This window comes from Microbacterium sp. I2 (assembly GCF_051364985.1).
In the GTDB taxonomy this organism is placed as follows: Bacteria; Actinomycetota; Actinomycetes; order Actinomycetales; family Microbacteriaceae; genus Microbacterium.
Genome location: NZ_JBLWIH010000022.1, coordinates 114,805 through 311,985, shown reverse-complemented (window position 1 = coordinate 311,985; position 197,181 = coordinate 114,805). Strand labels below are relative to the sequence as shown.

Sequence of the window (197,181 nt, the reverse complement as noted above, 5' to 3'; positions counted from 1 at the left end):
GCCCCCTCGCCCCACCGGCACACCCCACCACCCCCACCGCCCCGCCGCGCACACAAGAGAGCCCGGGCCTGTCGGGGGCCCGGGCTCTCGCTGCACTCCTCAGACGCTTCGTCGGCGACGAGCGCTGAGGACCCCCAGTGCCCCCAGGACAAGGAGGAGCATCGCGACCAGCAGCCACGCGCCGGCCGACAGCGCCGCGCCGGTGGCGGCGAGCGGGCCCGGGGCCCATGCGTGGAACGGGTCGGAGTCGGTCAGCCGTACCGGTGCGCCGTCGGCGTCGGTGACGACGACGGGGGTGCCGTCCTCACCCAGCATCGGCTCGCCCGTCGGCACGCCGCCCTCGTCGACCGCCGGCACGACCGGGGTGACCTCGACCGTGACGGTGTCGGCGTGACGCTGGTCTTCGCCCAGCACCAGCGTTCCTTCGGCGAAGAACGACGCTCCGGGCGGGATGAGCCCGTGCCAGGTGCCGTTCGCGACGAAGTCGTACGCTGCGGGCCCACCGAACGCGCTGAGGTCGGCGGTCCACCGGCCGATGGCGGGGCCCTCCCCCGTGACGTCGGCGAGGTCGATCGCGGTGAGCCACGTCGAACCGGTGTTCGTCACGACCCAGCGCACGGTGTTGCCCGCGCCGGCCTCGTACTTCACCGCATGGCCTCGGTCGTTCGCGTCCTGCGCGGCGTCCACGAGCGGCTTCACCGGGGTGATCCAGTCGCCCTCGGCATCCTTCACGGCGGGGTCGGCTTTCTCACCGTCGTACTTGATGACCTGCACGCCCGACGTGAACGCGTTGTAGTCGTCGGTGTCGGAGGCGGGGATTCCGGATGCCGCGCCCCGCGCGTCGACGGCCGCCCGGTCCACGTGCGGCTCACCGCCGGTGAGCGTCAGGGTCGCCGTGCCGGTGATGACCTCGCCCGGCTGCCACACGGCGTCACCGGTGAAGGTGTCGTCCCACGCGGCCGACCAGATCGCTCCTTCGCGGACGGCGACGAGCTCGTCGCCGTTCGGAAGGGTCCAGACGAGCGACTCGATCTGCGCCCCCGAGACGTTCTCGTCGAGGAGGACGACATCGGCGAGGTCTTCGTCGCCGGTGTTGGTCACCCGCAGCACGATGGTGCGCGCCTCGCCGTTCTCGTACAGCTCACCGTCGGCCATGGTGTCGGCGTCGTGCGCGATCGCGGTGCCCTGACCGTCGCCCTTCTCGATGTCGACGTACGGCCCGACGCCGGTCCACGCGTGGAACGGGTCGTCGTCGTCCACGGTGAACGGCACCCGCTCCTCGGGGTTCTCGGGGTCGGGCACGGTGGCGCGCACCGGCTCGTCGCCGTCGAGCAGCGGCTCGCCGTTCGGCGTCGTGCCGTCGTCGCCGACCGCGGGCACCACGACGGTTCCCATGACGTCGACGGTGTCGGCGTGGCGCGTCTCGGCCTCGAGCGTCAGCTGACCCTCGGCGAAGAACGAGGCGTCGGGCGGCAGCAGACCCTGCCACGGACCCGACTCGGCGAACGAGTAGTCCGCGGGTCCGCCGAATGCCGACAGGTCGGCCGTCCAGTCGCCCCCGATCGCGGGGCCCTCCCCGGTGACGTCGGTCAGCGTGATGTCGGTCAGCCACGTGTCGCCGGTGTTGGTGACGACCCAGCGCACCGGGTTGGTCACGCCGACCGGGTACTTGACGGCGTGGTCGATGTCGTTCGCGTCCTGCGCAGCATCCTTCAACGGCTTCTCGGGAACGACCCAGCCGTTGTCGTCGGTCACGACCGGGTCCGGCCCCAGGCCGTCGTACTTGATGACCTGGATGTCGCCGGTGAACGCGTTGTAGTCGTTCTGGTCGCCGACGGGGATGCCGGATGCCTGGCCCCGAGCCGTCACGGCGGCGCGATCGACGTGCGGGGCCGAGCTGGCGCCCAGCGTCAGCGTCGCGAGACCGGTGATGGTCTCCTCCGGCTGCCACACCCCGGGCCACGACGCGGTCCACACGCCGGTGGCCCCGTCGAGCGCGGCATCGAGAGCCGTGCCGTCGGGCAGCGTCCACTCCATGCCCTGCACGGTGCCGCCCGAGATCGTGGCGTCGGTGAGCACGACGTCGACGAGAGGCTCGTCGCCGGTGTTGGTCACCTCGATCACGACCGTGCGGGTCTCGCCCGGCTGGTAGGCCTCGCCGTCGGCGAGGGTGTCGGCCTCGTGCACGATCTCCGCGCCGTCGCCGTCGGCCGTGCCGTCACCCTTCTGGATGTCGACGATCGGACCGACGCCGGTCTCGGCGTGGAAGGGGTCGTCGTCGTCCACGGTGAACGGCGAGCCGTCCTCGTTCGTGGCGGGGACGGGAGTCTCGCCGTCGAGCGCAGGCTCATCGGTCGGGATGCCGTCTCCGTCGGCCGCGGGCACCACGACGGTGCCGACGACGTCGACCCGGTCGGCGTGCTGCGTCTCGGCCGGCAGCGCGAGCGTGCCCTCGGCGAAGAACGACGCGCCGGGAGCGAAGAGTCCCTGCCACGGGCCGTCCTCGGCGAACGAGTAGTCCGCCGGACCGCCGAGTGCGCTGAGGTCCGCCGTCCAGTCGTCGCCGATCGCGGGACCGGCGAGCGTCGTGTCGTCCAGGGCCAGGTTCGTCAGCCACGTGTCGCCGGTGTTGGTGACGACCCAGCGCACGGTGCGCTCGGTGTTCACCGGGTACGAAACGGCGGTCTCGAGCGTGTTGGCGTCCTGCGCGGCATCGGCCAGCGGCTTCTGCGGAACGACCCAGCCGTCGCCCTCGGTCACCTGCGGGTCGGCCTTCTCGCCGTCGTACTTGATGACCTGGATGCCGCCGGTGAAGGCGTTGTAGTCGTTCTCGTCGCCCACCGGGGTGCCCGACAGGGCGCCGACGGCGTCGACGGTCGCGCGGTTCTGGTGAGGACCGCTCTGATCACCGGCCCCGGCCTCGATCGTGAGCGTCGCGACACCCACGATCACGTCACCGGGCGCCCACGTCGCCGTGCCCGGTTCGAAGGTCGCCGCCCAGCTGGCGGTCCACTCGCCGGTCGCCGCGTCGAGCGCAGCTGCGGCGGAGGAGCCGTCGGGGTAGGTGAACACGAGGTTCTCGACGACACCGCCCGCGAGGGTGGTATCGCTCAGCTCGACCTCGCGCAGCGGCTCGGGTCCGGTGTTCTGCACGCGGATCACGATGTCGCGCGTCTCGCCGGGCGCGTACGTCTCACCGTCGGCGACCGTGTCGGCCTCGTGTGCGATGGTGCCCGCATCCGCGTCGCCGTCGCCCTTGCTGATCGCGACGCTCGGCGTCACGGTCGTCGGGTTGACGATCTCGACCTCGACGACGGTCGCGTCGCCGATCGTGAGCGTGGCCCCGTTGGATGCCGCGACCCCGTCGATGCGAAGCACCGGGGCGGCCCATGCGGCGCCGGCGGGCAGCCAGCCGGCCGCGGGCGTGACCTCGGTGATGGTCACGACCGTGCCGGTGGGCAGCGCCGGCGAGGTCGTCGTCTGGCCGTCGCGGACGCGCAGCTGGCCGTTGCCGGCGACAGAGGTGTAGTCCACGACGAACTCGGGGTCGCCGATGACCAGCGACTGGCCGGGGCCCGTGACGTCCTTGGCGATGGAGAACTGGCCGTTCAGCGGTGTGGTGGGGTTCTCGAGCAGCACCGCTGCGACGACGTCGTCGACGATCGTCAACGTCGCAGTGCCGTCGCCGTTGTCCACGATGCCCGTGCCCGAGAAGACCGCCGGCGACCACTCGACGTCGGGCAGTGCGGCAGGAGCCTGCTCGCGCAGCAGCACCTCGGTGCCGGCGGGAATGTCGGCGGGTCCGGTCGCGACCTCTCCATCGTTCACGCCGGGAAGCGGCGTCCAGCTGGCGCCGCCGTCGATCGAGTACTCGATGACGAACTCGGTCGCAGCGGGAACCCGGCTTGCGCCGTCGCCGGTCACATCCTTCGTCACGGCGAAGCCGCCGGCGAGCTCGGTGGTCGGGTTGGTCAGAGTGACCTCGGCGGTCGTGCCGTCACCGATCGTGATGACGGCGGTGCCGTCGGCACGGTCACCCGTGCTCCAGCTCGGCGTGCCGAAGCCGACGCTGGGGCCCGCCCCGGTGATCGTGAGCTCGCTCAGGGTGACGGGGGTGCCGTACGGGATAGCGGGCGAAGTCGCGGTCCAGTCGTTGCCGGCGTCGAGGGTCAGCTGACCGCCGCCGCCCGCATACGTGTACGCGACGGTGAAGGTCGCATCCGCCAGCTCTGCCGAGTCGAGGTCGAACGCCCCGGTGACGGCCTTGGTCACCTCGAACGCGCCCGGCGAGAACAGCGTGTTGGTCACGCGGAATGCGAAGTTCGACCCGGTGCCCTGCAGGCGGTAGTAGCCGTCGTGCGCTGCGCCGGCGGGGTCGGTGATCGTGACGTTCTTGAGCCCCTCGTCGTCTTCGGTCACGCTCACGCTCGACCCGACGGGCAGGGTGATCGGCGGTGAGGTCTCGTCAGGGCTCAGCGTGACCGAGCTCGGGTTGAGCGGCAGCGGGTCGCCGCGGAAGTCGCGCGCGTCAAGATCGATCGTGAACTCCTCTGCGGGCGCGGGGTCGCCGCCGTCACCGATGAGCTTCTGCACCGTGAACGCGACGTCGGCACGGAAGCCGGCGTCGATGGTGTGGTCGTTGTAGCCGGGACCGGTGACGGTGACGGATGCCTCACCCCCGGCATCCGCGTTGGAATCCGTCGTCGTGGTGCCACCGCCCTGCTGGGTGAAGACTGTGTCGGCCCAGTCGACGTCGCCGAACAGGTCGGCGTTCGGGCCGCGGAGGGCGAGCGTGCCGTCCTCGGGCTTGACGAAGACGACCGTGTAGTCGCCCGCGGGCTCGAAGCCGTCCTCGTCGGAGCGGAAGTAGTACTCGCCGGCCGCGTCGGTCGTGGTCGTGGCGACCACGTTGCCGTCGGCGTCGCGCAGCTCGACGCTGACGCCCTCGATCGACGGCTCGTCGGCATCCTGCGCGCCGTCCTGATCGGCGTCGAACCAGACGCGGTTGCCGATCTCGACCGGCGCCTGCCGGGCGAGGAGCGAGACCGAGCCGAGTCCGCCACCCTTCTGGAACGTGCCGTCGGCGCTCGCAGTGCCGCCACCGTCGCCGGTCAGCTCGTAGCCCGCGACCGCGCTGCCGTCGGTCACGTCGTACCAGGCGAGCCCGGCGAGGCGAATGCCGGCGAGCGGGTCGTAGGTCGTGCTCACCACGGTTCCGGTGCCTCGCTGGCCGCCGACGCTGCCGAGGGCGATCTCGCGGTGGGTGGTGCCGTTGCCGACGTTGAGGCGGTCGTTGTAGAACTCGCGCCCGCCCGGGCCCTCGTTCACGCCGCCGGTGGTGCCGGTGCGGTCGCCCGCCACCGCGTTGCTCTCGAACGTGAAGGTGCCGTCGCCGTCCGGGGCGGCGATGAGGATGTCGCCGCTCGAGCCGGTCTCGTACATGCCGCCGATCGACGCCTCCGACGACCAGTTGCGGTTGCCGCCCTGCAGGGCGGTGCGGTCGGTGAACGCGGCGGTGAGGTAGCCGTCCTCGTCGATGTAGAAGTCGCTCAGCACCGGCTGCGGGTAGATCTGCCATCCGCCGTTGCTCTGCGAGACGCGGCCGCCGGCCCACGCCCAAGTGTCGGTCCACGTGTTCCACCGCTGCGACTGCGGCGCGAGAGTGTTCTGGTAGACGTCGCCCTTGGCGTAGCCGAGACCGACGTTCGCCACCTCGGTGAAGGTGTCGAGCTCATCGATCGGCGCCGCGAGCACGTGTGCGCTCAGGCCCGCCGCCGCGGCCGACTGGCCGGGCTGCGCACCCGCGTCGGTCTCGCCGCTGTCGACGTAGCCGACGAAGAGGCGGTCCTGGTAGATGTCGACCGCCCACGGGCGCTCGCCGACCCCGAGGCCGAGGTCGTACGACTCGAAGCTCGTCGGCGGCGCGTCGATGTCCGAGACGTCCAGCGCGTAGAGCTTCTTGTCGTGCAGGTTGATGAAGTAGAGGGTGTTGCCGTCGGGGCTGATCGTCACGCCGCCGAAGCCGACCTTGCCGGTGTTCGCGAACCCGTGCGCGTCGCGCACGGGCGTGGTCGGCGAGCTCAGGCTGCGCTGCACGTTGGTCTGCGCGGTGCCGAGGTCGATGCCCAGGTCGGTGACGTCGAGCCACGGCGTGACGGATCCGGCATCCGACAGCTCTCCGTTCTCGTCGAGCACGTCACTCACCCGATAGATGCCGCCGAGGCCGAGCGAGCCGAGGCCGCTCTGGCGCTTGTAGGTGGCGAAGGCGAGGATGCTGTCGCTCGCCGGCTGGTAGGCGAGCGCGCTGACGGCACCGACCTCGCCGAAGGTCGCGAGCGTCACGCGATCGGGGAAGCCGCCCGGCTGCGATCCGGTGTAGTTGCGCTCGAACGGCGTGCCGGCGATCGCCGGTCCGTTGATCGAGGCAGCGGTGCCGCCCTCGGAGGCGAGCGGCGAGCCGGCGCGCTGGATGGCGGTGACGAGCGGCGCGGCATCCTGTGCGTAGTCCTGGGGCACGTTCAGCGCGAAGTCGACGTTTTCGGCACCGGCCTCGACGAACTGGACGCTGGTGCCGTTGGTCGCGTCGGCGGCGGCGGTGCCCGAGGGCTCGAAGCCGTCGGGCCATGCCGAGAACTCCACGCGCAGCGCGGTGCCGTCGTCGAGCCCTGTGGTGTCGAGCTCGTACGAGCCGTCGGCCGACGTCAGCGCGGTGCCCGTGAAGTCGCCGCTGCCGTCGGTCGCCGTCACGGTGACCCCGGCGATCCCCTCGTCGCTGGCGACGCCGCTGCGGCTGCTCGATCCGCTGTCGAAGACGCCGTTGCCGTTGAAGTCGCGGAACACCGTGCCGGTCACCTGCCCGGGAGCCGCGTGGGCGGGCGCAGTCGTGACGACGACACCGCCCATCGCGAGCGCGGCGGCGGTGAGGGCGGCCAGTGGCGCGCGCCACCGCCCCCTGCCGCCGTTCGGCTGCGACGTGATGCTGCGTCTGAACGCGGTGCTCATGCGGTGTATCCCCCTGGTTGATGCTGCGAATTCGTCCCGGGTCGCCCGCGCGCGCGGTGCGCGGGAGCGCATCGGACGCGTGCGGATGTGGTGTGAAAGCCGTCGGGCACGACGTGCACACCTGTGTGCGGACGGTCTGGCCGTCGTCGGGCACGACGTACGGACCTGTCTCCGGGTGTTGCCATGCTGGCGGCGGGGGACCACGACTTTGTGCAGGGTGGGGCGGATTTCACCCTCGGTTTCACCCTGAGCGGGGGCAGCGCTCCACCAACGGTCCCGAACCCGAGGCCCCACCACCGGTCATGGTTACAATCCCGTCATGCCCTCCTCCCCCGCCTTGCTTCGGCGCGCCCTGGTGACGGCGACCCTCGCGGTCGCCGTCGTCGCCGGGGCGGCGGCGTGCGCCCCCGAGGCGACGGCGCCGATGGAGGTTCCCGACACCGTGCGGGTTCCGGGCGATGCCGAGACCATCTCGGCCGCCGTCGACCTCGTCGCCGAAGGCGGACTGATCCTCGTCGAGCCGGGCACGTACACCGAGCAGGTGCTGGTCGACAAAGCCGATGTGACTCTGCGCGGCCTCGACCGCAACGCGACCGTCATCGATGCCGAGAACATCCGTCCCTACGGCGTGGTCGCGGTGGCAGACGGCGTGAGCATCGAGAACCTCACCGTGACCGGCGCCACCTTCTACGGCGTGCTGGTGACGGGCATGCACGACGAGTCCGGACCGACGGCCCACGGTGTCGACGGCTACTCACGGCTGGATCCCGAGAAGTTCCCGCCGGTCCAGCGCTTCGCGATCGACCACGTCACCGCGTACAACAACGGGCTCTACGGTCTGTACGCCTTCGACGCCCAGCACGGCGTGATCCTCGATTCGTACGCGTCGGGTTCGGCCGACAGCGGCATCTACGTCGGCCAGTGCCGTGACTGCGACATCCTCGTCTCCGGCAACGTCGCCGAGAACAACGCCGTCGGGTTCGAGAACGCCAACGCGTCCGACAGCGTCGTCGTCGTCGGCAACCGCTTCAGCGGCAACCGCGTCGGCATGACGTTCCTCTCGAACTACCAGGAGGCCTTCGCGCCGCAGCGCGGCAACGCGGTGGCCGGCAACCTCGTGTCGGGCAATGCGGCGACGGATGCCCCGGCCCACGCCGAGGGTGGCTTCGGGGTGGGCATCGGCATCTCGGGCGGCACCGCGAACATGTTCGACCGCAACCGCATCGAGGGCAATCCCCGCGCGGGAGTGGTGCTCTCGAACACCGAGGATCTCGCGACGCTCGACAACTTCTTCCGGGGCAACGCGATCGCCGGCAACGGCGTGGGCATCGCCAACGCGTCGTCGACACGGGCGCCGGCGCGCGGCAACTGCCTCGACGGCGATGCGCCATCGACCCTGCCTCTCGAGTTGTTCGCCTCGTGCGCGCCGGGCGTCGATCAGCCGAGCGCCGACGCCGCTTCGCTGCCGGCACCCGAGGTGCCGCCCGGCGTGAGCTTCATGAAGGTGACGCCCCCGCCACCGCAGCCGTCGATGGACGATCCCGAAGCGCCGGCACGCGTGCTTCCCGACGCGCTTCCCGCCCTCGATCTCGGGACGATCGAACTGCCCCCGGCGGACTTCCTCGGCGAGCGCTCGCGATGGTGACGCGGGCGCATTCCGTTTTCGGCATACGGATCCTGGGGGTTGTCGCGGCGGCGGCGATGGCGTTGTCTCTCGCCGCCTGCGCGCCCGCTGACGGCGACGACTTCCCCGCCGGCGACGCGCGGCCATTGACGACGGAAGAGGCGCAGACGCTCGCGGCCATGCGCCTGCGCAATCTCGATGCCGGCACGCGCGCGGTGGCCTTCGAGCTCGCCCAGCCGGACTCCGAGACGACGTTCGACGGCTGGTTCGACTACGAATCCGGTGTCGGGTACGGGCTGGCCACGGGCGAGGCGAACGAGCTGCTGCTGTGGAACACCCGAGCCGTCGGAACGCATACGGCGACGACGGATGCCGCTCCCCTGCCCATTCCCGACACCGACCAGCTGGCCACGGCGTGGCAGGGCAGCGCCCTCGATCCCCAGGCCTCTCGACTCGACACGGTGCTCGCCACGATCGGCTCGCTCGGCGCGGACCGGCCCGAGAACCCGCTCCTGCTGCAGCAGAACGGCACGCTGTGGCTGGGCCAGCGAACCGTGGACGGCACCGAGCTGACGGTCTACGCCGGCCCCCCGTCCGACGAGGCGCTGCAAGCCGGCGAGACCGCCGATCCGGATGCCGCCACCGTGCGGTACTGGATCGACGAGCGGGCGACCCTCCATCGGCTGGACGTGCGGCTGGGCGGCGAGAAGGCCTGGACCACGGTCCGCTTCGGCGCTGCCGACGACGTGAGTCTCGGCGACCCGTTCGCCGAAGCCGAGGGCGCGGACGGAGCGGCCGGATGAACGACGAGCAGCCGTCCACGCCGGCGCCACCCACAGCGCCCGCGTCCACAGTGCCCGTGTCCGCACCGCCGCGCGGCATCAGCCGCCGCGCGCTGCTCCTCGGCGGGGGCGGTCTCGGCCTGGGCGTCGTGGCCACCGCCGTCGCGGTGTCGACCGCTCATGCGCCCTCGGCCGAGCCCGCGCCGTCCACGCCCGCCGCGTCCGAGGGCGCTGCCGTTCCCGCGCACGGCGCGCAGCAGGCGGGTATCGCGCGTCCCGCCACTCCGCAGCGCAATGGTCTCGTCGTCGTCGCAGATCTCGGCACGGACCAGAACGCCGATCCGGATGCCGCGACCGTCCTCGCCGCGGTAGCCGCGGCGGGTGACGCCATCGACGCCTGCACCGACCCCGAGCGCTTCGATCCGGTCGTGCTGCCCGACGGACCCGGCGATGTCACCGTCACGATCGGCCTCGGTCCGCGCCTGGTGCGGGCCATCGATCCCACGCTCCCTGGCGCCGACGACCTCCCGGCGTTCCGCAGCGACGAGGGCCTCGCCGCCGAGGCGGCCGGCGGCGATCTGCTGATCGCGGTGTATGCGAGCGACGCCGCGGCGCTGCATCCCGTCGCCGATCGCGTGCTGGCCGCGATCCCGGGCGCTCGTCGTCGCTGGGCGCAGCAGGGGGTCCGGGGCTCGGGCACCGGCACGGTCGTCCGCAATCCGCTCGGCTACCACGACGGCATCATCGTGCCCCACACCGAGGACGAACTGGCCGAAAGCGTCTGGATCCCGTCCGGGCCCGCCGCCGGCGGCACCGTGGCGGTGATCCGGCGGCTGCGGCTCGACATCTCCGGGTTCGGAGCCCTCGCACCGGCCGCGCAGGACCGCGTGATCGGCCGGGAGCGCGCGAGTGGCGCACCGCTCTCGGGCGGCGCACGCGATGACCAGGTCGATCTCGGCGCCAAGACGCCCGAGGGTGAGTACCTCATCCCCGCCCGCGCCCACGCGCGGGCCGCGCACCCGTCGTTCACCGGAAGCCCCCTGATGCTGCGCCGCGGCTACGCCTTCAGCAACGCAGGGCCCGAGCGCGACGATGGGCTGCTCTTCGTGTGCTTCCAGAACGACCTCCAGACGTTCGTGCGCACGCAGCATCGCCTGGACGAGACGGACGACCTCATGGCCTTCACGCGCGCGACCGCCAGCGCGTCGTTCCTCATCCCGCCCGGCCGCGTCGGCGGCGCGCCGCTCGGCGCCTCGCTCAGCGCGGGTCCTGCGCCGAGGGGCTGAGCTCCCACGCGGCCAGGACCGACAACGCCTCCTCGCGGCTGCCCACTTCGAGCTTGCGGTAGAGCGCGCGCAGCTGCGATTTGACCGTGTTGCGCGACACCGACATCGCCGCGGCGATGTCGTCGAGCGAGCTGTGGTGGGCAAGTGTCGCGGCGACCGCCAGCTCGCGCTCGGTGAGGCGCGGGCGTGCGCTGCGGCTTCCGATGACGCCGGCGTCGCGGGCGCGTGTGAGGACGGCGACGAAATCGTCGTCGTAAGACCCGGCGGTCACGGCGCCCAGCATGGCCTCGAGTGCCGCGACGGGGGTGAGCATGACCGGCATCGACAGTCCGCGATCCCGCAGGAACGCCGCCAGGCGCCGCAGAGCCACGTGCACGTGATCTGCGCGCTCGGGACGCGGCGCGGATGCCTGGGCGAGAGCGATCGCGCCGGCGAGCAGCGCCAGCTGCTCCCCTCTCACACGGGAGGAGACCGCGTCATCCTCAGCGTCGTCTCCCCAGCCCGTGAGCAGCTGCATCGCGCGCTCGACATCCCCTCGCGCGAGGGCGATTCGGGCGCGGCTCACTCTCCGGCGGGGGCCCTCGGGGGCTTTGGCAAGCAGGTCCTCGGCGGCCGCGACGTTGCCGCCGGCGAGCCGGATGAGCGCACCGGTGTGTCGCAGTTCCGAGGCCATGTCGGCGTGGATGGCGTGTCGGGCCTTCTGTTCTCTCAGCGTGGTGTCGAGCCGCACCTGCGCGGCTTCGGGCGCTCCCTTCAGAAGGGCGATCTGCGCGTCGAGGTCGGCCAGCACCGACCAATGCTCGATGGTGCTGCGGTGCGGGTCGAGGGTCGAGAGGTGCCCGGCTGCGGCATCCGGATTTCCTTCTTCGAGCGCGAGGTACGCGCGCGCGACGACGGCGAAGCTGCCGGGGTAGCCATCGACCCAGCTGTCGGGCCAGATCCGCCAGTCCGCATCGGCGAGCACGGTGATCGCTTCGGGCAGGTCACCCCGGATCGCGAGCGTGCCGGCCTGAAGGGCGAGGCCCTGCAGCCCGGCGAACAGACCCTTGGCATCGCTGACGGCCGTGGAGGCGCGGAAGCACTCGAGGGCGTCGGCCGCGCGGCCTCCGTAGAGGAGGGTCGTGCCGAGCTGGTTGTAGAGGGTGGGCTCGTTGCGGCCGAGCAGGTCCCGCTCGGCCGGCCCTAACGTCCGCATGAGATCCAGACCGCCGACGGCCGCCGTGAGCGCGGGCGCGGATCGCCCCGACACCCGGTTTGCCGCGCTCTCGATGGTGAGCAGCAGCACGCGATCGGCCGGCCGGCTCCGCGCGCGTTGCTTGCGTGCACCATAGACGGCGAGGGCGAAGTACTCGAGGGCACGCAGCCGCTGGGTGCCGTTCGCGTTGGCGCTGATGGCGAGCACGATGCTGATCAGCGGCAGGTTGCGCAGGGTCATCAGCGGGATGTCGGCGAAGAGCGACGTCAGGCCCGATCGTCCTCCGATGATCTCGTTCCAGCTCTCGCGCACGATGTCGGTCGCGAGGTCCCACTCTTTCCAAGAGACCGCGATCCGCATCGCCGGGAACGGACGCCGCCCCGACATGTGCCAGCGCGCGATGCGCAAGTCGAGCTCGCGCAGGGTCGCTGGCGGCAGTTCCCGGCGGGTGTAACCCTCGATGATGCGCCGGAAGACCGGCGAGAGCTCGAAGCTGCGGACGCCCGAGGCCTGGGGCGAGGCAGCGTTCCAGATGCCCAGCCCCTCGCGCTCGGCGCGGTCGAGCATCTCGGCCGCGTGTGCTTCGCCGGTCAGTTCGACGGCGAAGTCGGCGTCGATCGCGTCGGTCAGGGCGATTCGCTGGATGAACGCGCCGAAGCGTTCATCCGCCGCCGAGTCGTGCAGCCGCAGCAGGGATTCGATGCGCGTCTCGATGGTGACGGAGCTGCTCTCGTTGCGCGGATCGGCATCCAGCGCCACCACGCGGGCGACGGCGGGAGTGGCGCCGTATTCGAGCACCTGACGCACGCGCTCCGACCGCTCCGTGACACCGAGCAGCAGTGCGGTCTCGGCGACCGTGAGTTCGAGGTCGGTCGGTCCGATCCGCGTCACTTCGATGCTCAACGCCAGCCCCGATTCGGTGAAGGCGTTCGAGGTGCGCGTGCTGGTCTTCACCGAGAGCTGCGGCAGGTCAGCCAGCAGACGCAGGATGCCGCGGATCGTCCTCTCTTCGAGGTATTCGCTCTGATCGATCACGATGGTGAGCGGCCCGCCGATGCGGCGCAGGCCCCGTTCGAGCAACGCCCAGGGGTCGGCGACCAGCAGGCTCGCATCCGCCTGCGCGAGCGGGTTGCGTTCGTCGATCAGGCCGAAGTCGTCGAGCGCATGGGCCACCTGCGAGACGAACCGGGTCGGCGCGGCGCTGTCTTCGCGCATGCGCAGCCACACCCCGTCCTCGTCCGTCGCCGTCGCCCACTGCGCGAGCGCGACGGTCTTGCCGTAGCCGGCCGGTGCGTGCAGTACGGTGAGTGGCGTTGCCGAGCCGAGCGTGGTCAGCAGGCGCGGCCGGGCGATGCTGCCCGGTGGCAACCGCGGTACTCCGAAGAGGGACATGTCGAAGCACCCCCCAAGGTCACGGCAGTCCGCCGCCACTCTATAGGGCGTGTCCGCACGGACGTCGCAACCGGCGGGAACACGTCACCACACCAGCAGTGCAACCCCGATCGCGTTGAACACCACGTGCGCGACCACGGCAGCCGCGAGCCGGCGGGTGAGGGCGAACAGGATGCCGCAGCCCACGCCCACGAGAAGCGGGGCGAGCACCGTGCCCCAGGCGACGTTGCCGCCGAGCGGCGAGACGTGCAGCGCGACGAAAGCTGCAGACGACAGAGCGATGCCGACGACCGCCGCCATGACCCTGCCGAGCGACGCACACAGGTCGAGCAGGGCGGCGAGCACGACTCCGCGGAAGAACAGCTCCTCGACCACGGGCGTGATGAGCACCGCGCCGATCGCGAACACCACGATGGCAGCCACCGACACGATGCCGAAGCCTCCGACGAGCGTGCCGCTCGTCGGTGCGACGAGCTCGACGAGCGCGCGCATGATCAGGCCGGCCGCGACGCCGAGCACCGCGTCGGTCCAGCGCCAACCGAGAACCACGCGCCGGAAGAATCCTCGCGACGCGGCGAGCGGGATCGCGAGGACCGCGGCGGCGACGAGCGGTGACAAGAGCACGACGATGTCGAGCGCCCGCGCGACCCACGGTTCCGCAGCCACACCACGCCAGCCGGCCACGACGAGCGCGGCGACGAAGATTCCCGCGATAGCGAGTAGAAGTGCGACCCATGGCCGCCGATAGAACGACGATGACCCCGGGCTCGCGCCCGGGGTCATCGTGGAGTCGTTCGTCAGTTGCCGGCTGCCGCGCGGCGACGGGCAGCGACGGCGGCGACGGCGATGCCGCCGAGACCGAGAGCGCCGACACCGGCCCAGATCATCGCGGCCGGAACCGAGCCACCCGTTGCGGGCAGGCCACCTCCGCCGCCGGCGGCTGCTGCCACCGTGAGGGTGACCGAGCCGAGCACCTCGCCACCAGGTGCGGTGACGGTGACGACGAATGTGCCGGGCGTGGACGGTGCGGTGAAGGTCGCCGAAGCGCTGCCGTTGACAACCGGCTTCTCGACCGAGGTGCCGGTGCCTGCTGCGGCGACGATGGAGGCGAGCGTGCCTCCGTTGGCGCTGAACGTGACGGTGGCGTAATCGCCGAGCTCGGTCGCGGTGATGGTCACCGACTGGCCAGGCGTGAGGGTGGTGTCAGAGGCGGTGACCGGAGCGTCGGCGGGATACGCTGTTGCTGCTGCGGCCGATCCGAAGACGAGGGCGGCGGTGATGCCGACCACGCTGAGTACTTTCTTGAACATTTGGTTGACTCCCGACAGTCAGTGAACGATGCGCGGCGAGGTGCCTTGCGTGCGTTTCGTGACGGCGAAGTCCGGAGGGTGGGCCTGCCGTACCCTGGTCACTCTAACGAGACGCTCAGCCGATTTCCAGGTGGGGTAATAGACGGCTGGGTAAACATACCTGGCTCGGCATGTCCCCCAGATGGGGGACATATCCTCCATACTGCCAAACATCGATCGATCGCAGCGTGCTTATCGAGCGCTATTTGGACCCTGATCGCGCAATCTGCCGATCCGGCTCACGGCCGAATCTCTGAGACAAGATCGCGTACATGACGGAATTTGGTCCTACCACGAGCCGTGACCACGGCTCGTGACCCGCGCATTCACATCAACACAGCACCCGCGGCGACGAGGGCTACCCAGGTCGCGTTGAAGATGACGTGCACCAGCACGGCACCCCATATGCGTCCTGTCAGCAGCACGAGCGCGCCGCAGGTCAACCCCAACAGCAGGAGGGACACCACCTGGTCGAGGGCCATCGCGCTGCCGATCAGCGCGTGCACGGCGATGAAGAGGGCGGTGCTCGTGAGACCCGCCACCACGCCGGCCGCCACCTTTCCGAACGGCCGGCGCATCACTGAGTACAGCGCGATGAGGACGACAGCGCGAAAGAAGAACTCCTCCAGCGGGGCCGCGATCACGATCGATCCCAGTCCTTCGCTCAGCCACCATGAGGTCGGCAGACGGCCGTCAACGAGTGTCACGCTCGGCAGCGAGCCGTCCCCTCTCAGTGCCACGGCGAGCCATCCCTGTGTCAGCCGCAACAGCAGGGCGAGCACGACACCATAAAGCAGGTCCAGCCAGCGCGCACGAAGCAGTCCGACGGGCCGCGACCGGGTGAACCCCCACACGACGGGCACCAGCATCCCGATCCAGATCATCACCAGACCGGCGATCGCAGCCATGGATGATTCCCACAGCGTATTGAGCAGAGTGCCGGCGAGCAGCGTGACACCGAGTGAGATGAGAGCGATGGCGAGCAGGCCCTCGCGCCAGGCTCGCACCGTCCGCCCGCCGAGCCGCCAGTCGGTGCGCGGTGCGCGTCGACGCTGGCCGCGCGTCACCGGGGCGAGCTCGGCGAGTGCGGCGTCGCTAGGCTGGTCGGGCACTCGCCCACGTTATCCGACGCGGAGGACCATCCCATTGTTTGAGATCCTCACGGTCTGCACGGGCAATATCTGCCGGTCCCCTCTCGCCGAGCACCTTCTTCGTGCGCGCCTGGCGTCGTACTCGCCTGTCATAGCGAGCGCCGGCACACGCGGTCTCGCGTCGGCGCCGATGACGGACGAGGCCCTGCAACTCGCGGCCGATCTCGGTGTGCCCGCAGAGGTTGCGGCGACTCACCGATCCCGCTTCCTGCTCGACGCGATGCTCGCGCAGCCCGATCTGATCCTCACGATGACGCGCGATCACCGTCGCGAGGTCGCGGAACTGGCTCCCTCACGGTTGCGCTCGACGTTCACCATCCGCGAGTTCGCTCGCATCGCGTCGACGATGAGCGAGGACGACCTGCGCAACGCCGCCGATGAGGGCGGGACGGATGCCGCAGCCCGCGTCCGCGCAATGGGCATAGGTGTCGCGGCTCAGCGTGGGCTGGCGATGCCCGCGACGACTCCCGATGAAGACGACGTGATCGATCCCTATCGGCGGTCATGGCAGACGTACCAGCTGTCGGCGTCGCAGTTGACACCCGCCCTCGACCAGGTGGTCCGCGCGGTGTCGCTGGCGGTGGAGCCGGCCCGCTGAGTCACCGCACCGGGTGCCTCGTGTGACCCGTGTGACAAAATGAGCCGCAACCAACGCCCGTGGGGGCCACCGGAAGGCGGACATGGAGCTCACCGATTACATCCGGATTCTGCGCAAGAACTGGGTGATCATCGTCGTCGCAACCCTTGTCGGGGTCGGCGTGGCCGCCGTCTGGTCGCTGACGCGCACGCCCGAGTACGAGGCATCGAGCACCGTGTTCGTATCGACCCAGTCCAGCGGGTCGATCCAGGAGTTGCAGCAGGGGTCGACATTCACACAGGCGAGGGTGCAGACCTACTCGCAGCTGGTGACCACCCCGATCGTGATGAATCCGGTGATCGCCGAGCTCGAACTCGAGACCACCGCTGGCAGCCTCGCCACGCAGGTGACGGCCTCCGCCGCTCTGAACACGACCCTCATCACCATCACCGTGACCGACACCGACCCGGTGCGCGCCGCCGATACCGCCAACGCGCTCGCCGCGTCGCTGACGGCTGCGGTCGCAGAGATCGAGGCGGTGCAGGGCCCCGACGGAACGTCGACGAGTCCCGTGCGTCTGTCGCCGGTCGAGAACGCCCTGCCGCCGCTCGAGCCGTCGAGCCCGAACGTCCCGCTCAACCTGGTTCTCGGCGCACTCGTCGGCCTGGCTCTCGGAATCGGTATCGCAGTCCTTCGCGCCGTCCTCGACACACGCATCCGCACGCCGCGCGACGTCGAAGTGCTGACGGATCGCCCCATCATCGGAACCATCGCCTTCGACCCGAAGGCGAGCGAACGCCCTTTGATCGTGCACGCCGATCCGCTCAGCCCCCGAGCCGAGTCGTTCCGCGCTATGCGGACCAACCTGCAGTTCCTCGATCTCGGCGAGAAGTCCTCGTTCGTCATCACATCGAGCGTGCCGACCGAGGGCAAGTCGACCACCACGATCAACCTAGCGATCGCGCTGGCAGACGCCGGAAAGCGTGTTGCACTGCTCGACACCGATCTGCGCAAGCCGAAGGTGGCCGAGTACCTCGGCATCGAGGGCGGGGTGGGCCTAACCGACGTGCTCATCGGTCGCACTCGCATCGGCGACGTGATGCTGCCGTGGGGAGGCCGTCAGCTGTATGTGCTCCCGGCCGGCAAGATTCCGCCGAACCCCAGTGAACTGCTCGGCTCGGAGCGCATGCGGGCCCTGCTCGAGGTGCTCGAACGGGACTTCGACGTCGTGCTGTGCGACGCTCCCCCGCTTCTCCCGGTGACCGATGGTGCGATCCTCGCGAAGGCCACCGGCGGTGCGATCGTGATCGTGGCCGCCGGCAGGACCAACCGCCAGCAGCTGGCGGGCGCGCTTGACGCCCTCGACACCGTCGGCGCGCACATCGCGGGTGTCGCGATGACGATGGTGCCTACGCGTGGACCCGACTCCTACGCGTACGGGTACGGGTACGGCGCGTACGGGTACGTTGACGATTCCAAGAACGTCAAGCCTGGCAAGACCCCGAAGAAGGCGAAGCCCGCAAAGCCGGCGCCCGTCCCGAAGCAACCGAAGGCTCAGACTCAGGCTGCCGCCGGGTCGCCCCGCTCCACTGCCGCCGCTCCCGCTTCGCCGGCGCCCGCCTCGCCGGCTCCCCCACCTGACCGGGCAGCGCGGACGGAATCCTTCGCCCCGCACGCAGCCGCCCCGAATCCAGCGCCTCGCACGCCCGCGCCGGAGGCCGCCGCCGCTGCCGAAAGCAAGCCACTGACGATCGACGACATCATCCGCGAGTCCGGCGGGTCCACGAAGCCGTCCGGCTGAGCGGAGCAGCCGCATGAGATCCTGGGGCGCGTCGCGCTGGATCGCCGTCGCGGCCGTCGCGGCGCTGGCAATTGTGGTCGGTGTGCTGGCGTTCGCGGCCTACCAGCGCGCGAATCCCGAACCGACGCCCGCCGATCCCCGTCCTGTGCCGTCGTTCGACCTCGGTGTGCAGACGCAGACTCCCACGCCGACGAGCCCGATCGCCGCGCCGCTCGCGCTCGAGGCACAGCGGTTCCTGTCGGTCGGCGGGGTCCAGTGGTGGCGTGCGACCGCCGGCGCGTGCGGCGGTCCTGCTCCGGTCGTCGAGCGCTCTCCCGACAGCGGTGAGACTTGGTTCGATGTCACTCCGACGTATCGCGGCATCGCGCAGGTGCAGTCGCTTGACGCGTTCTCGTCTGAGGACGCCGAGATGGTCGCGGCCCTCGCCGACTGCGAGACCCAGGCGCTGCGGACGTACACGAATGGCGAGTTCTGGGAGTCGTATCCCGATGTGCTCGCGATCTCGCGTTTCGTGAACCCGACGGATGCCGCAACCGTCGTCCTGCCATCAGGTCCAGTCGCCGCCCCGTGCGCACAGGCGTGGGGTCTGCGTGCTTCGGGTGACACCATCGCCCTCTTGTGCGACGGTCGCGTTTGGAGCCGGTCCGGCACCGAGTGGCAGCAGCTCGCCCCCGAAGGCGCCGTCGCGCTGACTCCAGACGGTTCAGACGTGATCGTGGCGCACACAGCCCCTGATTGCGCCGGGCTCGCCCTGTCTCGCGCCACTCCCGAATCGTCGTCTCCCATCGCGTGTGCCGGGGGCTTGGACGCCGCCGCTCCCACCGCGATCGACCTCAGCGGCCCCGACCTCTATCTCTGGTCCGGCGACTCCTTCACGTCGGTCCCACTCCCCTAGCTGCGCCGCCTCCGTTGTGGGCTCGCCCGCCGACCCACCTGCCAGGTCGGAACCGACTCTCAGGCAGTCCGCGTTAGCCTCGACGGGTGGCATCCCGCAATCCATCCGTCTCGCGCGCAGGCCGAGTGTTCGCGTGGTGCCTCGGGGCGCTCCTCATCATTGCCCTGGTCGGCATCGCCTGGATCGGTGTGCGAGGCCTCATGGCCTACTCCCACCTCCAGGCCGCCCGCACGGGGCTCGTCGCGGTTGCCCAGTCCGCAGACCAGTCTGTCGATCCCGCGGCCCTGTCCTCCGTCGGCGAGGATTTGCGGGCGGCGCACGAGCTCACCAGCGATCCTCTGTGGCGAGCGGCTGAGCGTCTGCCCTGGATCGGACCGCAACTGGCCGCGGTGAGCGCGGTGTCTTCGGCGGGCGCTGATCTCTCCGAATCCACGCTCGCTCCCGTCGCGGATCTCGCCGCCAGCTTCTCACTGGATGCCTTCCGGCCGGTGAACGGCCAGATCGACATGGCTGTGCTCACCGGCCTTCGCGATACGGCGCTCGCGGCATCGGCGGGGCTCGACAGTGCGGTCGCCGAGCTGTCGGCCGTCGACCGGTCATCGCTGCTTCGTCCGATCCGTGAGCAGGTGGATGAGCTCGAGGATCAGCTCGACGCCGCCTCCACGCTGGGCGAGGCAGCGGTAGCACTTCCGTCGATGCTCGGGGCAGACGGTCCGCGCACGTGGCTCCTCCTCTTCCAGAACAATGCGGAACTGCGGTCCCTCGGCGGGATGCCTGGGGCCACCGCCGTCATCACCGCAGACGCGGGGCGCATCTCGCTCGATGACCGGGGCACCGCGAGCATCCCCCGATTCGACGAACCGGTCGTCGATCTGGGCGCGGAGCGGATCGGGATCTACGGCGAGAGGCCTGCCGTGTGGTTCTCGGGCACGACGATCCTGCCCGAGTTCGCCGAAGCTGCTGTCTCGGCTCGTGAGATGTGGAAGCGCGCTCACGGCGTCGAAGCCGACGGTGTGGTGTCGCTCGATCCGTTCGCGCTGTCGTATCTACTCCGGGCGACGGGGCCGATCACACTTCCCACTGGCGAGGTCCTGACGAGCGAGAATGTCGTCGACGTGCTCCTGCGTCAGGTGTACGTGGACTATCCCGACCCGCGAGTGCAGAACGATGTGTTCGCGAGCGCCACAGCGGCGGTCTTCGGTGCCGTTGTGGGTGGCGCGGCCAACCCGACCGCGATGATCGGCGCGCTCGCACAGGCCGCGGAGGAAAGACGCCTGCTGCTCTGGAGCAGCGTCGAAGACGAGCAGTCGCTGTTTGCGGGCGCTGATCTCGCAGGATCGCTCCCGGCGACAGATGGCGGTGTCGCACGCTTCGGGGTGTACCTGAACGACGGCACCGGGTCGAAGCTCGGCCCCTTCCTGGATGTCGACGTTCAGGTCGAGTGGGACGAGTGCGCCGCAGCGTCAGCCGGCTCGTCTCGTAGCGCGACGCTCGTGGTGAACCTTGCGAACACTGCCCCGGCGGATGCCGCCGCGAGTCTTCCCAGCGCGATCGCGGGAGGAAACTACGGCGTACCTGCCGGGGTTCTCAGAGTTGTGAGCTACATCTACCTCCCCGAAGGCGCGGAGCTGATGTCGACCGAGGGCATCCCCGTCGGCGCCTTCGGCGGCGGCTTGGACGGCGGCCATCGCGTGCTGTCTCACCAGGTCGACCTGCCGCCGGGTGGAACATCCACCGTGCGGGTAAATGCGGATCTCGATGCCCTCGCCGCTTCCGCCTTGGCCGCGGAAGTCACACCGGGTTTCGGGGTGTCGACGGTTGCATCGAGCTGCAGCCGCTGACGGGCCGAGGCCGTCTGTTACCTCGACCCGGAGAACGTCTTCCTCATGAGGTACGGTGTCGTGGGTGACAGGTCGAAGGGTTCTGATCGGGCAGAACACCAAGCCTAAGCGAGTCGCTTTCGTGCGATTCGGGTCCCGGTTTCTGCTCGACGCCGCAGCGTGGACGATAGCGATCGTCCTCGCATTCTGGCTGCGTTACGAGTTCGCGATACCAGCTGCGTCGATCGGACCGATGCTGTGGCTCGTGGTGGTCACAGTGCTCGAGCAACTCCTCATGGGCTTCGTCTTCGAGCTGTACCGCGGGCGTTTCAGCTTCGGAAGCATCGAAGAGGTACGCGCCCTCGCCTTCTCGGTGATCTCCACCTCTGTCCTTGTTGGCCTGCCGGTCATGGTGTTCGCCACCGGCATCGGGATTCCGCGCAGCATCTTCCTGATCGCGACTCCGATCGCGCTCGTGCTGATGTTCGTTACGCGATTCTTCAAGCGGCTCGCTCTCGAGCAGAAGCGCAAGCCCAAGGCAGACATGACGCTCACCTTGATCTATGGGGCGGGCGCCCTTGGGAGTGCGCTCGTGCGGCAGATGGCGGCCGACCCCGAATCCGAGTACCGCCCGATCGGTCTGATTGACGACGACCCACTGAAGCGGCCGGTGCAGGTTCGAGACGTACGCGTTCTCGGTACCTTCGATGATCTGCCGCGCATTGTCGAACGTACGCAGGCCAAGCTTCTCGTCGTTGCCATCCCACGCGCTGACTCAGCGACGCTCCGACGTGTGCAGGACGCCGCGATGGACCTCGATCTGCGAGTGAAGGTTGTGCCGTCGTTCAGTGCGCTCATCAGTGGCCAGTCGGGCCCCGGCGACCTCCGCGACATCTCGATCGAAGACCTCATCGGTCGCAACCCGGTCGACACGGATGTGAAGTCGATCGCCGGCTATCTGACGGGTAAACGCGTTCTCGTCACCGGGGCCGGCGGTTCTATCGGATCAGAGTTGTGCAAGCAGATCGCCGGGTTCGGGCCGTCCGAGCTGATCATGCTCGACCGTGACGAGACAGGGCTGCAGCAGGCGCAGCTGGGCACCTTCGGACATGGGCTGCTCGACACGAAGGACGTGGTGCTCTGCGACATCCGCGATCCCTCCGCGCTTCAGCTCGTCTTCGATGAGCGCCGTCCTGAGGTCGTCTTCCATGCGGCGGCACTCAAGCACCTGCCGATGCTTGAGCAGTATCCGGACGAGGCCTGGAAGACGAACGTTCACGGATCGCTCAACGTGATCAACGCGGCCCGATCAGTACAGGTAGGGACGTTCATCAACATCTCGACCGACAAAGCAGCGAATCCCACGAGCGTGCTCGGGCATTCGAAACGTGTGGCTGAGAAGCTCACGGCGTGGGCGGCTGAACTGACCGGCATGAGATACCTATCCGTGCGGTTCGGCAACGTCATCGGCAGTCGGGGCTCGATGCTCCCAACCTTCCGCTCCCTCATCGAGGCGGGCGGCCCCGTGACGGTTACGCACCCGGATGTCACGCGCTACTTCATGACCATTCCCGAAGCGTGTCAGCTGGTCATCCAGGCGGGCGGCATCGGCCGGCCGGGCGAGATCCTCATTCTCGATATGGGAGAGCCTGTCCGTATTCTCGAGGTCGCCAAGCGCATGATCGCGATGTCTGGCAAGCGCATCGAGATTGTCTTCACGGGCCTGCGCGACGGAGAAAAGCTGCATGAGGAGCTCGTAGGCAGCAGTGAGAGCCTCGAGCGCCCCTTCCATCCCAAGATCTCTCACACTCGCGCCGATGCCATCACGCCCGAACAGCTCGACCAATCGGATTGGATGACCCGCATGTTCGCGCAGCCACGCAACAACGACACAGCCATCATCCAGCCCGTACGCGTAACGCCGGAGTCTGCACGGTGAACGAACGCATCTATATGTCATCCCCGGACGTCGGTCAGCTCGAGGAAGAAGCACTCGTTCGAGCGCTTCGCTCGGGCTGGGTGGCGCCTCTCGGCCCTGAAGTCGATGCGTTCGAGCGCGAAGTCGCCGAGCGAGTCGGCGTGGCGCACGGGGTCGCCCTCAGCTCCGGCACTGCCGCCCTTCACCTGGGCTTGATCGCTCTGGGCGTCGGACCCGGCGACGTCGTACTCACCTCCTCCCTGACATTCGCGGCGACGGCCAACGCGATCGTCTACACGGGTGCGGAGCCGTACTTCATCGACGCGCTGCCCGACACTGGCAACATGAACCCGGCGTTGCTGCGCGAGGCGCTGGTTTCCCTACGGGCAGCGGGCGAACGCGTCGGAGCGATCGTGCCCGTCGATCTGCTGGGAAAGGCCGTGGATTACACGACGATTCTCGCGATCGCCGACGAGTTCGACGTGCCCGTGCTCGCTGACGCCGCGGAATCGCTCGGCGCCACTCATCGCGGCAAAGCGGCCGGCAGCTTCGGAAGAGCGTCGATCGTCTCGTTCAACGGCAACAAAATCATGACGACATCGGGCGGGGGGATGCTCCTCACCGACGACGAAGAGTTCGCCGCCCACGTGCGATACCTCGCGACGCAGGCCCGGCAACCCGTGGTTCATTACGAGCACATCGACATCGGCTATAACTACCGCATGAGCAACCTGCTGGCGGCACTCGGTCGCGCGCAGCTCGCTCGGCTCGACGAGATGATCGCTCGCCGACGTGAGATGCGGGAGGCGTACAAGGACCTGTTCAGCGAGGTCGACGGCGTGGAGGTGTTCGGCGCAGACGGCGATGAGAACGACAATGTCTGGCTCACGTCGATCCTGGTCGACAAGAGCATCGCCGAATGGGCGCCGAGTGACCTAGCCACGGCCCTTGCCCAGAGCAACATCGAGAGTCGTCCCCTTTGGAAGCCCATGCACATGCAGCCCGTCTTCGCAGATCGTCGTGGCACGATCGACGGAAGTTCGGAGCGGCTTTTCGCAATGGGGCTGACATTGCCCAGCGGCTCCGTACTCGACAACCGCCAGCGCGAGCGCATACTGGCGGCTACCCGGGGCGTTCTCACGCGCCGCGCTGGGAGCCAATCGCGCAATACAGCGTTCACTCTGCCGCTTGGCACGCCCACGGGAGAATGACGTGACATTGGACGGACCCGACGTGGTCACCACTCCGATCGGATCTGATTTCTCCAGTGTCGCCGATTCTTCGCTTAACGTCGCAGCGGTCGATCCCCCCTGGGAGCGGAGCGGCACCGTTACCGAGTACGTGCAAACCGGGCGGCAGGCGCTGGCATCTGTGGAGCGCGTACTAAGGAAGAGGGGATACAGACGTCTCGCTGTACCCTCACACCTCTGCGACAGCATGCTCCAGCCCTTCCTAGCGGCGGGTTGGGATCTTGCGCCAATCAAGATGGGCAGATCCGTTCAAATCGACGTAGACCACCTCAGAGAGGTTGTATTCGAGAGTCACCTGGATACAGCTGTGCTTACAGCTGAGTACTTTGGTCGACTGCCGACTATCGAATACCAGGCCGCACTCGAGCACCTCGCTGCGCACGGAATACCGGTCATCGAGGACGAAACTCATCGACCGTTCCGTCCAGGGCGCGTCCTTGCAGAGTTCTTTATTGGGAGCCTTCGAAAGCTGCTGCCGGTCGCGGATGGCGCGTATATCCGTCACTCAGGACAGAGGTCGCTCCTTCCGACAAGCCCACTGCCCGCTGATGAAACAAGATGGCAAGCGATGGATGCAAAGCGTGACGCAACCAACGCAAACGAACGTGCCGCGTCCAGAAACTTGTTGGTGGCGGCAAACCGGCGGCTGGAGGGGACGTGCAAGCCAACCCATGCGACGCACCGAAGCCTCGATGCGATCCGACGCTTGCCTTATTCGACGCTCGCTGGACGGCGAGTAGACAACGCGCGCGCGCTCACGGAGCTGCTGACATCGTCAGCGATCAGCGTCATAAACCCGCCATCGGATGAAGCTGTCCCAAGCCATCTCGTCGTGGTGGTCCCAAATGCGGCAACTATTCAACGACAACTGTCGGAGCAGGGGATATTCGCTCCCATTCACTGGTCCCGATCACGGATCCTTCCCCCGACGATTCCGTGGCGTACTGACTTGCTGTCCCTGCCAGTCGATCATCGATATGGAACGCGAGATATGGAACGGGTTGCTCGTGCGCTGGCATCCGTGATTACGACATGATTCTCCATGCCCGCGACACCGAGCCTCGAGCCATCCCGAGCCTGTACTTCAGCGCGGCCTACGGTATCGCCAACGCGGAACACTTAGGGGGCCGGTGGGTTACTGTCGCCGACGACGCTGGCACTTGGCAGATGCCGCTCATCATTCGGAAAGACGAAACCGGCGTCATCGATGCCGCCACTCCCTACGGCTACGGCGGGATATTCATCTCTAGGTCGATGTCTGATCGCGTCCTTCGCGCAGCGTGGGGCTCCGCACGTTCACTGCTCGAGGATATGGGAATCGTCTCGGTGTTTCTCCGATTCGCGCCGTTCCTCACTAACAGCTCGGAGCGGGCAAGGGAGCTCGACGGCCTCGACGTCCGGCAGACCTCGCATACAATCGCCGTCCCGGTTCTCGATGCCGACGCAATGTGGACTGCGATGAAAGGCCGCGCGCGTACCGCAATCCGCAAGGCAACCGCACAGGGTCTCACCGCGAACATCGAGAGCATCTCGGAGTCCATCCTGTCCGCCGACGACCCATTCCGTGTGTTGTATGCATCGACGATGGATCGTCTCGGCGCCGGCAACAGCTACTACTTCGGAGAGAGCTACTACCGATATCTCAGCGCAGCCGCCGCCAATCAAGTGCAAGTTGCTTCAGTTCGTGACGCGACCGGCCGAGTCGTGGCGGCTGCGCTAGTGCTGTGCGACGACACCGTCGCTCATTACCATCTTTCTGGTTCTGACCCCGTGGCGGCGCGCGACGGTGCCAACAACCTTCTCATCTGGTCGATCATGAAATGGAGCGCGGAGCAGGGGTATCACTCGGTCCATCTTGGCGGCGGTGTCCGCCCTGAAGACACGCTCTTCCGATTCAAGGATTCGTTCGGTGGCACACATCTTCCGTTTCGCGTCGGCCGCTTGGTAGTGGACGAAAAGCGCTACCACGAATTGGTTGCGGCGCGGGCGTCCCAGTTGCGGTGCGATCCAGCCGATCTAGTTCGAGCGGACTACTTTCCCGCGTACCGGTCGGAGCCCAAAGATGCGAGCTAGATCTTACCTTCGGTGGCGACAGTGTGTTGACAGGGCGCTCGCACTCGTACTGCTCATCATCACGGCTCCAATTCTTTGCGGTGTCGCAATCGCGATTCGGGTGTCACTCGGTCAACCGGTCTTCTTTCGGCAGGAGCGTGTCGGGCAGTATGGCCGGCGCTTTTCGATTGTCAAATTTCGCACAATGGTCAGCAACGCTGAGCAACTAGGCCGCGGTTATATGCCAGCGGAACTTCAACTTGTGCCACCTCTGGGCGCGTTTCTTCGTAAGACGAGCCTCGACGAGTTACCGCAATTACTCAACATTCTCCGCGGAGAGATGAGCTTCGTCGGGCCAAGGCCGGTGTTGCCGGATCAGTTCCGCCGATATACCCCAGAACAAGAGCGTCGAGTCGTGGTCCCTCAGGGGCTGACAGGGCTTGCACAGGTGCGCTATCGCAACGAGGCTCCCTGGTCCGTTCGAATAGAATCAGACCTCGAATACGTCGACCGCGTCAGTCTGAGGCTCGACGCCGCCATCTGGGCAGCCACGGTGCGACGGGTGCTTCGAGCAGATGGCGTTCGCTTAGACCAGGTAGCAGCGGACGTCGACGATCTCGGCGAAGCCGAAAGGAGCGGGCGCGATGACCCACCACCCCAGAGTCCGTCTACGACCAATCGAAAGGTCTGATCTCACCTTCCTCCGAGACCTCGCGAACGAGCCAGCAGTTCGCGCAAGCGTAGTGGGCTGGGATTGGCCATTATCGCTCGCTGGCCAAGAGCGATGGTTCGACAACGGATTCGATTCAGCATCGACGCGACGATTCATCGTCGAGGATGAGAATGGTCTTGCGATCGGGCTAACCGGTCTCTGGGATATCGACTGGCACAATCGCTCCGCATTGACGGCGCTGAAACTAGGTGGTCGGCCCAACGTCCGCGGACGCGGCTACGGCAGATCTGCTGTAGGAGCGGTCATGGACTTCGCCTTCTTAGATGTCGGCCTACACCGCTTACATAGCACGATTATTCATTCTAATGCCGCCTCACGCGCGCTCTACGTCCGCAAGTGCGGGTGGACTGAAGAAGGCACTTTGCGCCAGCACGTATGGCGTGACGGGAGATTTGAAGACCTTGTGCAGGTCGGAATCCTCGTGGACGAGTACATCGAATGGTCAAAGGGAAGCCTTTGATCGTCTGGCGCGGCAGTCGATTGACAAACCGAACCGCCTGGCCGAGCTCGGCGCGTCGCCTCGCCACGATTCATGCCCATCGGAGTCTTGGCAAGGTGAGTCCGACGATCATTACGGAACCCCAAGTGTTTCGTCCGCACGCCACTTTCCACTTGTGAAGGAGAAGGTTGAATGGTCACTGCCGCATGACGCGCCTTTTGTATCTACACCAGCACTATCGCTCTCCCGAAGAGAGCGGTGGCACGAGGTCACATGAGTTCGCCAAACGGTTAGCCCGCGCGGGATATGACGTCCACATCGTGGCGTCAGATCAGTCGGCTGGCGAAGCGCGGGGCTGGACGCGTACTTCTCGCGACGGATACACCGTCCACAGGGTCCATGTTCCGTACACGAACCAGATGACGTATCGACAGAGAGCGTTTGCTTTTATCAGGTTTGCGGGGCTGGCGAGCGTCCGCGCGCGTGCTCTTCGATCGGACCTGATCTTGGCGACGAGTACACCGCTCACGATCATCTTGCCTGCGCTGTTTGCCAAAGCATTTCGTCCCGTGCCGCTTGTCTTCGAAGTACGGGACCTATGGCCCGAGATGCCCATCGCGGTGGGCGCCTTACGCAACCCAGTGCTGAAACGGGCAGCGACTTGGTTGGAGCGGCTCGCCTATTGGAGCGCCGCGCACATCATCGCGTTGTCGCCAGGAATGAGGGATGGAGTGGTCCGAACGGGCGTCGACCCGGGAAAAGTCACTGTCATCCCGAACGCCGCCGACCTCGATCTATTCGCTCCGCCGGCGGACGGTGCCCAGTGGGTGAGCCAGCATCCCGAGCTGTATGGTCGCAAGCTCGTCGTGTATTGCGGAACGCTCGGTCTGCTCAACGGCACACGTTACCTCGCGGAGGTGGCGGCACGCACTCGCGTGAGTAACCCGGAACTCGCCTTTGTTGTCATCGGTGACGGTGCCGAACGCGACGTGCTACTAGCGCACGCGCGCCACCTGGGCGTCCTCGGAGAGAATTTTTTCGTACTGCCGCCGGTGCCGAAGGCCGAAGTCGTACAAGTTCTCGCGGCCGCCACCGTTTCTACATCACTCTTTCTTCCCATTCCAGAGATGGAGGCGAACAGCGCCAACAAGTTCTTCGACGGCCTCGCCGCGGGGAGGCCAGTTGTCATCAACTACGGTGGATGGCAGAAGGACTTGCTCGAGGAGCATTCAGCAGGCATCGCGTTGAACTCGTCCGACTTCGACGATGCGGCTGACGCGTTGAAGACGCTGCTCGGTGACGAAGATCAGCTAAGGGCCGCGGGACGTAGCGCAAGACGACTCGCGGAGAGTGAATTCGGGCGCGATTCGGCCGCAGAAGCCCTCCAGGAAGTACTTCGCGGCGTGGCTGGGCATCCCGTCTGATGGCTTTCATCAGGCAGATGGCCGGATACGGCGTCGCAAAAGTCTTACCGGGGCTAATCGGTCTAATCACCGTCCCGCTTTGGATACGGCTGTTCGGTGACGCTTCGTACGCGATGTATACATCGATCTGGGTGGTGACGAACTTCAGCGCCTCCGTCGCAGTGGGCTGGCTTCGGCAAGGGCTTCTGAGATACGCAGGCAATTCGAAGTTCAGTCTGGGTACCGTTCCGCTCCTCACCCTATTCGCGTGCGTGGTGATCGGCGCATTTCCCCCTGTTGTCTTGACCATCATAATGGTCAGCCAACAAGATAGCGCGCCAGGGATATTTCTCGCAACTATTGCATATGCCGTGCTCAATTCTTTATACCTTGTTGTTCAGGCACAGACGCAGCGAGACGGCGAAGCGAATCGATACGCCGTGGCTGAATTCATTCGCGCCGTTGTGGCTTTGGCAGCGAGCGTGCTCCTCGGGGAGACGATGGGAGTGGCCCCCGCATCGGCCATGGTCGGCGGGTACGCGATCTCGACCTTATTGGCGCTCGTGACTCTTCGAGTTCGTCGGTCGTCAGGATCGCGAGGCACTCGAACCTCCGCGGTCGGTCGCGTGCTCTGGACGTACGGCTGGCCGATGTCGATCTGGTTAGCGCTCGCGCAGGTGTTGGCTTACTTCGACCGTCTTATCCTCATTCCATATGTAAGCGCCGCCGAGATCGGACAGTACGCCGCAGTAAGCGACCTCATCGTGAGAGGTGTTGGAATGGTCGCCTTTCCGATCACGATGGTGGCGCATCCGGTCATCATGACGCGATGGAACGCCGGTCATCACATCGAGGCTCTGCGCGCCAATCGCCATTTCCTCGGTCTTACGGCCCTCGCCGGACTCGCATGCGTCGTCGTCCTGACGTTTGCAGGCAGACCTCTGATCGAGTGGCTTCTCGGCACGCCCGCCCCTGACCTACTCCTCATCGTGGCACTGGCCGTGGGGGGCGGGATGTGGCAAGTTGCACTACAAGCGCACAAGCCATTGGAACTCGCCGGGCGAACAAAGCTGATGACGGTCATGCTAGCGCTCGTCTGCGTCCTCACACTTGCTGCTCTGATCATGCTGGTGCCCGCGTTCGGTACGAATGCCGCGGCAGTGATCTTCGCCATGGGCGCCACCGCCTACGTTATCGGCTCAGTAATCGCGAGCCGCAGTGTTAAATGAGGAAGGTTGAATGTCCGCCAGCCAACGGATAGAAATTGTCGTAGTTTCATATTTCGGCGCCAAGGATCTCGCGAATCTTTACGAGAGTCTCAGAGCACAGAGTCATAAAGAATGGCGCCTAACTGTGGTCGACAACTCGCAATCGATGGATCAGGCCGCGATGATCGCACAACTGGTTGAAGGTGAGGAGCGCGCACGTTTAATACGTTCGGACGAGAACGTTGGCTACTTCGGCGCAGCCCGCCTAGGCCTCGCGGACGCCCCGATCGGCGCGAACCCACTGGTCGTGTCTAACGCGGATATTGTCTTCCCTTCACCTGATGTCCTCGCGGCAATTGCACGCGCGGCGGTCGAAGCGCCCGACGACCTCGGCATGTTGGCACCCAGCATCGTCTCGCAACGGGATGGATGGGACCAGAATCCCCTACTGGTGCGGCGGCCTACGGTCGCGGAACAAAAGGTTCGCATGAATCGAATGTCGTCCGTCTACCGCGCGCAATTCACTGCATTAGCGTCGACGGCGAAACGTCGCTTCAACACGAGGCCACCGCTGAACGCGAACGATTCGAGCGACATCTACGCGCCGCACGGCTCGTTCTTAGTCTTCCTACCTACATACTTCCAACACGGTGGCGACCTCGCGCATCCACTCTTCCTCTTTGCAGAGGAACTCACAGTTGCAGAGAAGACCCGCGCGCTTGGACTACGGGTTGGCTACCGGCCAGATATCCGGCTTGAACATGTGGCTCACGCGCAGATTGGGGTACTGCGATCCCGTAGAGTCTTGCAAGCGATGGTCGCCGCGGCCCGCTACGGACACGACCTCATCGCACGGAACGACGGAGCGTAGTCGATGAAGACGGTACCGACGAGCGCACGCAGAAGCGCACGGAATTCGCGGCCCGGGAGCATGAATCGAATTCTCGGACCGCGTTGGGTATTCCCGGTCTACTGGGCGTTATTTCTCACAACGGTTCTAGTTCTGCATCCAGGTACGACTCTCAACTGGCGCACGGCAGGACTCATAGCTTTGCTCTGCGGGTTCTTCTTTCTCGGCGCTACGCTAGCGACGGCCCGTCTCCTGACTCCGCTCCGTAGAGGTCGCCTCGCTCGCGATCTTGGACTCCCGCGCGAGGTTCCGCCGCTCAGTGCGACGGCTATTCTGTGGGTCATCTGCGTGGGATCGGGGGCGAACGTCCTTGCATCGTTGCTTGCCCTTCAGACCGGGCCCTCAAGCCTGACGGACATCTTGACGCTTGAGGATCTCGCTCAGTCAACGAACTCCCTAGCGATCGCTCGCTACTCCCAAGGAGAAGGTGCGTCGACGCTTGTTGTGATCCTACTTGGATTGGGCTACACCGCAGCCCTTGTAGCACCCTTCCTCGGAAATACTCTGTCAATTCGCCGCTCTCTATTGATCCTGCTTCCCGCACTTACAGCACTTGCGTATTCTGTCGTGACATCGGCGCGACTTGGATTCATTGTTGCGCTCGCGTTGACTTTAGGTGGATATCTCGCGCGAATCATCCTCACGACTGGGGAAACCCCGCGTGTGCGGTTACGCACAGTGGTCATTTCCGTTGTTCTTGCATCCGTGTTGGCGCTCACGTTCGTGGGAATCGGTGTGCTGCGTACCGGGAGCGTGAACACTCAGGCATTTAGCGTCGTAGTCGATAAGCAGGCGGCCTACACTGTGGGGACGGTGGGCGCATTTTCCAGCTGGTTCGATCAATATGGGACTGGCCAGGGGCGGGAGTTGGGCTTCGGGACGGCGACGGTTGCCGGTGTTGAATTCTTGACAGGTCAGGATCGAGACGCAACTCGAGCGTATGGAGAGTTCGCGGTTATCGACAACAGGGGCAGAACTTCGAACGTGTACACGGCCTTTCGCGGACTCCTTATTGATTTTGGGATCGTGGGCACGGTGGCCCTTATGGGCATACTGGGCTTTGTCTTCGGCCGTCTTCACATGCGTACTGCCGGGGGATCGCCGGTGGCGGCGGGGCTGTTGGGGTATGCGTATGCCAGCGTCCTGCTGTCAGGATGGATGGCTCCGACGACCTTCACTAATATCTTGGCCGTAGCGTTCCTAGCGCCATCTGCTTTGCGAATTGCCCAAAGGCGTGCATCGACCGGAAAGTTGTCGATGCGCTGATATTCACATGCTTGCATAGCTCCTTGAGGCGGGACCCGCTCCTAGGCACACGTGGAGGATGTCAGCACGGCGAGGGAGCGTGAAGTTCATGGTTCCTGCCCACCATGTCGCACCGCACTCCCCGCCAGGCTGAGCGAGATATGTCGAGCGATGGTCCGCCCGCAGGAAGGCACCCGAGTCGCCGCACACGTCCATGTACGTGTGCGGCGTGACCGTATGCGCGGGCGCATTCGGCGTTACACGGCTCTGATAAGAAGGAGCGGCGAGCAAACGCTCGCAAGAATGGAGAACCATGCGCCTGTCTGTCATCGGATGCGGCTATCTCGGAGCTGTGCATGCGGCGGCGATGGCCTCCATCGGGCATGACGTCGTCGGGGTCGACGTCGATCCGCGCAAGATCGACGCCCTCTCACGCGGTCAGGCCCCTTTCTTCGAGCCCGACCTGCAGGACCTGCTGACGGCGGGCATCGAGTCCGGGCGGTTGCGGTTCACGGCAGATATCGCCGAGGCATCCGGAGCAGCCGTGCACTTCATCGCGGTCGGCACTCCCCAGCAGAGCGGCGGCGATGCCGCCGACCTCACGTACGTCCACGGGTCGATCGACGCGCTGCTTCCCCATCTGCGACCGGGAGACATCGTCGCGGGAAAGTCGACCGTGCCCGTCGGCACCGCGGCAGAGCTCGCGCCGCGCATCGAGGCGACCGGCGCGACGCTGGTGTGGAACCCGGAGTTCCTCCGTGAGGGATGGGCTGTCCAAGACACGATCGAGCCCGACCGGCTCGTCGTGGGCGTATCGATGAACTCGACCGCCGGCCTACCCGACGCCGACGGTGAACGCGCGTCCGAGGTACTGCGCCAGGTGTACCACCCGGCCGTCGCGGCGGGGACCCCGTTCATCGTGACCGACTTGGCGACCGCGGAGCTCGTGAAAGTCGCAGCCAACGCCTTCCTTGCAACCAAGATCTCGTTCATCAACGCCATGGCCGAGATCGCCGAGGTCACCGGCGCCGACGTCACCCAGCTCGCCGACGCGATCGGTCACGATGCGCGCATCGGCCGCAGGTTTCTCGGCGCCGGCATCGGCTTCGGCGGCGGATGCCTCCCCAAAGACATCCGCGCATTCTCGGCGCGGGCCGAAGAACTGGGGAGAGGCGAGTCGGTCGCCTTCCTTCGCGAGGTCGATGCCATCAACATGCGCCGGCGAGATCGCGCCGTCGACCTGGTCGTGGACGCATTCGGCGGCTCGGTCTTCAAGAAGAACATCACCGTGCTCGGCGCGGCGTTCAAACCGCATAGCGACGACATCCGCGACTCCCCCGCGCTCGACGTGGCCGTGCGACTGCACGGCCTTGGCGCGTGGGTCACGATCACCGACCCCGCAGCGCTCGAGAATGCACAGCGCTTGCACCCGCAGCTGAACTACGTCGCAGACCGGGACGAAGCGATCCGCGGCGCGGACGCGCTCATCCTCGTCACCGAATGGGATGAGTACCGGCGCGAGCTCTCCCCCGAGCATGCGTCAACACTCGCCACCGGACGTGTTGTCGTGGACGGACGCAACGGCTTGGATGCCTCCGCGTGGCGAGCGGCCGGCTGGACGTACTACGGGATGGGACGGCCGTAGGGTCGCGACCGACCGCGTCGCACGGACCACGCCACTCGCAGTTGGGTCGCTGTCTTGGGGGCGCAACTCGTGTCGGGATGGGCGAAACGCTCGCCTGCGGGACTGGTGAGCGCTACCGTGAGTGCCACACACACCTCGCATCGGAGATTTCCATGGCACAACGTCCCCTTGGCGTCACCATCGTCGCGATCATCGCGTGGGTGAGCGGCCTCCTCCAGATCATCGCCTCGATCTTCGTCATTTTCGCCGGCATGGTCATCACACCTGTCGCGCTCGTCGCGTGGCTGAGTCTGGCCATTGGCATCGTGACACTGATCGTCGGCATCGGACTATGGCGCGGCAACCAAACCGCACGTATCGTCGCGACGATCGTGTTCATCGCGAACATCGTGCTCGAGGTGCTCGGCATGTTCAACGGCGAGAGTCTTTGGTCGGCGATCGCGGGCTCCATTCTCTCGATCATCGGACTGATCCTGCTCTACACCCGCTCGGCGCGGGAGTACTTCGGGTCATAGGCGACCGGCGGGTCGTCAGCCTCTCGGTCGACCTAGCCCCCGGGCAGTCCGCGACCGCGACGACCGCGCCAGCCGTAGTTGCCTCGACCTGTGGCACTCCGTAGGATCAACCTGATGATCGCCACCAGTCTGCGCACGCCGCGCCGCGCCGCCCCTGCTGCCTCACTGGCAGCTGTTGTCGCGCTGGCGACGTTCGCCGTCCTCGGCGCTCCGGCCGCCGCGCAGGCTTCCACGATCTACCCGCCGTCCGGCGCCTGCACCGCCAGCCCCGCGACGACGCAGCCCGGCTCGACCATCGGCTTCGAATGCGCCGCCGGCACCTTCTCGGGCGACGAGAGCGTTACGGTCACCGTCACCGGCGAGAACGGCGCAGGCGCAACGATCGGCATGGTGCGCTTCGCGATCAGCACCGCGAGCGAGGTCGTCACCTCCGAGGCGAACGGCTCGCTCGCCCCGCTCAGCATCACGCTGCCGTCCAACGCCACCGGCACGTACAACATCGCCGCGATCTCGTCGACCTCGGCCGGCGGCACCGCCGCGGTCTCGATCACCGGAGCCGACGGCCTGCCCGTGACCGGACTCGACAGCGGCTCGATGCTCGGCCTGTGGATCGGCGGCGGCGCGCTCGTGCTCGCTGGCGCTGCACTCGGCATCGCCGCGGTCGTCCGCCGCAGGCGCGACGCCGACTAACAGCGGCGTCCGGCGTCCCAGGTATGGTCGGGGCCATGACGGTCCCCGTGTCGACGTCGCTCGAGCGCACCTACCGGTACCTTCGAATCGGCCTCGCCGGCACGATCGTGGTCATTTTCGTCGGGGTCGGCCAGGCTGCGGGGACCGTCGGTTGGCTCACCTCGGTGAGCGATTACTTCTACACTCCCGCGCGCAATGCCATCGTCGGCGCACTCATCGCCGCAACTCTCGCGCTCGTCGCCCTCTCGGGTCGCGGGGCGGAACGCGCGCTTCTCGACGCCGCAGCGCTGTTCGCGCCGTTGATCGCCGTGGTGCCCACGCCGGTGGCGGCTGGTGAGATCCCCGGGGTGGTCACTTCGTGCATCGATCGCTGCTTTCCTGCGGAGTACATACCGGATGCCGCCAACGGCGTCGGCACCTACCTCGTGGTCGGCACACTCACGGTGCTGATCGCCGTGCTGCTCGCGGCGCTGCGGCAGGTCTCGCTCATGGCCATCCGGTTCTCGCTCGCGATCGCGGTGGTCGTGCTGATCGTCGTCGGGGTGGCGTGGGCGTTCGCGCGCAGCGCGTTCCTCGAGTACGGGCACTTCGTCGCGACGGTGGCGTTCTTCGCACTGTTCGCCGTCGTGGCGGTGCGCAGCGCCTTCCCACGGCGCGGTGTTGTGCCGGCACCGGTCTATCGGGTGCTGTACACCGCGATCGCGGTGGGACTGGCGCTCGTACTCGTGGCGTACATCCTGTTGCTGGCCTTCGCCGATCCCCACGGCATCCCGATCGTGCTCATCGTCGAGACGGCCGCACTGGTGCTGTTCTTCGCGTTCTGGGTGGTACAGGGCATCGAGAAATGGGACGAGCCCGACCCGTCGCTACGCTAAGCGCGGCGAGGTGCGAACGGTGAGCGTGACGCCACGATACCTCGTACGGCGGATCAGGCCACGCCGGTCTGCGCCTCCGCGACGCGACGAACGCCCGCGAGCGGCCGCGCCGTCACCAGGATCGGCAGATGGTCGCTCAGCCCCTGCGGCAGCGTGCGCACCCGATCGATCTCGAAGCCGATCGACGTCGCGAAGTCGTAGTGGCCACGGAAGAACCGATACCGCGTGTACGTGCGCGAATCGCTGAGGTTCAGCTCGTACCCGTGCTCGCGCACGTGCTGGCTGAGATGCTCCTTGAACACCGGATAGTTGTAGTCGCCGACCATCAGCGCCGGCAGCCCCTCACCCAGCTGCTGCAGCTCGGTGAGCGCTGTGCGGATCTGGTGGCGCCGCAGCGAGTTCAACGCGGTCAACGGCGCCGCATGGAAGGACGCCACGATGAGGTCGAGATTCTCATCGATGTCGTGGAGCCGGACGCCCAGCATCCGCTCCTCCGCCGGCTTCAGCACGCGATCGTGCAGCGACTTCTTCAACGCCAGCGCGCGCACGTCGACGGCGCGATACGTGTTCTCGCGGTAGTACACCGCGAGACCCAGCCGGTTGCGCTGCGTGGACTCGGCCAGCCGCAGACCCGAGATCTCTTCGGGCAGATCGGAGGTGTCGGCCTCTTGCAGGCAGAGCACGTCGGCTCCGTGATGCTCCACCAGATGGACGAGCTCGCCCACGGCGCGGTGCTTGCGCAGGTTGTACGAGATGACCTTCATGTCGGCCCCCAGCCTAGGCCGGGCCGGTGTCGAACGGGTGACCGGCCCATGGATACGACGGGGTCTCACAGTAACCTCATACGCCACGCCCCACTCGCCGTCCGTCACACCATCTCGGTCCTCGGCGTGACGGTGCGCGCGCCGCTCAAAGCTGACACACGCACGATCGCCGGCGGAACGCCCGGTGGCTACCCGCGGATGGGTGTGTAGCATCGGGGTACTTGCCGCATGCGTCGGGGGGCCGCTGCTGGGGGGCGGGGGCCCGAGGCAGTAGATCGCTCGAGAGGACCCCGCGCGCATGAGTTCCCCCACCGGTGGCCCCCAGACGGCCGTCATCATCGAAGATGACCCCGAAATCCGCCACATCCTGGCCGAGGTGCTCGAATCGGCGGGGTTCTCCACCGTCTCGGTCGGCAACGGCATCGACGGAGTGCACGCCGTGCTCACCTACAAGCCGCTGCTGACGACGCTCGACGTCAATATGCCGGGCATCGACGGCTTCGAGGCGGCCAAGCGCATCCGTGCCCAGTCCGACACGTACATCATCATGCTGACCGGCCTGACGGATGAAGCCGACGTCGTAGCGGGCCTCGGCGCCGGCGCCGACGACTACCTGCTGAAGCCCTTCCGCCCGCGCGAGCTGCGCGCCCGCATCGACGCGGCGATGCGCCGTTCCCACGCGGGCCCCGGCGGACCGGCCACGACAGTCCCCTCGCAGGACACTGTCGGCCCGTCGGTCCCCGGCGCGCGACCGGTGACGTCGGACCTTCCCACCGTCTCGCCCAGCGCACCCACGCCCCGCGTGCCCGTCGCGTCGGAGGCATCCGGCACAGAGGCTGCGGCATCCGTCGACCACCATCCCGGCGCCACCGTCGGTGACGCGGGCGAATGGCTCGAGCACCGCGGCCTGCGGCTGCACGCCGAGAACCGCCTCGTGACGATGAACGGCGCCGAACTCGACCTCACCCGCACGGAGTTCGACCTGCTCGCTACACTGCTCGAATCCAAGCGACGCGTGCGCAGCAAGGCCGACCTGACCCTGGTGCTGCGCGGCGAGTCGTACGTCACCAGCTACTTCGTGGGGGATGCCGACAAGCGAGCCGTCGAGGCGCACATGACGAACCTGCGTCGCAAGCTCGGTGACAGCGCCGCGAACCCCACGTACATCGAGACGGTTCGCGGGGTGGGCTACCGCCTCACCGCCGAGTCCGCCTGACGGCCCGGCGATCCCCCGCACCCGTCACCACTGCGTCCCCCCGCCCAGACCGCAGGATCGGGAAAGAGGAGGCATCCGTCTCCCCAGAAAACGGATGCCTCCCCTATCTCCCCCACGCCGCGCTCCCCAGCTAGCGGCGCACCCCGGTTTCCGATGCGATTCGGGTTCGCATCAGACCTTGTATCCGCGCCTTCGGCGGATGAGCTTGATGAACATCGAGAAGGTGTGCGCCACCCTCGCGATCGGCTGGCCGCCCCGCCTCGTGGCCATGCCTACGATGTCGGCACGGGCGAACGGGCTGATCCTGGTCAGGTAGCCGGCGCTCCTGATCTGCAGCGACAGCAGCGAGTTCTCGACCTCGCTGTCTTTGACCCACGGCGACGACTGGTGGTTCTGCGCCATGACGTCGCGCAGCGCCTGCGTCGAGAAGATCGAGAAGTGGCCGCCGAGAACGGCCACGTCGGGGCCGCGCAGCAGGTTGCTCATGCTGAACGCAGCGAACTGCGAGTGCTGACCGGTGATGAGGAACCTCGGGACGAGCCCCTTGATCGGCCTGCCGTCCATCAAGCAGATCGCCGAGATGCCGCCGATGCGGGTGTCGGAGGTGGCCTCCGCCTCGAGATACTCCACCGCTCGAGCGTCGGCGACCGCGTCGCCGGCCACGCTGAGCAGGTAGTCGTTGCCTTCGACGAGCGAATAGCCGTAGTTGAGAGCCCCCACCTTCCTGTCGGGGTTCTTGCCGATGTCGTGGACGAACACCTCGGTGAAGTGTTCGCCGAGGTCGGTGGTGATCTCGTGCGGACCGGCGTACTGCGATGCGATCTTCATCGTGGCATCCGATGCGTTGCTGACCACAACGTGAACGACATCGGGAACCCGCGTCTGCCCGAGCAGCGACTCGATCACCTGCGCGATCGACTCCTCCTGGTAGTCCGCCGGGATCACGCAGCCGATCGTGGAAGGGTGCGCCGAGGTGCCGTCGAGCACCGCCCCGACCTCGTCGGGCGCGGCGAGCACGGCGTCGTTCTCCGCGTCAGCGGGGAGCACCATGTCCGTCACGTTCGTCCCTTCCGATGTCGAAGCCGCTTTCGGCCACGAACCCAGTGTCATCGACCGACCGCAACGCGCAGCCGTGGCATCCATCAGCCGAGCGCAAGGTTCGCGCAAGAGAACCGCAACGCTCAAGTGGCAAGCGCTCGCCCACACCGCCCTAGAATCGCCACATGGCTAGCGGGGGGTTGGCGAAGGAGGCGTTCGCCGTGCGCGCGCCCGATCCGCGCACCCGCTCCGTATGGCTGACGCAGCTGGTGCTGGCCGCCAGCGTCGTGATCATCAACCTCCTGGTGCTCGCGCTGCAGCCGGCGGTGTTCATCCGCTGGAACTACGGGGTCGGCGCCGCACTGGTCGTCGCGATCACCCTCGCCGCCCTCGCCATCCCGTGGGGCAGGCTTCCCCCCATCTGGGTGCTGGCGGTGCCGTTCGCAGACGCGATCGCGATCGCGCTGATCGCCGCGACCACCGACCTGCGGTTCGGATATCTCTGGGTCTTCCCCGTCATGTGGGTCGGCATGCATTTCGGCCTGATCGCCCTCACCGCGATGCTCGGCATCATCGGCATCGCACTTCTGATCGAGACCGCGATGGACCCCGGCGCCGAAACCGCCTTGCGGGTGATCATCGTGCTGCTCTCGCTCACGTTCATCGGCATCACGTCCCACCTCGCACTGCGCCGCACTCGTTCGCTGCGACGGCTCCTCGGCCGCCAGGCCAAGCGGCTGACCGTCACGGCGCGGCGCCGGTCGGCCGCGGAGCGTCGCACGGCTGAGATCCTCAACGGCATCGACACCGGCATCGCCCGCATCGCCGACGACGGCCGCGTCCTGGCCGTGAATGACGCCTACTCGCGCCTGTACGGACTCGACCCGCGCGATCCGCTCCTGCCTGCGCGATCGGTCGAGTACACAGGAATGCGGGGGATGCCGGTGCCGCTGGCCGATCGGCCCTTCACCCGCGCGCTGCACGGCGAGACCTTCACCGACGCCTCCGTATGGCTGTTCACGCCCGAAGGCGAGTGGCGCACGCTCTCGGTGACCGCGAAGCGCCTCGGCGCCCACGGCGAGGAGGGCGCGGGGATCCTCCTCGTCGTGCACGATGTGACGGCCATCACCTACGCGCAGCGGGAGCGGGAACGCCTGACGGCGATGGCGTCGCACGAGCTGAAGCACCCGCTCACCGTGATGATCGGCAACGCCGAACTCGCCCTCGAGGTCGACGAGCTCACGCCCCGCACGCGGGGGCGCTTCGAGGCGATCCTGCACGCGAGCGAGCGGATGCTCGAGATGACCAACAGCATGCTCTCGGCGTCGCGCAAGGACTACAGCGGGCGCGACGACTTCGACCACATCGACCTGCGTTCGATCGTGCTCGACTCCGTCGCGTCCTTCCACCCCACGGCGAGCGCGAACGACGTCGAACTCGACGTGCAGGCGGCCGAACCGCTACCCGTGACCGCTGACGGCTTCCGCCTGCGCCAGGTGATCGACAACCTCGTCAGCAACGCGATCAAGTACACGCCGGCCGACGGTCACGTGCGCATCATCGGCGAGGCGGGGAGTGAGACGATGACGATCACGATCATCGACACCGGGATCGGCATCCGGTCCTCCGACCTCCCCCACGTGATGACGCCCTACTTCCGCAGCGCCCACGCCCGAGAGACCGCCACGGGCACCGGCCTCGGCCTCGGGATCACCCGCGAGATCGTCACGGCGCACGGCGGAACCCTGACAATCGACAGCGAGGAAGGCGTCGGCACCACGGTGACCGTGTGCCTCCCCCGCGGTGCCGGCGACACCGACACGCACGCAGAGAGACGCGTATGAGCGACATCCTCGCCGGATCCGGCTTCGAGCTGGGCATCGCCCAGGCAGCGATCACGACCCTGGCCACGATCCTCACCATCGGGATCGCCTTCCTCGTCAGGCCGAGCGCGGCCACCCTCTACTGGGCTTTCGCTTTCGTGCTGGCCATGGCGGCGACGTACGGCGTCGTGATGGGAGACCTCAGCGACAACGAGACACTGCGCCGCGCCTCGCTCGGAGCGCTGCTGGGTGCACCGGCCCTGTTGTGGTCGGGCTTCCGCGCCCACTGGGGGCTGCGCCCGCACGTGTGGGCCGGGCCGGCGCTCGCCATCGCATCCGCCGTCGCGCTCGCGCTCGCTCCGAGCCAGGCGTGGTTCGTCTGGGGCTACCGGACCGCGTTCCTCGCGGCATCCGTCTTCGCAGGCCTGTTCCTCGTCGACTGGATGCGGGTTCCCGCGCGCCGCCACGATCGGCTCCTGCTGCCGCTCGCGATCGTCTCGGCCGCGTTCGTCGTGGTCGGCCTCGCATCGTTCGTCGCCGGGTTCCTCTTCCCGCCGTCGGACGGCGACGACTTCGTGCTGCAGCGCATGATCTCGTCGATCGGGATGCTCGCGTACGTCGGCTGTGCACTCGTCGCCGTGGTGGGGCTTCCGGCGCGCGACGCCGCGTTCTCACCGAACACCGGCGGCGCGACGCCCGAGTGGCAGCGGTTCGAGCAGACGGCGTCGGAGCGCCTGCTGCGCGCGCAGATGACCGCAGAGACCTGGTCAGTCGTGTACCTGCGCCTCGACGACGCCATCGACATCCGCCAGACCGCGGGCGCAAGCGCCTTCGCCAGGCTCTCGACACGGTTCGAGGAGGAGGTGCGGGCGACGTTCCCCGCGGAGTCCGATGTCGTCGCGCCGGCACCCGGGTCGGTCGTCGCGCTGGTGCCGAGACCGGATGCCACGGTGCGCGAGAGTCTGCGTGCCACGCTGGAGCGCGTGCCGCAGCTGGATGCCGCGGGCAGCCTGCCGATCCGACCCACCGCGAGCGCCGGCTGGGCTCCGGCAACCATCCTCGGCTACGACCTCGACGCCCTCGTCTACACCGCGCGCGAGGCGGCCGTGCTCGCCAGCGAGAAGGGCGGCGACCGCTGGGAGCGCGTCAGCGCGACGGTGGTCGACCGGCTGATCAGCCGGTCAGAGCGACGGTGAGGGAGTCGGGCGCGCTGCGTCCGTGCCCGCGGACACCCCGCTTCTCGGGCGCGGCCGGGCGAGGCGTTCGCGGCCTGGGCTGAGGGTGCGGCCGTGACCGGGGACGGGATGGGTCAGTCTCGCGGCATCACTCGCGGTCGCGCCGGGCCCGAGTCTGCTCGGCGCGCTGGGCGAGCAGCTCGTCGGCCGGGTAGCCGACCTCGGTGAGGGTGAGCCCCCGCGCGGCGAGCACCTTCACGTCGGGCACGCGGTCACGGGCGTCGCGGATGTCCACGACGTCCTCGGCGTCGAGCCGCCCTTCGCCGACCGCGACGCACGCACCCACGAGTGCCCGGACCATGCTGTGACAGAACGCGTCCGCCTTGACGTTCGCGACCAGCACGCCGGCGTCGTCACGGTGCCAGTCGAACTCGAGCAGCGTGCGGATCGTGGTCGCCTCTTCACGCGGCTTGCAATAGGCCGCGAAGTCGTGAAGTCCGATGAGGGCACGGGCCGCGGCATCCATCGCCTCATGATCGAGGGATGCCCTCACGGAGGTCGTGCGATGCCGCTCGAGCGGGTCGTAGCCGGTGACCGTGTCGGCGATGCGGTACTCGTACCGCCGCCACACGGCTGAGAAGCGCGCGTCGAACCCTGGAGCGGCTTCGACGGAACGCGTGACCGCGACGTCGGAGTACGCGCCGACGACGCCGGTCATTCGCGCCGCCAGAGCCGTGACGCGATCCTCCGGGGGCGACGTCTCGCCCGCGCGCGGGCGGCGTGCGAGCAGCCGGGCGTCCTGCGCCTCGTCGAGGTCGACGTGTGCGACCTGGCCGCTGGCGTGGACTCCGGCATCCGTCCGCCCTGCGACCACCAGGCGCGGATCCCCGCCCAGGACGCGGCCGAGCGCGGACTCGAGGGTCTCTTGGACGGTGCGCAGTCCTGGCTGGCGGGCCCAACCGCGGAAGTGCGTGCCGTCATACGCGATGTCGAGCCGGATCCGCACGCACCCAGCCTACTTGCGGGCGCCGCACAGACCCTCCGTCGTAGACTTGCGGTTCCCCCCACGAGAGAACCCATGACGTCGACTGCGCCCGCTGAACGCCCCGCACGGTACCGGGGTCTCGATGGACTGCGCGCCATCGCGGTGACGCTGGTCGTGGTCTACCACCTGTTCCCTCCGGCACTGCTGCCGGGCGGGTTCGTGGGCGTCGACGTGTTCTTCGTGATCAGCGGGTTCCTCATCACGAGCCTGCTGCTGCGTGAGCATGACACCACCGGTCGCGTCGGACTGCGCGCGTTCTGGCAGCGCCGCGCCCGGCGCCTGCTGCCCGCCCTCGTGCTCGTCGTGGCGGTGTGCTCGACGCTCGCGTGGCTGATCGGCGGCGACGTGCTCGTACACCTCGGCGCGCAGGTCTTCGGCGCGGCGACCTTCAGCTACAACTGGGTCTCGATCGCCGGCGGCAGCGGATACTTCGCCGCCGCCACGCCCGAACTGTTCCGCAACTTCTGGTCGCTCGCGGTCGAGGAGCAGTTCTACGTCCTGTGGCCGCTGCTGTTCCCCCTCTTCCTCCTCCTGCCCCGTGCGTGGGCGCGGGTCGGCGTCGCGCTCGCGTTGGCTGCGGCATCCGCGCTCTGGATGGGCGCCGCCGTCACCCGAGGCGACGACCTGACGCGCGCCTACTTCGGCACCGACACGCACGCGTTCGGCATCCTCCTCGGCGTGGGGCTCGCGTTCCTCATCGCGCCCATGCTCGCGCGACCGCCCGCGACGGCGGGGATGGGCGCTGCTCCAGCGGAGCCGGTGCTGGATGACGCGAGCCTCTCGGTGGGCTGGAAGGTGGTGCTCCCGCGGTTCGGGACCAACCGGGGCACTCCCGCGGGTAGCGCGACCCGACCGGCGTGGGTCGACTCACGGCGTGCCCGCGCGATCACAGGTGTGGCCGGCGTCCTCGCCATCCTCGGCGTGGTCGGCGTCGCGATGCTGCCGGCGGCGGATTCCGCGGCCACATTCCCGGGCGCGCTGCTCGCCGCGAGCGTGCTGACCGCGGTCGCGATCGTCGCTGGAGTGTGGCCTGGCTCGTGGTTCGGCCGCGCGATCGACGTCGCGCCACTGCGGTGGGTCGGCGACCGTTCGTACGGCATCTACCTGTGGCACTGGCCGCTGCTCGTCCTGGCCGTCGCCGCTTTCGAGGGCGCCGGAACCTCCGCCGGCGTGCCCGTGTGGATCGGGCTCGGCGTGCTCGCAGCGACGGCCGTGGCATCCGCTCTGTCGTACCGCCTCGTCGAGATGCCGGTGCGTCGCCGGGGCCTGCGTGGATCGGCGCGCGTGCTCGCCGGGCGCCTGCGCAGTGGCCCGCGCGCCCGCGTCCGTGCGATCGGCGTCGCCGCGGCGGGGGTGCTCTTCATCGCCGGCACCGGTGCCGCGATCGCCGCCGCCCCTCCTGTTTCAACCAGCGAGGCCGTCGTGGACGCGGGGCGTGAGGCACTCGAGCTGGCCCAGCGCGAGGCCGAGAGCAGCGCCTCTCCGAGCGCGACCGAAACCCCTGCTGCCACTCCGGAGCCGCAGGCGACGGATGCCGCGGACCCGGCCGCCGTCCACGTCCCCGGTGACCGGATCACCGCGGTCGGCGACTCGGTCATGCTGGCGTCGGCGAAGGGGCTGCTCGAACGGCTGCCCGGCATCGAGGTCGACGCCGAGGTGTCACGGTCGATCTGGGCGGGCCCCGGCATCCTGGAGTCCCTCGCCGCGAGCGGCCGGCTGCGCCCCTACGTGGTCGTCGCGCTCGGGACGAACGGCCCCGTCAACCTCGAGTCGCTCGAGAAGATCGCCGCCGCGGTCGGCCCGGAGCGGCACCTCGTGCTCGTGAACGCGTACGCCCCGCGCGACTGGATCCCGGGGGTCAACGCCGATCTGCAGGCCTTCGCCGACGCGCGGCACAACGTGAGCATCGCCGACTGGTCGGGGGCGATCTCGCCGCGGCTCGACCTGCTCGCCGGCGACCACGTGCATCCCGGCGGCGAGGGCGGACTGCTCTTCGCCGACACGGTCGCCGACGCCGTCGACGCCGCCGAGCGCGAACGCCTCGAACGTCGCGCGAACGTCATCCGCAGCGTCGAGGCCAACCTCGGGGTCGACCTCACCCCGTAGCTCGCCCCCCTCTCCCCCTTGCGCGCATCCCTCCGTCGCACATCCCTCCATCGCGCGACTTGCGTCGCGCGGCTTGCGTCGCGCACTGCCGAGATTGAGATTGAGAAACCACACATAGGTTGAGACACCACCTCTGCCGCGGTTTCTGAACCTACGCACGGTTTCTCAACCTCAACCCCCGACGGAGTGCCGCCACGAGCCGGGCCGGGACGCCGCCGCGAACGGGACCCGAAGCGCCGCCGCAGCCTCCGCCCCCGCGATCGTCGAGGTCGCTCTTGAGACACCACACGTAGGTTGCGAAACCACACGTAGGTTGAGAAACCACCTCTGCCGCGGTTTCTGAACCTACGCATGGTTTCTCAACCTCAACCCCCGACGGAGTGCCGCCACGAGCCGGGCCGGGACGCCGCCGCGAACGGGACCCGAAGCGCCGCCGCAGCCTGCGCCCCCGCGATCGTCGAGGTCGCTCTTGAGACACCACACGTAGGTTGCGAAACCACACGTAGGTTGAGAAACCACATGTAGGTTGGGACGCCACCTCTGCCGCGGTTTCTGAACCTACGCACGGTTTCTCAACCTCAACCCCTGGTCCGGAGGCACCCAGCTCCCGTCCGCGCCCTGACATGCGCCACCGGGTCGGCACGGCCACACGCCCGACGTTGAGGTTGAGAAACCTCATCTAGGGTGAAACACCCCGCGCCGCCCGGTTTCTCAACCCGCGCGTGGTTTCTCAACCCGCGCTTGGTTTCTCAACCTCAGCGCACGTGAACAAACTCGACACACCCCGGCAAACGCAGCGAGACCCGCGGCCCCGAAGGGCCGCGGGTCTCGCGGGTGCAAGGGACGCCGGAACAGGATGCTCCGGCATGGCCGGGCGGCGACGCCCGGCGGTCCGATTACTCGGACTTCTCCTCGGCGGGCGCCTCGACGGCGTCCTCGGCAGCAGCCTCAGCGGCAGCGCCCTCCTCCTGCGACTCGGCGCCGGCCTCGGCGGCGGTGTCGTCAGCAGCAGCCTCGTCAGCCGAAGCCTCTTCGACCGGAGCCTCGTCGGCGGCCGGGGCCTCCGACGCGGCGGGGGCGGCAGCATCCGCCTTCGCAGCCTTCTTGGCGGACGGCTTCTTGGTGACGGGCTCGAGAACGAGCTCGATCACGGCCATGGGCGCGTTGTCGCCCTTGCGGTTGCCGACCTTCGTGATGCGGGTGTAGCCGCCTTCACGGTCGGCGACCAACGGCGCGATCTCGGTGAAGAGCTCGTGCACGACGGACTTGTCGCCGATGACCGACAGCACGCGACGGCGGGCGTGCAGGTCGCCGCGCTTGGCGAACGTGATCAGACGCTCGGCGAGCGGACGCAGGCGCTTGGCCTTGGTCTCGGTCGTCTTGATCGACTTGTGCGTGAAGAGGGCCGCGGCGAGGTTCGCAAGCAGCAGGCGCTCGTGTGCGGGACCGCCTCCGAGGCGGGGACCCTTCGTGGGCTTGGGCATTCTCAGTTACTCCAGTGGGAAAAGTCGGTCGATATGACGGACGCCTCGGGCCGAGGCATCCGGTCAGACGGTCTCGTCGTCGTAGCCGCCGTAGAAATGCGCACCGTCGAACCCGGGGACCGAGTCCTTCAGCGACAGGCCGAGCGAGACGAGCTTGTCGCGCACCTCGTCGACCGACTTCTGACCGAAGTTGCGGATGTTCATGAGCTGCGTCTCCGACAGGGCGACGAGCTCCGACACGGTGTTGATGCCCTCACGCTTGAGGCAGTTGTACGAACGGACCGACAGGTCGAGGTCCTCGATCGGCATCGACAGCTCGTTCGACAGGACGGTCTCGACCGGCGCGGGGCCGATCTCGATGCCCTCGGCCTCGACGTTCAGCTCGCGCGCCAGACCGAACAGCTCGGTCAGGGTGCGACCGGCCGACGCGACGGCGTCACGCGGAGCCATCGACGACTTGGTCTCGACGTCCAGGATGAGCTTGTCGAAGTCGGTGCGCTCACCGGCACGCGTCGCCTCGACGCGGTACGAGACCTTCAGGACCGGCGAGTAGATCGAGTCGATCGGGACCTGACCGGCCTCGGCGTACTCGTTGCGGTTCTGCGTCGCCGAGACATAGCCACGGCCACGCTCGATCGTGAGCTCGAGCTCGAACTTCGCGGTGTCGTTGAGGGTCGCGATGACCAGCTCGGGGTTGTGCACCTCGACGCCCGCGGGAGCGGAGATGTCGGCGGCGGTGACCTCACCGGCGCCGGTCTTGCGCAGGTACGCGGTGATGGGCTCGTCGCGCTCGCTGGAGACGACCAGCTGCTTGATGTTGAGGATGATCTCGGTGACATCCTCCTTCACACCCGGGATGGTGCTGAACTCGTGGAGGACGCCGTCGATGCGGATCGACGTCACGGCCGCGCCGGGGATGGACGACAGGAGGCTGCGACGCAGCGCGTTGCCGATCGTGTAGCCGAAGCCGGGCTCCAGCGGCTCGATGACGAAACGGCTGCGGAACTCCCCGACCTTCTCCTCGGTCAGAGTGGGACGCTGTGCGATGAGCACTATGTGTTCCTTTCGATCACGTGCCCGCTATATGACACGTGCGGTGGGTGAGGTGTTGAGTTTTACTCGTGGGATGCCCCGGTGGAGGCATCCCGAAACGAACGGTTGCCGGGGCACCAGTGACGGTGCCCCGGCTCCGAGAGATCAGACGCGGCGGCGCTTCGGGGGACGGCAGCCGTTGTGAGCCTGGGGCGTGACGTCCTGGATCGAGCCGACCTCGAGGCCGGCGGCCTGCAGCGAGCGGATCGCGGTCTCGCGACCCGAGCCCGGGCCCTTCACGAAGACGTCGACCTTCTTGACACCGTGCTCCTGCGCCTGGCGGGCAGCGGACTCCGCGGCCATGCCGGCGGCGTACGGCGTCGACTTGCGCGAGCCCTTGAAGCCCACGCCACCCGACGACGCCCAGCTGATGACGGCGCCCGACGGGTCGGTGATCGAGACGATCGTGTTGTTGAACGTCGACTTGATGTGGGCCTGGCCCAGCGCGATGTTCTTCTTCTCCTTGCGGCGCGGCTTGCGCGCGGCGGTCTTGGCCTGTGCCATTGCTTTGCTCTCCTAAACCCTGGGGCCGCGCCTTAGCGCGCCTTCTTCTTGCCGGCGACGGTGCGCTTCGGGCCCTTGCGGGTACGCGCGTTGGTCTTCGTGCGCTGACCGCGCACCGGGAGGCCGCGGCGGTGGCGGATACCCTCGTAGGAGCCGATCTCGACCTTGCGGCGGATGTCGGCGGTCACCTCGCGGCGGAGGTCACCCTCGACCTTGTAGTTGGCCTCGATGTAGTCGCGGAGCGCGACGAGCTGGTCGTCGCTGAGGTCCTTGACGCGGATGTTCTCGTCGATCTCCGTCGCCTTGAGGATCTCGTTCGAGCGGGTACGGCCGACGCCGTAGATGTAGGTGAGTGCGATCACCACGCGCTTGTCGCGCGGGATGTCCACGCCAGCAAGACGTGCCATGCGGTTCTCCTAAGGAGTGAGTGGAGGTGTGGAGCAGCACCGGTGCCCGGGCCTCCGCCCGAGGTGTCCCCCGCGCCCCTGTCGGGACGCGGGTTCTGATGCTGCCGTGTGTGTGTTGAGTTATGAGATTCGGGATGCCGCGCGTGGCGGCATCCGTCAGCCCTGGCGCTGCTTGTGACGCGGGTTGCTCTTGCAGATCACCATGACGCGGCCGTGGCGGCGGATGACCTTGCAGTGGTCGCAGATGGGCTTGACGGAGGGATTGACCTTCATGATTTCCTGTTTCGCTGTCTTCGCCGGGCAGGCTTCACCCTGTCGGGCACGCCTGGGGCGTTACTTCTCGACCGGTCTAGCGGTAGCGGTAGACGATGCGGCCGCGGGTGAGGTCGTAGGGGCTGAGCTCCACGACCACGCGGTCCTCCGGGATGATGCGGATGTAGTTCTGCCGCATCTTGCCCGAGATCGTGGCGAGCACCTTGTGTCCGTTGGTGAGCTCGACGCGGAACATCGCGTTGGGCAACGCCTCGGAGATCACGCCTTCGATCTCGATGACACCGTCTTTCTTCGCCATATACTCGCTTACGCTTCTGCAGACCGGCCGGTCTGCGGTGGATGGGGATTCGGTGCGGCGACACGCCAATATAGGCGCAACGCACCAAAGATCAATCATACGTGATAACGGATGCCTCGGCAAACCGGCCCGGCCGCGGCATCCGTTCGTGCTCCCCGCGTGCTGCGGGGGCGTGCGGCGTGCGGCGTTGAGAAACCACAGAGGGGTTGGGAAACCGTACGTAGGTTGAGAAATCCCGCGCGGCGCGATGTCTCAACATACGCGTGGTTTCTCAAACTCGAGGACGGGCGTGAGGCTGCGCACCCGCTCCTCCCCAGGAAGGCGGCGTACCGCGGGATCCACAGATCGGGCGTCGGCCCGAGATGAACGGATGCCGGGGGCCGAGCATGAGGGAATGATCGCCGTCAGCACCACCGCCGTCGTCCCCGTGACGGTGCAGCCATCGCCGGTCGAACTGCACGCCGTGCGCGAGACCGCGTTCGGCGCCCCGAGCTTGCGGAATCGGCAGCGGTACGTGCGCGTCCGCGCCGGCATCTATGCGCCGCGGGCCGCGTGGGAGGCGCTCGCGCCCTGGGAGCGATACCTCGCTCGGGTCCACGCCTACGCGCTCGTATGCCCCGGCGCCGTCTTCGCATACGAATCGGCGGCCGCGCTCCGCGGCATGCCCTTGTTCGGTGAGCCTCGCGATATCCACGTGTTCGCCTCGGAACGCACGTCATCGCGCCGGTTCGGCGATGTGTGTGTTCATACGGGTGTCGACGGGCGCGTGGTCGAACGGCTGCAGGGCTTCGCCCTCACATCAGCCGCCGACACGGCGATCGACCTGATGCGGGTGCTTCCGCCCGCGTTCGGGCTCGCGGTCGGAGACGCCGCCATCTCCCCCGCGCAGGGTGGCAGTGTCACGACCGAGATGCTCCTGAGCCTCGCGGAGAGTCAGGCGCACCGACGCGGCCGCGGGCGCCTCACCCTGCTCCTTCCGCTGCTCGACCCGCGCGCGGAGTCTCCCGGGGAGTCCGTGAGCAGGGCAGTGATCGTGTGGTCCGGCTTCGAACCGCCCGAGTTGCAGGTCGTCTTCCGCATCGACGGCTTCAGCGATCGCGTGGACTTCGCATGGGCAAGCGTGCGTGCGATCGGCGAGTCCGACGGCTTCGGGAAGTACGTCGGCGAGACCGCCGAGGAGACGATACGCAGGGTGCGGGAGGAGAAACGGCGCGAGAGCCGTCTGCGTCGCCAGTGCAGCGCATTCGACCGTTGGGAGATGAACGACGCCAAGCGGGTGACGCCGCTCGTCGAGAGGCTCGACGCCATGAAGATCCCGCGGATCGCACATCCTCGCGCCGGCCTCCTGGTGATGACGAACGGCCGGTCCTTCCCCGCCGCCGCAAGCCGTGCTGTCCCCCGTTGAGGTTGAGAAACCACATCGACGTCGAGACCCCTTACGCCGCGCGGTTTCTCAACTTACGCGTGGTTTCTCAACCTCCGGGCGGTTTCTGAAGCCAGGACCCGGGCGGATGCCAGGGCCACCGGCATCCGCATCCCCACCACGCCGGCCGGGGTCGAGAAACCACATCGACGTCGAGACACCCCACCCCGCACGGTTCCTCAACCTACGTACGGTTTCTCAACCTCCGTGTGGTTTCTGAAGCCAGGACCCGGACGGATGCCAGGGCCACCGGCATCCGCATCCCCGGCACCCCGGCCGGGGTCGCGAAACCACATCGACGTCGAGACACCCCACCCCGCACGGTTCCTCAACCTACGTACGGTTTCTCAACCTCCGTGTGGTTTCTGAAGCCAGGACCCGGACGGATGCCAGGGCCACCGGCATCCGCATCCCCGGCACCCCGGCCGGGGTCGCGAAACCACATCGACGTCGAGACACCCCACCCCGCACGGTTCCTCAACCTACGTACGGTTTCTCAGGGCCCGACCAGAAACGGCGGGAAGCGACGCCGGGGTCATTCGAAGAGCGTCGCGAGCTGCCCGGGCTCGGGGAGCTGGCTGTTCGAGATGACCTCGCCGTTCACCGCGACCGTGGGGGTGCCGATGCCCTGCGAGCCGGGCTGGATCGGCGTCTGCGGCGTCATCTCGGTGACGTAGCCGGCGAACTTCCCGTCGTTCACGCACGAGTCGATGCCGGTCACGCCGACGCCCGACGCGATCTCGAGGATCTCGTTGTTCGTCAGGCCGCTCGAGCCCTCGGCGGGCTGATTCGCGAACATCGCCTGCAGGAACGGCAGCGACGCCTCGGGGTCGGCCTCGGCGACGCAGTACGCGGCGTTCGCGGCGCGGGTGGAGAACTGCGTGCCGCGCGACTGGTCGTCGAGGATCGAGATCGGATGGATGCCGAGCGTGATGCTGCCGTCATCGACCATGCTCTCGATCTCGGCGCCGTACACCTGCTCGAACTGGTTGCAGATGGGGCACATGAAGTCGACGAAGGTGTCGAGACGGTTCTCGCCGTCGCCAACGAGGATCGCACCGGTCTCGACCTCGATGCCCGCCGAGGTCGGCGGGTTCACGTCGGTCGGCACGGGCTTGGGCGCGGACGCGTTGTTGAGGGTCACCACGAGCACCGCGACGAGCACGAGCGCCACGACGACCGCCACGCTCACCCAGATCGCGAACCAATTGACCTTGCGTGCACCCTGTGCCATCTCGACTCCTTGAAACCCTGCGCCCGTGATTACGCGAACTCGCGGGGCGTCACGCCGAACGGCGCCAGACCCGCGGCTCCCCCGTCGGGTGCCGTCAGCACCCAGATGCCGTCATCGTGCACGGCGACGCTGTGCTCCCAATGGGAGCCCGCCGTGCCGTCGATCGTCGACACCGTCCAGCCGTCGTCCTCGACGTATGTCGCCTGATCGCCGATGACGACCATCGGCTCGATCGCGAGCGCCAGACCCGGCCGCACCTCAGGACCGTGGTCGGCGACGCGGTAGTTGAAGACCGACGGCGACTCGTGCATCTTGCGGCCGATGCCGTGACCCACGTACTCCCGCAGGATCCCGTACGTGCCTGCCTCGGGCGAGTTCGTCTCGATGTACTCCTGGATGGCGGCGCCCACCTCGGCGAGGTGCTTCGCGGTGGCGAGCGCGGCGATGCCGGCCCACAGCGAGCCCTCGGTGACATCCGACAGGCGCTGCCTCTCGGCGACGAGCTCCGGGCGCGCAGCATCCGGTACCACGAACGTGAACGCCGAATCGCCGTTCCAGCCCTTGTACTCGGCACCCGCGTCGATCGACACGATGTCACCCGGCTCGAGCACGCGGTCGCCCGGGATGCCGTGCACGACCTCGTCGTTCACCGACGCGCAGATCGTGTGGCGGTACCCGCGCACCATCTGGAAGTTCGACTTCGCCCCGCGGGCGAGGATGACATCGGATGCCGCAGCATCCAGCTCCGCGGTGGTGACGCCCGGTGCGATCAGACCGCGCACCACATCGAGGGCGGCAGCGGTGATGAGCCCGGGTTCCACCATCGCCCGCAACTGGGCGGGCGTCTTGTAGATCGAGCGGCGCAGCGACACGACTACGCGGCCGCGGAGCGGGCGAGCCCGCGCGCCTCGAGCGCCGCGATGATGCGGCCGGTGATCTCGTCGAGCGAGCCCACGCCGTCGATCCGGTCGACGATGCCGCGCGTGCGGTACACCTCGAGGATCGGCGCCGTCTCGCGCTCGTAGATCGACAGGCGGTTCGCGATGCCCTCTTCGGTGTCATCGCTGCGGCCCTGCTCGGCAGCGCGCTGCGACAGACGGGCGATGCTCTCCTCGCGGGGCACCTGGAGTTCGATCACAGCGTCCAGCGCCTCGTCGCGGCCCTCGAGGAAGTCGTCGAGGCTCGCGACCTGTGCGACGTTGCGCGGGTACCCGTCGAGCAGGAATCCGCCCGCGGCATCCGCCTGCGCCAGACGATCGCGCACGACCGCACTGGTCAGCTCGTCAGGCACCAGGTCACCCGAATCGATGATCGCCTTGACCTGCTGGCCGAGCGGGGAGCCGGCCGCGACAGCGGCGCGGAAGACGTCGCCGGTCGAGACGGCCGGGATGCCGAAGGCCTCGGCGATACGGACGCCCTGCGTGCCCTTGCCCGAGCCCTGCGGGCCGACGATGAGAAGTCGCGTCATCGGAGAAGTCCTTCGTAGTGGCGCTGCTGCAGCTGGGCGTCGATCTGCTTCACCGTCTCGAGTCCGACACCCACGATGATCAGGATCGAGGCGCCGCCGAACGGGAAGTTCTGGTTGGCGCCGACCGTCGCGAGGGCGATGAGCGGGATGAGGGCGATGAGGCCCAGGTACAGCGAGCCGGGCAGCGTGATGCGCGTGAGCACGTAGTCGAGGTACTCGGCGGTGGGACGACCGGCACGGATGCCGGGGATGAACCCGCCGTACTTCTTCATGTTGTCGGCGACCTCGACCGGGTTGAACGTGATCGCGACGTAGAAGTAGGTGAACCCGACGATGAGGAGGAAGTACACGGCCATGTAGATCGGGTGGTCGCCGTTGGTGAAGTACGTCTGGATCCACTGCACCCAGCCGGGGATCGAGTTATCGGCGCCGGGCTGCATGTTGAACTGCGCGATGAGCGCGGGGATGTACAGCAGCGACGAGGCGAAGATGACGGGCACGACGCCGGCCATGTTGACCTTGATCGGGATGTACGTGTTCGTGCCGCCGTAGGTGCGACGGCCGACCATGCGCTTCGCATACTGCACCGGGATGCGCCGCTGCGACTGTTCGACGAACACGACGAGGGCGACGACCACGATGCCGACGGCGAGCACGAGGAGGAAGACCTCGAAGCCGCGCGAGGCCCAGATGGCGCCCATGGCGGTCGGGAACGTGGCCGCGATCGAGGTGAAGATGAGGAGCGACATGCCGTTGCCGATGCCGCGCTCGGTGACGAGCTCGGCGAACCACATGATGAGGCCGGTGCCGGCGGTCATCGTGATGATCATGAGCAGCTGCGCCCACCACACGTCGTTGGTGAGCAGCTGCTCGCACTCGGGAACACCGGTGGTGCCGAAGAGCTGACCGCTGCGGGCGACCGTGACGAGGGTCGTCGACTGGAGGAGCGCGAGGGCGATCGTGAGGTAGCGCGTGTACTGCGTCAGTCGCGCCTGGCCCGCCTGTCCCTCCTTGTAGAGGCTCTCGAAGTGCGGGATGACCACGCGCAGCAGCTGCACGATGATCGTCGCGGTGATGTACGGCATGACGCCGAGCGCGAAGATCGACAGCTGCAGCAGCGCACCGCCGGAGAAGAGGTTGACCAGCGACAGCAGGCCCTCGGTGCCCGCCGACTGGTCGAGACAGGACTGCACATTCGGGAAGTCGACGAACGGCGCGGGAATGTGGGCGCCGAGGCGGTACAGGGCGATGATCGCCAGAGTGAATGCGATCTTCCGCCGAAGGTCGGGAGTGCGGAAGACCCGCGCGATGGCGCTGAACAAGAGGACTCCTCCAGAGGGGATGCCGGCACGCACGGCGACGTGCCGACGTCCAGGGTAACCCAGTGGGGGCCGGAGCAAGCTCCGACCCCCACTGTTGACCGCTTACTTGACGGTACCGCCTGCGGCGACGATCTTCTGCTCGGCAGAACCCGAGACCTTGTCGACCGCCACGTTGAGCTTCACCGAGATGTCTCCGGTGCCGAGCACCTTGACCTTCTCGTTCTTGCGCACCGCACCCTTGGCGACCAGGTCGCCGACGGTGACGTCGCCACCGGCCGGGTACAGCTCCGCGAGCTTGTCCAGGTTCACGACCTGGTACTCGACGCGGAACGGGTTCTTGAATCCGCGCAGCTTCGGGGTGCGCATGTGCAGAGGCATCTGCCCACCCTCGAAGCCGACCTTGACCTGGTAGCGGGCCTTCGTGCCCTTGGTGCCACGGCCGGCGGTCTTGCCCTTCGAGCCCTCACCGCGACCCACGCGGGTCTTGGGGGTGTTCGAGCCGGGGACCGGACGGAGGTGGTGAACCTTCAGCACGCCGGGGCGCGACGCCGGAGCGTCGGCCTTCGGAGCCGCCTTCTTGGCCGGAGCCTTCTTGGCGGCGGGCGCCTTCTCAGCCTTGTCGGCAGCCGGCTTGGCGGCAGCCTTGTCGGCGGCCGGCTTTGCAGCAGCCTTCTCGGCGGCCGGCTTTGCAGCAGCCTTCTTCGCGGGAGCCTTCTTGGCAGGAGCCTTCGCCTCTGCCTCGACGGCCTCGTTCTTCTCGGCCTTCTCAGCCATCAGTCGATCTCCTCAACCTTCACGAGGTGAGCAACGGTCCGCACGTAACCGCGCGTCTGCGCGTCGTCGGGACGGACGACCGAGTCGCCGATCCGCTTCAGACCGAGCGAACGCAGCGTGTCGCGCTGGTTCTGCTTCTCACTCACCTTGGACTTGACCTGCGTGACCTTCAGACGCGCAGCCATCAGACACCTGCCTTCGCAGCGGCCGCGGCCTCAGCCTCGGCACGGACGAGACGGGCGGGGGCGACCTGGTCGAACTCGAGTCCGCGACGCGCGGCGACCGCACGGGGCTCCTCGAGCTGCTTCAGGGCCTCCACCGTCGCGTGGACGATGTTGATCGTGTTCGACGAGCCGAGCGACTTCGACAGCACGTCGTGGATACCGGCGCACTCGAGGACGGCACGCACCGGGCCACCGGCGATGACACCGGTACCGGCAGCGGCGGGGCGCAGCAGCACCACGCCGGCAGCGGCCTCACCCTGCACCGGGTGCGGGATGGTGGAGCCGACGCGGGGCACGCGGAAGAAGTTGCGCTTGGCCTCTTCGACACCCTTCGAGATCGCCAGGGGGACCTCGCGGGCCTTGCCGTAGCCGACGCCGACCACACCGTTGCCGTCGCCGACGACGACGAGCGCCGTGAAGCTGAACCGACGACCGCCCTTGACGACCTTCGACACGCGGTTGATGGTGACCACGCGCTCCAGGAACTGGCTCTCGTTGCGGTCGCGACCACCACGGTCACGGTTGGGGTTGCGCTCGCGACCGCCGCGACGCGGCTCACGCTCGCGCTCGGCGGGCGCCGTAGCGGCGGCGGCCTCAGCGGTGGCGGCGTCGGCCGGAGCCTCGGCAGCAGCCTGCTCGGTCACGATGTTCTCCTTGTTGTCACTCACAGGTTCAGACCTCCCTCGCGGGCGCCCTCGGCGATCGCGGCGACACGACCCGCGTAGCGGTTGCCACCACGGTCGAACACGACAGCCGACACACCGGCGGCCTTCGCGCGCTCGGCGAGCAGCTCGCCGACCTTGCGGGCCTTGGCGGTCTTGTCGTCTTCGGACACGCGCAGGTCGGTCTCGAGCGTCGAAGCCGAGGCCAGCGTGTGGCCCTTGCTGTCGTCGACGATCTGGACGAACACGTGGCGTGCCGAACGGGTGACGACCAGGCGCGGACGCTCGGTCGTGCCCACGACCTTCTTGCGGAGGCGGGCGTGACGACGCGCGCGGGCGTCGGTCTTCGTCTTAACAGCCATGGTTACTTACCACTCTTTCCGGCCTTGCGCCGGACGACTTCGCCGGCGTAGCGCACACCCTTGCCCTTGTACGGCTCGGGCTTGCGGATCTTGCGGATGTTCGCAGCCGCCTCGCCGACGGCCTGCTTGTCGATGCCGCTCACGGTGAGCTTGTTGTTGCCCTCGACCGTGAAGGTGATCCCGGCGGGCGGCTCGACCAGGACGGGGTGCGAGAAGCCGAGGGCGAACTCGACCGAGCTGCCCTTCTGCGCCACGCGGTAACCCGTGCCGACGACCTCGAGGCCCTTGGTGTAGCCCTGGGTGACACCGATGATGTTGTTGTTGATGAGCGTGCGGGTCAGGCCGTGGAGCGAACGCGACTCGCGCTCGTCGTCGGGACGGGTCACGATGACCTGGCCCTCTTCGACCTTGACTTCGAGGGGACGGGCCACGGTGAGCGCGAGCTCGCCCTTGGGACCCTTGACGGCGACATCCTGGCCTTCGACCGTGACGGTCACGCCGGCGGGGATGTCGATCGGAAGACGACCGATTCGCGACATGTCAGATCACCACACGTAGGCGAGGACTTCCCCACCCACGCCCTTCTGCTCGGCCTGACGGTCCGTGAGGAGACCGGAGGAGGTGGACAGGATGGCGACGCCGAGGCCACCGAGCACGCGGGGGATCTCGGTCGACTTCGCGTAGACGCGGAGGCCGGGCTTCGAGACGCGCTTGATGCCGGCGATCGACCGCTCGCGGTTCGGGCCGTACTTGAGCGTCAGGGTGAGGGTCTGGCCGACGCGGGCGTCACTGACGTCCCAGGCGGCGATGTAGCCCTCCTGCTTGAGGATGTCGGCGATGTGGGTCTTGAGCTTGGAGCTCGGCAGCGACACGGAGTCGTGGTGCGCCGAGTTCGCGTTGCGCAGACGGGTCAGCATGTCTGCGACCGGGTCTGTCATTGTCATGAGTTGATTCCTTTGTTCAGGAGGTTTCGGCTGCCGTTACACGACAGACGACCTTCCATGATGACGATGTTCAGTTGTGGAGATCGGATGCCCCGGCCTGCGCGGCGCGCAGGCCGAGGCATCCGCGAATCACGCCTGGTCTTCGTTGCGGAAGGGGAAGCCGAGGTGGCGCAGCAGCGCACGGCCTTCGGCATCCGTCTTCGCCGACGTCACGACCGTGATGTCGAAGCCGCGGACGCGGTCGATCTTGTCCTGGTTGATCTCGTGGAACACGGACTGCTCCTGGAGACCGAAGGTGTAGTTGCCGTTGCCGTCGAACTGCGTGCCCGACAGGCCGCGGAAGTCGCGGATGCGGGGAAGCGCGAGGTTGACCAGACGGTCCACGAACTCCCACGCGCGGTCGCCACGGAGGGTGACGTGCGCGCCGATGGCCTGTCCCTCACGCAGCTTGAACTGCGCGATCGACTTGCGGGCCTTCGTGACGACGGGCTTCTGACCGGTGATCTTGGTCAGGTCGTCGACCGCACCATCGATCACCTTGCTGTCGCGAGCGGCCTCACCGACACCGGTGTTGACGACGACCTTGACCAGTCCGGGGATCTGCATGACGTTCGGGTAGCCGAACTCCTCCTGCAGGGCCTTCTTGATCTCGGTGTTGTACTTCTGCTTCAGGCGCGGCTGGATTTTGCCAGCGGGCGCGGCAGTGGCGGTGCTCATATTCAGAGGTCCTTGCCTGACTTCTTCGCGTAGCGCACGCGGACCGTGCGCTTCACGCCGTCCTTCGTCTGCTCCTCGACGCGGTGGCCGACGCGGGTCGGCTTCTTGGTCGAGGGGTCGACGACGGCGACGTTGGAGATGTGGATCGGGGCTTCCATCGTCTCGATGCCGCCCGTCTTGGTGCCGCGCTGGGACTGGCCCACACGGCTGTGCTTGGTGACGTAGTTCACGCCCTCGACGATGACGCGGTTCTGCTCGGCGAGGACCTCGAGGACCTTGCCCTGCTTGCCGCGGTCGCCGCCGCGCTCGGGCTTGGCGCCCGAGATGACCTGAACCAGGTCGCCCTTCTTGATCTTCGCCATGATCAGATGACCTCCGGGGCCAGCGAGACGATCTTCATGAACTTCTTGTCGCGAAGCTCACGGCCGACCGGTCCGAAGATGCGGGTGCCGCGGGGCTCCCCGTCGTTCTTCAGGATGACGGCGGCGTTCTCGTCGAACTTGATGTAGGACCCGTCGGGACGACGGGTCGACTTGACGGTGCGGACGACGACGGCCTTGACCACGTCGCCCTTCTTCACGTTGCCGCCGGGGATCGCGTCCTTGACCGTCGCGACGATGATGTCGCCGACGCCGGCGTAACGCCGGTTCGATCCACCGAGCACACGGATGGTGAGCAGCTCCTTGGCGCCGGTGTTGTCGGCGACCTTGAGGCGGGATTCGTTCTGAATCATTGCTTACTTCGCCTTCTCGAGGATCTCCACCAGGCGCCAGCGCTTGGTGGCGCTCAGCGGGCGGGTCTCGTTGATGACGACGAGGTCGCCGATGCCGGCGGTGTTGCCCTCGTCGTGCGCCTTGACCTTCGAGGTGCGACGGATGACCTTGCCGTAGAGGGGGTGCTTCACGCGGTCCTCGACCTCGACGACGATCGTCTTGTCCATCTTGTCGCTGACGACGTAGCCGCGGCGGGCCTTGCGGTAGCCACGGGCGTCGGCGTCGCGCACGTCGTGTGCGGACGACTCGTGGCCGGCCGCCTGCTCGACGACCGCAGCCTCGGCAGCCTTCTTCTTGGTCTCAGCCATCACTCGGCCTCTTCCTTCGTAGCCTCGTCAGCGGCGTCCGCCTTCTTGGCCTTCGTCTTCTTCGCCTTGGTCGCCGTCTCCACGGGGGCGGGAGTGGCACGGATGCCGAGCTCGCGCTCACGGATGACGGTGTAGAGCCGCGCGATGTCGCGCTTGACCGCACGGATGCGGCCGTGGCTCTCGAGCTGGCCGGTGGCCGACTGGAAGCGCAGGTTGAACAGCTCTTCCTTGGCCTTGCGCAGCTCCTCGACCAGGCGCTGGTCTTCGAACGTGTCGAGCTCGCTCGGGGCGAGCGTCTTGGTGCCGATCGCCATTACGCGTCGCCCTCCTCGCGCTTGATGATGCGTGCCTTGAGAGGCAGCTTGTGGATGGCACGGGTCAGGGCCTCACGAGCGAGTTCCTCGTTGACGCCGGCGACCTCGAAGAGGACGCGACCCGGCTTGACGTTTGCAACCCACCACTCCGGCGAGCCCTTACCGGAACCCATGCGGGTTTCGGCCGGCTTCTTGGTGAGCGGACGGTCGGGGTAGATGTTGATCCACACCTTGCCGCCACGCTTGATGTGACGGGTCATCGCGATACGAGCGGACTCGATCTGACGGTTCGTCACATACGCGGGCGTGAGCGCCTGGATGCCGAACTCGCCGAAGGAGACCTTCGTGCCGCCGGTGGCCTGGCCGCTGCGACCCGGGTGGTGCTGCTTGCGGTACTTGACCTTGCGGGGGATGAGCATTACGCCGACGCTCCTTCTGCCACGGGGGCCTCGTTGCGGCGGTCGCCGCGCGGACCGCGACGGTCACCGCGCTCACGCGCCGGCTTCTGGTTCGCCTGCTCGCGCGCGAGCTCCTTGTTGGTGAGGTCGCCCTTGTAGATCCAGACCTTCACGCCGATGCGGCCGAAGGTGGTCTTCGCCTCGTAGAAGCCGTAGTCGATGTTCGCGCGCAGCGTGTGCAGGGGCACACGACCTTCGCGGTAGAACTCCGAGCGGCTCATCTCGGCGCCGCCGAGGCGGCCGGAGACCTGGATGCGGACGCCCTTGGCGCCGGCGCGCTGCGCGCCCTGCAGACCCTTGCGCATCGCGCGGCGGAACGCCACACGTGCGGTGAGCTGCTCGGCGATGCCCTGCGCGACGAGCTGAGCGTCGGCCTCGGGGTTCTTGACCTCGAGGATGTTCAGCTGGATCTGCTTGCCGGTGAGCTTCTCGAGGTCGGAGCGGATGCGCTCGGCCTCGGCGCCGCGGCGACCGATCACGATGCCCGGACGGGCGGTGTGGATGTCGACGCGGACGCGGTCACGCGTGCGCTCGATCTCGATGTTGCTGACGCCCGCGCGGTCGAGCGAGGTCGTCAGCAGGCGACGGATCTTGATGTCCTCGGCCACGTAGTCGGCGTAGCGCTGTCCCGGCTTCGTCGAGTCGGAGAACCAGCGGGACACGTGGTCCGTGGTGATGCCGAGGCGGAAGCCGTACGGGTTTACCTTCTGTCCCATTACTTGCTCGCCTTCTTGGTCTTGGCAGCCGGGGCCGACTCAGCGACCTCGGGCGTCGAGAGCACGACCGTGATGTGGCTCGTGCGCTTCTTGATTTGGAATGCGCGACCCTGGGCGCGGGGGCGGAAACGCTTGAGCGTCGTACCCTCGTCCACGTACGCGTTCTTCACGTACAGGTCCTGCTCGTCCAGGAACTCGCTGTCCTTGTCGGCCTTCACGCGAGCGTTCGCGATCGCCGAGGCGACGAGCTTGTAGATCGGCTCGCTCGCACCCTGCGGCGCGAACTTGAGGATGGCCAGGGCCTCCTCGGCCTGCTTGCCCTTGATGAGCGCGACGACACGACGAGCCTTCTGAGGGGTCACGCGGATGTGTCGCACGCGTGCGATGGACTCCACCATTTCTCTCTCCTCTTGCGTCGCCTTAGCGGCGACGGCCCTTCTTGTCGTCCTTCACGTGGCCGCGGAAGGTGCGGGTGGGCGCGAATTCGCCCAGCTTGTGTCCGACCATGGTCTCGGTGACGAACACGGGGATGTGCTTGCGACCGTCGTGCACGGCGATCGTGTGACCGAGCATGGCCGGCACGATCATCGAGCGGCGCGACCAGGTCTTGATGACGTTCTTGGTACCGGCTTCGTTCTGGACGACGACCTTGCGAAGCAGGTGCTCGTCGACGAAGGGGCCCTTCTTAAGGCTACGAGGCATCTTCCTCTACTCCTACTTGCGCTTCTTGCCGGCGTTGCGACGACGGACGATGTACTTGTCACTTTCCTTGTTCGCGTGACGGGTGCGGCCTTCGGCCTGGCCCCACGGCGAAACAGGGTGACGACCACCGGAGGTCTTGCCCTCGCCACCACCGTGGGGGTGGTCGACGGGGTTCATCGCGACACCGCGGACGGTCGGGCGGATGCCCTTCCAGCGGTTGCGGCCGGCCTTGCCCCAGTTGATGTTCGACTGCTCGGCGTTGCCGACCTCGCCGACGGTCGCGCGGCAGCGCGCGTCGACGTTGCGGATCTCGCCCGAGGGCAGACGCAGCTGGGCGTAGGGACCGTCCTTGGCGACGAGACGCACCGAGACACCGGCCGAACGTGCCAGCTTGGCACCGCCGCCGGGGCGGAGCTCGATCGCGTGGATCACGGTACCGGTGGGGATGTTCTTCAGCGGCAGGTTGTTGCCCGGCTTGATGTCGGCCGAGGCACCCGACTCGACGATGTCGCCCTGCTGCAGCTTGTTCGGCGCGAGGATGTAGCGCTTCTCGCCGTCGAAGTAGTGCAGCAGCGCGATGCGCGCGGTGCGGTTGGGGTCGTACTCGATGTGAGCGACCTTCGCGTTGACGCCGTCCTTGTCGTTGCGACGGAAGTCGATCACGCGGTACTGGCGCTTGTGGCCACCACCGATGTGACGCGTGGTGATGCGGCCCTGGTTGTTGCGGCCACCGGTCTTGCTCAGCGGGCGGAGGAGCGACTTCTCAGGCGTCGATCGGGTGATCTCGGCGAAGTCGGCCACCGACGAGCCGCGGCGACCCGGGGTCGTGGGCTTGTACTTGCGAATAGCCATATCTCTAGTCCTCTATCCCGACCGTCAGCCGACTGCCGTGAAGATGTCGATGGTGCCCGACTTCAGGGTCACGATGGCGCGCTTGGTGTCCTTGCGCTTGCCGGTGCCGAAGCGGGTGCGACGGGCCTTGCCGACGCGGTTGATCGTGTTGACCGCGGCCACCTTGACGCCGAAGATCTTCTCGATCGCGAACTTGATCTCGGTCTTCGAGGCGCGCGGGTCCACGAGGAACGTGTACTTGCCCTCGTCGATGAGCCCGTAGCTCTTCTCCGACACGACCGGCTTCAGGATGATGTCGCGCGGGTCCTTGTTGACGGCGATGTTGCTCATGCCGAGACCTCCTCGGTGGCGCCGGTCTTCGACGCGACGAACGCGTCGTAGGCGGCCTTGGTGAAGACGATGTCGTCCGAGACGATCACGTCGTAGGCGTTCAGCTGGTCGGAGTACAGCACATGCACGTACGCCAGGTTGCGCACGCTCAGCGTGGTGAGCTCGTCGTCGCGGTCGATGACGACCAGGACGTTCTTGGTCGCGCCGAGCGCGGTCAGCACCGTCGAAGCGACCTTGGTCGAGGGAGCACCCTCGATGCCGAAGGACTCGACGACGTGCAGACGCTCGCCACGAGCACGGTCGCTGAGCGCGCCCAGCAGGGCGGCGGCGATCATCTTCTTGGGCGTGCGCTGCGAGTAGTCGCGCGGCTTCGGGCCGTGCACGATGCCACCGCCGGTCATCTGAGGCGCGCGGATCGAGCCCTGGCGGGCGTTACCCGTGCCCTTCTGCTTGAAGGGCTTGCGGCCGGCGCCCGAGACCTCACCGCGACGCTTGGTCGAGTGGGTGCCCTGGCGAGCCGCCGCGAGCTGCGCGACGACGACCTGGTGGATGAGCGGGATGTTCGTCTTGACGTCGAACAGGGCGGCGGGCAGCTCCACGGAGCCGGCCTTCTTGCCGTCTGCCTTCACGACGTCGAGCGCGAGAGTCGAGTCAGCCATGAGTTCAGGCACCCTTCACTGCGTTGCGGACGTAGACGATGCGGCCACGAGCACCGGGGACAGCGCCCTTGACGAGCAGCAGACCCTTCTCGGCGTCGACGGCGTGCACCGTGAGGTTGAGAACGGTCACGCGCTCGCCGCCCATACGGCCGGCCATGCGCATGCCCTTGAAGACGCGGCTCGGGGTCGACGACGCGCCGATCGAACCGGGCTTGCGGTGGTTGCGGTGCGCACCGTGCGAAGCGGAGACGCCCTTGAAGTTGTGGCGCTTCATGACACCCGCGGTGCCCTTGCCCTTGCTGGTGCCGACGACGTCGACCAGCTGGCCGGCCTCGAACGTGCCGTCCACCGTGAGCTCCTGACCGAGTGAGTAGTCAGCAGCGTCCGAGGTGCGGACCTCGGTGAGGTGACGACGCGGGGTGACGCCGGCCGCTTCGAAGTGAGCGGTCGCGGGCTTGTTCACCTTGCGGGGGTCGATCTGCCCGTACGCGATCTGCACGGCCTTGTAGCCGTCCTTCTCGGGCGTGCGAACCTGGGTGACCACGTTCGGGGCGATCTCGATGACGGTGACGGGAACGAGCTTGCCGTTCTCGTCCCAGACCTGGGTCATGCCGAGCTTGGTGCCGAGCAGGCCCTTGGAAACCTTGTTGTTGATGTCAGCCATGTCGAACCTCAGAGCTTGATCTCGATGTTCACATCGGCCGGGAGGTCGAGACGCATGAGCGAGTCGACTGCCTTGGGCGTCGGGTCGACGATGTCGATCAGACGCTTGTGGGTGCGCATCTCGAAGTGCTCGCGGCTGTCCTTGTACTTGTGGGGGGAACGGATCACGGCGATCACGTTCTTCTCCGTCGGAAGGGGCACCGGGCCCACGACCGTCGCGCCCGCACGGGTCACGGTGTCGACGATCTTGCGTGCCGACGAGTCGATGACCTCGTGGTCGTACGACTTCAGGCGAATGCGGATCTTCTGTCCCGCCATTGTCTGCTCACTCTCTTTCCGCGTCATACCTCTCGGGCATTGGACGCACGGGGCGCTTGCGCGCCGGGCACTTTCTCCTCGCGGGTGCGCGAGGAATGCTGCACCGCTGTTCTGCTGTCAATCCGGATGCCGCGCCGAAGCGCCGCTCCCGGCATCCGTTCTCCGGACCGCACGCGGAACAGTGCTCCGCGATTTGGGGAAGGATTCGAGATGTGGTGGTTCTGCTGCCCGCGGCCTAGGACCCTGCGAACTCGAGGAGTCCGCCGCCTATGCACTGCCCTGGCAGTGATCCGGTGCACGCCGAAAGGGGCGCCGGAATGTGGAACCTCATTAGTCTACGTGCAGCCCGGGCGTGTCGCAAACTCGGGCGTGTCGCGCGGCGAGTATGCTCGGCGGCTTCCCAGCCTGGCACGCACGCCTGGGAACGCAAGAAGCGGCCCGGGATCCCGGGCCGCTTCGCGACGGAGCGCGTCTACTCGTTGCCGACGGCCTTGTCGATGTGGTCGCGCACGCCGTCGACGTGCTGGTCGATGCTGTCGGGGGCGACCTTCTTGACGAAGTCCGCGGCGGCGTCGAGCGCGTTGTCGCTCACGCCCTCCGCCTGCTCGGACTTGATCGCGTCGTCGATCTTGTCCTTGTTCTGCTCCAGGAAGTCCTTGCCCTGATTGACGAGGTCGTCGATACCCATGTCTGCTCCTTCTCCGCCCCCGGCGGGGCATCACCCGCCATTCTGTCGCCGGCGAGGCGACGACAACACCCCTCCACCTTCTCGGCTTCGCCCGCCCGAGGCGGGCAGAACCGGAGGATTGGCGCGGGAACGGAGGCCGTCGCGGGCGATATCCCGCTCCACTTCGCCACATCTCCTCCGAACGTGCGCAGCCGACCGGGAGGAGCCGGCTCCTCCCCAGGCAGCCTGAAGTGTGGCCCGTCCACAGTCACCCGCCGTCGACGACCGCGGCCTCCGCCGGTGAGCGACAGTGGCTGTCGTGAGTCCGAGTCCTGCCGTCGAACGAGGTATCCGGTCCGCTCAGGATGCGCTGCTGTCGACGATCGCCTCGCACGACGGCGTCGCGCCCGTGTCAGCAGTGCGCGACGCCGGACACTCGCGTCGGACGCTCGAGCGGGCACTCGCCCACGGCGTGCTGCGGCGCGTGAGGAACGGATGGGTCGCACTCCCTTCGGCGGACCCCCTGCTCGTCGCTGCAGCCCATCGCGGAGTAGTGCTCACCTGCGTCACACAGGCCAGGCGTCTGGGCATCTTCGTCCTGCGGGTGCCCGAGGGGGCGCACGTGGCGGCGCGACCGCACTCCGGGAGGGCGAGCATGGCGGCGGCACGCGTGCACTGGGCACGGCCGATCGTGCCGCGGCATCCGCATCTCCTCGTCGACTCGATCGAGAACACCCTCGTGCTCGTCGCCATCTGCCTCCCCTACGAAGAGGCACTCGTCGTCTGGGAGTCCGCCTTCCGCAGTGGGCGGGCCGACCCGCACGCGATGGCACGATACTCGTTGCCGCCGGCCGCACGCCGGTTGCTGGAGGATGCCGGGATCTTCTCCGACTCGGGACTGGAGACGCTGGTCGTACCGCGTCTGCGATGGCTCGGCCTGCCACTGCGCCGTCAGATCTGGATCGGCGGGCACCGCGTCGACGTGCTCATCGCCGATCGCCTCGTTCTGCAAGTGGATGGCGGTCACCATGTCGGCGCCCAGCGCGAGGCGGACATCGCGCATGACGCAGAGCTCGCACTCATGGGCTACCACGTCATCCGCGTCGGCTACGCGCAGGTCGTCCACCGCTGGCACGAGGTGCAGGACCTGATCATGCGCTCCGTCGCGCAGGGGCTCCACCGCGCGCGGTGAGGTGCCAAACGGGAGAATCGGGTCCGGATCGGACCCGCTCGGACGCGGCCTCATACCCGTCGCCCCCGGGGACGCGAAAGGGGCCGGGCCCGAAGGCCCGACCCCTGTCGGTGGTGGATGCCGTGGGCACCCAGCGAAGAGAATCCGAAGTTACTTCAGGATCTTCGTGACCGTGCCGGCGCCGACGGTGCGGCCACCCTCACGGATCGCGTAGCCGAGGCCCTCCTCCATGGCGATCGGCTGGATGAGCTCGACCGTCATGTCGGTGGTGTCGCCGGGCATGACCATCTCGGTGCCGTCAGGCAGCGTGATGACGCCGGTGACGTCGGTGGTGCGGAAGTAGAACTGCGGACGGTAGTTCGTGAAGAACGGGTTGTGACGGCCGCCCTCCTCCTTGGACAGGATGTACGCCGTGCCCTCGAAGTTGGTGTGCGGCGTGACCGAACCGGGCTTCACGACGACCTGGCCGCGCTCGACGTCGTCACGCTTGGTGCCGCGAAGGAGCAGACCACAGTTCTCGCCGGCCCATGCCTCGTCGAGCTGCTTGTGGAACATCTCGATACCGGTGACGATCGTCTTCTGCGTCGGGCGCAGACCCACGATCTCGACCTCGGAGTTGATGGCCAGCGTGCCACGCTCGGCGCGACCCGTGACGACCGTGCCACGGCCGGTGATGGTGAAGACGTCCTCGATGGGCATGAGGAACGGCTTGTCCTTGTCACGCACCGGGTCGGGGATGGACTCGTCGACGGCCTCCATGAGCTCGAGAACGGACTGCGTCCACTTCTCGTCGCCCTCGAGGGCCTTCAGGCCCGAGACGCGGATGACGGGAGCGTTGTCGCCGTCGAAGTCCTGCGACGACAGCAGCTCGCGGACCTCGAGCTCGACGAGCTCCAGGATCTCCTCGTCGTCGACCATGTCGGCCTTGTTCAGCGCGACGAGCAGGTAGGGAACGCCGACCTGCTTGGCGAGCAGAACGTGCTCACGGGTCTGCGCCATCGGGCCATCAGTGGCCGCGACGACCAGGATCGCGCCGTCCATCTGGGCAGCACCGGTGATCATGTTCTTGATGTAGTCGGCGTGACCGGGGGCGTCGACGTGGGCGTAGTGACGCTTCGGGGTCTCGTACTCGACGTGCGAGATGTTGATCGTGATGCCGCGCTGGCGCTCCTCGGGAGCGGAGTCGATCGACGCGAAGTCGCGCTGCACGTTGGTGGCCGACGGGTACTTGTCGGCGAGCACCTTCGAGATCGCGGCGGTGAGCGTGGTCTTGCCGTGGTCGACGTGACCGATCGTTCCGATGTTCACGTGCGGCTTGGTGCGCTCGAACTTGGCCTTAGCCACTGGGTCCTCCTCAGGACGTTCGTGTAGAGATTTCCGGACGCTGGTGTGCGCCGGTTCTCTACGGGGATTTCTCTAGCTTAGTAGAGAGGTTTCTGTTGGTTCTGTGTGAAGTTGTGCTCCGGGATGCCTCGTCTCGCAAGGCTCCCGGAGGTCAGGGCTACTCGCCCTTGGTCTTCTGGACGATCTCGTCCATGACGTTGCGCGGGACCTCGGCGTAGCTGTCGAACTCCATGGAGTAGACGGCACGGCCCGAGGTCTTCGAACGCAGGTCGCCGATGTAGCCGAACATCTCGGACAGCGGCACGTTGGCACGGACCACCTTGACGCCGGCGGCGTCCTCCATCGACTGGATCTGGCCACGACGCGAGTTCAGGTCGCCGATGACGTCGCCCATGTACTCCTCGGGCGTACGCACCTCGACGGCCATGATCGGCTCGAGGATGACCGGGTTCGCGCGGCGGACGGCCTCCTTGAAGCCCATCGAGCCGGCGATCTTGAACGCCATCTCGGACGAGTCGACGTCGTGCGACGCGCCGTCCAGGAGGATCGCCTTCACGCCCACCATGGGGTAGCCGGCGAGCACGCCGACGTTCATGGCGTCCTGGAAGCCCTGGTCGGTCGGGCTGATGTACTCGCGCGGGATGCGGCCACCGGTGACCTTGTTCTCGAACTCGTACGTCTTGTCGGCCGTGACCTCGAGAGGCTCGATCGTGAACTGGATCTTTGCGAACTGACCCGATCCACCGGTCTGCTTCTTGTGCGTGTAGTCGTGCTTCTCGACGCTCTTGCGGATCGTCTCGCGGTAGGCCACCTGGGGCTTTCCGACGTTGGCCTCGACCTTGAACTCGCGCTTCATGCGGTCCACGAGGATGTCGAGGTGAAGCTCGCCCATGCCCTTGATGACCGTCTGGCCCGTCTCGGAGTTCTGCTCGACGCGGAACGTCGGGTCCTCTTCGGCGAGCTTCTGGATCGCGAGACCCAGCTTCTCCTGGTCGGCCTTGGTCTTGGGCTCGATGGCGACCTCGATGACCGGCTCGGGGAACGTCATCGACTCGAGGACGACCTGGTTGGCGCTGTCGGACAGCGTGTCACCGGTGGTGGTGTCCTTGAGGCCGATCACGGCGTAGATGTGACCGGCGGTGACCGAGTCGACCGGCATCTCCTTGTTGGCGTGCATCTGGAAGATCTTCCCGATGCGCTCCTTCTTGCCCTTGGTCGCGTTGACGACCTGGGCGCCGGAGTCGAGGTGACCCGAGTACACGCGGATGTAGGTGAGGCGACCGAAGAAGGGGTGCGTCACGATCTTGAACGCGAGCGCCGCGAACGGCTCCTCGCGGTCGGCGTGACGCTCGATGATCGTCTCTTCGTTCTTCGGGTCGCGCGCCTCGATGGCGGGCACGTCCAGCGGCGACGGGAGGTAGTCCACGACCGCGTCGAGCATCGGCTGCACGCCGCGGTTCTTGAACGCCGAGCCGCAGAGCACCGGGTAGAGCTCCGAGTTGATCGTCATCTTGCGGATGGCGGCCTTGATCTCGGCGACCGTGAGTCCCTCGCCGCCGAAGTGCTTCTCGAGGAGCACCTCGTCGGACTCGGCGACGGTCTCGAGCAGCATCTCGCGGTACTCGGCGGCCTTGTCGGCGAGGTCGGCCGGGATCTCCTGGATCTCGTACTTGGCGCCCATGGTCACGTCGCCCTTGGCATCGCCGGGCCACACCAGTGCGCGCATCTCGACGAGGTCGACGACGCCGACGAAGTCGTTCTCGGCGCCGATCGGCAGCTGCAGCACGAGGGGCTTGGCCTTGAGGCGGTTCACGATGGTGTCGACGGTGAAGTAGAAGTCCGCGCCGAGCTTGTCCATCTTGTTGACGAAGCAGATGCGGGGGACGTCGTACTTGTCGGCCTGACGCCACACGGTCTCGGACTGGGGCTCGACGCCCTCCTTGCCGTCGAAGACGGCGACCGCACCGTCGAGCACGCGGAGCGAGCGCTCCACCTCGACCGTGAAGTCCACGTGGCCGGGGGTGTCGATGATGTTGATCTGGTTCTTGTCCCAGAAGCAGGTCACGGCGGCAGACGTGATCGTGATGCCGCGCTCCTGCTCCTGCTCCATCCAGTCGGTGGTGGCGGCGCCGTCGTGCGTCTCGCCGATCTTGTGGTTGACGCCCGTGTAGAAGAGGATGCGCTCGGTCGTCGTCGTCTTGCCGGCATCGATGTGCGCCATGATGCCGATGTTGCGGACCTTGTTGAGGTCGGTGAGCACTTCTTGTGCCACGGGGGTGTCCTTACGTGTGGTGACGGATGTCGTGGGCCCGCCGCTCCCGTGGGTCCACGGGAGCGGCGAGCTGCTGGTTTACCAGCGGTAGTGAGCGAAGGCGCGGTTCGACTCGGCCATCTTGTGGGTGTCTTCGCGGCGCTTGACCGCGGCACCCAGGCCGTTCGAGGCATCCAGGATCTCGTTCTGGAGGCGCTCGGTCATCGTCTTCTCACGACGGCCCTTTGCGTAGCTGACGAGCCAGCGCAGGGCGAGCGTGTTGGCGCGGTGAGGCTTGACCTCGACCGGCACCTGGTAGGTCGAGCCACCCACGCGGCGGCTCTTGACCTCGAGCGTCGGGCGCACGTTGTCGAGCGCCTTCTTGAGCGTGGCGACGGCGTCCTGGCCGTTCTTGGCCTCGACGCCGCGCAGGGCGGTGTAGACGATCGACTCGGCGATCGACTTCTTGCCGTCGACGAGGATCTTGTTGACGAGCTGGGTGACGACGGGGGCGCCGTACACCGGATCGTTGACGACGGGGCGCTTGGGGGCCGGTCCCTTACGAGGCATCTAACTCAACCCTTCTTCGCGCCGTAGCGACTACGGGCCTGCTTGCGGTTCTTGACGGCCTGGGTGTCCAGGGCGCCGCGAACGATCTTGTAGCGGACACCCGGGAGGTCCTTCACACGACCGCCGCGCACGAGCACCAGCGAGTGCTCCTGCAGGTTGTGGCCCTCGCCGGGGATGTACGCGGTGACCTCGGTGCCGTTGCGGAGCTTGACACGGGCGACCTTGCGCATCGCCGAGTTCGGCTTCTTGGGCGTGGTCGTGTACACGCGGGTGCAGACACCCGCCTGCTGAGGGTTCGCCTTGAGCGCCGGCGCCTTGGTCTTCGAGACCTTGGGCGAGCGACCCTTGCGAACCAACTGCTGAATGGTTGGCACGTTCTCTCCTATGTTGTGCTGCACGGTGACAGCGGTCGTGTCTCCCCCGCTGCATCCGGATCTTGCGATTCGTGACGCGGCGGGCTCACATTCATCCACCGGCGCGGCAGGATGGTGCCGAGCGTTACGTGGGTGGATATGCCGTGGGGGTGGCCTGTTCGCAGGCCGGTCCCTGAGATGTGGGCGAGCAGCGATCCGCCCGCATTCCTCGGCTAGCGCCCAGGCACGGCGGACGGAGCGCGTGAGCGCACACCCGATCCATGATACGTGCGTTTCGCGGGCCGGGCAAACGAGCGGCGAGATCCCCGGAGGACGCTCAGCCGGAGACGAGGACGGCGACGAGCGAGACGACCGCCACAAGGGCGACGACTGATGCTGCCGCCACCACGATCACCGCGAGCCTGCGGTCGCGACGGCGCGCGGCGGCGGGGTCGCCGAGGCTCTCGATCCCGGCGTTCGGGGCCTGCGCGCGGGCGGGCGCGCGCTGGGCGCTCGGCGGTACGGCGCGCGGCGTGTAGACGGCGTCTGTGGCCGGCGCCAGGGCCGCACGCGCGGGGACGAGCGTGGCCGCGGATTCGCTCACGGCCGGCTCCGCCGGGGCCTGCGCGGCCGGACCGGCCTCCGCGCGGCGGCGCGACTCGCGGCGGACGACGATCGTCGAGCCGTCGTCGGGGTCGACGGGGGCCGGAGCTTCGCCGGACCGGCGCGGACCGGCGGGGCCCGTCACATGGCGCGCCGGCGGGGCCGCGGCATCCGTCGGCAGCGCGCTGCTGCGCTTGACGGACAGGACGGTGCCGTCGTCGAAGGTCTCGGGCTCGGTCGGTGCGAACCCCCGCTCCGACAGGGCGGTGGACTCGTCGATGGGCTCGGGATCGACCGCCCGGCGCGGGGTCAGCACCGTCGCGTCGTCCAAGGGCCCGGGATCGACCGGGCGGCGGCGAGGGGTCAGCACCGTCGCGTCGTCGAAGGGCTCGGGATGGATCGGCTCGGTGGAAGCGGACCGGCGCTTCGACAGCACCGTCGACTCGTCGACGGGGTCGGGGCCTACGGCTCGGCGAGGGGTCAGCACCGTCGCGTCGTCGAAGGGCTCCGGCTCGATCGCCGCGGACCGCCGCTTCGACAGCACCGTCGACTCGTCGACCGGTTCACGGTCCACGCTGCGACGCGAGGAGAGACGGGTGGCTTCGTCGAGGGGCTCGTCGTGTCCCGTCCGCCGTGCGGGCTGCGTGTGCTCATCGGGCACGTCCGTCACGTGTCGCTCCGCATGAGGCGCACCTCGGCGTCGCCCAGCAGGAACCGGTCACCCGCCTCGACCTCGACCCCGGGCGGGGCCTCGACCTCGGTGCCCATGAGCGTCGCGAACAGCACGCCGTTCGTGGAGCCCAGGTCGGTCACGTACCAGCGATCGTCGCGCAGCTGCAGGCGCGCATGGGTCTTCGAGACGGTCCCGTCCTGGATCGGGATGAGCTGCGCGCCCGGGTGAGCCGGGTCCGGCGCGGGCCGGCGACCGAGAATGACGACCTCGGAGCCGATCTCGACCGGGTTGCCGGTGGGCGGCACGAGCGACCAGTGCGTGCGACGGCGACGGGCGATGATGGTCTCGTCCATCACGTCGTCGTCGTCCGGGATCTCGGGCTTGGCGTGCTGCGCCGAGACCGAAGCGCGCGCCGAGCGAGGTCCGCCCGCGTCGGGCGCCCCTGCCACGGCCGAGACGGCGCCGGAGCTCTCGGCGAAGGCCTCCTCCGGCTCGCTCAACGGCGATCGCGCCGGAGCCCACGGCTCAGGGTTCTGATCGACCGGGGCGCCTCGCGGCACGCGCACCATCGGCGGACGGGTGAGGCCCTCGACGGGGTCGCCCGGGGAGGATGCCGGCGGCGATGAGGTGCCTACCTCGTCGGACGCCAGCATCGCGGGGATCGGCGGCACGGCGGGCACGGCAGGCACGGCCGAAACCGGAGCCGGCGCACCCGGGATCGCGCCGGTGACCTCGCTGCTGAGATCACCGGCATCGGCCGCGAAACCTTCCCAGCCTTCGCCGGGGGCGCTCGAGGCCGGAGCGGATGCCGCTGCGGAGTCCGGCCCGGACGCGCTGCCAGGGCTGGGCAGCGGGGGCGGGGCCCACCCGCCCGCAGGCGCCGTGAATTCTGCGGCCGGGGCGGGTGTCGGAGAAGGGGCCGGCGGATGCGCCGTCGAAGCCGGTGAGAACGAGGCGGGTTGCGCGGGCGTGAACCCGGCGGGCGAGGCGGGAGTGAAGCCGGCAGCCCCGGGTGGCGGCGGCGCCGAGCTGGGCGGCGCCGGCGCGAACGAGGGCAGCGGCGGGAGCGTGGGCGGAGTGTCGCTCGAACGCCGGGGGCCGGAGCCCGCCCGTGAAACGTGGGCGACCGGGGCATCCGCCTCCCTGCCGACCCAGCGGGCGCTTCCGAAGCCGACGATCGTCGCCCACACGGGCAGCAGCAGCACGCCGAGCACCGTCATCCCGATGCCGAAGCCGAACGCGACGTTGAGGCGATAGATCGCCAGGGCGAACACGGCGATGAACGCGATCTGGACGATCGGCACGAACGCGAGCACGACCAGCCACGGTGAGAGCCCCGCGAGCTGCAGCAGCACGACGGTGTTGAGGACCGGCACCCACGCCTTCCACGGCTCGACGCCCGACTTGCGGAACACGGCGGAGAGCGCGAGAGCGACCCACACGTAGAGGGCGGCGACCAGCAGGAGGCTGAGGAGCATCCCGAAGAGGACTCCAGAGGCATCGGTGGCGTTCATGGCATGGGACGCGCGGGCTCTGCCCGTCGTCTCCCCCTCTCGGCGATTCGCAGGCCGGCACCCGATTCGGATGCCAGCGGACGGAGCAACGATCTCAACGATACGGTCGCGAGCGCCCCGCGCCAGAAACCGCGCTCGCGTCGCAGCGCGCGTCGCTCGGCGTCGACGGTTGCCCAGTACTCCTCCGCCTCGGCGGCGTCGAGTGTCGCGGTTGAGAAGACGGCGCGGTCGGCCGCGGTCGCGAGGGCCGCGCCGGACGGCGAGGCGAAGGCCTCGGCGAGCTCGCTCCGCGTCAGGGCGCGCGGGGCATCGCGCCCCGCGTCGACCGCGGCATCGACGTACTCGTCCCAGCCGCCGGCGATGCGGGATGCCGGAGCCGCCGCGCGCCGCCGCGACCGCCGTCGCGACGCCTTTGCGCCGAGCACGATCAGGAACGGCCCGAACGCCAGCGCGAGCACCAGCGTGACGACGCCGGCGATCCGCAGCACCGGCCACAGCCACGCGAGATCGACGGCGGCCTCCTCCTCGGCAGCGCGGTCCGAGGCCGAATCCTCCTGCGTGGGCTCGGGCGGCACCACCGCTTCGACCGAGTCGGGGCGCACCTCGGTGACATTCTCGGGGTCGCGCTGCTCGGTCACATCCAGGCTCGGCGACTGGTCGTATTGCGGCGTCACGTCGACGGCGACCCACTCGCCGTCCGCCGACTGCACTTCGGTCCACGCCGCGAGGTCGCCGGCGCGGCAGGCGCCCTCGTCGCAGGCCGACAGCTCCGCATCGGTCGCATCCAGTCGCGCCCCGAGCACGACCCGCGCGGGGAATCCGAGCTCGCGCGCCATCAGCGCCGCCGCGACGGCGAACTGCTCGTCGTCACCGACGGCGGCGACGAAGTTGCCGGATGCCTCGGCACGAGGATCCGTCTCACGCTCGAGCAGTCGCGAGAACATCGTCTCCACGCGCGCCAGCGAGTGGCCAGACGCGCTCGGCTGGAACGAGTAGTCCGACAGCTGCGTGGCCCACGCCGGAAGCGAATCTTCCTCGCCGGCTGCCAGGCCGTGGCTGAGGTAGCCGCGTTCACGCATCAGCGAGACGAGGCCGTCGAGCCGTGCTCCCCCCGTGCCGGTGCCGTGCCGGTCCATCCACGTGTGCAGGCTCTCGGGGGTCGCGACACCGCCGAGCGGACCGCCGGGCGCCTCGAGCTCCGACAGCTCGGCGGTGGCCGGCTCCACGCCCTCCAGCACGAACCGGTCGCCGGGCTGCAGCCCGCCCCCCGCGGTCTGCACGCCGGCGGCGGCGGTGGCGTTGTAGTAGAACCGATCGGCCAGCGTCGCGGCGCGGGGGCCGCCGAAGTCGACCGTCCGCAGACGGCCGGCTGTCGGCATCCAGATCCCGTCCCATGCCTCGATCGAGATCGCGGCGCCCACCGGCTCGCCCTCACCCGCGTCGAGCGCGGAGGGCACACGCACGAAGCGTCCGGCATCCGCCGTGCCGTCTCCGCCGCCGGGTCGGTACACCTCGCCGTCGTAGGCGTCGAGCGTCGCCAGGCGCACGCGGTCGGGAAGGGCCGCGCCGTCGACCGGGTCGACGCGGAACAGCAGCTCGCCGACGCGCTCGTCGCCGAACAGCGCACGGTACTGCGCGAGCGGGCTGACCTCTGCCGACAGGTCGATGTCGGGCCCGATCGCCGAGCGCAGCACATCGCGGTCCGCGCCTCGCGCGGCGAACGGCACGACCACGACGGCGATCGTGAGCGCCACGGCCGTCAGTCCCGCGCCCAGCAGCGTGCGGCGGCGGTCGGCCGGCGACGTGCGGCGCGAGACACGGACGCCGCTGGATGCCGCCGCGCGCTGCAGCGCGCGCACCCGCTGGTCGTGCGTGCGCCACGCCAGCCACAGCAGGCACGCCAGCAGTGCGGCTACGCCGATCGCGGTCTCGACGGGGGCGTACAGCGCCACCGGACCGATCCGCAGCGGGGCGCTCACCGTCGTGCGACCGAAGAACAGCCCGAACGACACCATGCCCAGCGCCACCGGCACCGCGGCGTACGCGGCACGGCCCTCGCGCCACGCCAGGAGGAGAACGACGCAGGTGCCCACGAGGAACACCACCAGCGCGGGCACGAGAAGGTTGCGGTACGAGCCGACCGGCAGCTCGACCGTCACGAGGTCCTTCCAGCCCAGCACGAGGCCGCTCGCGAGCTCGCCGAGGCCACGCATCAGCTGGTCGGGCGCACCCAGGCGCGACGGCACCGCGAGCGGAATGCCCAGCAGCAGCACCGAGACCGCCAGCGCCCCGGCGACGATCCAGCCGTTCCACCGCCACCGCCATGCGGCCGACGCGATGAGCGCGGCGACGCCCGCGCCGACGGCGACGAGCACGAGCTGGCTCGTCGAGCGGTAGATCGGCCATGCGGCGACGGCAGCGATCGCCACGATGACCGCCGCGAACACGGCGCCGGCCGCGACACGGGGGACGAAGCGGGGCGGCCGCACACGCGGCGATACGGCCGGAGGCGTCAGGGCGCTCACGAGGTCGCCCCTCTCAGCAGCAGGCCCGCGAGATCGTCCAGGGTTCCGACGGTGAGCACCGACAGGCCCGACAGCGTCTGCATGCGCGGGTGCGCGCTCTCGTCGCAGATGACGCCGATCACCGCGGTGTCGCCGGGGAACGCCAGGGCCGCCTGCTGCAGGCGCGTGAGGGTCACGCGCGAACCCACCACGACGAAGGCGATGGAGAGCCGCTCGCCGGATTCGGCGGTGAGGCGGCAGACCTCGCCCACCGGCATCGTGTTCTCGAGCAGCTCGACCGAGCTGAAGCCGTCGAGCATCGGGCGCGGGGCGGCGGCGGGCACGCGCCGGATCGCGCGCAGCCGGCCGCGCACGACGCGGGGGATCTCGGAGCCGGTCACGATCGTCACGTCACGCGCATCGTGCACGGCGCGCAGACCGAGCGACGCGGCGCACGACACGGCGAGCTCGAACTCGTCCGCGTCTGCGTACTCCGCCTCGGAGGCGGCGAGCACGACCGCCATGCTCGAACGGCGCGACTCCTCGTACTGGCGCACCATGAGCTTGCCGGTCTTGGCCGTCGACCGCCAGTGGATCTGGCGCCGCGAGTCGCCGGGGGCGTACTCGCGGATCGCGTGGAACGACATGTCGGCGTCGACGAGCCGGCGCGTCGGACTGCCTTCGAGGTCGCGGATCAGCCCGGCGCTGGTGGAGGGCAGCATCGTGGTGCGCGGGTGCACGTAGACCTCGTGCACGTCCTCGAACGCGTGCTCGCGCCGCAGCAGCCCGATCGGATCGCTGCGGACGGTCGTCGCGGGGCCGACGGTGACGACGCCGCGTCGCAGCCCCGGGATGTCGAGGGGCTGCGCGACGGTGTGCCCCGGCCGCAGCAGCGGGACGCCGAACTCCACCAGGCCGGCGCCGACCGGGATGTCGATGCGGCCTGGCAGTGCGATCCGGTGCCCGTCGTTGCGCACCACGATCTCGCCCGTCACGCCGTCACCCGCGACGACCCGCTCGTGCGTGAGTGTGAGGTCGACATCGTACGCACGGGCCCCGAACAGGAACGGCACCGCCGTGACGAGGAGGACGACGGATGCCGCGCCCGCGACCATCCACTCCACCCAGCCGAACACGAGGCCGAGCACGAGGCCCGCGGTCGCCGCGACGGCGACGAGCGTGCCCGCCGGGCGGACCGTGCGCGAGGCCCAGGTCGCCGCAGTCGCGATCGCCGCACCGGTCGCGCGCGACGCGCTCGTCCACCACACCGCGGCCCGCACGAGGGCGCGTGCGCGGGGCGACGCGACGCTCGTGGCGGTCGCGTGCGTGCGCCCGGTCATCCCCGTGGATTGGACCGTGCGTGTCAGACGCGACTCGGTGAGGCTCATGCGGTCTCGGATCAGACGGCGGCTTCGCGGCGGGCGGGGGGTGCGACGTCCAGCAGCACCTGCCCGACCACGGTCTCCTGGGTGACGCCGTCGAACTCGGCCTCGGGGTGCAGGATCAGGCGGTGCGAGAGCACGGGCACGGCGAGAGCCTTCACGTCGTCGGGCGTCGCGTAGGTGCGGCCCTGCGACGCCGCGCGCGTGCGCGTGGCCTTCGACAGCGCGAGGGCCCCGCGGATGCTGACGCCCAGCCGCACTTCGTCGGCCGCTCGCGTGGCGTCAACGAGCCGGGCGATGTAGTCCAGCACCAGTGCGTCGACGTACACCTGCGTGGCGAGATCGGCCATGCCCACGAGGGCCTGCGGCGTGATGATCGGCGACAGGTCGGCCGTCGCGACGGCCGCGCCGTCGAGGATGCGGACGGTCGCGGCGTGATCGGGATAGCCGAGCGACGCGCGCATCATGAAGCGGTCGAGCTGCGCCTCGGGCAGGCGGTAGGTGCCTGCCTGCTCCACCGGGTTCTGCGTGGCGAGCACGAGGAACGGCACGCCCACCTGACGTGAGACGCCGTCGATCGTGACGCGCCCCTCCTCCATGACCTCGAGGAGGGCCGACTGCGTCTTGGGACTCGCGCGGTTGATCTCGTCGGCCAGCACGATGTTGGCGAAGATCGGGCCGGCGTGGAACTCGAACACGCCCTCCTTCTGGTCGTACACGCTCAATCCCGTGATGTCGCTGGGGAGCAGGTCGGGCGTGAACTGGATGCGCGTGTTGACGCCCTGCACCGATTGGCCCATGGCGCGAGCCAGCGAGGTCTTGCCGGTTCCCGGAACGTCCTCGAGCAGCACGTGGCCGTCGCTGAGCATCGCGGTGAGGACCAGCTCGACGACATGACGCTTGCCCAGCAGGGCACGCTCGACGTTGTCGGCGATCTGCCCGAACGTCTGGGCGAACCAGTCGGCCTGATCCTGGGTGATGGTCATGTCGTGATGTCCTTGCTGTTCTGGCGGGGAGGGGAGGCGTGATGCGTCGTGCGGCCGATCAGGGTGTGGGCGGGGTTCCCGTGTCGGGCGGCGTACCGGGATCGCATTGCGTCCTCGGCAGCGTCTGGGAGGCCGGATCGAGGTTCCACGCGGCGTTCCAGCCGGCGCTGACGGTGACGCCTTCGACGCTGACCGCACCGAGCGGCACCTGCCACGAACCCGCGCTGTAGGTCAATGCCGCGCCTTGCTCGTCGCGGAAGACGATGCCGGCGTCCGACCACGTGATCGTGGCATCGCCGTTGCTGGACTGCCAAGTGCGCTGCAGCGTCGTGCCGGCCGTGCAGGACTGGATCGACCAGCTCGCCTGCACCTGGTACGGGGCGCTCCCTGCCGCCGGGACGACGAGGGCGCGCGCCGACTCGTTGCCCCAGAGCCTGTGCCGGTAGTACACGTAGATGCCGGGGTCGTGGTCGTAGATCGAGGTCGACCCATCCCACCCCTCGAAGTGAACCTCGTTGCTACGCGGCGGGTTCTCGGTCGAGTCGGGCGTCTGGCTGATGCTCCAGCGCGCCTGCTGACCCACGATCGACGGGCTGCGGTCGACGACGAACGTGTATCCCCGGGGCGCGGCGCCGCTCTGGTTCGCACGGACAGTCTGCTCGGCGCCGCCTCCGCCGTACACGGCACCGCCGTACCAGGACTCGACGCACACGAAGAAGCGGTACTCCTCGCCGTCCTCGAGGCCCGGGAAGGACGCGTTCGCCCCGCCGGTCACAGGATCGCAACGGTGCCGGTCCTCATAGCGAACGATGTGGTAACGCAGCTCTGAACCTGTGCCGTTCGGCTGGGCGGTTGCCACGGCGTTCACCGTCGCGAACCCGTCGCCGGTCGACTGCGAGCTGAGCGACAGCGTCACGTTCTGCGGGGCGCCCACGCCGTTGGCGTTGACCGTGATCGTCTCGCCCGAGGGCCGCCCGCCGAGCCCCGGAGGCAGCGAGTACCGCGAGTACGGGGTGACCGAGACGGGTGTGCCCGAGTTCGAGCCAACCCGGAAGCGGGGTACGTCGACACGCTCGGAGTTGTGACTCACCGGCACGCGCACGGTCTCGCCGGCCGGGCTCGAGATCTCCAGCGTGCCGGTCTCGGCGCCGTCGACGCCATGGATCACGAGCGAGACGACGCCGCCCTCGCCGTCGGTGACGACCGGTGACCACTCCACCCGCGACGGGCTGCCCGGGGTGTCGTACGCCCACGCGACGGTGCGCACGCTGCCGCGCGATTCGCCCACGCTGTTGACCGCCCATGCCTCGTACGTGCGCTGATCCCCGTTGGGCGCCGGAATCGGCGGGCAGGCGCCGTCGGCCCCGCAGCGCGCGACCTCCTCGCCACCCGAGCGGACGACGAACCCGCTCAGGGCGGGATAGGCCTGCCGCGCCTCGCCCGGGTCGACGCGCAGCGAGACCGTGCCGTCGGCGTAGCCGGTCTGCGCGACGCTGGACGGCGTCTTGGGATAGCCGAGAAGGTCGAGCATCACGCGCCCGTCGCGCTCGGAGCTGGTCACGCGCCCCTGTGCGTCGCGCACCGAGAACGCCGCCGTGCACGTCGCGCCCGGGGCATCCCCCGTCCACGACGCCGTCACGTTCGTGGCCGAGGCGACCGCGAAGCTGACGCCGAGGCACGCGCCGGTCGGGCGCACACCGACGACCTCGAGGGGCGTGCGCGGAAGCGGGTTGACCTCGCCGCCCACGCCGATGACCGAGATGCTGCACGACGAGCCGGAGCTCTGCGAGCACTGCTTGACCACCGAGCCGCCCTGCGGCAGCGTCGAGGGCGCCGCGCCGACCCGCAGGATCAGCCGCGCCGGCGCCACCGCCGGGTGACTGATGACCGAGACGAGCGCGGCCTCTTCCGACCCGGGCACCGCGGCGTCGGCACCGGTGACCGTGAGCACCGAGCCTTCCTGCGTGACATCGAACGACCCGCCGCCGTGCTCGACGGCGTACTGGATGCCGTCCCAGTCCTCGCGCAGCTGCCAGGTCGTCATGTTGCGCAGGTCGAACGTCGCCGTCTCGCCAGGCCCGACCGTGATCGATCCCGGTCGCAGCACCGGCTGCGGGTCCTGCGGCTGCACCGTGATCGGCACTGACAGGTACGTCCAGTCGTCCTTGCCCGCGATGCGCACCGGCACCTGGCACGCGTCGACCCACGGCGCTCCGGCGCCCGCGTCGTAGCGCACCACCGTGCCCGATTCCACGGTGCAGGCTGCCTCGGCGCGCGCGCCCGAGACGCGCACGTCCGGTCCGACCTCGATGCGGCTGCCGCGGGGACGGGCCACGAGCTCGGTCATGTCGAACGTGGTCGACTCGGTCTCGCGCACTTCCGGCGACGCGGCACCGGCCCGCAGGGTCAGTGCCAGATCGTCGTCGCCGGGCACCTTGAGGAACCCGTAGGTGGTCACCGTCTCGGCCGCGTCGCCGGCGTGCGCGCTCTCGCCCGTCACCGCGAACGGGATGAGACGCGTCGTCGGCGGCAGCTCGCCACGAAGCTCGGTGCCGTCGACCGTCACGCCCTCGGGCTCGCCCCACAGCGACACGTCGAGATCCGAGATGTCGCCGCCGGACCACGTGACCTTGCCGTCGAGCACATCGACACCGCGCGGGAAGTCCTCGCGGGACTCTACGGTCAGGATCGTGTCGGAGACGATCGGGTAATCGGGCACGCTCTCGCGCACCACTCGCACCACGATGAGGCCTCGTCCGGTGTTGCCCGACGTCGACTCGACGTCGTAGAGGAACGACATCGTGCCCGGCTCGGCACCGGCCTCGATGACGACGGTGGCATCGTCGACCGTCTGGATGCGCTCATCCAGACGCGCATACTCCGGGTTCTCGCTGCCGTCCACCAGAGACATGGGCACATCGGGACGGATGTCGGTGACCTTCAGCGCACCCAGCGTCGGGTCCAGGTCGTTCGACAGCGGGCTGACACGGATCGTGTTGCCCTCACCTGCCTGCACCTGCACGTAGTCGGTGAACGTGACGGGGCTGGGGTTCGCCTCGCTGTCGAGCACGCCCACGCGCACCGCGCCCTCGGCGGTCTCACCGAAGGCGTCCACCACGCGGTAGCGGAACGACACCTGTCCGCTGTCGCCCGGCACGCTGGAGTAGAGAATGGATGCCCCATCCGCCGAGATCGTCGCGGAGCCCCGCTCGGGCTGCTCGACGATGCGATCGAGTGTCACGACATCGCCGTCGGGATCCATGCCGAAGCCGTCGAAGTCGACCAGTGCCGACTGACCGCTGAGCACGCGGCCCTCGAGGGTGTCGGCGGAGGGCGCACGGTTGGCGTCGTCGTCGATCACACGCACGCGCACCATCGCGGTGTCGGCGAGCGCAGGGGCGCCCGTCGTGAACACCGCGTAGTCGATGCCGTACTCCCCCGGCTCGGAGGGCGCGAGGTAGCGAAGCACGTCGCCTGCCGCGAACGCGAGCGCGGCATCCGTCGACGACGTCACCTGCGACGCATCGAGCGTCGGACGACCGCCGGCGGGTGAGACGTCGTTGTCGAGCACCGGGATGTCGATCTGCGCCCCCGCGCGCACGACGACCGTGTCGTCGATCGCGATCGGCGACAGCTCGGGAGCCTGCGGCAGCAGGTACACCGTCGCCTCGCCATGCACTCGCGCACCCTCGTCCTCGGTGCCGTCGCTGACGACGTACGAGACCGTGCCCAGGCGGCCCGGTCCGCCGTCGGGCGTGGAGCCCGACACACGGAGGTGGTTCTGACCCACAGCGTCCACCGAGAGGGTGGCCCCGGCATCCGCCGTCGCCACCACATCGCTGAGCAGCAGCACGCGGTGCGTCGGGTTCGAGACGGCGTCGAACACGTCGAGCGTCGCGTCCTGCTGAGGATGCACGAAGGCGACGACCGGCGACGTCGCCAGCTGGGCGGGAGCGTCGGCGGGCAGCAGCGTGATGCGCGCCGTGCCGGTGGCGTTGCTGGTGCCGTCGGTGACGGTGAAGTCCACGCGGTAGGTTCCCGCGCCCTGAGCGGTGAAGTCGAACGACGTCGAGCCGCCGATGACCGTGGCCGTCGCCGCGGCGTCGTCGAGCACACGCACCGAGTCCAGCGACAGAGTGCCTGCGGTCCCGGTGACGTGATCTGCCACATCGATCGTGATGCCCGAGACGGCGGTGTCGACGACGGCGAACGACTGCGCGGCGAGCTGAGGCTGCGGCGAGACCCTCACCACGAGGGACTTCACCGCGGTCTGTCCGAAGGTGTCGGCGACGGTCACCGCCAGCTCGATCTGCTGCTCGCCGCCCTCGCCGGTGTCGCTGTGCTGATAGACCACGTCGCCGCCGGGGGTCGCGGCGACGCTTCCGACGCCGGTCACGTTCTGGACGCCCAGGAGCAGCAGCGGATCGCCCTCGGGATCGACCCATCCCGGCAGCACCGGCACGGTCACCGTGCCGCCGCGCGCCACCTCGGGCTCGGGCCACTCCACGAGGCAGCGATCCACACCGCACCACTCCGGCGCGCTGTTCACCGACGGCGCGGCGACCGAGAGCGTCACCGTCGCCGGTTCAGAGGTCAGTCCGTCCTGCGCCGTGCCGTCCGAGACGACGTACGAGAACGTCCCCGACCCGCTGGCCTCGGGGTCCAGCCGCACCGCGAACCGCTGGCCGTCGTCGGTCACGGTCACCGTGCCGAACCCGGGGTCGAGTCCGGTGACCGACCGGGGATCGATCGCCAGCACGTCCTCGTTCGGGTCATGGTCGTTCATGAGCACCGGCAGCGACGCCAGGCTTCCCGCGCGCACGCCGAACGAGTCCGGCTCCGCGATGGGCGGCTTGGGGTCGAGCACGACCTGCAACTGCTCCTCGCTCGGCACGGCGTCGGGGTCGGTGCGGTCATCGAGCGACCAGTCCTGGCTCGAGGCGATCAGCTCGCCGTCGGGAACCGACCACGCCCACCCCGAGCGCGTCTCGTTGAGGATCATCGCCGAGCCGGTCGCGACGAAGGTCGGCCGTCGCTCGTCGGGCATCGACTCGTCGCCGTAGTCCAGCGCGATCGTCTCACCGCCGGTGCGCCACAGCGTGCCGCCGGTCTCGCCCTGAGGCAGCCATGCCGCGTAGACCGCGCCATCGTGCGGCACCGGCTGTGCGGGCGTGCCCAGCACAGCACCGGTTCCGGTGCCGACCTCGACATCCATATCCGATCCGTCGACCGGAACGCGCACGAGCGACGTCTCGTCGGCGAGGTACACGTCGGAGCCGGTCGCGTCGGGTGCGCCCACGACGACGGCGCCGGTCGTGGGAGCGGATGCCGCAGCATCCGTCCCTCGCAGCCACACGTCGCCGTCCTCGGTGTCGACGACCGCCCACGTGTCTCCGGCGGCGGTGATCGCGGGCTCGGTGATCCCGTCCACGTCGAGCGGATCGCGGCCGCGCACGGCCGCGTCGTCGATGTCCCAGCGCAGCACCGAGCCGTCGGCGCGCGAGTAGCTGAACAGCACGCCGCGCTCATCGACGGCGATCGCGTCGGCGGCGTACTGGGGGGCGTCCTCGTCGTCGGACGGGAACGGGTCGAGCTGAGCCGCGGCGCCCGTCGAGAGCAGGCCCGCGAAGACGGCGCCCGAGTCAGTGAGGTAGGCGACGTAGTCCCCCGCCGTCACGACGTCGGTGGTGCCGGCCGGGGTCGAGGTCGAGGCCTGCAGCGCCTCCTCATCGAGATCGGTCGGCTGCGCCTCGTCGATGCGCGTCACCTTGCTGAAGCTGTCGCTGAAGACGTAGGCCGCGTCGCCGGTCTGCACGACCTGGTCGGGATTGCTGATGCTGCGGACGGTGTCGAGCTCGCCGATCGAGGTGTTCACGCGCGCGTAGCGGCGGCCCTCGCCGGTCTGCAGCGCCCACACTGCCGTGTCGACCTCGGGGGTCTCCTGGGCATCCAGGCCCGGCCACACGACGCTGACGCCGATCACGACGGCGACGGCGGCACCCGCCGCGACGAGTCCGGCGATCGTCCTCCGCCGCATCACAGCACGCCCGCCAGGTACAGGGTCGCCACGACCGCGACGGCTCCGAGCACGAGGCCGGCTCCGACGCCCGCGACCCACGGCAAGGCGCCCCGCCGCCGGGCGGCCGGAGCCGAGATGTCGGTGTCTTCATCGCGGGCCAGCGCCGCCACTCCGGTGCCCGATCGCACCTTGCGGGTCGTATCGCGCTCGACGCGTGACCGGGCCGGACCCCGCAGCGCGGAATCGCCGAAATCGACGGGGGCGGATGACGGAGACCAGTCGGCGTCGGGAACCTCGAGGGGCGTCGGGTGCTGGCCGAGCTCGGCCTGCACCTGGCGCAGCGCCTCGCCGAATGCGCGGGCGGACGGCTGCCGGCCGCCCGGATCGCGGCTCATCGCCGTGGCGAGCACGCGCTGCAGCGACGCCGGGACGTCGGCGCGCGGAATCTCGACGTATGCCGCGCGGGCGATGCGCCGCCGCAGCAGCTCCTTGGTGTTCTGGCCGCGCTCGCGGCGCTCGAACGGACTGTGGCCGGCCAGCAGCGAATACACCGTCGCCCCGAGGCTCCACACCTCGCTGCTCACCGTGCCGGCGGTCTGCTCGGCGACGACCTCGGGCGCACTCCACGGGATCGACATCGCGAGCACCTCGTCCGCGGTCCGCCGCAGCAGCGACGACGAGATTCCGAAGTCGGCGAGGACGGGAGTGCCGAAGGTCGTGATGAGGATGTTGCTCGGCTTGACGTCGCGATGCACGAGGCCGGCGCGGTGCGCCGACTCCAGCGCGCTGGCCATGCGCACGCCGATCGCGAGGACCTCCTCGACGGGGATGCGCTCGACGCGGTAGCGCTGCGCGAGTGAGCCCGGGCAGTACTCCATCACGATGTACGGGCGGCCGTCAGCCGAGATGCTCGCCTGGTACACCGTCACGATCGAGGGATGCGCCGACAGGTGAGCGAGCACGTCGGCCTCGGCGTTGAACATGCGGCGCAGCTCGGGATCGCGCACGTCGCTGGGCATCACCTTGACCGCGACGTTGCGGCGGGGCATGTCCTGCTCATAGAGGAAGACGTCGGCGAAGCCGCCTGATCCCAGTGGGCGTATGTAGGCGAGTCCGGGCAGGATCGGAGGCGCCGAAGGAAGCCGTGTGGCCACCTCACCTCCAGCTGCCGACGATGGGCCCGTGGGCCTATGCCAAGGACGACTCCTGCCGAGAAGCGGCAGCAAACTCGGCAATGCTAACAAAGCCACCTGCGAGAGTGCCCCGCGCCCCCTTTCCCCGCCCTTGCCCTGCCCCTTCTCCCCGGCCCTGTCGCGAAAACACCAGCCCGTCGCGCAACACGCCGAGCCGAGGCATCCGTCACCGGCGCGTCGTCGTTACGGACTGGTGTTCTCGCACCCGGTTAGGCGGGCAGGCGCCCGAGTCAGAAGAGACGACGGATGCCGCGGGCCGCCCCGCCCCTGCACCACGGTCCCGTTGCGGAAAACACCAGTCCGTCGCACAACACGCCGAGCCGAGGCATCCGTCACCGGCGCGTCGTCGTTACGGACTGGTGTTCTCGCACCCGGTTAGGCGGGCAGGCGCCCGAGTCAGAAGAGACGACGGATGCCGCGGGCCGCCCCGCCCCTGCACCACGGTCCCGTTGCGGAAAACACCAGTCCGTCGCACAACACGCCGAGCCGAGGCATCCGTCACCGGCGCGTCGTCGTTACGGACTGGTGTTTTCGCACCCCGGGAGACAGCAGGGGCCCCGAGCCCGAAGAGACGACGGATGCCTCGGGCATCGGCGCTCACCAGGTGAGGCCGGCGATGCTCCGGTGAAGATTGCGGGCCACCGCCGCGAGGATCGCGCTCTCGACGAGCTCCCAGTCGTGGATGATCAGCGTGTAGTCCAGTCGGAGCGTCACGAAGCCGAGAGCCATGGCCGCGGCATCCCGAACGCGATCGCGGTGTCTGGCCGGCCCGTCGTGGGTGCCTCCGTCGGCCTCGATGATCAGGCAGTCGCCGAGCACGAAGTCCACCCTGCCGACGCCGGGTATCTCGACCTGGCTCGCGACAGAGATGCCGTGCCGATGGAGCCGGAGGCGGAGCAGCGACTCGAGGCCGCTGTCAGCGTCGCTGCGGGCGAAGTCGACCAGCCAGCGCCACCCCTCCGGTACGAGGCTGCGAAGCCTTTCCCGACCCGAGCGATCAAGGAGCCGTTGCCGGAGCGCGGATTCGAGGGCCGCGAAGAAGACCTCACGCCCCCTGCACCGAAGGATCTGAAGGAGGCACTGGATGACGCCCACTCGATCCAATGCGAGGTCGTCGACCGGGATGTCGCGGTGGAACACGCAGCACGGCTTCCCCTCGAGATCCGGATCGATGACCAACCGTGTCGGATGGTGACCGGGGCGCACCCACGTATGGGTCCGCTCGTCCTCGTCATCGTCGAGGATCCACATGCCCCATGCCCGCCCAGCGCTGACGCACGCCACGCGCCCTCGATGGCTGAGCGCTTCGATAAGCCCGGGTGTGGTGTCGGGGAGTGCGTAGACGCCGTTCCGCGGTCGGAGCAGCCGCCCCTCCCGGACAGCGTGCGTGAGGTCGCTGCGTCCGACGCCCGGCCTCACCAATTGTGACGTGCGCGCTGTGCCGCCCAGAGTGCGGACGGCCTCCACGGCTGATTCGACCGACATGCCCACGAGCCTGCTCGCGCCCGGACGTGTGGTGGTGCGGCTTGGACGGATCTGTGCAGAAGCCCGCCCTTGGACCTCCTGTGGAGGAGCCGATCGCCGCGCCAGCAGTCTCTTGTGTGCCCTCGCCCGGTTGCGAAAACACCAGTGCGTCACCCGACACGCCGTGCCCTGGCATCCGTCGTCGGCGTGTCGTCGTTACGGACTGGTGTTTTTGCAACCGCCGTGGGGGTGGAGGCCGTAGGTGTCCGCCGTAGGGACTGGGCCGTCGGGGGGCCCTAGGGGGTGGGCCGCAGCGGGTGGGGCCGTGGGGGTGTGAACGGCCGTCGGGTGTGAACCGCCGTAGGGTACGGCCGTAGGGGATGAACGGCAGACCGGGCTAAAGGCGCGGGGCGAACGAACGACGACGGATGCCGCGGGTCAGGGCTGCGGCGGGTCGTTGGGGTCGAACGGGGCATCGAGTGAGCGTGTCAGCTCGGCGAGCATCGCCTCGATCTGCGGCTCGACGAACTCGGTCACCGCCGCCTGGATCCGCAGCCGGTGGTGGAGCAGGATCGTGCAGACCTCGCGCCCGACCATGTTGGCATAGTCGTCGGCGAGGCCGACCTCCTGCCGCAGGGCCGCCTTGGCGTCCTCGGTTAGCGGGGGGAGCGCCGGGATGCCGGCCGCCGCCTCTTCCGCCATGCCCGCGATCGTGAACAGGAACGGGGCACCCGGCACAGGATCGGGATCGAGCGGAAGACCCTCGAACTCGGGGTCGAGTCCCTCGGCCGGCCGATAGCTGCGCGCGCGGTTGCGCGCCGCCTGCTGGTCGAGCTCGGCCTGCAGCATCGGCAGGTTCAGGGACGTGTACTCGGCCACGGCCCGGTCCACGATCGTCTTGATTCGGGTCGACAGTCCGTGCTGCACGCCGTGCGGCACGTCGGCGCCGAGCCCCGCGGCCGACAGCACCGGCGATCCGAAACAGCGGCGGCACGGCGCCACCCGCCCCCGGTGCGTTGCCGGCTCCCAGCGGGGAAGCCACGCAAGCCAGGCGTCCACCGCCTGGCTGACCTGGGTCTCGAGCGACCGCTCCACGGCTCCAAGTTACTCTCTCCTCCCCCGCCGCCTCTCGTTTTCGTCGCCGACCACGTCGTTTCCCCACCGAGAAGGTCGACAAGGTCGGTCCGAGACGACACGGCCGCGCCAGGAACGACAGGCTCGGCGAAGAGAGCGAGGCGGTGGCGCGGGGCGGGGGCCTGGGGTCAGGAGGAGTCTTCCCAGGGCCAGCGGGGGCGGCGGGCGCGGGTGCGCACGAGCGCGATGCCCGACCACGAACACACGAACGCCGCCGCAGCGACGGCGACGCCGAACCAGGAGGTCGCGAGGCGCCCGGCGACGGCGGTCGCGACGGCCAGGTCCGCGCCGGTCGCGAGCCCCGCGAGCCATACGCCGCCGACGTACGCCACGAAGCAGGCCAGGGTCGTCCACGCGGAGCCCCAGAACGACGGATGCCCCGCCCCGGCGCCGACGCCGACGCCCGCGCCACCGCCACCGCCACCGACCCCCTGAGACCTCGAGGCTTCCGCGCCGGCCGGGGCCGCGGCATCCGTCCGGTCCGCCCTCCCGATCGCAGCCCACAGCCCGCCGGCGAAGGCGAGGGTCGCCAGCACAACACCCGTCGCACCCGGGATCTGCCCGAGCCCCGGAGTCGCGATGACGTCCTCGCCGATCGCGAGGCTCGTCATGCCGAGACCGAAGATCGCGAGCGCCACGAAGCCGATGGTCGCGAACGCGAGCGCCGTGAGAGGGCGGACGGGACCGCCCTCACCCTGCGGCGACTCGCTCATCTACATCAGCGACCTCTACTGCCGGACGAGCTGCGGGCCCGCCTCGAGCGTGCGTTCGTATTCGCGCTGCGCCTCGATGTTGAGCTCGGTGACGCGCCTGCCCCGCGCCGCGACCCACGCGCCGAACCAGATCGTCAGCTCGCGGCCGATCACGAACGCCGCGATCGCGAGCGGCGCCAGCAGCTCGGCCTCGACCAGTTCGGCGCCCTCGCGTGCGGTGAGCATCCAGAACGGGGCCTGGAACAGCGCACCGAGGATGTGACCGCCGTACGCGGCGATGCCCACCAGCAGGCCGAACACGACCCACGCGCCCCAGCGGCCGCGGTTGATGATCGCGCCGAGCAGCCAGAACGCCAGGAAGAACACGATCACCGGGATCCACAGCGACCAGGTGCCCAGCGCCTCGAGCGCCGTGGTCGCCACGTTCTCGCCGGTGACGTCGCCGGCGAGCGCGCCGAACCCCATCCACGCGGCGAAGTACAGCACGGCGAATGCGAGCGCGGCCAGCAGCCCGATCGCACCGGCGGCGCCGCGGTTGCCGCGCGGGCGCGGCGCCTCGGGAGCCTGCACGAAGATCGGCTGCGGAGCGAAAGCGGCACTGCCGACCGCGGGCTCGGAGACGGGCTCGCTCGGCGTCACCACCGGGGCGTTGACGACGGTCGGTGCATCGTCATTGCCGGCGGACGAGTACACGGCCGTGTCGGACGGCGTGCTGCGGTAGTCGAGGGATGCGGCTTCCTCGGACTCCCACGGGTCGGGCTCGGCGGGGGTGCCGTCGGCGGCACGCGAGCCGGCGAGCGGGCCGGCGGTGTCGGGAGCCGCCGAAGCGGCCTGGGGCTCGGAGCCGTTGGCATCGGAGCCGTTGGCGTCGGAGCCGTTGGCATCGGGGGCGTCCGTCTCGGCGGACGCGGCGGAGCGCGCGGCGGCATCGCGCCGGGCGGCCTCCGCCTCGGCGAGGCCTTCGTTGGCGCGACCGACGACGTCGTCGACGTCGCCGGGCTCTTCGACGGGCTCGCCGTAAGACGACTTGGGGTCACTCATCGCAGGCACTCCTCACGCGGGGACAGTTCCCGCAGTGCGAGAGTAGCCGCCGCTCCCGCGCACACGTCGGAGGCGTGCCGTGAGATTCCGGCGCGGTGCGGCAGGTGAACCACAGCGGATGCCCCTAACCTGGCGCCATGGCACTCCGAGCATCGCGACTCGCCGCAGCCGCGGCATCCGTTCTCGTCGCCGCTGTGCTCTCGGCGTGCGCCCCCGACGCGGGCGGCGCCGACCCCGATGACACCGGCCGGCCGACCTCATCGCCGTCCTTGTCGGCGTCCGGCACGGCGTCGCCCGGGGCGACGCCGACACCCTCGGCGACGGCGCGCGCCGACATCCCCGACGACTGCCTCGCGATCGTCGGGGACGACGTGCTGTCGCAGCTGGACGGGATACCCCTCAACGCCGCGGCCTTCGCCCCCACCGGGCCGCAGTCCGACGGCAGCCTGATCTGCGTCTGGCGCGACCCCGCCACCGACACGACAGGCCTCGTCACGACCATCTCGTACCTCTCGCGCGGGCCGGCGCTCGACATGCTCAACCAGCTCGCCGACGACGAGGGCTTCACCTGCTACACGCCAGACGGCGGCACGCGGTGCGAGAAGACGTGGCAGAACGAGACGTACCCGGTCACCGATGGCCGCACGCTGTTCTGGCGCGACGACATCCTCGTCGACACACGGTTCTCGAACCTCGCTCCCACGGGGTACACCGCCTCGATCGTCGAGAGTCTCTTCGGCTAGCGGCGGAGCCGCTCAGTCCCACACGTTGCCGTCCAGCCGGGGACCGTAGTCCTCGGGATGCCATGGCGACTCGACGCTGGCCAGCCACAGGTCGTCGCGCAGCGTGTGCTCCTCGAGCACCTCGCCTCGCGTACGTGCGCACACCAGCGCGGCATCCGACGTCGTGCACGAGAACCCCTGCCCCGCGAACGCCGCCTCGGCGATCGGTCGCGCGTCGGCCGGCACGCGCGACAGCGTCGTGACGATGCTGCCCGATGCGAAGCTCCACTCGCACGTCACCAGCACCTCGGGCGTCACCGCCTCCACGAGCGAGGCGGCTTCGGTCGCGGGCGGCGTCGCGGTCTGGTTCAGCAGCGACCCGCCCCGCCAGGTCAGCTCGTTCCAGAGGTCGTCGGGGTACAGCGTGCGGCAGTCGATCGCGCCCCCTTCGGCCGCCTGCATCGCCGCCGAGGGCTCGGACGTCGTGGTGGGCGCGGGCGATGTCGCCCGCCGCAGCGTCTCGCCGATCCACGCCACCGTGACGGGCACCATGGGCAGCGAAAGCCACACGAGCGCACCGATCACCGCCGCGCAGATCACGCCGGCGGGCACGGCGATCCACGAGTTGCGCCCCCCGATCCGCGCCATAGGCCCCCACCTCCGCTTACACGGTAAGCCGCGACGACGGATGCCTCGGCGCGGCGCGCAGTGAGTGCTCCGTGTCGGCCGCGGGAAGCGGATGATACTGCCCAGCGCCTCCGGAAAGAACCCCCTCGGTCGGGCGACGGTGAGCGGCGACGGTATCGGGACGACGCGCATCCGATCGGGCCTCCCCGATCGGTCCACGGCGTCGGCACGAGCAAAGGAGCACGAGATGACAACGCAGGAGATGGGATCCACCGCCGGCGGCGAGAGTGCCGGCGGCCCGCGTGAACGCGCCGTCGAGACCGTCGCCGAGGTGGACGCCGCCGCGATGCACGTGGCGGGCGTCGCGGGCGACGAGGCGGGCAGGGTGGCCCGCGACGCCAAGGAAGCGGCGCGTGGATTCTTCGACGAGACCAAGATGCAGCTCTCGGAACAGGCGACCGCGCAGCAGCAGCGCGCAGCGGGGGCCCTCCGCACGACCGGCGACGAACTCTCCGAGATGTCTCGGGCCTCGTCCGGCGGGGGTCTGGCGACCGGTCTGGTGCGCAGCCTCGGCGACCAGTCGAAGCACGCGGCGTCATGGCTCGAGCAGCGCGAGCCGGGCGATCTGGTGCGCGAGGTGCGCGGATTCGCACGCCGGCACACCGGCGTCTTCCTCGTCGCCGCGCTGGGCGTCGGCCTGGTCGCCGGCCGGCTGACGAGGGCGCTCCTCTCCGACGGGAATGGTTCGGGTGGCGCGTCCGGCTCGGCGGCCGGTGTGCAGGGTGGTGCGCCGCGGGCTACACCGGTGGGTGCGGCAGGAACCGGCGGAGCGACGGGCGTCGGCGCGGGTGCATCCATGCCCGCCGGCACCGGCCCCAGCCCGGGCACCGGCGCGCCGCTCGGCGGAACACCGATCGGCGACTCCGTCGCCGCGGGTGCGAGCGACGCGTCAACCGTGCGGCGAGGCATGAGCCGGCCAGACGTACCCCCGACGGGTGCGGGCACGCAGGACGAGTGGTCGCCGAGCGGCGAGGCGCAGCGATGAGCGACATGCCGACGCCGTCTCAGCAGAAGGCGGCGACCACGTCCGTCGGCGAGCTCGTCGGCGAGGTGTCGCGCGACCTGTCGGAGCTGATGCGGAAGGAGCTCGAGCTGGCCAAGGCCGAGCTGACGGACTCCGCCAAGAAGGCAGGCGCGGGGGCGGGGCTCCTCGGCGGGGCGGGATACGCGGCGATGATGACGGTGCTGTTCCTGTCGATCGCACTGTGGTGGGCCCTGGGCACCCTCATCGGCGGCGGATGGTCCGGCGTCATCGTGGCCGTGCTGTGGGCGATCATCGCCGGCGTCCTGTACGCCGTGGGCATGAAGCGCATGAAGTCCGTCCGCGGGGCGCCCCGCACCGTCGAGACCGTCAAAGAGATTCCCGAAGCACTGAAGAGGAACGAGGAGAACCGATCATGAGCAACACCGAACAGATCCGCGCCGACATCGAGGTCACGCGCGACGAGCTCGGGCGCGACGTCGACGCCCTGGCCGACAAGGTCACACCGAGCAAGGTGATGGAACGGCAGAAGACGCGGCTGCGGCGCGCGGTCGATGACGTCAAGGGCCGCATCATGGGCGTGGCAGAGGATGTCGGCGACTCGGTGTCCTCTGCCACGGACTCGGCGGCGCACGGCATCGGGGACCTTCCCGGTGCCGCGGCGAGGAAGGTGCAGGGCGCGCCGCTGGCCGTGGGCCTCGCCGCCCTGGCTCTGGGCTGGGTCGCCGCGTCGCTCGCGCCGCCCACCGATGCCGAGCGGCGGATCGCCCGCTCGCTGCGTGACGCCGCGCAGCCGCTGGTCGACAGTGCGGCAGAGAGCGCGCGCGAACTGGCGGCCGGGCTGGAACAGCCGGCGCGGGATGCCATGGAACAGGTCAAGGCGAGCGCCGAGGACGCGGCGCACGAGGTCAAGGAAGAGGCGCGCGTCGCCACCGACCACGTGAAGGAGAACGTCGGCCCGTCGAGCGGTGGATCGACGAGCGGCGGATCGACGAGCGGCGGATCGACGACTGGTTCGACCGGCGGCGAGTACGGGGGGTCGCAGCCGGCGGGCTGAGGCATCCATCCCGCACACGACGAAGGGCCCCGGCGAACCGGGGCCCTTCGTGTTTCACCGCCTAGTTGTAGTCGGTCGTGAAACCGTCCGTGGAGAAGCTGTCGAAGTCGACGTAGCTCAGGTCGGCGTCGCTATAGGCGCCGTCCGAGGCGAAGATGCGGTTGGGGTACCGCTCGCTCTTGGCCTCCTCCGTCGCCTCGACCGTGACGTTGCGGTACTTCGCAAGTCCGGTTCCGGCGGGGATGAGCTTTCCGATGATGACGTTCTCCTTGAGGCCGACGAGCGGGTCGCTCTTGCCCTCCATCGCCGCCTGGGTGAGGACGCGCGTCGTCTCCTGGAACGACGCGGCCGACAGCCACGACTCCGTCGCGAGCGACGCCTTCGTGATACCCATCAGCTCCGGACGACCCGACGCCGGGCGCTTGCCCTCGGCGACAGCCTCGCGGTTCATGTTCTGGTAGCGCTTGAAGTCCACCAGCTCACCCGGCAGCAGCGTGGTCTCACCGTGGTCGACCACGGTGACCTTGCGCAGCATCTGACGGACGATGACCTCGATGTGCTTGTCGTGGATCGGCACACCCTGCGAGCGGTACACGCCCTGGACGCCGTTCACGAGGTACTTCTGCACCTCGCGGGCACCCTGCACGCGCATGACCTCCTTGGGGTCGAGCGTTCCGACCTGCAGCGGCTGGCCGACCGTGACGTGCTGGCCGTCCTCGACCAGCAGCGTCGCGCGCTTGAGCACGGGGTAGACGTGCGGCTCGTCGCCGTTGTCGGGCGTGAGGATGACCTTCTTGCTCTTCTCGGTCTCGTCGATCGTGATGCGGCCGTCGGCCTCCGCGATCGGCGACGCACCCTTGGGGGTACGGGCCTCGAACAGCTCCTGCACGCGGGGAAGACCCTGCGTGATGTCATCCGCCGACGCCGAACCACCGGTGTGGAAGGTACGCATCGTCAGCTGCGTTCCGGGCTCACCGATCGACTGGGCCGCGATGATGCCGACGGCCTCGCCGATGTCGACGATCTTGCCGGTGGCCAGCGAACGGCCGTAGCACTTCGCGCAGACACCGACCGCCGACTCGCACGTGAGCACCGAGCGCACCTTGATGGACTCGACACCCGCGCCGACCAGCTTGTCGATGAGCACGTCGCCCACGTCGTCGCCGGCAGCCGCGAGCACGTCTCCGTTGGGCGCCGTGACATCGGCCGCGAGCGTGCGGGCGAACACCGAGTTCTCGACGTTCGCGTCGCGCACGAGCGCGCCGTCCGCGCCGGGCGCCGCGATGGTGAACTCCAGGCCCTTGGTCGTGCCGCAGTCCTCCTCGCGGATGATGACATCCTGCGAGACGTCCACGAGACGACGCGTGAGGTATCCCGAGTCGGCCGTACGGAGGGCCGTGTCGGCCAGACCCTTACGGGCACCGTGCGTCGCGATGAAGTACTCCGCCACCGACAGACCCTCGCGGTACGAGGAGATGATCGGACGGGGGATGATCTCACCCTTGGGGTTGTTCACCAGGCCTCGCATACCGGCGATGTTCCGGATCTGCAGCCAGTTACCACGAGCACCCGACGACACCATGCGGTTGATGGTGTTGTCCTCGGGGAAGTTGTCGCGCATGGCCTTCTGGACCTCGTCGGTCGCCTCGGTCCAGATCTTGATGAGCTCCTGACGACGCTCGGCGTCGGTGGTGAGACCCTTCTCGAACTGGTCCTGAGCCTTCGCGGCCTTCTTCTCGTAGCCGGCGACGATCTCGCCCTTGTTCGGGGGCGTGAGGATGTCGCTCAGCGCCACCGTGACACCCGAACGGGTGGCCCAGTAGAAGCCGGCGTCCTTGATGCGGTCGAGGGATGCCGCGACCTCCACCTTGGGGTACTCCTCCGCCAGCTTGTTCACGATCTGCGACAGCTTGCCCTTGTCGGCCTGTTCGCGCACGAACGGGTAGCCCTTGGGGAGCGTGTCGTTGAAGATCGCCTGGCCGAGCGAGGCGTCCACGAGACCGTGGCGCTCGTAGCCCTCGGGAGCTTCGCCCTCGAGGAACGTCAGGCCGGGGACGCGGATGCGGACCTTGGCCTGCAGGTCGAGGGTGCCCTCGTCCTTGGCCAGGATCGCCTCGCCGACCGAGCCGAACACACGACCCTCACCGGCTGCGCCCGCCTTGACCGTGGTCAGGTGGTGCAGGCCGATGATCATGTCCTGCGAGGGCAGGGTCACCGGGCGGCCGTCAGACGGCTTCAGGATGTTGTTCGAGGCGAGCATCAGGATGCGTGCCTCGGCCTGGGCCTCGACCGACAGCGGCAGGTGGACGGCCATCTGGTCGCCGTCGAAGTCCGCGTTGAAGGCGGCGCAGACGAGCGGGTGCAGCTGGATCGCCTTGCCCTCCACGAGCTGCGGCTCGAACGCCTGGATGCCCAGACGGTGCAGCGTGGGCGCGCGGTTGAGCAGCACGGGGCGCTCGCGGATGATCTCCTCGAGCACGTCCCAGACCTCGGGACGCGTGCGCTCGACGGCGCGCTTGGCGGCCTTGATGTTCTGCGAGTGACCGAGGTCGATCAGGCGCTTGATCACGAACGGCTTGAACAGCTCCAGCGCCATCTGCTTGGGCAGACCGCACTGGTGCAGCTTCAGCTGCGGACCGACGATGATGACCGAACGGCCCGAGTAGTCCACGCGCTTGCCGAGCAGGTTCTGGCGGAACCGGCCCTGCTTGCCCTTGAGCATGTCGCTCAGCGACTTCAGCGCGCGGTTGCCGGTGCCCGTCACGGGACGGCCGCGGCGGCCGTTGTCGAACAGCGCGTCGACGGCCTCCTGCAGCATCCGCTTCTCGTTGTTGACGATGATCTCGGGAGCACCGAGGTCGATCAGGCGACGGAGGCGGTTGTTGCGGTTGATCACGCGACGGTAGAGGTCGTTCAGGTCGGAGGTCGCGAAGCGGCCACCGTCCAGCTGCACCATCGGGCGCAGCTCCGGCGGGATCACCGGGACGACGTCGAGCACCATCGAGGCCGGGCTCATACCGGTCTGCAGGAACGAGTTGACGACCTTCAGGCGCTTGATCGCGCGGATCTTGCGCTGACCCTTGCCCTCGGAGATCTGCAGGTGCAGGCTCTCCGACTCGGCGGCCAGGTCGAACGCCTCCAGGCGGCGCTTGATCGACTCCGCGCCCATGTGGGCCTCGAAGTACTGACCGAAGCGGTCCTGCAGCTCGTGGAAGATCTCGTCTTCACCCTTGAGCTGGCCGACCTCGAGCGTGCGGAAGTCCTCCCACACCTTCTCGAGGCGGATGATCTGGTCGTCCGCGTTCTTGCGGATCTGAGCCATCTCCTTCTCGGCGGCGTCCTTGACCTTCTTCTTCTGGTCGGCCTTGGCACCCTCCTCCTCGAGCGCGGCGAGCTCCTCCTCCAGCTTCTGGAGGCGGGCTGCGACGCGGGCGTCGCGGCGGTCACCGAGCGTCTTCAGCTCGAGACGGATGTTGTTCTCCTGCGTCGCGAGGTCGCGGTGACGCGCGTCCTCATCGACCGAGATGACCATGTACGCGGCGAAGTAGATGACCTTCTCGAGGTCCTTCGGCGCCATGTCGAGCAGGTACCCGAGGCGCGAGGGCACGCCCTTGAAGTACCAGATGTGGGTGACCGGCGCGGCGAGCTCGATGTGGCCCATGCGCTCACGGCGGACGGAGGACTTGGTGACCTCCACGCCGCAGCGCTCGCACACGATGCCCTTGAAGCGGACGCGCTTGTACTTGCCGCACGCGCACTCCCAGTCGCGGGAGGGCCCGAAGATCTGCTCTCCGAAGAGACCGTCCTTCTCGGGCTTGAGGGTGCGGTAGTTGATGGTCTCGGGCTTCTTGACCTCACCGTACGACCAACGACGGATGTCGTCAGCGGTGGCCAGGCCGATGCGAAGCTGATCGAAAGTTGTTGATTCGAGCACTAGTTCTCAGTTCTCCTGTGTCGGAATTCTGTCGTTGCCTGGCCGGGTCAGATCTCGTCGATCGACGAGGACTCGAAACGGCTGGAGATGTTGATGCCGAGCTCTTCAGCGGCGCGGAAGGCCTCGTCGTCGGTGTCACGCAGGTTGACCTCCGTGCCGTCGGCCGAGAGCACCTCGACGTTCAGGCAGAGCGACTGCATCTCCTTCATGAGCACCTTGAAGGACTCGGGGATGCCGGGCTCCTGGATGTTCTCGCCCTTGACGATCGCCTCGTACACCTTGACGCGGCCGAGGATGTCGTCGGACTTGATCGTGAGGAGCTCCTGGAGCGCGTAAGCGGCGCCGTAGGCCTCGAGGGCCCACACCTCCATCTCACCGAAGCGCTGACCGCCGAACTGCGCCTTACCACCGAGCGGCTGCTGGGTGATCATCGAGTACGGGCCCGTCGAGCGCGCGTGGATCTTGTCGTCCACGAGGTGGTGCAGCTTCAGGATGTACATGTAGCCGACCGAGATCGGAGCCGGGAACGGCTCGCCGGAGCGGCCGTCGTACAGCAGCGTCTTGCCCGTCGAGTCGATGAGCCGGTCGCCGTCGCGCGTCGGGTTCGTCGAGTCGAGCAGACCCGCGATCTCCTCCTCGAACGCACCGTCGAACACCGGGGTCGCGACCTTCGTGCCGGGCGCGGCCTCACGAGCCTCCTCGGGCAGGCGCGCGGCCCACTCGGGGTTGCCCTCGACCTTCCAGCCCTGCTTCGCGATCCACCCGAGGTGGGTCTCGAGGACCTGGCCGAAGTTCATTCGACCGGGGATGCCGAGCGGGTTGAGGATGACGTCGACCGGGGTGCCGTCCGCGAGGAAGGGCATGTCCTCGATGGGGAGGATCTTCGCGATGACACCCTTGTTGCCGTGACGTCCGGCGAGCTTGTCGCCCTCGGTGATCTTGCGCTTCTGGGCGATGTAGACCACGACGCGGCGGTTGACGCCCGAGCCGAGCTCGTCATCGCCGTCCTCGGCGTTGAACTCCTTGACGGCGATGATCGTGCCCTGCTCACCATGGGGCACCTTGAGCGACGTGTCGCGCACCTCGCGGCTCTTCTCGTTGAAGATCGCGCGGAGCAGACGCTCCTCGGCCGACAGCTCGGTCTCGCCCTTGGGCGTGACCTTGCCGACGAGGATGTCGCCGGGGCGCACCTCGGCGCCGATGCGGATGATGCCGCGCTCGTCGAGGTCCTTCAGCAGGTCGGGGCTCACGTTGGGGAGGTCGCGGGTGATCTCCTCCTTGCCGAGCTTCGTGTCGCGGGCGTCCACCTCGTACTCCTCGATGTGGATCGAAGAGAGGGTGTCGTCCTTCACGAGGTCCTGGCTGAGGATGATCGCGTCCTCGAAGTTGTGGCCCTCCCACGTCATGAACGCGACGAGGAGGTTCTTGCCGAGCGCGAGCTCGCCGTTCTCCGTCGCCGGTCCGTCGGCGATGACCTCGCCCTTCTCGACACGGTCACCCGCCGAGACGATGACGCGCTGGTTGTAGCTGGTGCCCTGGTTGGAGCGGTCGAACTTGCGCAGGAAGTAGTCCTGCGTGCCGCCCTCGTCCAGCTGCACGGTCACGACGTCGGCCGAGACCTCGATGACCACACCGGCCTTCTCGGCGGTGACGACGTCACCGGCGTCGATCGCGGCGTAGCCCTCCATACCGGTGCCGACCACAGGCGACTCCGAGCGCAGCAGGGGCACGGCCTGACGCTGCATGTTCGCGCCCATGAGGGCGCGGTTGGCGTCGTCGTGCTCGAGGAACGGGATCAGCGAGGTCGCGACCGACACCATCTGGCGCGGCGAGACGTCCATGTAACCGATCTCCTCGGCGTGGAACAGGTCGACCTCGCCACCCTGGCCGCGACGTGCGAGGACGCGGTCCTGCGCGAAGCTGCCGTCGGCCTTCAGCTCGACACCGGCCTGGGCGACGATGTAGTCGCTCTCCTCCGAGGCGGTCAGGTAGTCGATCTGGTCGGTGACCTTGCCGTTGACCACGCGACGGTACGGCGTCTCGATGAAGCCGAACGCGTTGATCCGCGCGAATGAGGCGAGCGATCCGATGAGGCCGATGTTCGGGCCTTCCGGCGTCTCGATCGGGCACATGCGGCCGTAGTGCGAGGGGTGGACGTCACGGACCTCGACGCCCGCGCGCTCACGCGACAGACCGCCGGGGCCGAGCGCCGACAGGCGGCGCTTGTGGGTCAGGCCTGCGAGCGGGTTGTTCTGGTCCATGAACTGCGACAGCTGCGACGTTCCGAAGAACTCCTTGATCGCGGCCACCACGGGGCGGACGTTGATCAGGGTCTGCGGCGTGATCGCCTCGATGTCCTGCGTGGTCATGCGCTCGCGGACGACGCGCTCCATGCGCGACAGACCGGTGCGGACCTGGTTCTGGATGAGCTCGCCGACCGCGCGGATGCGACGGTTGCCGAAGTTGTCGATGTCGTCGATGTCGAGACGGATCTCGGCCGTCTTGCCGCCGCGCACGCCGTCGAACGTGACGTCGCCGCGGTGCAGGCGCACCAGGTACTTGATGGTCGCGACGATGTCGTCGACGGTGAGCACCGAGTCCGAGAGCGGCTTGTCGAGGCCGAGCTTGTGGTTGATCTTGTAGCGACCCACCTTGGCCAGGTCGTAGCGCTTCGGGTTGAAGTAGAAGTTGTCCAGCAGCGCGCGGGCGGCCTCGGCGGCCACCTGCTCGCCCGGGCGCAGCTTGCGGTAGATGTCGCGCAGCGCGTCTTCCTTGGTGAGGATGGTGTCCTTCGACAGCGTCTCCTCGATGGACTCGAAGCCGGCGAACTCGGTGAGGATCTCTTCCGAGGTCAGGCCCAGCGCCTTGAGGAACACGGTGACGGACTGCTTGCGCTTGCGGTCGATGCGCACGCCGACCTGGTCGCGCTTGTCGATCTCGAACTCGAGCCATGCCCCACGGCTGGGGATGACACGGGCCGACACGATGTCCTTGTCGGAGGTCTTGTCGGGGGTCTTGTCGAAGTAGACGCCGGGCGAACGGACGAGCTGCGACACGACGACGCGCTCGGTGCCGTTGATGATGAACGTGCCCTTGCCGGTCTGGAGCGGGAAGTCGCCCATGAAGACCGTCTGGGTCTTGATCTCACCGGTCTGGTGGTTCATGAACTCGGCCTCGACGTAGAGCGGGGCCGCGTACGTCTTGCCGCGCTCCTTGCACTCCTCGATGGAGTACTTCTCGGGCTCGAGGTACGGATTCGTGAACGAGAGCTGCATCGTCTCGCTCAGGTCCTCGATCGGCGAGATCTCCTCGAAGATCTCCTCGAGACCGCTGACCTCGGGCACGTCGGTGCGACCGGCGGCCTTCGCGTCCGCGACGCGCGCCTTCCATGCCTCGTTGCCGACCAGCCAGTCGAACGACTCGGTCTGCAGCGCGAGAAGGTCGGGGACCGTCAGCGTGTCGGAGATCTTGGCGAACGAGAGGCGGGATGCTCCGCGTCCGTTCTTGAGGGTGGTGGTGGGGTTGGATGCGTTGCGCGCAGCAGCCAAGGGGAATACCTCCGTGGGCCCGGTGGGGCTCGTTTCCTTGTCGTCAGGTGGAGTGCTCCGGTCCCCGAAACCCGCGCGGCACACCTTGCAGCAAGCAAGGGGGCGCAGGCACAGCCGACCACCATATGAGGGCAGGGGGAATCCAAGAGCGCAAGGACCCACTATACGCCCGATGACGCGCCGTGTCCACCTGATTCTTGAAAAGTTCCGGATGCTGCGGTATAAGCCCGCTCCACGGCCCCGCGCCTGCGTGCACGGCGCCCCTGCCGTGCACGCAGGCGAAGTGCTAGTGTCCGGCGTTGCCGCGACAGGCGAGGCCGGGGTTGACCCCGACGTCGACGCCTGCGCTCACGAACATCCCGTAGCTCTGGATGCCGTGGTATCCGTGCTTCTGATTGCCCCGCATCGCGAGGGCGTCGTCGTCGAAGCCCTCCGGGTTGCCCTCGACCGAGTCCACGGTGTCCTGTCCGGAGAACGCGCATTCGGACGAGGCGTGCGATGCCCCTTGCGCCTCCCCGCCGTTGCCGGTGGCCTCGCCCGCGTTCGCCGCGCCGGCTCCTGCCAGCACGAGCCCCAGCGCGAGAACGCAGCCTGTCACCAATCGCTTCATGTTCCTACCTCCCAGATTCGGAGCCGCGGGTGCGGCCCTCCCCGGCGCACAAGCTACGCCCTCCCGCTCGCCGCGGGAAGACCCGCTCTGGCGAGCGCTCCCACGGCACCGGCAAGGATCCACCCGCGGCGACGATCGCCGAGGCGGCCAGGCCCAGCAAGACCCCGCGAGCCGCCAAGCGCCGCCGGTTCGCCCGATGCACCACCCGGAACGGGTCGACCACCGGCGCGGCGCTCATCCCGCCGCGAGCGCGTAGGAGTTCGCCATGGCGGCGACGTCGTCGACGTAGACGTCGAGGTGGTTGTAGCTGAAGATCGCCGTGCGCCAGCCGTCGACGCTCGACATCTCGCCCGAGTGGCACAGGTACCGGGCCGCGGCGAGCGCGGCGTCGTCGATCTGGTTGGGATCGCTCGCGCCGTCGCCGTTGGCGTCTGCGCCCCATCGCGACCACGTGTCGGGGATGAACTGCATCGGACCCACGGCGCGGTCCCACACGGTGTCGCCGTCCCACGCGCCGCCGTCGGTGTCGGCGATCGCGGCGTTGCCGTCGCCGTCCAGCTGCGGGCCTCGAATCGCCGGCATCGGGTAGCCCTCATCACCGAGCACGGCGCCGCCGTGACGACCGTGGTCGGTCTCGATCGCGCCGATGCCGGCCAGGGTGTTCCAGCCGACGCCGCACCCGGGCTGCTCGGCGTCGATGAGGAGCTCGGCGGCCGCGTAGGCATCGAGAGCGCGGCGGGGGATGCCGGTGGCCGACGCGACACGCGCGCTCCAGGCCTCGTCGACCCGCACTTGCACCGACGCGGGGGCCGGTGCCGCCTCGGAGGTTTCGGCGCCTGCTCCCGACCCGACCTCGCCCGACACCTCGATCGCCGTGGTCGGCGCCTCGACCGGTTCCGATCGCTGAGCCATGGACACGCGATTCAGGTTGGTCAGCCACACCGCGGCCACGAGGACCAGAGCGATCCCGACGGCCACGCCGGCCCTCGCCAGCACCCGGGTGGAGCCTGCGCGGTTGCCGCTCACGACCCGTCTCCCCCACTCGCCGGCGGTGTCGCCTGTCCGGTCGGCGTCGGGCTCGCCTCGGACAGGATCAGCGTAACGCGCACGCCCAGTCTCAGCACAGCCCCGGCGCCCGGCTCACTGCGCATCACCAGGGTCGAGGCGGCGGCATGGCGTCCGTCGCGCAGGCCTGTTCGGAGAAGAGGATGGCGGAACGGTCCCACCGGGTCCATGATGTGCACATGACTGGGGTAGGACACCCCGTGATCCGCACTCCCGACCAGCGGCTCCGGGTGTTCGTGAGCTCGACGCTGCGCGAGCTCGCTGAGGAGCGCGAAGCGGTCAGGGCGGCCATCGAGCGGCTGCGGCTCGCGCCGGTGATGTTCGAGCTGGGCGCGAGGCCTCATCCGCCGCGAGAGCTGTATCGCTCGTACCTCGCGCAGAGCGACGTCTTCGTCGGCATCTACGGATCCAGCTACGGGTGGATCGCCCCCGACGAAGAGGTCTCGGGACTCGAGGACGAGTACAACCTCGCGCCCCGCGCGATGCCCAAGCTGATCTACGTCAAAGCGGCCGAGCAGCGCGATGAACGCCTCGCGGGTCTGATCGCCCGCATCCAGGCCGACGACACCGCGGCCTATCTCCACTTCGAGCGCGCCGAGGACCTCGAGGCTCAGGTCGCGGCCGACCTGGCGATGCTCCTCGCCGAACGGTTCGACGAGTCGCGACTGGCCGAGCTCGCGGATCCACCGGAGGCGACGGCATCCCTCGTCGGAGAGGTCCCCGTCCCGTACACGACCACGATCGGGCGGGATGCCGACATCGCGGCGGTGCGGGATCTGCTGGCGCGCGGCACGGACCGTGTCGTGAGCCTCATCGGGCCGGGCGGCATCGGCAAGAGCCGGCTCGCCATCGAGACCGCTCGCGCGTGCGAGGACCTGTACCCCGACGGCGTCTACTTCGTGCTGCTGGAGGGTGTGCTCGAGACGGGTCTGCTGCTGCCGACGATCGCCTACTACCTCGGCATCCGCGACAACGGCGAAGCCGCGCTCGAGGAGCGCATCGCGCACGCGCTGGCCGAGCGCAAGGTGCTGATCGTGCTCGACAACTTCGAGCAGATCGTCGAAGCGGCGCCCTCGCTGGTGCGCCTGTACAACGTCGCGCCGACCGCGACCTTCCTCGTCACGAGCCGCATCGTGCTGCGCATCCGCGGCGAGCGCGTGTACGAGGTGCCGGCGCTCACGACGCCGGTCGGCCACGCGCCGGCCAGTCTCGACCCCGACACGCGGACGGCCGCGGTGGCCCTCTTCGTCGATCGCGCGCAGGCGATCGATCCGGCCTTCGAGGTCACGGCCGACAACGCGGGAGCCCTCGCCGACATCTGCCGCTCGCTCGAAGGACTTCCGCTGGCGATCGAACTGGCGGCGGCGAAGGTGCGCATCCTGAGCCCTGCCGGGATCGCCGAACGGCTGGGCGAGAGCCTCCCGCTCCTGACGGCGGCGGTGCGCGACCTTCCCGAGCGCCACCGCACGATGCGCGCGACCATCGACTGGAGCGTCAGCCTGCTGCCCGAGGAGCAGCGCGATCTGCTGGAAGACCTCGGCGTCTTCGCGACGCGCTTCACGCTCGACGCCGTTGAGGCGATCGGCTCGGGCCGCTCGTGGGACGGTCAGGCGATCGACGCTCTGGCGGCGCTCGTGGACGGGTCGCTGGTCAAGCAGCACGACATGGGCGGGCGCCGCGTCTTCGCGCTGCTCGCGATCGTGCGGGAGTACGCGCTCGGCCGGCTCAAGGCGCGCGGCGACGCCGACCGCGTCCGGCTCGCGCACGCCGACCACTACTGCCGCCTCGTCAAGAGCGTCGCACCCGACCTCGGAGGTCTGGGTCAGGCCGAGGCCGTCGCGCGACTCGGCCTGGAGCTGCCGAACCTTCGCGCCGCCGTGCGCCACCTCGTGTACACGAACCGGCTCGACGACGCGGGGGACTTCGCGTGGAGCCTGCTCATCTACTGGTGGATCTCGGGCTTCTTCGCCGAGGTGCGCCTGTGGATGCTCGAGCTGCTCGATAAGCAGCAGGAACAGCCCATCACGCAGCACACCCGGGCGATCGCCTGGTTCTTCGCGCTGTGGGGCGAGATGTGGCAGCGCCCGAGCGAGCAGGTGGTCGCGGGCCTCGGCGAATGCGTGCGACTGTTCACCGAGAGCGGGGATCAGGATGCTGCGGCCATGGCGCTCGCGGCGCGCGCGACCGCGCGGGTGCAGCTGTCCGACCCCGACGCCGACAAGGCCGAGGCAGAGCTGCGCGCCGCCGTGACGAAGCTGCGGGAGCTCGGGAACGGGTGGGCCGAGGCGATCACCGAAGTCTCGCTCGGGCGACTCGCGTGGGTGCGCGGCGCGACCGACGACGCGCTGGCTCACTTCGATCGCGCGACCGAGGTCGCCGAGGCCGGCGACGACCTGTTCACGACATCCGTCGCGGGCAACCTGCGCTCACGCCTGAACTTCCAGCTCGGCCGCATCGAGCGGGCCGAGGAGGAGTTCGTCCACACGCTGCTGCTGTCGATCCGGCTGCACTACGACGAAGGCGTGGCGTACGGGCTCGAGGGCGTCTGTGCGGTCGCGGCCGCGCACGGAGAGGCGTGGCGCGCCGCCGCTCTCGCGGTTGCCGCCGGCGAGATCCGCCGCCGCATCGGGATCTTCGACGTCGAGGCGTTCACCGTGCACACCCCGTATCTCGAGATCCTCCGTGGCCGCGATCCGGCGAGCGTCGAGGCCGGCGAGGCCGCGGGCGCCGAGCTGACGCTCGCCGAGGCCGTGCACCTCGCGCTCCCGGGATCCGTCTACGCAGAGGTCGCCGAGGCGCTGCGCGGCTGGTGAGCCGCGGGCAGCGGACGTCTCAGCCGGATCCGAGGATCGGAGAATGGCGCGCTTTCCGGAGCGCCCGCCGCGCCGGCATCCGGGAACAAGTAGCTTCTCGGATTTTCGGATCGCCGGGATCCATGGGCCAACGGCGCGGGCGCCGCGCGGGCTCAGGCGGGCAGGTCAGACGGGCGGGCGGGCGTGGCGGAACCGGATGCGGGTGCCCGGCCGGGCCTGCGCGATCAAGTCGAGCGAAGCATCCGTCACCACGGCGATCACGGGGTAGCCACCGGTCACCGGGCCGTCGCCGAGGAGGATCGTCGGCCTGCCGCTCGGGGGAACCTGAAGCGCACCGGCGACCATGCCCTCGCTGGGCAGCTCGTCCTCTCGCGTGCGCGCGAGTTCGGGGCCGTCGAGGCGCACGCCGACCCGGTCGGCGTCGTTCGACACCGTCCACACCGCCTCGAACAGGGTCTCGAGCGCGTCCGCGGCGAACCAGTCTGCGCGAGGGCCCGGCGCCAGCTCGACTTCGAGCTCGTCGTCGTGCGGCGCGCTCCACGGTGCGAGGTCGGCGACCGGGATGGGGGCGAGCGCGTCCTCGCGTACCGGGATCACGTCCCCGCCCCGCAGTGCCTGCGGCCCGAGCCCCGCGAGCAGGTCGGTGGCGCGCGATCCGAGCGCGACGCGCCCGTCGAGCCCGCCGCGCACCGCGACGTACGCCCGGGCGCCGTGCGCGAACCAGTCGACATGCAGCTCGGATCCCGCCGGCCATGCGTGCGCCCGATACGGATCGATCTCGTGCCCGTCGAGGCGCAGCGGTCCCCACGCGCCGCTCACGGCGACCCACAGGTCGCGTTCGGCGATCGCCCGCAGCCCGCCCATCGTCACTTCGATCCCGGCGGAGTCCTCGGGGTTGCCCAGCAGCCGGTTCGCGGTGCGGAGCGCCGCGCGGTCGAGTGCTCCCGACACGGCGATGCCCAGCGACGCCGCACCCGGCCGTCCGAGATCCTGCAGGGTCGACAGCAGGCCCGGTTCGACGATGCGGATGCCGGCGGCCGCACCCTGGCGCAGGCCGGATGTGGCTGGAAGCGCCTCGTCGGCGGCTGATCCGCCACCAGGGTTGCCGACAGCCTGCTGCCGGGCACGATTCAGATCACGTCGAGAGGCGAAGCGCACGCGCGTGCCGGGGGCGAGCAGGGCGGGGTGCGCCGAGTCCGGGTCGAACAGCCTCGTGCCGGTCGTGCCGATCAGCCGCCAGCCGCCCGGCGACTCACGCGGGTAGGCGCCGCTGAAGGCGCCGGCCAGGCCCACTGCTCCGGCTGGGACGCGCGTGCGTGGTGACGGCAGTCGCGGCACGTCGAACGGCCAGTCGGGGCTCATGAGGTAGCCGAAACCCGGTGCGAAGCCCGTGAATGCGACCGTCCACTCCGCCGCCGCGTGGCGCCGCACGAGTTCGTCGGCGGAGACCCCGAGCAGGTCCGCGGTCTCGGTCAGATCGGCACCGTCGTACACGATGTCGAGTTCGACGACCGGCTGGTCCGCCGCCGCTGTGGGCACGGCGTGCGCAGCCGCGGCGGTCGCCCATGAGCGCGCCGCCGGCACCGCAAGCACGCGCGGATCGACCCGCACGAGCACCGTGCGGGCCGCGGGCACGAGGTCGACGACGCCGTGCGGTCGGGATGCGGCGAGCGCGGCGTGGACGGCCAGCACCTCCTCGAGCGAGGCGACCTCGAGCAGGAGCGCCCGCTCCCCCATCGGCCGCGCCGTCACGCTCACCACGGCGCGCGCACCTCGACCCCGGCGTCGTCGAGCGCTGCGCGCACCGCGCGGGCCATGACCACGGCGGCGGGCGAGTCTCCGTGCAGGCACAGCGAGGCGGCTGCTGTCACCACGATCGCGCCGTCGACGGCCTCGACCTCGCCCGTGAGCGCGAGCCGCACGGCGCGCGCGGCGACCAGATCGGGATCGTCGAGGAGGGCTCCCGGCTCGGTCCGCGGGACGAGCCCGCCGTCAGGCCGGTAGCCGCGGTCGAGGAACGCCTCGTACACGAAGGGAAGGTCGACGGATGCCGCGGCCCGCGCCATCTCGCCGCCCAGACCGAGGACGGGCAGGGGCCGGCCGATCGTGCTCGAGATGTCCGCGATCGCGCGGGCGACGGCATCCGCCTGCTCCGGATCCCCGATGACCGCGTGATAGAGCGCGCCATGCGGCTTGACGTAGCGCAGGTCGGCGCCGGCGCGGCGAAGGGCGTCGAGCTGCGCGGCGACCGTGGCGGCGAGGGCGGGCGGGTCGATCGCGACCGGCACGCGGCCGAAGTTCGCGCGATCGGGGTAGGAGGGGTGAGCCCCGACGGCGACGCCGAATCGCACGGCCCGGTCGATCGCCTCGTGCATCGAGGCGGCATCGCCCGCGTGCCCGCCGCACGCGATGCTCGCGCTCGAGATCACCGCGAACATCGCCTCGTCGTCGGCGGTCGGCACGCCGTCGACGGTCTCGCCGAGGTCCGCGTTGAGGTCGATCGCCGCCATGTCTTCACGCTACCCGCGGGCCTCCCGCCGCGCGCCCCAGATGTCCCCGCGCCGGCGCCCCGGGTGGTCGCCGCAGATCATTTCGCTCAGCAGATGCGCCCACGCGTTACGGATGCGTAAAGGCTGGCGGCGAACCGGTGCGCAAAGAGTGCGCGCCAGGCAGGATGGAGCAATGGCCCGAAACACTGAACGTCTCGCGGTCGGAGCGCCGCTGCTCCAGGTGCGCGACGTCGCCGTCCAGTTCCAGACCATCGACGGTCCGGTGCACGCCGTCGAGGGCGTCGACCTCGACCTCGCCGCGGGCGAGACGCTCGCGATCGTCGGCGAGTCCGGTTCGGGCAAGTCCACCACAGCGATGGCGGTCATCGGGCTGCTGCCGGGCAACGGCAAGGTCACCCGCGGCAGCATCATGTTCGAGGGCGAGAACCTCGTCGGCGCCTCCGAGGGCGTCATGCGCAGCATCCGCGGGCGCTCGATCGGTCTCGTGCCGCAGGACCCGATGTCGAACCTCAACCCGGTCGCCAAGATCGGCACGCAGATCGCCGAGACGCTCCTGGCCCACGGCCTCGCGACCCGCAGGGACGTCGACCGCAAGGTCGTCGAGACCCTCGCCGCGGCCGGCCTGCCCAACGCCGAGGACCGCGCCAAGCAGTATCCGCACGAGTTCTCGGGCGGCATGCGCCAGCGCGCGCTGATCGCGATCGGCCTGGCCTGCGACCCGAAACTGCTGATCGCCGACGAGCCCACCAGCGCACTCGACGTCACCGTGCAGAAGACGATCCTCGACCAGCTCGAGCGCATGACGAGCGAGCGCGGCACCGCGCTCATGCTCATCACCCACGACCTCGGGCTCGCCGCCGAGCGCGCGTCGCGCGTGGTCGTGATGAACCGCGGCCGCATCGTCGAGCAGGGTCCCGCGCGGCAGATCCTCGAGGACCCCCAGCATCCGTACACGCAGGCACTGGTCAGGGCGGCTCCGTCCGTTGCGGCCGTGCGGCTGCGGCCCGAGGCGTTCCGCAAGCCGGCGCCGCAGCCCGACATCACGCCTGACACCCCGACGGCGACGGCACCGGACGCCCCGGCGGCAGCGGTCACCGAGCCCCGGGTCACCGAACCCGGCGCGGCAGCCGCCGTCGACAACATCGTCGAGGTCGAGGGGCTCACGAAGATCTACAAGATCCGCGGGCAGAAGGAGGACTTCGCCGCCGTCAAGGACGTGTCGTTCGCGATCCCGCGCGGCGAGACCGTGGCGATCGTGGGCGAGTCCGGCTCGGGCAAGACCACGACGGCGCGCATGATGCTGAAGGTCATCGAGCCGACAGAGGGCGCGATCCGCTTCGACGGGCAGGACGTCGCGACGCTCAAGGGTCGCGAGCTGCGCGAGTTCCGGCAGCGCGTGCAGCCGATCTTCCAGGACCCGTACTCGTCGCTGAACCCGATGTTCTCGATCGAGCGGATCATCTCGGAGCCGCTGGAGTTCTACAAGCGTGGCTCGTCGAAGGACCGCGCCGCCCGCGTGCGGCAGCTGCTCGACGACGTCGCACTGCCGCAGACGATGCTCAGCCGCTATCCGTCCGAGCTGTCGGGCGGCCAGCGGCAGCGCGTCGCCATCGCTCGCGCGCTCGCGCTCTCGCCCGACCTCATCGTGTGCGACGAGCCGGTGTCGGCCCTCGACGTGCTCGTGCAGGACCAGGTGCTGTCGCTGCTGCGCGACCTGCAGCGCGAATACGGCCTCAGCTACCTCTTCATCTCGCACGACCTCGCGGTGGTGCGCCTCATCAGCGACTACGTATGCGTCATGAAGGACGGCGCTCTGGTGGAGGCGGCATCCTCCGAAGAGATCTTCACCAACCCGCGCGACCCGTACACACGGCGCCTGCTGGCCTCGATCCCCGGCAACGAGCTCGACATCGCGGTCTGAGCCCGGCATCCGTCGCGTCCGGCCCGCCCCCTCCAGGCGCGCGGGCCCTGCCTCAGCGCGCGCGGGTGCGGGGGTCCATGGCCTCGCGCAGCGCCTCGCCGAACAGCGTGAAGCCCAGCGCGGTCACGGTGATGCAGATGCCGGGGAGGAACGCCAGCCATGGCGCGATCGCGAGCTCGAGCTGCGCGTAGGTGAGCATGCGCCCCCACTCCGCCGTCTGGGGCACGTCGCCGCCGAGCCCGAGGTACGACAGCGCGGCCGCCTCGATCACGGCCGTCGCCAGCGACAGCGTGCCCTGCACGATGACGGGTCCGACCGAGTTCGGCAGCACGTGGCTCATCGTGATGGTGCCGCGGCCGAGGCCGAGCGTCTGCGCCGACAGCACGTAGTCGGCGTTGCGCTGCTGCAGCATCGACGCGCGCAGCAGACGCGCGAACACCGGCACCTGCACGACCCCGATCGCGATCATGACGGATGCCTGGTTCTGGCCGATCACGGCCGCGATCGAGACGGCCAGCAGCAGCGACGGCACGGACAGCAGGATGTCGACGATCCGCATGATCAGGGTGTCGACCCAACCGCCGAACATGCCGCACAGGAATCCGAGGATCATGCCGCCGGCCAGACCGATCGCGGTGGAGATGACGCCGATCAGAAGGGTGGCTCGGGCGCCCCAGATGAGCTTGGACAGGACGTCGCCGCCGAAGCGGTCCAGTCCCAGCGGGAACTCGGGGATCTCGCCCGGACCGGGGATGTGCGTGGGGGTGATGAAGCGCTGACCCGGCAGCTCGGTCGGCCCGTAGGGTGCGAGCCACGGCGCCAGGAGCGCCACGAGGAGGAACACTGCGATGATCGCGGCGCCCACCCACGCGCTCGGGTTGCGGCGCAGCCGGCGGAACACGGCGCGCCAGAACCCGCCGCCACCGGTCTTCGCGCCGAGCAGCTCCTTGTCGTCGACAGAGGTGTCGTCGACGGGCCCGCCGCTCGGGGCGGGGGGAAGCATGGCGGATGTCATGAGACCCTCACTCTCGGGTCGATGAAGCTGTACGACACGTCGACCGCCAGGTTGATCAGGGCGTAGCCGATCGCGATGAAGATGATGAAGCCCTGCAGCACCGGATAGTCCCGCGTGAAGATCGCCCGGGCGAGGAACGAGCCGACACCGGGGAAGGCGAACACCGTCTCGGTGAGGACCGCGCCCGAGATCAGCAAGCCGACCTGCAGGCCGATCGTCGTGATGACCGGCAGCATGGCGTTGCGCATGATGAACCGGCTGCGGATCGTCGAGCGCGAGATGCCCTTCGCCATGCCGGTGCGGACATAGTCCGAGTTCTGCACCTCGAGCACCGACGCCCGCGTGATGCGGACGATGATCGCGAGCGGGATCGACGCGAGCGCGATCGCGGGCAGGATCAGGTGCAGGAACGCGTCCCACGCGGCATCCCATTCCCCCGTGATGATGCCGTCGAGCACGTAGAAGCCGGTGTAATGCGTCGCGTCGATGCGAGGGTTCTGGCGCCCCTCGGACGGCAGCCAGCCCAGCTGCACCGCGAAGACCCACTTGAGCATGAAGGCGAGGAAGAAGACCGGGATCGTGATGCCCAGCAGGCTCGCGCCGACGAGGAGGTGGTCGGACGCGCGACCGTGGCGGCGCGCGGCCAGGTACCCCAGCGGGATGCCGATGCCCACTGCCAGGATGATCGCCACGAAGCTCAGCTCGAGCGTTGCCGGCAGGCGGCGCAGGAACTCGTCGATGACGGGCTGGCGCGTCTGCAGCGACGTGCCGAAGTCGCCCGACAGCAGCTGGCCGAGCCACGTGAAGTACTGCACGAACAGGGGCTCGTTGAAGCCGTACTGCTCGTTGATCTGCTCGACCGCCTCGGGGGTGGCGCGCTCCCCGAGCAAAGCGACGGCAGGGCCGCCCGGCAGCGCGCGCACCCAGAGGAACAGCAGGACGGACAAGCCGAGCAGGGTCGGGATCAGCAGGAGCAGCCGGTGGCCGATGGTGCGTAGCACGGGGTGAATCTCCGGGGGAGGACGGCGGCGTGCAGCCGCGGGACGTCACGAGGGAGGCGGCGGGATGCCCCGGCCCGGCGTTCGGGCGCCGGGCCGGGGCATCCTTCTCCGCGCTACTCGCTCAGTTCGACCAGGTTGTAGACCTCGTCCTGGACGGGGCTGGCCGGGTACGAGGTCACGCGCGGCGCGAACGCCAGCGTCGGGACCGGGTGGGCCAGCGGCACGCCGGGCAGGAACTCCATGATCTGCTCGTTCACCTCGAGGTAGGCCGATTCCTGCTCCTCCTCGGTGGCAAGGCCACGGGCGTCGGTGAGCGCCGAGGTCAGCTCGGCGTTCTCGAAGCCCCACTCGTTGCCGGCGGTGGCGAAGAACGTCCCGACGAAGTTGTCGGGGTCGTTGTAGTCGCCGGTCCAGCCGAGCAGGTGGATGCCGTGATCGCTGCCGCCCTGGATGCGGTCGAGGTACGTGGGGTTCCAGTCTTCGCCGACCGGCGTGAGCACGATGCCGACGGCTTCGAGCTGCGACGCCAGGTTGGTGTAGATCTGCTCCGGGTTGGGCATGTACGGACGCGACACGTTGACGGGGTAGTTGAACTGCAGCGTCAGCGGGTTCGCCTCGTCGTAGCCGGCCTCGGCCAGGAGCGCCTGAGCGGCCTCGGGGTCGTAGTCGTACGTCGTGACGTCCTCGTTCCAGCCGATCACCGCGGGCGGCATGAACTGCGAGGCCACCTCGGTGCCTTCGGGCAGGACCTGCGTCACCAGCTGCTCCTTGTCGATCGCGTGGGCGATCGCCTGGCGCACTCGGATGTCGGCAAGCGCCGGCACCGCCTGGTTCATCGCCAGGTAGAGGATGTTGAACGGGTCGCGGTTGACGAGGTTGAACCCGTCCTCCTCGAGCGCGCCGAGGTCGGCGGGAGCGACGAGGTCGTACCCGTCGATCGAGCCGGACTCGAGGGCCTGGCGGCGAGCGGTGGTGTCGCCGATCACCTGGAAGATGACCTCCTGCACCTGGCCCTGCTCGCCCCAGTAGTCCTCGTACGCGCTGAGCGTCACGGACTCGCCCGGCGCCCACTCGTCGAACTTGAACGGGCCGGTGCCGACCGGGTGGCCCTGTGCGTACTCGCTGAGCACGGGCGCCTCGGCGGTGCCGCCGACCTCGTCAGCCGCGAACTCCTCGAGCGCCGCGGGGCTCTGGATCGCGAACGACGGCAGCGACAGCGCGGGGATGAAGCCGGCGAACGGCTGGGTCAGCGTGATCGTCGCCTCGGTCTCACTCGTCGCCTCGCAGCCGCCGTAGATCGAAGTGCCGGTCTCGGCGTAGCCGCGCATGAGCTTGCCCCAGTAATACGAGAGGCTCTCGGTGGCGGCCAGGCCGGTGAAGTTGTTCATGCGGTCGAAGTTGAAGCAGACCGCCTCGGCGTTGAAGTCCGTGCCGTCGTGGAAGGTCACGCCTTCCTTGAGCTGGAACGTGTACGACAGGCCGTCCTCGGACTGCTCCCAGCTCTCGGCGAGACCCGGAGCGGGGTCGGCCGTGCCCGGCTCGACACCGACCAGACCCTCGAAGATCTGACGCGAGACGCGGAACGTCTCGCCGTCGTTGGCCATCGCCGGGTCGAGACCGGCGATGTCGCCCGACGCGCCGAAGATGAACGTGGAGTCGACGTCGCTCGGCTCTTCCGTGCCGCCGCCCTCCTCGCGCTGACTCGCGCAGGCGGTCAGGACGACCGCACCGATTGCGACGGCCGCGGCGCCGGTGAGCCAGCGCCTCTTGGCAGTGTGGAGCATGTGCTGTGCACCTTCCATATCGTGTGGGCCTTGCTGCACGTCATCGTGGAGCAGAGGTGCGCGCAGCCCTCAGCAGGGTGTGATGTCTCGACGCTACCCGGCGACAGCGGTCCGTACGATTACGCGTGTGTCTCGATTGTGTTTCGACACGATCGGATGCCTCTACCTGAGCGATCTGCACAGTCTCCACTTGCGACGGATCACAGAACCATCAACCAGGCGCTCTCCCGTCCGAATACGGGCGACGACTCGGTCGCGGGAAAGCGACACGGTCGACGGGATACCCTGAGGCCATGGCGAGAGGGCGCAGTGACGAGGCGGCGCCCTCGGCCCGACTGTCGGACGGCACCCTCGCGCGGGTCATCCCGTCGGCCTTCGGGGGCGGGTTCGAGCTCGACGTCGACGGAACGCCCCAGTCCCACGTCGACCTCGACGATCCCACGCACCTGCATTTCGAATACGTCGCGCGAATGGGCGCGGTCATCGACAGACTCCGGATGCCGGGACAGCCGCTGACCGCAATCCATCTGGGAGCGGGGGCTCTGACCATTCCGCGGTACGTCGAGGCCACCCGGCCGGGCTCGCGGCAACAGGTCGTCGAGCTCGAGCCGGCGCTGTGGGACCTCGTGCGCGAGAACCTGCCGCTGCCGCGCGGAGCATCGATCCGCGTGCGCATCGGCGACGCGCGCGAAGTCCTCGGCCGGCTGCCCGCCGGGCTCGTGGGGTCCGCCGACCTCGTCGTGTCGGACGTGTACTCCGGCGCGCAGACCCCCGCGCACCTCACGACCGTGGAGTTCTTCACCGCGGCCGCGCGCTTCCTCGCGCCCGACGGCGTACTCCTGGTCAACGTCGCCGACGGCGCCGGACTGGCCTTCGCCCGCCGTCAGGTCGCGACCGTGCAGTCCGTGCTCGAGCACGTCATCGTCCTCGCCGAGGTGCAGACGCTGAAGGGCCGGCGCTTCGGCAACCTGGTGATCGCCGCATCCCCGGCTCCACTGCCCACGGAGTGGCTTCCCCGGCTGCTGGCGGCCGGGCCGCACCCCGCGAAGGTCGCGGAAGGGCGCGAGGTCGACGACTTCGCGCGCGGCGCGCGGGTGGCCACCGACGCCGACGCGACGCCCTCACCCCGGCCCGCGGCATCCGTCTTCGACCTCTGACCGGCGTGGCACGACCCGGAGGGCAGGTGCCCAGAGGCACACTGGAAGGGCGATCGGCAGCGCGTGTGAAGGGAGTCTTCGTGAGCTACATCAAGGGATTCGACCCCGACACCCTTCGTGAGAAGGTCGACTCGCGGCAGTGCAAGGAGCGGCTCGACGAGATCGGCGACCAGCGCAGCCTGCCGGCGCTCCTCGAGCGGGTATGGCTGCTGAAGGTGCTCGACCGCAGCGAGGACGCGCTCGTGATCTCGGAGCAGTCCGTGCGGGTCGCGCGCATGGCAGGAACGCGCAAGGACCTGCTGCGGGCACGCATCCTCCACGCCACCGTGCTGCAGTCGCGCGGCGCGTACGCCGCGGCCGAGCAGGAGCTGACGACGTGCGCCGAGGAGGCGGAAGGACAGGGCTGGGCGAGCATCGCCGCCTTCGCGTACCAGCACCGCGGCAAGGTCAACTTCGACGACGGCGACTTCGAGTCCGCCCGCAAAGATTTCAAGCGCGCGCTGTTCCTCCGCCAGGAGTCCGGTGCGACCGAGGATCAGCTCGAGTCCACGCTGCTCGCGATCGACGCCGCGGACCGGCGCCGGGCTGCGGCATCCGTCGCCAGCTGACGGTGGCCGTTCGCCGCTCGAGTGTCGTAGATACGTTCTAGCCTGTCGCCCATGTCGGAACTGCATCGCGTGCGCCACTGGGCCGAGGCCCTGATCGACGCCCATCTCGACTCCTCCTGGACGTTCGCCTTCGACAACGCCAAGCGCCGCGCGGGACTGTGCGACTACACGCACAAGCGCATCAGCGTGTCGCGGTACCTCGCCGCGCGCTACGACGACGACACGAACCACCAGACGCTGCTGCACGAGGTGGCACATGCCCTCGCGGGAGCGGGAGCCGGTCATGGCCCGCGGTGGAAGGCCGTCGCGCGCGAGCTGGGATACGTCGGCGGCACGACGCACGGCGGCGAAACGGCGACCGAACTCGCGCCCTGGATCGGGGTCTGCCCGTCCGGGCACGTCGCGTACCGCCACCGCAAGGCTGTGCGCCCGACGTCGTGCGCGAAGTGCGCGCGGGTGTTCGACGAGCGCTACCTCTTCACCTGGACCCGTCGTGAGATCACGCCCGCCGCGCGCCTCGCCGCGATGACTCCGCGGTAGCGCGAGCGTCAGGACGCGACGAAGGCGCCCTCGCGGAGCACCGCGACAGCGGTCTCCGCATCCAGCTCGGCGGCTGCGAGCACCTCGTCTCGCCGGCCGAGGGCCACGAGCTCTTGCCCGGAGCCGCTCGCGGTGAGCAGGTGCCGCACCGCGCCGCGGAGGCCGTGGAAGGACTCGCATGCCGCCGCTGCCTCTGGCGACGTGTGGTCGATGCCGAGCACACCCAGCGCGTCGATGATCGCGCCGGCGCCGAGCTGATCCTCCACAGCGAACCGCAGCGGCGATCCCGGGTCGCGCCCCGTGAGCTCGCCCGCGGCGATCACCGCGATGCTGGTGCGCTCGCCACGCCGCTGCTGCTCGGCGAGCACGGCCTCGGCGACGGCGCGCGCATTCCGCAGGCAACCCAACACGACGAGGGATCCGGATGCTGCGGCCGCCGCAGCGACCGCCGCGCCGTTGAGCGACACGGCGTGGGCGGCGTCGCCCAGCGGCACGGTCTCGCCACGAGCGACGGAATTCGTCACCGCCGTGGAGAACCGCAGCATGTCGACCACCACGACGACGTCGGCGGGGGCGAGCCTGGCCAGCCCCGCCGCGCCCCACTCGAAGCGGACCTGGTACCGGCGCTGATCGAAGGGGTTCTCTGCGAGGGGCATCCGTCCAGCGTAGATCGGCGCCCCGGTCGCTCCTCGAGCCCGCACGTACTCGCCGAGACCACACCTCGTCGCCGTCGGGACTGTACGTACTCCCCGAGACGCGCGTACTCGACGGAGGCCGACGGGGCAAGGGGGCGTCCCCCCGCGGGGGCGGTGCGAGACTGGAGCATGCGGATCCTGTTGAAGTTCGTGATCGACTGCGACGCCGACGCGGCTTGGCGGGCGGTGCACTCGCCTCGTGCGGTGGCCGAGCTCTACGGTCCCCTGCTCGATCTGGAACCCCTCGTGCCGAACGGGCTTCCCACGGCGTGGAGCCCGGGCGACGACATCCCGGTCCAGCTGTCGGCGTTCGGCGCGCTGCCGATGGGCCGGCAGCTCATCCACGCGAGCGAACGCACCGTGCCCGGCCCCGACGGTCCGGTGCGCATCTTCCGTGACAGCGGCATCCCGCTCACGGGTCCGCTCGCGAGCCTCGACGTGTGGGATCACCAGATGGCCGTCTCCCCCGCTCCGGGCGCCCCAGCCAAGACGCTGTGGCGCGACCGGCTCGTCATCGGCGGGCCGACCGCGCCCGCGCTGTGGCCCGTGCTGTGGAGCATGTGGCAGTGGCGCGGCGCCCGAATCCGCGCGCTGGCGCCGACGTGGGCCCACGACCCGGAGCCGCGCGACCCCGCACCTCATGACGCTGACGGTGCCGGCGCCTGAGGTCGTCGTCGACGGCGCCCCCTAGGACGACGGGTGCCTGGGCGGGGCACACGAGATCCGCATGGTGCGCCCGGCGTCGCCATGACGGCTGCCGGAGCCGTCAGCCCGCACTCGAGCCCACAGGAGATCCTCCACGGGCCTCAGTCTTGCGGGATCACCGTCAGCACGCGTGCCGTGTAGTCGAGGAACTGCCTCATGAAGGTGCGCAGGAAGTCCTCGGTCGACGAGACTGTGACCGTGCCGTCGGCCTCGATCAGCCCCGGCGTGAAGTGGATGTACGCTTCGGGCGCGGTCATCTGCCGGGTGTTGAGGTAGCTGAGCGTACCGCGCAGCGACTGCTGTCCGACCGCGGTGCCGATCTGACCGGATGAGGCGCCGATGACGGCTGTGGGCTTGTCGGACCACGCGTTGTCACCGTAGGGCCGGCTTCCCCAGTCGATGGCGTTCTTCAATGCCCCCGGGATCGAGCGGTTGTACTCGGGGGTCACGAACACCAAGGCATCGGCGGAGCGCACCGCATCCTTGAAGTCCAACGCGACCTGTGGATAGTCGGCGTCCGCGTCGCGATTGTAGATGGGCAGATCGGCGTACGAGATCTCGAAGAACTCGAACTCCGGCGGCGCGACCCGTTTCAGCGCCTCGGCAAGGCGGCGGTTGATGGACTCGCGCGAGAGGCTGCCCACGATGACGCCCACGCGGTACGGCGGTTCATGCTGCATGATCTCGATCTCCATGATGCCCAGCCTGCGCTCGGCCGACCGGATCCGCATCCCCCTTGCGCGGCGGTGGCGAATGGGAAAGCGGGGTTCCGGGCAAGTCCCGCGTGCTCGGGGTTTGGAAACCACACGCGGGTTGAGAAACCACACCGCGCGCGGTTTCCCAACCTCCACACGGTTTCTCAACCTGCACATGGTTTCTCAACCTCAGTCGGCGAGCGCCTCGACCGGCACCACGCGGGTGGCGAGCCGCGTGGGCACCACGGCGGCCACGAGCGTCAGCACCGCGGTGGCCACGACGATGATCGCGACCGGAAGCCACGGCACGGCAGGAGCCACGAACGTGGGCGCCGAGAACGACGGCGGGATGGCCACCGCCCCGAGCAGCGACTGAGCTCCCGCCCAGCCGTACGCGATGCCGAGCACGAGGCCGGTCGCGGTCGCGGCGATCGTGATGTGCGCGGCCTCGAGCAGCACCATGCGGCGCACCTGCCCGGTCGAGACGCCCAGCGCACGGAGCAGGCCCAGTTCGCGGCGGCGCTGCACGACGCCGATCGTCAGGAGGTTCACCAGCCCGACGGCCGCGATCACGGCGGACACCGCAACGAGGCCCATCATGATGGCCGCGAAGGCATCGATGATCGCGGCGAACTCGGGCTCGATCTCGCCGCCCGCCGAGGCCGCGATCACGACCTTCACGGTCTCGAGCGCGACGGCGAACATCGTGACCAAGGTGACGCCCATCACCACGCCGATCGCCATGCGGCTCGACCGCTCCGGATAGCGCAGCGCGTTCTCAGCCGCCAGCCGCGCGGTCGCCGAACGGCCGAACGCCCTGCCCACGAGCCGCAGCACCGGCGGCATGACGAGCGTCGCGCCGAGAGCGAGCCCGGTGAACGAGAAGATGCCACCGAAGAACGCCACGATCACGCCCAGCGGCGTGATCAATCCGAGCGCGATCCCCGCCGCCAGCAGCGCACCGCCGATCGCGAAGAGCGTGATCGCGACGCCGTTGCGGCCGCGACGCCCGGCGAACGCGTCGTGGGATGCCTCGACCGAGCCGCCGAGCGCCTGCAGCGGCGTGACGGTCAGCACACGGCGCGAACCCGCCCAGGCCGCAGCCCACGTCGTGAGCGCCACCACGACCGCGGGGATGATCAGCACCGGCTGCACGACGGCATACTCCACGCCCTCGACGGCGAGCGCCGCTTCGGCCAGGAGCACGCCCGCCCACGAGAGCAGCGTGCCGGCGACCAGGCCGACAGCGGCGCCGATGACGCCGACCGCGAGGCCCTGGCGGGCGATCTCGGAGCGCTGCGAACGCGCCGACGCGCCGATGAGGCGCATGAGCGCGATGCGGCGCGTGCGTCCGGCGACGACGGTCGCGAACGTGTTGGCCGTCACGATCGACGCGACGTACACCGCGACTCCGACCAGGATCACCGACATGATCGCGAGGACGACCGCGAGCGTGCCGCTGTCGCCGATGTAGGGATCGGCGCGCATGACCGCGGCGATGTAGCCGGTGGCGCTCAGCAGCACCGCACCGAAGGCGCTCGAGATCCCGGCGACGAGGATGCTCGCCCCCATGCCCCGCTCGCGGAGCCAGCTCAGCGGCGCCGATTGGGACGACGAGGGCGTTCCGGATGCCGCGGCCGACGGCATCCGTTCGCCCGTTCTCTCCACGACCGCGCTCACGACGCCACCGCCACAGCCGGTGCGGAGCCGAGCTCGGAAGCCAGCATGTAGGCCGCGATCTCTTCGGGACTCTGGCGCGGCTTGTCGGCGACGATGCGGCCGTCGCCGAGGAACAGCACGCGGTCGGCGTGCGACGCGGCGACCGCGTCGTGGGTGACCATCGCGATGGACTGGCCGTGCTCCCGGCTCGCGGTGGCGAGGAGCCCCAGCACCTCGCGGCCGCTGCGGGAGTCGAGGTTGCCGGTGGGCTCGTCGGCGAACACGAGGTCCGGGGCTGTGGCGAGGGCGCGAGCGATCGCGACGCGCTGCTGCTGACCGCCCGAGAGCTGGTGCGGGCGGTGACCCAGACGCGCGGTCAGCCCGAGGGTCTCGACGAGGCCGTCGATGCGCGACCGTTCGAGCGCCGTGGGCCGCCGGCCGTCGAGGTCGAACGGCAGCAGGATGTTGCCGATCGCGTCGAGCGTCGGCACCAGGTTGAACGCCTGGAAGACGAAGCCGACGCGGCGGCGGCGCAGGATCGTGAGCTCGAGGTCTGACAGCCCCGTGATGTCGGTGTCGCCGATCCACGCGCGGCCGGCGGTCGGAGCATCGAGGCCCGCCATGATGTGCATGAGCGTGGACTTGCCCGAGCCCGACGGCCCCATGATCGCGGTGAACTCGCCGCGACGGATGCCGACGCTCACGCCGTCGAGCGCGCGCACCGTGCTCTCGCCGGTGCCGTAGGTCTTGGTGAGCTGCTGCACCCGGGCCGCCAGGCCCAGGTCGGTCGATGAAATCTCCATGCCTTCGACGCTACGAACCGGCGCACGCGCACCGCGTCGGCCTGGCGGGCCATCCCGCATACATCGCAAGGATGATCCTCGCGTCGCCCGTTCCCGGCTCGGGGTCAGGCCGCGTCGGGCGAGGCAGCCTCGTCGGAGGTCAGCAGGACCACGTTGCCGTCCGGGTCTTCGACGAGGGCGGCGTACGGGCCGACCGTGCGAGTGGGCGGCATGCGCCCCGTGTAGCCCGCCCCGACGAGGTCGGCCCACGTGCTGTCGACCACGTCGTCGCCGCCGACGTAGAACTCGAGCATCTGCGAGTAGCCGCCACCCGAGGGCGGCGCCCAGGTCGGGTCGTAGCGCGACGCGAACGCGGTCGTCAGCAGCAGCGTGACGCCGCTGCCCATCCGGTGCGCCACGACGGTGCCACCGGCGACCGGGTCGGGCATATCCAGCCCCAGGCGCCGGTAGAAGCGGAGCGACGCGTCGATGTCGGCCACTTCCAGCACGACCATGCTCAGCTGCAGTTCCATGCCCCGATTGTGCCCTGCTACGCCAGACCGTGTTCGAAGGCGAAGACCACCAGCTGCACCCGGTCGCGCAGCGAGAGCTTGGTGAGGATCCGGCTGATGTGGGTCTTCACCGTGGCCTCGGAGAGGAACTCCCGCGCGGCGATCTCGGCGTTGGACAGGCCACGCGCGGCCAGCGCGAAGATCTCGCGCTCCCGCTCGGTCAGGTCGGCATAGGCCGGCGGAACCGGCCGGGGTGCGGCATCCGTGAATCTCTCGAACAGCTCGCGAGTGGCGGATGCCGCGATCACGGCCGAACCCGCATGCACGGTGCGGATCGCCGCGAGCAGGAACTCTGGGTCGGCGTCCTTCAGCAGGAACCCGCTCGCCCCTTGCCGGATCGCCCGGGCGGCCGCTTCGTCGAGGTCGAACGTGGTGAGCATCACGATGCGCGGCGCCTGCGCTCCCGGCACCTGGGGGTCGGTGAGCAGCTCGGCGGTTGCGGCCAGGCCGTCCATGACCGGCATCCGGATGTCCATCAGCACCACGTCGGGACGGCTCGTGCGTACCGCGGCGAGCGCTTCGCGACCGTCGGACGCCTCGGCCACGACCTCCAGGTCGGGCTGAGAGTCGACCAGCATGCGGATGCCGGCGCGGAACAGCGCCTGGTCGTCGACGAGGGCGACTCGGATCATGCCGCCCCTCCGATCGGGAGCGATGCACAGCGTCGGAGGTTCTGGACCACACGCCGGGAACGGATGCGGCGCGCCGGCGTGTCGGCGAGAACCTCCGATTCTGTGCACCCGGTGCCGGCGCCCACATTGAGCACGACGCGGATCATGCGCCCCCTCCGATCGGGATGACGGCCGAGACGATGAACGACCCGCCGGGGTCGGCGCCGGCCTCGAGCCGGCCACCGGCCAGCTGAGCCCGCTCGCGCATGCCGATGATGCCGTGGCCGCGGACCGGGTCGGAACCGCTCTGCGGGCGTTCGGCGAGACCGTTCCGGACGGCGACCTCGACGCGGTCCGGGAACCACGACAGCCGCACATCGACCGGTCCGCCGGGGGCGCCGTGGCGCAGCGCATTCGTGAGAGCCTCCTGCAGGATGCGGTAGACCGCGAGCTGGGCTGCCGCGGGCGGCGTGCCCGGCGGCACCGGATCGACGTCCACCCGCAGCGGCACGCCGGCGGCACGCACCTGGGCGTAGAGCCCCTCGAGGTCGGCGAGCGTCGGCTGCGGTCCGTCGCTCTGACTGTGCCGCAGCTGCGTGAGCAGCAGCCGCACATCGGCGAGAGCGGCGCCGGCGGTGCTCGAGATCGTCTCGAGGGCCGTCGCCGCGGCCGTCGGATCGGAGGCGGCCGCATAGCGCGCGCCGTTGGCCTGCGCGATCACGACCGTGAGGGAATGCGCCACGACGTCGTGCATGTCGCGGGCGATGCGCACGCGCTCCTGCTCGGCGTACGCCTCGGCCTCGGCCGTCTCCTGCGCTCGGCGGTTCTCGCGCGCCCGCACGGCGGTGCGCACGAGCGCTCCGACCGTCCACGACAGCCCCAGCGCGAAGGCTGCGGCGACCAGCAGCGACAGCGCGGACGGCAGGGTCTCCCACGACAGCCCGCCGCCCACGTTCAACGGTCCGGTCGTGAGGTACACCGCGATCACGACGGCACCCAGCAGCGCCGAGGCGAGCCCCGCTCGCGACACCCACCGGGAGCCGTAGGCGGCCGTCGTATACAACACACCGAAGATGGCGACGTCCGAGAAGCTGGGCGGGCGGCCGAGCCCCACCTGCAGCAGTGCCCCTGCCCAGGCGAGCGCGAGAGCCAGCGCGGGAGATATCCGTCGCACCGCGAGGGCCCCGCTGAACAGCGCGGCGATCACGAACGCGGCCAGCGCCGGCAAGACGAAGGCGGGGCTGCCCAGGCCGGATGCTCCGGCGACGAGCACGGTCTCGACCGGCCATGCGATGAGGAGGAAGACCACCGCGAGCCCGACGTCGACGACGAGCTGGTAGGGCTTCAGGCGGCGGAACACCGTTTCACGGTACGCGAGACCGGATGCCGCGGCATCCGTCTCGCGATGTATCCGGTCCGGCCGCTAAAGGTCTGCCGAGCCGACCATTGCCTCTCGGGGCCGCAGGCTTTACTGTCGCGTCACAGGGCGAAACCGACGGGAAACGTCGGATCGACAGGATCAGAGAACGGGCTGCTCCATCGATCCGAACCGAAGGCTCCACCCCGAGGGACCCAGCCAAGGACGGACGGAGAACCATGACCACGGTACGCGCGGCCATTTCACAGACCACCTGGACCGGCGACAAGGAGTCGATGCTCGACAAGCACGAGGGCTTCGCGCGGGATGCCGCCGCGCAAGGCGCGCAGGTCGTGTGCTTCCAGGAGCTGTTCTACGGCCCGTACTTCGGGATCACGCAGGACAAGAAGTACTACCGCTTCGCCGAGCCGGCCGACGGACCGATCGTGCAGCGGTTCGCGGCCCTCGCGAAGGAGCTCGGCGTCGTGATCGTGCTGCCCATCTACGAGGAAGCCGAGACCGGGGTGTACTACAACACCTCGGTGCTCGTGGACGCCGACGGCACGATCCTCGGCAAGTACCGCAAGCACCATCTGCCGCACCTCGACAGGTTCTGGGAGAAGTTCTACTTCCGTCCCGGCAACCTCGGCTATCCGGTGTTCGACACGGCCGTCGGACGCGTCGGCATGTACATCTGCTACGACCGGCACTTCCCGGAGGGATGGCGCGAACTCGGCCTCGCCGACGCCCACATCGTGTTCAATCCCAACGCCACCAAGCCCGGCCTGTCGAACCGGCTGTGGGAGGTCGAGGGTCCCGCCGCGGCCGTCGCCAACGGCTACTTCGTGCTGCAGCCGAACCGCGTCGGACGGGAGGACAACGAGTACGGCGACCTCGCCGTCGACTTCTACGGCACGAGCCAGGTCATCGACCCGCGCGGCAACTTCGTCGGCGAGCGCGGATCCGGCGAGCACGAGGAGCTGCTCGTCCGCGACCTCGACCTCGAGATGGTGCGCGAGATGCGCGACGACTGGCAGTTCTACCGTGACCGCCGCCCCGACTCCTATACCCGGATCGCGAAGCCGTGATCTCGATGCACGTGAGCGGAGCGGTGCGGGCTGCGGCGGCGCTGGCATCGGGTCTGGCGGGAGGCGACCGACGAAGGAGGCCGCCGGGGGCATGCGCCGCCGCGGCCCGTACCGCGCAGCGGACCGAGAAACAGGGAGAGTCATCGTGACCACCACACTCATCAAGGGCGGAACCGTCGTCTCGGCGACCGGGCGCGGCGAAGCGGACGTGCTCATCGACGGCGAGACGATCGCCGCCGTGCTCGCGCCGGGCTCGCAGCTTCTGGGGACGGATGTCGCAGCCTCGGTCGACACCGTCGTCGACGCTTCCGGCAAGTACGTGATCCCCGGCGGCATCGACGCCCACACGCACATGGAGCTGCCGTTCGGCGGCACCAACGCGTCCGACACCTTCGAGACGGGCACGCGCGCCGCCGCATGGGGCGGCACGACGTCGGTCATCGACTTCGCGGTGCAGCGCTACGGCGAGCGCGTGCAGGACGGCCTCGCCGCCTGGCACGAGAAGGCGCGAGGCAACTGCGCGATCGACTACGGCTTCCACCAGATCGTCGGCGGAGTCGACGACGACTCGCTCGCCGCGATGCGCGGCCTGCTCGATGAGGGCATCTCGAGCTTCAAGCTCTTCATGGCCTACCCGGGAGTCTTCTACTCCGACGACGCCCAGGTGCTCAAGGCGATGCAGGTCTCGGCCGAGACCGGGCTGCTCACGATGATGCACGCCGAGAACGGGCCCGCGATCGACGTCCTCGCCGCGCAGCTCGCCGAGGCCGGCAAGAAGGCGCCGTACTACCACGGCATCGCTCGCGCCTGGCAGATGGAGGAGGAGGCCACGCACCGCGCGATCATGCTCGCGAACCTGACCGGGGCACCGCTGTACACGGTGCACGTCAGCGCGAAGCAGGCCGTGGACCAGATCGCGTGGGCGCGCGACCAGGGCTGGAACGTGTTCGGCGAGACCTGCCCGCAGTACCTGTACCTCTCGCTCGAGGAGCAGCTCGGCGGCTTCAGCGAGGAGTGGGGCCAGTTCGAGGGCGCCAAGTGGGTGTGCTCGACGCCGCTGCGCAGCCACAAGGAGGGCCACCAGCACCACATGTGGCAGGCGCTGCGCACCAACGACATCCAGATGGTCTCGACCGACCACTGCCCGTTCTGCATGAAGGGCCAGAAGGACCTGGGCCTGGACGACTTCCGCGCGATCCCGAACGGGATCGGGTCGGTCGAGCATCGCATGGACCTCATGTACCAGGGCGTCGTGACCGGCAAGATCACACTCGAGCGGTGGGTCGAGCTCACTTCGACCACCCCCGCGCGGATGTTCGGCATCTACGGCAGGAAGGGCGTGATCCAGCCCGGCGCCGACGGCGACGTCGTGGTCTACGACCCGAACGGGCACACCTCGATCTCGGCGGCATCCCATCACATGAACATGGACCACTCCGCATGGGAGGGCTTCGAGATCGACGGGCACGTAGACACCGTCGTCTCGCGCGGCAAAGTCATCGTCGACGACGGCGAGTACCTCGGCGCCAAGGGCGACGGCCGGTTCCTCAAGCGCGGCCTGAGCCAATACCTGATCTGAGGGAGAACCCATGGACTTCGGCGTCGTTCTGCAGACCAACCCGCCCGCCGCGCGCACCGTTCAACTTGCGAAGCTGGCCGAGGCGCACGGGTTCAGCCACGTGTGGACCTTCGACTCCCACCTGCTGTGGCAGGAGCCGTACGTCATCCACTCGGCGATCCTCGCCGAGACCAACCGCGTCACCGTCGGCCCGTTCGTGACGAACCCGGCCACGCGGGACTGGACGGTCACGGCATCCGTCTTCGCCACGCTCAACGAGATGTACGGCAACCGCACCGTCTGCGGCATCGGCCGCGGCGACTCCGCCGTGCGCGTGACCAACGGCAAGCCCACCACGATCGCAGAGCTGCGGCAATCGATCCACGTCATTCGCGAGCTGGCCAACTCTCGGCCCGTCGAATACAACGGCGCGACGCTGCAGTTCCCATGGAGCCGCGGCTCAGAGCTGGAAGTGTGGGTGGCGGCCTACGGTCCCATGGCGCTGAAGCTCGCGGGAGAGGTCGGCGACGGCTTCATCCTGCAGCTCGCGGACGTCGACATCGCCGCGTGGATGATCAAGACGGTGAAGGATGCCGCGGCCGCCGCCGGCCGCGACCCCGAGTCGCTCGCCTTCTGCGTGGCCGCGCCGATGTACATCGGGCAGGACTGGCAGCACATGCGCGACCAGTGCCGCTGGTTCGGCGGCATGGTCGGCAACCACGTCGCCGACATCGTGGCGAAGTACGGCCATCACAGCGCCGGTTCGCAAGCGGGCGCCGGTTCGGAGGACGGAGCGATCCCCGGCGCGCTCACCGACTACATCGAGGGCCGGAAGGGCTACGACTACAACACCCACGGACGAGCCGAGAACGACCACGTCGACTTCGTTCCCGACGAGATCGTGGAGCGGTTCTGCATCCTCGGCACCGCCGACGAGCACATCGCCAAGCTCGAGCAGCTGCGGGCGCTCGGCGTCACGCAGTTCGCCGGCTACCTGCAGCACGACAACAAGGAAGAGACGATGCGGGTCTACGGCGAGACCGTCATCCCGGCGCTCTCCGCTCACGTCACGGCGAAGGCATGACGGCACCCTCGACCGCCGAGCCCGTCGTCTGGCGGCCGCCCGCGCCGGGCGATCCCGCTCATCCGGCCCGGGCGCCGCGCCGGCGGTCGCACCGCTCGAATGCACCGTGGCTGTGGGGCATCGTCGGCGTCGCGGTGGTCATGATCGTGTGGGAGCTGTACAAGCTCCTCGCGCCCGAGGACGGCGTGCTCGTCGCGGGCGTGCGCATCCTCCCGCGCCCGACCGACCTGGCCATGCCCCACGTGTGGGACATGGCCGGGCGTCTGCTCGAGCCCGTCACCCGGCAGGAGGGGTCTCCCCCGCTGTGGGGCGTCATCGCCCTCGGTGCGCTCACGACGCTCGGCATCGCGGCGGTGGGGTGGCTCATCGGCATGATCGTGGGCTTCGCCTTCGCCCTGCTCATGCAGCGCTGGCGCCTCGCCGAGTGGGGGCTCCTGCCCTGGATCATCCTCAGCCAGACCGTGCCGCTGATCGCCTTCGCGCCCATCGTCAAGAGTTGGGGCTCGCGCATCGAGATCGGCGGGTTCGAGTGGCAGGACTGGATGTCGGTGGCGCTGATCGCGTCGTACCTCGCGTTCTTCCCCATCGCCGTCGGGGCGCTGCGCGGGCTGCAGTCGCCCGACCGCATCCACACCGAGCTCATGCACACGTACGCCGCCGGATACTGGCCGACGCTGATCAAGCTGCGACTCCCCGCATCCGTGCCGTACCTGCTCCCCGCGCTGCGACTCGGCGCTGCCAACGCCGTCGTCGGCGCGGTGGTGGCCGAGGTCTCGACGGGCCTGCAGGGAGGAATCGGGCGGCTGCTGATTCAGTTCGCCGGGCAGGCATCCGGCGACCCTGCCAAAGCGTGGGGCCCGATCTTCGGCGCCATCGCGCTCGGGCTCGTCGCCGCCGGCTCGGTGGCGCTGCTCGGACTGTTCCTGAAGGACTACCGGCGAGGAGAGGCAGCGTGATGACACTTCGACAGGCCGAGGGCGCGGAGTCCGGCAACCCCGAGACGACGGGCACCGCAGCGGTGACCGTCCGCGCGGCCTCGAAGGTCTTCCCGGCCAAGGCCGGTGACGTGACCGCGCTCGAGGGCATCGATCTGACGGTCCGCGAGGGCGAGTTCGTCTCGCTCATCGGCCCGTCCGGCTGCGGCAAGTCGACGCTGCTGCGGCTGATCGCCGACCTCGATACCCCGACCTCGGGCACCATCGAGGTGTTCGGCAAGCCCGCAGCGCGTGCCCGACGCGACCAGGACTACGGCATCGCGTTCCAGCAGGCGGGGCTCCTCCCCTGGCGCACGGTGGCGGCCAATATCGCGGTGCCGCTCGAGCTCCACGGCGTCCCGGCGGGGCAGCGCAGGGCCCGTGTGGCCGCACTCGCCGACCTCGTGGGTCTGTCGGACTTCGCGGACCGGCATCCGGATCAGCTCTCCGGCGGCATGCAGCAACGCGTCGCCATCGCCCGCGCGCTTGCGGAGCAGCCGCGGCTGCTGCTGATGGACGAGCCGTTCGGAGCCCTCGATGAGATGACCCGCGAACGCATGCAGGCGGAGCTGTCGCGCATCGCCGTCGAGACCGGCGCCGCGGTCGTCTTCGTCACGCACTCGATCCCCGAGGCGGTGTTCCTGTCGGACCGCGTCGTGGTGATGTCGCCCCGCCCCGGCCGCATCACGACGGTGATCTCGACCGGATTCCGCAGGGACGCTCCGCGTTCCGATGCGCTGCGCGAGACCCCGGCGTTCTTCACCCGCGTGACGGAGGTGCGCGAGGCGCTGCACGGTGCCCCGGTCACAGGTGGCGGCAGGGAGCGACGATGACGACCGTTCGGCAGGCTCGGCGGCCGGAGCGTTCTCAGCGACCGGTTCCTCCGACAGCGCCCGGCTGGAGCCCTGCGGCCGAACGCCGCCTGCGGGTCATTGCTCCGATCGCCGTCGGGCTCTTGGGCCTCGCGCTGTGGCAGTTCCTGGTCAGCGTCGTCGGTGTCTCGGACTACCTGCTGCCGAGCCCCGCCGCCATCCTCGAGCAGCTCGTGGAGTTCTCGTCCGCCATCCTGCAGGCGACGCTCGTCACCGGCGCGAACGCGCTCGTGGGGCTCGTCGTCGGTACGGTCCTGGCGGTCCTGCTCGCCGCGCTCGCCGCCCGCTGGCACGCGATCGACGGCATGTCGGCGCCGATCGTCGCGTCGCTCGCCGTCGTTCCGATCGTCGCGCTGGCTCCTGTGCTGAACTCGATGTTCGGGGCCGACAGCCAGTTCGGCCGGCAGGCCATCGCCGCGCTCGCCGCCTTCGTCCCGGTGTTCCTCAACACGTTGCGAGGGCTGCGGCAGACCCTGCCGGTGCACCGCGATCTGATGCGGGTGTACGCCGCTTCCGGCGCCCAGGCCTTCCGCACGGTGACGCTGCCCACGGCGGTGCCGTACCTCATGACCGGCATCCGCATCGCAAGCTCGCTCGCCGTCATCTCGGCCCTCGTCGCGGAGTACTTCGGCGGTCCGCGCGGGGGCCTGGGCACCTTCATCGCGACCTCGGCAGCGACGAGCGCGTACGCCCGCGCGTGGGCATACGTCGCCGCGGCGATCGCGCTCGGACTCGTCTTCTACCTCGCCACCGCGCTGCTCGAGTGGCTCGTGCTCCGCCGCATCCCATCCGGGACCGCCGGATGACACGCGCCACTCCTCCATCGTCCTCGTTCCGCGAGGCCGGCTCTGCACCACTCAGCGAAACCCCGCGAGGGGTCTGAAAGGAACGACATGAGACACAGCACACGCCGCGCGCTCGCGACAGGCGCGTTCACCCTGTCGGCCGCGCTCCTGCTGGCCGGATGCGCCGGCGGCGGCACCCCGACCGAGGGCGGCGATCCCGAGGCAGGCGAGCTCACTCCGGTGAAGCTGCAGCTCCAGTGGCTGCCCCAGGCCCAGTTCGCGGGCTACTTCGCCGCGATCGATCAGGGTTATTTCGAGGAGGAGGGACTGGAGGTCGAGATCATCCCGTCCGGTGGCGACATCGTGCCGCAGGATGCGCTGGCCAACGGCGACGTCGACTTCGCGATCGCGTGGGTCCCCAAGGTGCTCGGCTCGATCGAGGCCGGCGCGAACCTCACCGACATCGCGCAGATCTTCCAGCGCTCGGGCACGCTCCAGGTGTCGTGGGCGGACTCCGGCATCGAGTCCGTCGCCGACTTCGAAGGGAAGACCATCGGCTCGTGGGGGTTCGGCAACGAGTGGGAGATCTTCGCGGCGATGGCCGCCGAGGGACTCGACTCCACGACCGTCCAGATCATCACGCAGGACTTCAACATGAACGCCTTCCTGCAGGGTGACATCGACGCGGCCCAGGCGATGACCTACAACGAGTACGCGCAGCTGCTCGAGACGACGAACCCCGACACCGGCGAGCTGTACCAGCCGGAGGACTTCAACGTCATCAGCTACGAAGACACCGTCGGCGCGATGCTGCAGGATGCGATCTGGGCCGACACGGCGCGGCTCGAGAGCGACGAAGAGTACGCCGACACGGCGGTCGCCTTCCTCAAGGCCGTGGTCAAGGGCTGGATGTTCGCGCGCGACAACCCGGAGGATGCCGCCGAGATCACCCTCGCCAACGGGTCCGCGTGGGGACCGAGCCACGAGCTCTGGATGATGAACGAGATCAACAAGCTGATCTGGCCCTCCCCCGACGGCATCGGCATCATCGACGAGGCCGCGTGGCAGCAGACCGTGGACGGCGCTCTGGCGGCCGTCAACGAGACGGGTGCCCACCTGATCACCGAGGAGCCGCCGCCCAGCGCGTGGTCGAACGAGTACATCCAGCAGGCGCTCGACGAACTCGAGGCCGACGGCGTCGACCTCACCGGCGACGGGTTCACGCCGATCGAGGTCGAACTCCAGGAAGGCGGAAACTGACGCGAGTCGGACGTTCCGTCCTGCTTCGAGCGCTCGGCGGCCGGGTTGCCTGTTGACCCCCGGTCGCCGAGCGACGAACGTAGCGGAGAGCGATACGAAAGCTCTGCGCCACGGAAGGAGAGTGCGCCATGACGACCGACGACCTCGACGCCCGTGCGAAGCAACTGGACAGGGATCACGTCTTCCACTCGTGGTCGGCGCAGGCGGGCCTCGACCTGCCGGTGATCGCCGGCGGCCAGGGCACGGTGGTGTGGGACCACGCCGGCCACCGCATGCTCGACTTCGCCAGTCAGCTCGTGAACGTCAACATCGGGCACCAGCATCCGGCCGTCGTCGCGGCGATCCAGGCGCAGGCGGCCGAACTCGCGACGATCGGTCCCGCGACGGCGAACCTCAAGCGCGGCGAGGCGGCGGAGCGCATCCTGTCGAAGGCCCCGGATGGTTTCGCCAAGGTGTTCTTCACCAACGGCGGAGCGGATGCCGTCGAGAACGCCATCCGCATGGCCAGGCTCCACGCTTCTCGTCAGAACCCCGGCCGCGACACCGTGCTCTCGACGTATCGCTCGTATCACGGCAACACCGGCGCGGCGATCGTCGCGACCGGCGATTGGCGACGGATGCCTAACCAGTACGCACGCGGACACGTGCACTTCTTCGGGCCGTACCTGTACCGCAGCGAGTTCTGGGCGACGACACCCGAGGAGGAGTGCGAGCGAGCGCTCCACCACCTGGAGCGCGTGATCCAGTCCGAGGGCCCTTCGACGATCGCGGCGGTCCTGCTCGAGTCGGTGCCGGGAACGGCGGGCATCCTCGTGCCGCCGCCCGGCTACCTCGCCGGGGTCCGGGAACTGTGCGACCGCTACGACCTGCTCCTCATCCTGGACGAGGTCATGTGCGGCTTCGGGCGCACCGGCCGCTGGTTCGCGTTCGACGGGCACGACGTCGTGCCCGACCTCGTCACCTTCGCAAAGGGCGTGAACTCGGGCTACGTGCCGGTCGGCGGCGTGATCATCTCCGACCCGATCTCCCAGACGTTCGACGATCGGGTCTTCCCCGGCGGACTCACCTATTCCGGGCACCCGCTGGCTGCGGCATCCATCGTCGCCTCGATCGACGCGATGCAGGACGAGGGCATCGTCGACAACGCCCGCCGTATCGGAGAAGAGGCGATCGGGCCCGGCCTGCGGACGCTCGCCGAAGGCCACCGCCTGATCGGGGAGGTGCGCGGCGAGGGCGTCTTCTGGGCGATGGAGCTGGTCACCGACCGTGAGACCCGCGAGCCCGCCGGTCCCGACGTGATCGGGCGGCTCAAGAAGGAGCTCACCGCGCGCGGGCTGCTGCCCTTCACCGCCGAGAACCGCATCCACGTCGTGCCGCCCTGCGTGGTCACAGCCGGGGAGGTGGATCAGGCGATGTCGATCTACGATGAAGCTCTGACGAGCGTCGAAGCGGATCTCGTCTGATGTCCCCTTACGAGGGGGACTTCCAAAGGAGGAAGACGACATGACAGACACCACGACAGTGGCCCCGCCCACGGCGGATGCCGAGACCTCGGTCCTCGATCACTGGGTCGACGGCGCACCGTGGGCCGGAGCATCCGAGCGCACCGGACAGGTCTTCAACCCCGCGCTCGGCACCGTGCAGAAGCACGTGCGGTTCGCCTCGACGGCAGACGTGGATCACGCGGTCCGCGTCGCAACCGGGGCATGGGCGCAGTGGCGCGACACCTCCATCGCGAAGCGCCAGGCGGTCATGTTCGCGTTCCGCGAGCTGCTGAACCAGCGAAAGCACGAGCTCGCCGAGATCCTCACGTCCGAGCACGGCAAGGTGCTCTCGGACGCACTGGGCGAGATCGCCCGGGGCATGGAGGTCGTCGAGTTCGCGTGCGGCGTCGGCCACCTCACCAAGGGCGCCTATACCGAGAACGCGTCGAGCGGCATCGACGTCTACACGGTGAAGCAGCCGCTCGGCGTCGTGGGCATCATCAGCCCCTTCAACTTCCCGGCCATGGTTCCGCTGTGGTTCTTCTCGGTCGCTCTCGCGGCCGGGAACGCCGTGATCCTCAAGCCCTCCGAGAAGGATCCGACCGCTGCCAACTGGATGGCGGCGCTGCTCACCGAGGCGGGGCTGCCGGCCGGTGTCTTCAATGTGGTGCACGGCGACAAGGAATCCGTGGACGCGCTGCTGGAGCACCCGGATGTGCGCGCGATCTCGTTCGTGGGCTCCACCCCGATCGCGAAGTACGTGTACGAGACGGCCACCTCCCACGGCAAGCGCGTGCAGGCGTTCGGCGGGGCGAAGAACCACATGCTGGTGCTTCCGGATGCCGACCTCGACCTCGCCGCGGACGCCGCCGTCAACGCCGGCTTCGGCTCGGCGGGCGAGCGCTGCATGGCCATCTCGGTGGTGCTCGCCGTCGACACGGTGGCGGACGAGTTCGTGCGCAAGGTCTCGGAGCGCATGAAGACGCTCCGCACCGGCGACGGCATGCGCGGCTGCGACATGGGACCCCTCATCACCGGACAGCACCGCGACAAGGTCACCTCGTACATCGATGTCGCCGCGTCGGACGGCGCCGCGGTCGTCGTCGACGGACGGGATGTCGAGATCGACGGCGACCCGAACGGCTTCTGGCTCGGACCGACGCTCATCGACAACGTTCCGACGACCTCCTCGGTGTACGCCGACGAGGTGTTCGGCCCGGTGCTCTCGGTCGTGCGCGTCGAGGGCTATGAGGACGGCCTCGACATCATCAACTCCAGCCCGTACGGCAACGGCACGGCGATCTTCACGAACGACGGCGGCGCCGCACGGCGCTTCCAGCACGAGGCCACCGTCGGCATGATCGGCATCAACGTGCCGATCCCGGTGCCGGTCGCCTATCACTCGTTCGGCGGCTGGAAGGCCTCGCACTTCGGTGACACCAAGGCCTATGGCCCTCACGCGTTCGAGTTCTTCACCGCCGAGAAGGCCGTGATCTCGCGCTGGCTCGACCCGTCGCACGGCGGCCTGAATCTGGGCTTCCCACAGCACACGTGACGCGCTTCGGATCGCGCTCCGCGGTCATGCCTCGCGCGGTGGCACGAAGACCGTCACCGCGCGAGGGACGGCGACGCAGCGCAGCCTGAACTCGTCACCCGGTTCCTCCTCGAGTTCGCCGTCGTGGACGAAGACCGACGGATGCCCCGGCCCGGGGCGAACCGTCAGCTCGAACTCCGAGACGACCAGGCGCTCCACGTCGGACCGGGGCGGCATGAGGCGCAGCGCCCGCAGCACGGCGGCGGTGCGCCGGCCGAACGCGAGCGACGCGATCGCCCGCAGCCGGGTGCCGCGGGCATGGTGGATCCGCACGTCGAGCACGGGCTCCTCGAGGTGCGCGCGCTGCATGGTGGCAACGCGACGCGGGTCGTTGCGACCGACCCCGACGAAGACCGACCACACGCGGGCACGGCGACCGTCGCGCACGATGACCAGCGGCTCGGCCTCGCGCAAGGCGTGCTGCGCCGCGACGACGCCGCCGAGCCACTTGCCGAGGCGGGGGCGATGCCGCTCGCGCTCGTCGATGAGCTCGGGATAGGCGCCGACCGAGACCGCGTTGAGCGCGAGGATCGCTGTGCCGTCAGCCGCGGTCTCCTCGACCGCGCTGACCTCGACCGCGCTGACCTCGATCGTGGTCCCCGCTTGGAAGGCGTCGATCGCGGTCGCCACATCGGTGAGGCCGGCCGACCCCGCGAAGTGATTGAACGTGCCGCCCGGCAGCACCAGCAGCGGCCGTCCATAGCGCCGGGCGAGCTGCGCCATGCGCGAGACCGAGCCGTCGCCGCCGTACACGCCCAGAACATCGGGCGCAGCATCCGCCTCCATCACCTCCTCGACGATCGTGTCGAGGTCGTCGTCCTCGCCGAGCTCGCGCACGACCGCCTCGGGCAGCCGCTCGGCGAACAGCGCCGCAGGGTCGCTGCGGATCACCGCCGTGCCCGACTGCGCGTTGCGCACGATGAAGAGCCCGCGCCCGGTGGCGGCGAGGACTGTGGGCGTAGGCGGCATGGCCCGAGGCTACCCCGGGCTCACCTGCGCGGCCCGTCTTGCCTCACCACCGCTCGGCACCTCAGGCCGGCAGGATCGGCCGGTTCTCGTAGAAGGTCTGCAGCACGACCGTGGTGCGGGTGTTGACGGACGCGGCGAGCCGGATGTCGCGGATCAGCGACTCGAGATGCCGCGGCGATGCCACACGCGCGAAGAGCATGTAGCTCGCGTCGCCCGCGATCGAGTGGCACGCCTCGATCTCGGCGAGGTGCTCGAGCAGCTCGGGCGCGTTGTCGGGCTGCGCCGGATCCAGCGGCGTGATCTCGATGAAGGCCGACAGCGGCTTGCCGACCGCCTCGGGATCCACCGCGGCGCGGTAGCCGGTGATCACGCCACGCGTCTCGAGTCGCCGCAGCCGTGTCTGCACGGCAGAGACCGACAGACCGACCGCGGCCGAGAGCTCGGCGAGCGTAGCCCGGGCGTTGAGTGAGACCTCGCGCACGATCCGTTGATCGACAGCATCCTCCATACGTGGAAGAATACCTGTGAGATCCGGCTCTAGCCGGAAATGTTCCTGTTTCTTCACTTCTTCGTGGATCGGAGGTTCCCATGTCCATGACCGCGCACAACGCGAAGTCCATCGTCGGAGAGCCCGAGGTCCTCGAGGACGCCGGTCTCGAGGACGCCGGTGTCGAGGACGCCGCTCTCGAGACCCACCCGGCGTGGCTGTCGCTCAAGGCGGCGGCGACGGCGCTGCAGTCCTTGCAGGTGCAGGACGGATCGATTCCGGATGCCGCGTCCCACGCCGCCGCCCGAGACCACGTCGCGGCGATCACGGCGGCGATCGCCGAGCTGCGACCGCTCTTCCCCCACGACGACGCGTACCTCGAAGCATCCGTCCGCGACTTCGACCGCTGGGCCGACAGCGGCTTCGGCGTGCCGGACTTCCTCGAGTCGCTCGTGGCGTTCCAGCCGCAGCAGCGCCGGATCGACGGCATCCGTCATCTCGTCGTCTTTCCGATGTACACGCAGAACGGCTCGTCCAACCGGTTCGTCGAGGCGGTGCTCGTCGAGGTGATCTGGCCCGAGTTCATCGCGCAGCTCGAGACCGAGTACACGAACCGGCTGTTCGTGTCGCTGCGGTTCCTCGACTTCACGCCCGGCTACGACACGAACTCCGCCGTCCTGTTCCCCGAGACGGTGGCCATGCGCGAGATCCCCGCGTTCACGTGGGGCGCGATCTTCCAGGACCGCGAGGCCGCGCGCTACCGCCGCGTCGTCCGCGCGGCGGCCGAGATCACCAAGCTCGAGCTTCCCGCCGACGCCACGCGCATGCTCGACGACCAGGCGCTCACCGAGAAGACGTTCGTGATGTGGGACATCATCCACGACCGCACCCACATGCGCGGCGACCTGCCGTTCGACCCGTTCATGATCAAGCAGCGGATGCCGTACTTCCTGTATTCGCTCGAGGAGCTGCGGTGCGACCTCACGGCATTCCGCGAGTGCGTCGCGATCGCCGCGCGCCTCTCGGCGCGGGACGACCTGACCGCGGTCGAGCGCGAGACGCTCGAGCACGCGACGCTCGTGCAGTACGCGGTGATCTTCGACCGGATCTTCCGGTTCGCGATCACCGGATCGCGCGTGCGCAACTACGACGGGCTCGGCGGTCAGCTGCTGTTCGCGTGGCTACACCAGCGCGGCGTGCTGGACTGGACCGACACGTCCCTCGCGTTCGACTGGGACGAGGTGCCCGCCGCGGTGGTCGCGCTCGCCGATGCGATCGACGAGCTGTACTGGCGCTCGATCGACCGCCCGAAGAAGGCGCACTGGCTGGCGGCGTACGAGCTGGTCCGCTCGACTCTGACGCCGAATCCCGCCTCGGCGTGGGCGCGCGGGCTCGCCGATGAGGTGCTCGCGGGCCCGCCGAAGGGCTACACCGACGCGGTCATGGACGACGAGTTCCCGCTGTCGATGTTCTACGAGGCGCTCGAGAAGAAGATGAAGCCGGTCATCGAGTCGACGGCGGGCATCACGGGGCGCGCGGATGCCTGAAGCCCGTCGATCCTCGGGGTCATGTGCACTCGCCGAGGACGCAGGCTGCCGGCGCCGATAGCGTGGTCGTTCGGCGAGAGCACGCGTCCCCGACGCGGGAAGGGCGAGGAGACATGAGTGTGAACGGCAAGCTGGTGCTGCTGGCGGGCGCGACGAGCGCCTCGGGCCTCGCCGCCGCGCGAGTCCTCGCGGGCGACGGCGCACGGGTCGTGGCCGTCGGGCGCCACCGCGCCAAGCTGGCCGCCCTCGCCGATGCGGTGCCGGACGCCCGCCTCGAGGTGTGCGACCTCGCCGACGAAGCGGCGGTCGGCGCCCTCGCCGAGCGCATCCACGCGACCGACGGCAGGGTCGACGGGGTGCTGCACCTCGTCGGCGGATGGCGCGGCGGCGGCGGGCTCGCCGGGCAGACCGACGCCGACTACCGCGAGCTCGAGAGCTCGTTCACGGCGCTGCGCCATGTCAGCCGTGCTTTCGACGACGATCTGCGCGCCTCCGACGCCGGGCGGCTGGCCGTGGTGTCATCCACCGCGGTCGCGCGTCCGCTCGCCGGCGGAGCCAACTACGCGGCGGTCAAAGCCGCGACCGAGGCGTGGGCGCGCGCCGTCGCGCAGGGCTTCGCGAAGGCGGCACGGGACGCGAAGCAGCCGCTGCGCGCGGCATCCGTCGTCTTCCGGGTCAAGAGCCTGGCGGGACTCGAGGATGCCCTCGCGCAGCGATTCGCCGGCCTCTTCGTCTCGCAGGCCGACGACATCAACGACACCGTGGTCGAGCTGAGCTGACCGAGCCCTCGCTCTGACCCACCCCGCCCCGGCGGGCTGAAGCGTGCCCGCCGAACTAGATTGGACATCCGTGACCACACTCCACGACCCGAACCTGCGCGGCTTCGCCTCCGACAACTACTCCGGCATCCACCCTGAGGTGCTCGCGGCGATCGCCGCCGCCAACGACGGCCACCAGGTCGCGTACGGCGACGACATCTACACCGAGCGGCTCCAGGAGGTCTTCGCCCGCCACTTCGGTGACGGCGTCGAGGCCTTCCCGGTGTTCAACGGCACCGGGGCGAACGTCGTCGGCCTGCAGTCGATGCTGCCGCGCTGGGGCGCCGTGGTCGCGGCCGGCACGGCGCACATCAACGTCGACGAAGGCGGGGCGCCCGAACGGGTCGCCGGCATCAAGCTGCTGACGGTGCCGACCGACGACGGCAAGCTCACGCCCGAGCTGATCGACCGCGAGGCCTGGGGGTGGGGCGACGAGCACCGCGCGCAGCCCCTCGCCGTCTCGATCACGCAGTCGACCGAGCTGGGCACGCTCTACACCGTCGACGAGGTCGCGGCGATCGCCGACCACGCGCACAGTCTCGGGATGAACGTCCACATGGACGGCTCCCGGCTCTCCAACGCCGCGGCCTCGCTCGGCGTGCCGTTCCGCGCGTTCACGCGCGACGCGGGGGTGGACGTCCTCAGCTTCGGCGGCACCAAGAACGGCGCGATGCTCGGCGAGGCGGTCGTGGTGCTCAACCCCGAGGCATCGACCGGCCTGAAGTTCCTGCGCAAGCTCGACATGCAGCTCGCGTCGAAGATGCGGTTCGTCTCGGCCCAGCTGATCGCGCTCCTCGAGGACGACCTGTGGCTGCGCAACGCATCGCACTCCAACGCCATGGCGCAGCGACTGCGTGCAGGCGTCGAGGCGGGCATCGCGGACGGTTCCATCCGCGGCGTCGCATTCACGCAGCCGACGCAGGCCAACGGCGTGTTCGCCACGCTGCCTGACGGAGTCGCCGACCGGCTGCGCGAGTCGTTCCGGTTCTACGACTGGGATGCCGCGAAGAACGAGGTGCGCTGGATGTGCAGCTTCGACACCTCCGAGAACGACATCGACGCGTTCATCGCCGCGATCGCCCGCGAGACCTCGGCGGCCTCCTAGCACCGCCCCCTGCGTGGCCGGTCCCCGGTGATCCGCCGGGGACCGCGCGCAGGCTCAGGACTCGGTGCGCTCGACCTCGTCGTTCGCGCTGTCCTCGGAAGCCTCCGCCTCGGGGCCGTCCTCGGCCTCGGCCGCATCGACGAGTTCGGCGAGCTCGGCGTCGACGTCGTCGAGCGTGACGTCCTCGAGCGAGCCTGCCTCGGCGGCATCGTCGGCAGAGTCGGCCGACGACGGATCCTCGTCCGGGGAGGCCTCGTCGTGCTGCTCGGCGTCCTCCGCGGTCTCGGCCTGCTCGGCGTCCTCCACGGTCTCGGCGTCCTCCACGGTCTCGGCCTGCTCGGCGTCCTCCGCGGTCTCGGCGTCCTCCGCGGTCTCGGCGTGCTCGGCGTCGTCTTGAGCGTCCGCGCCCTCGTCGTGCTGCTCGGTCTCCACATCGACCTCTGCTGCTGCCTCCACCTCGGCCTCGGCGTCCGACGAGGCCTCGGCCTCACCGGGGACGTCGCCGTCGTCGGGGGCATCGGCCACCGCGGTGCGGGGCGCTTCGGGACGGATGAGCTCCTTGACCTCGGCCATGAAGCTGGTGAGCTGATGCTGCTGCCACCGCAGCTGCCGCGTGCGGTCCTCGGCGTCGCGCAGCACGGCCTGCGAGTGGGTCGTGACGAGCTCCATGATCCGCTCGGCCTTCGCCCGCGCCTGGTCGAGGTGCTCGCGGGCCCGGAGCCGCGCATCGGCCTCGATCTGCTGGGCCTGCGCCCGCATCAGCCGTTCGAAGTCCTCGGCCTTTCCGGCCACGCGCTGAGCGTGCTCCAGCGACGCCGAGACCTGTTCGTTGGCGTCCTGCGTGATGCGCTCGGCGTGCGCGACGGCCTGATTGTGCAGCACCAGGAACTCCTGGTGGGCGTCGTCCTGACGGCGCGTGAGGGATGCCTCGAACTCGAGGGCGCGCACCCGCAGCTCGCGCACGGCCTCCTCGGCCTCTGAGCGGTCGAGCGACGTCTCGCGGGCGACCATCGACCGCAGAGCGGCAGCGCCCTTCTCGGCCTCTGAGCGGATCGCAGCGGCCTCACGCTCGGCCTGCGACAGCTTCTCGGCGGCGTGGGCGCCTTCGCGCTCGAGCCTGGCCTCGTGGGCGGTGAGCTCGGTGTCGACGCGGAGCCGTACCTGCTGCGCCTCGTGCTGGGCCTGGGAGATGATGCCGTCGGCCTCGGCCTGCGCCGACCGGCGGCGGTTCTCGATCTCTTCGCGGGCCGCCTCGAGCAGTCGGTCGCCCTGTACCGTCGCGTTGCGGATGAGCACGCTCGCCTGCTCTTCGGCGACTCGCAGCACCTCTTCGAACTGGTGGCGGTTGGGCGAGTCGGTGGGGGCGGCCGAGAGCTCCTCCGACAGCGCCTGCACCTGGGCGTCCGCGTTCGCGAGACGCGCGTTCGCGGCGGCGAGCTCGGCCTTGAGCTGCTCCGCCTCGTCGGCGCCATGCGTGCGGGCCGTCGCGGCCTCGGTACGGAGCCGCTCGACCTCGGCTCCCAGGCGCTGAACCTCCTCGCGATGGCGGGCCTCCGCCCCGGCGAACTGCGCCTCGAGCTCGGCCCGCGCCTCGGCGGCGAGCCGCTCGACCTCGCCGTTGCGTTGCGCACGGGCCGCCTCGATCTCGGTCTCGAGCCGCTCGGCCTTCGCCCGGCTCTGCGCGACCACGGCGCCGGCGCGCCGCTGGTGCTGCTTGAGCTGCGTGACCTCGTCGTTCGCGGCGCGCACGCGCGCGTTCAGCCCGGCGATCGCCGCGTCGACCTCTTCTCTGTCGTAGCCGCGGAACACCGTGGCGAAGCCGGCGTCCGTGGCGGCGACGGCGGCGTCGCCGATGAGGCTGTCGAACGGGCTGGCGTCGTCCGCCGTGTCGTCTTCGGCTGGGGCGTTGTCGGACATCGTGTGTCTCCGATTCCTGGTGAGCTGTGTCGGCGTGGGCCGTCGCGCCGTGGTTCCGCCGACGACCACGGTGGTGCGACGGCAGGGGAAACCGCGGAAGATCGCATCGCCCTCGACGACACCGGGGGGGCTGCGTCGTGGGGATGCCTTCGCCTCCGGCGTAGTCGAACAATACCCTCCGCGTCTAGGTGCGGGGAACAGTGACTTCGGTACGCGCCTCGCCCAGCCACTCCCGGTACGCCTCGAACGAGTACGGGCGGCCGAGGAACGCCTCGACGAGGTCCTTCGCGTCCCGTGATCCACCGGGTTCGAGCACCAGGTGCCGATAGCGGGAGGCATCCGTCTCGTTCATCAGCCCGCCCTCGAAACCGGTGAGCAGGTCGCGGGCGATCACGAGACTCCACTGGTAGGTGTAGTAGCAGGCGCCGTACCCCGTGAGGTGCCCGAATCCCGCGTACGGGTGCAGCCCAGGCAGCGGCTGCACCGGGCTGGTGGATGCGTAGAGCCGCTCGGTCTCGGCCTGCAGATCCGCCGGACGCTGGACGTGCAGTTGGTACGACACGTTCGCGTGGCCCAGCTGTCGTCGCACCTCGAGGGCGCGACCGAAGGCGTCCGCCGTGCGCATCCTTCGCACGAGGTCCATCGGGATCGGGTCACCGTCGGCGTTCCCGGTGAACGACGCGAGCACCTCGGGATCCCACGCCCACTCCTCCAGCAGCTGGCTCGGCGCCTCCACGAAGTCCCACTCGGCCTGGACGCCCGCGAATCGCGCGAAGCGCTGACGACCGCCGAGGATCTCATGGACCAGATGACCGAACTCGTGGAAGAACGTCACCACCTGGTCGTGCTCGAGCAGTCCCCGCGAGAAGTTGCACAGCAGCGCCGCCTCGGGAAGGACCCGGTCCGCGATTCCCGGCGCAAGCGGGAAGCAGGCGGCGTGACTGAACTTGCCGTCCCGGGGGTGCAGATCCAAATGGATGCGGCCGAGCCTCACGCCCTCCCGCACCACGTCGTACGACCGCACGTCGTCATGCCACGCGCCGGCATCGACCGGCTCGTACTCGACCTGCAGCAGCCGACCGCTCACATCCAGGACGCCCGGCAGCACCCGTTCGAACGGGAAGTACGAGCGCACCAGCTGCGGGTCGACGTCGAACCGCTCGGCCTTGACGATGCTCAGTAGGTGCCAGAAATCGGCGATCGTGACGGCATCCGCGGTGGGCAGGTCGCGCTGCAGCCGCTCGCGGAGGACCGCGTATTCCGCCTCCGCGGCGGGGCGGGATGCCTCGTCCAGCCGCGCCAGGAACCTTCGGATCTCGGCCCCGCTGCCGATCATGCGCGTCTCGGTCTCGAAATCCGCCCAATCCGCATAGCCCAGCAGGGCCGCCCGCTCGGCGCGCACCGCGAGCAGTTCGGCGAGAACCGGCTCGTTCTCGGGCCACGCGAGGTCGTTGTACGCGCCGACGAGCGCGTGCCGGGTGGCGCGATCCGTCGCGTACTCGCGGACGGGCATCAGGTCGGGGTAGTCGGTCGACAGCGTCACCATGCCGTTCTCGTCCGCCGGATGCGCGTCGACGAAGTCCTGCGGCATGCCCGCCAGGCCGGAGCGCGGCACGGTGACCTCACGGCGGCCGTCACGGATGTTGCGCGAGAAGGTGAGCGACAACTCGGTGTCGCGGTCGGCGAGCCACCGCGCGCGCTCGCGCTGGGCATTTTCGAGGTGCACTCCGCCGCGGCGGAAGTCGCGCAGCAGGTGCGCGAGCAGCCGCGCCTCGTCGGGATCGAGACCGTCCGCGGATGATTCCGAGAACGCCGCCCACAGGTCGCGGTCGAGCAGGCGCTGCGATGTGAGCGACTCGACCGCCTGCACCCGCGCTTCCGCAAGCTCGCGCACGGCCGCGTCGGGGTGCGCCTCACTGAGGACGTACGCCTCGCTCAGTGCCTGTTGCAGCGCGATCTCGGCATCGTTCCACAGAGCCAGCCGCTCTCGCGTCGAGAGCGCAGGCTCGGATCTCAGCCGTGCATCGACCACGTGGACGCGCGCGATCCGCTCGGCGGGACGCTCGGTGGCGAAGGCGGCCCACCCGGCCGCAGCGGTGGGGAAGGAGAGGGGCTCGATGCTCACGGGTCGAGCCTAGAGCGCCGATCCGGCGGACGGACGGATGCTGCGGACCGCGGCATCCGTTCCCTCAGCGCAGTGCGCCGACGCTGGCCAGCGCCATGCGGATCAGCGTGCCGCGGCCGCCTTCCATCTCGGCCGAGAGGGCGTCGGATGCCGCTTCGTCGGGCGACATCCACGTCACCTCGAGCGCATCCTGACGCGGCTCGCACGTGCCGGTGACGGGCACGACGAAGGCGAGCGAGACGGCGTGCTGGCGATCGTCGTGGAACGCGCTCACGCCAGGCATGGGGAAGTACTCCGCGACCGTGAACGGGGTCGGCTGCGTGGGCAGCAGCGGAAAGGCCATCGGTCCGAGGTCGTTCTCGAGATGCCGGAACAGGGCGTCGCGCACCGTCTCGGCGTAACGCACGCGCCCCGACACGATCGTCCGCGTGATCTCACCGAGCGGCGTCGCGCGCAGCAGGATGCCCACCTCGATGACCTGACCCATGCCGTCGGTGCGGACCGGGACCGCCTCGACGTAGAGCATGGGAAGGCGCCGGCGGGCCTCTTCGAGCTCGATGTCGCTCAGCCACGCCGGGTTCGAGACGTTGCCCGACGGCGGGCCGAACGGCTCGTCACCGGAGGGTTCGGGGTCGGGAGTTCTCACGGACATGACTCCTGTATACCCTCCTCGCCCCGACGCACCACCGATTCCCGCGTGCAAACCGGCGCCGATCGCTACGCTGACGGACAGATCTCAGAGGAGCGCGCCATGTCGGAGTATCCGCCGCAGACCCGGCTCAGCCGCATCCAGGACATCGTCGGCGTCTTCGTGCTTTCGATCACGGCGGTGCTGACCGCGTGGTGCGGCTTCGAGTCGTCGAAGTGGGGCGGCGAGATGTCCATCGCCTTCAGCCAGGCCTCGGCGGCGCGGATCCAGGCGGCGAGCGCCGAAGGAGAGGCGCGCGCAGCCCAGCAGGTCGACTTGACGATCTACGCGCAGTGGGTGCTCGCGACGGCAGACGGCGACACCGAGCTCGCCCAGTACATCCAGGACCGCTTCAGCCCGCACTTCACGATCGCGTTCGACGCGTGGCGGGCCGACGGGATGCACGACAACGGCCCGTTCGTACGCGAGGAGTACGTACCGCCCGGCAAGGTCGAGGCCGCGGAGCTCAACGATCACGCCGACGCGAAGTTCGCGGCGGCGCTCGAGAGCAACCAGCGCGGCGACAACTACTCGCTGCTGACGGTGCTGTTCGCGCTCGTCCTGTTCCTGACGGCGATGTCGCAGCGCGACATCAGGACGTGGATCGGCCGCGTGCTGCTGGGTCTTGCCGTGGTGGTCGCGATCGTGGCGATCGTCATCCTCCTCACGTTCCCGATCAAGATCTGAAGGACATCGCACCCCTCCGGCAATGCAGGATGGTGGGGTGAGTGCTCACGAACCCCTCGAGTCCGACGCCGTCCTGTGGTCGGCAGGCGCCGCAGATCGCGCCGGCAGGCCGCTGCTGATCCTGCTGCACGGGTACGGCTCCGACGAGCGCGACCTCTTCGGCCTGGTGCCGCACCTGCCGGAGGAGTTCGTCATCGCCGCGGTGCGGGCGCCGCTCGCGCCGCCGTTCCCGACGCCCGGCTACTCGTGGTACGCGATCGACGGGCTCGACAGCCGCGACCCCGTCCACGTGACGGCTTCCGCGCACCGGCTGCTGGCGTGGACGGATGCCGTGGCGGGACCCGCCGGCGAAGGTCCGGGTGCGACGCATCCCACCGTGGGCCTCCTCGGGTTCTCGCAGGGCGGCGCGGTGTCGCTGCAGGCGATGCGCCTGGACCCGCACCGGTTCGCGTTCGCCGTCAACCTCTCGGGCTATGCGACGCCCGGAGCCCTGCCTGGGGACGCCGAGCTGGCCGAGGCGCGGCCGCCGGTGTTCTGGGGCCGCGGCACCCACGACGACGTGATTCCGCCCTTCCTCGTGGAGCACACCACCGAGTGGCTCCCGCGCCACGTCGAGCTCAGCGGCCGCGTGTACCCGGGCCTCACCCACAGCGTGTCCGAGCAGGAGCTCGCCGACGTGCGGGCGTTCCTCGAGAAGCGCCTGGCCGAGGTCGGAACCGCAGCCGATTGAGCGGACGGGGAGACTTCTGCCCACGGCATCCGCTATGGTGTCTCTCGGCTTTGTTCCCGACGTGAGGAAATCCGTTGAAGCTCATCGACGCGACCGCGCTGTAATCGCGCTGCTCCGTCGACTCTCGACGTCAGCGCATCCGATTCCGCGCTGACCGTCGATCTGCCGCCTTCCCGTGGCCCCGCGCTTTCGAGCGCCGGAGCATCCGGGCACCCGCGGCCTCGGTGTCAGCGCATGACTGACACAGGAGGCCCACATGCCTGCACACACTTTGACCCCCGCCATCCTTCTCGACCGGGTCACGTTCTCGTGGCCCGACGGCACCACCGCGCTGTCCGACGTCTCGGGCTCGTTCGGCACCGGCCGCACCGGCCTGGTCGGCCGCAACGGTTCCGGCAAGTCGACGCTGCTGCGCCTGATCGCCGGCGAGCTCTCGCCGACGGCGGGGAACATCGTCACGACGTCCGATGCCTCGTACCTGCCGCAGCGGCTGACGCTCGACGTCACCCGACCCGTGGCCGACCTGCTCGGCGTGGGTGCGACGCTTCGCGCCTTGCGCGCGATCGAGTCCGGCGACGCCGACCCGCGTCATTTCGATGCCGTCGGCAGCGACTGGGACGTCGAGGCGCGGTCGCACGCGGCACTGGCCGAAGCGGGACTCACACCCGACATGCTCGACCGCAGCGTCGGGCAGCTGTCGGGCGGCGAGGCGGTGCTCACCGCGATCGCCGGCATCCGGCTGCGCGATGCCGATCAGCAGAGTGGTCCCATCACCCTGCTCGACGAGCCGACCAACAACCTCGACCGCGAGGCGCGGGCGCGACTGTACGACATGGTGCGCTCGTGGCGCGGCGCACTCGTCGTGGTCAGCCACGACATCGCCCTGCTCGAACTCATGGACGACACCGCAGAGCTCTACGACAACGAACTCTCGGTGTTCGGCGGCCCGTACTCGGAGTGGCAGGCGTGGCTGCAGGCCGAGCAGGATGCCGCACGCCAGGCCGAGACCTCCGCGAAGCAGGTCGTGCGACGCGAGAAGCGGGAGCGGATCGCGGCTGAGCTCACCATCGCGACGCGACAACAGATGGGACGCAAGGCGCAGCTCGAGAAGCGCGTGCCGAAGATCATCGCGGGCGGGCGCAAGATGGCCGCCCAGGTGTCGGCCGGAAAGCTGCGCGGCGAGAAGGCCGAGCGCGAGGCGAGCGCCCGCGCGGCGCTGGACGCCGCCGAACGACGGGTTCGCGACGACGACAAGGTGAAGATCGACCTGCCCGACCCCGGCGTGCCGGCGGGTCGCCGGATCGCCACGATCGGCGACGGCGAGCGATCGTGGACCATCCAGGGTCCGGAGCGCGTGGCTCTCATCGGCCCGAACGGCGCCGGCAAGACCACGTTGCTGGAGCGGCTCGTAGCCGGCGTCGTACCGTTCTCAGGACCGGTGCCCTCGATCCCCGGCCTCGAGCCCGGAATCACGCGGGAGCCCGACGGCCTGCCGCCGGCGATCCTGAGAACGGTACGTGCCGACCTGCACACCGACCGTGTCGGGTACCTGCCGCAGCGCGTGGACGGCCTCGACGACACCGGCTCGGTGCTCGAGAACATCGCCGCCGCCGCGCCGGGTGTGAGCACCGTCGAGCTGCGGAACCGGCTCGCGCGGTTCCTCATCCGGGGCGCCGCCGTCGACCGGTCCGTGGCCACCCTGTCGGGAGGCGAGCGCTTCCGCGTGGCGCTCGCGCGGCTGCTCCTGGCCGACCCGCCGCCGCAGCTGCTGGTCTTCGACGAGCCGACGAACAACCTCGACCTCGACACGGTCGCGCAGCTCGTCGACGCTCTCGCGGCCTATCGCGGCGCGGTGCTCGTCGTCAGCCACGACGATGCGTTCCTCGATCGCATCGGCGTCGACCTGGTGCTCGAGCTCGACCGCGAGGGCACGTTGACCGAGCGCTGACGGTGGGCTGCGGCATCTGTCGGCTCACGCGCTCTTCTCAAGAGAAGTGGATGCCGCAGCCCCCGTGCCGTCTCGGGGGCCTCCCCCCGTGCGCTCGAGGTCCGCGGGCGGGAGGATGGGGGTATGAACCAACTCGTACGGCCCCAGCGGGGCAGGTGGATCGCGGGCGTCTGCCTGGCGGTCGCCAACAGATTCGGCTGGAGCGTCGCGCTCGTCCGCATCCTCGCGATCGTCGCGGTGATGTTCTTCGGGCTGTCGCTGTGGGCCTACATCCTGCTGTGGATCGTGGTCCCGCCCGAACGCTGACCTCTCGTCAAGCCCGCCCCGATGTCGGTGCGAGCGAGCAAGATGGAGGGGTGAGCGACGTCCTCGAGCGGTTCGGTCCTGCCACGCAGGACTGGTTCCGCGGCGCATTCGCCGCTCCGACGAACGCGCAGATCGGCGCGTGGGAGGCGATCTCGGCCGGCAAGCACGCGCTGGTGGTGGCCCCGACCGGGTCGGGCAAGACCCTCTCGGCGTTCCTGTGGGCGATCGACCGCGTCTTCCATCAGAAGGCGGCGGCTCCGGTGGCGCCTCCGAAGGGCCGGGCTCGCGGTGCGACCCCGCCGTCGGCGACGCGGATCCTCTACATCTCGCCGCTCAAAGCACTCGGCGTCGACGTCGAGCGCAATCTGCGCTCACCCCTCGTGGGAATCGGCCAGTCCGCCCGGCGCCTCGGCGTGACGGTGCCGGAGGTGACGGTCGGCGTCCGGTCCGGCGACACCACCTCGAGCGACCGCCGCAAGCTGGTCACGACACCGCCCGACATCCTCATCACGACGCCGGAGTCGCTCTACCTCATGCTGACGAGCCAGGCGGGCGAGACGCTGCGCGACGTGAACACGGTGATCGTCGACGAGGTCCACGCCGTCGCAGCCACCAAGCGCGGGGCACACCTCGCGGTCAGCCTCGAGCGGCTCGACGCACTCCGGCGCTCGTTCTCGCCCGAGGCACCGCCTGCGCAGCGCATCGGCCTGTCGGCGACGGTGCGCCCCATCGACGAGGTGGCGCGATTCCTCGGCGGCGCGGAGCCGGTCGAGATCGTGGCACCGCGGGCGACCAAGGCGTTCGACATGAAGGTCGTCGTGCCGATCGACGACATGCTGAACCCGCCACCCCCGCCGAGCGCGTGGACGAGCGCTGACGGCGACGCGGATGCCTCGCCCGAGGCCGTCGACGAGGACTGGTTCGCCGACGGCTCCGCGGGCCCACGTGCGAGCGGCGCCGGCGAGACCGAGATGACCGGGTCGGTGTGGCCGCACGTCGAAGAGGCCATCGTCGACCGCATCCTGCAGCATCGATCGACCATCGTCTTCTGCAACTCGCGCCGGCTCGCCGAGCGGCTCACTGGCCGGCTCAACGAGATCTACTCCGAGCGCCTCGGCCTGGATCTGCCCGAGCAGACCGTGCCCGCGGCCATGATGGCCCAGGCCGGCGCGACGGCGGGCGCCGAGCCCGTGCTGGCGAAGGCGCACCACGGCTCGGTGTCGAAGGAGCAGCGCTCCCAGGTAGAGGAAGAGCTCAAGTCGGGCGTCCTCCGCTGCGTGGTCGCGACGTCGAGCCTTGAACTCGGCATCGACATGGGCGCCGTCGATCTCGTGATCCAGGTCGAGGCGCCGCCGAGTGCAGCCTCGGGCCTGCAGCGCATCGGACGCGCCGGACACCAGGTCGGCGAAGTCAGCCGGGCCGCGCTCTTCCCGAAGCACCGCGGCGATGTGCTGCACACCGCCATCGTCACCGAGCGCATGCTGGCCGGGCAGATCGAGGCCATCGCGATTCCCCAGAATCCGCTCGACATCCTGGCGCAGCACACCGTGGCCGCGGCCTCCATCGCTCCGGTCGACGTCGAGGACTGGTATGACACGCTCAAGCGCAGTGCGCCGTTCCGGTCGCTGCCACGGTCGGCCTACGAGGCGACGCTCGACCTGCTCGCGGGCCGGTTCCCTTCCGACGAGTTCGCCGAGCTGCGCCCGCGGGTGGTGTGGGACCGCGACCTCGGCGTCCTCACGGGCCGCCCCGGGGCTCAACGCATCGCGGTCACCAGCGGCGGAACCATCCCCGACCGTGGCCTGTTCGGGGTGTTCGTCGCGGGCGAGTCGCAGAACGCCCGCGTGGGCGAGCTCGACGAAGAGATGGTGTACGAGTCGCGCGTGAACGACGTGTTCACCCTCGGCACGACCAGCTGGCGCATCGTCGAGATCACGCACGACCGTGTCAACGTGCTGCCGGCCTTCGGTCAGCCCGGCAAGGTGCCGTTCTGGCACGGCGACGGAATCGGCAGGCCGGCCGAGCTCGGCGAAGCGCTCGGCAAATTCTCGCGCGAGGTGTCCACGGCGGCACCCGAGAAGGCCGAGTCCCGGCTCCGCGACGCGGGGCTCGACGACAATGCGCAGGGCAACCTGCTCGCCTACCTCGCGGAGCAGCGCGAGGCGACCGGCACCCTGCCGACCGACCGCCAGCTCACCGTCGAACGCGGGCGCGACGAGGTCGGCGACTGGCGCGTGATCCTGCATTCCCCGTACGGCATGCAGGTGCATGCACCGTGGGCGCTGGCCGTCAACGCCCGCATCCGTGAGCGGCTCGGCGTCGAGGGGTCGGCGGTCGCGAGCGATGACGGCATCATCGCGCGGATTCCGGATGCCGCGGCCGAGCCGCCGGGTGCGGAGCTGTTCGTCTTCGACCCCGGCGAGCTCGAGCAGATCGTCACTGACGAGGTCGGCGGCTCTGCCCTCTTCGCGTCGCGGTTCCGCGAGTGCGCCGCCCGTGCGCTGCTGATGCCCCGGCGCAACCCGGGCAAGCGCACGCCCCTGTGGCAGCAGCGGCAGCGGTCGGCGCAGCTGCTCGAGGTCGCACGGCGCTACCCCACCTTCCCGATCATCCTCGAGACGCTGCGGGAAGTGCTCCAGGACGTGTACGACGTGCCGTCGCTGCTGCGCATCGCCCGGAGCATCGGCGACCGTCGCATCCGGCTGGTCGAGACCGAGCCCGCGCAGCCGTCGCCGTTCGCGCGCGACCTGCTCTTCGGATATGTCGGCGCGTTCATGTACGAGGGGGACTCTCCGCTCGCCGAGCGCCGGGCCGCTGCCCTCTCCGTCGACCCGGCGCTGCTGAGCGAACTGCTCGGCAAGGTCGAGATGCGCGAGCTGCTCGACCCTGCCGTCATCGCGCAGTTCGAGCGCGAGGTCCAGCGCCTCGACCCCGAGCGCCGCGTCCGCGGCCTCGAGGGCGTCGCCGATCTGCTGCGGCTCCTCGGCCCGCTGGACGCCGCCGAGGTCGCGGCCCGGCTGGAGTCCACGATCGCAGGGGCCGAGCACACGACCGAGGCTGAAGCATCCAATTTGCTGGAAGAGCTCGTCACGACGCGTCGGGCCGTCCCCGTGACGATCGCCGGCACGGCCCGCGTGGCGGCGATCGAGGACTCCGGACGACTGCGCGACGGTCTCGGAGTCGCGCTCCCCGTGGGTATTCCAACGGCTTTCCTCGAGCCCCTCGCCGATCCGCTCGGCGACCTCGTGGCGCGGTTCGCCCGCACACATGGTCCGTTCACGGCGGATGCCGTGGCCGATCGCCTCGGCATCGGCGTGGCCGTGGCTCGTCACACGCTGCAGCGCCTGGAGTCGCAGGGCCGCGTGAGCAGCGGCTTCTTCCTTCCCGAGGCATCGGCCGACACGCGCACCGGCTCGGACGACCTCGAGTGGTGCGACGCCGAGGTGCTGCGGCGGCTGCGGATGCGATCGCTCGCGGCGATCCGCGGCAGCGTCGAGCCCGTCCCGCCGGACGCGTACGCGCGGTTCCTCCCGGTGTGGCAGCACGCGACCCGTCCGCTCGAGGGCATCGACGGGGTCGCCGCCGTCGTCGAGCAGCTCGCGGGTGTGCCGATCCCCGCCAGCGCCTGGGAATCGCTGATCCTGCCCTCGCGCGTGGCCGATTACACCTCGGGCATGCTCGACGAGCTCACCGCAACCGGCGAGGTGGTGTGGTCGGGACACGGGAGCCTGCCCGGCCGCGACGGCTGGATCGCGCTGCATCCGGCCGACGCCCTGCCGCTCACGCTCGCCCCGCCCGACGAGGCGGACGAGCCCGCGCCGGGCTCGCTCGACGCGCAGCTGCTCGCCGCGCTCGACGGCGCCGTCTCAGGCGGCGGCGCCTTCTTCGCGGCACAGCTCCGGCAGCTCACGGGCGCCGAGAACGAGCAGTCCGTCATCGAGGCGCTGTGGCGCCTCACGTGGGCCGGGCGGGTCTCGAACGACACGTTCGCCCCGGTCCGCACGCTGGTCTCGGGGGGATCGCAGGCGCACCGCGTCAGCCGACGGGCGCCCCGGGCGCGGATGTACCGCGGAGGGACCTGGCGGGCGGTTGCGGCTGGGCCCACGCGCCCGGAGGCTCCGGGCGACGCGCCAGCGGCGTCTGGAGGGGGCGTGGGGACCGTTCCCCCGCGTCCGCCTTCGATCGGGGGCCGGTGGTCGGCGCTTCCCTCGCCGGAGCCCGACGCGGCGCTGCGGGCCACCGCGACGGCGAGCCTACTGCTCGATCGGTACGGTGTCGTCACCCGCGGTGCCGTGCAGGCCGAGGGCGTGCCCGGCGGCTTCGCACAGACCTACCGTGTGCTCGCGGGCTTCGAGGAGGCCGGCCACTGCCGCCGCGGCTACGTCATCGAGAAGCTCGGCGCGGCACAGTTCGCAGCATCCGCGACCGTCGACCGGCTGCGCGAGTTCGCCGCCGTCGCCGATCCGCCGCCGCTGCGGGCCGTCGTCCTCGCGGCGACCGACCCCGCAAACGCCTATGGTGCCGCGCTGGCCTGGCCGCCCCTCGAGGGCATCGGCCATCGGCCCGGCCGCAAGGCGGGTGCACTCGTGGTGCTCGTCGACGGCGCGCTGACGCTCTACCTCGAGCGCGGCGGCAAGTCGGCCCTCGCGTTCACCGAGGCCGAGCCGGTGCTCGAGGCCGCAGCCCGCGAACTCGTCGCGACGGCGCGGGCCCGCCGGCTCGACACTCTGACGATCGAACAGGTCAACGGCGCCTTCGTGTACGGCACCGCGGTCGGCCGCGCGCTGCGGGATGCCGGATTCGTGGAGTCGCCCCGCGGGCTCACGCTGCGTCGGATGACCGCAGGCGACGCCCTTCGCCAGGGCGCGCGTGCCTGAGTCCATGCGCGGCAGCGAACAAAGGCAGCGACGCATCTCGCGCGACGCGGCCCTGCCCGCGCGGCGCTCCGAACGTTCGATCGTGCACCCACGGCGACGGCTGGAGCAGGCCCGTGCCTGAGGGAGACAGCGTCTACCGTGCCGCGCTGAAGCTCGACCAGGCACTCCACGGGGCCACCGTGACCCGGTTCGAGCTGCGGGTGCCGCAGGCGGCGACGATCGATCTCCGTGGCGAGATCGTGCACGAGGTCCTGCCGCGGGGAAAGCACATCCTGCATCGCATCGGTGCGCACACGCTCCACTCGCACCTGAAGATGGAGGGCGAGTGGCACGTCTACCGGCGCGGGGAGCGCTGGCGGGCTCCGGCGTTCAAGGCGCGCGCGGTGATCGGCGCGACGGCGCCCGACGGTACCGAGTGGGAGACCGTCGGCTTCGACCTGGCCGATATCGCCGTCGTTCCCACCACGGACGAAGACACTCTCGTCGGGCACCTGGGCCCCGATCTGCTGGCCGACTCGTGGGACCCGGTCGACGCGGCGCGGCGGCTCGCCGCCGACACCCGCCCCGTTCATGTCGCGCTCCAGGATCAGCGCAACATCGCTGGATTCGGCAACGAGTACGTCAACGAGATCCTCTTCGTGCGCGGGGTGATTCCCACGACGCCCGCATCGCAGACGGATGCCGCGGCCCTCGTCGACGTCGGCTCGCGCATGATCCGCGCCAACCGTGACCGCTCCGGTCGCACCTTCACCGGCGACAGCCGGCCCGGGCGATCGACGTGGGTGTACCGTCGCGAGGGAAGGCCGTGCCGCCGGTGCGGCACGCCCATCCGAGGCGGGTCGCTCGGCGCCGATCCGACCCGCGAGCGCATCGTGTTCTGGTGCCCGAACTGCCAGCGCTGACGGGAACGTCACGCCTGTGCGGCCGACGGGCGCACGGACCGGCCCGGACCCGAAGGAGGGGATGGTGAGCGGGGCAACGGACGATCTGTCGCATCTCGCCGCGGCATCCGCTGTCCGCCATCGTGCCCGGCCCGAAACGCCGCGGTTTCCTGACCGTTACACAACTCCGGACGATCTGTCGGCGGGGCCTGGTGCACGCCGCGAATCGTCCGGTTCGCCTCACGCCGCATTGCGGCGCCGGCACCGCGCGCTATTGAATACCTCACACATTCGACCCGCTCGCGCACCGTCGCGCGACGGTGACCAGGAGGACCCCACGAGGTGACGATGTCCACAGGCACGGCGACCGACGCGGAGAGCGCTCCGACCACCAGCTCCGGCACGACCGAGGGCGAGGATCAGCGCGGCGGCGTGGTGCTGTCGGGGATCACCAAGCTCTACGGAGACCAGGCGGCCGTCGACGATCTGTCTCTCACGATCCAGCCCGGCGAGTTCATCTCTCTGCTCGGGCCCTCGGGATGCGGCAAGACGACGACGTTGCGCATGATCGCCGGGTTCGAGCAGCCGGATGCCGGAGACATCCGCATCTCGGGTCGCCCGGTGCGCGGCATCCCGCCCTATCGCCGTGACGTCAACACGGTGTTCCAGGCGTACGCGCTGTTCCCGCATCTGTCGGTCGCCGAGAACGTGGCCTACGGACTGCAGCAGCGCCGCACGCCCAAGTCGGCGGTGCGCGACCGCGTGACGCAGGCCCTCGACATGGTGCAGATGCGGCGATTCGGCGACCGCAAGCCCACCCAGCTCTCGGGCGGTCAGCAGCAGCGCATCGCGCTGGCCCGCGCACTCGTGAACCGGCCGGCCGTGCTGCTGCTCGACGAGCCTCTCGGCGCGCTGGACCGCCAGCTGCGCGAAGAGATGCAGCTCGAGCTGAAGCTGCTGCAGTCGCGCCTGGGCATCACGTTCGTCTTCGTGACGCACGATCAGGGCGAGGCGCTGTCGATGAGCGACCGGATCGCGATCATGCGCGCGGGCCGCATCGAGCAGCTCGCCGACGCCGACACCGTGTACGCGCGGCCCGCGTCGGCGTACGTGGCCGCGTTCGTCGGCCAGCAGAACTTCTTCCGCGGCGCCGTCGCCGAGGCGGGCGCGGCGATCACGTCGCCCCACGCTCTGGTGCGTGCCGCCGCACCGATGCTGACGACCACGAACCTGGGCGAGGCAGCGGTGCGGCCGGAGTACATCCGGATCGACAAGGACGACCCCTCGGCACCAGCCGGTGAGGCGAACACCGCGCGCGGCGATCTGATCGGCATCTCACATCTCGGCGACACCATGCAGTACCTCGTGCGCCTCGGCGAGGACCAAAGCCTCATCGTGCGTCGCCCGACTCCGGACGCCCCCGTCCTCGAAGTGGGCGACGCCGTCGTGTGCAGCTGGGCCGCCCACCACGTGCTGCTCTTCCCTGCCGACGCCGTGCATCAGAGCGCCGCGCTGGAGGGCGGCTACGTCCCCCCGCCCACACTGTGAGCGAGCGGATGCCGCGGCCCGTGGCATCCGGATCCCCTGCTTCATCCACCGAACCGCGTCCACCACCGTCACCCGCCTCACCGGCTCCGACCCGAACCCAGGAGACACCGATGACCCAGATCAGCAGTCGGGCACAGTCCCGCAGCCCTCTTCGCATCCTCGCTTCCGAGGCCGCCGCGCCGGTGATCCTTCGCGAGCTCTCACGTCGTCGCTTCCTCAGCCTCGCGGCACTCGCCGGCGGCGCCACCGTGCTGGCGGCCTGCACGCCGGGTGGTGGCGGCTCCCCCGCGCCGCAGGCGACCGGCGGCGACCTCGAGGGCAATCTCTCGATCTACACGTGGGGGGACTACGACTCGCCCGACGTCGTCTCGGCGTTCACCGCCGAGCTCGGCCCGAAGATCACGCTCGACTCGTACTCGTCGAACGAGGAGCTCATCGCCAAGCTGGTCGCCGCGAAGGGCACGTCCGGATACGACATCGTCGTGCCGACCGGCGTGTTCATCCCGCAGATGATCGAGAACGGCCTGCTGACGAAGTTCAACAAGGAGCTTTTGCCGAACCTCTCGAACATGGACCCGGCCTACCTCGGCCGCGCATGGGACCCCGAGAACGATTACTCCGTCTGCAAGGCATGGGGCACCACCGGATTCGTCTACGACAAGAACGTCATCACCCGTGAGCTCGCGACGTGGGGCGACTTCTTCGACGCCGCGCAGAACGAGGCCAGCGGAAGCACATCGATGTCGGATGACCCCGCGGGGATCATCGGCGCCTACTTCTGGGCGAACGACATGGACTGGAACACCGAAGACCCCGACGAGCTCGAGGCCTGCCGCCAGTTCCTCGTCGAGACGATCGCCCCGCACATCTCGGCCTTCGACTCGTACCCGGGCACGAACGCCATCCCCCAGGGCACGCAGGCGCTCATGCAGTCGTGGAACGGCGACGCGCGCCTGGGGCTCATGGAGTCGAGCGAGCCGGAGCGCTGGCAGTGGGTGCTGCCCGGCCCGCAGACCGAGCTGTGGATGGACAACTGGGCGATCGCCGACGGCGCCCCGCATCCAGAGGCGGCTCACGCGTTCATCAACTTCTCGATGACCCCCGAGAACCTCTACCTGAACCTGGACTACATCGGCTACAACGTCGGCGGCAAAGACATGGAGGGCGCCGCCGCCGAGGCGGGGCTGGCGCTGCCCGAGCTCATCTTCTTCACGCCCGAGCAGCTCGAGACGATGCACGAGCAGGAGCTCAACGACTCGCAGACCGTGCGCGTGGAGATCTGGAACGAGATGAAGGCCGCCGCTGGTGCGTAACCGCTCGGCTGGGGCCGCGCTCGCGATTCCCGCGTGGGCGTGGCTCCTCCTGTTCTTCGTCGCCCCCGTGGCGATGGTGGTGTGGTTCAGTTTCGGCTACAAGCCCGGAGTGTTCGGCACGCACGCGAACGACATCCTGTCGTTCGACCGGTACGTCGAGGCGTTCTCACCGACGTTCTTCTCGACATTTCAGAACACGCTGTGGGTCGGCATCATCGGCACGGTGCTGTGCTTCCTGATCGGTGCGCCGGTGGCGTACTGGATGGCGTTCAAGGTGAAGCCGCAGCGCCGCGGCATCCTCATCGCCCTCGTGCTCGTGCCGTTCTGGACCAACTTCCTCGTCCGCACGATCGGGTGGCAGGTGATCATGGCGCCCGAGGGCTGGCTGTCGTCGCTGCTGCAGGGCATCGGCGTGCTCGACGGCCCGCTCGACCTGCTCTACACGCGCACCGCGGTCATCATCGGCGTGGTCTACAACTATCTGCCGCTCATGATCCTGCCGCTGTTCGTCGCGTTCGACCGCGTCGGCCCCGCGCTGCGCGAGGCTTCGAAAGACCTCGGCGCCGGAAAGCTCGCGACCTTCTTCCGCGTCACACTGCCGCTGTCGCGGCCGGGCATCATCGCCGGCGTGCTGCTGGTGTTCATCCCGCTGATGGGCGACTACATCACCGCGACCGTCCTCGGCGGCGCGAAGGGCAACATGGTCGGCCAGCTCGTCGCGAGCCAGTTCCAGACCGCGCAGAACTGGGCGCTGGGTTCTGCGATGGCGGTGCTCCTGATGCTCGTCATCATGCTGACGATCGGCGTCGCCGCGGCGCTGATCTGGCTCGTGACGCTGCCGTTCCGTGCGCAGAATCGTCTGGTGCTCGGGCCGGCGGTTCCCGCGAAGACGGATGCCCCCGCCACGACCCCTGCGGAGGTGATCTCGTGACTCCCCCCGAAGCCATGACGCAGACCGAGACGATCCTGCGCGCACGCCCGGCGCCCTCGGGTACCGCACCGCGTCGAGGCCGCGCCCATCGGTCGTGGTCGGATGTCGCGTTCACGGTGTGGGGCGTCCTGGTGATGCTCTTCCTGTTCCTGCCGATCATCGTGATCGTCATCTACTCGTTCAACACCGGGCGTCTGCTGGTGTCGTGGGACGGCTTCGGCTTCGACGCCTTCCGCACGATCATCGAGAAGCCCGCGATCCAGAACGCCGTGCGCGTCTCGCTGATCACCGCGTTCATCGCCGCGATCATCGCGACCGTGCTGGGCACGCTCGCGGGAATCGCGATGGCGCGGCACCCCGGCAAGTGGGTGTGGTGGTTCCTGAGCCTGCTGCTGCTGGTCTCGGTCACGCCCGAGATCGTCGACGCCGTCGCGCTGCTGCCGTTCTTCGTCCTGCTCGGACAGGACTTCGGCGTCGGCATGTTCAACGACGGCATCGTGCGCCTGTCGGTCGGCTCGTCGCTGTTCGCGACCGCCGTGGTGTCGTACATCGTGCGGGCGCGACTGGTGGGTCAGGACGCCAACCTGGAAGAGGCATCCGCAGATCTCTACGCCAAGCCGATCACGACGTTCCGGCGGATCACCCTGGCTCTGGCGATGCCCGCGGTGCTGGCCGGATTCCTGCTCGCCTTCACCCTGAGCCTCGACAACACGATCGTCGCAGCCTTCGTGCAGGTGTCGGGTACGACGCCGTGGCCGGTGTACGTGCTCTCAGCCGTGAGATCCGGCTTGCGCCCTGAGATCGCCGCCGTGTCGACGATCATGCTGCTGCTGACGCTCGTGGCGCTGGCGCTCGTGGCCCTCGTGCTCAAGCGCGCCGGCGACTCTGCGACCCAGATCGCCCGCACGATGACCGGCGGCTGAGCCGGGACCCCCGGCCGAAACCCGCTCGTCGAGCGAGCGCATTGAGACGAAACGCCGCGATCCAAGGAGAGCCATGCCCCACGCCGACCTCGTCTTCGCCGGCGGCCCCGTCTTCACGGCGAACACCGTGCGCTCACGCGCGCGATCGGTCGCCGTCAAGGACGGGCGGATCGTCGCGGTCGGCGGCGACGAGATCGGCGACCTCGTCGGGCCGTCGACCGAGATCGTCGACCTGCACGGACGGATGCTGATCCCGGGCTTCCAGGACGCTCATGTGCACCCGGTCTGGGGTGGGCTCGACATGCTGCGGTGCGACCTGGCCGAGCTCGCGACGGCGCCGGAGTACCTCGACGCGATCGGCCGGTACGTCGCCGAGCACCCCGCTGACGAGTGGATCCTCGGCGGCGGGTGGCAGATGTCGGCGTTCCCCGGCGGCACGCCGACCGCCGAAGCCCTGGATGCCGTGACGGGCGACCGCCCGGCGTTCTTCCCCAACCGCGACGGGCACGGTGCGTGGGTCAACTCCGCGGCCCTGCGGCTGGCGGGGATCGATCGGCACACCCCCGACCCCGCCGACGGCCGCATCGAGCGCGATGCCGACGGACACCCGTCGGGCACGCTGCACGAAGGCGCGATGGCGCTGGTGAACCGCCTCCTGCCCGAAGAGCCGCTCGAGCGGCTGACCGAGGCGCTTCTCGTCGGCCAGCGCTACCTGCACTCCTTCGGCATCACGGCCTGGCAGGACGCGATCGTCGGGTCGTACGGGGATGCCGGAGACCCCGGCCCCGCCTACCTCGCGGCCGCCGCCGACGGGCGCCTGTCGGCGCGCGTCGTGGGCGCGATCTGGTGGGACCGCACCGCCGGGCTCGAGCAGATCCCGTCGATCCTCGAGCGTCGGGACCGGTACCGCGGCGGGCGCTTCGCTGCGACATCCGTCAAGGTCATGCAGGACGGCGTCGCCGAGAACTTCACCGCGTCGATGCTCGAGCCGTACTGCGACGGGCACGGGCACCTCACCGACAACTCGGGCATCTCGTTCGTCGCGCCCGAGACCCTGAACGAGGCGGTGCCGATCCTCGATGCCGAGGGGTTCCAGGTGCACTTCCACGCGATCGGCGACCGCGCGGTGCGCGAATGCCTCGACGCGGTCGAGCAGGCGATCGCACGCAACGGACGTCGCGACAACCGCCACCACATCGCGCATATCCAGGTCGTGCACCCCGAAGACGTCGCCCGCTTCCGCGAACTCGGCGTCGCGGCGAACATGCAGTCGCTGTGGGCCACGTACGAGCCGCAGATGGTCGATCTCACCCTCCCCTTCCTGGGCGAGCCGCGCAGCGCGTGGCAGTACCCGTTCGGCGACCTGCTGCGCTCGGGCGCGGTGCTCGCGGCCGGCAGCGACTGGTCGGTGTCGACGCCCGATCCGATGGCCGCGATCCACACGGCCGTCAACCGCAAGGCCGCGCCGGGACACGAGGAGGGCGAGTACGACGCGTTCCTGCCCGAGCAGGCGATCGACCTCGCGACGTCCCTCACGGCCTATACGGCCGGCTCGGCGTGGGTGAATCACCTCGACGACACCACCGGCACGATCGAGGTCGGCAAGCTCGCCGACCTGGCCCTGCTCGACCGCGACCCGTTCGCCGGACCGGCCGATCAGATCGGTGCGACGCGCGTGCTGCAGACCTTCGTGGAGGGCGAGCGCGTCTACGCCGCCCCCGACGCCTGACCCGGCACCTTGCGGGCGTGCCCGGCCCGCCCTTCTGCCTCGGTCGCCCGCATGTCGGTCGAGAAACCACTTAGAGGTTGAGAAACCACGGCCCGCGGGGTGTCTCAACCTACGCGTGGTTTCTCAACCTCACGTTGGTGGTCCGCCGCGTGATCAGCGACGAACGAACGGGGGGTGGGGGCGGGGCGGGTTTTAGGCTGGTGGGGTGACCCGGCTGCTGCTTCTCATCGACATCCAGCGCGACTACTTTCCCGGCGGGCGGCATCCGCTGGTGGGGACGGATGCTGCGGCCGACGCCGCTGCCACACTGCTGGCCGGATTCCGCACGGCGGGCGAGAAGGTCGTCCACGTGCAGCACGTGTGGGACGCTCCGGATGCCGTCTTCTTCGCGCCAGGAACGCCCGGCGTCGAGTTCGACGCCCGCGTCGCCCCCGAGGGCGAGGAGGACGTGATCGTCAAGGATCGCCCCAACGCGTTCCTCGGCACCGGGCTCGAGGCGCTCCTGCGTGCCGCCGACCCGGATGAGATCGTAATCGCCGGCATGATGTCGAGCATGTGCGTGGATGCGACCGTGCGCGCGGCATCCGATATGGGCTTCTCGGTGGCGGTCGCTCACGACGCGTGCGCCGCGCCAGATCTCGAGTTCGCCGGTGCCACGGTGCCCGGCGCGCAGGTGCACGCGGCATTCATGGCCGCCCTCGACGGCACCTATGCCCGGGTCTCCGACGCCGAGTCGCTCTTGACCGACCTGCCACCCCGCTGACCGCGGCCCCTTCACCCACCCCGCCCCCTCCTCGCATACCGGCCACCCCGCCGCCCTACCGCCGCCCTGCCGCCGCCCTGCCGTCGCGCTGCCCGCCGCCTGCCTGCCGCCCTGCCGCCGTCCTGCCTGCCGCCCTGCCGCCGCCTGCCGCCGCCCTGCCGCCGCCTGCCGCCGCCCTGCCGTCGCCCTGCCGTCGCGCTGCCCCCGCCTGCCTGCCGCCCTGCCGCCGTCCTGCCTGCCGCCCTGCCGCCGCCTGCCGCCGCTCCGCCGCCTGCCGCCTGCCACCTGCCACCGCCCTGCCGCCTGCCGCCGCCTGCCCTGCCGCCGCCCTGCCGCGGCGTACCGTCCTCCTGACGGATCGGATGCCGTCACCGGCCGCATCGCAGGATTCCGCGGCTGTATGCCCGCTCGAACTCCGGGCATCAGGAGTTGTGAACCGGGAGGTGCTCCCGACAACATGTCCGACCACCTCGGGAATCTCCGACACCGACCGGATGTCGCCGCCTCGCACCGCGCGCGAGGATGGAGGAAACCATTGCATCGGAGTTGATACCCGTGGGCACGACCGTCTTCGAACGACAGCGGCCGGCAGCATCCGTCGTCCATCGATCCCTCGCCGAGACCAGGCACTCGGTGTTCTGGCGGGACGACCTTCCCGGGGGTCTGCTCCCCGACCGTCCGCCGCTGGTGGGCACGCACCGCGCCGATCTGGTCGTCGTCGGCGGCGGGTACACCGGCCTGTGGACGGCGCTGCTCGCCACCGAACGCGAGCCCGGGGCGAAGATCGTGATCGTCGAGGCCCAGCGCGTCGGCTGGGCGGCCTCGGGCCGCAACGGCGGGTTCTGCGAAGCCAGCCTCACGCACGGCCACGAGAACGGACTGGCCCGCTGGCCCGCCGAGATGCCGGTGCTCGAGCGCCTCGGCACGGAGAACCTCGACGAGATCGAGGCTGCCGAGTCCCGCTACGGCATGGACTTCCAGTTCGAGCGCACCGGGCAGCTCTCGCCCGCGCTCGAGCCGCACCAGGTTCAGTGGCTGAAGGACTGGGCCGCCGGGGGCGAAGAGGGCGTGATCTATCTCGACGAGGCCGAGGTGCAGGCATCCGTCGCCTCGCCTACCTACCTCGCGGCGGTGTGGGAGCAGCGCACGTGCGCGCTGGTGCACCCCGCGCGCCTGGCCGCGGAGCTCGCGCGGGTCTGCGAGGAGCGGGGCGTCGAGATCTTCGAGCGCTCGCACGTGACGGGGCTCGACTCCTCCGGCCCAGGCGTCGTCGTCGCGACGGATGCCGGCCGGGTGGAGGCATCCCGTGCCGTGCTCGCAACCAACGTCTTCCCGTCGCTCCTCAAGCGGAACCGGCTCATGACGGTGCCGGTGTACGACTACGTGCTGATGACCGAGCCGCTCACCGCCGAGCAGCTGGCGAGCATCGGCTGGCGCGACCGCCAGGGCATCGGCGACATGGCCAACCAGTTCCACTACTATCGGCTCACCGCCGACGACCGCATCCTCTTCGGCGGCTACGACGCGATCTACCACTACGGTCGCGCGGTGCGTCCCGAGCACGAGCACCGTCCAGCGACGTGGGAGAAGCTGGCCGGCCATTTCTTCACCACGTTCCCGCAGCTGGAGGGGCTGCGCTTCACCCACAAGTGGGCCGGCGCGATCGACACGTCGACGCAGTTCACGGCCTTCTTCGGCACCGCCCGCGAGCGTCGCGTCGCCTATGCCGCAGGCTTCACCGGGCTCGGCGTCGGCTCGACCCGCTTCGCCGGCGAGGTCATGCTCGACCTGCTCGACGGCGTCTCGAACGAGCGCACCGAGCTCGAGATGGTGCGCAAGCGTCCACTGCCGTTCCCACCAGAGCCGGCCGCGGCGATCGGCATCAACGCCACGCGCTGGTCACTCGACCGCGCCGATCACAACGAGGGCCGGCGCAATGTGCTGCTGAAGACGCTCGACGCGCTCGGACTGGGTTTCGACTCGTGAACCCCGGGACGGTGACGGATGCCGCAGCCCTGGCGCCCGCGATGGCGCCGGTGCCTGCCGACCAGGTGGTGGCCGGCGCTCCCGCCACCGGTCTGGTCGAACTGACCGACACGATCGGAGTGTGGGAGCACACGCCCGGCACATCGACCGATGTCGAGGTGGACGAGGTGTTCGTGGTGCTGTCCGGCTCGGCGACGGTGTCGTTCGAGGAGCCGGGACTGCCTGCGATCGAGCTGCGTCCCGGTTCGATCGTGCAGCTGACGGCGGGCATGCGCACGGTATGGACGGTGCGCGAGACGCTCCGCAAGGTCTACATCGCGGGCTGATCGGCGACAGGCCGGACCCGGATGAGAGGATGTCGCGGTGCGAGCTGTTGTCTACGACACCATCGGCGGGACCCCTGCGGTTCTCGACGTTCCCGTCCCGGCCGCACCCGATGGTGGCGTCGTCGTGCGGGTGCAGGCGACGGGACTGTGCCGCAGCGACTGGCATGCATGGGCCGGACACGACGAGATCGCGCTGCCGCATGTGCCAGGGCACGAGCTCGCGGGCGTGGTCGCCGAGGTCGGCGCGGGCGTCGAGAACTGGACGGTCGGCGATCGCGTGACCGTGCCGTTCGTATGCGGATGCGGGACGTGCGAGTGGTGCCTGCGCGGTGAGGCTCAGGTGTGCCCGGACCAGCAGCAGCCCGGCTTCACGCACTGGGGTTCGTTCGCCGAGTACGTCGCGCTGCATGCCGCCGACACGAACCTCGTCGCGATCCCGGAGTCGGTGAGCTTCGAGGCGGCTGCGAGCCTCGGCTGTCGCTTCGCCACCGCCTACCGTGGGCTCGTCGGCCGTGCGCGGATCGCCCCAGGCGAGTGGGTGGCGGTCGTGGGCGCCGGGGGCGTGGGACTCAGCACCGTCATGATCGCGACGGCGCTCGGCGCGCGTGTCGTCGCGATCGACCGGAACCCGGCAGCCCTCGATGTCGCCCGATCGCTCGGGGCCGATCACGTCCTCGAAGCCGATGGGCGTGACATCCCCGCGGCCGTCCACGAGCTCACGGGCGGTGGCGCGCACGTCTCCGTCGACGCGGTCGGCAGCGAGCAGACGTGCGCCGACGCCATCCACAGCCTCCGCCGCCGCGGCCGGCAGGTGCAGATCGGGCTTCTGCCACCGGTCGAGGGCCACCCGCGCGTTCCGATGGCACGCGTGATCGCGTGGGAGCTCGATCTGCTCGGCAGCCACGGCATGGCCGCCGTCGACTATCCCGGCATGCTCGCGCTGATCGAGAGCGGCGCCCTCCGGCCCGACCGCCTGATAGAGCGTGTGGTCGATCTCGAGGAGGCTGCCCGGATGCTGCCCACGTTCGATCGTGCCACCCCTGCCGGCATGACATTGATCGACTCGCAGCGGGGCTGACGCGCTCAGGTTCGGGTCGAACAGCGCCACGGGGGAGGCAGAGCCTTCGCAGTCGATGGCCGGACCGCGCGGCGAAGCGTGCCCGAGAGCAGGCTGCCTGCGACGAAAACGCCCGTTTCGGCCCGTAGGTGCCAATTCCGCACCATCGAACGTGCACGCGAGTGCGCTTCAGGCGGGTCAGCGGCCGGCGGACCTGCGCACGAGCAGCGCGAGATGCAGCGCGGTCTGCGTCTCGCCGTCGTCGAGGTCGAGTCCGAGCAGCTCCTCGATGAGCGCGATGCGCTGGTAGAACACCGAGCGCGACAGATGGGATGCCGAGGCCGCTGCGGTGCGATTGCCCGGGTGCGACAGCATCGCCTCGAGCACGTCGAGCAGGTCGCCGGAGCGGCTGAGATCGTGGGCGATCAGGGGCGCCAGCATGCGTTCGCCATGCTCGAGCACGCGATGGTCGTCGCGCAGTGCCGTCACCAGCGGCACCAGGGGACGGTTCTCGGCGCGACGCAGGTGCGGACCGCGCCCGGCGCGGCGCCGGCGCCCGCGAGCGAGGTCGACGGCCTCATGCAGGGAGGCGAGTGCGGAGTCGAGTCCGTCCGCGCCGCGTCCGATCGACACGGTCACGCGATCGATGTCGGCGGGATCAACGACCGCCCGGGCGAAGGCACGAACGGCGTCGTCGTCGAAGACGGCGTTCGCGGGCAGCGAGAGCAGCATGGCCGACGCCGGAGCGGCCACCCCATCCGGGGCCGAGCCTGCCAGGACGCGTCCGCGGAGCGCGCGGGCCGCGGCATCCGCTCGCTCCGTCGCCACGGTCGCGCCCGACACGACCATCCCGAACAGTCGCGCGTCGCGCAGCGGCAGTCCTGCGGCCTCGAGCCGCGCGCCGGCACCCCCGATCCCCGCGAATCGCCCGGCGAGCAGCCCGTCGACCAGTCGCCGTCGCCCGATGCGCGCCCACTCGTCGGCCTCGCCGTCGGCGAGCCGCCCGACCGCGAGCGCGATCGCACCCTGCTCGAGCACCGCGGTGCGTCCGGCGGGATGCTCCGGACCCGGCAGCGCGACGAGATTCCCCCACCGGATGCCGCGTGCCTCGACCGGCACGATGAGCCAGTCCTCGCTGCCGGCCCCGGTCCCGTGCTCGCGGCGGTACTCCGCGCGCCGGTGCGCCGATCGCGATCGCAGCTCCCACTCGGTGAAGAGCTCCTCCTCCATCGCGAGCGGCACTTCGGCGGCCACGACCTCGTAGGCGAGGTTCTCGAGCACGACCGGTGCGCCGAGGGTCTGGGCGAGCTGGTGAACGATGAAATCGGCCGGCGATCCGCGCAGCACGAGGGCGGTGAAGCGCTCGCGCACCTCGTCACGGGCGCGCAGCGCGTCGGTCTGCCCGCGGATGATGCGGTTGTGCACCGCCTCGGTGAGCGTGACGAACTTCATTTCGCGGTGCAGCACGACCAGCGCCAGTCCGCGTTCGCGGGCGGCCTCGACGACGACGGCCGGCACGTAGCGGTAGTGGGTGCCGAGCTCGAGCACCAGACCGGACGCGCCGGCATCGGCGAGCTCGCCGATGAAGCGGCGCAGCTCGGCCGGTTCAGCGGGCCACGATGACCCGGTCGACAGCAGCAGCTCGCCGCCATCGAGCAGTCGTGCGACGCCGGCGCTGTCGGACACGTGCAGCCACCGCACGCGCGCGTCGAGCGATTCGTCGCCGACGAGCACCTCCGGAACACCGTTCGCGACCGCGTCGAGAGCGATCACTTCCCGCACCGTGGGGAGTGTTTCATCGGCTGAGAGATCGGCCGGACGATCCGTTTGGACAGTCCGATCTTCGCGACGGTCGGCCACCGTTACCGCCTCTGCTGCTCTGGCACACTGGGACGCGTTCAGCCTAAGCGATCGCCGCACGATCTGTCCGGGAGCCGTCAGGAGCCTCATGCGCTTTGCCGCCCCCACCGTCGATTCCGTGGAGCCGGGCGCTGCGGAGCACATCGGCAGCCAGTTCTGGGCGATCGAATTGGTGAAGGATGCCGTCACCCGCGAGCCCCTCGTGCCGTTCAATGCCGGCGGCGCCGAGGCCGCGCCGGTGACCGCCGTCGCCGCGGCGTGCAAGCGAGACGGCGTGTGGCCGTTCACCCACTTCCACCGCATGCACATCGCCCCGCCCCTCGTGATCTCCGAGGAAGACCTTGTGCGCGGCCTGGACGTGGTCGACCGAGCCCTCTCGATCGCCGACGACCACGCCGCCCGCTGACGGGATTCGAGCGGTCGCAGCCGCACGCAATCCGCCGGCTACCTCTCCTCCGAACCAGATGCAACCCCGTACCTCGAATCGATCCGATGCGCGGGAATGAAATAGCTGGCATCGAGGTTGTTTCTTTACTCGGCACATGACAGTGCTGCAGGAGGGGACAGTGGGCAAGAACTACGTCGACATCGAGAACGACCGGGGCGAGACGCTGCGCTACCGCAAGCACGTCAACGGTCGTGGCCTGATCGCGCATGGAGCGAAGGTGCACCCGAGCGCCATCGTCGAAGCGGGGGCGTATGTCGAACCGGGCGTTCAAATCGCCGCGGGCGCGCATGTCGGCCGCGGCGTATGGGTGGAATCGGATGCCGTGATCGGCCCCGACGCCGAGATCGCGCCCCACGCCCATATCGGTCCGCGCGCCGCCATCGGCCCGCGCGCGAAGATCGGTGTGCGCACCCAGGTCGGAAGCGAAGCCCGCGTCGCGGGTGGCTCGCTCATCGGCGACGACGAGACGATCGCCGACGGCGAACGTGTCGCGACCGATCGCCGGGGTCTGCGGCTCGCCGCCTGAGCCGGCGCGCCGGGTCGCGGCATCTCACCCCGCCACCCAGCCGCACTGCGAAAACACTGGCCGGTAACGCCGACACGCCGGCGCGACGTCCCGTGTTACGGCGTGTCGCCGTGACGGACTGGTGTTTTCGCACCACCCGGTGACGGGCGGGGCTCGAGCAGCCGGCGCGCCCGGCAGCCGGCGCGCCCGGTCGCGGCATCCCGCCCGGCCGCACTGCGAAAACACTGGTCGGTAACGCCGACACGCCGGCTCGACGTCCCGTGTACGGCGTGTCGCCGTGACGGACTGGTGTTTTCGCACAGGACGATGACTGGCAGGGGCTCCGGCAGGCGACGGCACGGCCCGAGCGCCGGTGCCCTGTGGAGAACGGTCCGGGCCCCCGGGCGGATCTGGCTAGCCTGGCGCGGTGAGAGACGACGTCGGCACCCGCCGCCCCCGTCGCCGCCGCGACCTGGAGCTGCTGCTCGTGGTGGTGGCCGGTGTCGTGGTCTTCGTCGTCGCGATGGTGTGGCGCGGAACCTCGGGACTCGACGACGGGACGTGGGGATTCGACGTCGGGCGACGGGGCATCAGCGTCGACCTGGATCGCCGGCTGCATGAGATGCTGCCGACTCCGACGCCGCAGAGCTCTGAAGGTCACGAGCGATCGGGCACCGGCATCCCGTCTCGCCCGTCCGACGCCTTCCCTCTCACGGTCACGTACGTGTACGACGGCGACACGATCGAGGCGCAGATGCAGAGCGCGAACGACGTCGTCACGACCGAGAGTCCGATCCGCATCCGCCTCATCGGGGTCGATACACCCGAAGGCACGCCGTCACCCGAGTGCTGGGCAGACGAGGCACGCACGCACCTGGCACAACTCCTGCCAGAGGGCTCGACGATCTGGGCGGCTCCCGACGTCGACACGTGGGACGACTATGACCGCCGCCTCTTCTACCTCTGGACCGACGACGGGCGGTTCGTCAACCACGAACTCGTCGCCGCGGGCGATGCCGAGGCGCTGCGCGTGTGGCCCAACGTCGAGCACGAGGATCTGCTGGCCGGCGCGCAAGCGCGCGCGGAGGCATCCGGAGCCGGCCGCTGGAGCGCGTGCGCCTGAACTCCTACGCGAAGAGCACCAGCACGAACCCGATGAGCGGCAGCGTGCCCTGGATGAGGGCCGGGCGCAGGTACTTCATGCCGGTGGTCAGCAGCACCAGCGCCGCCGCCACCATCGAGCCGAGGCTGAACAGCACGAGCGCGAGGCCTGCCGCGCGCAGGCCGGCGTCTGCCGACCCCGCGACGAACAGGACGATCCCGATCACCGCGCCGATCGCCAGGAACAGGTTGTAGAACCCCTGGTTGTAGGCCATCGGCTTCGTCGTCTCGGCGGCGGCCTGGTCGGCGACGCCGAACCGCCGCCAGATGCGCGGCTGCGTCCACTGCACGCTCTCCATCACGAAGATGTACACGTGCAGCAGCGCGGCGAGGGCGGCGAAGACAGTGGCGAGGATCGCGAGCATGAGCGAACGATAGCGCCCCGGCTACCCTGAGGGATATGGCGAAGGGCAGGGCGGGCGGCGGGCGCGGCGGGAGACCGCGACGGGATGCCCCGACCCGGCGCACGGCGAAGCCCAAGGGCTCCTCGCCGGCAGGCAAGAATCCCGCCGGCCGGCCGCAGCGTACGCCGAAGCCGTCGCCCGGTCCTGCACCGGCCCCGTCCGCGTCGGAGCCGGCAGGTCCGTTCCGGCTCGGCGCGATCCCGGGGGCCACGCCCGGCAAGTGGATCGACACGTGGAACGAGCGGATGCCGCGCACCGCGCTCGAGCTCGTGGCCCTGGCAGTGGCGGACCAGCGTCACGCCCTCGTCGAGAGCGAGGTCGACGCCGCGCTGGTGCGGCTGCCGATCGACAAGGACGGGCTCAACGTGATCCCGCTGTACGACGAGGTGCCGGTCGTGGTGTGCGCGCGCGACTCGCATCTGACCGCGGCGGAGGAGCTCGACGCGGCCGACCTCGACGGCGAGGTGCTGATCGTTCCGCTCGACGACGTGCTCGGTGTCACGATTCCGGGGACCGTCCGGCCGGCGTTCGCCGCCCCGGCCGATTCCTCCGAGGCGATCGCGACCGCCGCAACGGGCGTCGGGATCGTCGTGGTGCCGATGTCGCTCGCACGGCTGCACCATCGCAAAGACATCGAATACCGGCCTCTCCGCGGCGGCCCGGCATCGACGGTCGCTCTGGCGTGGGTGTCGGACCGCACCACAGCAGAGGTCGACGCATTCGTCGGGATCGTGCGCGGCCGCACGGCGAACTCCTCGCGCTGAGCACTCGCCCGGAGAATGCGGAGGATGCCGCCGACCCGGGCCGTGCGGCATCCCCCATGAAGCTCGCTCACCGAGCATGCGCCCCAGACGCACCCCGGATGAGTTTGTCGCCCCCAGCATCCGGCGCCTCCCCACCTCGGTGCCGGAACGCGACGAGCAGCTCCGATCACCTGGAGTCGCGAGCTGCGGCGCTGATACATCGCGGCGAGATCTTTTCGCGAACCCGGTCCTCAGAAACCCGCGCCGTGCACCTGGAACGGCGCGACGATGCCGGTGCGCTCGGATGCCGCAGCCAACGCCTCGGACGGTGACGCACCGGCAGCGAGACCCTCGTGCATCGCCCCGAGCAGCTCGCACGCGTCGTCGTCGGCGACCACGACGGGCGCAGCGACGACCGCACGCGCCCCGGCATGGAGCCACACGCGTGTCATCCCGACCGCCTCTTCGCCCCACCGCACCGACGAGCGCCCGACCTCGCAGGCCGAGAGGATGACAGTGTCGGGAACCTTCTCGATGAGATCGATGTCGTAGCCGAACAGCGTCCCGTCGGCGAGTTCGAGTCCCGAGAACATCGGGTTGTCTGCCGAGTGACGACCGTGCGCCGCGACGTGGAGCACGTCGACTCGGGACGCCATGGTCGTGACGTGATCGACGGATGCCCCCGTGTCGCGAACCGTGACGCTGGCCGGCCACGCCGCTGCGGCGACGCCGATCTCCTCCTGAGCTCTCGCGACGCGCGGCCCGGCCGCGAACCCTACGCCCGCCGTGGTGGAGCGGTTGTCGGACTCGCTCCGCACCCAGCGTGTCGCAGACGCGGCGAGCGTGAAGGCGCGCGCACGCATCGCCGGCAGCATCGCCCACGGCACACCGCTCAGCACGCCAGGGACGGTCAGGACGAGTCTCCGCGCGCTCAATGCGGACACCGGCCCGAGCAGCGCGTCGGACAGCGCCGCCAGCCGGGCGGACAGGGATCGACGAACGACCTCGCCCATCGGCCCGCGGACGGTCGCGGCCATGTCCAGGTCAGCGCGCAGGCCGGCGAACATCTCTCGCACCGCCGGCCAACGCGGGAGGTCGTAGATCACGGTGTCCTCGCTGGTGACGACGAGTACCTCCAGCGCATCGCCGGAGAAGACGAACGAGAGCAACGCCGTGTCGGGATCAAGACGATCGCGGACTTCGTCGAGCGTGGCTCGGCTCTCAATCGACGCCGCACCCGTCGCCGACCACTGACGCTCCCGCGCCCGATCGCGCAACTCGGTGACGCGCGCGTTCGACAGCCACGCAGGATCGTCGGCCCGGAGCATTCGAAGCTCCGCGAGTTCAGCGGCGACGATCGGATCGGGCGGAGCCCGCAGCGGCACGACCTGCTGACTGAGGTGTCGGGCACGCTCCGACCATTCGAAGACGATGTCCGGGCGTCCGGACTTCACAGCTGAGTGGAGGCCTGTCAGAACGAGTCCGTTCCCGTGCATGGCGATCGCCGTCTGAAGATCGAGGCTGCCGAAGGACTCCTGCCATGCGGTGAGGATCTCCAGTCCCTCGGCGGCATGGCGGCGCGCTGCCGCTCCCTTGCCGGCGGCGGCGGCGCGGGCCGCGCGCGCTTCGTGCGTGAGCAGCCGCACCTCCATCGACGCCGCCGGCGGGATCCGGATGGCGTGGTCCGGGCCGCGGTCCCCGCGGCCCGCGTCACGGAGGATCCGTGACATCCGCAGCGCGGCGGCCTCGTTTCGGAAGCCGCGCTGGTCGAGTGCGGAAGCCGTGGCCTCCACGACGTCGGCGTCGGGCGCTCGCCATGGCCCGCTCTGCCGTGCTCCGCGACGCGTGAAGCCGCCGCCGGTGAGCTCCGCCCGCAGGCGCACGCCGTCGGACCGGATCGCCCAGGTCTCGTTGCCAACGGCCCGGAACCTGCGAGCGGCGGTCTTGGCGACCTCGCGGGCTCCCACGGGATCGTGCGTCAGCAACGAGCAGGCGAGCTGGAACTCCGCCTCCGCACGCGCCTGCGGCATGCGGTGCGTGCCGAAGACGCGCGCGGTCCGGCGCAGGATCTCCTCTGCTTCGGTCGGAAGCCCCGCATCCCGTAGGACTTCGGCGCGGTCCAGGTCGCACGTCGCGGCTGTCACGGCCGACAGCGGCGCCAGAATCCGTCGCGCACACAGCATCGACTGGTTGGCACCGATGAGATCGCCCTTCAGCAGCGCGAGATAGCCCTGGTTGTGGCGCGCCTGGGCTTCGGCGACACCCATGCCGAGATCGGCGAAGATGTGCACAGCCGCCGCGGTGTCGTCCTCTGCGGCTTCGAAGGCTCGCCGGCGGATGTTGACCAGACTCCGATTGATCAGCAGGTTCGCGCGGGCCTCGTGGTCGTCGCCGAGACCTCGGAATCCCCTGGTGAGCCACCGCTCCGCGTCGTCGAGGTCGCCCACGAGCTCCGCGATCGCCCCCCGTTGCCCCGCGAGAATGGCGACGGTGTGGGGATCCAGTCGGGGATCGGCCAGCGCCTCCTCGCACATCCGCACGGCCTCGGCGGGCTCGCCGGTGCGGGCGAGCGCGTACGCGAGCGTACCCGCGATCCGTGCTCCGAGATCGGGGTCGACCAGAGAGCCCGCAGCCTGAGAGAGCACCCGCCGGGCATCGGCGACCCGCCCTCTGTTCAGGAGTTCCACCGCCCTGCGATGGAGACGTTCTGCGGCGCGCGTCACGCACCCATACTGGCCGCGAAGTCCTCGCTGGGGAAACTGTCGGAGCGGGGCGGCTCAGACCTTGCGCGGTCCGATCACGGCCAGCTGTTTCAGAATCGCCTTCTCCGCCTTCCTCACCGCCGCGATGCGCTCGTCCGCGCGGCGCAGCGAACCGTGCGCGAGCGCGTCCGCGATCTCGCGCGCGAACAGCGCCGCCACGAACGGCGCCGCGAACGATGTACCGCTCCACAGCGCGAAGCCTCCGCTGAAGTCGTCCGGGTCGATCGTCTCGCGGCGCACGCCCCACCGGTCGTCTCGCGAGCCGGGCTCGACCCCGCCCTCGAACGGCGGCGAGGTGCTGAGCACCGCGACTCCCGGAGCGCAGGTGCGAACCCACGGCCCGACGTTGCTGAACAGCGCCATCGTGCCGTTGGGGTTCAGAGCGCCCACAGAGAGATGCGGCGCCGCATCCGTCGGGTCGTCCACGACGAAGTCCGCGTGGGGCCACGCCCACAGCGCGGCCGGGAACGTGGGACGGTTGGTGGCCTCGTTGCCTGCCGAGCAGACGACCACGCAGCCGAGCTTGCGCGCGGCCACGAGCAGCTCGCTGAGGGTCAGATCGAACAGCTCGTCCTCGGGCGTCTCATGGAAGTAGCTCAGCGAGAGATTGAGCACGTCGATGGCGCGACCGCCCTTCTCGGGGGCCAGCGACATCCATTTGACGATGCTGCGCACGGCGACCATGAGCTCGCTCTCGAGCACGGTGCCCTGGCTGTCCGCGACCCGGACCGACACGATGTCGGCCTCCGGTGCAACCTGCCTGATGATCCCCGCGATGAACGTGCCGTGCCCAGCCGCCTCGTCGATCCCGCCGTCGAGCGGTCCGCAGACGTCGCCGTGCGTCTCCGGATCCGTCGCCGGGTCGGTCATTCCGATCGGGGTCCCCTCCACCGACGGATGGCAGTCCACGATGTCGTCGGGAAGCCACGTGTGCGCCCCGCAGCCGGTGTCGAGCACCGCGATCACTGGACGCCGACCCGACTTCGCGATGGGGGTGCGTACCGGGGCGGGGCCGACGAAGCCGACCACCTGGCGTCCCCCACTCCCCGGGTCGGCGTAGCTCTCGATCCCGGGAGCGTTCGTGCGGCCGAACGGGTTGGTGCGCCCGAACGGGTTGGTGCGGCCGAACGGGTTCGTGCGGCCGAACGGATTGACCTGCAGCGGATCGACCGTCACCACGTGGTCGAGCGCGGCACCGCGGAAGCCGCGTCCGAAACGCGCCCGCGCGCGTTGCAGCAATCGCCACGCGTCAATGGGCGGCACCGGCTCGTCGTCCTTGTCGGCGCGAGGCTGCGGAAAGATCCGCACGCGGTACAGCGTCGGCAGATCGAATTGATCCCGGCCAGCGCGGGCGCGGGCAGTCGCAGCCTCCAGCGTCTCGGGTTCGCCGCTCACGCGTTCGAGTTCGATCCCCCAGCCGAAGTCGGCCGCCGCCTCGCTCAACTCACCGAGAATCCCTTCGAGTCGGCCCGTTTCGGTGACGATGAGGTGATCGGAATCGTATGCGGTCGGATAGGCGGCGACGCCCGCTACAGGCTCGCTGCGCGGATCGAGGGGAACCCCGCGTGCGCGAGCCGCGTCGTACCTGGCACGCCAATCGAGCGGTCGCCCGGGATCTCCATCGTCACCGGAATCGATCGGGGGCACGTCAGACATGTGTTCTCCTCGTCAGACAGCGGACACCACGGCCCCCAGGCCGCGGCATCCGGATTCCTACACTTCGAACTGCGGGGTCTGGAAGTCGCGCATCTCGCCGTCGGCGGCGCGCACCACGAGGCGGAGCCGCGCCATGCCGGGCGTGACCTCGTCGAAGGCGAAGCGGCCGTGCTCGCCCGGATCTGCCGGCCATTCGCGCTCGCCCTGCACGAGGCGGATGGCGAGGGCAGAGGCATCCACCCATCCGTCGACCCGCCGGCCACCGCCCTCGGTGACCGTCACATGCAGCAGCACGCTGGTCTCGCCGTCACTGAACTGCAGCGTCGCGCTGTCGCTCTCACCGCGGACGGCGGCGAGGGATGCTTCGACCAGCGTGAGCAGCGCATACTCCCGCGAGAGGTCCTCGACCGCGACGGCGGCGACCATGCGATCGACGAGGTCGGCAGGCGCCGGGTCGACGTCTTCCCACATCCGACGCATGCGCGCGAAAAGCGCCGCGTCGGCGGCGAAGTCCGCGTTCTGGTCGGTCTCCATCGTCACCCCTCCTCCCCCGCGCCCTCGAGTACGGCGCGGAGCTTCGCGAGACAGCGCTGGCGTGTCGGTCCGATCGAGCCGACCGGCATCGCGAGATCCTGCGCGATGCGTGCATAGTCGGGGCGGTCATCGAACGCGACGATCCGCAGCAGACGCTGGCATCGTTCGTTGAGCGTGGCGACGGCGACCCACAGACGACGGGTCTCGTCGTCTGCGACTGCCGTCTGCTCGGCGGATTCGTGGACAGGCAGATGGGGCTCGAGCGACTCGACCTCTGTCGGATCGGCCCGCCGCTGCTGCCGGCTGACCCGCCACGCCTCGCGGCGTGCGCACATCGTGAGCCAGCCCGAGATCGCCCGGGCGTCGTTGACGCTCGAATGGCGGCGCACCAGCGTGAGCCACGTCGTCTGCACGACGTCCTGCGCGAGGGCGTGGTCGAGCCCGTACGCGCGCACGACGTGCCACAGCGTCGGCGTCATGAGCCGCACGAGTTCGTCCATCGCGCGACTGTCACCCTCTCGCCACCGCAGGAAGAGCACGGTGGCGCGCTCCCAGCGCGGCAACTCGGCGGAGTCGACAGTCTCCGCTGCCTCCTCGCGTGCCGCCGACGCGTCCCCCGGGTCGTCCGGCAGCGGCGGCCCGGCCTCGGCGCTCGCATGCGTCATAGCGCCCATTGTGTCCACACCTGACAGAGAGCGATAGAGCGCGCCTGATACATGTCGCCGCGGTATCCGTCTTCCATCCCGGAAGACAGCCCCGCGGAGACGTAGAATTCCGGGATGACGACCGCGCCGCTGCTCTATGTCTGCGTGCGGCCGCAGCAGGGCGCGGCGGCCGCCGAGTACGAGTCGTTCCGCTCCGCGATGCGGGTCGACGAGGGCGAACTCGCACGGCATGACCTGGTCCACGACCCGCTGCCGCCGGACGTGTTCGACCGCTTCAGCGGATTCGTGGTCGGCGGCAGTCCGTTCAACGTCGCGGATCCCGAATCCACCAAGACCGACGCGCAGCGGCGGCTCGAGGCCGACCTCGAGCGGATCGCCGCCCGCGCCGGCGAGGGCGACGGGCCGGCGGCGATGTTCACGTGCTACGGCATCGGCGTCGTGACCCGGCTGCTCGGAGGCCGCGTCAGCCGTGCGTTCCCCGAAGACACCGGTCCCGTCACCATCGAGCTGACGGAGGCGGCGGCATCCGACCCCGTCTTCGGCGGTGTCGCGAACCGCTTCACGGCCCTCACCGCCCATAAAGAGGGCACCGAGGCCATGCCGTCGGGTGCGGTGCAGCTCGCGACCAACGAAGCCTGCCCGGTGCAGGCGTATGTGGTGGGCGACCGGCTGTACGCGACCCAGTTCCACCCCGAGCCGACCACGAAGGCCTTCACCGAGCGGATGGCGGTCTATCGGGACGACGGCTACTTCGAGTCCAGCGCCTACGACGAGATCGCCTCCCGGGTGCTCGCGGCGTCGGTGACCGAGCCCGCCCGTCTGCTCCGCGCCTTCGCGCGTCGCTTCCGGCCGACCGGGGACTGAGAGGCGCGGCAGCGCCGAGGCCTCACTCGGCGTTGCGCACCTCTTCGGACCACCGCAGCACCAGGCCGACGAGCGGCACCAGCAACACGACGGCGGCCGCGACGAGCGCGGTGACGCCGATCGCGGCGTTCGCCGGCTCGAACAGCAGCCGCCCGACGCCGATCCACGTCAGGCCCCATGCCATCGCGAGTCCGGGCGCGATCCGCCAGCCGCTCGCCCACGCGATCGCGAGGCCGATGAGCGCCACCACGACGAGCACCGCGACGCCCCACGCCGTTGCGGCTTCGCCCCACGACTCGGGGACGACACGCGTGAGCCAGGCCGCGGTGTTCGCGACCGTGGCCAGCGCCACCCAGCCGAGGTGCAGGCCGGTCACGCCGTCGATCAGCATCGCGTCGACGATCCCCCGACCGGGGAGCACGACCGCGCGGCGGAAGGTCACGCCGAGCAGCACGAGCAGCGCGATGATCGCCAGCACGGTGAGCGGAAGCGTGGCGAACTGTGCCGTCACCAGCCACAGGCCATTCAGCACCATCGTGCCCGCGATCAGCCACCCGAGAGCGCGCTGTCGGTCGCGTGCGCGCTGGGCGGGGAGTGCCTGCCACACGGTGTAGGCGAACAGGCCGATGTAGATGAGCGTCCAGATCGAGAAGGCCGGGCGTGCCGGAGCCAGATATGAGCCGTCGGCGTCGAGCGCGCCACCCTGAAGGTCCTGCACGGGCGTGCCGCCGAACAGCCCGGTGCCGACCATCGCGGCGATGATCATGAAGCAGAAAGCGCTGATCACCGCGATCTGACGGACGAGATCCCTGGTGGCTGGCATCTCCTCACGCTAGGGCGCGGCGCGCACCGGGGACACCCCGTTGACAGCGATGCCCGCGGCCCCTAGCGGAGCCAATTCACGCGCCGGGTGGCGGCGCGAGCAGCAGCGCCACCCGCTCGCCCAAATACGCCGCGAGGGGCATGTATCCGCCGGCGGCGCTCCATCGCACGCTCGGGACGCCGTCGACCAGGGCCAGAGGGCCGCTCACCTCGGACCGGTCAACGGCCGCCGGATCCAGCATCCGCCACCCGATGTGCACGGTCTCACCCTCGTCGAACCCGCCCCGCCGGGCGGCGGCCGCCAGCGCCGCACGCTGCCGCTGCGACTCGGCGGTGTATCCGCGGCGGGCCTCCTGGCGGGCTCGGACGACGTCGCCGGTCGCGAGCACGGCGTCGTCGGTGAGGAGCAGCACACCCAGATGCCACGCCGATCCCCGGCGGACGATGCGCGCGGCGCGGGCGAAGCCGAGCACGCGGCGCGGTTCGGTCAGCTCGCCCAGCGCCTCGCGGGGCGCGCCCCCGAGCCGGGCGCGCGCCGCGTCGAGGAGCGAGGTGGTGCTCACGCCATGTCGTCCTGGAGAGCACCGCCGCGCACCCGCTCGCCCCGCAGCGTCATGCCCAGCAGCGGGAAGAGCAGCACCGACAGCATGCCCGTGGCCACCAGCACCGCGTGCTGCCACGACGTCAGGATGCCTTCGTCGACGCCGATCGCGGTGACGGCGACGATGATGGGCAGGCCGGTGGCACCCATGAGCGCGATCGAGAGGCGATCGCGACGCGTCGACCCTTCCGGCGCCGACAGCATCGACGGCAAGCCCCGGATGACGAACAGCGCGACCAGGCCGAGCGGGAGGAGCAGGAAGAGCACCGGGTCGTCCAGGAGCGCCTGCAGATCGAACGTGACGCCCGTGTAGATGAAGAACACCGGCACCAGGAATCCGAACGCGACGCCCTCGATCTTGCTCTCGACGGCTTCGCGGTCGTGCTCCGACGCGTCGCGCATGATGAGGCGCCAGATGATCCCGGCGGTGAACGCTCCCAGGAGAAGGTCGAGATCGAGCACGATGCTCAAGGCCACCAGGGCCGCGAGGATCAGGAACACGACGCGGATCGCGAATTGGCCCGACGTGTGCAGCGTCGCACTGACGAACGAATGCATCGCGCCCCGTGGCAGCCGGAAGGCGAGCCAGATCGCCAGCGCGGCCACGGCGGCGAAGATGCCGAGGATGACGGTCGACAGCCCCAGTTCGCGCCCGCCGAGGAAGATCGAGATCGCGATCAGCGGTCCGAACTCGCCGACGGCGCCGATTGCCGCGACCGCCTGACCGAACGGCGTGCGCATCTCTCCGGCATCCCGCAGCATCGGCAGCAGTGTGCCGAGCGCCGTCGAGCACAGCGCCACGCCGATCACGATGGCCGCCTCGCCCGGGGCCAGCAGGAAGCCCGCCGCGACTCCCGCAGCGAGGCTGATCAGCCACCCCAGCGACGCCCGGCGGCCGAGCCTGCCCCGGAACGCCCCGAACTCGATCTCGGTGCCTGCGACGAAGAAGAGCATCGCGAGCCCGAACTCCGACAGGGTGTCGACGAACTCGCTCGGTACGGCCCAGCCCAGCACCGCGGGACCCACCAGGATGCCGAGCACGAGCTCGAACACGACCACCGGCACCCGCACCCACCGGCCGAGACCTCGCGCGAGCAGCGGCGCGAGCACCGCGAGGAGGGGTATCACCAGCAGCGTCGGCTCGAGGTCGTCCACGGGAGAAGACTACCGACGCGCCGGCGCGGCTCACTCGACGGTTTGCATCTCGCGCGGCGGCTCGAGCTGCTCCTCCGGCGGGGTGAGCTCGGCCCGGGTGCGGTGGTGGCCGACGAGCGCGAGCACCACGCCGCCCACGAGCCACGCGAGCAGGGTCAGCCAGGGCACCGCGGTGGCGGCATCCGGGAAGTAGGTCACCGACCGCAACAGCGTGGCGGAGGCTCCCGGCACGAAGAACTGGCCGATCGCGCCCCACGGCTCCGGAAGGAACTGCGGCGGAGTCGCCGCCGCAGCGATCGGGTTCGCGATGAACATCGTGATGATCGCTCCCACCCCGATCCCAGCGGGACCCATCAGGGCAGCCAGCCCGACGATGAGCGACGACGTCGCCGTGACGCCGAGACCGATGACGGCGGCGTTGAGCAGCCAGTCGCCGGGAAGCAGACCGAACCAGGTCTGCATCACGAGGGTGATGAGCGCGCCCGCTGCGATACCGAAGACGAGCAGGCCGACCAGCCGCCGCACGACTCCCTGCACCAGCAGTGTGAGCAGGATCCCGCCGAGCATCCCGCCCAGGACGAGAGGGAAGACGGATGCCGCGAGCCCGGCGCCGGTCGCATCGCCCTCGACCAGCGGCACGAGGTCGGTCACCGTCACCACCGGGACCTCGGGCGGTCCAGCCGGGCCGCCTTCGGGGAGCTGCGGACGCTGGCCCGCCTGCAGCGCGCCGACGAGCGCGGTGAGCTGGTCGGTGAGGGCCGACTTCGCGCGGTCGTCGATCTGCGCCTGCAGCTGGCCGGCGACCCCGCGCAGCGCCTGCGCGGCCACCGGACTCGCGGCCGTCGCGACGAGCACCTCGGGCTCGTCGCCGAGGAGGATCGCGCCGTACAGCTCGCGGGAGTCGATCCGGCTCGCCGCGTCATCGCGCGAGTCGACCTCGTGCAGGACGAAGGGGGCCGGGTCCTGCTCGGCCAGCACGTTCTCGACGGCCGTGACGGCTTCCGCCGGCCCCGAGATTCCGACCGGGAGATTCTGTGCCTGCGATGTCGCCGCCGGCCACACGAACGCCATGACGATGACAGCGACGACGAGGGATCCTGCGAGCCCGAGCAGCGCGGCGATGCCCCAGCGCGTGGGGCGAGGTCGGGTGTCGACGGGGTGGGCGTTCATGGCAGCCTCCTAAAAGAGAACGGCGATTCTGTTTGCGACAATAACAGAATTGCTATTCTGTTTCCATGCCGAAGGTGACAGAGGCCTACCGCGAAGCCCGCCGCGATGAGATCGCCCGTGCGGCGCTGCGCTGTCTCGAGCGCAAGGGCGTGCGCGACACGTCGATCGCCGACATCGTGGAGGAATCGGGTCTGTCGACCGGCGCGATCTATTCGCACTTCTCCAACAAGGCCGAGCTCGCGAGACACGTGGTCGGCCGCTACCTGCTGCCTCGCATCGACGCGCTCGAGGCGGCCGGCGCGAGCGGGCGGGTTCTCGCGCCCTCCGACGCACTGCGCGGGATGCTGTCGGTCTTCCGCGAGACCGGCCTGCCGCCGACCCTGGTGGTGCAGTTCTGGGGGGAGGCGATGGTCGAGCCCGATCTGCACACTGAGATGCTGCGCACGGCCGGGCACCTGCGGACCGCGCTGACGACGGCGATCACTCCGTGGGCACGGACGCGCACGGCGTCGGACACCGAAGCCGGAGCGCTCGCGGAGCGGTTGTCGCGCACGATCGCCGCCCTCGCACAGGGCTACGTGTCGAACACCGCGGTGTTCGGGCCCCGCGACATCGACGAATACGTCGACGATGCCACCATCGTGCTCAGCGGCTGATCGCGGGGCGGTCTACACCGAACGGGCGATGGGCGGGGCTTCGGCTGGGCCCACGCGGCCGGAGGCTCCGCTCGTCGCGTCAGCGAGGGAAGGGGCCGCGGGGACCGTCGACGAATCCGCAGGCGTCGGCGCCACCACTTCGCGGGCGGGGATCACCCTGCCGCCGGAGCTGCCAGGTCCACCACCGCCGCGGATCGACCGGTGCAGTCTCTCCATGCGCTCGTCGAGTTCGGCGGCGGTGTCGGCGGCGTCCTTCAGGCTGGCGAGGAGTTCTTCGGGCACGAGCGTGTCGTACTTGTAGTAGATCTTGTGCTCGAGGCTCGCCCAGAAGTCCATGGCGATCGTGCGGAATTGCACCTCGACGGGCACCTCGATGCGCCCGGTCGACAGGAACACCGGCACCTCGATGATCGCGTGCAGGCTCTTGTAGCCGTTCGCCTTCGGCTCGGCGATGTAGTCCTTGACCTGGATGAGGCGCACGTCGTCCTGGGCGGTCAGCAGGTCGAACAGCCGGTACACGTCAGCGACGAAGCTGCACGTGATGCGGACTCCGGCGATGTCGGTGACATGACGCCGGATCGTCGCGAAGTCGCCCTCGATGCCTTTGCGCTGCACCTTCTCGACCAGGCTGTCGGGCGACTTGACGCGGCTCGAGACGTGCTCGATCGGGTTGTAGTCGTGGGTGAGCAGGAACTCGTCGCGCAGGATGCCGATCTTCGTCTCGACCTCCTGCAGGCCGAACCGGTACTCCATCAGGAACCGCTGCAGCCCGTCCCGCATCTCTCGCAGCTCTGCGGCCGAGACGGTGATCTCGGTGTCGTCGGATGTCGTCACAGGCACCAGGGGCGCGGGGTTCGGCATGTCCCCACGGTAGGGAGGGCGGCTACGAGAGTCCTGTGAGAACCGGATGCCGTGGCGCACGGCTGCGCTGGATCAGGCGTCGTCGAGCTCGCGCTGCGCCCGCTCGGCCGCCTTCGCGGCCTCACGGGCACTGGCTGCGGCTTCTGCCCGCTCTGCCTCGATGGCCTCGAGCTTGGCCGCGGCTGCGGTCTCGTCCTCTTCGAGCCGGGCGAGGTCGCGGCGCAGGTCGTCGATGCGCTCGCGGACGTGGTCGACGCGCTCCTGGGCCTTGGCACGGCGGTCGTCGATGCGCGCGAGCACGCGCTCGGTCTCGTTCGCGAGCCGCTCGGCCTCGCGGGCCGCCTTCTCGGCGGCCTTGCGCGCGCGGCGCTCGGCGAGGTCGTCGCGGGCCACGGGCGTCGGGGCTCCGGGGAGCGACCCACCGACGGCGTCGGCGAGCGCCTCGGGTTCGATGTCGCCGGCTTCGAGCGGCTTGACGAGGCGGCCAGTCATCACGGCTGCGGCGGCGGCAGCATCCATCACCGCCGCGTTGATCGTCTTCTCGACGTCTTCGCGCGCCGCCGCGCTCACGGTGACTCCGGCATCCTTCGCCAGCTCGACGGCCTCTTTCGCGAGGGCCGCGACCAGCTGACGGCGCTGGCGGCCGAGCCGCGACATCTCGGCGGCGTCGAGGTCGTCCTGCGCCTCGCGCAGCGCGGCCGAGAGTTCCAGCGCCTCGCCGAGCTGACCGTGGCGGGCGAGCAGGTTGACCGCCCACGCCGCGACGGTGGGCTTGCGCAGCGCCTTCACGTCACGCGCGACGGCTCCCTCGGCCATGCCGGCCCGCGCGTTGCGGGTCTTGGTGAACTCGTCGGGAGGCAGGGCGTACAGCTCGGCGGCGATCTCGTCGAGCTGCTCCGTCGCGTCGGCCTGCGGCATCCCCCCATTGTGGCGCGTCGCCGGTTCGCAATTCAGTCCCGCTGCTGGCACGTCGGTCCATCTGCCGCGAGATTCCATTGCTGTGGAGCCGGCACCGGCCGCGGCGAGACTGAATTGCGAACATCGCCGGGCCGCGACTAAGGCAGGGGGCAGCCCCCCATGGTCGCGCGTCGCCGGTTCGCAATTCAGTCCCGCTGCTGGCACGCCGGTCCATCTGCCGCGGGATCCCGTTGCTGTGGAGCCGGCACCGGCCGCGGCGAGACTGAATTGCGAACATCGCCGGGCCGCGACTAAGGCAGGGGGCAGCCCCCCATGGTCGCGCGTCGCCGGTTCGCAATTCAGTCCCGCTGCTGGCACGTCGGTCGATCTCCGCGAGATTCCTGCTGCTCGGGCCCCGAGCCGGCCACGCCGAGACTGAATTGCGAACAGCACGGCGGCGGCGGGAGGTCAGGCGGAGAGGACGGATGCCGCCTGCCGGGCGGCGCCCAGAGCGACGTACTCGCCCGGCGCGGGCACCTCGACGGCAAGCCCGAGTACGAGGGGCGCGATCTGCCGCACCGCCTCGGACTGCGCGCCGCCGCCGATGAGGAGCGCGCGCTCGAGCGGCACGCCGAGCCCGCGCAGAGCTTCGAGGCCGGCAGCGAGCCCAGACAGCATGCCCTCGACTGCGGCGCGCGCGAGGTTCTCGCGGGTCGTCGAGGCCAGGGTCATCCCCGTGAGCGAGGCGGTCGCGTCGGGCAGGTTCGGCGTGCGCTCACCCTCGAAGTACGGCACCAGCGTCAGGCCGTCGGCACGGGGAGCGGCGTCGAGCGCGAGGCGCGACAGCTCGGCGTGGTCCACGCCGAGCACGCGCGCGATCGCGTCGAGCACGCGTGCGGCGTTGAGGGTCGCGACCAGCGGCAGGAACCGGCCCGTGCAGTCCGCGAAGCCTGCGACCGTGCCGGTGGGGTCGATGGTCCGTTCCTCGCTGACGGCGAACACCGTGCCCGAGGTCCCGATCGACACGACCACGTCGCCCGGCCCGGCACCGAGCCCGAGGGCCGCGCCCGCGTTGTCGCCTGCGCCCGCGCCGACACGCCGGCCGTCGGCATCCGTCACCCATTCCTCGGGTCCGAGCACCCGCGGCAGCACCGCGTCATGGCCCAGCGCGGCGACGAGCAGCTCGCGATCGTAGCCGCCCGTGGCGGGATCCCAATAGCCGGTGCCCGAGGCATCCGACCGGTCCGTCACGAGCTCGTCGAGCACCGGACCTCGCGGCGACTCACCGGCGGGACCGAACCCGCGAAGCCGCCAGGTGAGCCAGTCGTGCGGCAGCGCGACAGCGGCGACCCGGGCCGCGTTGTCGGGCTCGTTGTCGCGCAACCAGCGCAGCTTGGTGATGGTGAAGGATGCCACGGGCACGAGTCCCGTGCGGCGCGCGAGCTCGTCGGCACCGAACTCGGCCGTGAGGTCGGCGGCCGCCTGGGCCGAGCGGGTGTCGTTCCACAGCAGCGCGTCGCGGATCACCCGGCCGTCGGCGTCGAGCGCGACCATGCCGTGCTGCTGCCCCCCGACGGCCCACGCTTCAACAGTGTCGAGCCCGTCTGCATCCGCGATCGCGCTCTGCAGCGCCTGCCACCATGCCTCGGGATCGACCGACGTGCCGTCGGGGTGCGATGCACGTCCGGTCCTCACGGTCGAGCCGGTCGCGGCATCCGCGATCACGACCTTGCACGACTGCGTCGACGAGTCGACACCCATCACCAGCGCCATTTCGACCTCTTCTTTCAACGATTGCGTGAAGCGCGACGACACGCCGGCCCGCAGGGCGCGGACCGGCGTGTCATGGCGACTCGGATATGAGATGTGTCAGCGGGCGCCGAGCAGGTGCTCGGTCGCGAGCTGCTGCAGGCGGACGAACCCGAAGCCCTTGCCGCCGAGGTAGGCGCTCGGGTCGAAGTCCTCATAGGCGGAGCGGTCGGCGAGGAAGTCGTCGTACGACTCACCGGGGTTGAGCGTGGGCACCGAGAGCTCGTCGACCTTCGCCGCGGCGAGCGCCTCCTGAACCTCGGGGTCGGCGCGGAAGGCCGCGGCGCGCTCCTTGAGCAGCAGGTAGGTGCTCATGTTCGCCGCCGCCGACTCCCAGACGCCCTTCTCATCCTCGGTGCGCGAGGGCTTGTAGTCGAAGTGGCGCGGACCCTCGTAGGCGGGCACGCCACCGGGGCCGCCGTTCTCGAGCAGGTCGACCAGTGCGAACGCGTTGTGCAGGTCGCCGTGGCCGAACACGAGGTCCTGGTCGTACTTGATGCCGCGCTGGCCGTTGAGGTCGATGTGGAAGAGCTTGCCGTGGTACAGCGCCTGGGCGATGCCGGCGGCGAAGTTCAGGCCCGCCATCTGCTCGTGCCCGACCTCGGGGTTCAGGCCCACCAGCTCGGGACGCTCGAGCGAGTCGATGAACGCGATCGCGTGGCCCAGGGTCGGCAGCAGGATGTCGCCGCGGGGCTCGTTCGGCTTGGGCTCGATGGCGAAGCGGATGTCGTAGCCCTTGTCGGTGACATAGTCGCCGAGGAGGTTGACGGCCTCGCGGTAGCGCTCGAGCGCGGCACGGATGTCCTTGGCCGAGTCGTACTCAGCACCCTCGCGGCCGCCCCACATGACGAACGTCTTCGCGCCGAGCTCGGCGCCGAGGTCCAGCTGGCGGAAGACCTTGCGCAGTGCGTAACGGCGCACGTCGCGGTCGTTGGAGGTGAAGCCGCCGTCCTTGAAGACGGGGGCGGAGAAGAGGTTGGTCGTCACCATCGGCACGATCAGGCCGGTGTCGGCCAGCGCGCCCTTCAGGCGATCGATCTGGTTCTGGCGCTCGGCGTCGCTCGAGCCGAAGGCGAACAGGTCGTCGTCGTGGAACGTGAGTCCGTAGGCGCCGAGCTCGGCGAGCTTCTCGACGACGTGCACGACGTCGAGAGCGTTGCGGGTCGGCCCGCCGAACGGGTCGGTGCCGTTGTAGCCGACGGTCCAGAGGCCGAACGAGAACTTGTCGGCGGGAGTGGGGGTGGGCATGGCGCTCCTTCGCGGGGAATTGTTGCTGAAGACAACCTATACCAGATCGACCGCCACGGCTACTCCTGGTGCGACTCCTTGACGCTCACCCGCATTCAGGCCTAGGTTAACGTTCACATCGGCCGCGATAACGTTTACATCGGTCGGACAGATTCGAAGGAGAAGCTGTGAGAAGAACACTGTCGTTATTCGCGGCCGCGAGTCTGGTGGGTGCCGGCTTCGCCGCCGCACCCGCCGCCGCGGCCACCACCACCGGAATCGATCTCCAGCCCGAGAACACGCAGCAGACGATCGATGGCTTCGGCTACTCCGCGGCCTTTCAGCGCACCCACCGGCTGAACCTGCTGTCGGACGAGAAGAAGGCGGAGGCCACGGAGCTGCTGCTCGGAGACAGCGGGGTCGATCCGTCGATCCTCCGCCTCGGCATCGGCGGCCAGTCGACCCCGCCGTACGACTGGATGCTCTCCATCCAGCCGACCGATCCCGGCGGCCCCGAAGCGGAGCCGGACTACCAGTGGGACGGCTATGACAACGGCCAGGTGTGGTTCGCGCAGGCCGCCGAAGCCGCGGGAGTCGAGTACATCTACGGCAATGCCTGGACCGCGCCCGGCTACATGAAGACGAACAACAGCCCCGCAAACGGCGGCACGCTGTGCGGCCTTTCGGGGACCACGTGCGCCAGCGGCGACTGGACCGACGCATATGCCGACTATCTCGTCGCATGGGCGGACTTCTACAAGCAGGAAGGCGTCGACATCGACGGAATCGCCTTCGCGAACGAACCGGACTACACCTCGACGTACGAGTCGATGCGGCTCACGCCGGCGCAGGCGGCGGAGTTCACCAAGACGCTCGGGCCGGTGGCGGATGCCGCGGGCTACGACGTGCTGTGCTGCGAGTCGTTCGGCTGGAACCAGGGCAAGAACTACCACAGCGCGATCCTCGAAGACGCCGAAGCCGCACAGTGGATCGACGTCCTCACCGCGCACTCGTACGCGAGCCGGTCCGATTCACCGTTCGAGACCGACAAGTCGCTGTGGATGTCGGAATGGGCGGCCTCGGTCGCAGGACTCACGCAGTTCAATGCGAACTGGGACGGTGCTCCCGCGGCGGGTTCCGACGGCATCCGTCTGGTCGATCACATGATGGACTCGCTCACGCTCGGCGGCGCCACGGGCTACCTCTGGTGGCTGGGCGTCAGCCAAGGCGGCTCGGGCTCACTCATGGTCGTGGACGTCGAGAACGACACGTACACCGTGGGTGCCCGGCTGTGGGGCATGGCGGCGTTCAGCAGGTTCGTGCGCCCGGATTCGGTTCGCTTCGACGCCGTCCACGCCCTCGCCGGCGTCAAGGTCGCGGCGTTCGACAACGCGGATGGGACGCGGGTCGTACAGCTTCTGAACAACGGCACGACGGCAGTCAGCACCGACATCGACCTCGACAGGCAGCCCACCGCGTATCTCAACGACCAGACGCATCACCTCGAGGCGGTCGACGGGATCGCCACGACCGCCGACGGCGTCACCGCGCTGCAACTGCCCGCGCGCTCGCTGGTCACCCTCGTGCTCGAGCCCGATGCGCCGTCCGGCGAAGGCATCCCGATCGAAGCCACCGTCCCCGAATCGACCGAGCCGGGTTCGCTCGCGATGACGGTCGCCGACTTCGGCGAGGGAGTGACGCTCGCCGAAGCAACCAACGCCGGCGACCGGCTGCGCTTCGAGGGCGCTCTGCCCGAGGTGAGTGTGACCGACTCACGCAACGCGGATCAGGCGGGCGCCGGTGGGTGGGCCGTCTCGGGGCAATCCAGCGACTTCACCGCCGGCGACGTCGCCGTCGGCGCCGAGCATCTGGGCTGGACACCGAAGGTTCTCGACCCGAGACCGGGGGTGACCGCGGGGGCGAGCGTGGCGACCACCCTCGGCGCGGGGCCGGGTCTGGTCGAGCCGGCATCGCTCGCTTCAGCCGGCAGCGAAGGGCGCTTCGGCTCGACGGCCATGTCGGCGGACCTCTTCCTCGAGGTCCCCGTCGACACGGCGCCCGGAACCTATCGCGGAACCGTCACCGTCTCGCTGTTCCCCGTCGACTGAGTCGACACCGGGGCGTGGCCGCGCCGGCGGTCACGCCCCACACCACCCCCACCGCCATTCCTCCTCCGGAGCATCATGCCGTCCCCCACCCTCCTCACGGCCGCACTCACGGCTGCTCTCGCATTCGCGGTTCCCCCCGCGGGCGCGGCGGCTGTCGATGCTGCCGGAACGACTCGCAACCCGGCGCATGCCGTGTCTGCGGAGACGGCCGACCCGTCCGCCGGCGCCACGACGTGGACACTCGAACCCGCGTCGGCGGACGGGCCGGACGGCCGCATCTCATTGCGGCACGTGATGGACCCGGGATCGATCGTCGAGGACCACGTCACCGTGACGAACTTCAGCGCCGAGCCCGCCACCTTCGCCCTGTACGCGAGCGACGGCGTCATCTCTGCCACCGGCGACTTCGATCTGCTCCCGCCGGGCGCGACGCCCGTCGACGGCGGATCGTGGATCACGATCGGTGCGGTCGAAGGCTCCACACCACAGACCGGCGGCATCGCGCTCGAGCTCCCGGCGGGAGGGTCGGCGATCGTGCCACTCACGATCACCGTCCCCGACGACGCGCTGCCCGGCGATCATCCCGCCGGGATCGTCGCGGAGCTGACCCAGGACGACGGCGGCACCGTGCGACTCGCCAGCCGAGTCGGCGTGCGCGCGCACCTTCGCGTCGCGGGCGATGTGGTCGCGTCACTCCGGCCCGACGCGGTCTCCGCCACGTGGATCCCCTCCTGGAATCCGTTCGCCCCCGGGACGGTCGAGGTGACGTACGCGATCGCCAACGACGGCAACGTCCGACTCGGCGCCGACGCCGCCGTCGCACTGACCGGACCGTTCGGACTGGCACCCGCCCACGACACGACCACCGCGCGAGAAGTGCTTCCCCGTCAGGAGATGCTCACGACGGTGGCGGTCCCCACCTGGCCGCTCGTCCTGGGTACGGGAACGGTCGAGCTCTCCCCGCTGGTGGTCGGCGAGGACGACGTCGCAGCGCCCGCGGGCGCCTCGGCATCGTTCACCGTCTGGACGATCCCGTGGGCCCAGCTCGCTCTTGTCGCCGCACTGGCCGGCGGGTTCCTGCTGCTCCGGTTCGTTCGCAGCCGCTCCGCCGCCCGCGTCCAGGCCCGCATCGACGCCGCCGTTGCGGCGGCGCGGACGACGGAGGAGCACGCGGTGGCGGCGAACTGACCACGGTCCCGCCGCTGCCCACCTCGCGCGTGGCGGCGCGCGAGGTGCCGGGGGGCTGCGGCGCGGTCAGCGCGGGTCTGCGCCGGCGGGGCCCGCGGTCGAGTCGCGGACAGCGAGGCGTGGCGTGACCACGCGGTGAAGCCCTGCCTCGGCCGGCTCCTGGTGGTCGATCCGCTCGAGCAGGAGCTCGACGGCGAGCTCGCCGCACTCGGTGAGGTCTGCGCCGACGCTCGTCAGGCGCGGCGACGACAACTCCGCTACGAACGTGTTGTCGAAGCCCATGAGACTCACGTCGTCGGGGACGCGGATGCCCGTCTCGGACCATCGTGCGAGAAGGCCGAGGGCGACGAGGTCGTTGTAGGCGATGACAGCGGTCGCGCCGCTGTCGCGTGCTGCCGCCGCCGCCGCGCGGCCGCCGTCGACGTCCGGCGCGAAGGAGCCCACCTCGGTCAGCGTGACCCCGTCGAGCTCAGCGGCCGCTTCACGTGTGCCATGGGCGCGGCGACCCTGGGACCACGACCGCTCCGGTCCGCCGACGTATGCGATGCGGCGGTGGCCCAGGTCGTACAGGTGGCCGACGGCGGTGCGGGCGCCCGACCGTTCGTCGATCGTGACCGTCGGTGCCGTCACCCCCAGCTCACTGAGGTCTCGGTTGATCAGGACGCACGTGGTCGTGCTCATGACCTCGACGAGCCGGTCGTCGGGAAGTCGCGAGGACGCCAGAATGATGCCGTCGATCTGCGAGCGGAGGGCGGCGATCTCCTCTGCCTCGACCTCGGCGAGCTCGGTGGTGTCGACGACGACGAGTCCGTAGCCTCGCTCGCGTGAAAGACCCTGCGCACCCTTGGTGAGCGACGAGAAGTACGGGTTGACGATGTCGGGCACGACCAGGGCGATGACGCCGGTGCGGCCGCGGCGAAGGCTGCTCGCCGCCCGGTTCGGACGGTACCCCAAGTCGCGGACAGCGGCCAGGACTCGATCGCGGGTGTCTTCCGACACGCGATGCGGCTCGCGCAGCGCGCGCGATACGGTCGCGATCGACACGCCGGAGCGAGCGGCGACATCATGTACGGTCACCAACCTGTGCGCCACCTTGCTGCTCGGAGGAGATCATTCTCCCGCAGATCTTGTGGAAGAACACCGACGGAAACCTGTCGTACCGCCGGAACCACAATAACGTTTACAGTGGAGTAAGAACGTTTACATCGAAGGAGCACGCCGATGACGGTCCCCCCTGCGGTCGAGGCACCGCGCACCTGGGCGCTGCACCCCGACCGCGCGCTCCCCTCCGACCCGGGGGTTCGCGATGTGGCACGCGAGATCCTGCGAACCACCCAGCACCTTCCGATCGTCTCGATGCACGGACACGTCGACGCGGCCATGCTCGCCGACGACGAGCAGTTCCCCGACCCTGCCGCCCTGCTCGTGACGCCCGACCACTACCTGGTGCGGATGCTGGTGTCACAGGCGACGGCGCCGGGACCCATCCGCGACGCAGGCGTGCGCACGGTCGCCGACCTCGGAGTCGGGCCAGGGGCAGAGGCTGACCCACGCGAGATCTGGCGGCGATTCTGCGCCGGCTGGGGGGCGTTCCGCGCCACGCCGACGAGGTTCTGGCTCGAACATGTCCTCATCGACGTGTTCGAGGCGCCCGCCCCGCCTTCGGCCGAGACGGCCGACATCCTGTTCGACCATCTCTCCGAGCGTCTCTCTCGGCCCGAGTACCGGCCGCGCGCCCTGTTCGAGCGCTTCGGCATCGAGGTGCTCGCGACGACGGATCCCGCCACCTCGTCGCTCGAGGCCCACGCGCGCCTCGCAGCCGACGGCTGGGCCGGGCGCGTCATCCCGACCTTCCGTCCCGATCCGCTGCTCGAGCCGGCCCGCGCCGACTGGGCGTCGCTGCTGCCGGCACTGGGTGAGTCCAGCGGCGTGGACGCGGGCCACTACGACGGCTTCCTCGACGCGTTGCGCGAGCGTCGGCGAGCCTTCATCCGCGCCGGTGCGCGGGCGACCGACCACGGTCACCTGAGACCCGATACGACCCCGCTCGCCGACACCGACGCGCGGCGCCTGTTCGACGACGCGCGGCGCGGCGAGATCGACTCCGCCGGCGCGGCCGCGTTCACCGCTCACATGCTGTTCCAGATGGCGGAGATGTCGGCCGAGGACGGCCTCGTGATGCAGCTGCACCCGGGCGTCGTCCGCGATCACGACCGCACGGCGGCAACGCGGTACGGGCACGACATCGGCTACGACATCCCGATCGCCACGGAATTCACGCGTGCGCTGCGTCCGGCGCTCGAGGCGTTCGGACACCACGAGAACTTCCGCATGGTCGTGTTCACGGTCGACGAGACGGTGTACTCCCGTGAGCTCGCCCCGCTGGCCGGCGCGTACCCGGGACTGCGCCTGGGCGCGCCGTGGTGGTTCCTGGACTCCCCCGACGCGATGCGCCGGTTCCGCGAGGCGACGACCGACACGGCCGGCTTCCGCAACACCAGCGGGTTCGTGGACGACACACGCGCGTTCTGCTCGATCCCTGCGCGACACGACCTGTCGAGGCGAGCGGATGCCGGGTACCTCGCCCGCCTGGTGGCCGAACACCGGCTCGGCCTGGACGAGGCGCTGGACACCGCGGCGGACCTCGCCTACCGGCTCGCGCGCGACAGCTACCCGGCGCCGGCCGGTGCCGCCGCATGACCGCGCTCGCGTCCGCCGTCGCGGGAATCCGGTCGGCCGAGGTGCTGGTCTCGAGCCCGTCGCGAAACTTCGTCACGTTGCGCCTCACGACACAGGACGGCGTCGTCGGGCTCGGCGACGCGACGCTCAACGGTCGCGAGCTCGCGGTGGCGTCGTACCTGCGCGACCACGTCGCCCCCCTCCTCGTCGGGCGCGACGCGCACCGCATCGAAGACACCTGGCAGCTGCTCTACCGCTCGGCGTACTGGCGGCGCGGGCCCGTCACGATGTCGGCCATCGCGGCCGTCGACATGGCTCTGTGGGACATCAAGGCCAAGCTCGCCGGCGTGCCGCTGTATGAGCTGCTGGGCGGCGCCTCGCGCAGCGGTGCTCTGGTCTACGCGCACGCGTCAGGCAGCGATCTCGCGTCGCTCGGCGACTCCATCCGTGCCCGGCTCGAGGAGGGCCACCGAGCCATCCGGCTGCAGGTCGCGGTCCCCGGAATGGGCGCGATGTACGGCGTGGCCGCGGCTGTGGCAGGGCGCTATGCGTACGAGCCGGCGAAACGGGCAGGTCTCGCAGTCGAGGAGGGCTGGGACTCTGCGCGATATATGCGGCACCTGCCCGGCGTCTTCGAATGGGCGCGGGCCGAGTTCGGCCCCGACGTGCTGCTCCTGCACGACGCGCACCACCGGCTGACACCGATCCAGGCGGCGCGGCTGGGGCGCGAGCTCGAGCCGTACGACCTCTTCTGGCTCGAGGACTGCACGCCGGTCGAGAACCAGGAGTCGCTGCGGCTCGTCCGCCGGCACACCACCACCCCGCTCGCGATCGGCGAGGTGCTGAACTCGGTGTGGGACTTCCGGACGCTGATCCAGGAGCAACTCATCGATTTCGTCCGTGCGTCGGTGACCCACTCCGGCGGCATCACGGGCCTGCGCCGCATCTTCGACTTCGCGGCGCTCTACAACATCCGCTCCGGCAGCCACGGCCCGACCGACATCTCGCCCATCGGCATGGCCGCCGCACTTCATCTCGACCTCGCGATCCACAACTTCGGCATTCAGGAGTACATGGAGCACCAGCCGCTCGCCGGCGAGGTGTTCCGCACGTCGTACTCCTTCGCCGACGGGATGCTGCATCCCGGCGATCAGCCGGGCCTCGGCGTCGACTACGACGACGTGGCGGCCGAGCACTTCCCCTACGAGCCCGCATATCTGCCGACGGCGCGGCTCGTCGATGGAACCGTCCATGACTGGTGAGGGGTGCCGGCTGCCGGCATCCCCGAAGGAGAAGACATGACCGTGCACTCGATGTGGCTGCCCGACGACCTCGCCGACCGCGAGGGCACGGGCCTCCGCGGCCGTTCGATCGCGATCGCCGGCGACGGCGACCTCTTCGACACCGTGCGACAGGATGCCGCGGCCCTCGGCCTGCGACTGGTCGACGCCGCCGGGGGCGACGGCACCGACATCCTCGTCGAGCCGGCCGACGCGGCCGACGCACTCGGACCGGAGTCCTTCGCCCTGACGCGAGGAACCGACCGCACGGTCGTCCGCTATGGCGGAGCATCCGGAGCCCTCTATGGATGGTTCCAGCTGCTGCGCGAGGCGATCCTGGTTCAGCCGCACCGCAGCCCCGCAACGACCCGCCACGAGCCCGCGCACGAGCTGCGCATGCTCGACCACTGGGACAACGTCGCGGTGCATCCGGTGATGGGTCAGGTCGAACGCGGGTACGCGGGCGGATCGATCTTCTACGACGACGGCAGTCTGCGCGACGACCTCACGCGGGTCGAGCGGTATGCGCGGCTGCTCGCCTCGATCGGGATCAACCGGGTCGCGATCAACAACGTCAACGTCCACGCGCGCGAGGCACGACTGCTCACCGACGATCTGCCCGGCGTCGCACGGCTGGCCGGCGTGTTCCGGCGATGGGGAATCCGAACGCATCTGTCGGTGAGCTTCGCCGCACCCCTCACGCTCGGTGGCCTCGGCACCTCCGACCCCCTCGACGACGGAGTGCAGGAGTGGTGGGCCGAGACGGCGAATGGCGTGTACGCCGCGATCCCGGACTTCGGCGGCTTCGTGGTCAAGGCCGATTCGGAAGGGCAGCCCGGTCCCTTCGCCTACGGCCGCAGCCACGCAGAAGGCGCGAACATGCTCGCGCGGGCGCTCGCGCCGCACGGCGGCATGGTGCACTGGCGGGCGTTCGTCTACAACCACCGGCAGGACTGGCGCGATCGTTCGACCGACCGGGCTCGTGCCGCGTACGACCACTTCGCTCCGCTCGACGGCCACTTCGACGACAACGTCGTCGTGCAGGTGAAGTACGGCCCGCTCGACTTCCAGACCCGCGAGCCGGTCTCGCCCGTGATCCCCGCGATGCGCGACACGCGCGTGGCGCTCGAGCTGCAGGTCACGCAGGAGTACACCGGGCATCAGCTCCACGCCGTCTACCTCGCCCCGCAGTGGCGTGAGATCCTCGACTTCCGGCCGTTCGGCGACGAAGGGCGACGCCTGGCCGAGATCGTCCGCGGCGGGATCGTGGCGGTGTCCAACGTCGGCGATGACGTGTTCTGGACGGGGCATCCGCTCGCCCAGGCGAACCTGTACGCATACGGCCGTCTCGCGTGGGACCCGACCCTGGAGCCGGCGGCGATCCTCGACGAATGGATCGCGCTCACCTTCGGCCTGGACGAAGGCGTGCGCGACGGCATCCACTCGATCCTCGACGATTCCTGGCGCACCTATGAGTCGTACACCGCACCGCTCGGTGTCGGCTTCATGGTGTCGCCGCAAGGCCACTACGGACCCGCCGTCGACGGCTACGAGTATTCGCCGTGGGGCACGTACCACTTCGCCGATCGGGACGGCATCGGAGTCGACCGCACCGTCGCGACGGGAACGGGCTACGCGGGGCAGTACCCGTCACCCTGGCGTGAGGTGTACGAGTCGCTCGAGACAGTCCCCGACGAGCTGCTGCTGTTCTTCCACCATGTGCCGTACACCCACCGGCTGCACAGCGGATCGACGGTCATCCAGCACATCTACGACACGCACTTCGCCGGTGTCGAGACCGTCGAGAAGCTTCCCGCGGTCTGGGCCGCACTCGAGGGACGGGTGGATGCCGCGCTCCACGCCCGCGTGAGCGACCGGCTCGCCGAACAGCGACGGTCAGCCGTCGAGTGGCGCGATCAGATCAACACGTACTTCTGGCGCAAGTCCGGCATCCCGGACGAGCGCGGCCGGACGATCTACTGAGGTACGCGCTCCCCCAGTGCGATTCGTCACCCCGCTGTGGGTGAGAAACCGCACGCACGTTGAGAAACCCTCCGGCGCGTGATGTCTCAACCTCTACATGGTTTCTCAACCTCACCCAGCACCCGCGCAGTCGCGTACACGTGTCGGCCCACCAGAGCAGGTGATGCGGGATGCCGTGGGCCACGGCATCCGTCGTCGTCCAGGTGTGAGAAGCCACACGCACGTTGAGAAACCGCACGGAGGTTGAGAAACCGTCCGGGGCGTGGTGTCTCAACCTCTACATGGTTTCTCAACCTCTACGTGGTGGTTCAACGTCGAGGTGCGACCCGGGCGCCCGGGCGCCGGGGCGTGGGGGCGCGCATCGGACCGCGAGTGTCTAGGGCCCGTCGGGCGCGACGAAACGGCCGGTGATGTCGGCGATCATCGGCCGCGCGACCACCCGCGCGAACGCGGCGAAGAAGACGGCCAGGAGCGCCAGCACCCAGTCCGACGAGAACGCGACGATCGCCGTCGCGAGCACGAGATACGACAGCGTGCCGAGGGTGACGAGGGGTTTCGCGGCCAGGTAGTACAGCGCGAGGCGGGCGGTGTCGCGAGCGCGGAAACGGAAGTGCGACGCGATGACGACGCCATTCGCCGACCACAGCGCGACGAAGACCAGCAGCACGACCGACGCGCCGATGAAGAATCCGTCGACGCCCACCACTCCGCCGAACGCGATGTTCATGCCGAGGATCGTCGCGACGACGAGCGCGGGGATCCACACGAAGAGCACATCGCGCAGGTTGCCGACGTACGCCCGCCAGAAGCGGGGCCACACCGAGAGCTCTTCGTCGCGTCCACGTGCCGCCATCGCCGCCATCGCCGACATCGCCGCCGAGAAGGCCGGCCCCAACGGCACCAGGCACAGGGCGTAGAGGGGGAGGTTGGACGGCGCCCGCTCCAGCAGCAGGATGCCGATGAGGCCAGGCGTGGCGGCGAGGAGGAAGCAGATCTCGACGATCACGAACCAGTAGATGACGCCCGTGACTCGCCCGAACAGCTCCCGGCGCGGGTCGGGCGCTCCCCGATCGCCTGTCATGGGCGCCGGCCGTCGTGTGTGTGGTTCGGCATCGGAGACCATCCTGCCCGGTGCAAGGTCGTGTGTCGCCTTCGTCATCGCGCCTCGACGATCAGCACATCCGCCGGACCGAGCTCGAGCGCGTCTCCCTGGGCGATCGAGCGGCCGGTGAGGATGTCTACGCCCGCGAAAGGGGAATCGACCGCCACAGGCACGGCGGCGTGGTTCAGCACGAAGTCGTACCGGCGTCCGGCCACCTCGCGAGTGGTGTGCTCGAGGTCGCGCACGTCGGCGAACGGCCCCTCCAGTCCGTGGCGCTCGAGCACCCGCCGCACCACCCAGTCCACGCCGTCCTGGTCGAGGCACGTGGCGACGTACCAGCCTTCGCCGTCGCCGAACGCGTTGCGCGTCACTGCGGGAGTACCGGCATAGAAGTCCTCGGTGTAGACGCCGACCGCGGTCGCACCCTGCGGCTGCACGACGTCGAACAGGTGGGATGCCGCCACCGTGCGCTCAGCGCCGCCGGGCATCGCCAGCACGACGGGCTGCGAGTGGTCGGGCGGGAGCGAGTCCGTCTCATCCACGCGGATCCCCGTGAGGTCGCCGAGCGGGCCCGGGACGTCCATGAGGAAGGCGTTGTCGTCCTCGTCGACGCGGCCCGACATCACGGTGGTGAGCACGGTGCCGCCACGACGGGCGACGTCCTCCAAGCGTGTCGCCGTGTCGCCCTTGAGCATGTGCAGGAACGGCGCCACCACCACGTCATAGGCCGAGAGGTCGGCGGTCACCGGCACGACATCGACCACCGCTCCCGCCTGCCACAGCGCTTCGTAGTAGGACACCACCTGCGCCTCGTACTTGACGGCGCGGCTGAAGCCGTCCGAGATCTCGAGTGCCCACCACGAGTCCCAGTCGAACAGCAGCGCGACCTTCGCAGGCGTCCGTGCGTCCAGCAGGCGGTCTCCGACCGTGTCGAGCTCGGCTCCGAGCGCAGCGACCTCGAGGAACGCGCGCGTGTCGGTGCGCCCGGCATGGTTCAGGATCGCGCCGTGATACTTCTCGGACGCGCCCTTGCTGTGGCGCATCTGGAAGAATAGCACCGAGTCCGAGCCGTGGGCGACGGCCTGCCACGACCACAGCCGCATCACGCCGGGCCGCTTGACGGGGTTGAAATCCCGGGTCGCCGTCATGGTGGGCGTCTGCTCCATGAGCCAGAACGGCTGGCCGTCCTTGAGGCCGCGCATGAGCGAGTGGCTGAGCGCCATGCGCGAGACCGGAGAGCCGTCGGTGGGGTAGTTGTCCCATGACGCGAAGTCCAGGTGGGCAGCCCAGCGGTGATAGTCGAGGTGCCGGTAGATCGCCATCATGTTCGTGGTGGCGGGAAGGTCGGAGTGGGCGCGGATCGCGTCCTTCTCCTCGCGGAAGGTGCGGAGGATGTTGTCGGTGTTGAACCGGTGATAGTCGAGGGTGATGCCCTGGAATGCGGTGTGGTTGGGGCCGCGCCAGTGCTCCGAGAGCATGTTGGGCGGCACGATCTGCTCCCAGTCGGAGAAGCGGTGCGACCAGAACGTCGTGTTCCACGCGTCGTTGAGGCGATCGAGGGTGCCGTACCTTGCTCGCAGCCACAGCCGGAACTCGGCCGCGCAGTTCTCGCAGTAGCAGAGACCGCCGTACTCGTTGTTGATGTGCCATGCGACCACCGCGGGATGGTCTGCGAATTGCTCGGCGATCCGGCCCGCGACCGCCGCGGCCAGCCGCCGGTAGGTCGGCGAGCTCGCGCAGGCGTTGTGACGCACCCCGAACACGTGCCGCCGTCCTTCGAAGTCCGTGCGGCAGACATCGGGATGCCGCCGCGCCAGCCACGGCGGAACAGCCGCGGTGCCGGTGGCCAGGCACACCTTGCGGCCCTCGGCGTGTGCGCGATCGAGGATCCGCTGCAGCGTCCCGAAGTCGTAGGTCTCTTCGTCGGGCTGCGTGAGGGCCCACGCGAAGACGCCGACCGTCAGCAGGTCGATCCCGGCGAGATCGAACGCCCGGTAGTCGGCATCCCATACCTCCTCGTCCCACTGCTCGGGGTTGTAATCCCCGCCGAAGGGGATCTTGCTCATCGCGGGAAGGGACATCGAAGCTGCTCCAGAAGCGGGTGATGACGGATGCCGCAGCCCCGGGCCTCACGCGGAGACTCGGGGCCGCGGCATCCGTCAGGTGTCAGTTGTTGTTCTCTTCGTACCGTTGGCGGGCCTCATTGACGATGTCGATGTAGGCGCCCATGTTGAGCCCTTCGAGCTCGGCCACGTACGCGTCCCACTCGTCCAGCGAGCGCTGGCCGAGGATGAACTGCGCGGTGTTCTGCCACACGTGGTCCTTCAGGGCCGACTGGTACAGCGAGACCTGCTCGCGCTCCACCTCGCTGAGCGGGGCGGGCGGCGGCAGTTCGAGCACCTCCTTGGTCGACATCTTGTCGAGGAACTCCAGCGTCTCGTCGCGCAGCATCGACCGGTCGAGCTCGAGTGTCGAGCCGTGGGCCAGCGTCCACACGCCGTTGGAGAAGCCGTAGTCGGCCTGTAGGTTCTCGGGTGCGCCGGGGTTCAGTCCCATCGCGGTGATGTTCTCGTTGAGCGTGCGCTTGCCCGAGTCGTCCTTCTCGTAGGTCTCACCCTCGACACCCCACTTGGCGAACTCGAGGCCCTCGTCGGAGTAGTACAGCCAGTCCAGGAACTGCAGCAGCGCCAGGAAGTTCTCGGACTCGGCGACCTCGCTCGAGAGCATGAAGCCGCTGATGAGGCGCTGGCCGTACTGGAAGTTGTCGCCGGCGGGCCCGGCCGGCACCCGGATCATGGCCATCTCGGCATCGGTGCCGAGCTCCTCGACCGTCGTACGGTAGC

General features: G+C 69.5%; 167 protein-coding genes and 1 pseudogene (1 of these 168 only partly in view). 74 read left to right on the top strand and 94 right to left on the bottom strand.

The features are described 5' to 3' along the window. Nucleotides 1-99 precede the first annotated feature (99 nt). Nucleotides 100-7,002: an SdrD B-like domain-containing protein gene (locus ACLKM7_RS16915; protein WP_436448410.1), complete on the bottom strand. Its 6,903-nt coding sequence runs from the start codon at nt 7,000-7,002 to the stop codon at nt 100-102. 319 nt (nt 7,003-7,321) lie between these two features. Between ACLKM7_RS16915 and ACLKM7_RS16910 the strand changes: the two genes are divergently transcribed. Genes ACLKM7_RS16910 through ACLKM7_RS16900 form a run of 3 tightly spaced genes read left to right on the top strand, consistent with a single transcriptional unit; the run spans nt 7,322 to nt 10,694 of the window. Beyond that, nucleotides 7,322-8,647, top strand: a complete 1,326-nt coding sequence (locus ACLKM7_RS16910) for a right-handed parallel beta-helix repeat-containing protein (protein ID WP_436448408.1) — start codon at nt 7,322-7,324, stop codon at nt 8,645-8,647. Nucleotides 8,648-8,703: 56 nt separating this feature from the next. Then, complete coding sequence (locus ACLKM7_RS16905; protein WP_436448406.1) at nt 8,704-9,429, top strand: hypothetical protein; 726 nt, start codon at nt 8,704-8,706, stop codon at nt 9,427-9,429. Nucleotides 9,430-9,485: 56 nt separating this feature from the next. Then, complete coding sequence (locus ACLKM7_RS16900; RefSeq protein WP_436448404.1) at nt 9,486-10,694, top strand: Dyp-type peroxidase; 1,209 nt, start codon at nt 9,486-9,488, stop codon at nt 10,692-10,694. On the opposite strand, the gene ACLKM7_RS16895 is transcribed toward ACLKM7_RS16900, so the two are convergent. The 4 genes from ACLKM7_RS16895 to ACLKM7_RS16880 all read right to left on the bottom strand — a co-directional run bounded on the left by ACLKM7_RS16895 (nt 10,666) and on the right by ACLKM7_RS16880 (nt 15,742). Beyond that, on the bottom strand, nt 10,666-13,281 hold the full coding sequence (locus ACLKM7_RS16895; protein ID WP_436448402.1) for a LuxR C-terminal-related transcriptional regulator: 2,616 nt from the start codon (nt 13,279-13,281) through the stop codon (nt 10,666-10,668). The two genes, ACLKM7_RS16900 and ACLKM7_RS16895, sit on opposite strands and share 29 nt — an antisense overlap. 84 nt (nt 13,282-13,365) lie before the next feature. Next, a complete protein-coding gene (locus tag ACLKM7_RS16890) occupies nt 13,366-14,064 on the bottom strand; it encodes a CPBP family glutamic-type intramembrane protease (RefSeq protein ID WP_436448399.1) in 699 nt (232 codons plus the stop codon). Between the two features lie 14 nt (nt 14,065-14,078). After that, the gene (locus tag ACLKM7_RS16885; protein ID WP_436448396.1) at nt 14,079-14,591 is read right to left on the bottom strand and encodes a hypothetical protein; all 513 of its coding nucleotides are present in this window, start codon (nt 14,589-14,591) and stop codon (nt 14,079-14,081) included. A 365-nt stretch (nt 14,592-14,956) separates the two neighbouring features. Next, nucleotides 14,957-15,742 (bottom strand): CPBP family intramembrane glutamic endopeptidase, encoded by a 786-nt coding sequence (locus ACLKM7_RS16880; RefSeq protein ID WP_436448393.1) that lies wholly within the window; start codon nt 15,740-15,742, stop codon nt 14,957-14,959. Here ACLKM7_RS16880 and ACLKM7_RS16875 point away from each other — a divergent pair. The 17 genes from ACLKM7_RS16875 (at nt 15,663) to ACLKM7_RS16795 (ending at nt 35,757) form a co-directional block, all read left to right on the top strand. Further along, entirely contained in the window at nt 15,663-16,379 is a 717-nt protein-coding gene (locus ACLKM7_RS16875; protein ID WP_436448390.1) for a low molecular weight phosphatase family protein, read from the top strand. The two genes, ACLKM7_RS16880 and ACLKM7_RS16875, sit on opposite strands and share 80 nt — an antisense overlap. A gap of 82 nt (nt 16,380-16,461) precedes the next feature. Continuing rightward, the gene (locus tag ACLKM7_RS16870) at nt 16,462-18,159 is read left to right on the top strand and encodes a polysaccharide biosynthesis tyrosine autokinase (RefSeq protein WP_436448387.1); all 1,698 of its coding nucleotides are present in this window, start codon (nt 16,462-16,464) and stop codon (nt 18,157-18,159) included. 13 nt (nt 18,160-18,172) lie between these two features. After that, nucleotides 18,173-19,054 carry a hypothetical protein gene (locus ACLKM7_RS16865; RefSeq protein ID WP_436448384.1) on the top strand — a complete coding sequence of 294 codons (882 nt, stop codon included), beginning with the start codon at nt 18,173-18,175 and terminating at the stop codon, nt 19,052-19,054. 86 nt (nt 19,055-19,140) lie between these two features. Further along, entirely contained in the window at nt 19,141-20,895 is a 1,755-nt protein-coding gene (locus ACLKM7_RS16860; RefSeq protein WP_436448381.1) for a DUF4012 domain-containing protein, read from the top strand. 55 nt (nt 20,896-20,950) lie between these two features. Beyond that, nucleotides 20,951-22,813: a polysaccharide biosynthesis protein gene (locus ACLKM7_RS16855; protein WP_436448378.1), complete on the top strand. Its 1,863-nt coding sequence runs from the start codon at nt 20,951-20,953 to the stop codon at nt 22,811-22,813. Beyond that, nucleotides 22,726-24,003 (top strand): DegT/DnrJ/EryC1/StrS family aminotransferase, encoded by a 1,278-nt coding sequence (locus ACLKM7_RS16850; RefSeq protein WP_436448375.1) that lies wholly within the window; start codon nt 22,726-22,728, stop codon nt 24,001-24,003. Before ACLKM7_RS16855 ends, ACLKM7_RS16850 begins: the two co-directional genes overlap by 88 nt. Nucleotides 24,004-25,074: 1,071 nt before the next feature. Continuing rightward, complete coding sequence (locus tag ACLKM7_RS16845) at nt 25,075-26,115, top strand: GNAT family N-acetyltransferase (RefSeq protein ID WP_436448372.1); 1,041 nt, start codon at nt 25,075-25,077, stop codon at nt 26,113-26,115. Continuing rightward, on the top strand, nt 26,105-26,785 hold the full coding sequence (locus ACLKM7_RS16840) for a sugar transferase (RefSeq protein ID WP_436448369.1): 681 nt from the start codon (nt 26,105-26,107) through the stop codon (nt 26,783-26,785). The genes ACLKM7_RS16845 and ACLKM7_RS16840 overlap by 11 nt, the downstream gene beginning before the upstream one ends. Further along, nucleotides 26,739-27,287 (top strand): GNAT family N-acetyltransferase, encoded by a 549-nt coding sequence (locus ACLKM7_RS16835; RefSeq protein ID WP_436448366.1) that lies wholly within the window; start codon nt 26,739-26,741, stop codon nt 27,285-27,287. Before ACLKM7_RS16840 ends, ACLKM7_RS16835 begins: the two co-directional genes overlap by 47 nt. A 185-nt stretch (nt 27,288-27,472) precedes the next feature. Continuing rightward, nucleotides 27,473-28,690, top strand: coding sequence for a glycosyltransferase family 4 protein (locus ACLKM7_RS16830; RefSeq protein ID WP_436448363.1), 1,218 nt, complete (start codon nt 27,473-27,475; stop codon nt 28,688-28,690). Next, the gene (locus ACLKM7_RS16825; RefSeq protein WP_436448361.1) at nt 28,690-29,898 is read left to right on the top strand and encodes a lipopolysaccharide biosynthesis protein; all 1,209 of its coding nucleotides are present in this window, start codon (nt 28,690-28,692) and stop codon (nt 29,896-29,898) included. Before ACLKM7_RS16830 ends, ACLKM7_RS16825 begins: the two co-directional genes overlap by 1 nt. 10 nt (nt 29,899-29,908) lie before the next feature. Continuing rightward, complete coding sequence (locus tag ACLKM7_RS16820) at nt 29,909-30,748, top strand: glycosyltransferase family 2 protein (RefSeq protein ID WP_436448359.1); 840 nt, start codon at nt 29,909-29,911, stop codon at nt 30,746-30,748. A gap of 3 nt (nt 30,749-30,751) precedes the next feature. Beyond that, complete coding sequence (locus ACLKM7_RS16815) at nt 30,752-32,053, top strand: O-antigen polymerase (RefSeq protein ID WP_436448356.1); 1,302 nt, start codon at nt 30,752-30,754, stop codon at nt 32,051-32,053. Nucleotides 32,054-32,345: 292 nt separating this feature from the next. Continuing rightward, a complete protein-coding gene (locus ACLKM7_RS16810; RefSeq protein ID WP_436448353.1) occupies nt 32,346-33,677 on the top strand; it encodes a UDP-glucose dehydrogenase family protein in 1,332 nt (443 codons plus the stop codon). A gap of 77 nt (nt 33,678-33,754) precedes the next feature. Further along, entirely contained in the window at nt 33,755-34,192 is a 438-nt protein-coding gene (locus ACLKM7_RS16805) for a hypothetical protein (RefSeq protein WP_436448351.1), read from the top strand. A 114-nt stretch (nt 34,193-34,306) separates the two neighbouring features. Then, on the top strand, nt 34,307-34,882 hold the full coding sequence (locus ACLKM7_RS16800) for a cell wall protein (RefSeq protein ID WP_436448349.1): 576 nt from the start codon (nt 34,307-34,309) through the stop codon (nt 34,880-34,882). 35 nt (nt 34,883-34,917) lie between these two features. Beyond that, nucleotides 34,918-35,757, top strand: coding sequence for a hypothetical protein (locus tag ACLKM7_RS16795; RefSeq protein WP_436448347.1), 840 nt, complete (start codon nt 34,918-34,920; stop codon nt 35,755-35,757). 53 nt (nt 35,758-35,810) lie between these two features. Here the strand turns inward: ACLKM7_RS16795 and ACLKM7_RS16790 are convergent, their stop codons facing one another. Continuing rightward, the gene (locus tag ACLKM7_RS16790) at nt 35,811-36,521 is read right to left on the bottom strand and encodes an endonuclease/exonuclease/phosphatase family protein (protein WP_436448344.1); all 711 of its coding nucleotides are present in this window, start codon (nt 36,519-36,521) and stop codon (nt 35,811-35,813) included. A 298-nt stretch (nt 36,522-36,819) separates the two neighbouring features. Between ACLKM7_RS16790 and ACLKM7_RS16785 the strand changes: the two genes are divergently transcribed. Then, complete coding sequence (locus tag ACLKM7_RS16785) at nt 36,820-37,737, top strand: response regulator transcription factor (RefSeq protein ID WP_436448342.1); 918 nt, start codon at nt 36,820-36,822, stop codon at nt 37,735-37,737. A 171-nt stretch (nt 37,738-37,908) separates the two neighbouring features. Here ACLKM7_RS16785 and ACLKM7_RS16780 read toward each other — a convergent pair whose 3' ends face one another. Next, on the bottom strand, nt 37,909-38,787 hold the full coding sequence (locus tag ACLKM7_RS16780; protein ID WP_436448425.1) for a glycosyltransferase: 879 nt from the start codon (nt 38,785-38,787) through the stop codon (nt 37,909-37,911). Nucleotides 38,788-38,960: 173 nt separating this feature from the next. On the opposite strand from ACLKM7_RS16780, the gene ACLKM7_RS16775 reads away from it, so the two are divergent. Together ACLKM7_RS16775 and ACLKM7_RS16770 are read left to right on the top strand one after the other, a co-directional pair. Then, nucleotides 38,961-40,619, top strand: coding sequence for a sensor histidine kinase (locus ACLKM7_RS16775; protein ID WP_436448340.1), 1,659 nt, complete (start codon nt 38,961-38,963; stop codon nt 40,617-40,619). Further along, nucleotides 40,616-41,794 (top strand): hypothetical protein, encoded by a 1,179-nt coding sequence (locus ACLKM7_RS16770; protein WP_436448338.1) that lies wholly within the window; start codon nt 40,616-40,618, stop codon nt 41,792-41,794. The genes ACLKM7_RS16775 and ACLKM7_RS16770 overlap by 4 nt, the downstream gene beginning before the upstream one ends. Nucleotides 41,795-41,921: 127 nt before the next feature. Here the strand turns inward: ACLKM7_RS16770 and truA are convergent, their stop codons facing one another. Then, nucleotides 41,922-42,779, bottom strand: a complete 858-nt coding sequence (gene truA / locus ACLKM7_RS16765; RefSeq protein ID WP_436448336.1) for a tRNA pseudouridine(38-40) synthase TruA — start codon at nt 42,777-42,779, stop codon at nt 41,922-41,924. Between the two features lie 72 nt (nt 42,780-42,851). Here truA and ACLKM7_RS16760 point away from each other — a divergent pair, with 72 nt between their 5' ends. Continuing rightward, nucleotides 42,852-44,924: an acyltransferase family protein gene (locus tag ACLKM7_RS16760; RefSeq protein WP_436448334.1), complete on the top strand. Its 2,073-nt coding sequence runs from the start codon at nt 42,852-42,854 to the stop codon at nt 44,922-44,924. A gap of 896 nt (nt 44,925-45,820) precedes the next feature. Here the strand turns inward: ACLKM7_RS16760 and rplQ are convergent. The 6 genes from rplQ to infA form a co-directional block, all read right to left on the bottom strand. Continuing rightward, complete coding sequence (gene rplQ / locus ACLKM7_RS16755) at nt 45,821-46,408, bottom strand: 50S ribosomal protein L17 (protein ID WP_436448332.1); 588 nt, start codon at nt 46,406-46,408, stop codon at nt 45,821-45,823. Between the two features lie 63 nt (nt 46,409-46,471). Beyond that, a complete protein-coding gene (locus ACLKM7_RS16750; protein WP_168912853.1) occupies nt 46,472-47,461 on the bottom strand; it encodes a DNA-directed RNA polymerase subunit alpha in 990 nt (329 codons plus the stop codon). Between the two features lie 144 nt (nt 47,462-47,605). Continuing rightward, nucleotides 47,606-48,004 (bottom strand): 30S ribosomal protein S11, encoded by a 399-nt coding sequence (rpsK, locus tag ACLKM7_RS16745; protein ID WP_056117708.1) that lies wholly within the window; start codon nt 48,002-48,004, stop codon nt 47,606-47,608. 32 nt (nt 48,005-48,036) lie between these two features. Then, nucleotides 48,037-48,411, bottom strand: a complete 375-nt coding sequence (gene rpsM, locus ACLKM7_RS16740) for a 30S ribosomal protein S13 (RefSeq protein WP_168912854.1) — start codon at nt 48,409-48,411, stop codon at nt 48,037-48,039. Between the two features lie 156 nt (nt 48,412-48,567). After that, nucleotides 48,568-48,684, bottom strand: a complete 117-nt coding sequence (gene rpmJ / locus ACLKM7_RS16735; RefSeq protein ID WP_005050492.1) for a 50S ribosomal protein L36 — start codon at nt 48,682-48,684, stop codon at nt 48,568-48,570. A 76-nt stretch (nt 48,685-48,760) separates the two neighbouring features. Continuing rightward, complete coding sequence (gene infA / locus ACLKM7_RS16730) at nt 48,761-48,982, bottom strand: translation initiation factor IF-1 (protein WP_028496510.1); 222 nt, start codon at nt 48,980-48,982, stop codon at nt 48,761-48,763. 394 nt (nt 48,983-49,376) lie between these two features. Here infA and ACLKM7_RS16725 point away from each other — a divergent pair, with 394 nt between their 5' ends. Further along, nucleotides 49,377-50,387, top strand: a complete 1,011-nt coding sequence (locus ACLKM7_RS16725) for a hypothetical protein (protein WP_436448326.1) — start codon at nt 49,377-49,379, stop codon at nt 50,385-50,387. Between the two features lie 553 nt (nt 50,388-50,940). On the opposite strand, the gene ACLKM7_RS16720 is transcribed toward ACLKM7_RS16725, so the two are convergent. The 25 genes from ACLKM7_RS16720 to ACLKM7_RS16600 all read right to left on the bottom strand — a co-directional run bounded on the left by ACLKM7_RS16720 (nt 50,941) and on the right by ACLKM7_RS16600 (nt 64,893). Next, nucleotides 50,941-51,639 carry a DsbA family protein gene (locus ACLKM7_RS16720; protein WP_436448324.1) on the bottom strand — a complete coding sequence of 233 codons (699 nt, stop codon included), beginning with the start codon at nt 51,637-51,639 and terminating at the stop codon, nt 50,941-50,943. 29 nt (nt 51,640-51,668) lie between these two features. Beyond that, the gene (gene map / locus ACLKM7_RS16715) at nt 51,669-52,511 is read right to left on the bottom strand and encodes a type I methionyl aminopeptidase (RefSeq protein WP_436448322.1); all 843 of its coding nucleotides are present in this window, start codon (nt 52,509-52,511) and stop codon (nt 51,669-51,671) included. 2 nt (nt 52,512-52,513) lie between these two features. Continuing rightward, entirely contained in the window at nt 52,514-53,107 is a 594-nt protein-coding gene (locus ACLKM7_RS16710) for an adenylate kinase (protein ID WP_436448320.1), read from the bottom strand. Then, nucleotides 53,104-54,429: a preprotein translocase subunit SecY gene (gene secY / locus ACLKM7_RS16705; protein ID WP_436448318.1), complete on the bottom strand. Its 1,326-nt coding sequence runs from the start codon at nt 54,427-54,429 to the stop codon at nt 53,104-53,106. The genes ACLKM7_RS16710 and secY overlap by 4 nt, the downstream gene beginning before the upstream one ends. A gap of 102 nt (nt 54,430-54,531) precedes the next feature. After that, entirely contained in the window at nt 54,532-55,203 is a 672-nt protein-coding gene (gene rplO, locus ACLKM7_RS16700; RefSeq protein WP_436448316.1) for a 50S ribosomal protein L15, read from the bottom strand. Next, a complete protein-coding gene (gene rpmD, locus ACLKM7_RS16695) occupies nt 55,203-55,388 on the bottom strand; it encodes a 50S ribosomal protein L30 (RefSeq protein WP_018171461.1) in 186 nt (61 codons plus the stop codon). The genes rplO and rpmD overlap by 1 nt, the downstream gene beginning before the upstream one ends. Next, entirely contained in the window at nt 55,388-56,095 is a 708-nt protein-coding gene (rpsE, locus tag ACLKM7_RS16690) for a 30S ribosomal protein S5 (RefSeq protein ID WP_436448314.1), read from the bottom strand. The genes rpmD and rpsE overlap by 1 nt, the downstream gene beginning before the upstream one ends. Then, a complete protein-coding gene (gene rplR / locus ACLKM7_RS16685; RefSeq protein WP_436448312.1) occupies nt 56,092-56,451 on the bottom strand; it encodes a 50S ribosomal protein L18 in 360 nt (119 codons plus the stop codon). Before rplR ends, rpsE begins: the two co-directional genes overlap by 4 nt. A 2-nt stretch (nt 56,452-56,453) precedes the next feature. Then, nucleotides 56,454-56,990: a 50S ribosomal protein L6 gene (gene rplF, locus ACLKM7_RS16680; RefSeq protein WP_168912863.1), complete on the bottom strand. Its 537-nt coding sequence runs from the start codon at nt 56,988-56,990 to the stop codon at nt 56,454-56,456. A 6-nt stretch (nt 56,991-56,996) separates the two neighbouring features. Beyond that, complete coding sequence (gene rpsH, locus ACLKM7_RS16675; protein ID WP_168912864.1) at nt 56,997-57,395, bottom strand: 30S ribosomal protein S8; 399 nt, start codon at nt 57,393-57,395, stop codon at nt 56,997-56,999. Nucleotides 57,396-57,524: 129 nt separating this feature from the next. Then, the gene (gene rplE, locus ACLKM7_RS16670) at nt 57,525-58,112 is read right to left on the bottom strand and encodes a 50S ribosomal protein L5 (protein ID WP_436448309.1); all 588 of its coding nucleotides are present in this window, start codon (nt 58,110-58,112) and stop codon (nt 57,525-57,527) included. Between the two features lie 2 nt (nt 58,113-58,114). Beyond that, on the bottom strand, nt 58,115-58,474 hold the full coding sequence (rplX, locus tag ACLKM7_RS16665) for a 50S ribosomal protein L24 (protein ID WP_168912866.1): 360 nt from the start codon (nt 58,472-58,474) through the stop codon (nt 58,115-58,117). 2 nt (nt 58,475-58,476) lie between these two features. Then, the gene (rplN, locus tag ACLKM7_RS16660) at nt 58,477-58,845 is read right to left on the bottom strand and encodes a 50S ribosomal protein L14 (protein ID WP_168912867.1); all 369 of its coding nucleotides are present in this window, start codon (nt 58,843-58,845) and stop codon (nt 58,477-58,479) included. Nucleotides 58,846-58,848: 3 nt separating this feature from the next. Continuing rightward, nucleotides 58,849-59,193 (bottom strand): 30S ribosomal protein S17, encoded by a 345-nt coding sequence (gene rpsQ / locus ACLKM7_RS16655; RefSeq protein WP_436448306.1) that lies wholly within the window; start codon nt 59,191-59,193, stop codon nt 58,849-58,851. Further along, on the bottom strand, nt 59,193-59,507 hold the full coding sequence (gene rpmC, locus ACLKM7_RS16650; RefSeq protein ID WP_019181721.1) for a 50S ribosomal protein L29: 315 nt from the start codon (nt 59,505-59,507) through the stop codon (nt 59,193-59,195). The genes rpsQ and rpmC overlap by 1 nt, the downstream gene beginning before the upstream one ends. After that, a complete protein-coding gene (gene rplP / locus ACLKM7_RS16645; RefSeq protein ID WP_018171451.1) occupies nt 59,507-59,926 on the bottom strand; it encodes a 50S ribosomal protein L16 in 420 nt (139 codons plus the stop codon). The genes rpmC and rplP overlap by 1 nt, the downstream gene beginning before the upstream one ends. After that, nucleotides 59,926-60,681, bottom strand: a complete 756-nt coding sequence (gene rpsC, locus ACLKM7_RS16640) for a 30S ribosomal protein S3 (RefSeq protein ID WP_436448303.1) — start codon at nt 60,679-60,681, stop codon at nt 59,926-59,928. The genes rplP and rpsC overlap by 1 nt, the downstream gene beginning before the upstream one ends. Next, nucleotides 60,681-61,079 carry a 50S ribosomal protein L22 gene (rplV, locus tag ACLKM7_RS16635; RefSeq protein ID WP_168912870.1) on the bottom strand — a complete coding sequence of 133 codons (399 nt, stop codon included), beginning with the start codon at nt 61,077-61,079 and terminating at the stop codon, nt 60,681-60,683. Before rplV ends, rpsC begins: the two co-directional genes overlap by 1 nt. Nucleotides 61,080-61,101: 22 nt before the next feature. Further along, entirely contained in the window at nt 61,102-61,383 is a 282-nt protein-coding gene (gene rpsS, locus ACLKM7_RS16630) for a 30S ribosomal protein S19 (RefSeq protein WP_168912871.1), read from the bottom strand. A gap of 12 nt (nt 61,384-61,395) precedes the next feature. Continuing rightward, nucleotides 61,396-62,235 carry a 50S ribosomal protein L2 gene (rplB, locus tag ACLKM7_RS16625; RefSeq protein ID WP_168912872.1) on the bottom strand — a complete coding sequence of 280 codons (840 nt, stop codon included), beginning with the start codon at nt 62,233-62,235 and terminating at the stop codon, nt 61,396-61,398. A 24-nt stretch (nt 62,236-62,259) separates the two neighbouring features. Then, on the bottom strand, nt 62,260-62,565 hold the full coding sequence (gene rplW / locus ACLKM7_RS16620) for a 50S ribosomal protein L23 (protein ID WP_168912873.1): 306 nt from the start codon (nt 62,563-62,565) through the stop codon (nt 62,260-62,262). Beyond that, nucleotides 62,562-63,224: a 50S ribosomal protein L4 gene (gene rplD / locus ACLKM7_RS16615; protein WP_168912874.1), complete on the bottom strand. Its 663-nt coding sequence runs from the start codon at nt 63,222-63,224 to the stop codon at nt 62,562-62,564. The genes rplW and rplD overlap by 4 nt, the downstream gene beginning before the upstream one ends. Nucleotides 63,225-63,228: 4 nt before the next feature. Beyond that, the gene (gene rplC, locus ACLKM7_RS16610; protein ID WP_436448299.1) at nt 63,229-63,888 is read right to left on the bottom strand and encodes a 50S ribosomal protein L3; all 660 of its coding nucleotides are present in this window, start codon (nt 63,886-63,888) and stop codon (nt 63,229-63,231) included. Nucleotides 63,889-63,896: 8 nt separating this feature from the next. Further along, nucleotides 63,897-64,205, bottom strand: coding sequence for a 30S ribosomal protein S10 (rpsJ, locus tag ACLKM7_RS16605; RefSeq protein ID WP_106816553.1), 309 nt, complete (start codon nt 64,203-64,205; stop codon nt 63,897-63,899). Nucleotides 64,206-64,677: 472 nt separating this feature from the next. Continuing rightward, on the bottom strand, nt 64,678-64,893 hold the full coding sequence (locus ACLKM7_RS16600; protein WP_436448297.1) for a hypothetical protein: 216 nt from the start codon (nt 64,891-64,893) through the stop codon (nt 64,678-64,680). Between the two features lie 298 nt (nt 64,894-65,191). Here ACLKM7_RS16600 and ACLKM7_RS16595 point away from each other — a divergent pair, with 298 nt between their 5' ends. Then, a complete protein-coding gene (locus tag ACLKM7_RS16595) occupies nt 65,192-66,064 on the top strand; it encodes an endonuclease domain-containing protein (RefSeq protein WP_436448295.1) in 873 nt (290 codons plus the stop codon). Nucleotides 66,065-66,214: 150 nt separating this feature from the next. On the opposite strand, the gene tuf is transcribed toward ACLKM7_RS16595, so the two are convergent. From tuf to ACLKM7_RS16520, 15 genes are all read right to left on the bottom strand, one after another. Then, nucleotides 66,215-67,408, bottom strand: a complete 1,194-nt coding sequence (tuf, locus tag ACLKM7_RS16590; RefSeq protein ID WP_168912880.1) for an elongation factor Tu — start codon at nt 67,406-67,408, stop codon at nt 66,215-66,217. Between the two features lie 157 nt (nt 67,409-67,565). Next, nucleotides 67,566-69,680 carry an elongation factor G gene (gene fusA / locus ACLKM7_RS16585; protein WP_436448292.1) on the bottom strand — a complete coding sequence of 705 codons (2,115 nt, stop codon included), beginning with the start codon at nt 69,678-69,680 and terminating at the stop codon, nt 67,566-67,568. A gap of 78 nt (nt 69,681-69,758) precedes the next feature. Further along, nucleotides 69,759-70,229, bottom strand: a complete 471-nt coding sequence (gene rpsG, locus ACLKM7_RS16580) for a 30S ribosomal protein S7 (protein WP_019181739.1) — start codon at nt 70,227-70,229, stop codon at nt 69,759-69,761. A gap of 5 nt (nt 70,230-70,234) precedes the next feature. After that, nucleotides 70,235-70,603 (bottom strand): 30S ribosomal protein S12, encoded by a 369-nt coding sequence (gene rpsL / locus ACLKM7_RS16575; RefSeq protein ID WP_018171438.1) that lies wholly within the window; start codon nt 70,601-70,603, stop codon nt 70,235-70,237. A 316-nt stretch (nt 70,604-70,919) separates the two neighbouring features. Continuing rightward, entirely contained in the window at nt 70,920-71,855 is a 936-nt protein-coding gene (locus ACLKM7_RS16570; protein ID WP_436448289.1) for a hypothetical protein, read from the bottom strand. Next, a complete protein-coding gene (locus tag ACLKM7_RS16565; protein ID WP_436448287.1) occupies nt 71,852-73,372 on the bottom strand; it encodes a DUF5684 domain-containing protein in 1,521 nt (506 codons plus the stop codon). Before ACLKM7_RS16565 ends, ACLKM7_RS16570 begins: the two co-directional genes overlap by 4 nt. Beyond that, nucleotides 73,369-75,897 (bottom strand): transglutaminaseTgpA domain-containing protein, encoded by a 2,529-nt coding sequence (locus tag ACLKM7_RS16560; RefSeq protein ID WP_436448285.1) that lies wholly within the window; start codon nt 75,895-75,897, stop codon nt 73,369-73,371. The genes ACLKM7_RS16565 and ACLKM7_RS16560 overlap by 4 nt, the downstream gene beginning before the upstream one ends. Continuing rightward, the gene (locus ACLKM7_RS16555) at nt 75,894-77,264 is read right to left on the bottom strand and encodes a DUF58 domain-containing protein (RefSeq protein WP_436448283.1); all 1,371 of its coding nucleotides are present in this window, start codon (nt 77,262-77,264) and stop codon (nt 75,894-75,896) included. The genes ACLKM7_RS16560 and ACLKM7_RS16555 overlap by 4 nt, the downstream gene beginning before the upstream one ends. Nucleotides 77,265-77,275: 11 nt before the next feature. Then, a complete protein-coding gene (locus tag ACLKM7_RS16550) occupies nt 77,276-78,244 on the bottom strand; it encodes an AAA family ATPase (protein WP_436448281.1) in 969 nt (322 codons plus the stop codon). 58 nt (nt 78,245-78,302) lie between these two features. After that, entirely contained in the window at nt 78,303-84,281 is a 5,979-nt protein-coding gene (locus ACLKM7_RS16545; RefSeq protein ID WP_436448279.1) for an Ig-like domain-containing protein, read from the bottom strand. Then, on the bottom strand, nt 84,281-85,417 hold the full coding sequence (locus tag ACLKM7_RS16540) for a serine/threonine-protein kinase (RefSeq protein ID WP_436448277.1): 1,137 nt from the start codon (nt 85,415-85,417) through the stop codon (nt 84,281-84,283). The genes ACLKM7_RS16545 and ACLKM7_RS16540 overlap by 1 nt, the downstream gene beginning before the upstream one ends. A 636-nt stretch (nt 85,418-86,053) precedes the next feature. Beyond that, nucleotides 86,054-86,941 (bottom strand): type IV toxin-antitoxin system AbiEi family antitoxin domain-containing protein, encoded by an 888-nt coding sequence (locus tag ACLKM7_RS16535; RefSeq protein ID WP_436448275.1) that lies wholly within the window; start codon nt 86,939-86,941, stop codon nt 86,054-86,056. A gap of 417 nt (nt 86,942-87,358) precedes the next feature. Then, nucleotides 87,359-88,015 (bottom strand): spermidine/putrescine ABC transporter substrate-binding protein, encoded by a 657-nt coding sequence (locus ACLKM7_RS16530; protein ID WP_436448273.1) that lies wholly within the window; start codon nt 88,013-88,015, stop codon nt 87,359-87,361. A gap of 167 nt (nt 88,016-88,182) precedes the next feature. Further along, nucleotides 88,183-88,767, bottom strand: coding sequence for a hypothetical protein (locus ACLKM7_RS16525; RefSeq protein ID WP_436448271.1), 585 nt, complete (start codon nt 88,765-88,767; stop codon nt 88,183-88,185). A gap of 15 nt (nt 88,768-88,782) precedes the next feature. Then, nucleotides 88,783-89,808, bottom strand: coding sequence for an ABC transporter (locus ACLKM7_RS16520; RefSeq protein WP_436448269.1), 1,026 nt, complete (start codon nt 89,806-89,808; stop codon nt 88,783-88,785). A 137-nt stretch (nt 89,809-89,945) separates the two neighbouring features. Between ACLKM7_RS16520 and ACLKM7_RS16515 the strand changes: the two genes are divergently transcribed. Next, nucleotides 89,946-90,551, top strand: a complete 606-nt coding sequence (locus ACLKM7_RS16515; RefSeq protein ID WP_436448267.1) for a hypothetical protein — start codon at nt 89,946-89,948, stop codon at nt 90,549-90,551. A 12-nt stretch (nt 90,552-90,563) separates the two neighbouring features. On the opposite strand, the gene ACLKM7_RS16510 is transcribed toward ACLKM7_RS16515, so the two are convergent. Then, nucleotides 90,564-91,178, bottom strand: a complete 615-nt coding sequence (locus ACLKM7_RS16510; protein ID WP_436448265.1) for a hypothetical protein — start codon at nt 91,176-91,178, stop codon at nt 90,564-90,566. A 226-nt stretch (nt 91,179-91,404) separates the two neighbouring features. Here ACLKM7_RS16510 and ACLKM7_RS16505 point away from each other — a divergent pair, with 226 nt between their 5' ends. From ACLKM7_RS16505 to ACLKM7_RS16495, 3 genes are read left to right on the top strand one after another with little or no spacing between them, the layout of a single operon-like run. Next, nucleotides 91,405-92,202, top strand: coding sequence for a hypothetical protein (locus ACLKM7_RS16505; protein ID WP_436448263.1), 798 nt, complete (start codon nt 91,405-91,407; stop codon nt 92,200-92,202). Continuing rightward, nucleotides 92,199-92,618, top strand: coding sequence for a phage holin family protein (locus ACLKM7_RS16500; protein ID WP_436448261.1), 420 nt, complete (start codon nt 92,199-92,201; stop codon nt 92,616-92,618). The genes ACLKM7_RS16505 and ACLKM7_RS16500 overlap by 4 nt, the downstream gene beginning before the upstream one ends. Further along, entirely contained in the window at nt 92,615-93,256 is a 642-nt protein-coding gene (locus ACLKM7_RS16495; RefSeq protein WP_436448259.1) for a DUF3618 domain-containing protein, read from the top strand. Before ACLKM7_RS16500 ends, ACLKM7_RS16495 begins: the two co-directional genes overlap by 4 nt. Nucleotides 93,257-93,317: 61 nt before the next feature. Here the strand turns inward: ACLKM7_RS16495 and rpoC are convergent, their stop codons facing one another. The 4 genes from rpoC to ACLKM7_RS16475 all read right to left on the bottom strand — a co-directional run bounded on the left by rpoC (nt 93,318) and on the right by ACLKM7_RS16475 (nt 102,374). After that, nucleotides 93,318-97,190, bottom strand: a complete 3,873-nt coding sequence (rpoC, locus tag ACLKM7_RS16490) for a DNA-directed RNA polymerase subunit beta' (RefSeq protein ID WP_436448257.1) — start codon at nt 97,188-97,190, stop codon at nt 93,318-93,320. Between the two features lie 47 nt (nt 97,191-97,237). Beyond that, nucleotides 97,238-100,738, bottom strand: a complete 3,501-nt coding sequence (gene rpoB / locus ACLKM7_RS16485) for a DNA-directed RNA polymerase subunit beta (protein ID WP_168912898.1) — start codon at nt 100,736-100,738, stop codon at nt 97,238-97,240. A 286-nt stretch (nt 100,739-101,024) separates the two neighbouring features. After that, nucleotides 101,025-101,348, bottom strand: coding sequence for a hypothetical protein (locus tag ACLKM7_RS16480; protein WP_436448254.1), 324 nt, complete (start codon nt 101,346-101,348; stop codon nt 101,025-101,027). A 234-nt stretch (nt 101,349-101,582) separates the two neighbouring features. Further along, complete coding sequence (locus ACLKM7_RS16475; RefSeq protein WP_436448252.1) at nt 101,583-102,374, bottom strand: lytic transglycosylase domain-containing protein; 792 nt, start codon at nt 102,372-102,374, stop codon at nt 101,583-101,585. A gap of 218 nt (nt 102,375-102,592) precedes the next feature. Between ACLKM7_RS16475 and ACLKM7_RS16470 the strand changes: the two genes are divergently transcribed. Beyond that, nucleotides 102,593-105,226 carry an ATP-binding protein gene (locus ACLKM7_RS16470; RefSeq protein ID WP_436448250.1) on the top strand — a complete coding sequence of 878 codons (2,634 nt, stop codon included), beginning with the start codon at nt 102,593-102,595 and terminating at the stop codon, nt 105,224-105,226. 165 nt (nt 105,227-105,391) lie between these two features. Here ACLKM7_RS16470 and ACLKM7_RS16465 read toward each other — a convergent pair whose 3' ends face one another. Further along, nucleotides 105,392-106,987, bottom strand: a complete 1,596-nt coding sequence (locus ACLKM7_RS16465) for a 5-oxoprolinase/urea amidolyase family protein (protein ID WP_436448248.1) — start codon at nt 106,985-106,987, stop codon at nt 105,392-105,394. Further along, nucleotides 106,981-107,736 (bottom strand): LamB/YcsF family protein, encoded by a 756-nt coding sequence (locus ACLKM7_RS16460; protein WP_436448246.1) that lies wholly within the window; start codon nt 107,734-107,736, stop codon nt 106,981-106,983. Before ACLKM7_RS16460 ends, ACLKM7_RS16465 begins: the two co-directional genes overlap by 7 nt. Nucleotides 107,737-107,908: 172 nt before the next feature. On the opposite strand from ACLKM7_RS16460, the gene ACLKM7_RS16455 reads away from it, so the two are divergent. Then, entirely contained in the window at nt 107,909-109,657 is a 1,749-nt protein-coding gene (locus tag ACLKM7_RS16455; protein WP_436448244.1) for an ABC transporter ATP-binding protein, read from the top strand. 52 nt (nt 109,658-109,709) lie between these two features. On the opposite strand, the gene ACLKM7_RS16450 is transcribed toward ACLKM7_RS16455, so the two are convergent. From ACLKM7_RS16450 to ACLKM7_RS16440, 3 genes are all read right to left on the bottom strand, one after another. Then, nucleotides 109,710-110,672 carry an ABC transporter permease gene (locus tag ACLKM7_RS16450; RefSeq protein WP_436448242.1) on the bottom strand — a complete coding sequence of 321 codons (963 nt, stop codon included), beginning with the start codon at nt 110,670-110,672 and terminating at the stop codon, nt 109,710-109,712. After that, nucleotides 110,669-111,673 (bottom strand): ABC transporter permease, encoded by a 1,005-nt coding sequence (locus ACLKM7_RS16445; protein ID WP_436448240.1) that lies wholly within the window; start codon nt 111,671-111,673, stop codon nt 110,669-110,671. Before ACLKM7_RS16445 ends, ACLKM7_RS16450 begins: the two co-directional genes overlap by 4 nt. Nucleotides 111,674-111,786: 113 nt before the next feature. Continuing rightward, a complete protein-coding gene (locus ACLKM7_RS16440; RefSeq protein WP_436448238.1) occupies nt 111,787-113,457 on the bottom strand; it encodes an ABC transporter substrate-binding protein in 1,671 nt (556 codons plus the stop codon). 293 nt (nt 113,458-113,750) lie between these two features. On the opposite strand from ACLKM7_RS16440, the gene ACLKM7_RS16435 reads away from it, so the two are divergent. The 3 genes from ACLKM7_RS16435 to ACLKM7_RS16425 all read left to right on the top strand — a co-directional run bounded on the left by ACLKM7_RS16435 (nt 113,751) and on the right by ACLKM7_RS16425 (nt 115,762). Beyond that, the gene (locus ACLKM7_RS16435) at nt 113,751-114,614 is read left to right on the top strand and encodes a spermidine synthase (RefSeq protein WP_436448236.1); all 864 of its coding nucleotides are present in this window, start codon (nt 113,751-113,753) and stop codon (nt 114,612-114,614) included. Nucleotides 114,615-114,694: 80 nt separating this feature from the next. Further along, nucleotides 114,695-115,222, top strand: a complete 528-nt coding sequence (locus ACLKM7_RS16430; RefSeq protein WP_436448235.1) for a hypothetical protein — start codon at nt 114,695-114,697, stop codon at nt 115,220-115,222. A gap of 51 nt (nt 115,223-115,273) precedes the next feature. Next, nucleotides 115,274-115,762 (top strand): SprT-like domain-containing protein, encoded by a 489-nt coding sequence (locus ACLKM7_RS16425; RefSeq protein ID WP_436448234.1) that lies wholly within the window; start codon nt 115,274-115,276, stop codon nt 115,760-115,762. An 8-nt stretch (nt 115,763-115,770) separates the two neighbouring features. On the opposite strand, the gene ACLKM7_RS16420 is transcribed toward ACLKM7_RS16425, so the two are convergent. Then, nucleotides 115,771-116,418, bottom strand: coding sequence for a 2-phosphosulfolactate phosphatase (locus ACLKM7_RS16420; protein WP_436448233.1), 648 nt, complete (start codon nt 116,416-116,418; stop codon nt 115,771-115,773). Nucleotides 116,419-116,586: 168 nt separating this feature from the next. Between ACLKM7_RS16420 and ACLKM7_RS16415 the strand changes: the two genes are divergently transcribed. Beyond that, nucleotides 116,587-117,123, top strand: a complete 537-nt coding sequence (locus ACLKM7_RS16415) for a hypothetical protein (RefSeq protein WP_436448232.1) — start codon at nt 116,587-116,589, stop codon at nt 117,121-117,123. Nucleotides 117,124-117,263: 140 nt separating this feature from the next. Here ACLKM7_RS16415 and ACLKM7_RS16410 read toward each other — a convergent pair whose 3' ends face one another. The 6 genes from ACLKM7_RS16410 to ACLKM7_RS16385 all read right to left on the bottom strand — a co-directional run bounded on the left by ACLKM7_RS16410 (nt 117,264) and on the right by ACLKM7_RS16385 (nt 122,841). Next, nucleotides 117,264-117,857, bottom strand: coding sequence for an NADPH-dependent FMN reductase (locus ACLKM7_RS16410; protein ID WP_436448231.1), 594 nt, complete (start codon nt 117,855-117,857; stop codon nt 117,264-117,266). Nucleotides 117,858-118,046: 189 nt separating this feature from the next. Beyond that, complete coding sequence (locus ACLKM7_RS16405) at nt 118,047-119,504, bottom strand: FtsX-like permease family protein (RefSeq protein ID WP_436448423.1); 1,458 nt, start codon at nt 119,502-119,504, stop codon at nt 118,047-118,049. A 29-nt stretch (nt 119,505-119,533) separates the two neighbouring features. After that, nucleotides 119,534-120,319: an ABC transporter ATP-binding protein gene (locus ACLKM7_RS16400; RefSeq protein ID WP_436448230.1), complete on the bottom strand. Its 786-nt coding sequence runs from the start codon at nt 120,317-120,319 to the stop codon at nt 119,534-119,536. A 104-nt stretch (nt 120,320-120,423) separates the two neighbouring features. Further along, complete coding sequence (locus ACLKM7_RS16395; protein ID WP_436448229.1) at nt 120,424-120,831, bottom strand: VOC family protein; 408 nt, start codon at nt 120,829-120,831, stop codon at nt 120,424-120,426. 17 nt (nt 120,832-120,848) lie between these two features. Beyond that, nucleotides 120,849-121,502, bottom strand: coding sequence for a response regulator (locus ACLKM7_RS16390; protein ID WP_436448227.1), 654 nt, complete (start codon nt 121,500-121,502; stop codon nt 120,849-120,851). A gap of 142 nt (nt 121,503-121,644) precedes the next feature. Next, on the bottom strand, nt 121,645-122,841 hold the full coding sequence (locus tag ACLKM7_RS16385; RefSeq protein WP_436448226.1) for a sensor histidine kinase: 1,197 nt from the start codon (nt 122,839-122,841) through the stop codon (nt 121,645-121,647). A 236-nt stretch (nt 122,842-123,077) separates the two neighbouring features. On the opposite strand from ACLKM7_RS16385, the gene ACLKM7_RS16380 reads away from it, so the two are divergent. The 9 genes from ACLKM7_RS16380 (at nt 123,078) to ACLKM7_RS16340 (ending at nt 133,498) form a co-directional block, all read left to right on the top strand. Then, nucleotides 123,078-123,926: a nitrilase-related carbon-nitrogen hydrolase gene (locus ACLKM7_RS16380; protein ID WP_436448225.1), complete on the top strand. Its 849-nt coding sequence runs from the start codon at nt 123,078-123,080 to the stop codon at nt 123,924-123,926. A gap of 145 nt (nt 123,927-124,071) precedes the next feature. Continuing rightward, nucleotides 124,072-125,505 carry a dihydropyrimidinase gene (gene hydA, locus ACLKM7_RS16375; RefSeq protein ID WP_436448224.1) on the top strand — a complete coding sequence of 478 codons (1,434 nt, stop codon included), beginning with the start codon at nt 124,072-124,074 and terminating at the stop codon, nt 125,503-125,505. Nucleotides 125,506-125,515: 10 nt separating this feature from the next. After that, nucleotides 125,516-126,568: a TIGR03842 family LLM class F420-dependent oxidoreductase gene (locus ACLKM7_RS16370; RefSeq protein ID WP_436448223.1), complete on the top strand. Its 1,053-nt coding sequence runs from the start codon at nt 125,516-125,518 to the stop codon at nt 126,566-126,568. After that, nucleotides 126,565-127,524, top strand: coding sequence for an ABC transporter permease (locus ACLKM7_RS16365; protein ID WP_436448222.1), 960 nt, complete (start codon nt 126,565-126,567; stop codon nt 127,522-127,524). Before ACLKM7_RS16370 ends, ACLKM7_RS16365 begins: the two co-directional genes overlap by 4 nt. Beyond that, nucleotides 127,524-128,375 carry an ABC transporter ATP-binding protein gene (locus ACLKM7_RS16360; RefSeq protein ID WP_436448421.1) on the top strand — a complete coding sequence of 284 codons (852 nt, stop codon included), beginning with the start codon at nt 127,524-127,526 and terminating at the stop codon, nt 128,373-128,375. The genes ACLKM7_RS16365 and ACLKM7_RS16360 overlap by 1 nt, the downstream gene beginning before the upstream one ends. After that, a complete protein-coding gene (locus ACLKM7_RS16355) occupies nt 128,372-129,220 on the top strand; it encodes an ABC transporter permease (RefSeq protein ID WP_436448221.1) in 849 nt (282 codons plus the stop codon). The genes ACLKM7_RS16360 and ACLKM7_RS16355 overlap by 4 nt, the downstream gene beginning before the upstream one ends. 87 nt (nt 129,221-129,307) lie before the next feature. Next, on the top strand, nt 129,308-130,459 hold the full coding sequence (locus ACLKM7_RS16350) for an ABC transporter substrate-binding protein (RefSeq protein ID WP_436448220.1): 1,152 nt from the start codon (nt 129,308-129,310) through the stop codon (nt 130,457-130,459). A gap of 128 nt (nt 130,460-130,587) precedes the next feature. Beyond that, complete coding sequence (locus ACLKM7_RS16345; protein WP_436448219.1) at nt 130,588-131,922, top strand: aspartate aminotransferase family protein; 1,335 nt, start codon at nt 130,588-130,590, stop codon at nt 131,920-131,922. Between the two features lie 40 nt (nt 131,923-131,962). Then, nucleotides 131,963-133,498, top strand: a complete 1,536-nt coding sequence (locus ACLKM7_RS16340; RefSeq protein WP_436448218.1) for a CoA-acylating methylmalonate-semialdehyde dehydrogenase — start codon at nt 131,963-131,965, stop codon at nt 133,496-133,498. 24 nt (nt 133,499-133,522) lie between these two features. On the opposite strand, the gene ACLKM7_RS16335 is transcribed toward ACLKM7_RS16340, so the two are convergent. Further along, nucleotides 133,523-134,506, bottom strand: coding sequence for a diacylglycerol/lipid kinase family protein (locus tag ACLKM7_RS16335; RefSeq protein ID WP_436448217.1), 984 nt, complete (start codon nt 134,504-134,506; stop codon nt 133,523-133,525). A 61-nt stretch (nt 134,507-134,567) separates the two neighbouring features. Beyond that, a complete protein-coding gene (locus tag ACLKM7_RS16330) occupies nt 134,568-135,014 on the bottom strand; it encodes an Lrp/AsnC family transcriptional regulator (protein ID WP_168912925.1) in 447 nt (148 codons plus the stop codon). A gap of 80 nt (nt 135,015-135,094) precedes the next feature. On the opposite strand from ACLKM7_RS16330, the gene ACLKM7_RS16325 reads away from it, so the two are divergent. The 3 genes from ACLKM7_RS16325 to ACLKM7_RS16315 all read left to right on the top strand — a co-directional run bounded on the left by ACLKM7_RS16325 (nt 135,095) and on the right by ACLKM7_RS16315 (nt 138,463). Beyond that, nucleotides 135,095-136,540 (top strand): DUF6421 family protein, encoded by a 1,446-nt coding sequence (locus ACLKM7_RS16325; protein WP_436448216.1) that lies wholly within the window; start codon nt 135,095-135,097, stop codon nt 136,538-136,540. 113 nt (nt 136,541-136,653) lie between these two features. Next, nucleotides 136,654-137,319, top strand: a complete 666-nt coding sequence (locus ACLKM7_RS16320; protein ID WP_436448215.1) for an SDR family NAD(P)-dependent oxidoreductase — start codon at nt 136,654-136,656, stop codon at nt 137,317-137,319. 70 nt (nt 137,320-137,389) lie between these two features. Then, nucleotides 137,390-138,463, top strand: a complete 1,074-nt coding sequence (locus ACLKM7_RS16315; protein ID WP_436448214.1) for a threonine aldolase family protein — start codon at nt 137,390-137,392, stop codon at nt 138,461-138,463. Nucleotides 138,464-138,517: 54 nt separating this feature from the next. Here ACLKM7_RS16315 and ACLKM7_RS16310 read toward each other — a convergent pair whose 3' ends face one another. From ACLKM7_RS16310 to ACLKM7_RS16300, 3 genes are all read right to left on the bottom strand, one after another. Further along, nucleotides 138,518-140,380: a hypothetical protein gene (locus tag ACLKM7_RS16310; RefSeq protein WP_436448213.1), complete on the bottom strand. Its 1,863-nt coding sequence runs from the start codon at nt 140,378-140,380 to the stop codon at nt 138,518-138,520. 184 nt (nt 140,381-140,564) lie between these two features. Beyond that, the gene (locus ACLKM7_RS16305; protein ID WP_436448212.1) at nt 140,565-142,505 is read right to left on the bottom strand and encodes a M3 family metallopeptidase; all 1,941 of its coding nucleotides are present in this window, start codon (nt 142,503-142,505) and stop codon (nt 140,565-140,567) included. Between the two features lie 64 nt (nt 142,506-142,569). After that, on the bottom strand, nt 142,570-143,157 hold the full coding sequence (locus ACLKM7_RS16300; protein WP_168912929.1) for an NUDIX hydrolase family protein: 588 nt from the start codon (nt 143,155-143,157) through the stop codon (nt 142,570-142,572). Nucleotides 143,158-143,256: 99 nt separating this feature from the next. On the opposite strand from ACLKM7_RS16300, the gene ACLKM7_RS16295 reads away from it, so the two are divergent. From ACLKM7_RS16295 to ACLKM7_RS16225, 15 genes are all read left to right on the top strand, one after another. Further along, a complete protein-coding gene (locus ACLKM7_RS16295; RefSeq protein ID WP_436448211.1) occupies nt 143,257-143,880 on the top strand; it encodes a hypothetical protein in 624 nt (207 codons plus the stop codon). Nucleotides 143,881-143,917: 37 nt separating this feature from the next. Then, the gene (locus tag ACLKM7_RS16290; protein WP_436448210.1) at nt 143,918-144,610 is read left to right on the top strand and encodes an alpha/beta hydrolase; all 693 of its coding nucleotides are present in this window, start codon (nt 143,918-143,920) and stop codon (nt 144,608-144,610) included. 256 nt (nt 144,611-144,866) lie between these two features. Then, complete coding sequence (locus ACLKM7_RS16285) at nt 144,867-146,558, top strand: ABC-F family ATP-binding cassette domain-containing protein (RefSeq protein ID WP_436448209.1); 1,692 nt, start codon at nt 144,867-144,869, stop codon at nt 146,556-146,558. Nucleotides 146,559-146,681: 123 nt separating this feature from the next. After that, on the top strand, nt 146,682-146,864 hold the full coding sequence (locus ACLKM7_RS16280; protein ID WP_436448208.1) for a PspC domain-containing protein: 183 nt from the start codon (nt 146,682-146,684) through the stop codon (nt 146,862-146,864). Nucleotides 146,865-146,914: 50 nt separating this feature from the next. Further along, nucleotides 146,915-151,741 (top strand): ATP-dependent helicase, encoded by a 4,827-nt coding sequence (locus ACLKM7_RS16275; protein ID WP_436448207.1) that lies wholly within the window; start codon nt 146,915-146,917, stop codon nt 151,739-151,741. Between the two features lie 113 nt (nt 151,742-151,854). Then, nucleotides 151,855-152,643: a DNA-formamidopyrimidine glycosylase family protein gene (locus tag ACLKM7_RS16270; protein ID WP_436448206.1), complete on the top strand. Its 789-nt coding sequence runs from the start codon at nt 151,855-151,857 to the stop codon at nt 152,641-152,643. 327 nt (nt 152,644-152,970) lie between these two features. Continuing rightward, a complete protein-coding gene (locus tag ACLKM7_RS16265) occupies nt 152,971-154,170 on the top strand; it encodes an ABC transporter ATP-binding protein (RefSeq protein WP_436448205.1) in 1,200 nt (399 codons plus the stop codon). A 110-nt stretch (nt 154,171-154,280) separates the two neighbouring features. Continuing rightward, nucleotides 154,281-155,483 carry an extracellular solute-binding protein gene (locus tag ACLKM7_RS16260; RefSeq protein WP_436448204.1) on the top strand — a complete coding sequence of 401 codons (1,203 nt, stop codon included), beginning with the start codon at nt 154,281-154,283 and terminating at the stop codon, nt 155,481-155,483. Further along, the gene (locus tag ACLKM7_RS16255; RefSeq protein ID WP_436448203.1) at nt 155,476-156,414 is read left to right on the top strand and encodes an ABC transporter permease; all 939 of its coding nucleotides are present in this window, start codon (nt 155,476-155,478) and stop codon (nt 156,412-156,414) included. The genes ACLKM7_RS16260 and ACLKM7_RS16255 overlap by 8 nt, the downstream gene beginning before the upstream one ends. Further along, nucleotides 156,411-157,337 carry an ABC transporter permease gene (locus tag ACLKM7_RS16250; protein WP_436448202.1) on the top strand — a complete coding sequence of 309 codons (927 nt, stop codon included), beginning with the start codon at nt 156,411-156,413 and terminating at the stop codon, nt 157,335-157,337. Before ACLKM7_RS16255 ends, ACLKM7_RS16250 begins: the two co-directional genes overlap by 4 nt. 73 nt (nt 157,338-157,410) lie before the next feature. Then, nucleotides 157,411-159,066, top strand: a complete 1,656-nt coding sequence (locus tag ACLKM7_RS16245) for an amidohydrolase (protein WP_436448201.1) — start codon at nt 157,411-157,413, stop codon at nt 159,064-159,066. 205 nt (nt 159,067-159,271) lie between these two features. Next, nucleotides 159,272-159,829, top strand: a complete 558-nt coding sequence (locus ACLKM7_RS16240) for a cysteine hydrolase family protein (RefSeq protein ID WP_436448200.1) — start codon at nt 159,272-159,274, stop codon at nt 159,827-159,829. Nucleotides 159,830-160,384: 555 nt separating this feature from the next. Next, nucleotides 160,385-161,815, top strand: coding sequence for an NAD(P)/FAD-dependent oxidoreductase (locus tag ACLKM7_RS16235; RefSeq protein ID WP_436448199.1), 1,431 nt, complete (start codon nt 160,385-160,387; stop codon nt 161,813-161,815). Next, nucleotides 161,812-162,141: a cupin domain-containing protein gene (locus ACLKM7_RS16230; protein WP_436448198.1), complete on the top strand. Its 330-nt coding sequence runs from the start codon at nt 161,812-161,814 to the stop codon at nt 162,139-162,141. Before ACLKM7_RS16235 ends, ACLKM7_RS16230 begins: the two co-directional genes overlap by 4 nt. A 37-nt stretch (nt 162,142-162,178) precedes the next feature. Next, complete coding sequence (locus ACLKM7_RS16225; protein ID WP_436448197.1) at nt 162,179-163,219, top strand: zinc-dependent alcohol dehydrogenase family protein; 1,041 nt, start codon at nt 162,179-162,181, stop codon at nt 163,217-163,219. 177 nt (nt 163,220-163,396) lie between these two features. Here the strand turns inward: ACLKM7_RS16225 and ACLKM7_RS16220 are convergent, their stop codons facing one another. Continuing rightward, nucleotides 163,397-164,980: a PucR family transcriptional regulator gene (locus tag ACLKM7_RS16220; protein ID WP_436448196.1), complete on the bottom strand. Its 1,584-nt coding sequence runs from the start codon at nt 164,978-164,980 to the stop codon at nt 163,397-163,399. Between the two features lie 232 nt (nt 164,981-165,212). Here ACLKM7_RS16220 and ACLKM7_RS16215 point away from each other — a divergent pair. The 3 genes and pseudogenes from ACLKM7_RS16215 to ACLKM7_RS16205 form a co-directional block, all read left to right on the top strand. Next, a pseudogene (locus tag ACLKM7_RS16215) lies at nt 165,213-165,464 on the top strand (aspartate aminotransferase family protein); the annotation flags it as partial. Between the two features lie 160 nt (nt 165,465-165,624). Then, complete coding sequence (locus tag ACLKM7_RS16210) at nt 165,625-166,032, top strand: transferase (RefSeq protein ID WP_219982570.1); 408 nt, start codon at nt 165,625-165,627, stop codon at nt 166,030-166,032. Nucleotides 166,033-166,438: 406 nt separating this feature from the next. Continuing rightward, entirely contained in the window at nt 166,439-167,134 is a 696-nt protein-coding gene (locus ACLKM7_RS16205) for a thermonuclease family protein (protein WP_436448195.1), read from the top strand. Between the two features lie 4 nt (nt 167,135-167,138). Here the strand turns inward: ACLKM7_RS16205 and ACLKM7_RS16200 are convergent, their stop codons facing one another. Continuing rightward, the gene (locus ACLKM7_RS16200) at nt 167,139-167,537 is read right to left on the bottom strand and encodes a DUF1304 domain-containing protein (protein ID WP_436448194.1); all 399 of its coding nucleotides are present in this window, start codon (nt 167,535-167,537) and stop codon (nt 167,139-167,141) included. Between the two features lie 35 nt (nt 167,538-167,572). Between ACLKM7_RS16200 and ACLKM7_RS16195 the strand changes: the two genes are divergently transcribed. After that, a complete protein-coding gene (locus ACLKM7_RS16195; protein ID WP_436448193.1) occupies nt 167,573-168,340 on the top strand; it encodes a LysR family substrate-binding domain-containing protein in 768 nt (255 codons plus the stop codon). A gap of 230 nt (nt 168,341-168,570) precedes the next feature. Here ACLKM7_RS16195 and ACLKM7_RS16190 read toward each other — a convergent pair whose 3' ends face one another. Genes ACLKM7_RS16190 through ACLKM7_RS16175 form a run of 4 tightly spaced genes read right to left on the bottom strand, consistent with a single transcriptional unit; the run spans nt 168,571 to nt 173,936 of the window. Then, nucleotides 168,571-171,042: a CHAT domain-containing protein gene (locus ACLKM7_RS16190; protein WP_436448192.1), complete on the bottom strand. Its 2,472-nt coding sequence runs from the start codon at nt 171,040-171,042 to the stop codon at nt 168,571-168,573. Nucleotides 171,043-171,096: 54 nt separating this feature from the next. Then, nucleotides 171,097-172,737: a S8 family peptidase gene (locus ACLKM7_RS16185; RefSeq protein WP_436448191.1), complete on the bottom strand. Its 1,641-nt coding sequence runs from the start codon at nt 172,735-172,737 to the stop codon at nt 171,097-171,099. A 57-nt stretch (nt 172,738-172,794) separates the two neighbouring features. Next, nucleotides 172,795-173,271, bottom strand: a complete 477-nt coding sequence (locus tag ACLKM7_RS16180) for a hypothetical protein (protein WP_436448190.1) — start codon at nt 173,269-173,271, stop codon at nt 172,795-172,797. A gap of 2 nt (nt 173,272-173,273) precedes the next feature. Continuing rightward, complete coding sequence (locus tag ACLKM7_RS16175) at nt 173,274-173,936, bottom strand: RNA polymerase sigma factor (RefSeq protein WP_436448189.1); 663 nt, start codon at nt 173,934-173,936, stop codon at nt 173,274-173,276. Nucleotides 173,937-174,050: 114 nt separating this feature from the next. Here ACLKM7_RS16175 and ACLKM7_RS16170 point away from each other — a divergent pair, with 114 nt between their 5' ends. Further along, nucleotides 174,051-174,800, top strand: a complete 750-nt coding sequence (locus ACLKM7_RS16170) for a glutamine amidotransferase-related protein (RefSeq protein ID WP_436448188.1) — start codon at nt 174,051-174,053, stop codon at nt 174,798-174,800. Nucleotides 174,801-174,822: 22 nt separating this feature from the next. On the opposite strand, the gene ACLKM7_RS16165 is transcribed toward ACLKM7_RS16170, so the two are convergent. From ACLKM7_RS16165 to ACLKM7_RS16150, 4 genes are all read right to left on the bottom strand, one after another. Continuing rightward, entirely contained in the window at nt 174,823-175,623 is an 801-nt protein-coding gene (locus ACLKM7_RS16165) for a tryptophan-rich sensory protein (protein ID WP_436448187.1), read from the bottom strand. Between the two features lie 76 nt (nt 175,624-175,699). Continuing rightward, nucleotides 175,700-176,185: a glutaminase gene (locus ACLKM7_RS16160; protein WP_436448186.1), complete on the bottom strand. Its 486-nt coding sequence runs from the start codon at nt 176,183-176,185 to the stop codon at nt 175,700-175,702. Then, a complete protein-coding gene (locus tag ACLKM7_RS16155) occupies nt 176,182-177,378 on the bottom strand; it encodes a cation:proton antiporter (protein WP_436448185.1) in 1,197 nt (398 codons plus the stop codon). The genes ACLKM7_RS16160 and ACLKM7_RS16155 overlap by 4 nt, the downstream gene beginning before the upstream one ends. A gap of 30 nt (nt 177,379-177,408) precedes the next feature. Then, nucleotides 177,409-178,548 carry a hypothetical protein gene (locus tag ACLKM7_RS16150; protein WP_436448184.1) on the bottom strand — a complete coding sequence of 380 codons (1,140 nt, stop codon included), beginning with the start codon at nt 178,546-178,548 and terminating at the stop codon, nt 177,409-177,411. A gap of 65 nt (nt 178,549-178,613) precedes the next feature. Between ACLKM7_RS16150 and ACLKM7_RS16145 the strand changes: the two genes are divergently transcribed. After that, on the top strand, nt 178,614-179,204 hold the full coding sequence (locus ACLKM7_RS16145) for a TetR/AcrR family transcriptional regulator (protein WP_436448183.1): 591 nt from the start codon (nt 178,614-178,616) through the stop codon (nt 179,202-179,204). 12 nt (nt 179,205-179,216) lie between these two features. Here ACLKM7_RS16145 and ACLKM7_RS16140 read toward each other — a convergent pair whose 3' ends face one another. The 4 genes from ACLKM7_RS16140 to xylA all read right to left on the bottom strand — a co-directional run bounded on the left by ACLKM7_RS16140 (nt 179,217) and on the right by xylA (nt 184,019). Beyond that, nucleotides 179,217-180,065: a GTP pyrophosphokinase gene (locus tag ACLKM7_RS16140; protein WP_436448182.1), complete on the bottom strand. Its 849-nt coding sequence runs from the start codon at nt 180,063-180,065 to the stop codon at nt 179,217-179,219. A gap of 72 nt (nt 180,066-180,137) precedes the next feature. Then, nucleotides 180,138-180,983 carry a transposase gene (locus ACLKM7_RS16135; RefSeq protein WP_436448181.1) on the bottom strand — a complete coding sequence of 282 codons (846 nt, stop codon included), beginning with the start codon at nt 180,981-180,983 and terminating at the stop codon, nt 180,138-180,140. 447 nt (nt 180,984-181,430) lie between these two features. Next, nucleotides 181,431-182,735 carry a xylulokinase gene (xylB, locus tag ACLKM7_RS16130; protein ID WP_436448180.1) on the bottom strand — a complete coding sequence of 435 codons (1,305 nt, stop codon included), beginning with the start codon at nt 182,733-182,735 and terminating at the stop codon, nt 181,431-181,433. Nucleotides 182,736-182,831: 96 nt separating this feature from the next. Beyond that, complete coding sequence (xylA, locus tag ACLKM7_RS16125; protein ID WP_436448179.1) at nt 182,832-184,019, bottom strand: xylose isomerase; 1,188 nt, start codon at nt 184,017-184,019, stop codon at nt 182,832-182,834. 167 nt (nt 184,020-184,186) lie between these two features. Here xylA and ACLKM7_RS16120 point away from each other — a divergent pair, with 167 nt between their 5' ends. Together ACLKM7_RS16120 and ACLKM7_RS16115 are read left to right on the top strand one after the other, a co-directional pair. Beyond that, entirely contained in the window at nt 184,187-186,106 is a 1,920-nt protein-coding gene (locus tag ACLKM7_RS16120) for a glycoside hydrolase family 30 protein (RefSeq protein WP_436448178.1), read from the top strand. Nucleotides 186,107-186,181: 75 nt separating this feature from the next. Next, the gene (locus ACLKM7_RS16115) at nt 186,182-187,294 is read left to right on the top strand and encodes a hypothetical protein (RefSeq protein ID WP_436448177.1); all 1,113 of its coding nucleotides are present in this window, start codon (nt 186,182-186,184) and stop codon (nt 187,292-187,294) included. Nucleotides 187,295-187,360: 66 nt separating this feature from the next. Here ACLKM7_RS16115 and ACLKM7_RS16110 read toward each other — a convergent pair whose 3' ends face one another. Continuing rightward, a complete protein-coding gene (locus tag ACLKM7_RS16110) occupies nt 187,361-188,371 on the bottom strand; it encodes a LacI family DNA-binding transcriptional regulator (RefSeq protein ID WP_436448176.1) in 1,011 nt (336 codons plus the stop codon). Between the two features lie 144 nt (nt 188,372-188,515). Here ACLKM7_RS16110 and uxaC point away from each other — a divergent pair, with 144 nt between their 5' ends. The 3 genes from uxaC to ACLKM7_RS16095 are packed head-to-tail and all read left to right on the top strand — an operon-like array spanning nt 188,516 to nt 193,236. Beyond that, nucleotides 188,516-189,994, top strand: a complete 1,479-nt coding sequence (gene uxaC / locus ACLKM7_RS16105; RefSeq protein ID WP_436448175.1) for a glucuronate isomerase — start codon at nt 188,516-188,518, stop codon at nt 189,992-189,994. After that, nucleotides 189,991-191,235, top strand: coding sequence for a D-mannonate dehydratase ManD (gene manD, locus ACLKM7_RS16100; RefSeq protein WP_436448174.1), 1,245 nt, complete (start codon nt 189,991-189,993; stop codon nt 191,233-191,235). The genes uxaC and manD overlap by 4 nt, the downstream gene beginning before the upstream one ends. 36 nt (nt 191,236-191,271) lie before the next feature. After that, complete coding sequence (locus ACLKM7_RS16095) at nt 191,272-193,236, top strand: alpha-glucuronidase (protein WP_436448173.1); 1,965 nt, start codon at nt 191,272-191,274, stop codon at nt 193,234-193,236. A 376-nt stretch (nt 193,237-193,612) separates the two neighbouring features. Here ACLKM7_RS16095 and ACLKM7_RS16090 read toward each other — a convergent pair whose 3' ends face one another. The 3 genes from ACLKM7_RS16090 to ACLKM7_RS16080 form a co-directional block, all read right to left on the bottom strand. Further along, nucleotides 193,613-194,317 carry a DUF624 domain-containing protein gene (locus tag ACLKM7_RS16090; RefSeq protein ID WP_436448172.1) on the bottom strand — a complete coding sequence of 235 codons (705 nt, stop codon included), beginning with the start codon at nt 194,315-194,317 and terminating at the stop codon, nt 193,613-193,615. A gap of 74 nt (nt 194,318-194,391) precedes the next feature. Beyond that, nucleotides 194,392-196,404, bottom strand: a complete 2,013-nt coding sequence (locus ACLKM7_RS16085) for a beta-galactosidase (RefSeq protein ID WP_436448171.1) — start codon at nt 196,402-196,404, stop codon at nt 194,392-194,394. Between the two features lie 100 nt (nt 196,405-196,504). Continuing rightward, nucleotides 196,505-197,181, bottom strand: partial view of an ABC transporter substrate-binding protein gene (locus tag ACLKM7_RS16080; RefSeq protein WP_436448170.1) — the end only. It continues 1,006 nt past the right edge of the window; 677 of the gene's 1,683 nt are visible here — the last part of the coding sequence; the start codon falls outside the window, past its right edge — the gene reads right to left on this strand; its stop codon occupies nt 196,505-196,507.

What these genes read in the sequence shown, in the direction of transcription:
- ACLKM7_RS16180 (WP_436448190.1), bottom strand. Translation starts at nt 173,271, where the DNA reads ATGGAGACCGACCAGAACGCGGACTTCGCCGCCGACGCGGCGCTTTTC.
- ACLKM7_RS16760 (WP_436448334.1), top strand. Translation starts at nt 42,852, where the DNA reads ATGACGTCGACTGCGCCCGCTGAACGCCCCGCACGGTACCGGGGTCTC.
- ACLKM7_RS16165 (WP_436448187.1), bottom strand. Translation starts at nt 175,623, where the DNA reads ATGCCAGCCACCAGGGATCTCGTCCGTCAGATCGCGGTGATCAGCGCT.
- ACLKM7_RS16115 (WP_436448177.1), top strand. Translation starts at nt 186,182, where the DNA reads ATGCCGTCCCCCACCCTCCTCACGGCCGCACTCACGGCTGCTCTCGCA.
- ACLKM7_RS16175 (WP_436448189.1), bottom strand. Translation starts at nt 173,936, where the DNA reads ATGACGCATGCGAGCGCCGAGGCCGGGCCGCCGCTGCCGGACGACCCG.
- ACLKM7_RS16440 (WP_436448238.1), bottom strand. Translation starts at nt 113,457, where the DNA reads ATGCTCCACACTGCCAAGAGGCGCTGGCTCACCGGCGCCGCGGCCGTC.
- ACLKM7_RS16770 (WP_436448338.1), top strand. Translation starts at nt 40,616, where the DNA reads ATGAGCGACATCCTCGCCGGATCCGGCTTCGAGCTGGGCATCGCCCAG.
- ACLKM7_RS16915 (WP_436448410.1), bottom strand. Translation starts at nt 7,002, where the DNA reads ATGAGCACCGCGTTCAGACGCAGCATCACGTCGCAGCCGAACGGCGGC.
- ACLKM7_RS16555 (WP_436448283.1), bottom strand. Translation starts at nt 77,264, where the DNA reads ATGAGCCTCACCGAGTCGCGTCTGACACGCACGGTCCAATCCACGGGG.
- ACLKM7_RS16515 (WP_436448267.1), top strand. Translation starts at nt 89,946, where the DNA reads ATGGCACTCCGAGCATCGCGACTCGCCGCAGCCGCGGCATCCGTTCTC.
- ACLKM7_RS16835 (WP_436448366.1), top strand. Translation starts at nt 26,739, where the DNA reads ATGACCCACCACCCCAGAGTCCGTCTACGACCAATCGAAAGGTCTGAT.
- rplQ (WP_436448332.1), bottom strand. Translation starts at nt 46,408, where the DNA reads ATGCCCAAGCCCACGAAGGGTCCCCGCCTCGGAGGCGGTCCCGCACAC.
- ACLKM7_RS16890 (WP_436448399.1), bottom strand. Translation starts at nt 14,064, where the DNA reads ATGACCCCGGGCGCGAGCCCGGGGTCATCGTCGTTCTATCGGCGGCCA.
- ACLKM7_RS16265 (WP_436448205.1), top strand. Translation starts at nt 152,971, where the DNA reads ATGTCCACAGGCACGGCGACCGACGCGGAGAGCGCTCCGACCACCAGC.
- ACLKM7_RS16800 (WP_436448349.1), top strand. Translation starts at nt 34,307, where the DNA reads ATGATCGCCACCAGTCTGCGCACGCCGCGCCGCGCCGCCCCTGCTGCC.
- ACLKM7_RS16185 (WP_436448191.1), bottom strand. Translation starts at nt 172,737, where the DNA reads ATGTCTGACGTGCCCCCGATCGATTCCGGTGACGATGGAGATCCCGGG.
- rplV (WP_168912870.1), bottom strand. Translation starts at nt 61,079, where the DNA reads ATGGTGGAGTCCATCGCACGCGTGCGACACATCCGCGTGACCCCTCAG.
- ACLKM7_RS16320 (WP_436448215.1), top strand. Translation starts at nt 136,654, where the DNA reads ATGAGTGTGAACGGCAAGCTGGTGCTGCTGGCGGGCGCGACGAGCGCC.
- rplC (WP_436448299.1), bottom strand. Translation starts at nt 63,888, where the DNA reads ATGGCTGACATCAACAACAAGGTTTCCAAGGGCCTGCTCGGCACCAAG.
- ACLKM7_RS16300 (WP_168912929.1), bottom strand. Translation starts at nt 143,157, where the DNA reads ATGTCCGTGAGAACTCCCGACCCCGAACCCTCCGGTGACGAGCCGTTC.
- ACLKM7_RS16845 (WP_436448372.1), top strand. Translation starts at nt 25,075, where the DNA reads ATGATTCTCCATGCCCGCGACACCGAGCCTCGAGCCATCCCGAGCCTG.
- rplW (WP_168912873.1), bottom strand. Translation starts at nt 62,565, where the DNA reads ATGAGCAACATCGCCGTCAACAAGGACCCGCGCGACATCATCCTGAAG.
- ACLKM7_RS16455 (WP_436448244.1), top strand. Translation starts at nt 107,909, where the DNA reads ATGGCCCGAAACACTGAACGTCTCGCGGTCGGAGCGCCGCTGCTCCAG.
- ACLKM7_RS16510 (WP_436448265.1), bottom strand. Translation starts at nt 91,178, where the DNA reads ATGGCGCGGATCGGGGGGCGCAACTCGTGGATCGCCGTGCCCGCCGGC.
- ACLKM7_RS16335 (WP_436448217.1), bottom strand. Translation starts at nt 134,506, where the DNA reads ATGCCGCCTACGCCCACAGTCCTCGCCGCCACCGGGCGCGGGCTCTTC.
- ACLKM7_RS16310 (WP_436448213.1), bottom strand. Translation starts at nt 140,380, where the DNA reads ATGTCCGACAACGCCCCAGCCGAAGACGACACGGCGGACGACGCCAGC.
- ACLKM7_RS16140 (WP_436448182.1), bottom strand. Translation starts at nt 180,065, where the DNA reads ATGCCGAACCCCGCGCCCCTGGTGCCTGTGACGACATCCGACGACACC.
- ACLKM7_RS16470 (WP_436448250.1), top strand. Translation starts at nt 102,593, where the DNA reads ATGACTGGGGTAGGACACCCCGTGATCCGCACTCCCGACCAGCGGCTC.
- rplR (WP_436448312.1), bottom strand. Translation starts at nt 56,451, where the DNA reads ATGGCTGTTAAGACGAAGACCGACGCCCGCGCGCGTCGTCACGCCCGC.
- ACLKM7_RS16895 (WP_436448402.1), bottom strand. Translation starts at nt 13,281, where the DNA reads ATGTCCCTCTTCGGAGTACCGCGGTTGCCACCGGGCAGCATCGCCCGG.
- rpmD (WP_018171461.1), bottom strand. Translation starts at nt 55,388, where the DNA reads ATGGCTGCGCGTCTGAAGGTCACGCAGGTCAAGTCCAAGGTGAGTGAG.
- rplX (WP_168912866.1), bottom strand. Translation starts at nt 58,474, where the DNA reads ATGGCGAAGATCAAGAAGGGCGACCTGGTTCAGGTCATCTCGGGCGCC.
- ACLKM7_RS16405 (WP_436448423.1), bottom strand. Translation starts at nt 119,504, where the DNA reads ATGCCGTCGGCCGCGGCATCCGGAACGCCCTCGTCGTCCCAATCGGCG.
- ACLKM7_RS16135 (WP_436448181.1), bottom strand. Translation starts at nt 180,983, where the DNA reads ATGCCGCAGGCCGACGCGACGGAGCAGCTCGACGAGATCGCCGCCGAG.
- ACLKM7_RS16785 (WP_436448342.1), top strand. Translation starts at nt 36,820, where the DNA reads ATGAGTTCCCCCACCGGTGGCCCCCAGACGGCCGTCATCATCGAAGAT.
- ACLKM7_RS16520 (WP_436448269.1), bottom strand. Translation starts at nt 89,808, where the DNA reads ATGAGTGACCCCAAGTCGTCTTACGGCGAGCCCGTCGAAGAGCCCGGC.
- rpsM (WP_168912854.1), bottom strand. Translation starts at nt 48,411, where the DNA reads ATGGCACGTCTTGCTGGCGTGGACATCCCGCGCGACAAGCGCGTGGTG.
- ACLKM7_RS16150 (WP_436448184.1), bottom strand. Translation starts at nt 178,548, where the DNA reads ATGAACGCCCACCCCGTCGACACCCGACCTCGCCCCACGCGCTGGGGC.
- ACLKM7_RS16325 (WP_436448216.1), top strand. Translation starts at nt 135,095, where the DNA reads ATGTCCATGACCGCGCACAACGCGAAGTCCATCGTCGGAGAGCCCGAG.
- ACLKM7_RS16170 (WP_436448188.1), top strand. Translation starts at nt 174,051, where the DNA reads ATGACGACCGCGCCGCTGCTCTATGTCTGCGTGCGGCCGCAGCAGGGC.
- ACLKM7_RS16905 (WP_436448406.1), top strand. Translation starts at nt 8,704, where the DNA reads ATGGCGTTGTCTCTCGCCGCCTGCGCGCCCGCTGACGGCGACGACTTC.
- ACLKM7_RS16245 (WP_436448201.1), top strand. Translation starts at nt 157,411, where the DNA reads ATGCCCCACGCCGACCTCGTCTTCGCCGGCGGCCCCGTCTTCACGGCG.
- ACLKM7_RS16195 (WP_436448193.1), top strand. Translation starts at nt 167,573, where the DNA reads ATGGCGAAGGGCAGGGCGGGCGGCGGGCGCGGCGGGAGACCGCGACGG.
- ACLKM7_RS16600 (WP_436448297.1), bottom strand. Translation starts at nt 64,893, where the DNA reads ATGGGTATCGACGACCTCGTCAATCAGGGCAAGGACTTCCTGGAGCAG.
- rplB (WP_168912872.1), bottom strand. Translation starts at nt 62,235, where the DNA reads ATGGCTATTCGCAAGTACAAGCCCACGACCCCGGGTCGCCGCGGCTCG.
- ACLKM7_RS16780 (WP_436448425.1), bottom strand. Translation starts at nt 38,787, where the DNA reads ATGGTGCTCCCCGCTGACGCGGAGAACGACGCCGTGCTCGCCGCGCCC.
- ACLKM7_RS16820 (WP_436448359.1), top strand. Translation starts at nt 29,909, where the DNA reads ATGTCCGCCAGCCAACGGATAGAAATTGTCGTAGTTTCATATTTCGGC.
- ACLKM7_RS16420 (WP_436448233.1), bottom strand. Translation starts at nt 116,418, where the DNA reads ATGCCCCTCGCAGAGAACCCCTTCGATCAGCGCCGGTACCAGGTCCGC.
- ACLKM7_RS16360 (WP_436448421.1), top strand. Translation starts at nt 127,524, where the DNA reads ATGACACTTCGACAGGCCGAGGGCGCGGAGTCCGGCAACCCCGAGACG.
- ACLKM7_RS16340 (WP_436448218.1), top strand. Translation starts at nt 131,963, where the DNA reads ATGACAGACACCACGACAGTGGCCCCGCCCACGGCGGATGCCGAGACC.
- xylA (WP_436448179.1), bottom strand. Translation starts at nt 184,019, where the DNA reads ATGCCCACCCCCACTCCCGCCGACAAGTTCTCGTTCGGCCTCTGGACC.
- ACLKM7_RS16815 (WP_436448356.1), top strand. Translation starts at nt 30,752, where the DNA reads ATGAAGACGGTACCGACGAGCGCACGCAGAAGCGCACGGAATTCGCGG.
- ACLKM7_RS16870 (WP_436448387.1), top strand. Translation starts at nt 16,462, where the DNA reads ATGGAGCTCACCGATTACATCCGGATTCTGCGCAAGAACTGGGTGATC.
- ACLKM7_RS16435 (WP_436448236.1), top strand. Translation starts at nt 113,751, where the DNA reads ATGGCGAGAGGGCGCAGTGACGAGGCGGCGCCCTCGGCCCGACTGTCG.
- ACLKM7_RS16840 (WP_436448369.1), top strand. Translation starts at nt 26,105, where the DNA reads ATGCGAGCTAGATCTTACCTTCGGTGGCGACAGTGTGTTGACAGGGCG.
- rpsQ (WP_436448306.1), bottom strand. Translation starts at nt 59,193, where the DNA reads ATGGCTGAGACCAAGAAGAAGGCTGCCGAGGCTGCGGTCGTCGAGCAG.
- ACLKM7_RS16395 (WP_436448229.1), bottom strand. Translation starts at nt 120,831, where the DNA reads ATGGAACTGCAGCTGAGCATGGTCGTGCTGGAAGTGGCCGACATCGAC.
- ACLKM7_RS16260 (WP_436448204.1), top strand. Translation starts at nt 154,281, where the DNA reads ATGACCCAGATCAGCAGTCGGGCACAGTCCCGCAGCCCTCTTCGCATC.
- ACLKM7_RS16710 (WP_436448320.1), bottom strand. Translation starts at nt 53,107, where the DNA reads ATGACGCGACTTCTCATCGTCGGCCCGCAGGGCTCGGGCAAGGGCACG.
- ACLKM7_RS16505 (WP_436448263.1), top strand. Translation starts at nt 91,405, where the DNA reads ATGACAACGCAGGAGATGGGATCCACCGCCGGCGGCGAGAGTGCCGGC.
- ACLKM7_RS16545 (WP_436448279.1), bottom strand. Translation starts at nt 84,281, where the DNA reads ATGCGGCGGAGGACGATCGCCGGACTCGTCGCGGCGGGTGCCGCCGTC.
- rpsJ (WP_106816553.1), bottom strand. Translation starts at nt 64,205, where the DNA reads ATGGCGGGACAGAAGATCCGCATTCGCCTGAAGTCGTACGACCACGAG.
- rplE (WP_436448309.1), bottom strand. Translation starts at nt 58,112, where the DNA reads ATGAGCACCGCCACTGCCGCGCCCGCTGGCAAAATCCAGCCGCGCCTG.
- ACLKM7_RS16095 (WP_436448173.1), top strand. Translation starts at nt 191,272, where the DNA reads ATGACCGTGCACTCGATGTGGCTGCCCGACGACCTCGCCGACCGCGAG.
- ACLKM7_RS16565 (WP_436448287.1), bottom strand. Translation starts at nt 73,372, where the DNA reads ATGAACGCCACCGATGCCTCTGGAGTCCTCTTCGGGATGCTCCTCAGC.
- ACLKM7_RS16085 (WP_436448171.1), bottom strand. Translation starts at nt 196,404, where the DNA reads ATGAGCAAGATCCCCTTCGGCGGGGATTACAACCCCGAGCAGTGGGAC.
- rpsC (WP_436448303.1), bottom strand. Translation starts at nt 60,681, where the DNA reads ATGGGACAGAAGGTAAACCCGTACGGCTTCCGCCTCGGCATCACCACG.
- ACLKM7_RS16145 (WP_436448183.1), top strand. Translation starts at nt 178,614, where the DNA reads ATGCCGAAGGTGACAGAGGCCTACCGCGAAGCCCGCCGCGATGAGATC.
- ACLKM7_RS16295 (WP_436448211.1), top strand. Translation starts at nt 143,257, where the DNA reads ATGTCGGAGTATCCGCCGCAGACCCGGCTCAGCCGCATCCAGGACATC.
- rpsG (WP_019181739.1), bottom strand. Translation starts at nt 70,229, where the DNA reads ATGCCTCGTAAGGGACCGGCCCCCAAGCGCCCCGTCGTCAACGATCCG.
- ACLKM7_RS16280 (WP_436448208.1), top strand. Translation starts at nt 146,682, where the DNA reads ATGAACCAACTCGTACGGCCCCAGCGGGGCAGGTGGATCGCGGGCGTC.
- rplD (WP_168912874.1), bottom strand. Translation starts at nt 63,224, where the DNA reads ATGGCTGACTCGACTCTCGCGCTCGACGTCGTGAAGGCAGACGGCAAG.
- ACLKM7_RS16865 (WP_436448384.1), top strand. Translation starts at nt 18,173, where the DNA reads ATGAGATCCTGGGGCGCGTCGCGCTGGATCGCCGTCGCGGCCGTCGCG.
- ACLKM7_RS16830 (WP_436448363.1), top strand. Translation starts at nt 27,473, where the DNA reads ATGACGCGCCTTTTGTATCTACACCAGCACTATCGCTCTCCCGAAGAG.
- ACLKM7_RS16480 (WP_436448254.1), bottom strand. Translation starts at nt 101,348, where the DNA reads ATGAAGCGATTGGTGACAGGCTGCGTTCTCGCGCTGGGGCTCGTGCTG.
- rplN (WP_168912867.1), bottom strand. Translation starts at nt 58,845, where the DNA reads ATGATTCAGAACGAATCCCGCCTCAAGGTCGCCGACAACACCGGCGCC.
- rpsK (WP_056117708.1), bottom strand. Translation starts at nt 48,004, where the DNA reads ATGGCACAGGCCAAGACCGCCGCGCGCAAGCCGCGCCGCAAGGAGAAG.
- ACLKM7_RS16285 (WP_436448209.1), top strand. Translation starts at nt 144,867, where the DNA reads ATGCCTGCACACACTTTGACCCCCGCCATCCTTCTCGACCGGGTCACG.
- ACLKM7_RS16525 (WP_436448271.1), bottom strand. Translation starts at nt 88,767, where the DNA reads ATGAGCGAGTCGCCGCAGGGTGAGGGCGGTCCCGTCCGCCCTCTCACG.
- ACLKM7_RS16090 (WP_436448172.1), bottom strand. Translation starts at nt 194,317, where the DNA reads ATGACAGGCGATCGGGGAGCGCCCGACCCGCGCCGGGAGCTGTTCGGG.
- ACLKM7_RS16390 (WP_436448227.1), bottom strand. Translation starts at nt 121,502, where the DNA reads ATGATCCGAGTCGCCCTCGTCGACGACCAGGCGCTGTTCCGCGCCGGC.
- ACLKM7_RS16795 (WP_436448347.1), top strand. Translation starts at nt 34,918, where the DNA reads ATGACGGTCCCCGTGTCGACGTCGCTCGAGCGCACCTACCGGTACCTT.
- rplO (WP_436448316.1), bottom strand. Translation starts at nt 55,203, where the DNA reads ATGGCTGAGAAGGCCGAGAAGAACGAGGCCGTCGAGGCAGAGGCGAAG.
- ACLKM7_RS16910 (WP_436448408.1), top strand. Translation starts at nt 7,322, where the DNA reads ATGCCCTCCTCCCCCGCCTTGCTTCGGCGCGCCCTGGTGACGGCGACC.
- ACLKM7_RS16825 (WP_436448361.1), top strand. Translation starts at nt 28,690, where the DNA reads ATGGCTTTCATCAGGCAGATGGCCGGATACGGCGTCGCAAAAGTCTTA.
- ACLKM7_RS16370 (WP_436448223.1), top strand. Translation starts at nt 125,516, where the DNA reads ATGGACTTCGGCGTCGTTCTGCAGACCAACCCGCCCGCCGCGCGCACC.
- ACLKM7_RS16425 (WP_436448234.1), top strand. Translation starts at nt 115,274, where the DNA reads ATGTCGGAACTGCATCGCGTGCGCCACTGGGCCGAGGCCCTGATCGAC.
- ACLKM7_RS16355 (WP_436448221.1), top strand. Translation starts at nt 128,372, where the DNA reads ATGACGACCGTTCGGCAGGCTCGGCGGCCGGAGCGTTCTCAGCGACCG.
- ACLKM7_RS16550 (WP_436448281.1), bottom strand. Translation starts at nt 78,244, where the DNA reads ATGACCATCACCCAGGATCAGGCCGACTGGTTCGCCCAGACGTTCGGG.
- rpsS (WP_168912871.1), bottom strand. Translation starts at nt 61,383, where the DNA reads ATGCCTCGTAGCCTTAAGAAGGGCCCCTTCGTCGACGAGCACCTGCTT.
- rplP (WP_018171451.1), bottom strand. Translation starts at nt 59,926, where the DNA reads ATGCTCATCCCCCGCAAGGTCAAGTACCGCAAGCAGCACCACCCGGGT.
- ACLKM7_RS16410 (WP_436448231.1), bottom strand. Translation starts at nt 117,857, where the DNA reads ATGGAGATCGAGATCATGCAGCATGAACCGCCGTACCGCGTGGGCGTC.
- infA (WP_028496510.1), bottom strand. Translation starts at nt 48,982, where the DNA reads ATGGCGAAGAAAGACGGTGTCATCGAGATCGAAGGCGTGATCTCCGAG.
- uxaC (WP_436448175.1), top strand. Translation starts at nt 188,516, where the DNA reads ATGACGGTCCCCCCTGCGGTCGAGGCACCGCGCACCTGGGCGCTGCAC.
- ACLKM7_RS16495 (WP_436448259.1), top strand. Translation starts at nt 92,615, where the DNA reads ATGAGCAACACCGAACAGATCCGCGCCGACATCGAGGTCACGCGCGAC.
- ACLKM7_RS16535 (WP_436448275.1), bottom strand. Translation starts at nt 86,941, where the DNA reads ATGTCGGTCGAATCAGCCGTGGAGGCCGTCCGCACTCTGGGCGGCACA.
- ACLKM7_RS16380 (WP_436448225.1), top strand. Translation starts at nt 123,078, where the DNA reads ATGACCACGGTACGCGCGGCCATTTCACAGACCACCTGGACCGGCGAC.
- ACLKM7_RS16400 (WP_436448230.1), bottom strand. Translation starts at nt 120,319, where the DNA reads ATGGAGATTTCATCGACCGACCTGGGCCTGGCGGCCCGGGTGCAGCAG.
- xylB (WP_436448180.1), bottom strand. Translation starts at nt 182,735, where the DNA reads ATGGCGCTGGTGATGGGTGTCGACTCGTCGACGCAGTCGTGCAAGGTC.
- ACLKM7_RS16725 (WP_436448326.1), top strand. Translation starts at nt 49,377, where the DNA reads ATGATCGCCGTCAGCACCACCGCCGTCGTCCCCGTGACGGTGCAGCCA.
- ACLKM7_RS16330 (WP_168912925.1), bottom strand. Translation starts at nt 135,014, where the DNA reads ATGGAGGATGCTGTCGATCAACGGATCGTGCGCGAGGTCTCACTCAAC.
- rplF (WP_168912863.1), bottom strand. Translation starts at nt 56,990, where the DNA reads ATGTCGCGAATCGGTCGTCTTCCGATCGACATCCCCGCCGGCGTGACC.
- ACLKM7_RS16775 (WP_436448340.1), top strand. Translation starts at nt 38,961, where the DNA reads ATGGCTAGCGGGGGGTTGGCGAAGGAGGCGTTCGCCGTGCGCGCGCCC.
- rpmC (WP_019181721.1), bottom strand. Translation starts at nt 59,507, where the DNA reads ATGGCGATCGGCACCAAGACGCTCGCCCCGAGCGAGCTCGACACGTTC.
- ACLKM7_RS16460 (WP_436448246.1), bottom strand. Translation starts at nt 107,736, where the DNA reads ATGGCGGCGATCGACCTCAACGCGGACCTCGGCGAGACCGTCGACGGC.
- rpmJ (WP_005050492.1), bottom strand. Translation starts at nt 48,684, where the DNA reads ATGAAGGTCAATCCCTCCGTCAAGCCCATCTGCGACCACTGCAAGGTC.
- ACLKM7_RS16885 (WP_436448396.1), bottom strand. Translation starts at nt 14,591, where the DNA reads ATGTTCAAGAAAGTACTCAGCGTGGTCGGCATCACCGCCGCCCTCGTC.
- ACLKM7_RS16365 (WP_436448222.1), top strand. Translation starts at nt 126,565, where the DNA reads ATGACGGCACCCTCGACCGCCGAGCCCGTCGTCTGGCGGCCGCCCGCG.
- ACLKM7_RS16810 (WP_436448353.1), top strand. Translation starts at nt 32,346, where the DNA reads ATGCGCCTGTCTGTCATCGGATGCGGCTATCTCGGAGCTGTGCATGCG.
- ACLKM7_RS16200 (WP_436448194.1), bottom strand. Translation starts at nt 167,537, where the DNA reads ATGCTCGCGATCCTCGCCACTGTCTTCGCCGCCCTCGCCGCGCTGCTG.
- ACLKM7_RS16345 (WP_436448219.1), top strand. Translation starts at nt 130,588, where the DNA reads ATGACGACCGACGACCTCGACGCCCGTGCGAAGCAACTGGACAGGGAT.
- rpsH (WP_168912864.1), bottom strand. Translation starts at nt 57,395, where the DNA reads ATGACAATGACAGACCCGGTCGCAGACATGCTGACCCGTCTGCGCAAC.
- ACLKM7_RS16790 (WP_436448344.1), bottom strand. Translation starts at nt 36,521, where the DNA reads ATGAAGGTCATCTCGTACAACCTGCGCAAGCACCGCGCCGTGGGCGAG.
- ACLKM7_RS16350 (WP_436448220.1), top strand. Translation starts at nt 129,308, where the DNA reads ATGAGACACAGCACACGCCGCGCGCTCGCGACAGGCGCGTTCACCCTG.
- ACLKM7_RS16415 (WP_436448232.1), top strand. Translation starts at nt 116,587, where the DNA reads ATGCGGATCCTGTTGAAGTTCGTGATCGACTGCGACGCCGACGCGGCT.
- ACLKM7_RS16720 (WP_436448324.1), bottom strand. Translation starts at nt 51,639, where the DNA reads ATGGCACAGGGTGCACGCAAGGTCAATTGGTTCGCGATCTGGGTGAGC.
- ACLKM7_RS16450 (WP_436448242.1), bottom strand. Translation starts at nt 110,672, where the DNA reads ATGACATCCGCCATGCTTCCCCCCGCCCCGAGCGGCGGGCCCGTCGAC.
- ACLKM7_RS16500 (WP_436448261.1), top strand. Translation starts at nt 92,199, where the DNA reads ATGAGCGACATGCCGACGCCGTCTCAGCAGAAGGCGGCGACCACGTCC.
- ACLKM7_RS16805 (WP_436448351.1), top strand. Translation starts at nt 33,755, where the DNA reads ATGGGCGAAACGCTCGCCTGCGGGACTGGTGAGCGCTACCGTGAGTGC.
- manD (WP_436448174.1), top strand. Translation starts at nt 189,991, where the DNA reads ATGACCGCGCTCGCGTCCGCCGTCGCGGGAATCCGGTCGGCCGAGGTG.